Genomic DNA, 224,080 nt, shown 5'->3' on the forward strand with positions numbered 1-224,080 from the left:
GCAGCGCGTCCTCGGCCTCGGCCCGGTCATTCAAGATACGCAAGCACAGCCCGAAAAGTTTCGCCGAGGTGTCGCGATACAGAAGTTTGAACGCCGCACGGTCGCCCTGGGCGGTGCGCGCCAGCCAATCCTCGATGTTGTCGCGCGTTGCCATGCGTCCTCGTCGGTTCGAACAAGCCTAACCGCGCCCGGGGGGCCATGACCAGCCCCGCGGCACTTGCACCCCCCGGCAATATCGGGCACCAACGGCCACGGGCCGGACATGCCCGAAACCCACGAAATGAGCGATGGACGGCACGATGGATATTGACGCGAAACCCACCGAAGAAATCTCGGTCCGCGATGTCTTCGGCATCGACACCGACATGGTGGTCAAGGGGTTCGAGCATAAAACCGAGCGCGTGCCGGACTTCGACCCGACCTACAAGTTCGATCCCGACACCACGCTGGCGATCCTTGCGGGCTTCATGCACAACCGCCGGGTGATGATCCAGGGCTATCACGGCACCGGCAAGTCGACCCATATCGAACAGGTCGCGGCCCGGCTGAACTGGCCCACGGTGCGCGTCAACCTCGACAGCCACATCAGCCGGATCGACCTGATCGGCAAGGACGCGATCAAGCTGCGCGACGGCAAGCAGGTGACCGAGTTCCACGAGGGCATCCTGCCCTGGGCCTTGCGCAACCCGACCGCCATCGTGTTCGACGAATACGACGCAGGCCGCCCGGACGTGATGTTCGTGATCCAGCGGGTGCTGGAGCATGACGGCAAGCTGACGCTGCTGGATCAGAACGAGATCATCACGCCGCACAAGTATTTCCGCCTGTTCGCCACCGCGAACACCGTCGGGCTGGGCGACACCACCGGGCTTTACCACGGGGTGCAGCAGATCAACCAGGCGCAGATGGACCGCTGGTCGCTGGTGGCGACGCTGAACTACCTCAGCCACGACGCCGAAACCGCCATCGTGCTGGCCAAGAACCCGCATTACAACACCGAGAAGGGCCGCAAGATCGTCGCCCAGATGGTGACGGTGGCCGACCTGACCCGCACCGCCTTCATGGCGGGCGACCTGTCCACTGTGATGAGCCCGCGCACGGTGATCAACTGGGCCCAGAACGCGCAGATCTTCCGCAGCGTAGGCTATGCCTTCCGGCTGACCTTCCTGAACAAATGCGACGAGCTGGAGCGCCAGACGGTGGCGGAATTCTACCAGCGCTGCTTTGACGAGGAACTGCCGGAAAGCGCGGCGAGCGCGGCGTTGGGCTGATCGCTCACCCCGGCGGCCTGACGTTCACGCACGGCACCTGAAAGCGGCGCATCCGCGCCATTCCCGGCACGCCCGGCCCCGGCCCGGCCGCGTGGGCCGGACCGAAGCGCCGCCTTATGCCGCGCGGTCGAGCGCGGTGCGTCCGGCCATCGTGGCATGCGCCCACCAGGCGATGTCGTCGAACATCGCCGTTGCCGAGGGTGCGAGCACGGCGTCCACCGCGTCCATGTCCTTGCCCTCGCCCATCGGGCTGACCGCCATGAACGATCCGGCGGCGAGGTGGACGGCGTTGCGCACCGGCACCATCTGCAATTCGATCGCGATGGCGCGCAGGTGTTCGATCGCCCGCGCCGCGCCGACACCGCCGTAACCCATCGCCCCCATCGGCTTTTTGCCCCACTCGACATAGGCCTGGTCGAGCGCGTTCTTCAACGCGCCGGTGATCGAGTGGTTGTATTCGGGCGTGACGAAGACATAGCCGTCAAACTCGGCGATCTTGTCCTGCCAGGCCCGCGCCCTGGGGTCCTGGGTCTCGGCAAACAGGTTCGAGGCGACCTCGTCGAACATCGGCAGGTCAAAGTCGCGCAGGTCGACGATTTCGGCCTCGATGTCGTCATGCGCACGGGCCTTGTCCAGGAGCCAGGCGGCGGGCTTGTCGGCAAAGCGCGCGGCGCGGGTCGAGCCGATGATGATGGCGATTTTCGGTTTTGTGACTGCGGCGGTGGTCATGTGATGCTCCTGTGGCGGTCTTGAATGATGTGCGCGGCTCCGGGCCGCTTGATATCCATATTGATGCACTGACGCGCCGATTCAATCGCTTGATTTGTGCGCCAAAGCACAGAACTTGTGCGGCGGATCACCCTGTTGCCCGGTCTTGTGCGGGCGGGTCCGGGGGTGGCTTGCCGATCCCCCGGACCGGTGCTTTAACGAGACCATGATCAAACCCGTCGACAACCCCGCTGATCCGTTCAAGAAGGCGCTGGCCGAGGCCACCAAGGTGCTGGCCGACGACCGCGATCTGAACGTGAGCTACACCGTCGACCCGTCCGGCGTGGCGGGCGATTCGATGCGTCTGCCGCAGGTCACCCGGCGGATGAGCCGCGACGAGGTGCTCTTGGCGCGCGGCACGGCGGATGCGCTGGCGCTCAAGCACAAGTATCACGACGACGCCACCCACGCCCGCTATGCCCCGCCGGGCGACATGGCGCGCGCGCTCTATGACGCGATGGAAACCGCGCGGGCCGAGGCGGTGGGGGCGCGCGAGATGCCGGGCACGGCGTCGAACATCGACCACAAGATCGCCGAGGAGGCACTGCGCAAGGGCTATGGCGCGATGACCTCGAGCGCCGAGGCGCCGCTGCCCGAGGCGGCGGGTTACCTGGTGCGCCACCTGGCCACCGGGCGCGACATGCCGCCGGGGGCGGCCAACGTGATGAACCTGTGGCGCGGCTTCATCGAGGCCGAGGCCGGCGCGACCTTCGAGGGGCTGGACGCGGCCCTTGCCGACCAGCGCGCCTTTGCCCGCCTCGCCCGGCAGGTGATCGAGGATCTGGGCTACGGCGACCAGCTTGGCGACGACCCCGACGCCCAGGACGAGGACACCGAGGACGAGGCGGAATCCGACGAGGACCAGACCGAGCAGGAAGAGGAAGAGTCCCCCGACACCTCCGAGGAACCCGAGGCCGACCCGGACCGCTCGCAGGAAGAGATGGACGACGAGGCCCAGGCCGAGGTCTCGATGGACGAGATGGCCGACGAGGAAATGGGCGACGAGGCCGAGATGCCCGAGGCCGAGGCCCCGCCCGAGCCGCCATCGCCACCGCCCGCCTCGGAAGCTGACCCGGATTACAAGGTCTACCTGTCCGACCACGACGAGGAGATCGCCGCCGAAGACCTGGCCGAACCGGCGGAACTGGAGCGCCTGCGCGCCTATCTCGACCAGCAGCTCGAACCGCTCAAGGGCGCGGTCAACCGGCTGGCCCACAAGCTTCAGCGCCGCCTGCAGGCGCAACAAAGCCGAAGCTGGGAGTTCGACCTCGAGGAAGGCATCCTCGACGCCGGACGGCTGGCGCGGGTGGTGGCCAACCCGACCACGCCGCTCAGCTTCAAGGTCGAAAAGGACACCGAATTCCGCGACACCGTGGTGACGCTGCTTCTGGACAATTCCGGCTCGATGCGGGGCCGGCCAATCTCGATCGCGGCGATCTGCGCCGACGTGCTGGCGCGCACGCTGGAGCGCTGCGATGTCAAGGTCGAGGTGCTGGGTTTCACCACCCGCGCCTGGAAGGGCGGCATGGCGCGCGAGAAATGGCTGGCCGACGGGCGCCCGCAGTCGCCGGGGCGGCTGAATGACCTGCGCCACATCATCTACAAATCCGCCGACGCGCCGATGCGGCGCACCCGCGCCAACCTTGGCCTGATGATGAAAGAGGGGCTGCTCAAGGAAAACATCGACGGCGAGGCGCTGGAATGGGCGCACCGGCGGCTGGTGAACCGGCCCGAGCAGCGCAAGATCCTGATGGTGATCTCGGACGGCGCGCCGGTGGACGACTCGACCCTCAGCGTGAACCCGGCCAACTACCTCGAAAAGCACCTGCGCGACGTGATCGCCATGGTCGAGCGCCGCCGCCAGGTCGAGCTTCTGGCCATCGGCATCGGCCATGACGTGACCCGCTACTATGAACGCGCGGTGACGATCACCGATGTCGAGCAACTGGCGGGCGCGATGACCGAACAACTTGCCTGCCTGTTCGACCGCGACCCGCGGGCGCGCGCCCGGGTGATGGGAATGAAACGCGCGGGGTAGGCGGTGGCGGGCGTCACCGCGACGCCCGCGCGATATTGCCACCCTCACGCCTGCGCACCCGGCCCGGCTGAACCGGCGGCGCGACGCAGCGATCCGCTTGCACATCCGCCGGTTTCGCTGTTCGATGCCGCAAAACCGGAGTTTGCGATGTTTCAGAGGTTCGAAACCGTGGCGGACCCCAGCCAGGGCCCCGCCCGGCTGGTGGCGTTGCGCGAGGTGATGGCGGGCGAAGGTCTCGACGGCTTTCTGGTGCCGCGCGGCGATGCCCACCGGGGCGAATACGTGGCCGAGTGCGACGCAAGGCTGGGCTGGCTGACCGGGTTTTCCGGCTCCGCCGGGTCCTGCGCGGTTCTTGCCGAAGTGGCGGGGGTGTTCGTCGACGGGCGCTACCGCACCCAGGTGCGCCGGCAGGTCGATCTGGCGCATTTCACCCCGGTCGACTGGCCCGAGATCCAGCCCGGCGACTGGCTGGCGGATCACCTGCCCGGCGGCGGCAAGGTCGGCTTCGACCCCTGGCTGCACAGCCGCGGCGATGTCGAGACGATGGCCAAGGCGACGGCAAGGGCGGGCATCGAACTGGTCGCGACCGACAACCTGGTCGACCGCATCTGGCCCGACCGCCCGGCACCGCCCTCGGGCCACATCCACCCGCACCCGGTCGAGTTCGCCGGGCGCAGCCACGCCGACAAACGCGCCGAGCTGGCCGGCGTGCTGCGCGAGGCCGGGCAGAAGGCGGCAGTGCTGACGCTGTCGGATTCCATCGCCTGGCTCCTGAACATCCGCGGCGACGACCTGCCGCACATCCCGGTGGTGCAGGGCTTTGCCATCCTGCATGACGATGGCCGGGTCGACCTGTTCACCCATCCGGCTCGCCCGGTCGGGATCGGCGCGCACTTCGGCCCCGAAGTCTCGCTCTACCCCCAGGGCGCGTTCGAGGACGCGCTCGCCGGGCTGACCGGCCCGGTCAGGCTCGACAAGGCGACGGCTCCCGAGGCGGTAGCACGCATCCTCGAGGCCGCCGGCACCGCGATCCAGTGGGGCGACGACCCCACCATCCTGCCCAAGGCGCGCAAGAACCCGGTCGAGATCGCCGGCGCCCGCGCCGCGCATCTGCGCGACGCGGCGGCGATGGTCGAGTTCCTGACCTGGTATGACGCCACCGCGCACCGCGGCGGCAGCGACGGGCTGACCGAGATCGACCTGGTGGTCGAACTGGAAAGCCAGCGCCGGGCCACCAATGCGCTCAAGGACATCTCGTTCGAGACCATCGCCGGGTCGGGGCCGAACGGCGCGGTGATGCACTACCGCGTCACCCGCGAGACCGACCGAAGGCTCGCGCAGGGCGACCTGGTGGTGCTGGACAGCGGCGGGCAATACCTCGACGGCACCACCGACATCACCCGAACCCTGCCGGTGGGCACGGTCGGGGACGAGGAAAAAGCGGCCTTCACCCGCGTGCTGCAAGGCATGATCGCGATGTCGCGCGCGCGCTTTCCCAAGGGCGTGGCCGGCGCGCATCTCGACGCGCTGGCGCGCTACCCGCTGTGGCTGGCGCACCAGGATTTCAACCACGGCACCGGCCACGGCGTCGGCTCCTACCTGTCGGTGCACGAAGGGCCGCAACGCCTGTCGCGCCTGTCCGACACGCCGCTGGAACCGGGCATGATCCTGTCGAACGAACCCGGCTACTACCGCGAGGGCGCCTTCGGCATCCGCATCGAGAACCTGATGGTGGTCACTCCGGCGCCGCGCCCCGAGGGCGGCGACGACCGCGACATGCTGATGTTCGAGACTCTCACCTGGGTGCCGATCGACCGGCGGCTGATCGTGGCGGGCCTGATGTCGCCGGACGAACGCGACTGGCTCGACCGGTATCACGCGATGGTGCGCGAAAAGATCGGGCCGCGGGTCTCGTCCGCGGCGCGCGCCTGGCTCGATGCGGCCTGCGCGCCGATCTGACAATGAGGAAAGGGAACGACATGGCCAAGACGATCGAAGTTCGGGACAAGCCCGGCAAATGGGTGGTGCGCGCCGGTGGCGCGGTGCTGGGCGAAACCGACCGGGCGCTGGAACTGATCGAGGGCGACCTGCCGCCGGTCATCTACTTCCCGAAGGGCGACCTCGCCATGGCGATGCTCGAGCCGACCGAGACCCGCACCACCTGCCCGCACAAGGGCGAGGCGTCTTATTACGCGATCCACACAAAATCCACGGTGATCGACGACGCGGGCTGGAGCTACGAGACCCCGCATGACGCGGTCGCGGCCATCGCCGGGCACATCGCCTTCTATCCCGACAAGGCCACGGTCGAGGAACTCTGACCCTCTGCCGCTTCATCTTGGCGGCAAATACTCATGGCCGAGGCCCCGTCCGAAGGACGGGGCCGAGACCAACATGCGCGCCGCAGGCGCTCGTTTTTCGCGGGCCTCAGACGATCCAGCGCGGCGCCGGGAAGGCGACGATATTGTCCTCGGCCAGCGCCTCGCGCGCCATGCGGCTGCCGGCGCGGGCGGCCGCGATGCGGCTGGTCAGGCTCTCGCCGCGGCCCCGGTCGGTGGCGGCGACGATCACGTCGCGCATGTCGGGAAACGAATGGGCCTGCTCGACCATCCGCGCCGCGTCATAGGCGCTCTGCCCCAGCCCCATGTAATGGCCCAGCGATCCGCCCGAATGCACCAGCCGCGCGCGAAACAGCGAGGTGGCGATCAGGCATTCATCCGCCAGCCGGCGCAGCGCCGGGGTCGGGGCGTCCGCGTCCATCGCCTGGAGCACCCGGATCGTCAGCCGGTCGAGCCCCGGACAATCGCGCATGAAGCGCGCCAGCGTGATCGCGAGATAGTGGCGCAGGCTGTCGCTCAGCGGGATGCCGCTTTCCTGCACCCCGTCCTCCACCAGCCCGTCCGCCGCTGCAACAAAGGTATCCGACATCGAAAGACCTCCTTGCCTGTGCAAGATCAGGCTAGCGCGGTCCAATAGATACGCAAAACACTTTCTTTCCGGGGGCTTGTCACGCTTGCGCGACGCCACGGCGCTCAGGAATGCTCCTCGGCGGCGGTTTCGGCCAACACCCGGTTGAATGCCTTGAGCGCATCGACATGGTGCAGCGTCCCCCACAATTCCGGCGGCTGGCCCTCGCCGCCGATCGTCACCACCGGGATGAAATCGACGCGGTGCTGGTCGAACATCGGCATCGCCGCCTCCAGCGTGGCGTTGCCGTCGATGTAGACGCCGCTCTCGACCAGCTCCCAACAGCTTTCCTCGGGCGGCGCGCCGGGGGCGTCGGCCTTCTGCATCGCGCTGGCCACCCGCACCGTCGACATGAGCCACGCCTGCGGCCCGGCGGCCAGGCGGATGCCGCGCCGTTCGAGCTGGGTCAGGAAATAGCTCATGTCGACCCAGCGCGAGGCCAGCGCCGAGGACAGCGACACGCTGACCATCACCGCCAGCCCGGTCTGCCAGTCGCCGGTCAGCTCGAACATGATCAGCGTGGTCGAGATCGGCGCCCCCAGCACCGCCGCCGCCACCGCCCCCATGCCCGCCAGCGCATAGAGCGTCTGCGAGCCGGACACGTCGGGAAACACCGCCGTGGCGATCAGCCCGAAGGCCAACCCGGTCAGCGCCCCCACCATCAGCGCGGGCGAGAACATGCCGCCGCCCATGCGCCCGCCCATGGTGATCGACACCGCGACGATCTTGAGCGCGCAGAGCACGATGGCCTCACGCAGCAGCAACTCGCCGGTCAGCGCCAGCGAGGTGGTCTCGTAGCCGACGCCGATGATATGCGGAAAGAACACCGCCAGCGCCCCCAGCATCAGCCCGGCCAGCGCCGGGCGCAGAACCTGCGGCAGGCGGGTGACGCGCTGCAACTTGTCGCCGAGATCCTCGGCCAGGAACACCGACTTGATCAGCACCACCGCGACCACGCCCGACACCAGCCCGAGGATCAGGAAGGCGGGCAATTCGACGTAGAACGCCACGTCGCCCGACTGGCGCAGGGTGAACTCGGAGACACCGCCGAACTTCAGCCGGTTGATCACCGTGCCCGCGACGCTGGCGATGGCGATGGGGGCAAAGGAATGCACCGCGAAATGCCGCAGCACCACCTCGAGCGCGAACAGCGCCCCGGCAATCGGCGCGTTGAACGAGGCCGAGACCGCCGCCGCCACCGCGCAGCCCAACAGGTCGCGCCCGGTCACGCCCGAGGCATTGATCCGCCCCGATACCCATGTGGCGATGACCGCGGCCATGTGCACCACCGGCCCCTCGCGGCCCGACGATCCGCCCGTCGACAGCGTGATCAGCGAGGCCAGCGCCGAGCCGACGCCGGCGCGCCGCTCGACCCGGCCATCGTAAAGCGCCGCCCCCTCGATCACGTCGGCCACCGCGCGCACCCGCCCGTCGGGCGTGAACCAGCTCAGGATCAGCCCGACCGCCAGCCCGCCCAGAACCGGCACGATCATCACCCAGTACCACGGCAGCGCGCTGGCACTGGTGTGCATCAGGGTGACATCGTCTGCCTGGTAGAAGAACGCCTCCAGCCAGCCGATCGCCAGCCGGAACCCCAGCGCCGCGAAGCCCGCCGCGATGCCCACCACCAGGGCGATGAACCAGAACTGCACCTGCCCCGGTCCCTGCTCGCGCAAGACGTGCCAAGCCTCGGCCAACTCGCGGCGCAGGCGAACTGCGCGCCGAAACAGGTAAAATTTTAGCCGTCTCGCCATCAGGTCCGACTTTCACGGTCTTTGCATCGGCTGGCAAGCGCGCCTACCTTGGACCCGGGGGCACATCGGGGGATGGCATGACCATCGAAACTGCGCTTGCCGGGCTTTCGGCACTTCTAGGCGATCGGCTCAGCCGGTCCAAGTCCGATCTGGCGGCCCATGGCCGCTCCGAGGCGCATTTCGCCCCGGCCCCGCCCGATGCCGTGGCCTATCCCGAAACCACCCAAGAGGTCGCCTCCATCGCCGCCATCTGCAACGAAAACGCCTGCCCGCTGATCGCCTACGGCGCCGGAACCGCGCTCGAGGGCCATACCAGCGCGATACAGGGCGGCGTCAGCCTCGATTTCAGACACATGGACCGGGTGATCAGGGTCTCGCCCGGCGACATGCTGGCGGTGGTCGGGCCGGGGCTGACGCGCGAGGCGCTGAACCGCGAATTGCGCGCCACGGGGCTGTTCTTTCCGGTCGACCCCGGCGCCAACGCATCATTGGGCGGCATGGCGGCGACCCGCGCCTCGGGCACCACGGCGGTGCGCTATGGCACGATGCGCGACAACGTGCTGGCGCTCGAGGTGGTGCTGGCGGACGGGCGCATCGTGCGAACCGGCACCGATGCGCGTAAATCCGCCGCCGGCTACGACCTGACCGCGCTGATGCTGGGCTCCGAGGGCACGCTGGGCATCATCACCGAACTGACCCTGAAACTGCAGGGCCAGCCCGAGGCGATCACCGCCGGCACCTGCGCCTTCGACAGCATCGCAGCGGCGGTCGGCGCGGTCACGGCGGTGATCCAGGCGGGCGTGCCGATGGCGCGGATCGAGTTCCTCGACGAGGCCTCCATCGCCGCGGTCAACGCCCATGCCGGCACCGACCTGCCCGAGACTCCGCACCTTTTCGTCGAGTTCCACGGCTCCGACGGCGCGGTCGCCGAGGACGCCGCCACCTTCGCCGAGATCGCCGCCGATTTCGGCGCGCAGGGCATCCAGACCGCCACCCGCACCGAGGACCGCAACGCGCTCTGGGCGGCGCGTCACCACGCCTACTGGGCCTGCCTGGGGCTGAAACCCGGCGCCACGGCGCTGATCACCGACATCTGCGTGCCGATCTCGCGCCTTGCCCAGGCGGTCGAGGACACCCGCGCCGACATCGAGGCCGCCTCGATCCCCGGCCCGATCCTCGGCCATGTCGGCGACGGCAATTTCCACGCCATCCTGCTGGTCGACCCCGACAGCCCCGCCGACCTCGCCGAGGCCCGGCGCCTGTCCGCGCGCATGGCGACGCGCGCGCTGGACCTCGGCGGCACCGTGACCGGTGAACACGGCATCGGCATCGGCAAGCTCGACTACATGGCGAAACAGCATGGCGAGGGCTGGGCGGTGATGGCGGCGATCAAGCAGGCGCTCGACCCCAACGGCATCCTGAATCCGGGCAAGATGGTTCGGGTGAACCGATGAACCGCTTTCGCAAGACCTGGGCGAGAACGCTGGCCTGGAGCCGCAGCCGCCTGCCGCCGGGATTGCGGCTGGTGGCGGGGATCGTGCTGATCGCCGGCGGCATCCTGGGCTTTCTGCCGGTGCTGGGTTTCTGGATGATCCCGCTGGGGGTGGCGGTGGCGGCGCTCGACGTCAAACCCTTGTGGCGACGCTGGACAAAGCCGCCCAAGTGACCCCCTGCCCCTTCATCTTGGTGGCAAATACTCAAACACGAAGAACCGAGCGCGCCGCAGGCGCTCATTCTGGCGGCGGCCGGGTCAGCCCTGCGGCGGCATCGCCCGGCGGGCCCGGTCGCGCTCGACCCCCAACTGGTGTTCGCGCCAGATGATCACGATGCCCGCCACCACGATCAGCGCCGCACCCCCCAGGGTGGTGCGGGTCGGCACCTCGGCGAAGATCACGTAGCCGATGGCAATGGCCAGCAGCATCGAAGCATAGTCGAACGGCGCCACCACCGAGGCCGGCGCGAAGCGATAAGCCGAGGTCGCGAGCCCCTGCCCGATGCCCCCCAGCGTCCCGGCCCCGACCAGCAGCGCCGCGTCCATGCCCGATGGCACCACCCAGCCGAACGGCAGCGTCAGAAGCGCCAGCAGCATCGAGGACAGGGTGAAGTAGAACACCACCGTGGCCGCGCGTTCGCGCATCACCAGCTTGCGGATGAAGATCTGCGCCAGCGCCGCGAAGATCGCCGACATCAACACCAGCGCCGCCCCCAGCGCCTGAACCGCCTCGACCTGGCCCGCCGTCAGGGTGGTCAGGCGCGGCGACAGCACGATCAGCACCCCGACCATGCCCAGCGCCACCGCCGACAGGCGAAACAGCCGCACCTCCTCGCCCAAGAACATCGCGGCGAAGACCACCACCAGGATCGGCGCGGCATAGCCCAGCGCGGTGACCTCGGGCAGCGGCAGCATGGTCAGCCCGGCAAACCCCAGCCCCATCGACAGCGTGCCGATCATGCCGCGCCAGACATGGCCCATCAGGTTGTCGGTCTTGAGCCCGACGCGCAATTCGCGCCGCCAGGCGAGCCAGACGATGATCACCGGAAAGGCGAACAACGAGCGAAAGAACACCACCTCGCCCGGCGGCACGCGGCCATCGGTGGCCTTGATCAGGGCCTGCATCGCCACGAAGGTGGCGACGGCTGCGAGTTTCAGAAGGACGGCGAGTTTGACGTTCATGACCTTCGGTTGATCACGAAGCGCGCCGACCGGCAAGCCTGAGCCGCCCGCGCGGGTTCACCCGATGCTCAGAACCTCTCGTTGGCGACCCTGGCGAAGCGTGCCACGTCGAGCAGCATGCCCTGCACCGCCTTTTCATTGCCGGCGGCGTTCAGGACACGTATCCGCCCGCGCTCCGACGCGCTTTCCGGGATCGCGTCGCAATCGTCGTCGATCATCGACCATTCCCCTTCCGGCCCGTCCGACCCCCAGTAGCAGTCGTAAAGCCGGTTGCCGGCCCCGGTCCTGGCCAGGAAAAACACCTCGAAACCGCCGTCGTCGCGCCCGCCACCGACCCAGATCTTGAGGATCACGTCGCTCGAGCCGCGCCGCTCCGGGTCCGGGACCGGTCGCAGGGCCGAGGCCGTTGCGGCGTCTGCCATGTCCTGAAGAAGCGCGCGATTGCGCCCGATCACCTCGGGATCGGGCAGGAGCGCAAGCTGCGCCCGGGGCGTATATGTCGCAAAGTCATCGACCGCGTCGAACAGCGCCGGCAAGGCGGCCAGCACCGGCGCGATCTCGTCGCGCTCTGCCCGGGTGGGCGGGCGGGTTTCCGCCTCGCCGCCGACCAGCTGAATCCGCTCGAGCGTGCCGTCGCAGCCCCGGTCGAGCCCCTTGTTCACGTCCCCGTCGCGGCGATCGCGGAAGGCGATCAGGAAGGTGCAGACCGAACGGTCGGGCTTGACCGAGAATTGCAGGATCACGGCGCGGTAGAACTCGACCCGCATCACCCGGTAGTCGCCATCCGTCCTGGCCCAGGGGCTGGCAAGCACCTGGGTGGCGAGATCGGATATCGGCCCGATGGAGCCGCCTGCCTCGGGCGCGGCTTTCTCTTCCGCCCTTGCGGCCTCGGCGGCGCGTTCCTGTTTCGCCAACGCCAAGGCCAGCTTGTCGAGCCGCGCGACGGTTTCGGCATCGGTCACGACCCGGTAGCGCACCATGTCCAGCGCATCGGCCTTGCCGGTGGCCAGCGTCAGGGCACGGCGAAGCGCGGCCGGGTCGTCGAAGCTGCAACAGCCCAGCACTTTCTCATGGGCGATACCGGCGGCCTCCAGATCCTTGCCGAGATCGCCGATCCGGCTTGGCACCGCCAGTTCGACGGTGTCGTCAGCAAGTCGCAGGATCGTGTAGTAATACGCCGGCGCGGTGTCTCCGGTTCGCAGTTCAACGCCAAGCCACCCGCCGTCGAGGGGATAGAGGCGAAAGCCCTGCAAATCCTCGGGACGGGCACCGGCGCCCTGCGACTCGATCCTGTATTCTCCGTCGGCGAGGCCCACTTTCAACAAGGCCGGCAGACCGCCGGCAAGCTCGCTGCTGCCAGTTTCGATCTGACCCCGCGCATCGAGGCCGGCCAGCGCAAAGCGCGCCGGCAGTTGCGTCGTCGCCTCGCGGCTGTCCAGCAACGGCGCGTCACCCGCTGCGAAACAGCCCGCAAGCAGGAATGCCGCCAACAGCGTCAGCGCCGCCCGGACAAGATCGCCTTGCCGCGGCGCGGGCCGCCAACGGTCGGAATTGCACTGACCCCCCATCGCTGAAACGCGCCCCCTTCGCGAATTCGACGGTTCCGATACGCCCTCGTGACCGCTATCATGCCATGATTGCCGGCATTTTTCCACACGCACCGCAATTGGCGCCTGAACGGGTCGAGTGAACGGACATGACGAACAAGGAACGTGTGCTGGTCACCGGGGCCGCGGGCATCGTCGGGCGCGCGACGGTCGCTGCCCTCGTGGCGGCCCCCGACCGCCCCGAAATCCTCGCCACCGACCGCGACGCTCGGGCGCTGGCCCGGCTTGGCACCGCTGTCGAGAAGGTGGCGGGCGACATCGCAGATGCGGCGACGCTGGCGGGCAGGCTGGGCGGGGTGACGGCGGCGATCCACTTGGCGGCGGTGCTGCCGCCCCTGGCCGACGACCAGCCCGATCTGGCCGACCGGGTCAATATCGGCGGCACCGGGGCGCTCATCGCCACCCTGGCGCGCGAGGCGCCGGGGGCATTCTTCATCCATGCCTCGTCGATCTCGGTCTACGGCGACCGCTGCGCCGACCCCGATATCCGGGTGGGCGATCCGCTGGCCCCCTCCGAGGGCGACCACTACGCCACCACCAAGATCGCCGGGGAAGAGGTGGTGCGCCGGGGGCCGCTCGACTGGACGATCCTGCGGCTGTCGGCGGTGATGGGCGGGCACCGGATGACGCCCCTGATGTTCCACATGCCGCTGGACACCAAGCTGGAAATCCTGACGCCCGAGGATACGGGCCGGGCGCTGGCGGCGGCGCGTCACGCGCGCGCGGCGCTGGCGGGCAAGACCTTCAACCTGGGCGGCGGGGCGGCCTGCCGCACCACCTTTCGCGCCTATCTCGAGGCGGTGTTCGCGCGGATCGGGCTGGGCCGGTTCGACCTGCCCGAGGCGGCCTTCGCCACGCGCAACTTTCATTGCGGCCATTACATGGATGGCGATGCGCTGGAGGACATCCTGCATTTCCGCAAGGACACGCTGGCCAGCCACCTCGACGAGATTGCCGCAGACTGGCCGTGGTGGCGGCGCGCGGCGCTGACCCTTGCGCGGCGTCCGGCCAAGGCGTTCCTGGTGTCGCGCTCCGAGCCGCTGGCGGCCCTTCGCGCGGGCGACGCGGCGCTGATCCGGCGCTACTACGGGGTCAATCCGCCAGACGTGCCTTGACGAGTGCGGTGAAATCCTCGCCCCGCGCCTCGAAATCGGGGTATTGGTCGAAGCTCGCGGCAGCGGGGGCGAGCAGCACGGTATCGCCCGGCTCGGCCTCGTCGGCGGCGCGCGCGACCGCGATCGCCATGGTGTCGCAGATCTCGTGCGGCGTATCGCCCAGCGCCAGCGCGAATTCGCGCGCCGAATGGCCGATCAGGTAGGCCTTGGCGACATGGCCCAGATGCGGCGCCAGCGCCGCGATGCCGCCCTCCTTGCCCAGCCCGCCGGCGATCCAGCGCACCCGGGCAAAGGCGGTCAGGGCGGCGGCGGCGCTGTCGGTGTTGGTGGCCTTGGAATCGTTGACGAAGCGCACGCCATTCGCCTCGCCCACCAGTTGCGAGCGGTGCGGCAGGCCCTTGAAGCTGGCCAGCGCCGCCTCGATCTGGCGTGGCCCAAGGCCCAGCGCGCGGGTGGCGGCGAAGGCGGCGCAGGCGTTCTGGTGGTTGTGGCTGCCGGGCAGGCCGGACATGTCGCGCAGGTCGATCGAGGCCACCTGCCGGCCCTTGCGGTATTCCGACAGATAGCCCTTGCGCGCGAACACCTGCCAGCCGGGGCCGGTCAGCTTGTGGTCGACCGACACCCGGATCACCCGGTCATCCCCCGGCCCCTCGGCCATCTGGCCCGCGAGGAACACGCCCTCGGGTTCGTCCACGCCGATGATGGCGCGATCCGGCCCGCCCTCGGCAAAGAGCCGCCGCTTGGCCGCGAAATAGCCGCCCACGCCGCCGTGCCGGTCGAGGTGGTCGGGGCTGAGGTTGGTGAACACCGCGATGTCGGGGGTGAGGGCGCGGGCAAGCTCGGTCTGATAGCTCGACAGTTCCAGCACCACCACGCCCCCGTCGCTGCCCGGGTCGAGGTCGAGCACGCCGCGCCCGATATTGCCGCCAAGCTGCGCCGGGCGCCCGGCCTCGGTCAGGATGTGGTGGATCAGCGCCGAGGTGGTGGATTTGCCGTTCGATCCGGTGATGGCGACGACCTTGGGCGGCGTCTCCATGTTGTCCCATTCGGGCGTCGCGAAGGAGCGGAAAAACAGCCCGATATCGTTGTCGACCGGCACGCCGGCGGCCATCGCGCGGGCGATGTGGCGGTTGGGCGCGGGGTAGAGATGCGGGATGCCGGGCGAGGCGATCAGGGTGGCGAGGTTGTCGAAGGCATCGCGGCGCGACAGGTCGTGCAGGCCGAGACCCTCACCTTCGGCGCGGGTGCGCGCCTCGGGGCTGTCGTCCCAGCAGAGCGCGTTGGCGCCCCCGGCCTCAAGCGCGCGGGCGGTGGCGAGGCCGGAGCGGCCAAGGCCGAGCACGGCGACGTTCTGGCCTTCGTATCCACGGACGGGGATCATGGCGGGGCTCCGGTTGATGCTCGGAATTTGGTAGCCGGTTGCGGCCCGTTTTGCCAGAGGCGGCGGGGGGACACCGCTTCGAAGCGCCTTGCCTCAGCGCACCTTGAGCGTCGCCAACCCGATCAGCGCCAGCACCAGCGCGATGATCCAGAAGCGGATCACGATCTGCGGTTCGGACCAGCCGCGTTTCTCGAAGTGGTGGTGGATCGGGGCCATCAGGAACACCCGTTTGCCGGTGCGCTTGAAATAGAGCACCTGGATGATGACCGACAGCGCCTCGACCACGAACAGGCCGCCGACGATGGCCAGCACCACCTCGTGCTTCATTGCCACCGCGATCGCCCCCAGCGCGCCGCCCAGCGCCAGCGAGCCGGTGTCGCCCATGAACACGGCGGCGGGCGGTGCGTTATACCAAAGAAACCCCAGCCCGCCCCCGATCAGACCGGCGGCGAAGATCAGAAGCTCGCCGGTGCCGGGGACATAGTGAACCTCGAGATACTCGGTGAAGTCGACCCGCCCGACCGCGTAGGCGATGATGCCCAGCGTGCCCGCCGCGATCATCACCGGCATGATCGCAAGGCCATCCAGACCGTCGGTCAGGTTGACCGCGTTGGCCGCGCCGACGATGACGAACCCCGCGAACGGCAGGAAGAACCAGCCCAGGTTGATCAGCGTGTCCTTGAACACCGGCAGCGCCAACTGGTTGGTAAGCTCCGCCGGGTGAAACTGCGCCACGAACCAGGCCGCGCCCAGCGCGATCACGCCTTCCAGCAGCAGGCGGGTCTTGCCCGACAGGCCGGAATAATTGTCATTCTTGCGGATCTTGGAGAAGTCGTCGGCAAACCCGATCAGCCCGAAACTGAGCGTCACCCCCAGCACCATCAGCACGAAACCATTGTCGAGCCGCGCCCACAAGAGCGTCGCCACCGCGATCGCGCCGATGATCAGAACGCCGCCCATCGTGGGCGTGCCCGCTTTCGTCTCGACATGGCCCTCGGGGCCGTCGACGCGGATCGGTTGGCCGGATTTCTGGCGCCGTTTCAACAGGTTGATCAGGGGACGTCCGAACAGGAAACCAAAGATCAGGGCCGTGAAAAAGGCGCCGCCGGCGCGGAAGGTGATGTATCGGAACAGGTTGAATACATCGCCCCCGTCGGAAAATTCGGTCAACCAGTATAGCATCCAGCGCGTCCCATTTTTCAGTCGTCCTGCGGATGGCCCAGTTTGCGCACCGCGTCAACCACGCGGCTGACGTATGAGCCTTTCGAGCCCTTCACCAGAACCACGTCGCCGGCATCGACCAGGTGGCGGATGCGGGGGATCAGGCCCTCGGCGGTTTCGGACCACTGGCCCTGGGTTTCGGCGGGCAGCCTGGTCCAGAGCGCGCGCATGCGTGGCCCGACGCAATGCACCCGGTCGAGCGCGGCCAGCGCGGGCAGGTCGGCCAGGGCGGCGTGAAGCGCGGCCTCGTCCGGGCCAAGCTCCAGCATGTCGCCCAGCACCGCGATGCGCCGCCCCCGCGCGACGCGCCCGGCGTCGTTGACCGGATGCGCGGCGGCCAGCACCTCGAGCGCGGCGGCCATCGAGGTCGGGTTGGCGTTGAAGGCATCGTCGATCAGGATCAGCGACAGGTCTTCGACCGGGTCGAGCCAGATCGCCTCGCGGGTGCCGCGCCCGGCGGGCGGTTGCCAGTCGCCCAGCGCGCGCGCGGCCAGCGTCACGTCGGCGCCCAGCGCACGCACCGCGCCCAGCACGCCCAGCGCGTTCATCGCGAAATGCCGCCCGGCGGTGGCGAGGCGGACAAGCTGGACGACCTCGCCCAGCCGCATCCGCGCGCAGGTGGTGTCGTCCGACAGGTCCACCCGATCCAGGATCAGGTCGTTGCCGGGCGCGGCACCGAAGGTCGCGACACGCAAGCCCCGCGCGCTGGCCGCCCCGGTCAGGATCGGGGTGGTGTCGAGGTCGCCGGGCAGGATGGCAGTGCCGCCCAGCTCCAGCCCCTCGCAGATCGCGGCCTTTTCACGGGCGATGCCCTCGATCCCGTCGAAGGCCGCAAGATGCGCCGCCGCGATGGTGGTGATCAGCGCCACATGCGGGCGCACCAGGCGGGCCAGCGGTGCGATCTCGCCGGGGTGGTTCATGCCGATCTCGAGGACGGCGAAATCGGTGTCAACAGGCATCCGCGCCAGCGTCAGGGGCACGCCCCAGTGGTTGTTGTAGCTGGCCTCGGCGGCATGGACGCGGCCCTGTCCCCGCAGGGCGGTGCGCAGCATTTCCTTGGCCGAGGTCTTGCCGACCGAGCCGGTGATAGCCACCACCTGCGCGCGGCTTCGCGCCCGTCCGGCGGCGCCAAGGCGGCTGAGCGCGGCCAGCACGTCGTCGACCAGCAGAAGCGGTGCGTCGTCGGCAACACCCTCGGGAATGCGGCTGACCATCGCGGCGGCGGCGCCCGATGCCAGCGCCTGCGCCACGAAATCATGCCCGTCGCGCTGGTCGGACAGCGCCACGAACAGATCGCCGGGGCGGATCGTGCGGCTGTCGATCGACACGCCCTGCGCGGCCCAGTCGCCGCGCGCCTGCCCGCCGGTGGCGCGGGCGGCGTCGGCGGCGGTCCAAAGGCTCATGCCAGCCGGCCTTCGAGCGCGGCCACCGCGACCGAGGCCTGTTCGGCATCGTCGAACGGCAGCACGTCGTCGCCGACGATCTGGCCGGTCTCGTGCCCCTTGCCCGCGATCAGGAGCGCGTCCCCCGCCCCCAGCATGTCGACGCCGCGCAGGATCGCCTCGGCGCGGTCGCCGACCTCGGTGGCTTCGGGGCAGCCGGACATCACCATGGCGCGAATCGCGGCGGGGTCTTCGGAGCGCGGGTTGTCGTCGGTGACGATGACGATGTCTGCATGCTGTGCCGCCGCCTCGCCCATGCGGGCGCGCTTGGAGCGGTCGCGGTCGCCGCCAGCCCCGAACACCACCACGATCCGGCCCATCACATGCGGGCGAAGTGCGGCCAGCGCGGTGGCCAGCGCATCGGGGGTGTGGGCATAGTCGACGAACACCGCCGCGCCGTTCTCGCGGGTGGCGGCCCATTGCATCCGGCCCCGCACGGTATGAAGCTCGTCGAAGGTGGCGAACACGTCCTCGGGGGCCGAGCCGGCGGCGATCGCCAGCCCGGCGGCCATCAGCACGTTTTCGGCCTGAAAGCCGCCGATCAGGTTCAGCCGCGCCTGTTTGGGCTGGAACTGCCAGTGAAAGCGCAGTTCCTGCCCGGTGGCGCCGAAGCGGCGGTTGACGATGCGCAGCGTCGCGCGCTCGTCCTCGCCGACGGTGATGACCTCCTGCCCGCGCCCCTCGCACAGCCGCGCCAGCGCCCAGCCCTTGGCGTCGTCTATGTTGATCACCGCGATGCCATCCTCGGGCAGCACGCGGGTGAACAGCCCCGCCTTGGCGGCGAAGTAGTCGTCGAAGTTCTCGTGATAATCGAGGTGGTCCTGCGAGAAGTTGGTGAAGCCTGCGGCGGCCAGGCGCACCCCGTCCAGGCGCCGCTGGTCCAGCCCGTGCGAGGAGGCTTCCATCGCGGCGTGGGTCACGCCGTGGTCGGCCATCTCGGCCAGCATCTCGTGCAGGGTGATCGGCTCGGGCGTGGTGTGGGCCGAGGGCGCGGCGAAGGCGCCTTCGACGCCGGTGGTGCCGATGTTGACCGCAGGCAGGCCCAGCAGCGACCAGATCTGCCGGGTAAAGCTGGCCACCGAGGTCTTGCCATTGGTGCCGGTGACGGCCACCATCACTTCGGGCTGCTTGCCGTAGAACAGCGCCGCCGCCCATGCCAGCGCCGCGCGCGGGTCTTCGGTGACGACCAGCACCGGGTCATGTTCGACGATCAGGTCATGCGCCAGGCGCAGCCCCTCGGGGTCGGTCAGGATCGCGCCCGCGCCCATGCGCAGGGCATACTGGATGAACTCGGCGCCGTGGATGCGGCTGCCGGGAAGGGCGGCGAACAGGTGGCCGGGGCGCACCTTGCGGCTGTCGACCGACAGGCCGGTGATGGCCGCCTCGCGCTTGCCCCGGGCGGACAGCCCAAGGGCGGCAAGGGTGGTGGTGTCAGCGCGCGCGGTCATAATCATCCCCGATCAGTTCGAGGTGAGTGTTACACCCGTTGGGGTCAGGGGTTCAATCTGCGGCTTGAGGCCCAGCAGCGGCGCCACCCGGCGGATCACCTCGGCGGCGACCGGCACCGCGGTCCAGCCGGCGGTGCGGCGCGGTTCGCGCCCCGAGGTCATCACCGGCTCGTCCAGCGTCAGCACCAGCACATAGCGCGGGTCGTCGGCGGGAAAGACGCTGGCGAAGGTGGCGATCACCTTGTCCTCGTAGTAGCCGCCGCCGCGTTCCTTGGGCTTGTCGGCGGTGCCGGTCTTGCCGCCGACCTCGTAGCCGGGCACCTCGCCGAAACTCGCGGTGCCACGCGTCACCACCTGGCGCAGCATGTCGCGGGCAATTGCCGAGGTTTCGGGTGAAATGACGCGCGGGCCGCGCTGGATCGGGCCGTCGCGCACCAGCGTCGGCATCACCCGGGTGCCGCCGTTCACGATGGTGGCATAGGCGGCGGCCAGGTGCAGCGGGCTGGCCGACAGCCCGTGGCCATAGCTGATCGTCATGGTCGACAGTTCCGACCAGTTGGCGGGCACCAGCGGTTTCGCCCCCGGCGCCTCGACCAGTTCAAGCCCGGTGGGCGTGGTCAGGCCCAGCGCCTCGAGAAACGCCCGCTGACGCACCGCGCCAAGCTGCATGGCGATGCGCGCCGTGCCAATGTTCGAGCTTTCCACGATCACGTCGGTCACCGACAGGCGCGCGCCGTAGTCGTGGAAATCGTTGATGCTGTATTTGCCCCAACGCAGCGGGCCGCGGGTGTCGATCATCGTCTCGGGCGACACCAGCCCGAGGTCGAGGGCCTGGGCCACGGCGAAGATCTTGAAGGTCGAGCCAAGCTCGTAAAGCCCCTGCACCGCGCGGTTGAACAAGGGGCTGTCGGACGGGTTGCCCTCGACCAGAGGCGAGGGCCGGTCGTTGGGGTCGAAATCGGGCAGGCTGACCAGGCTGACCACCTCGCCGGTGCGTGCGTCCATCAGGACCGCCGCGGCGCCCTTGGCGTTCATCATCGTCATGCCGCCGGCCAGCACCCGCTCCACCGCCGCCTGCACGGTCAGGTCGATGGTCAACTGCAACGGCTCACCGGCGCGGGCCGGGTCGCGCAGGCGGTCGTCGAAGGCCTTTTCGATGCCCGCCACCCCGATCACCTCGGCGGCGTTCACACCCTCCTGCCCGAAGCGCGCGCCGCCCAGCACATGCGCGGCCAGCGTGCCGTTCGGGTAAAGGCGCATTTCGCGCGGGCCGAACAGAAGCCCCGGCTCGCCGATGTCGAACACCGCCTGTTTCTGCTCGGGGCTGATGCGTTTCTTGATCCACAGGAATTTGCGCGTGCCGGTGAACCAGCCCAGCAGGCGCTCTTCGTCGAGGTCGGGAAAGATCCGCGCCAGTTCCGCCGCCGCGCGGGCCGGGTCGACCATCTGCGGCGGCTGGGCGTAAAGCGAATGGGTCACCAGGTTGGTGGCCAGGATGCGGCCGTTGCGGTCGGTGATGTCGGCACGCGCCGCCGCGATGGCGGCCCCGGCGGCATGGGCGCGCGGCTCGGACGGGTCGGACGAGGCGATGGTGCCCATCTTGACCCCGACCGCCCCGAACGCCAGCGCGAACAGCCCGGCCAGCACCACCAGCCGGCTTTCGGCGCGCAGCCGCGCCCGGTCGCGCATGTCCTCGTGGCGGCGATGCTTGTTCTCGCGCTCGATCAGGTCGGGATTCTCGCCCTTGGCGCGGGCCTCGAGGATGCGCGCCAGCGGGCGCAGGGGAACGCGGGGGCTCATTGCGGCAACACTCCGGTCACGTCGATGGCATCCGAGATCGGCAGCACGGTCTCCTCGCCCGGATAGGCGATCTGGTCGATCCGCCCGAACTGCTCGGGCGCCAGCGGCAACAGGCCCAGCCGGTCGAAATTCAGCTCGGCCAGGTCGCGCAGCCGGTCTGGGCGGTTGAGATAGGCCCATTCGGCGCGCAGAACCGCCAGTTCCTCGCGCATCCGGCCGATCTGGTGGTTCAACGCCTCGACCTCGCCCAGCGCCGCCTGGGTCTTGTAGTTCTGGCCATAGGCCCAGTAGCCCAGACCGAACACCGCCAGCGTGGCACTTACCAGAAACAACGACCGCATCATCCTGTCAGCCTCTCAACACCGGGGCGGGCAGCCCCAGTTTCTCGCGCGCCACCGGGTTGGCGGGCGCATCGGTTCGGGTTGCCACGCGCAGGCGCGAGCTGCGCGCGCGGGGGTTTTCGGCCAGTTCGTCCTCGTCCGGCCCGATGGCGCGGCGCGGCGTGAGGGTGAAACGCGGCACCTCGGCGGCGCGTTCGGGGGCATAGCGGCTGCCGCCACCGCCCTCGGAGGCGGCCAGGTGCAGGTAGCGTTTGACCACCCGGTCCTCGAGCGAATGAAACGTCACCACCGCCAGCCTGCCGCCCGGTCTGAGCGCGCGTTCGGCGGCCTCCAGCCCGGCGGCAAGCTGGCCGAACTCGTCGTTCACCGCGATGCGGATGGCCTGGAAGCTGCGGGTCGCCGGATGGCTCTGGCCGGGCTTGGGGCGGGGCAGTTGCCGGGCCACGACCTCGGCCAGTTGCAACGTGGTTTCAAAGGGTTGCGTGGTGCGGGTGCGGGCAATCGCGCGCGCGATGCGGCGCGCGGCACGCTCTTCGCCGTAGTGATAGAGGATGTCGGCCAGATCTTCCTCGTCCATCGTGTTGACGAGGTCCGCCGCGGTCGGCCCCGCGCGGCTCATCCGCATGTCGAGCGGGCCGTCGCGCATGAAGGAAAAGCCGCGCTGCGCCTCGTCAAGCTGCATCGAGGACACGCCGAGATCGAGCACCACACCATCGACCGGCCCGCCGGCGATCTCGTCGAGGTCGGAAAACGTGCCCTCGACCAGCCGCAGCCGGTCGCCATAGGCGCCCGCCCAGGCCCTGGCCATCTCGAACACGGTCGGGTCGCGGTCGATGCCGATCACCTGATCCGCCCCGGCCTCGAGCAGCCCGCGGGCGTAGCCGCCGGCGCCGAAAGTGCCATCGACCCAGGTGCCGGTGACCGGCGCCACCGCTGCCAGAAGCGGGCGCAGCAGAACCGGGATGTGGGGATCGGAACGGGGGGAGGTCACGCGTGCGTCGGCAGACATCACGCGCCCTCGTCGTCACCGGGCAATAGCGCCAGCGGGTCGAAATCCTCGGGCATCTCGTCGAGCCAGGCCTCGACATTCTTGCGCTCGACCTCCTCGTAGGTCTCGGGGTTCCAGATCTGGAAGGTGTCGCCGGTGGCGATGAAATAGGCCTCGCCCTCCAGCCCGATCTTCTGGCGCAGCTTGGCGGGCAGCACCAGCCGCCCGGTCTCGTCCACCGAGGTGGGCAGCGACTCGCCGTGAAACAGGTGCTGGGCGCGGCGCCGCTCGACCGAGCCGCGCGGCAGTTTCGCGATCTTGCGGTCGACCTCGTCGATCGCCTCCATCGTGTAGCATTCAAGGTATTTGCGGCGGTGGTCGCCATAGACGATCACCATGTTGGGGGTCAGCCCCTCGGTCCAGTCGGGATCGCCGGCCTCGAGCACACGGCGAAACAGGGCCGGGATCGACACCCTGCCCTTCGCATCCACCTTGTGGAGCCCCTCGCCTCTGAATACCCTGGCCACTTTGCGCGGCTCCTGTCTGTCCCTCGTTTGTCGCCCGCCTTAACGAAAACGACGGATTGAGCTGCTGCCACTGCCCAATCCGCCGCCCTCGTCCCATCTCTGGGTTCGTCCGATCGCAGTCGCCACCTGGGGGGATGTCTGCTCGCGAGTGCGCCGGATCTCTCTTTTGCCGATGAAAGCGGGGTGCCTGTATGAAACCTGACTTGGGAGATGTTTCGGGGTCTTGCTGCCCCTTGGTTCCCGTCCTCATCGTGGAAACAGGGATGACATGGGATTTGATGGTAATCAATACCTTTTTGATCCCAGAACCCACTAGATGAGCGTTTCCAGCACGGCGAAACACAAGAATTTGTGCCAGAATTGCCCTGCCCGCGCGTAAACCTAGCGGAACGCCGCGCACCACACACAATATATAGCGCGCGCCATCTCGGTCGAAATTTCCCACAAAAATCTGAAAAAAGTTCCGAATTTGCCCGTTCCGGTCGCGGAATCGCCGCGATTCCCGGCAATTCAGCCCGGATTCACCGGTTTGATTCGGCGATTCATCGGGCTTCGCCCATGATTTCCCATGAGCGGTGCGCAAAACACCGCCCGGCCCATGGCGTCCCATCCCGTCCCTGAATCGGCTCAGGCGCCGCGATAGGCCGCCTCGAGCGTGGCGATGTCGATTTTCGTCATCTTCAGCATCGCCTCGGTCGCGCGCCGCGCGCCATCCGGGTCCGGCCCGCCGACCGTGGCCACCAGTTGCCGCGGCACCACCTGCCAACTGACCCCGAAGCGGTCGACGCACCAGCCGCACCGGCTCTCGGCCCCGCCACCCGCGATCAGCGCGGCCCACAGCCGGTCGGTCTCGGCCTGATCCTCGGTCATCACCTGGATCGAGGCAGCGGGGGTGTGGGTGTAGTGCGGCCCGCCGTTCAGCGCCTGATACGGCGTGCCGGCCAGCGTGAAGTCGATCACCACGGGCGGATGCTCGGGGTTCGGTGCACCGTCGATCCGCGAGCCGGGGATCAGGCCGGTATAGAAGTGCACGGCCTCGAGATGAGTGCCGTCAAACCACAGACAGGTGCGCACCTTGGCCATGACATCCTCCAGCCGGACGCCGCATTGAGCCGTGCCGAGCGCGCCCGGTCAAGTGCTGTCGCGCGGGGTCTGGCCTCAGCCGGCGGCGCAGTAGCTCTGGCTCTGCATCCAGGCGCGCATGTCCTCGCGCTTGGTCGAGGAATGGAACGGGCCCCAGTCGGCGGCGACACCGCGCATCCCGGCGCTGACCACGCCGTCGCGCGGCACCGTCACGCTCATGATGCGGACCGCGCAGGACAGGTTGGCGTTGCCGTCCTGAAGCGCTGCGCCGGAGCCGGCGGCGCAGCCATAGTGACGCGCGGTCGCCGGCGAGATCTGCACCAGCCCGAACCAGCGCCCGCCGCCACCGACGGCGCGCGGGTTCCAGGTGCTTTCATGCTTGGCCAGCGTCGACAGAAGCCCGGTCCAGAACGCCTTGCGGCCCTCGACATCGGCGCCGCGATAGGCCGGGCACCAGGTGTCGATATCCGCCGGCACTACCGAAACCAGCGCGCTGCCGTGGCTGTCGAGCGCGGCCAGCGTCGTTTCGGTCCAGGCGTCCGCCCCCGGCAGGGAATCCCAGCGCATCGCCGCATCCTCGGCGGGTGCGTTCTTGGTGGAATAACGGGTGTCGGTGTCGAAGCTGGCGCAACCCGCGAGGGCGGCGAGCGAAAGCGCGATCAGGCCGGTCTTGAACTGCATGAGTGATCTCGGGTTGTTTTTGTCAGCGCCGATGGACTGCAATCGCGCCACATGGGCAACCCCGGGGGGCCGCGAAGGCGCGAAATGCGCCATTTCTCGCCCATTCGCGCCTCTTGCCCCCTGCCCGGCCCTGCCCTAGAACGCCACAGACGCACCCAAGGGAGCCCACGCCATGCTCGACCATCTCGCCTTCGAGACCCCGAAACCCACCCGAATCGCGGGCGCGAAAGAGGATTGGGAGCTTGTCATCGGCATGGAGGTGCACGCCCAGGTCGCCTCCAACGCCAAGCTGTTTTCCGGCGCCTCGACCGCCTTCGGGGCCGAGCCGAATTCCAACGTCGCCTTCGTCGATGCCGCGATGCCGGGGATGCTGCCGGTGATCAACGAGTTCTGCGTCGAGCAGGCGGTGCGCACCGGGCTGGGGCTGAAGGCCCGGATCAACCTCTTTTCCGCTTTCGACCGCAAGAACTATTTCTATCCCGACCTGCCGCAGGGCTACCAGATTTCGCAGCTTTACCACCCGATCGTCGGCGAGGGCGAGGTGATCGTCGACATGGGGCCGGGCGTGGCGCGCCGGGTTCGCATCGAGCGCATCCACCTTGAGCAGGACGCCGGCAAATCGGTGCATGACATGGACCCCAACATGTCCTTCGTCGACCTCAACCGCACCGGCGTCGCGCTGATGGAAATCGTCAGCCGCCCCGACATTCGCGGCCCCGAAGAGGCCGCCGCCTATGTCGTCAAGATGCGCCAGATCCTGCGCTATCTGGGCACCTGCGACGGCAACATGCAGAACGGCAACCTGCGTGCCGATGTCAACGTCTCGGTCTGCCGTCCGGGCGACTACGAGCGTTACCAGGAAACCCAGGATTTCGCCCATCTCGGCACCCGCTGCGAGATCAAGAACATGAACTCGATGCGCTTCATCCAGGCGGCGATCGACTATGAGGCGCGCCGCCAGATCGCCATCCTCGAGGATGGCGGCGAGGTGGTGCAGGAAACCCGGCTGTATGATCCCGACAAGAACGAGACCCGCTCGATGCGCTCGAAGGAAGAAGCGCACGACTACCGCTATTTCCCCTGCCCCGACCTGTTGCCGCTGGAGATCGAACAGGACTGGGTCGATGCCATCGAGGCGAGCCTGCCGGAACTGCCGGACGCCAAGAAGGCGCGGTTCGTGACGGTGTTCGGCCTGTCGGAATATGACGCGGGCGTGCTGACGGCGGATGTCGAGGCGGCGCATTACTTCGAGAAGGTGGCCGAGGTCGGCGACGGCAAGCTGGCCGCCAACTGGGTCATCAACGAGCTGTTCGGGCGGCTGAAGAAGGACGACCGCGACATCACCACCTGCCCGATCTCGCCCGAGCACATGGGCGAGATCATCGCGCTGATCAAATCTGGCGACATCTCGGGCAAGATCGCCAAGGACGTGTTCGAGATCGCCTATACCTCGGGGCGCGCGCCCGCCGAGATCGTCGAGACCGAGGGCATGAAACAGGTCACCGACACCGGCGCCATCGAGGCCGCCGTGGACGCGGTGATCGCCGACAACCCCGCCCAGGTCGAAAAGGCGCGCGCGAACCCCAAGCTGACGGGCTGGTTCGTCGGCCAGGTGATGAGGGCCACCGGCGGCAAGGCCAACCCCAAGGCGGTCAACGAGATCGTGGCGGCGAAACTGGGGCTGTAGAAAACCCCGTCAATCCGGATGGAGTGACACGCATGTCAGAACCCTTTGTCTCCAGCGTCATGGAGGTCCGGCCCGACTGGATCGACTACAACGGCCATATGAACATGGCCTATTACAACGTCTTATTCGACAAGGCGGCGGATGAATTCTACGACCTGATCGGATTCGGCGCGGACTATGCCAGGACCCGCGGGTTCACCACCTACACCGCCGAGTTCCACGTCTGCTACGTGCGCGAATTGCATCTGGGCGACAAGGTGCGGGTGCAGTCCTGGCTGCTCGACCATGACGAGAAGCGCTTTCACACCTACCAGGAAATCCACCACGTCGACGGCTGGCTGTCGGCCACCGGCGAGGCGATGGGGCTGCATGTCGACATGTCCGGCCCCAAGGTCGCGCCGATGCCCGAGGACATCGCGTTGCGCCTGGCCGACTTCGCCGCGAAACACGGCCATCCCGACCGGCCCGAACGCGCCGGGCGCTCGATCGGGATCGCGCGCAAATAGGCCCGAGATATTGCGTCGGCGGAAAGCCGCGCCGCAATCCCTTGCAGATGAGGGTTTTTCCGCCACAGGCGTGGTGCATTCAACGGCGCACTTGGACTTTTCGCACGCGAATCTGCTAGTCTCGGGGGCGCTCACAAGGAAACAGACCGATGCAGTTCGAATACAAGGTGGTTCCGGCACCGACCCGGGGCAAGAAGATCAGGGGCCTCAAGTCGCCCGCCGACCGCTTCGCCAACACGCTTTCGGAGTTGATGAACGAGATGGCGGCGGAAGGCTGGGAATACCAGCGCGCCGACACCCTGCCCTCCGAGGAGCGCGCCGGGCTGACCGGAAAATCGACGGTGTTCCAGAACGTGCTGGTGTTCCGCCGCGCCGCCGCCGAAGCCGCGCGGAGCACAGACGCCGCCGAGGTCGCCCCCGAGGATGGCGCGAAAGCGCCGCTGGCCTCGCCGCGTGTCGAGTTCGAACGGGTCGAGCGCACGCCGGCGCCCCGCCTGCCCGGCGCCAGCCACGAGGCCCCCAAGCACAAGGTTCCCGGCCCCGCCGCGAGCCGCGACAACCGCGACGTTGCCGCCGAGTAGCGGCTAGCCCGACACCTCGATCGCCAGGGCGTGAATTTTCGCCACAAGCTCCTTGCCCAGCGCGTCATGCACGGCGCGGTGGCGGGCGATGCGCGACATGCCGGCGAAGGCGTCGTCGGCGATCCTGACGCGAAAATGGCTCTCGCCGGTGCCGTCATGGCCGGCGTGGCCGAGATGCTTGTCGCTCTCGTTGATCACCTCAAGCTCGCGCGGCGCGAAGGCGGCGGTCAGCGCGGAACGGATTTCCTCGGAACGATTGGTCATTTTTTCATCCTGCCTCTTCAAACATTCGCCAAATGGTCTAAACTCTCGGGTTCGAGTCGGAAAGAGTGGTGTCATGGACAAATTCGATCCCTTCGGATTCGACATTTCGGTGTCATCCGCCAAAAAGAAGCAGACCCGCGGCAAGCGCGGCATGTCGGGCGCGTTCGAAACCTCGAAACGCGTCTGCGAACACCCGGGCTGTGAGGAGCGCGGCCAATACCGTGCACCCCGTTCGCCCGACCACCTTGAGGAATATCTGTGGTTCTGCAAGGATCACGTGCGCGAATACAATCTGAAATGGAATTTCTTCAACGGCGCGACCGAGGAAGAGATCAACGAACAGGCCGACAAGGATCGGGTCTGGGAGCGCCAGACCAAGCCGTTCAAGAACTCCGCCGAACAGCGCGCCTGGGCGCGGCTGGGCGTTGACGACCCGCACCAGGTGCTGGGCGAGAACGCCACCCGCAACCCCGGCAAGTCGATCACCGGCACCCGCAAGCTGCCGCCGACCGAACGCCGCGCCATCGAGATTCTCGAAGCCCGCGACCACTGGACCAAGGCCGAGGTGCGCAAGGCCTACAAGGCGCTGATCAAGGTGCTGCACCCGGACATGAACGGCGGCGACCGCAGCCAGGAGGAACAGCTGCAGGAGGTTGTCTGGGCCTGGGACCAGATCAAGGACAGCCGCAGTTTCAAGTGATCGGGCCACGATGGACATCCTGATCACCGGCGCCACCGGCACGGTGGGGGGCGAAGTGCTGGCGCAGCTTTCAGGCTCCGGCCATCGCCTGTTCGCGGGCCTGCGCGACCCGGCGCAGGGCGGCCCGGACGGGGCCGAGCCGGTCGCGGTCGACCTTGCCAGCGGCACCGGGCCGGGCCGGGCGTTCGACGCGATCTTCCTGATGCGCCCGCCGCAATTGACCGACCCCGAACCGTTCCGGCGCTTCCTCGACCCGCACGACCGGGCCACGCGGATCGTGCTGTTGTCGGTGCAGGGGGCCGAAAGCCGGGGCTATCTGCCGCATGCCAAGATCGAGGCGGTGATCCGCGACATGGGGTTTGCCCATGTGTTCGTGCGCCCGTCGTATTTCATGGAAAACCTGACCACCACGCTGGCGCCCGAACTGGCCCGCACCGGGCGCATCTATCTGCCGGCGGGCGGGCTGGCGCTGGACTGGATATCGGTGCGCGACATCGCCGCGGTGATCGCGGCGGCGCTCACCGGTCAGGTCGGGCACGAGGCGGTGACGGTCTCAAGCGGGCGGCTGATGGATTTCGAGGCGGCACTGGCGGCGGTGAACCGCGCCGCCGGCACCGGCTTTCGCTATGTCCGCGCCAGTCTGCCCGGCTATGTCATCCACGCCAGGCGGCAGGGCATGGGCTGGCCGATGATCATGGTGATGCTGCTGTTGCACTTCCTGCCGCGCTTTTCGCGCCAGCAGGCCACGCCGGGCGATGTCGAGGCCGTGCTGGGTCGCGCGCCCGAGACGCTCGAGGACTGGGCCGCGCGCAACCGCGACCGGCTGCGCGCGCTGGCGGGCTGAGGCGCGGCGCTACCGGGCCGCGCTCAACTCGCCCTTCTCGATCTGCTCACGCTCGATCGACTCGAACAGCGCCTTGAAGTTGCCCTCGCCGAAGCCGTCGTCGCCCTTGCGCTGGATGAACTCGAAAAAGATCGGCCCGACCACGGTTTTCGAGAAGATCTGGAGCAACACCCGGGTTTCGCCGCCGCCCACGACGCCCTCGCCGTCGATCAGGATGCCGTGCTTCATCAGCTTGTCCTTTGGCTCCTCGTGGCCCTTCACCCGGTCATAGCTCATGTCGTAATAGGTCTCGTTCGGCCCCGGCATGAAGGCCAGCCCGCGCGCGGCGATGGCATCGACCGAACCATAGATGTCCTCGGTCCCGACCGCGATGTGCTGGATGCCCTCGCCCTTGTATTTCTTGAGATAGGCGACGATCTGCCCCTCTTCGCCCCGGTCCTCGTTGATCGGGATGCGGATCTTGCCGCAGGGGCTGGTCAGGGCGCGGGAATACAGGCCAGTATACTTGCCCTGGATGTCGAAGAACCGGATCTCGCGGAAGTTGAACAGGTCGCCGTAGAAATGGAACCACTTGTCCATGTTGCCGGTGAATACGTTGTGCGTCAGGTGGTCGAGGTAGTAGAACCCGACCCCCTCGGGATGGGCCGAGGCGATCCAGTCGAACTCGGCGTTATAGGCCGAGGTGTCGTGGTAATCCTCGATGAAGTAGATCAGCGAACCGCCGATGCCGTGGATCGCGGGCACGTCCAGCGCCTTGCCCGGCCCCTCGAACGGCTCGGCCCCCTTGGAGACGGCATGGTCAAAGGCGTGGCGCGCATCGACCACGCGCCAGCCCATCGAGGGCGCGCTTGGCCCGTGTTCCTCGGCGAACCGCGCGGCGTGGCTGCCCGGCTCCATGTTGATCAGATACGAGATATCGCCCTGCTGCCACAGCTCGATGGCGCGGGTCTTGTGGTTGGCGGTGTGGCTGAAACCCATCCGGCCAAACAGGTCGCGCAGCGCCTGCGGGTCGGGGTGAGCGAACTCGACGAATTCGAAACCGTCGGTGCCGGCGGGATTGTCGGCGGTGATCTCAGCCTTGGGGGAGTCGTGCGGAAACGGACCCATGAAAGCCTCCTGTTCTGCGTCTGTTGACAGAATGTCGCAGGAGATGCGAGAATTGCGCGCGTTTATCGCCGAAACCACTCGGCTTGGAACGGTAAATCCGCACGAAACAGGCCGCTCATGCACGAAACACGCATTCCCCTCGACGAGACCGACTCGCGCCTTCTGGACGCGGTGCAAAAGGACGCGCATCTGACGGCGCAGGAACTGGGGGCGCGGCTGAACCTGTCGGCCTCGCAGGCCGGGCGGCGGCGTCAGCGGCTGGAAGAGCGCGGGGCGATCCGGGGCTATGTCGCGCGGCTCGACCCGCTGCGGCTGGGGCTGGACGTGCAGGCCTTCGTGCAGGTGCAGATGGCCAGCCAGACCCCCGAGGCCGTGGCCGCCTTCAAGCACCTGGTCGAGGCCCAGCCGGCGGTGATCTCGGTCTGGACCCTGACCGGCGAGGCCGACTACCTGCTGCGGGTCTATTGCGAAGACCTGCCGGCGCTGAACCGGCTGGTTCACGAGGTGCTGTTGCCGCATCCGTCGGTGGCGCGGGTGCACAGCCAGATCGTGATGGACCAGCTCAAACCCGACGCCCCGCTGCCGACCTGACCGAAACACGGCGGTTATCGCGCAATTCCATTGCCATTCGCCGGGGCGGTTGCGATACGAAAGCATGGACAGTTTTCTGCTCGAAGCCACGATCTACCTCGCCGCCGCAGTGATCGCCGTGCCGATCGCGGCGCGCTTCGGGATGGGGTCGGTGCTGGGCTATCTGCTGGCCGGGCTGGTGATCGGCCCGATCACCGGCATCGCCGGCACCGATCCCGAAAACCTGCGCCATTTCGGCGAATTCGGCGTGGTGATGATGCTGTTCCTGATCGGGCTGGAGCTGGACCCGAGGGCGCTGTGGGACATGCGCCACCGGCTGATGGGTCTGGGCGGGCTGCAAATCGGGGTGACCGGCATCGCGGTCTTCGCCGCAGCACTGGCGATGGGCCTGCGCTGGGAAACCGCGGTGGCGCTGGGAATGATGCTGTCGCTGTCCTCGACCGCCATCGTGCTGCAGACCCTGACCGAAAAGGGGCTGATCCAGACCGCCGGCGGACGTTCGAGTTTCTCGGTGCTGCTGGCGCAGGATATCGCGGTGATCCCGATGCTGGCGCTGATCCCGCTTCTGGCCGGGGGTGCGGCGCGGCGCGCGGCCGAGGATCATTCGTCGCTGTCGCTGGTCGCGGGGCTGCCCGGCTGGGCGGCGGCGCTGGTCACGCTGGGCGCGGTGGCGGCGGTGATCCTGGGCGGGCGCTTTCTGGTCAGGCCGATGTTTCACTACATCGACACCGCCCGGCTGCGCGAGGTCTACACCGCCTTCGCGCTTCTGATCGTGGTCGGCATCGCGGTTCTGATGAGCGCGGTCGGCCTGTCGCCGGCATTGGGCGCCTTCCTGGCCGGCGTGGTGCTGGCCAACTCCGAGTTTCGCCACGAGCTTGAAAGCGACATCCAGCCGTTCAAGGGGCTGCTGCTGGGTCTTTTCTTCATCACCGTCGGCGCGGGCATGGACCTGCCCGGCTTCTTTGCCGATCCGCTGCGGCTGATCGGGCTGACGCTGGCGCTGATGCTGGCCAAGGGCCTGGTGCTCTATGCGCTGGCGCATATCTTCCGGCTGCGCGGGCGCGACCAGTGGCTGTTCACGCTGGGGCTGGCACAGGCGGGCGAGTTCGGCTTTGTCCTGGCCGCGTTCAGCCAGCAATTGCGGGTATTCTCCGGCCAGATAGCGCAGGACGTGCTGACCGTCATCGCCCTGTCGATGCTGTTCACGCCGCTGTTCTTCATCGCCTACGACCAGATCTCCAAGCGCCGCGCCGACGCCGGCGGCCCGATCGAGCCGGACCCGATCGACGAACAGCACAACGTCATCATCGTGGGCATCGGGCGCTTCGGGCAGATCGTCAACCGGCTGGTGCGCTCGGCGGGGTTTTCGACCACGGTGCTGGACAGCAACCTCAAGACCATCCAGTTGATGCGCCGCTTCGGGGTGAAAAGCTTTCTCGGCGACCCGACCCGCGCCGACCTGCTGCGCGCCGCCGGCCTGGCTAAGGCCAAGGTGCTGGTGGTTGCGGTGAACCGGCCCGAGGACGCGGTCAAGATCGTGCGCCACGCCCGCGCGGTCAGGCCCGACCTGCACATCATCGCCCGCGCCCGCGACCGCAACGACGTCTATGCGCTGCGCGCCGCCGGGGCCGACGACGTGGTGCGCGAGATGTTCGACAGTTCGCTGCGCGCCGGGCGCTATGTGCTGGAAAACATCGGCCTTTCCGAGTTCGAGGCCAACGAGGTCGAGACCGCCTTCTACAAGCACGACCGCGAGACCATCCGCGAATTGTCGGAATTGTGGAAGCCCGGCGTGCACACGGTCGACAACGAGGCCTATATCAAGCGCGCGATCGAGCTTCAGAACGACCTCGAAACCGCGCTGATGGCGCAGCTCGAGGAAAACGACACGGCGAGGCGGAAATCGGGCCGCTAACCGTCCGACACGCCGGCCTCGGCAAAGGTCGCCATGCCCGACAGGCAGGCCGCCGCCGCCTGCACCACCGCCACCGCCAGCGCCGCACCCGAGCCTTCGCCCAGCCGCATCCCGAGCGACAAAAGCGGCGTCTTGTCCAGCGCGGCCAACAGCCGGGGATGGCCCGGCTCGGCCGAGACATGCCCGGCCACCGCGTGATCGAGCGCACCGGGTGCCGCGCGCTCCAGCACCGCGGCGGCCGAGGTGCAGATGAACCCGTCCAGCACCACCGGGATCGACAACTGGCGCGCGCGGGCAATCGCACCCGCCACCGCCGCCAGCTCGCGCCCGCCAAGGCAGCGCAGCGCCTCGAGCGGGTCGTGCGCCGCACCCGGATTGGCGGCCAGCCCCTCGCCCACCACGCGCGCCTTCAGGGCCAGCCCGGCATCGTCCACCCCGGTGCCGCGCCCGACCCAGTCGGTCGGGGCCGCGCCGAACAGCGCATGCGCCAGCGCCGCCGCCGAGGTGGTGTTGCCGATGCCCATCTCGCCCGCGACCAGAAGATCGCTGGCCGGATCGACCGCGTTCCAGCCGATGGCCAGCGCCGCGACCACCTCGGCCTCGGTCATTGCCGGGCCGGTGGTGAAATCCGCCGTGGGCCGCTCAAGCTCGATGGAATGCACATCCATGCGCGCGCCGAAGGTCCGCGCCAACTGGTTGACCGCCGCGCCGCCGGCCCGGAAATTGGCCACCATCTGCGCCGTCACTTCCGCCGGAAAGGCCGAAACGCCGCGCGCCGCCACGCCGTGATTGGCTGCAAAGACAATAACTTGCGGCGATGTGACCTGGGCGCGCGCATCGCCGCGCCAGCCTGCATACCAGATGCCGAGATCCTCGAGCCGCCCCAGCGCCCCGGGCGGCTTGGTCAGTTGCCCGTTGCGCGCCTCGGCCGCCGCGCGCGCGGCCCCGTCCGGCCCGTTCAGGCTCTTCAACAGGGTCCGAAACCCGGCAAGGCTGGTAAAGGGCGCGTCGGACATCTTCGGTCTCCTGTTGCCATGCATTGGCGACCTCTTTAGCCATGTCCCCGCGGACTGGACAGATCGGAAAGGGCGATTGCGTGGCAAAAAACGACACCCCCCTGGCCGAGGCGCGCGACATCACCGAGGCGCTTGGGCTGTTGACCCGGTTTCCGGTGCAAAGCGACGCGCGGCGCGGGCCGCACGCGGCCTGGGCCTGGCCGCTGGCGGGGCTGGCGGTGGGGTTCGTCGCGGCGCTGGTGGGCGAGGTGGCGCTGTGGCTCGGCCTTTCCGTTTGGCTGGCGGCGGGGCTGGCGCTGGCAGCACAGATCGCCGCCACCGGCGCGCTGCACGAGGACGGGCTGGCCGACTGCGCCGACGGCTTCTGGGGCGGGGCCGACCGCGCCCGGCGGCTGGAGATCATGAAAGACAGCCGCACCGGCAGCTACGGCGTGCTGGCGCTGGGGCTGGGGCTGATCCTGCGCTGGTCGGCGCAGTCGGTGCTGTTCGCCCACGGCTGGGTGCTGGCGCCGCTTCTGGCCGCCGCACTCCTGTCGCGCGCGCCGATGGCGGTGCTGCTGGCGGCCCTGCCCAACGCGCGCGGCAGCGGGCTGGCCAGTTCGCTCGGCACCCCGTCGCAGGCCACCGCGTCGCTCGGGGTCGGGGTGGCATTCGGGCTGTCGCTGCTGGCGGTGGGCTGGGGCGTTCTGGCCCCTGCCCTCTGGGTGGCGCTGGCGGCAATCGGCGTGGCCGCGCTGGCGAAACACCGCATCGGCGGGCAGACCGGCGACGTGCTGGGCGCGACGCAGCAGGTGGCCGAGATCGCGGCGCTGATGGCGCTGAGCACGCTGGTCTGAAACGCAAAACCGCCGCCCCGGGGGACGGCGGTTCAGCAATTTTTCGAACGATCAGGCGGCGCGGGAGATCAGGACGTCGCCGACCTTTTTCTGCGCGGCAATCTCGTCGCCGCCCGACACCGCCGCAATCTCGCGGGTCAGACGCTCCAGCGCGGCCTCATAGAGCTGGCGCTCGGAATAGCTCTGCTCGCGCTGGTCGTCGGTGCGGTGCAGGTCGCGCACCACCTCGGCAATCGAGATCAGATCGCCGGAGTTGATCTTCTGCTCATACTCCTGCGCCCGGCGCGACCACATCGCGCGCTTGACGCGGGCCTTGCCCTTGAGCGTGTCCATCGCCTTGGACACCACGTCGGGGCTGGACAGCGAGCGCATCCCGATCTCGGTCGCCTTGTTGGTCGGCACGCGCAGGGTCATCTTGTCCTTTTCGAACGAGATCACGAACAATTCGAGCTTCAGTCCGGCGACCTCCTGTTCCTCGATCGAGATGATCTTGCCGACTCCGTGCGCCGGGTAGACGACGAATTCGTTGGGACGGAAATCGAGCTTCTTGGCCTTGCTCATGTCAGGTTTCTTCCTTTCAAAGCGCGCGTCGGTGACAAGCGTTGCCACGGTTGACGGGCATCAACCGCTTCGTCACATCGGGGTCGCAGGTAATCAGCGCGTTTTCGTGCCCCACGATGGCGCGCATCAGGTCTCCGGGTTCATATCAGGAAAACAGTATACATCAAAAATGCCCGAAAACCAAGCGCCGCACCTGCAAACAGGGTGTTTATCGCCAAATTTCAGAGCGTTACGCGCCGATTTGGCCGCGTTTTCCGCGCCGCGGCACGGTTCAGAGCGAATCAGTCGTCGCCGCCGGGCTTTTCGGAGAAGTATTTCTCAAGCTTGCCCTCTTCGCCGTCGCGCTCTTCGGCACCGGGCAGCGGGTCTTTCTTGGCGATGATCACCGGCCACATCTCGGAATACTTGCGGTTGAACTCGACCCACCTGGCGGCTTCCGGCTCGGTGTCCGGGCGGATCGCGTCGGCGGGGCATTCCGGCTCGCAGACGCCGCAGTCGATGCATTCGTCGGGGTGAATGACCAGCATGTTCTCGCCCTCGTAGAAACAATCGACCGGGCATACCTCGACGCAGTCGGTGTATTTGCAGGCGATGCACTTGTCGTTGACGATGTAGGTCATGAGACACCCCGAATGGCGATTCCGCAGGTTAGCTAACCCCCTTGGCCGGATCATTCAAGCCGGGTCGGGTCATAAAGGCGGGCGTTGCGACGTTCTTTCCTATTGGGCCGTCCCTTGCCGTCAAAGCCGGGCGCGCGCGGCGCCGGGTCGGCGGGCGGGCTGAGGTCGTCATAGAGCGTCTGCGCCTCGGGCGCCGGGCCGCGCCGCGTCGACAGGGCCACCACCCGGACCACCCGGACCCGGCGGCCCTGCGCAAAGGTCAGAACGTCCCCCGGCCCGATGGCATGCGCGGGCTTGGCGACGCGCGCGGAATTGACCCGCAGATGCCCGCCCGCGATCAGTTTCGTGGCCAGGCCCCGGGTCTTGAAGAACCGCGCGTGCCACAGCCACTTGTCGGCGCGCATGACGGGCCTGGGTGCGGATGGGCCGGGCGTCTCAGCCACTCAGGTCTTGTCCTTCAACCCCATCAGCGCCTGGGCGAAGGGGTTGTCCGGGTCGATCCGGTCTTTCTTGGGGGGCCGTGACGAGAAGCTGGCGGGCTTGTCGTCCTTGCGGGGTGTGCCCCGGGGCTTGCCCTTGCCGCGCGGTTTGGCCGCCTTGGCCGCATCGCCCTGGGCGCGGGGTTTGCCCCGGCCGCGCGGCTTGCCGCCGCCCAGCCCGCCCCAGGTGAAGGTATAGAACACCTCGGTTTCGTCCTCGGGGGTGGCCCTGGCCTGAACCTCGCTGGCGCCCGCGTCGCCGGGATGGGCGCTGGCGGCGGTGTCGGACCCGGGCTGCGCCTCGACCGAGGCGGCGCCACTGGCGCCCTCGGGATGTTCGACAAGCGTTGCCGGCTCCTCGGGAGTTTCGGCGGTCGGCATGGCGTCGACCTCGCTGGCGCCCGCCGCCCCTGGCTCTGCCTCGCCGGTCACGTCGTGGCCGGGTTGCGCCTCGGCCTCGCTGGTGCCGGTAGGGGTCGGGTCTTCGGCCACGGCGCGGATCTTGGCGCGCTCGCCCCGCTCGGCCTTGTAGCCAAGCCCCTGCATCAGGTCGGCGAACTGCTCCAGCGTCATGCCGGTGATCGACAGCATGTCGGGGTTGGCCTCGAACCCGGTCCGGCTGTTCTGGCTGCGCAACTGGTCGGCCAGGCGTTCCAGCATGTCGATGCGGATCGCCCGCGCCCCTGCGACGCGGTAGCCTGCCAGCGTGTGAATCCGGGCGTCCGCCCCCTCGATCGTCGGGATGGTGACGAGCCCCGGCGGTGGGGCCTCGGGAAACTCGTCCAGCCCCGCCGCGAGGCTCCAGAGCACCAGCCGGAGCCGCGTCGGCGCGGGCTTCAGCAGCAACGGCATGAAGATGGTGAACTGGCCAAAGCGCACGCCATGCTTGCGCAACAGCCCGCGCGCCTCCTGGTCGAGTTCCTTGACCTCGTGGGCCACCTCGGCGCGGGGCAGCACGCCCAGCGCCTCGACCAGCCGGAAGGCAAAACCGCGCGCCAGCCCCGGCAGAGTCTCGTCCTTGGACAGGGCGATCAGCGGCTCGAATTGCGCCGCGACCTTGCGGTCGATGAAATGCTGCAGGCGCCGGGCGACCTTGTCGGCCACGTCGCCGCCGGCCTCGTCGTCGACGAAGGGCTGCACCCGGGGTTTGAGGATGTCGTCGCCCTTGACCAGCTTGCCGACGGCGTGTTCGCCCCACATCAGCCCGCCCTGCTCGGTGAAATCCAGCTCGGTATCGGGGGCGTTGTAGAAGCGGTCGGCGCGCAGGTGGAACTGCGGCGCCAGCGCCGCCACCGCCGCCGCGCGCAGCGTCTTGGCCTCCTCGGGGCTTGCGGATTTGTCCTGGCTGAACCTAAACCCCTCAAGCCGCCCGACGAATTCGCCCTCGACGGTCACTTCACCCTTGTCGTTCACCTCGGCCACAAGGCTCTCCTTCTGTTTCAACCGGCGCAGCAGCACGGATGTGCGCCGGTCGACAAATCGTTGCGTCAGCGCGGCATGAAGCGCATCCGACAGGCGATCTTCTACCGCACGCGTCTCGCCGCGCCAATGGTCTTGATCGGCCAGCCAGCCTTTGCGTTGCGCCACGTAGGTCCAGGTGCGGATGAAGGCCAAGCGTTTGGACAGCGCGTCGATGTCGCCAGCGGTCCGGTCGATGCGCGCGACCTGGGTGGCGAACCAGTCCTCGTCGAGCCGCCCATGTTCATGCAGATCGGAAAAGATGCGCGACAGAAGACCGGTGTGCTCGCCGTGGCTGATGGAGCGAAAATCGGGGATGCGGCAGACATCCCACAAGAGCCTGACCCCCGGCCCGTCGCTGGCGCGCGCGCGGATCATGCCGTCGCCCGACAATTCCTTCAGCGCCATCAGGTCGTCGGCCTCGCGCGCCCGGGTCAGCCAGGGGTCGTCGGTGCCGGCTTCGAGCGTTGCGATCAGCGCCTCGACGGACCCGAAGCGCAGGTCGGAATTGCGCCAGTTGAGCTTGCGGATCGGGGTGAAGCGGTGCTCGGTGATCGCCTCGATCACCTCCGCATCCAGCCCCGGCGCCTCGCCGGTGACGCCGAAGGTGCCGTCGGTCATGTAGCGCCCGGCGCGGCCGGCGATCTGGGCCAGTTCGTTGGGCGCCAGCCGGCGCATCCGGCGGCCATCGAACTTGGACAGGGCCGAAAAAGCGACATGGGTGACATCGAGGTTCAGCCCCATGCCGATGGCGTCGGTGGCGACCAGGTGATCGACATCGCCCTCCTGATACATCGCCACCTGGGCGTTGCGGGTGCGCGGGCTGAGCGCGCCCATCACCACCGCCGCACCGCCCTTCTGACGCCGCATCAGTTCCGCCGTGGCATAGAGATTTTCAACCGAAAACCCCACGATCGCGCTGCGGGCGGGCAGTCGGCTTATCTTTTTCGAACCTGCATAGGTCAATTCGCTGAAGCGTTCCCGGCGCAGGAACTGCACCCCCGGCACCAGGGCGGCAATCGCGCCGCGCATCGTCTCGGAGCCCATGAACAGCGTCTCGTGGGTGCCGCGCGCATTGAGCAGCCGGTCGGTGAAGACATGGCCGCGCTCGGGATCGGCGCAAAGCTGGATCTCGTCCACCGCCAGGAAATCCGGCCCCAGCCCCTCGGGCATCGCCTCGACCGTGGCGACCCAGTATTGCACCCGGTCGGGCACGATGCGCTCTTCGCCGGTGACCAGCGCCACCACGCTCGGCCCGCGCACCGCGACGATCTTGTCATAGACCTCGCGCGCCAGAAGCCGCAGCGGCAACCCGATCACGCCGGTGCGATAGCCCAGCATCCGCTCGATCGCGTAATGCGTCTTGCCCGTGTTGGTCGGCCCGAGAACCGCGCTGATCCCCGCCATCCCGGCCTCCTTGTCTGCTGCCTCTGCGGCGCCGGCCGCTCAGATGCTCTTGCCCCGAAGTTCGGCTTCGAGCCGGTCGAGCGCCTCTCTTAGATCGGGGCGGCGGGGATGTATAGCAAGCGCGGCGCCGTAGACGCGCGCGGCGCGCTCAAGCGCGCCGGTCTCTTCCAGGATCACCGCAAGGCCGGACAGGGCCCCGAAATGGCGCGGCTCCAGCGCCAACGCGCGGGCGATGTCGGCAAGCGCCGGGCCATAGAGGCCAAGCTGGAAATAGGCGGTGGCGCGCGCGTTCCAGCCCTCGGCGAAATCCGGCGCATTCTCGACCAGCGCGGTCAGATGTTCGACCGCGGCCTGCGGCGCATCCGCCGCCATCGCGCTGCGCCCGCGTTCCAGCAGCAGGTCCATCGCCGCCGACCCCGACTCGGACCATTCGGCCCAGATCCGGTCCTCGATCGCTTCCCAACTGCTTTCGTCCGCCGTCTTGAGCGCCGCGAACAACTCGTCCAGCCGCGCCTCTTCGGCCAGCGCCGGCGGCGCGGTGGCGAACATCACGAGAAAGACCATGAGCCTCAGCATGGCGCCAGTCTAACAGACCCGCCGGGGGCTTGCCCATCACCTTCGCGTAACACCGCGCCGGCGCATGACGTGCCGGCAGCCGGGCCGCGAATCGGTTTCACCGGCTTCGCCTTTTCCGCTAGACTCGCCGGGAATGATCCAAACGCCCCAGATGGAGGAACCCCGGTGAGTGATGTGATCGAAAAAGCGGTGGCCGCGTTGAAGGAAAAAATCGGCAACGACGGCTTCGACGCCGTGGCGAAATTCGTCATCGAGGGCGAAGGCGCGGTGATGGTCGACCAGGATGGCGTGCGCCAGGGCGACGGTGACGCCGACGTGACCCTGACCGCCAGCGCCGACACCTTCCAGTCCATCGTGTCGGGCGAGCTGAACCCGACCTCGGCCTTCATGACCGGCAAGCTGTCGATCGACGGCGACATGGGTGCTGCGATGCGGCTGGGCAGCGCGCTGGGCTAGAGCGTGTCGCGCTTGGCTGAAACACGTGCATCCAGTCGACGAGGCACGCTTTAGGATGGAGCCTGCGCCGCTTCACGACGACATCGCGCGCGGCCCGCGCGGCGGTCGTGCCTGGTGGCTGAACACGCCCGACGGGGTGCGCATCCGCGCCGCGATCTGGCAGCCCGAGGGCACGCCCACCGGCACCGTGATGCTGTTTCCCGGGCGCAGCGAGTATATCGAGAAATACGGCCCCGCCGCGGCAGACCTGACCGCGCGCGGCTTTGCCGTGGTCACGGTCGACTGGCGCGGCCAGGGGCTTGCCGACCGCGCCACGCCCGATCCCCTCTTGGGGCATGTCGGGCATTTCGACGAATACCAGCGCGACATCGATGCGGTGAACGCGCTGATCCGGGCCGAGGCCCTGCCCGGCCCGTTCTTTCTGATCGGCCATTCGATGGGCGGCTGCATCGGGCTGCGCGCCCTGCACAACGGCCTGCCGATCCGGGCCGCCGCCTTCTCGGCCCCGATGTGGGGGCTGCAACTGCCGACCCACAAGCGCCCGCTGGCCTGGGTGTCGTCGTTCGGCGGCACGCTTATTGGCCTGGGCGAGCGGCTGGTGCCGACCGGCGAGCGCGAATGCTACGCCGCGATCGCGCCCTATGACGACAACATGCTGACCACCGACCCCGAGATGTTCGCCTTCCTGCAAGGCCAGCTTCGCGCCCGACCGGCGCTGGCCCTGGGCGGCCCGACCCTGTCGTGGCTGCGCGCGGCCCTTCTGGAGACCACACGGCTGACCCGGATGGCGCCGCCCCCGACCCCTGCCGTCACGTTTCTCGGCAGCCGCGAACGCATCGTCGCGCCCGACCGGGTGCACCGGATCATGGGCGGCTGGACCGGCGGCGCGCTGGAATTGGTCGAGGGTGCCGAGCATGAAATCGTGATGGAGCGCCCCGAGACGCGCACGCGCTTTTTCGACCGGGCGGCGGCGCTGTTCGGCGCCCATTCCTGACGGCTGCCCCGGATTTCTTGGTTGGACAGACCCGGCCGGGATTGCCTATCCTCGACCCTGTCCCGCCGCCGGCGGTCAGTTGGAAAGGAACGCCTCATGAAAACCCGTGCTGCCGTCGCCTTCGAGGCGAAAAAACCCCTCGAAATCGTCGAACTTGACCTCGAAGGCCCGAAGGAAGGCGAGGTGCTGGTCGAGATCATGGCCACCGGCATCTGCCACACCGACGCTTATACGCTGGACGGGCTGGACAGCGAGGGGCTGTTTCCCTCGGTCCTCGGCCACGAAGGCGCGGGCATCGTGCGCGAGGTGGGCGCGGGCGTGAAAAGCGTGAAGCCCGGCGATCACGTGATCCCGCTCTACACCCCCGAATGCCGCGAATGCAAAAGCTGCACCTCGGGCAAGACCAACCTCTGCACCTCGATCCGCGCGACGCAAGGCAAGGGTGTGATGCCCGACGGAACCTCGCGGTTTTCCTACAAGGGCGAGACCATCCATCACTACATGGGCTGCTCGACGTTTTCGAATTTCACCGTCCTGCCGGAGATCGCGGTCGCGAAAATCCGCGAGGACGCGCCCTTCGACAAGGCCTGCTACATCGGCTGCGGCGTCACCACCGGGGTCGGCGCGGTGACCAAGACCGCCGGCGTCGAGGTCGGCTCGAACGTCATCGTGTTCGGGCTGGGCGGCATCGGCCTCAACGTCATCCAGGGCGCGCGCATGGTGGGGGCCGACAAGATCATCGGCGTCGACATCAACGACGACAAGAAAAGCTGGGGCGAACGCTTTGGCATGACCCATTTCGTCAACCCAACCAAGGTCAAGGGCGATCTGGTCGCGCATCTGGTCGAACTGACGGACGGCGGCGCGGACTACACCTTCGACTGCACCGGCAACACCGATGTGATGCGCACCGCGCTCGAGGCCTGCCACCGCGGCTGGGGCGTCTCGACGGTGATCGGCGTGGCCGAGGCGGGCAAGGAGATCTCCACCCGCCCGTTCCAGCTTGTCACCGGAAGGGTCTGGAAAGGCTCGGCTTTCGGCGGTGCCAAGGGGCGCACGGACGTGCCGAAGATCGTCGACTGGTACATGAACGGCAAGATCGAGATCGACCCGATGATCACGCACGTGCTGTCGCTCGAGGACATCAACAAGGGCTTCGACCTGATGCATGCGGGCGAGTCGATCCGTTCCGTCGTGGTGTTCTGATGACCCTGGAAACCGTCGCGACCAACCGCAGCCACGGCGGCACCCAGGGGGTCTATCGCCACGCCTCGACCGCCACCTGCACGCCGATGGAGTTCTCGGTCTTCGTGCCCGATCATGCCCCCGGCACACACCTGCCAGTGGTCTGGTATCTGTCCGGGCTGACCTGCACCCAGGCGAACGTGACGGAAAAGGGCGAATTCCGCGCTGCCTGCGCCGAACACGGGCTGATCTTCGTCGCCCCCGACACCAGCCCGCGCGGCGACGGCGTGCCCGACGACCCCGAGGGCGCCTATGATTTCGGCCTCGGCGCGGGGTTCTACCTCGACGCGACCCGCGCGCCCTTCGACCGGCACTACCGGATGAAGACCTACCTCGAGGACGAGTTACCCGGCGTCATCGCAAAGCACTTCCCCGCCGACATGGCGCGCCAGTCGATCATGGGCCATTCGATGGGCGGCCACGGCGCGCTGACCTTCGGCCTGCGCAATCCCGGGCGTTTCCGCGCGGTCTCGGCGTTCTCGCCCATCGTGGCGCCGTCACAGGTGCCCTGGGGCGAGAAAGCCTTTTCGGGCTACCTTGGCGACGACCGAACCGCCTGGGGCGAACACGACGCCTGCGCGATGATCGAGGCCGGTGCGCGGGTGGACGAAATTTTGGTCGATCAGGGCACGGCGGACGGGTTCCTGGCCGAGCAACTCAAGCCCGAACTGCTGGCCGATGCCTGCGCCAAGGCAGGCATCGACCTGACGCTGAGGATGCAGGAAGGTTACGACCACAGCTATTTCTTCATCTCGAGCTTCATGGCCGACCACCTCGCCTGGCACGCAAAGCGGCTCAAGGCCTGAGCCATCGTCTTGGCAAGACACTCCGGGGTGAGCGGTCAGTTTGCCTGCAAACTGACCGTGAGGGTCCGGCCCCTCGCCCCCGCCTCAATGCTCCGGGCGGATGAAAGTGCCGTTGCGCAAGTCCGCCATCGCCTGGCGCAGCTCGTCCGGCGTGTTCATCACGATCGGCCCGTGCCAGGCCACCGGCTCGCGGATCGGCGCACCGGACACCAGAAGGAACCGCACCCCGTCCTCGCCCGCCTGCACCGTGATCTCGTCGCCGGTGCCGAACCGGATCACCGTGCGGTTGCCCGACAGGTCGCGGATATTGACCTCCTGGCCCATCACCTCTTTCTCCAGCCGCACGCCCTCGGGCGCCGAGGCATCGGCAAAAGCACCTGCCCCTTCGAACACATAGGCGAAGGTCGACTTGTAAGTGTCGACGGAAAAGGTCTTTTTCACCCCCGGCGGCACCGAGATATCGAGGTATTGCGGGTCCGCCGCGATACCGTCAACGGGGCCGGACTTGCCCCAGAAATCGCCCACGATCACCCGCACCACGGTGCCGTCGTCATCGACCACCACGGGAATGTCGGACCCCTTGATGTCCTGGTAACGGGGCGCGGTCATCTTCAGGCTCGACGGCAGGTTGGCCCAGAGCTGAAAGCCGTGCATCTGCCCGGCGGCGTTTCCGGTGGGCATTTCCTGGTGCATGATGCCGGAGCCGGCGGTCATCCACTGCACGTCACCGGCCCCCAGCCGGCCCGTGTTGCCCAGTGAATCCCCATGCTCGACCTCGCCGGCCAGCACATAGGTGATGGTCTCGATGCCGCGATGCGGATGCCAGGGAAAGCCGGCAAGATAGTCGGAGGGCTGTTCGCCCCGGAAATCGTCGAACAGCAGGAACGGGTCATGCGCCTTGGGGTCGTGAAACCCGAAGGCGCGGTGCAGGTTCACGCCGGCGCCCTCTACTGTGGGCGTTGCGCGGGACTGCGACAGGATCGGTCGGATGGACATGTGCGTTCTCCTTTCGAATGAAAGGTAGGACGCGCAGCTATGTGCGGCAAGTCGCGCATCTGTCACCCCGCACGCAGCGCTTGTGCAGGGATGCACAAGATCTTACGTGCCGCAGTTCTCGCCCGCGAAGCACAGTTGCGGGGCAAAGCGCGGGCGGGTCATCACCACGTCGCGCAGCGTCATGCGGCCGATGCCGGTCAGATTTTGCGAGAACGGCGGCTGATAGACCATCGAGGTCTCGACCACGATCACCCGTTCGCCCGACGGGATCACCGGCACGGTCGCTTCCAGGTGGTCCATCACGTCCTGGTTGGTGTAGGTCGGCATGTTGTCGGTCGCCTTCGACCAGTCGCGTTCGAGCTTGCGGCCGGGTTCGCCGCAATCCTCGGTGCAATGCACCACTGTCACCCTGATCCAGGCGTCGGTTCCCGAGCGGGTGAGGTATTCATAAACCTCCTCGGCGCCGTTGAGATAGTCCATGTCCAGCACCCGCGTCTCGCGCGACATCAGGTCGGACACCGCGTAATTCGCCTTGAGCGACAAGGACTTGGCCCGGTAGGCATCGAACCAGGAATAGGTCGCCAGAAACGCCCAGAGCAGGATCGGCAGGATGATCACGGCCTCGACCGTGACGCTGGCGTCTTCGTCGCGCCCGAACCGGGCCGCCCTCGCGCGGGTTTGTGTCCACATTCGTCCCATCCTCATGGCTCGTTCACGAAGGTGGACGAGGCGGTCAGGGTGAACCCGCCGCTGTCGTCCTTGGGCAGGTTCATCACGTAAGGCGTGGTGCCGAAGAACGGATCGACCACCACGCAGACCCGCACCATCATCAGGTCGTTGAGCCGCCCGAATTCGAAATCCAGCGCCGGCTGGATTTCCGCGTCGCGGTCGGTACAGGTGATCCCGGCGCTGGGCAGGTTCCAGGCATTGGGCGACACGTTGGTCAGCTCGACCATGATGTTGTCTTCGCATTGCGGCAGGATCATCGCATCGTTGCAGATCCGGCGTTTCAACTCGTCCGATGTCGCCGGTTCGAGCGAGCCGAGCCGGAGCGCGCGCACGTTGAGATCGACGGCGCGCTCCAGAAGCGTGTTGCGCGCCAGGAACAGCGACATCTCGAAAGACGACAGGAACAGCATCATGAACGCCGGGAACAGGATGACGAACTCGATCGTCGCCGTCCCGTCTTCACGCCGGAACCCTCGTACGAGGCCGCCCAACACCCGTCTTGCCAAGGCAAACATGTCAGTTCACCAGCCTGAGTTTCGAGATTTCGCGCGCGATCGCGGCGAAGGCATCCGACAGGTCCAGCCCGTCCACGTCGAAGTAGTGCGCCGGGCTGTTGGCACAGTTGCGCATCACCGTGGCGCTGGCCGAGGTGACCTCGAAGCCGACCGAGAAGATGGTGATGTCCTGGTCCTTGGCCGCGGTGCAGATGTCGTCAAGCCGCGCGTTCTTGGTCGAGTTGCCGAATTCGCTGCCGTGCGAGGGGAGGAACCAGAAATTGTCGTACCAGGCCCAGCTCTTGGTCGCCCAGAGCTCGGTGAAATCGAGCTGGTAGGCGCCGCCCCCAGGTTCCGGCTGCTGGGTGCACTGCGTGTCCCAGTAGCCCCACCACCACCCGGTGCTGACCCAGACCTGCTCGCAGACATCGACAGAGCCGGTGCCGAAGGCATGATCGTCCCACGAGTCCGAGTGCGGCCAGTAGTATTGCCCGTTCGACTCGCGGTAGATCGAATAGCGATAGTCGCCGCTGACCTTGTCGTTGGTGCGCCACACCGGCGACGGGCCGACGCGGTGGTCGTCATAAAGGTAGTGCTGGTCGGTGTTGATGCCGTCGGTCATCAGCACGATCACCTTTTCCACCCCGCGCTCGGTCCAGTCCAGCGGGCGCCCGTCATAGGCGGCGTCCACGGTTCCCGCCGTCACGAGGTCGGTTATGACCGGCTGCGTCGCGGGGTCGAGGAAGGCCGCGCCCCACTTCATGCCGAGGTCGATCGAGGTGTTGCCGCTGGCACCCAGCGCGTTGATGCGGCTGCGCAGCGTGGCCGCGTTGCTGCCCAGCACCGTCAACTCGCGCCAGGAATTGGTCGCGCAGGTCCACTGCCCGATGCCGTTGCGGCCCGACCACGGATCGAAATGCCCGGTGCGCTGCAATTCCTGCAGCGGCGTGATCGAGGTGGTGTCGAAATCGTCCGCGTCGAAGTTCACGCAGGACGAAAAGTTGTGCTCCGAGGTCGCGTTGAACAGCGACAGCAGCGACTCGCCCACCAGCACCTGTTCCGAATAGGGAATGATGTTGACCGAAACCTTGCCCGGCTCGACCGTGCAATCGGTGGTCTTCTGCGGATCGGACGGATCGCACAGCACGATATTGATGAATTCCTTGGCCGCCTTGCGAAGCTCGTAGATCTTGGAATAGCCCGATTCCGAGGTCCACGACATCGAGCCGGACACGTCCAGCACCAGCGAGATCTCGGTCTGCGACGCGCTTTCCTCGGCGGCCCCGCCGGCCGGCGTGGACAGTGTCTTGACGCCCAGGAACTGCAGCAATGTCGCGTTGATGTCCATCGAGGCGGTGGCGGTCACCCGGCGCGAGGTCAGGGTGTCGACCACGTCGATATCGTCGGCCGTGATATAGCCCGACAGCCCCGCCTTGGCGAAATAGTCGAGCACAACCGCTTCCGGATCGAGCGGCTGATCGAGGCTGGCCGCCGCCAGCACCGCCCGGTCGAGCGTCGCCTGGAGCCGCGTGCGCTGCGCCTCGTAGCGCATGAAGTCGATCCCGAGACCACCGGCCCCGAGCATCAGGATCAGAATGAACAGCGCGAAGACGACCATCGAGCCATCCTCCGAGCGTGCAAACCGGCGCATTGATCCCCTTTGGCGTGTCACGGACGGTTCCGTGCGCCTGTCAGTCACCCTTCGGCCGTGCCATCCCATGGCGTGCCCTCTCTTGTGTGTTTCGCGGTTTTCCGCGATTACACCCCCTTTACTCCGAGTTTCATTAACCCAAGTTTCGTGGCGGAAATGGGGCAGAAATAAGGTATTTCGCACCGACTGGTGCAGCCCCGGCAACAGCGCCGCGACCGGCCCGCGACCGGTGCGCGGCGGCGAACAATGACCGGCGATTTTCCGCCGAGCGGTCAGCGTCCGCACACGAGACGCCCGGGGGATTGTGACCGCCGCCCGCGCGGCCTATGTCTTTCGGATGTTCGTTTCAGGAGTTTGCATGACCGCCTCGACCCATCCCGTCCGCCGCCCCGTCACCCCTCGCGCCACCGCCTCCGAGACCGGCGCCGACACCGGTTTCGGCCCCCTGCCCGACTGGGATCTGACCGACCTCTATTCCGCCCCCGACGCCCCCGAAATCGCCCGCGACCTCGACCGCGTGGAAAAGGCCTGCGCCGATTTCGCCGCCACCTACGAGGGCAGGCTGGCCAGCCTCGACACCCCGGCGATGCTGGCCTGCGTGCATGCCTACGAAGAGATCGAGCGCATCGCCGGCCGCCTGATGGCCTTTGCCGGGCTGCGCTACTACCAGAACACCACCGATTCCGAGCGTGCGCAATTCGTGCAGAACCTGCAGGAAAAGGTCACCGATTTCACCGCGCCCCTGGTGTTCTTCACGCTCGAGATGAACCGCATTCCCGACGCCGATTTCGCCAGGGTGGTCGACGCCGACCCTGCCCTTGCCCGCTACAAGCCGGTGTTCGACCGGATGCGCGCGATGAAGCCCTACCAGTTGTCGGACGAGTTGGAGAAATTCCTGCACGACCAGTCCGCCATCGGCGCCGCCGCCTGGAACAAGCTGTTCGATGAGACCATCGCCGGGCTGACCTTCAGCCCCGAGGGCGAAGAACTGAGCCTCGAGGCCACCCTGAACCTCCTGACCGAACAGGACCGCGGCCGGCGCGAAGCCGCGGCGCGTGAACTGGCGCGGGTGTTCGGCGCCAACATCCGGCTGTTCTCGCGCGTGCACAACACGCTGGCCAAGGACAAGGAGATCGAGGACCGCTGGCGCAAGATGCCCACGCCGCAGACTGCGCGCCACCTCGCCAACCATGTCGAGCCCGAGGTGGTCGAGGCCCTGCGCGACGCGGTGGTCGCGGCCTATCCGCGCCTGTCGCACCGCTACTACGATCTGAAACGCAAGTGGCTGGGCCTCGACACGCTCGCTGTCTGGGACCGCAACGCGCCCCTGCCGATGGAGGAAACCCGGGTGATCGACTGGGCCGAGGCGCGCCAGACCGTGCTCGACGCCTACGCGGGGTTCGACCCGGAGATGGCCAGGCTGGCCGAACCGTTTTTCGACAAGGGCTGGATCGACGCGGGCGTGAAACCGGGCAAGGCGCCGGGCGCGTTCGCGCATCCGACGGTGACCGACGTGCACCCTTACGTGATGCTGAACTATCTCGGCAAACCGCGCGACGTGATGACGCTGGCGCATGAACTGGGCCACGGCGTGCACCAGGTGCTGGCGGCGGGTCAGGGCGAACTGCTGTCACAAACGCCGCTGACACTGGCCGAAACCGCCTCGGTCTTCGGCGAGATGCTGACCTTCCGCAAACTGCTCGACGCCGCCGAAACCCCGGATCAGCGCAAGGTTCTGCTGGCCGGCAAGGTCGAGGACATGATCAACACCGTGGTGCGCCAGATCGCGTTCTATGATTTCGAATGCAAGCTGCACGACGCGCGGCGCGGCGGGGAACTCACGCCCGACGACATCAACGCGCTGTGGATGAGCGTGCAGGCCGAGAGCCTCGGCCCGGCGTTCGACTTCATGGACGGCTATGAAACCTTCTGGGCCTACGTGCCGCATTTCGTGCACTCGCCCTTCTACGTCTATGCCTATGCCTTCGGCGATGGCCTCGTGAACGCGCTCTATGCCGTTTACGAGGACGGCGACGCCGATTTCCAGGCCAAGTATTTCGACATGCTCAAGGCGGGCGGCTCGAAACACCACAAGGAATTGCTGGCACCCTTCGGCCTCGACGCCACCGACCCGGCGTTCTGGGACAAGGGGCTTGGCATGATCTCGGGCTTCATCGACGAGTTGGAGGCGATGGAGCGGGCCTGACCCCTTCATCTTGGCACATACACTCCGGGGGTGGCGTTCAATTCGCCTCGCGAATTGAATGCAGGGGGCAGCGCCCCCTCTGCTGCGCCGCAGACCGGGCTGGCCCCCGGGCAGCGGCAAGACCCTTCCGAAAGGTCTTGCCAAGGCTGTTCCGAAAACCCCTGGCGCCTATTTCAGCTGGCTGTCCTTCGAGCCGCGCCGGTTGATGCCCGGGCGGGCGCGAAAGGCGCGGTCGCGTTCGCTCGCGCAGTCGACGCAGAGTTTGACCCCCGGCAGCGCCTTGCGCCGCGCCTCGGGGATCTCCTCGCCGCATTCGGCGCATTCCGTCAGGCTTTCGCCCTCGGGCCCGCGCCGGGCGCGCATCCGCTCAAGCTCCTCGGAAATCGAGGCTTCGATCTGTTCGTTCACCGCCCCGTCACGGGCCCAGCCGCCTGCCATGAGCGCCTCCTCGGTTCAGTCCTTCGGCCCCCACCTGGTGAACGGGAAGGGCCGCTCGTCGGTGCTGCCGGCCTGATAAAGCGCGATCCGCGCCAGCCAGTCGGCAAGATCCTTGCCGAAGGCGGCGATCGGTTCGTTCCTTTCCTTGCCGAACAACAGCCACAGGAATTGCAGCACCGCCGCCACGACAAGCACGAACTCGCCGATGCCGAACAGAAGCGCCAGCACCACCATCCACAGCCCGCGCATCCAGACGTTGTTGTCGTCCGCGTCCGTCACCTGTTCGCTCGCGCCCGCGCCCGGCTCCTCAAGCACCCGGGGCTGAACCTCTTCGACAGGCGGTTCGGGTCTGTCAGTGGGTTTCTTGGCCATTTTCGTCCCTTTCACGTCTCACAGCAAAATGGTGTCTTCCAGCAGCTTCACCACCTCGTCGGGCCGTTTCTTCAGCAGATCCTTGGGAACATCCGCCACCAGCGCATCCCTCAGCACCTTGGGCAGATGGTCGCGCAACATGCCCAGCGTCTTGGGTGCAGCGACCAGCACGACGCGGTCGAAGCCACCGTCGACAAAGCGCTGCTCGGCCTTGGCGACCACCGTCTTGGCGAACTCGATCTCGTCATGCTCCTGCTCGCTGCGCGGCGGGTCGAACGCGTGCCGGGCCATGCCCGGTGCGGCGTTGCTGCGGCCGCGACGATCGCGGCGTTCGGCCTCGGTCTCGGCCACCAGCGCCGGCGCCAGTTTCTCGTTCTCGACCAGCCCCTTGCCGGGCGCTTCGTTTTCCAAAATCCGTGCCTGACCGTCATTGGCAAGCACGACAAGCGTTTTCTTGGGCTTCATGTCGTCCCCCTGATCTATAGTTCCGATATGGGCGTCAGACCCCTTGTTTTCAAGGCGCCAACCGGTGTCGTTCAGCCGATCTCGACGGCCACGTCAAAGACCGTGTCGATCATCGCCTGGGTGCCGCGCGAGAACTCCAGCGGGCACGGATAAGGTGCGCCCTCACGCGCGCTTCGGGCGAAGTTGCGCACCTGTTCGACATATTGGTTGACCCGCGGCCAGCGTTCGATCCGAATGGTTCCGTCGGGGCTGCGGATCTCGACCTGCGCTTCGCCGAAGGTGCCGGGATTGAACGGCGCGCGCAGGGTGATGGTTCCGCGCTCGCCCTGGAACACCACCTCCTGGCGCAAGGACAGCCGCATCGAGGTCATCGCCGAATAAGTGAAACGCCCGAGCGGGCCCTCCATCTCGCCCAACACCTGCGCCCAGGTGTCGACCCCATTCTCGCGCTTGAGGCGCGCCGACAGGTCGACCGGCTCGGCCCCGGTGGCGAAACGCACCGAGGAATAGGTATAGACGCCGACATCGCGGATGCCGCCGCCGCCAGCGTCGGGGCGGTTGCGGAAATTGCCGGGGTCGGCGCGGTTGTCATAGGAAAACGCGGCGTCGACATGATCGACCTTGCCGATCTCGCCGGACTGGATCAACTCGCGCACCCTGAGCCATTGCGGGTGATGCACGATCATGTAGGCCTCGGCGATCAGCAGCCCGGTCTCGTCGCGCAGCGCGATCAGCTCGTCGATCTCGCCGGCGTTCAGGGCGATGGGCTTTTCGGTCAGCACATGCTTGCCGGCTCGAGCGGCCTTTTTCGTCCAATCGACATGCATGTGGTTCGGCAGCGGAATGTAGACCGCGTCGATCGCATCCCATTCCAGCATCGCGTCATAATCGAGAAACACGTCCAGCCCCGGACACACCGCCTCGAACGGCGCCGCCTTTTCCGCCGTCGAGGTCGCCAGCGCCACCAGCCGGTTGTCGGGCGCGGCGTTGATCGCCGGCCCCATGTGTTCTGCCGCGAATTTCGCCGCCCCCAGAATGCCCCAGCGGAAAGCCTCTGCCATGTCGTCCTCCGATGTTTCGGCCAAAGCCTACGCGCGGGCGCAGGGCGCTGCAATGACCGAGGTCACGCTGGCAGGAGGGCGCGCGGGGCAGGAGTCGAATGCCCCGGCGCGAAGGCCGGGGCGTTCGGATGTGGCAGCCGGTCGGGGCCGGGCATTCGCCGTAGAAATGGCCCGCTCAGGCGGTTTCCAGCAGGCCCTTTTCGGCGGCGAGATCCTGCATCTTCTTTTGCAGCTTCTCGAACGCGCGCACCTCGATCTGGCGGATGCGTTCGCGGCTGACGCCGTATTGCCCCGACAGATCCTCGAGCGTCACCGTCGCATCGGACAGGCGGCGCTGGGTCAGGATATCCTTTTCGCGGTCGTTGAGCACCGACATCGCCTCGACCAGCATCTCGCGGCGCACTTCAAGCTCGTCGCGCTCCTCGTAGTCGGTGGCCTGGTCGGCGTCCTCGTCCTCGAGCCAGTCCTGCCACTGCATCGCGCCTTCGCCATCGGCCGAAATGGTGGCGTTGAGGCTGGCGTCGCCGCCCGACATGCGCCGGTTCATCGAGATCACTTCATCTTCGGTGACGTTGAGGTCGCTGGCGATGCGCGCGACGTTCTCGGGCCGCATGTCGCCCTCTTCCAGCGCGCCGATCCGGGCCTTGGCCTTGCGCAGGTTGAAAAACAGCTTCTTCTGCGCCGAGGTGGTGCCCAGCTTGACCATCGACCAGGACCGCAGCACGTATTCCTGGATCGAGGCCCTGATCCACCACATCGCGTAGGTCGCGAGGCGAAAGCCCTTCTCGGGGTCGAATTTCTTGACCGCCTGCATCAGGCCCACGTTGGCCTCTGAAATCACCTCGGCCTGGGGCAGGCCATAACCGCGATAGCCCATCGCGATCTTGGCGGCGAGCCGCAGGTGAGAGGTCACAAGCTGATGCGCCGCCTCGGTGTCCTGGTGGTCGACCCAGCGTTTCGCCAGCATGTATTCCTGTTCCGGCTCAAGCATCGGAAACTTGCGGATTTCCTGCAGATACCGGTTCAGCCCGCCTTCGGGCGTCGGGGCGGGCAAGTTCGCCAGATTAGCCATGATCACTCCCGTTCTGAACCCCGTATGTTTCGGGGATTAACATTGATATAGGACCGGCCCCCTCACGGTCAAGCCCGTGGGCCGGCTCCTAACGCATAGGGTTGAACGTTGTATGAACCCGATTCCGTCGAAACGACAGGGGGTTCACGCGGATGTGCGGAAGATTTCAATCAGATCGGCCATGTCGGACGGCAACGGCGCCTCGAAACGCATGACCTCGCCCGAGACCGGGTGGACAAACCCCAGCGTCGCGGCGTGCAACGCCTGGCGGGGGAAGGTGCGCGCAGCCTCGGCGGCGGCCTCGCCCAGCGCACGCGCCGAGGCGCGGCGGCGTCCGCCATAGACCGGATCGCCGATCAGCCCGTGGCCGGCATGCGCCATGTGAACCCGGATCTGGTGCGTGCGCCCGGTCTCGAGCCAGCAATCGACCAGCGCCGCCGCGCCCGGCGTGCCGAACCGCTCGACCACCCGCGCCCGCGTCACCGCGTGCCGCCCACCTGAAAACAGCACCGCCTGTTTCTGCCGGTCGGTCTTGTGACGGGCCAGTTGCGTGGTGATCTTGAGCACGTTGCACGGCTCGAAACTGACGCCGCGCACGCCCTTGAGCCGCGGATCGCCCGCATCGGGCACGCCATGGACCAGAGCGCGGTAGTGCCGCTCGACCGTGTGTTTCTCGAACTGCTCGGCCAGCCCGTGATGCGCCTTGTCCGATTTCGCCGCCACCAGAAGACCGGAGGTGTCCTTGTCGATCCGGTGCACGACGCCGGGCCGCTTTTCGCCGCCCACCCCCGACAGGGTGTCGCCGCAATGCGCCAGCAGCGCGTTGACCAGGGTGCCGCCGGGCGTGCCGGGCGCGGGGTGCACCACCATGCCGACCGGTTTGTTGACCACGATCAGGTCGTCGTCCTCGAAAACGATGTCGAGCGGGATGTCCTCGCCGCCGATGTGGCTGTCCTTCGCCTCGGGCACGGTGATTTCGAGCACATCGCCCGCCGCCACCCTGGCGCGGGGATCGGTGACGGCCTCGCCGCCGCGCGTCACCGCCCCCTCGGCGATCAGCCGCGCCAGCCGCGAGCGCGACAGCGCCGCCGCCTCTGGCACATCGCGCGCCAGCGCCTTATCAAGGCGCGGCGGCGGGTTCTCGGCAATGGTGACCCGCAGGATGGCGGAAGGCTGCGACATGGATGAGGCTCCGAAGGACGAGGACGCGCCGGGCGTGGTGCGCTACCTGAAATGGCTGGTCACGACCCTGTCGGTGACCATGATCGCCGGTGTCATAGTGCTGATCGCGGTGGTTGTCATGCGTTTCAACGCCGAGGGCACGATCCCCCTGCCCGACCAGATCGCCCTGCCCGAAGGCGCGCGCGCCAGTGCCATCACCCGCGGGCCGGACTGGCTGGGCGTGGTCACCGATGACGGGCGCATCCTGATCTACGAGCTTGACGGGCAAACCCTGCGCCAGGAGATCGAGGTGACGCCCGGCGGATAGGACGGGCGCCTCCGGCGGGAGTGTTTTTCGCCAGGATGAAGGGACTATTCGAGGCGGGTCCAGGTCTGGGACTTGCACAACAGCCCGCCCGCAACGCAGCCCGCCAGCGACAGGGTGTTGCCGTTCAACTCCATCTTGCCGGTATAGGTCTTGTCGTTCGAGGGCCGCCAGACGTTGCCGCGATAGCTGCCGTCGCCCTGGTTTTCCATGTTGATGACCATCACCTTGCCCAGGTTGGGCGACTGGTATTCGCCGTTGGCATCGAAGGTCTGCCGGATCCAGCCACAGGTCTTTCCGCCCGAGCAGCCGGCCATTTCGACATAGGCATAGGAGCCGTCGTCGACCTCGGTTTTCCACATGCCCCAGGCCGGATCGGCCAGGGCTGGCAGGGCCGTGCCGAGCAGGACGGTTGCGGCGAGTGCGAGTTGTTTCATGGGTTCCTCCCGTTCGTTTGCCCCATCCTGACCGCGGCGCGCGCGCGGTTCAAGGGGGGCGTCGGCCCGGCGCTTGCCCGGGGCGCGCGCATGTGCCAGAAGCCCGGCGGACAGAACCCGGAGCGCGCCATGATCCTCTACCCCGCCATCGACCTCAAGGACGGCCAGTGCGTGCGCCTGTTGCGCGGCGAGATGGAGGCGGCCACGGTCTTCAACGACGACCCGGCGGCACAGGCGGCGGCGTTTCAGGCGGCGGGCTGCGACTGGCTGCACCTGGTCGATCTGAACGGAGCATTCGCCGGGGAGCCGGTCAACGCGGCGGCGGTCGAGGCCATTCTGGCGGCGGTGTCGGTGCCGGCGCAACTGGGCGGCGGCATCCGCGACATGGCCACGATCGAGGCCTGGCTGGACAAGGGTCTGGCACGGGTCATTCTTGGCACCGTGGCGGTGGAAGACCCCGACCTTGTGCGAGACGCGGCCCGGGCCTTTCCCGGCCAGGTGGCGGTGGGGATCGACGCGCGCGACGGCAAGGTGGCCACCCGTGGCTGGGCCGAAAAAACCGATGTCGAGGCGACCGACCTCGCCCTGCGCTTCGAGGATGCGGGCGTTGCCGCCATCATCTACACCGACATCCAGCGCGACGGCGCCATGCAGGGGCCGAATGTCGAGGCCACGGCGGCGCTGGCGCGGGCGGTGTCGATCCCGGTGATCGCCTCGGGCGGGGTGTCGTCGCTGGACGACCTGATCGCGCTGCGCGATTGCGGCGTGGCGCTGGACGGGGCGATCTCCGGGCGCGCGCTCTATGACGGGGCGCTGGATCTGGGTCAGGCGCTGGCCGCCCTGCGCGGCTGAGCGCGGGCGGCCCGCCACAATAGCCACAGCCACCAGCCCAGCGACACCGGCACGGTGACAAGGGCTACGACCGCCTGACCTTCCAGCGCGCCGACGTTTTCCCAGATCGCCACGGCGATGAACGCGGTGATCACCGGCGCGAGGGGAAACAGCAGGTGCCGGCGGACCGCGCCGGGTGCGCCGAAGCTGACCGGCCCTGCCCCGCCCAGCCGCCACATCGCCCAGAGCGTCAGCCCGGCCATGATCGGGAACACCAGCCGGATCGGCGCCGGGTTGGCGATGGTCTTGCCGACCCAGAGCGCCAGCGCCAGACCCGGCACGACCAGCGCCACCCAGAGCGGCGGGCGCGGCACCTGCCCGATCCGGTCCACGACGATCAGCCCCAGCGGCACCACCAGCCCGATCCCTGCCAGGTAGAACAGCACCACGTCGCCGGGCGGCAGGCTATCGCGCTCGCTCGGCCAGAAGGTGGCGAATGTCGCGCCGAACAGCCCCAGCCCGATCAGCGCCAGCAGGTGCCGCCACAAAGGCCAGTGCGGCGCGACCCGCGCCATCCCGAAGACGCAGACGCCGGTGATAAGCGCGTGCCAGGCCAGCGGCGTCCAGACCAGATGGAACGGAAAGGACAGATAGAGCTCGTCGACAACCACGCCCTCGATCAGAAACCCCATGAGCGCGCCGCCCAGAAACACCCCCCTTATGCCTCTGATGCCGGTCAGGCCGACGGCGGACAGGACCACCGCGCAGGCCAGCGCATAGGCCAGCCAGGTCAGAAACCAGCCAGCAACGGTCAGGTCGGGCATCGGCGCCGACCAGAAGAAGCTCTCGCTTGCCCAGACCGCGATCAGGCCCAAGGCGAGGGCTGCGAGGATATAGCGCAGGGTTTCGATGCCGTGCCTCCCTGCGGCGATGCTAGCATGGGGCCGCGGGCGCGCAGAGGGCTTTTCCTTTGCGCCCGCGCGTCCTAAAGGTGGCTCATGCTGAAAACCCGTATCATACCCTGTCTCGATGTCGCCGATGGCCGCGTGGTCAAGGGCGTCAATTTCGTCGACCTGGTCGACGCCGGCGATCCGGTCGAGGCCGCCAAGGCCTATGACGCGGCGGGCGCGGACGAGTTGTGCTTTCTCGACATTCACGCCACTCACGAGAACCGCGGCACCATGTATGACCTCGTCACCCGCGCCGCCGAGCAATGCTTCATGCCGCTGACCGTGGGCGGCGGGGTGCGCAGCCACGACGATGTGCGCAAGCTGCTGTTGGCCGGTGCCGACAAGGTGTCGTTCAACTCCGCCGCGGTCGCCAACCCCGACGTGGTGGCCGAGGCCGCGGACCGGTTCGGTTCGCAGTGCATTGTGGTGGCGATCGACGCCAAGACGGTGGCGCCGGGGCGGTGGGAGATCTTCACCCACGGCGGGCGGCGCGCCACCGGCATCGACGCGGTCGAGTTCGCGCGCACCGTCGCCGCCAAGGGCGCGGGCGAGATCCTGTTGACCTCGATGGACCGCGACGGCACCCGCGCGGGCTTCAACATCCCGCTCACCCGCGCCATCGCCGATGCGGTCGATGTGCCGGTGATCGCGTCGGGCGGCGTCGGCACGCTGGATCACCTGGTCGAGGGTGTCGTCGAGGGCCATGCCAGCGCCGTGCTGGCCGCCTCGATCTTTCACTTCGGCGATTTCACCATCCGCGAGGCCAAGCAACACATGGCCGCCGCGGGCATTCCCGTGAGGCTGTGACATGAACGCGTTGGACCGCCTGGCCGAAACCATCGAAACCCGCCGCGGCGTGTCGCCCAGGGACAGTTGGACGGCGGCGCTGTTGTCACGGGGGCCGGAGAAATGCGCCGAGAAATTCGGCGAAGAAGCCATCGAGGCGATCATCGAAGCGGTCAAGGGCGACCGTGAAGCCCTGACCCGCGAGGCGGCGGATGTGCTCTATCACCTCCTGGTGATGCTGAGCGCGCGCGAGATCGGCTTTGCCGAGGTGCTGGCCGAGCTCGAGCGGCGCGAGGGCACGTCGGGGATCGCCGAGAAGGCGTCACGGGACTGACCGGATCGGGGTCGGCTGCAATCGGGCAAGAGGAGCGTTCTGATGGAGTTCGATAACCTGCTCGACATCGCCTTCCGGCAGGCGCTGGAAAACGGCGATCTCGACGATCTGCCGGGCGCGGGCAAGCCCCTGGACCCGGCGGATTTCAACACCGACCCCTTTGCGCATGTCTATCGTGAAGGTGAGGTGATGACGCCTTTCGGTGCGCTCCAGCACCAGATCGACAGCGCACGCAACCGACTGGCCGCCGAAACCGACCCTGAAAAGCGTCGGGCGATCCAGACCGAGATTTCCGCGCTCGAGACCCGCAAGGCGATCGAGATGGAGACTTTCCGCCGTTACAGCTAGGCCCGGACGCCCTGCCTCAGCCGCGCCGTTCCAGTTCGATATGGGGGCAGCGGTCCTGGACAAAGTTCAGGCCTTTTTCGGCGGCCAGCGCACGGGCTTCATCGCTTGTCACACCGAGTTGCAGCCAGATGGTGCGCAGGTCCGGCAGCGCCTCAAGCGCCGCCTCGACCACCGGCACCACCGCCTCGGAGCGGCGGAACACGTCCAGCATGTCGACCTTGGCGTCAGCAGGAATGTCGGCCAGCGAGGCCACCACCGGCTCGCCGAAGAAATCCTGCCCGGCAAGGCCCGGATTGACCGGGATCACCCGGTAACCGCGTTTCTTGAGATAGCGCGCGACCCGGTGGCTGGGCCGCTCCGGTTTGCCCGAATAGCCCACCAGCGCGATCACGCGGGTTTCGTCAAGAATCTGGTCTATTTCGGTGGGGGTCGGTGTCTGTTCCATAGCCCACAGATAGGCCGCACCGGGGCGGGCGAAAAGGGGGTGGCGGCGATGGTGTCAAAAAAAGCGCCCGGGAACCCCGGGCGCAGTTTGTGGAACGAGGGACAGTGAAGTGAGATAACGGGAGTTCCACGGCCCGTCCTCGCCATACCAAATAGGATCGCTTCGGCGTTTGGGAAGAGACAATAACCAAACTGTGAAGATATTGATAACGTGCGATGCGGAAATCCTTGGCCGGGTTCACCGAATCTCAACCGTTTGATGGCAAGATCAGCCAATGCCGTGCTATCGCCCCTGTCGCGCGGCAAAAAGCGCCACCGCCGCGGCGTTGGACACGTTGAGCGAGCCGAAGGCGCGCGCGAACGGGATGCGCGCGATCCGGTCGCAGGTGGCGCGGGTCTTGTCGCGCAGCCCCGGCCCCTCGGCCCCCAGCACCAGTCCGACCGGCCGGTCGACCAGGCCCGCGAGGGTCTCGGGCAGTTCGCCCTCCGCCTCGCCGTCGAGGCCCACGAGGGTGTAGCCCATCGCCTGAAGCCGCCCCATCGCATCGGCCAGGTTGGTCACGCGCAGATAGGGCTGACGCTCGAGCGCGCCCGATGCGGTCTTGGCCAGCGCGCCGGTTTCGGGCGCCGAATGGCGGCTGGGGGCGATCACCGCCGCCGCCCCGAACACCTCGGCCGAACGCAGGATCGCGCCGACATTGTGCGGGTCGGTCACCCGGTCGAGCAGCACCACCAGCGGCGCGGCCTCGCCCGCGACCACGCAGCGCTCGTCAAGGCTGCCCCAATCGAGCGCCTTCACCTCCAACGCCGCACCCTGATGCACCGATCCAGGGTCGAGCGGTGCTGGAAACTTGCGCGGATCGGCGATCTCCGGCTCCAGCCCCCCCGCCGCGATCGCCTCGCCCAGCCGGTCGGCGGCGTTGCGCGTGACCACAAGGCGCAGCTTTTCACGGGCCGGGTTCATCAGCGCGTCGCGCACCGCGTGCAGGCCGAACAGCCACACGGTCTCGGCCGCCGCCGCCCGGCGCGCACGCTCCTTCTCGATCACCCATTTCGGTTTCTGAACCACCGCCACCCCCAATTCGACTGCGCGCCGGACAATGCGGGCGCCCCCCGACGAGTGCAAGGGATTTTCGGCTTGACGGACCGATGGGGCGCTTGTATCCCCGCCTCGATCCGGCGCCAGCGGCTCCGGTTCGGGCGACGGGCTGCAAGGTGCGGCAGCGGACTGTAACTCCGCCGGGGAGACCCACGCCTGGTTCGATTCCAGGGTCGCCCACCATCTTCCTATCACCATCCCCTTCCAGACCATCACCGCCGAAACGACATCGCACGGCGGCGCCGGTCCGTGATGCCACGGCATCTGCGCATGCACGGCCGCGAAAAAACCGCGCCGGACTTTGTTCTGGATCATGGCCGGGTGTCGCCGGCGGTGCCAGAACCCCGGCGACCCGGCCTGATCGGCAACGCGCCGCAACCGGGCTCGGTAATTGGCGGAGTGTGACGATGATCGAATACCGGATTCACGGGCGCGGCGGACAAGGCAGCGTCGCGGCGGCCTATCTGCTGGCCGGGGCGGCGTTCGAGGCCGGGTTTACCTGCCAGGCCTTCCCCGCCTTCGGGGCCGAGCGGCGCGGCGCGCCGGTTACCGCCTTCGTGCGCATCGACGACCGCCCGATCACGCTGCGCAGCCAGGTGCGTGCGCCCGACTACCTGGTGGTGCAGGACGACACGCTGTTGCTCGATCCGGCGCTGACGTCCGGGCTGAAACCGGGCGGCGCGATGCTGGTCAATTCGCGCAAACCGACAGACGAGATCGCCGCGAATTTCGACACCCGGGTGGTGGCGGTGCCGGCGACCGAGATGGCGCAGGAGGCGATCGGCAAGCCGATTCCCAACACCGCCCTTCTGGCCGCCCTGCTGGCGTTGACCGGCGATCTGCCGCAAGAGGCGCTGGCCGCCGCCCTCAAGTCCCGCTTCCACGGCGACACGCTGGCGCGCAACCTCACCCTGATCGCCCGCGCCGCGGCCTCGGTCGAGGCCGGGGCCTGGCAGAAGGAGGCGAGCGATGCGTGAGGCGCTGGAAGGCTCGCTGGCGATTGCGCGCGCAGTGGCGATGGCGAAACCCGACGTGGTCGCCGCCTATCCGATCACGCCGCAGACCCACATCGTCGAGAACCTGTCGAAACTGGTGGCCGAGGGCGATCTGCACACCGAGTTCGTCAGCGTCGAGAGCGAGTTCTCGGCGGCCTCGGTGGTGCTGGGGGCGGCGGCGACCGGCGCGCGCGCCTATACCGCGACCGCCAGCCAGGGCGTTCTGCTGATGTCCGAGGTGCTGTTCAACATCGCCGGGCTGCGCATTCCGCTGGTAATGACGGTGGCAAACCGGGCGGTGGGGGCGCCGCTGTCGATCTGGAACGACCAGTCGGATGCGATGGCGGTCCGCGATGCCGGCTGGATACATCTGCACTGCGCCTCCAATCAGGAGGCGGTCGACACCACGATCCAGGCCTTCCGCATCGCCGAGGCAACGGAATTGCCGGTGATGGTCTGCATGGACGGTTTCGTGCTGACCCACACGATGGAGGTGATCGACATGCCGGGCCAGGCGCAGGTCGACGCCTTCCTGCCGCCGTTCGCCTTCTCGCGCGCGCTCGACAGTGCCGATCCCAGGACCGTCGGCACGCTGGTCGATCCTGGCTGGTTCGCCGAGATGCGCCACAGCCACCACGCCGCGATGGGCCGCGCGCTTGGCGTGATCGAAAAGGTCGACGCCGATTTCGCCAAGCTGACCGGACGCGCCAGCGGCGGGCTTCTGACCGTCACCGGCGATCCCGACGCCAGGGTCGGCATCCTCGCGATGGGCTCGGTCGTCGGCACGCTCGAGGCCGGGCTGGCCGATTTCGGGACCGAGGCGGGGACCGCCCGGCTGATCAAGCTGCGCGCCTTTCGCCCGTTCCCCGCCCGCGCGCTGCGCGAGGCCGTGGCCGGGCTGGACACGCTGATCGTCATCGACCGCGCGATCTCGCCCGGACTTGGCGGCATCGTCGGCAGCGAGGTGTCGGCGGTGCTGCAAAGCATGACCGCCGCGCCCCGGGTGCTGAACTACGCGCTCGGTCTTGGCGGGCGCGACATTCCCGAAAGCGTCTATCCGGCGCTGATCGCCGCCGCGGCCAACCCGCTGGCGCCGCGTTTCGCGGTATTCGACGCCGATCTCGACAAACTCATGCCGGAGGACAGGTGATGGTACAGGACAGCACGCGTCTGAACGGCTTGCGCGCGAAACACGGCCGCCCCCCGGCGGGGCCGCACGAACCGCAGGCCGCGCCCAGCACCCTGCGCCAGGGCCAGCCGCGGTTTCGCGGGCTGGAGGCCGGGCATCGCGCCTGCCAGGGCTGCGGCGAGGCGCTGGCGGCGCGCATCGTGATGGAGAACGCCGGCCCCGACGTGATGGTCGCCAATGCCACCGGCTGCCTCGAGGTCTTCACCACCCCCTGGCCGCAATCGGCCTGGCGGGTGCCGTGGATGCATTCGCTGTTCGAAAATGCCGCCGCGATTGCCTCGGGCATGGAGGCGGCGTTGAAAGCCAGGGGCAGAAACACCAAGGTTCTGGCCTTCGGCGGCGACGGCGGCACCTATGACATCGGGTTCCAGGCGCTGTCGGGCATGCTCGAGCGCCATCACGATGTGCTCTATGTCTGCTATGACAACGAAGCCTACATGAACACCGGCATCCAGCGCTCGTCCTCGACGCCGCACGCAGCCAGCACCACCACCAGCCCTGCGGGCAAGGAACGCATGGGCAAGCGGCACCTGAAGAAAGACCTGCTGTCGATCATCGCGGCGCATCACATTCCCTATGCCGCCTCGGCCTCGGTCGCCTATCCGGCCGACCTTGCGCGCAAGGTGCGCTATGCGATGGGGATCGAGGGGCCGACCTTCCTGGTGGTGCATTCGCCCTGCCCGCTGGGCTGGCGCCACGCCTCGGCGCTGACCGTCGAGGTGGCGCGGCGCGCAGTGGAATGCGGGCTGTTTCCGCTGGTCGAGCTCGAGCGCGGCGCGCTGACCAACATCATGCCGATCCGCACGCCGCGCCCGGTGGTCGATTACCTCGAACTGCAGGGACGTTTCGCACATCTGTTCGACGAGACCGACACCCGTGCCATCGAGGAACGCGACCACCTTCAGGCCCTGGCCGACCACAATATCCTGACCTACGGGCTGGCGGGCACCGGCGACGACCCGGTGGACACCACTGGCATCGCCCATGTCCGGCGCGGCGGCCCGCTGGCGGAGAGGACGTGACATGACCATGACCCGACTGACCCGCGGCGCCTGGGCCGCTCCCGGCACCTCGCTGGAATTCAAGACCGGCAACTGGCGCTCGACCGAACGCCCTGTGCATGCCCACGCCAAGGCGCCCTGCCACGCCGCCTGCCCGGCGGGCGAGGATCAGCAGGCGTGGTTCGCGAAATTGCAGGAGGGCCAGCCGCAACAGGCCTGGCGCGCGCTGGTTCACGCCAACCCCCTGCCCGCAATCACCGGCCGGGTCTGCCCTCACCCTTGCGAAACCGCCTGCAACCGGGCGGCGCTGGACGGGGCGCTGGCGATCCATAATGTCGAACGCTGGCTGGGCGATGAGGCGGTGGCGCGCGGCTGGGCCTACCCGGTCGACACGCCCGCGCCAGATGCGCCCCGGGTCGCCATCGTCGGCGCGGGACCGGGCGGGCTGTCGGCGGCCTATCATTGCGTTCGCCTCGGCCTCAACGCCGCTCTGTTCGAGGCCGCGCCCGAAGCCGGCGGCCTGTTGCGCTCGGCCATTCCGCCCACCCGCCTGCCGCGCGACACCCTCGACGCCGAACTGGGCCGTCTGCTTGCCCTGCCCGGCATCACGCTGAACCTGCGCGCGCGACTGGGCCGCGACGTCACCCTCGACGGTCTGCGCGACGCTTTTGGCGCGGTGATCCTGTCGCCGGGCTGCGAATTGCCCAAACCCTGGAGCGTGCGCGGCGCGGTGCCCGCCGACCTGCACGACGGCCTGCACCTGCTGCGCGACTTCATGGACCACGGCGCCCTGCCCGACGCGGCGCGCGGCGACGTGATCGTGCATGGCGGCGGCAACACCGCGATGGACATCTGCCGGATCATGAAACGAGCCGGGGCGAACCGCGTGACCCTGATCACCGCCTCGGCCCTGCCCGGCCCGAACACCGCCCGTGACGACCTGATCAATGTGGTGCCGCGCGAACTGGAAGAAGCCCTGGAAGAGGGCATCGAGGTGATCGAACACGCCACCGTCAGCCGCCTGATCATGAAGGGCAGTCGCGTCACCGGCGTCGAAATCGTGTCGCTGAGAAAGGAGCCAGGGCCGGACGGGCGCAAGCGGCGGGTCGAGTTCGAGGGCACCGAGCGGGTGCTGCCGGTCGACATGGTGGTGCCCTGCGTCGGCGAACAGGTCTCCCCGGACGGCTTCGAAGGCGTGCTCGACGGCGCCTATTTCTGGCCCGACGACGCCTGGGGGCGGCTGCGCGAGGACGGCGTTTTCGCCATCGGCGATGCCCGCGGCAACCGCGGCACCGTGGCCGCGGCGATCGGCGACGGGCGCCTGGCGGCACAGGCGGTGGCGGCGCGGCTTCTGGGCGGTGACGCCCCGGTCGCCGACCTGCGGCCCGAGCGCGGGGTGGCCGGGCTCAATACCGCCTACTACCCCGCGATGCGCCGCACCGCCGTCGCCAAGCTGCCGGTCGCCAAACGCGGTTTCGAGACCGAGATCGAGGGCGGGCTGAGCCGCGCCGAGGCGATGGCCGAGGCCGAACGCTGCCTGAGCTGCGGCAATTGCCTGGCCTGCGACAACTGCTGGACCATGTGCCCCGACAGCGCCGTGATCAAGACCGTCGAGGCGGCCACCGATGGCTCGCACTACGTCTTCGACCTCGACTATTGCAAGGGCTGCGGCCTCTGCGCGCAGGAATGCCCGACGGGTTATATCCAGATGGTGGCTGAAACCGGATAGGGCAGCGCCGTGCGGCAGGTCAGGGCGCCCAGCGCAGGAAATTCGCGATGATCGCAAGCCCCGCCGCCTGGCTTTTCTCGGGGTGGAACTGCGTGCCGAAGATCGAGCCCTTGCCGACGATCGCCGTGATCTCGCCGCCATAGTCGCAATGGGCCAGGCGATGCGCCGGATCGGCCACCTGGAAATGGTAGGAATGCACGAAATAGGCATGTTCGCCGGTCTCGATGCCCGCCAGAACCGGGTGAGCATGGTCGATCACAAGGTCGTTCCAGCCCATGTGCGGCACCTTGAGCGACGGATCATCGGGGGCAATCGGCACCACCTCACCGCCGATCCAGCCAAAGCCGGGCGTGTCGGAATACTCTCGCCCCAGGTCGGCCAGCATCTGCATCCCGATGCAGATGCCGAAGAACGGCCTGCCCCTGACGTTCACCGCCTCGTCCATCGCCTCGTAGATGCCGCGATGATCGAACAGCGCCGCCCGGCAGGAGGGAAACGCCCCGTCTCCGGGCAGCACGATCCGGTCGGCGCGCGCCACCACCTCGGGGTCCGAGGTCACAACCACCTCGCCCGCGCCCACCTCGCGCGCCATGCGCTGAAACGCCTTCTCGGCCGAATGCAGGTTGCCGCTTTCGTAGTCGATCAGCGCCGTCAGCACGTTACAGCGCGCCCTTGGTCGAGGGGATCGCGTCGGCCTTGCGCGGATCGGTCTCGACCGCGCTGCGCAGGGCGCGCGCCACCGCCTTGAAGGCGGCCTCGGCGATGTGGTGCGCGTTGAAGCCGTGCAGCCGGTCGACATGCAGCGTGATGCCGCCATTGACCGAAAAGGCGGTGAAGAACTCGCGCACCAGCTCGGTGTCGAAGGTGCCGATCTTGGCCACCGGCATCTCGACATTCCACACCAGGTAGGGCCGCCCCGACAGGTCGAGGGCGGCGCGCACCAACGCGTCATCCATCGGCAGGTGGCATTCGCCATAGCGCCGGATGCCGCGCTTGTCGCCCAGCGCCTGGGCCAGTGCCTGACCCAGCGCGATGCCGGTGTCCTCGACGGTGTGGTGGTCGTCGATGTGCAGATCGCCCTTGGCGCGCACCCGCATGTCGATCAGCGAATGGCGCGCCAACTGGTCCAGCATGTGGTCGAAGAACCCCACGCCGGTCTGGTTGTCATAGGCACCGCTGCCGTCGAGGTCGATCTCGACGCTGATCTCGGTCTCTGTCGTCTTGCGGCTGACGCTGGCCTTGCGCATGGGCTTCTCTCCCGTGGTTGGGGCCGCTTATAGGCGGCGCGGCGCGGCCTGAAAAGGCGGCAAATTCGGCTTGTTGGCCCCGCGCGCCCATGCCACTCTCACCGCGAGCGAGCGAAAGGACGACCATGAGCACCCCGGTTATCGTGCAACTGCGCTGCCGCCCCGGCACCACCTACGAGGTCGCCGAGGCGATCATCCGGCGCGAGATTCACTCCGAGCTGTATTCCACATCGGGCGATTACGACCTGATCATGAAGCTCTATATCCCCAAGGACGAGGACGTGGGCAAATACATCAACGCCCACCTGCTCGACATCCCCAATATCGACCGCTCGCTGACCACCCTGACCTTCAAGGCCTTCTAGGCACCGCTGCTTCATCTTGGCACAAATACTCACTGGCGCGGATCGGGTAACGTGACCGGCGGTCGTGCGGATCACGGCCCATAAATTCGCCCCATTCCGCTCCTAGACGGGTACAACATGACCATGTCGAGCCTCGATCCCAAACCCGTCGCTCCCGTCCCCGGGCACCGCACGCGCGATGCGCTGGTGCTGGCCGGGCTTTTCGGGCTGGTGCTGGTCGGGCTGATCGGGCTGGCCGCGGCCACCGGCTGGGAAGAGACCATGGCCCAGATCGCCCGGCTGACATGGGCGCAGGTCGGCATCCTCTTGGCGCTGTCGCTGGTCAACTACCTGATGCGCGGGCTGCGCTGGCACATGTTCTCGCGCCGCCTGGGCCTCAATACCACCGTGATGCAAAGCCTGCGCCATTTCCTCGGCGGTTTCGCGATGAGCGTGACGCCGGGGCGGGTGGGCGAACTGGTCCGCATGCGCTGGATCAGGCGCGAGACCGGCTGGCCGTTCGAGCGCACGGCGCCCCTGATGCTGGTCGACCGGGCCTCGGACCTGGCCGCGATGGGGGTGCTTCTGGGCGCGGCACTGGCGTTGTCGGCCAGCGGCATCGCCTTTGGCGTGCCGGTCACCTTGCTGGCGCTGGCCGGCGCCGTGGTGGCGACGCGCCCGGCGCTGCTGGCGGGCGTGGCGACCTGGGGGCACCGCGCCACCGGGCGTTTTCACCGCCTTTTCGCCCGCATCCGCCGGGCGGCACGCGCGCTTTCGGCCTTCTCGTCGCCCACGCTGATGGGGGTGGCGGCGCTGTTCGGGCTGGTCGGCTGGTTTGCCGAGGGCTACGCCTTTCACCTGCTCTTGGTCTGGATGGGGTCCGACATCGGGCTGGCCAAGGCGGTGGCGATCTTCATCTTTTCGGGGCTGGCCGGCGGGCTGACCGGCGCGCCGGGCGGGGTCGGCGGGGCCGAGGCGGCGATGATCGCGCTCCTGTCGCTCGAAGGCGTGGGGCTCGAGGCCTCCGTGCCCGCCACCGCGATCATCCGTATCACGACACTCTGGTTCGCCATCGGGATCGGCTTTGCCGTCTTCCCGCTGGCCGAACGTCAATCGCTGAGGCAGAAACATGCAATGGAAAACCGCTGATTACGCCGGCTGGGGCCGGGTTCACAAGGCGCATGGCGAACTGGCCCGGCCCGAACGCGCCGCCGACCTCGCCCGCATCATGGAGGACACGCCCGCGCCCGCGCTGGGGATGCGCCGGTCCTACAACGACTCGCTCCTGAACGACGGCGGGCGGGCCATCGACATGACCCGGATGGACAAGATCCTGAGCTTCGACGCCGCCACCGGCGTGGTCGAGGTCGAGGCGGGCGTGCAACTGGGCGAGCTTTTGCGCCTTTTCGCGCCGAAAGGCTGGCTGCCCGCCGTGGTGCCCGGCACCGGCTTTCCCACCGTGGGCGGCGCCATCGCCCACGACATCCACGGCAAGAACCACCACGCCCTTGGCAGTTTCGGTCAGCACGTCACCTCGGTCACGCTCCTGCAACCCGGCGGCAAGCGCGTCACCGCCTCGCCCGGCCGCAACAAGGCGCTGTTTCGCGCCACCATGGGCGGCATCGGCCAGACCGGCGTGATCCTGTCGGCCAAGCTCCAGATGATTTCGACGCCCGGCACCGGCATGCGGGTCAAGGAAACCCGGGTCGGCGATTTCGACGAGTTTCTCGACCTGCTCGACAATTCGCGGTTTGACTACAACGTCGGCTGGATCGACGGCACCGCCAAGGGGTCGAACCTCGGGCGCGGCATCCTCGAAGAGGCTGAACTGACCACCGGCGTCGAGGCGCGCAAGGGGCCGTCCTTGCCGGTGCCCATCGACCTGCCGGGCTTTGCCCTGTCGGCCCCCACGGTGCGCCTGTTCAACGCCGCCTATTGGCGCAAGGTGCCGGCGCGCGGGCGCACCCACGTTATGCCGATCGCCAGCCATGTCTTTCCGCTCGACAAGCTTCACGACTGGAACCGGCTCTACGGCAAACGCGGCTTTCACCAGTTTCAATGCGTGGTGCCGGTGGACGCGGCCCCGGTGCTGAAAGACATCGTCGGGCGCATCGCCCATTCCGGCCTGTGCTCGCCGCTGGCGGTGATCAAGCGCATGGGGCCGGGCCGCGCCGGGATGCTGTCGTTCCCGATGGAGGGCTACACGCTGGCCATCGACTTTCCCGCCCGCGACAAGGCGGTGCGGCTGATCCACGAGCTCGAGGCGATGACCATCGAAGCGGGCGGGCGGCTCTATCTCGGCAAGGACGCGCTGGCCACCGGCGACACCATCAAGGCGATGTATCCCGAGTGGCAGGACTGGGCGGCAGAGGCCGCCAGGGCCGACCCCGACGGGGTTCTGATCACCGACATGGTGCGGCGGCTGGAGCTGAGGGGGTAGACATGACACAGACCTGGATCATCCTTGGCGCGACCTCGTCGATGGCGCGCGCCTATGCCCGCGAAATGGCCGAGGCGGGCGCGACGCTGGTGCTGGCGGCGCGCGACATCGACGAGGCGCGGCGCATGGTGCCCGACCTCACCGCGCGCGGCGCCGCCGAGGCAAGCGCGATGCGCTTCGACGCCCGCGACCCGTCCACATTCGGCCCGATCGTCGACCGGGTCGAGGCCGAGCCGGGCGAGATCAACGTGGCGGTGTTCGTCGGCTCGATGCCGTCGCAGGCCGAGATCGACGCCGACCCCGGCCTGATCGAGCGCGTGACACTCGACAATTTCACCGGCCCGGCGCAGTTTCTCGCCCGGGTGATGCCGGTGATGGAAGCGCGCGCCTCGGGCACGGTCGTCGGGGTCAGTTCCGTCGCCGGTGATCGCGGGCGGATCGGCAACTACGTCTACGGCGCGGCCAAGGCGGGCTTTTCGACCTACCTGTCGGGCCTGCGCAACCGGCTGACGCGGGCCGGCGGGCACGTGGTGACGGTCAAACCCGGCTTTACCGACACTTCGATGACCTGGGGGGTCGAGGGCATGTTCCTTGTCGCCTCGCCCGAAAAGGTGGCCCGCGACATCGCCAGGGCGGTGAAGAAACGCCGCAACGTGATCTACACGCCGGGGTTCTGGTGGGTGATCATGACGATCATCAAGCTGGTTCCGGAGCGGATATTCAAGAAGCTCTCGATCTGACGCTACCCGGCGGTGCGCCTGCGGCGCGCATCGTCTCCTTGCGTTCAGGCCACGCAGGCCCTGGGGGCGTCGCTCCCAGACCCCCAAGGTATTTCGTCCAGAAAGAAGCGCAAGTTACAGACCCAACCAGCCGCCCCAGAGCCGGGCGGCCTGGAACATCAGGCCCAGCGCGATCATCAAAAGCCCCAGCCCGCGCTTGTCGGTCAGGGCAAAGACGATCGGGTCGTAATCCTGGCGGCCCAGCCAGCCCATGCGGATCATCCGCACGAGCCACAGCCCGATCGGGACCAGCGCCAGCCACAGCCAGAGCCGCGTCGGGTAGAGCGCGCGGGCCTGGTCGGTGAAGCTGTAGAGAAAGAACGACAGCAGCGCGCCGACCATGCCCAGGACCGCCACGTTCAACAGATCGCCCCGGTCGGACCGGCCATAGCCGCGCCCCGGCAGGCGGTCGTCGGAGGTCGCTAGGGTCAGTTCGGTGATGCGCTTGACCGCGCCCAGCGCGATGAACACCGGAAACACGAAGGCGATCAGGTGGCCCGAGATGCCGACGCCCGAGGCCAGCGCGCCCGCGACCACGCGGATGGTATAGAGCGAGGCGAGCGTCGCGATGTCGATCCAGCGCAGGCGCTTGAGCCGCAGCGAATAGGCCAGCGACAGCGCCATGTAGAGCGTGACGATGCCCAGCATCGGCCAGCCCAGGAAGGCCGCAATGATCAGCGCCGCCAGCCCCGAGGCGACCCCCGCCGCCATGCCCACCCCGATCGGCACCTTGCCCGAGGCGAAGGGGCGGTTGCGCTTGGTCGGGTGCAGGCGGTCGGCCTCGAGGTCGAGCAGGTCGTTGACCACGTAGATCGACGAGGCCGCGAGCGAGAAGGCGATCAATCCGATAAGCGCCGCGAACCAGGGGCCGGGCACGAACACATGCCCGGCCAGGAGCGGCAGGAACAGCAGCACGTTCTTGACCCATTGGTGCGGGCGCAGCGCGCGGGCAAGATCGGCGGGCCGCCAGCCGCCGGGCAGGCGCATGACCTCCTTGCCCTTTGCCTCAATCTGCCGGGCCGAGGCCGGGTCGCCAACCACGATGGCCGTGTCGGCATGCGCCCAGACCTTGCGGTCGACCGGCGCGTTGCCGGCATAGTCGAAGCCGCCTTCGCCATAGGCCGCGACAAGCGCGCGGGCCTTGCGCGCGCCCTTGAGGTTTTCGCTCTCGTCCGAGGCAAACACCCGCTCCGACAGCCCGTAGTCGGCGGCGAGGCGCGTCACCAGGGTCCTGTCGGACGCCGAGGCCAGCACCACCTCGCGCCCCTGGGCCAGCGCGGTCGCGGCCAATGCGGCGACCTCGGAGTTGACCGGCAGAAGCTCGGTGCGCAGCCCGGCGATGCGGGCCAGCTCGGCCTTGAGCCGTTCGGGCCGCGTGACATGGCGCACCGAGGCGGCGAGCGTGGCGATGGGGTCGCGGCCCAGCCCCGCCCAGAAGCATTCCAGCAGCATGTCGGTGGCAAGAAACGTGCCGTCGACATCCAGCACCAGGGGCTTGTCCGTCATCCCCCTACCCCGCGAAAACGCAGCCGTCAGTGATCAGCTCCGGCGGCGTCAGGCACAGCCCGCGCGCCACCCGCCAGGCGGCCAGCACCTTGGGCACATAGGCGCGGGTTTCGGCAAAGGGCGGCACGCCGCCGTGCTGGGCCACCGCGTTCTCGCCCGCGTTGTAGCCGGCCAGCGCCAGGATCGGGTCGCGGTCGAAATGCTCGAGCAGCCAGGCCAGGTAGGCGACGCCACCGGCGATGTTCTGGCCCGGATCGGTCGCATCCTCGACCCCGAAGCGGGTCGCGGTGTCGGGGATCAACTGCATCAGCCCCTGCGCGCCCGCGCCCGACAGCGCCGCGGTCCGGCCGCTGGATTCCACCGCGATCAGGGCCAGCACCAGGGCCGGCGAGACATCGGTGCCAATGGTGGCGGTGAGGATGTCGACACCATGGGCGGCGGCGATGTCGCGCAGGTGTTGCAGGCGCGGCGCGGCGGCATCGCCGGCCTCAAGCGCGGCCAGCGCACGCGCGACATTGGCCGGCCCCGCCCCTTCGCGCGAGGCCGCGACCTCGTCCCAGAACCATTCAAAGCCCGACAGCGCAGCCGTGGCGCCCCCGGCTGCCACCTCAGCCGGCGCATCGACCGGCGCGGGCCGTGCCACCGCAAGGCGGCGGGCCTGTTCCTCGGGGTCGATCTGCACGTCGATCCGGCCCTGCCCCGGTGCCGGCACGCCCACCCGCTTGAAGGTGAAGTCGGGAAACGGCGGCGGATCGCCGGCCATGCCGACGCGCACTGACATGGACACGGCCAATGCCGCGCCCAGAATCGTGAACACAATACGCTTCATCTGCCAGAAGACCTGCTCTGCCTCTGCATTATTATTGATCGAAGCATCGCAAATTCCCGGCGAAAGAGCCAGTTATTCCTGCGAATCCCGACCGATTCCCGCGCCGCCAATACAGCTTGCGGCAAAATCGTTAACATCGCGTGAATTTTATTTCACATATATTTCAAGGACTTGGTCAGTTTTCGATCCGACCCTTCGGGACAGCCAGAAATTGTACGATCTATGTCCAACTCTTGCCCCAATCGGAAGGGAAATTCCAACCATGCCAAGCAGGGCATCGGATCGGTTCACAGGCGGTTCGGACGGTCTGCAAGGCGGACGTGAGACTGAACCTACTAGCTGATGAACTTTCGGAGGGACAAGAGATGAAACTGTTCAAGCTGATGAAAACCTTTCGCAACGACGAAGACGGTGCGGTTACCGTCGACTGGGTCGTGCTGACCGCCGCCATCGTGGGCCTCGGCATCGCCATTCTGACGACCGTGCAGACCGGCACCCAGACGCTGGCCGACAACATTTCGTCCGAGCTTGCCGACATCACTGTCAGCAACGGCCAGTAATCCTGCGCCACAACACACCAAGGAGACCTGAACCATGATGAACCTGATCAATAACTTCCGCCGCGACGAAGACGGTGCGGTTACCGTCGACTGGGTCGTGCTGACCGCCGCCATCGTCGGCCTCGGCATTGCCATCCTGACGACCGTGCAGACCGGCACGCAGACGCTGGCCGACAACATCTCGTCCGAGCTTGCCGACATCACCGTCAGCAACGGCCAGTAATCCTGGCACAAGACTTCGGAACAGGGCCGTGCCTTCGGGCGCGGCCCTTTCCCCTTTGGCGGATGCGGACGGGCCGCTGTTTCCGATATGGAAAAAGCCACGCCATCCGCACGGACAATCCACATTTTTGCCCAAATCCGCGGGCACATTGGCGGTGCTGAATTGCGTCAGGCCGGGGGACCGGCGAGTGAGGGAAGGGATAGGACATGCGCTCAGTTTTTGCATTGGTTCTTCTGATCGGCGTCGGGCTGGCGGGTTTTGCCGTCTACATGGCCCGCGGCTATATCGGTGACTATCAGGCGGCGCTCGAACAGGAGCGCGCGGCCCGGGCCGAGGTCATTCCGACCGTCGAGGTCTATGTGGCGGATGAGCCGCTGACCTACGGCGCGGTGGTCTCCGAGGACAACATCCGAATGGTGAAATGGCCCGAGAACGCCATTCCCGAAGGCGCCTTCACATCGCTCGACGCGCTGTTTCCGGCCGGCGAGAAGCGCTTCCGCACCGTGTTGCGCACGATGGAAAAGGACGAGGCGCTGCTGGCGGTCAAGCTGACCGAACCGGGCGCCGACGCCGGCGTCAGCGCGCGGCTGGCCACCGGGATGCGCGCCTTCGCGATCAAGGTCGACGTGACCTCGGGCGTGTCGGGCTTTTTGGCGCCGGGCGATCATATCGACATCTACTGGTCGGGCCGCGCCGACACCGGCCGCGAGGGGCGCGGGCAGGAAATCACCAAATTGATCGAATCGAACGTCAAGATCATCGCGATCGACCAGATGGCCGATATCGACCGCACTTCTCCGACAATCGCGCGCACCATCACGGTCGAGGCGACGCCGCAGCAGGTGGCCGCCCTGGCCCAGGCGCAAGCGACCGGGCGGATGTCCCTGTCGCTGGTCGGGCATGGCGACACCACCATCGCCTCGGGCGTCGAGGTCGACCAGAACATCCTGCTGGGCATCACCGAAGAGGCGGTCACGATCGAGCGCGCGCCCGAGATCTGCACGATCCGCACCCGCAAGGGCGCCGAGATCGTCGAAACCCCGATCCCCTGCCCGACAAACTGACGGGCGGACCGACACCCGATGCAGGCCCCGGCGCCGCCAGCCCCCCTAAATCTGGGGCCGCGCGGCGCCGGTGTTGCCTCAGAGACGCATGAAACCAGGCCCGCAAGTCCTTGATTCTTGCAACGAAGCCAATTCTGGCGCATCCTGCGCCGCAATCGGGACCACAGATCCGCGCCAAAGCGGGCATGGCAACCCCAGAGCAGACCGGGCAAACGACCCGAAAACCGTGATCGGAGGCAGGATCACATGAGATCAGGATCAATCCTTAAGGCGGCCGCCATCGGGCTGTCGCTCGCCCTTGGGGTCGCCCCCGGCGCGGGCCTGTCCGAAACCCTGAGGGTGATGGACGGCGCGATGTCGGGCGCGCTCAACGTGCCGATGAACCGCGCCGTGGTGGTCGAGGCCGACGAGCCGTTTGCCGAAATCTCCATCGCCAACCCGGGCATCGCCGACATTTCCACCCTGTCGGACCGCACCATCTATGTGCTGGGCAAGGCACCCGGGCGCACCACGCTGACGCTTCTGGGCGCCGATGGCCGACTGATCACCAACGTCGAGGTGCAGGTCACCCCCGACGTGGCCGAGTTCAAGGAACGCCTGCGCCAGATCCTGCCCAACGAACCGGTCGAGGTGCGCACAGCCAATGACGGCATCGTGCTGTCGGGCGTGGTCAGTTCGGCGGCGGCGCTCGACCGCGCGCTCGACCTGGCCCAGCGCTACGCGCCCGAGCGGGTGTCTAACCTGATGAGCGTCGGCGGCACCCAGCAGGTCATGCTGAAGGTGCGTTTCGCCGAGATGCAGCGCACCGTCACCAAGAGCCTGTCGACCTCGCTGGGCATCGGCGGCGCGCTGCTCGGCGGCGACCTCGGCACCGCGATCGGCACCGGGGTTCTGAGCGACAATGACAATTTCGGCGCCGCCTTCGACGGCGACCTGACCACCAACCCGCGGTCCTCCAACGCGCGCACCGGGCAGATGACCTTCGGCTTCGACGCCGGCGCGCTCGAGTTTGCGGTGATGATCGAAGCCCTTGAAAACAAGGGCATGGTGCGCACGCTGGCCGAACCCAACCTGACCGCCCTGTCGGGACAGGAGGCCAGTTTCCTGGCCGGTGGCGAATACCCGATCCCGGTCACGGACGGGGCCGGCGGCGTGGTGATCGACTACAAGCCCTTCGGCGTCGAGCTGACCTTTACCCCGACCGTGGTCGAGGGCGACCTGATCAACCTGCAGCTCGAAGCGGCGGTTTCGGCACTCGACTCGGCCGCGACCTTCGGCGACGGCTCGATCACGGTGAACTCGTTCAAGCGGCGCGAGACCAAGACCACGGTCGAAATGCGCGACGGCCAGAGTTTCGCCATCGCCGGGCTTCTGCAGGACGATTTCCGCGATCTCAACGGCCAGGTGCCGTGGCTGGGCGACATCCCGATTCTGGGCGCGCTGTTCCGCTCGGCCGATTACGAACGGTCGCAGTCCGAACTGGTGATCATCATCACCCCCCATCTCGTCACGCCCACCCGCGGCGAGGCGCTGGTGCTGCCGACCGACCGGATCAGGCCGCCCAGCGACGGCGATCTGTTCCTGCATGGCCGCACCGAAGCGCCGAACCTGCCCACCACCGGCGCCGCCGGCGAGGTTGCGATGCAGGATTTCGGCGGCTCCTACGGCTACGTGATGGAGGATTGATCATGGCGATGACCCCGACGAAATCGCTTCTGACCGCCGGTTCGGTGATCGCGCTGGTCGCGGCCTGCGACCAGACCGACCTTTCGCGCGAGGCCGGCGTTTACCCCGACCAGGTGGAATTCGGCGCCGCCACCGCCAACAACATGGCCTTTCACACCGGCGAAAAGCAGTATGTGATCGACCTGGCGCAGCGCTTCTCGCGCGAAGTGCCCGACATGGTGAACTTCGCCTTCAACTCGACCGCGCTCGATTCCGAGGCCCGCACCATCCTTCTGAAACAGGCCAATTTCATCCGCCAGTTCCCCGAGGTCCGCTTCCGCGTCTATGGCCACACCGACCTGGTCGGCTCGTCCGCCTACAACCAGCGCCTCGGTCTGCGCCGCGCCCAGGCGGTGGTGAATTTCCTGGTCTCGCAAGGCATCAGCCGGTCGCGGCTCGAGGCCATGGTCTCCTACGGCGAGACCCGCCCGGTGATCGACACCCCGAACCGCGAGCGCCGCAACCGGCGCACCGTCACCGAGGTGTCGGGCTTCGTCGCGGATGCGCCCCTGATCCTGAACGGCAAATACGCCGAGGTGATCTTCCGCGAATATGTCGACAGCGCCAGCCGGCCGCATGATGCCGACGGCACCGCCGGGCTGACCGGTTTGACCGACTGAGGCGAAACCACCCCTCCCCACCGGCCTGACCTGCGACGACGCCAGAGTTTCCCGCAAACTCTGGCGTCGTCTTCTTTCCGGCCCACCGCGCGCGCCGGCGCCGTTCCCCGCGTGGAAACAACCCCTCCCCGCCCCCGCGATCGTCTCGAAATGGCCGATGAAAGGGCTGTTTTCGCCGCATTGTTGCCGACATTGCCTGCGACATTGGCGACTGCGAGCAGATCGACTGCGAGTCGAAGCGCGGCAGGAAAGGGGATTCACGAGAATACTCGGGGTCGGGCCACCCGGTTCTGCCGAAATGTGAAGGAAGAGGCGACATGAGTGGGACAACGGCACTCCAGCAGGAACCGGCGCCGATCATTGCGGTGACGATCTCGCGCGATGTTCAGGAATTCGACCTGCTGATCGAGGACATGGAAACCGAGCTTGGTGAAAGCTGGGGCGATCTGTCGATCGGCGATGCGATCGCGTTCTTCGCCCAGCCCGACGCCGCGTCGCTGGAATTCGTCGCCATCGCGATGGACGACGAGGACGAGGCCAACCTGGCCGAGATCGCGGAAGTGATCCGCGCCGCGCGGGCCCGCCGGATCAAGGCCATCGTGGTGGCCGAAGAGGTCAGCCCGATCGCGCTGCACCAGCTCTTGAAGATGGGGGCCGAGGAATTCGTCCCCTACCCCCTGCCCGAGGGCGCGCTGCATGACGCGATCGAGCGTCTGCGCACGCCGCCCCCGGCCCCCGAACCTGTTGCCGCCGCGCCCGTGGCGCCGGTGACCGCGTCGGGCGGCGACCATGATGGCGTGATCCTCGGGGTCCAGGGCCTGTCGGGCGGCGTCGGCGCCACCACGCTGGCGGTGAACCTGGCCTGGGAACTGGCCAATATCGACAAGAAGTCGCCGCGCAAGGTCTGCCTGATCGACTTCGACCTGCAGATGGGATCGGTCGCGACCTTCCTCGACCTGCCCCGGCGCGAGGTGATCTACGAGATCCTGTCCGACACCGAGGCGATGGACAAGGACACCTTCATGGCCGCGCTGGTCGGCTACGAGGACAAGCTCCAGGTCTTTACCGCGCCCTATGACATGCTGCCGCTCGACCTGATCGGCCCCGACGATATCACCCGGGTGCTCGACATGGCCAAGTCGCATTTCGACTACGTGGTGGTCGACATGCCATCGACCGTGGTGCAATGGACCGAGACCGTGCTGAACGCCGCGCATGTGTTCTTCGCGCCGCTCGAACTCGACATGCGCTCGGCGCAGAACGCGCTGCGCTTCATCCGCGCGCTCAAGGCCGAGGATCTGCCGGTCGAAAAACTGCGCTTCGTGCTCAACCGGGCGCCGAAATTCACCGACCTGTCGGGCAAGTCCCGGGTCAAGCGCCTGGCCGAGAGCCTCGACATCAAGATCGACGTGCAGCTTGCCGACGGCGGCAAGCAGGTGGTCCAGGCCTGCGACCACGGCACCCCGCTGGCCAGCTCGGCGGCGAAATCGCCGCTGCGCAAGGACATCCAGAAACTCGCCAAATCGGTCAACGACGTGAACGACGCGGCCGAGGCCGCAGCCTAGGAGACAGCCCTTGTTTTCACGCTACAAGAAACCCGATGGAACCAAGCCGGCGGTGGGCGTGCCCACCCCCAAGCTGCACGCGGTCGACGGTGACCGCGCGCCCTCGCCGGCGGCCGCGCCGGCGGCCGCGCCGATGCCGAAACCGCAACGCGACCGGCGCGCGGCGCAGCCCGCCCCGGTCGACAAGGAACGCAAGCGCAAGGAACGGCTGGGCAACATCAAGGTCGAACTGCACAAGCAGCTTCTCGACAACCTGAACCTGTCGGCGCTCGAGACCGCATCGGAAAAGGACCTGCGCGCCGAGATCAACGCGATCACCGCCGAGGCGCTGCAGGACATGAACGTGGTCCTGAACCGCGAGGAACGCCAGATCCTGACCCAGGACCTGTTCGACGAGGTCATGGGCCTGGGCCCGCTCGAGCCGCTTCTGAAGGACGAAAGCGTCAACGACATCCTTGTGAACGGCCCGCATCAGATCTTCGTCGAACGCAACGGCAAGCTGAGCCTGACCGACATCACCTTCAAGGACGAACGCCACCTGCTTCGGATCATCGACAAGATCGTGTCGGCGGTGGGCCGGCGGGTCGACGAATCCAACCCGCATGTGGACGCGCGGCTTTCCGACGGGTCGCGCTTCAACGCGATGGTGCCGCCGATCGCGGTCGACGGCTCGCTGGTCTCGATCCGGAAATTCAAGAAAGACAAGCTGGGCATCGACGAGCTGGTGAATTTCGGCGCCTTTTCCGAGGAAATGGCCGCCTACCTGCAAGCCGCCGTCGCCACCCGCCTCAACGTCATCGTCTCGGGCGGCACCGGCTCGGGCAAGACCACGACGCTCAATGCGCTGTCGTCCTTCATCGACAACTCCGAACGCATCCTGACGATCGAGGACACCGCGGAACTGCAACTGCAGCAGGTCCATGTCGGAAGGATGGAAAGCCGCCCGCCCAATGTCGAGGGCAAGGGCGCGGTCAGCCAGCGCGACTGTCTCAGGAACGCGCTCAGGATGCGCCCGGACCGCATCATCGTGGGCGAAACCCGCGGCGAAGAGGTCATCGACATGTTGCAGGCGATGAACACCGGCCACGACGGCTCGATGACCACGATCCACGCCAACTCGGCGCGCGATGCTGTCAGCCGGCTGGAGAACATGATCGCCATGGCCGGCATCGAGATGCCGATCAAGGCGGTGCGCAGCCAGATCGCCTCGGCCGTCAACCTCGTGGTGCAGGCCAGCCGTCTTCAGGACGGCTCGCGCCGGATGGTGTCGATCACCGAAATCACCGGCATGGAGGGCGACGTGATCTCGATGCAGGAAGTGTTCCGCTATCAGCGCACCGGATTGCAACCCGACGGCAAGATCAACGGCCACTTCACCGCCACCGGCGTGCGCTCGCACTACTCGGACCGCTTCCGCCAGTGGGGTTACGACCTGCCGCCTTCGCTGTTTGAACCCGTTGTCACGGAGTAACCGATGCAACTCAGCCCGGAACCGATCATCTATGGCCTGATCTTCGTCGCCGTCCTGGTGCTGGTCGAAGGCGTCTACCTGACCGTCTTCGGCAAGTCGATCAGCCTCAACAACCGCGTCAACCGGCGCCTCGACCTGCTGGAAAAGGGGGTCGGGCGCGAACAGGTGCTGGAGCAGCTTCGCAAGGAGATGCACCAGCACATGAACGCCCGCGGCATCCCGGTCTATTCGCTGCTGGCCGAAAAGGCGCAAAAGGCCGCGATCGCCTTCTCGCCGCAGCAGCTCATCATGCTGATGGCCGCGGTGTCGGTGGTGGCCTATGTCGGCCTGACCGTGGGCACCGGCACCGGACCCACCGTGCGCATCGCGGTGGCGATCGCGATGGGGGTCGGCGGGGTCTATGTCTGGGTCAACAACAAGGCCAAGAAACGCCTCGCGATGATCGAGGAACAGCTTCCCGACGCGGTCGAGCTGATGGTGCGCTCACTTCGTGTCGGCCACCCGTTCAGCTCGGCGATCCAGATCGTCGCCAAGGAGGTGGCCGATCCGCTGGGGTCGGAGATGGGCGTGATCGCGGATGAATGCTCCTACGGGCGCGACGTGGGCGAAAGCCTCAAGCACCTGGCCGAACGCATGGACATGCAGGATTTGCGCTTTCTCGCCGTGGCGGTGTCGATCCAGCAGCAATCGGGCGGCAACCTGGCCGAGATCCTCGACGGTCTGGCCAAGGTGATCCGGGCGCGCTTCAAGCTGTTTCGCCGCGTCAAGGCAATCACCGCCGAGGCGAAATGGTCCGGCACCTTCCTGTCCGGTTTCCCGGTCGCGGCGTTGGTGATGATCAACCTGATCCAGCCCAACTACTACGACGACGTGAAGGAAACCTCGCTCTTCATCCCCGCCGCCCTGGTGGCGGCGGCGTTCCTGGTGGCCAACGTCTTCGTGATGAAGTCGCTGGTCAACATCAAGGTCTGAGGACGGATCATGGACTCGATCAACCAATTCCTCATCGACATGTTCGGCCCCCTAGGCCCGCTCTACGCGGTCGGCGGGCTGGGCCTGGTGCTGGTCGTCGCGACTCTGCCGATGTTCCTGAAAAAGCAGGTCGATCCGCTCGACAAGCTCAGCCGGGAAAAGCACGAAGAGGCCGCGAAGTCCGACAAGCAGGGGCTGCGTTCCAAGAAGAACGCACCCGACAAGATGCAGAAGCTCGAGAAATACAAGAGCTTCCTCGAACCCAACGACGAAGAGGAATACTCGGCCATCCAGCTCAAGCTGTTGCAGGCGGGCTATCCCGGCAAGAACGCGGTGCGCAGCTTTCACTTCGCGCAATTCGCGCTCGGGCTGGGGATGCTGGTGCTCGGGGTCGGCTATGCGGTGCTGAACTCGGCCACCGGCGAGACCACGACACAGTCTCTGATCCTGTCGGTGCTAATTCCGGGCGCGGTGGGCTACATGGCCCCGAAATACTGGGTCACGCGCCGCGCCGAGACCCGCAAGGAAGAAATCACCAACGGCTTTCCCGACGCGCTCGACATGATGCTGGTCTGCGTCGAGGCCGGCCAGTCGCTGGACCAGTCGATCATGCGCGTCGGCAAGGAGTTGCGGGCGGGCTTTCCCTCGCTGGCCGATGAATTCGAGATCGTCGCCTGGGAACTCAAGGCCGGCAAGGACCGCATCCAGGTGTTGCGCGACATGGGCGAACGCGCCGGGGTGCCGGATGTGGCCAGTTTCGTCACCGTTCTGATCCAGTCCGCCACTTTCGGCACCTCGATCGCCGAGGCGCTGCGCGTCTATGCCGGCGAAATGCGCGACAAACGCGTGATGCGGGCCGAAGAGAAGGCAAATACCTTGCCCACCAAGATGACCCTTGCCACAATGATGCTGACCGTGCCGCCGCTTCTGATCATCCTGATCGGTCCGTCGGTCTACGCGGTCGGGGAGACACTGAGCAGCATCTCGTTCTAGGGGACGGACATCGCACGACCGAATGCATTCGCGTTGATGGCGCTGGCGGCGACGCTGGCGCTGTCGGCATGCGATGCCGGGCGCACCGCCGGCCCCTATGCGCCCGCCACGCTGCCCTATGGCGAGGGCAGCGTCGACGGGCTGATCGTCGGGCACCGGCTCATGGCGGCGGGGGAATATGAGCTGGCGCTGAAATCCTATCTGCGTTCGGCCGCCGACCAGGGCATCACCGTCGACGTGCTGTCGGCACTCGGCTCGGCCAACCTCAAGCTGGGCCGCCTGGGCCAGGCCGAGACCCTGCTGCGCCAGGCCACGCGCAAGGACCCCGAGTTCGTGCCGGCCTGGAACAACCTGGGCGTCGTGCTGATGGAAACCGGCCAGGTCGCCGAGGCGGCGCGGGTGTTTCGCATCGCCTACGGGCTCGACAGTGGCAAAACGGACTCCATCAAGGAAAACCTTACCTTGGCGCTCGCAAAAGTCGAAAATATCGCATATGGTGAAGACGATACCGCGACGTTCGCACTGATGCGCCGGGGGCAAGGCGACTACCTGCTCCTGACCAATCAATAAAAAGCGGCGCGCGGCCCGAGCAGGATAAGGACGCAGGCAAGATGCGCCACAGGATACTTGTTTCTCTCTGCCTCGGCAGCGCGATGGTGCTGTCGGCATGTGAACAGATGACCGACGAAGAGGTCGAACGCGCCGTCGCCGGCGTCAACGTGATCGACGAATCGAACCTCAACGACATCATGTTGACGGTCGGCGACCCGAACGAGGCGGTCTCATACTTCACGCGCTCGGTGGCGCAATACCCCGACCGCATCGATCTCAAGCGCGGACTGGCGAAATCGCTGGTGCGCGCGCGCAAGCCGGCCGAGGCGGTCACCGTCTGGTCGCAGATCGTCGCGTCGCCCGAAGTGACCAGCGAAGACCGCGTGGACCTGGCCGATGCCCTGATCCGCGCCGGCGACTGGACCAAGGCCAAGGACGCATTGAACCAGATCCCGCCGACCCACGAGACCTTCGACCGCTACCGGCTCGAGGCGATGGTGGCGGACGCGAGCGAGGAATGGTCGCGCGCCGATACCTTCTATGAAACCGCCGTGGGCCTGACCACCCAGCCCGCCGGCACCCTGAACAACTGGGGCTATTCCAAGCTGACGCGCGGCGACTATGCCGGTGCCGAAAAGCTGTTCCTCGAGGCACTGACCTACGATCCCAAGATGTTCACCGCCAAGAACAACCTGGTGATGGCGCGCGGCGCGCAGCGCAAATACGACCTGCCGGTGATGAACATGACCCAGATCGAACGCGCGCGCCTCTTGCACACGCTGGCGCTGGCGGCGGTCAAGCAGGGCGATCTGACCATGGGCAAGACCCTGTTGCAGGAGGCCGTCGACACCCACCCGCAGCATTTCGACGAAGCGGTGCGCTCGTTGCGGGCCCTGGAAGCGAACGTGGCGAACGGCTGATGGCCTTCGCCCAATCCGCCGCGGTCTCGCTGTGGTTCCTGCCCTTCGCCACGCCCATCGCGCTCTGGGTCGCCTGGAGCGACATGGCGCGGATGAAGATCCCCAACAAGGCGGTGATGGCGCTGGTGGCGGTCTATGCGCTGGTCGGGCTGATCGCGCTGCCGCTCGAGGATTACCTGTGGCGCTTCGCCCACTTGGCGGTGGTCCTGGTGATCGGCTTCGTCGCCAATGCCGCCCGGCTTCTGGGCGCGGGCGACGCCAAGTTCGCCGCCGCGATGGCGCCATTCATCGCGCTGCCGGACGCGGTGACCTTCATCTACCTCTTCGCCGCCACGCTGATCGCGGGCTTTGCCGTGCACCGGCTTGCCCGCGCCATCCCGATGATCCGCGGCCTCGCCCCCGGCTGGGAAAGCTGGACGCGCAAGGATTTCCCGATGGGCCTGTGCCTGGGCAGCGCACTGGTGATCTACCTCGCCGCGTCGGTTCTGACAGGCTGACGCGGTCTCGCCCCTAGCCCTTGGCGAACAGGATATAGGTCTCGGTCCGGCGCACCTCGTTCAGCGTCGCCCCCGCATCCTCGACCGCCTCGAGCACCTGCGCGCGCACGGGCGGCGACATCGCGCAAAGCGGCACCAGCAGAAAGTCGGCATTCTCGAACCCCGGCAACCCGCCGTAATACCACGGCGCCCCATGCTTGAGCGGTTCGAACGCACCGTAAAGCCAGAAGCTCGACAGGATGTCGGCGACAAAAGCACTTTTGCCCTCGGTGAGACCCGAGGCTTTCAGATCGTCGCTGATCGCCCGGAACCATGTCACCATGCCCAGATCGATGGCGCAAATCGGCAGTTCCTCGCCTTGAAACGTGACCATCAGATCCTCGCGCGCCGTCGGATCGACATAGGCGGCAAACGGCGAGCCCGGCCCGTCGAGCGGCACTTTCCCGTCCACCCGCTCAACCCGCCGCGTCGGGGTGAAAAGATCCTCGTGCACCCCCGAACCGGGCAGAATCGCCGAATAGTCCTCGGCCGCCACGGCAAGGTGGCGAAACGGGCTGTAGGCCAGGTTGAGCGCCGATGGCGCGGCGAAGGCAAACAGCGCCACCGCCGCCAGCCCGATCCCCTTGCCGACGTTCCAGCCCATCGCGTTGCGGATCTCGCGCCCCGGCTCCAGCATGATCAGCATCAGCCCGACCAGCCCGATCCACTGGGGATCGTTGCCGAAATTCTGGTAGGTGACATAGGCGAACCCGGGCAACAGCAGCAGCAGCACCAGCCCCTCACGCATCCGCCCGGCCTGGCGCAGCAGGATGACCGCGGCCAGCGCCACCAGGTTGCCGCCGAGATAGGCCGGCGCGCTCAGGATCGCGGGCAAGGCCAGCCCGGGCTGGGCGCGCACGTCCGAGCCCGCGACCGTCGCCAGGTCGCGCAGATAGGCCAGCCAGAACATCGGCGTGCCGGCCATCAGCGTCACCACCGCCGCCACCGCCATTCCCGCCAGCACGGCCACCCCGATCACCCGCCAGGCCCGCGCCGCGATCAGCGCGATCAGCACCGCCGGCAGGAACGCGACCGCATAGGTCACCTTGAGCAGCACCAGCCCCGCCAGCGCCAGCCCGATCACCAGCCCGTCCGCCACCGGGCGTTCCGGCCCCCGCGCGGGCAAGACCGCAAGCGCGATCGCCAGATAGGCCAGCGCCCAGGCCCAGCGGTTGTAGTGCATTGAAAAAGATACGGAAGACTCTGTCTCGCCATGCACCAGCGCCAGGATCAGGACCAGCGAAAAGCCCCCGAACAGCGCCCCCCAACCGGGTGTGAAGCGGCTGTGCGACACCCACCAGATCGCCGGCAGCAGCACCGCCGCGACCAGCACCTGCGACATGAGCAGCGCCTGCCCGATGCCCCAGCCCAGCTTGACGATGAGCGCGATCGGCGCCACCGCCAGCACCCCGATCGGGGTCTGGAAATCGAGGTGCGGCCAATCCCCCGCCGCCATGCGCAGCACCATCTGCATCAGGTGCAGCGTGTCGCCCTCGTGCTTGGCGATGTAGAACCCGCCCTTGGCCAGCGTCACGGCCGACAGCGCCACCGCCACCGCAACCAGAAACGCGCCCAGCGCCACCCCGTTCGATCTGCCCATTCTGCCCTCGGTCGGTTCTTGTTAATTGTCCCGCAAGATGTCTGGTGCAGGGTTACATGGCAAACTATTCCGGGTTTTTGTTGTCGAAATGGCAACCTGCAGGTAGAATCCCGGAAAAAATCAGGCAGAAACGATCAGGCAGCGAGCAGTGCCATGAACATGCAGACCTCTCCCGGCGTCCAGGCGCCACCACCGCTTCGGACGTTGGCCGACACTGGCTTGTCGCCGGTGATGATGCGCGACATCCTTCTGAAGACCATGTTCCGCATGAACGTGGAGATGATCACGCAGCTTGAACGGGTGCTGTGCCTGCCCACCCGGGTGGTGCAGGACCTCGTCGACGAGGCGCGCGGCCAGGGGCTGGTCGAGGCGATGGGCACGCTGCACGCGAACTCGGGCGGCGAGATGGGCTACCGGCTGTCGGACACCGGCAAGGCGCGCGCGCTCGATGCGCTCAGCCAGTCGGAATACTACGGCGCCATGCCGGTCCCGATGGAGCGTTACGGCGAACAGGTCAAGCGCCAGTCGGTGCGCGACATGAAGATCACCCGCGAACAGTTGACCGGCGCAATGGGCCACCTGATCCTGCCGCCGGAACTTCTCGACCACCTCGGCCCGGCGGTCGGCTCGGGCCGCTCGATCCTGATGTATGGCCCGCCCGGCAACGGCAAATCCTCGATCTCCAACGGCATCCGCGACGCCTTGGGCGACAAGATCTACGTGCCCCGCGCGGTCGAATATTCCGGGCAGGTCATCACCGTCTATGACCCGATCGTGCATTCCAAGGCCGAGGACGTGGTCGAAGACCCCGGCGCGCTGCGGCGCACCGGCAACCGGTTCGACCGCCGCTATGTGCTTTGCGACCGGCCCACCGTGATCACCGGGGGCGAGCTGACGCTCGACATGCTCGACCTGGTCTACAACCCGGTCAGCCGCACCTATACCGCGCCGCTTCAATTCAAATCCACCGGCGGCGTGTTCATCGTCGACGACCTCGGGCGCCAGGCCGAACCGCCGCAGGCGCTGATCAACCGCTGGATCGTGCCGCTGGAGGAATCCAAGGACATCCTGGCGCTGCAATCGGGCGAGAAATTCGAGGTGCCGTTCGACACGCTGGTGATCTTCTCGACCAACTTCCACCCCAACAAGATCTTCGACAAGGCGGCGCTGCGCCGGATCTTCTTCAAGATCAAGATCGACGGCCCGGATCAGGAGGGGTTCCTCAAGATCTTCGCCATGGTCGCGCGCAAGAAGGGCATGCCGCTGGACGAGGCCGCGCTGGTGCATCTGCTCAAGCAGAAATACCCGACCATCGACAACATCTATGCCAACTACCAGCCGGTGTTCCTGATCGACCAGATGATGGCGATCTGCGACTTCGAGGGTATCCCCTACCAGATGAGCCCCGAGTTGATCGACCGGGCCTGGGCCAACATGTTCGTGCGCGAGGAAGAGATCGTGCACTAGCGGTCCTGGGGCGGCCCGCGCGCCGCCCCTGCCCGGAAACGCAGCGGCCCGCTTTCCATCCCGCCGCCCGCGCCCTATCTTCGGGCGATGACCGCCCTGCCCGCCCTGTTTTCCGACTGGTTCGCCCGCAAGGGCTGGCAGCCGCATGGGCATCAACACGCCATGCTGGCGCGCGCGAACGACCCCGCCACGCTGTTGATCGCGCCCACCGGTGGCGGCAAGACGCTTGCAGGATTCCTGCCTTCTCTGGTCGATCTGGCCGCGAATCCGCGCGGTGGCTTGCACACCTTATACATTTCCCCCCTCAAGGCGCTGGCCGCCGACATGCGCCGCAACCTGACCGGGCCGATTGCCGAGATGGGGCTGGACATCCGCGTCGACGACCGCTCCGGCGACACCAGCCAGACCCGCAAGAAGGCCCAGCGCGCCGACCCGCCGCATATCCTGCTGACCACGCCCGAAAGCCTCGCGCTGCTTCTGAGCTACCCCGATGCGCCGCGCGTCTTTGCCGGGCTGAGGCGCGTCGTGGTCGACGAGTTGCACGCCCTGGCCGAAAGCAAGCGCGGCGACCAGTTCATGCTGCTTCTCACCCGGCTCGAGGCGCTGGCCCCCGGCCTTGCCCGCGTCGGGCTGTCGGCCACGGTCGAAGACCCGCCGGCGCTGGCGCGCTACCTCCACCCCGAGGGCTGCGAGATCGTCACCGCCGCCCCCGGCCCGGCCCCCGACATCGCCATGCTGACCACCGCGGCCCCGCCGCCCTGGTCCGGCGGCGGCGCGCGCCATGCCATCCCCGAGGTGCTGGCCCAGGTCGCCCGCCACAAGACCACGCTGATCTTTCACAACACCCGCGCCCAGGCCGAGATCTTCTTTCACCACCTGTGGTTGGCCAACACCGACAACCTGCCCGTCGCCATCCACCACGGCTCGTTATCGCGCGAGGCGCGGGGCCGGGTCGAGGCCGCCATGCTGGCCGGCGAGCTGCGCGCCATCGTCTGCACCGGCACGCTCGATCTGGGGCTGGACTGGGGCGATGTCGACCTGGTGATCCAGGTCGGTGCGCCCAAGAACGTCAAGCGCCTGGTCCAACGCATCGGCCGCGCCAACCACCGCTACAACGCGCCGTCCAAGGCGCTGCTGGTGCCCGCCAACCGCTGGGAGGTGATCGAGTGCCAGGCGGCGATCGAGGCGGTCCATGCCCATGACCTCGACGGCGCGCCGCGCGGGCCGGGGCCGCGCGACGTGCTCTGCCAGCACATCCTGATCTGTGCCTGCTCGGCCCCGTTCGACGCGGACGCCCTCTTTGGCGAGGTCCGCCGCGCCGGCCCCTATGCCGGCCTCACCCGCGCCGCCTTCGATGCCTGCCTCGATTTCGTGGCCACCGGCGGCTATGCCCTGCGCGCCTATGACCGCTGGCAACGGCTGCAACGGCGCGCCGACGGTCTGTGGCACCTGCGCGACCCGCGCTCGGCGCAGATGGTGCGCATGAACATCGGCACCATCCAGGACAGCGACACGCTCAAGGTCCGACTGCGTGGCCAGCGGTCGAACCTCGGCGAGGTCGAGGAAAGCTTTGCCGCCTCGTTGACCCCCGGCGACACCTTCCTGATCGGCGGCAGGATCGTGCGGTTCGAGAGCCTCAGGGAAATGCATGTCGAGGTAAGCCGCGACAAGGGCCGCAAGCCCAAGGTGGCGGTGTTCATGGGCACCAAGTTCTCGACCTCGACCCAGCTTTCGCACCGCGTGCTCGACCTCATCAACCGGCGCGACCTCACCGCCCTGCCCGCCCACAGCCGCGACTGGATCGCGCTGCAGGCGCAGGTGTCGCGCCTGCCCGAGGCGGGCCGCGTGCTGGTCGAGAGCTTTCCCTACGAGGGCCGGGCACAGACCTGCATCTACGGCTTTGCCGGCAAGGGCGCGCAGCAGACGCTGGGGCTGATCGCGACCCGGCGGATGGAGGACGCGGGGCTGGGGCCGCTGGGCTTCGTCGCCACCGACTATGCCACGCTGATCTGGTCGGTCGACCCGGTGCCCGACCCGGCCCGCCTGCTCGACCCCGAGGGGCTGCGCGACGGGCTGGAGGGCTGGCTGGCCGAAAACGCGCTGATGAAACGCGCCTTCAAGGCGGCGGCCACCATCGCCGGCCTGACCCCGCGCAACTTTCCCGGCAAGCGCGCCAATGCGCGCCAGGCCACGTTTTCTTCGGATATCCTCTACGACACCTTGCGCAAATACGACCCCGGCCACCTGCTGCTCGACGTGACCCGCGAAGAGGCGATGGCCGGGCTGATCGGCTTTGGCCGGATCGAGGAGATGCTGGCGCGCACCCGGGCGCGGGTCGATCACGTGACTACCGACCGCGTGACGCCCTTCGCCGCGCCCCTGTTTCTCGAGGTCGGGCGCGTCCCGGTCGAGGGCGCCGGCGCCGAGGCGCTGATCGCCGCCGAAGCCGCGCGCCTGATGGCCGAGGCCGGGCTGGCCTGAGCCTACTCGGCCGCCAGCGCCCGCGCCGCCGCCGCCGTGCCCGGCCCGACAATGGCATCCAGCGCCCCGGTGTAGAGCCCGCGGGCGGCCAGGATCTTCTGGAACTCCAGCGCGGTGGCATTGTCCCAGCCGAACGGCGCCCCGGCGCGCATTTCCTCGAACGTGATATCGCCGGTTTCCATCGCCTTGACGTAAAGCCCCGCCGCGATTCCCGGGCTGTAATCGACGCCGCGCCCGGTTTCATAGAAGGTGCCCATCCGCGCGATCGCCGGGGCAAAGCCGGTGCGCGACACGATCCGGGTCAGGCGCACCTGTTCCTCGGGATCGTCCGACAGGCCGAAACTCGGGTCGGCGTAAAGCGCCGACAGCGCCAGCGCCGCGTCGAGATTTCCCGCCTCGGTGGCCCGGGCATAGAGCGTCAGCGCCCGTGTCCGGTCGGGAATGCCAAGCGCCGCATCCGCCCGCCCGGGCACGCCGTCGCCCCGATGATAGACCTGCGCCAGCCGGAACTGCGCGAAGTGATAGCCTTGTTCCGCCGCCCGGTTCAGCAGCTCGACCATGCGGCCCGCGTCCTGCGGCACGCCCTGCCCGACCTGGTGCAACAGCGCCAGCGTGGTCATCCCCGCCGCGTCATTCAGGTCCGCCGCCGCCTGGTAGTGGCCGACCGCCGCCTTGATGTCCTGCCCGCCCGGCGCCACGCCGAACAGGAAGGCATCGCCCAGCCGGGTCTCGGCGGCGCCCAGCCCGGCGTCGGCGGCGCGCATCAGAAGGTCGAACATCGCCTGCGCATCGCCCCCGGCGCGCGCGATGGTGGCGGCATGAAAAAGCACCTCGGGGTCGGCGTTGTCGGCCTCGGCGGCGACCGCGCAGAACGGCGTGGCGCGCGCCAGCGTCTCCTTTTGCGAGGCCGCATCCACCGCCGCCGCCGGCACGCCTGCGTCCGCCGGCCCGGCAATCGCCAGACACTTGGCCGCCGCCTCGGCCAGCGGGTCGGGGGCGGCCTCGGGGCTGGCCGCCGGGGCCGCAGCCCCGGTTCCGCCATCCGCCATCGCGCCGACCTCGGCGTCACCTTCGGGCTCAGCCTCCGGCGCGGTCCCTGCATCAGCGCCGGGCGCCTCGTCACCGGCCTCTGCCGGGGCCGGCTGGCCGTCGCCGGCGACGAAGGGCACGGCGGCGCCCGCATCGGCGTCCTGCACCGGTTCGCCGTCCGGGGGCGTGCCTTCGGGCGGCGCCTTGAGCGGGATCGCCGCCGCGGCATCGGCGCTTTGCACCGGCGCACCGCCATCCGCGAGCGCCGCCCCCAGCGCCGTGCCCACCGTCGAGCCTGCATCCTGCGCCAGCGCGGCGACGGGCAGCACCAGCCCGAGCGCAACCATTTTCCCAAACACCTTCACGACACCGATCCCCCTTCAGAACACTCCCCAATTGCTAGCCCGGTCGTGGCCATGTGTCCACAGCGCGCCGCGCCGCAACCCCTTGTGCCGAGAGGCGATTGTCTTGCCGCGCCAGACCGGGCAAGGTGCCCAAAACCGCCGCGAACCGCCGGAGCCCGCATTGGACACCACCCCGCGCCAGAGCGCACCGCCCCTGATCCTCGACCTCGACCGCGACCTGATGCGCGGCAACCTGCGCGCCGAAATGTTCTGGGACGCGGTCGGCGACGACTGGCGCGCGCTGCTGGGCCGGCGCGACGGTGTGCTGCCCGACCCGGCCCGCCTGCCCGTCGACGAGGCCGCGCGCAGCGCCGCCGAGGCCGCCCGCGCCGAGGGCCGCGCCGTTCTGCTGGCCGACAGCGGCGCGCCGGAACTGGCCGCCGCGATGGCCGCGCACCTGGGCTGGTTCGACGGGATCGAGCCGGGCCGCGCCCGCACCCCGCCCTCCAGCCCGCCCGCGAAAACGCCGCTCATGCCCACGCTCCTGCGCCAGATGCGGCTGCACCAGTGGGTCAAGAACGTGCTGGTGTTCCTGCCGCTGCTCGCCGCCCATGCCTTCGACCCGGCGTCGCTGGGCTGGGCGGCGTTGGCCTTCGTCGCCTTCGGCCTGATCGCCTCGGGGGTCTACGTGCTGAACGACCTGACCGACCTTGCCGCCGACCGCCGCCACCGCACCAAGCGCAACCGCCCCTTCGCCTCGGGCGCGCTGCCCCTGCGCTTCGGGTTTCCGATGCTGGCCGGGCTGGTCGGCGCGGGGTTCGCGCTGGCCGCCGTCGTCTCGCCGGCGCTGGTCGCGGCGCTGGCGGCCTATTTCCTGCTGACCACCGCCTATTCGATGCACCTCAAGGGCCAGTTGGCGGTCGATATCATCGTGCTGGCGATGCTCTACACCATGCGCATCGTGGCCGGCGCAGCGGCGACCGGTATCGTGCCCTCGGTCTGGCTGCTCAGCTTTTCGGTGTTCGTGTTCCTGTCGCTGGCCGCGGTCAAGCGGCTGGCCGAACTGGTCGACCTCGACAGCCGCCCCGGCGCCAAGGCCGCCGCCGGGCGCGCCTACACCGTCGAGGACCGGCCGATCGTCGCGATGATCGCGACCTCGGCGGGGTTCCTCGCGGTGCTGGTGCTGGCGCTTTACCTCGACACGCCCGAGGTGCGCGCGCAATACGACCAGCCGATGGTGCTCTGGGGCATCTGCCTGGTGCTTTTGTTCTGGATCAGCCGAATCGTCCTGCTCGCCCACCGCGGCCTTGTCGACCAGGACCCGGTGGTGTTCGCCCTGACCGACCGGGTGAGTCGCGTCTCGGCCATCGTCATGGCCGGGCTTTTCGCCGCCGCGATGATCGCCTGACCCCGAAAACGGGGCCTTTTTCGCCCTTCTGCGACGCCCCGCCGCAGCCAAAGGGGCGATTTCGCGCCTTTTGGCCCGGTTTGCGGCGAATATCCGCCAATGGCGCAGAAATCTGCCCATCCTCGAAAAGTGGCATTATTGTGTTCTTAAATTCGAGGGGATACGAGCGCGGACATGATCCGACAAGCTCAGAACACAGTGAAGACCGAGACCAACCGTCCTTGGCCCATGCGCCGGGTCGCGCTTGGCGCGTCCGGGGGGCTCGCGGTTCTGGCGCTGTCCGCCAGCGCCAGCTATCTCGCGGTCGATGCACTCTATCCCCGCTATCTCGCCGCCTTCCACGCCCCGGCCGATCCCGCGCCGCAGCCGGCCCCCAAGGCGACCGCCGAGGAAAAGCCCGCCTTCGTCCTCTACACCAAGCAGACCGTCGGGGTGGACCGGGCCGACTGGACCCCGGCTCTGGCCGCCGACATGACCGCGCCGCGCTGGCCGGGTCTGCCCGAGGAACTGGACGGCGTCCCCGAATTGCGCAGCGCGACGCTGGACGCGGCGGACTGGGGCGACACCGCCCCCGCGACCGCGCCCGCCACGCCGCCGCGCGGCCTGGGCGGCGAGATCGTGATGTCGTCGATGTCCTCGCCGACGATCCCGACCGACGAGATGTCCGCCGGCATGCCCGCGGGGGCGCTGGCCGCCATGGCCGACCTGCCCGGCCGCCTGATCGCCGCCGCCACCCCCGCGGCACTGGCCGCCCTGACCTCCGGCGCGGCCTCCAGCCTCGCCCCGGCGACGCTTGCCTATGGCCGCGCCGATACCCCGGCGCCGGACCAGCCGCAGCCCGAGATCGAACTGGCCGCGCTGACCACCGATATCGACCTCACCCCCGACCTGCGGCCCGAGCCGCGCCCGGAACTGCCGCCCGCCGCCGCTGTTGCGCCTATGGTGACCCCGGCCCCGGACGCGCCGACCGACCTGGCGGTGATGACCTCGCCGCGCCCCGAAGCCCGGCCCGCCGACCTGCGCATCGCCGTGGCGGCACCGGCCCCGGCGGCTACGCCCGCCCCGGTCGCCGCCGCGCCCGAGGCGCAGGTGATCCCCGCCGCCAGCCGCGCGACCCCGCGCGTCTCGGGCAACGGCTGTGGCCGCAACCACGCCCGCGCGATGCCGCGCCGGCCCGCGGGCGCCCCCGCCGCCTCGGCCTTTTTCGCCGCCCTTGGCGACGGATCGGGCGGTGGCCGCGACAACCGCATCATCAACGAGCTGGCCCGCGGCAACATGCCCGCATTCCTGCACGAGCTTGAGCCGGTGGTGTTTCGCGGCCCCGATGCGCGCGGCGCCCAGACCGAGATCGTCATCTGCGTGACGCCCGACTACCTCGCGCTCGGCTCCGACAATGATTTCGTGCGCGTGCCGCTGGGCCTGCCCGCCGCCGCAGCCATCGCCGGGCAGTTCGGCATGACCCTGCCGACCCCGCGCATGGTCGACGCGATCTATGCCCAGGCGCGCGTGCGCCTCAGCCCCGCGCCGATGACGCCGGGCCCGCAGATGTCCTCGACCAGCTATTTCCTGCGCCACAACGCCACCATCGAAGGCCAGCGCCAGGGCCGGGGCGGGCTGATCTCGGGCCACAAGAAAGACGTGGTGATGGCCAGCCGCATGGCATCGAACCCCGGGCGGGTGGCGATCTATGGCTGGCACCGCGCCTCGGGCAACCCGATCCAGCCGGTCTCGACCGTGCACGGGGCCAGCTATGCCGATTACAGCCACGGCATCCGGCTGGTCAGCCGCACCGCCTATCTGAACGGCAAGGCGGTCGATATCGACGAGCTTCTGGGGTCGGGCCGCTATGCCTATCTGCTCAACAGCGATGGCCCGCTGCCGGGCCCGGTGATCCGCATCGCCTCGCGCTGACCTGACCGCAACGACCACGAAAAGACCGCCCGGCACTGCCGCGGCGGTCTATTCTTGTGGCTGCCCCCCGCGCAAACGAAACGCGCCGGAGTCTCCCCCGGCGCGTGCGTCCACGTCGTCCCTGGCAGGCGCTACTTCACGTCACGAAAACACCTGAACCCGAGGTGATAGTTGCGGTGGCTGCCCACCGACATCACCGGGCTGCCGTGCCAGTAGGGTGCGCGCCAGCGGGCCCATTCCTCGTGCGCGCGCACGCTGTCCCAGATGAACCAGCTTCCCTTCATCTCGGTCACGCCCAGCTTGGTCGAACCGCGGCTGGCCATCTGGTCGGGCGCCAGCGGCAGGTTCATGTGCTCGGCGGCGTTGCCCTCGAGGTCATAGACCCCCAGCGCGCTGCGGCAATTCGGGAAGCTCCCCACCGGATAGGTGTTCGAGCCGCACCCGGTCCAGCTTCCGCCGTTGCAGCCGGGCGATTTCTGGCTGCCCTGGGCGCAGATGCCACGCTGCCACTGCGGCCCGTAGGTCCAGTTCTTGACCTGCCCCCACTTGGCGTTATGCCAGGCCCGCATCGCGCCGTGCGAACCCAGGTCGAAGCGGTAGTCTGGCTCCAGCAGCGCCCCCGCCGCCGCGCCTTCCCATTCATGCGCATCGCCCATCCGCTTGCCCTCGGCGGCGCAGACCAGCGCGGCCTCGCGCGCGCTGATCCAGGTCACCGGATAGGCCAGCGGCACGTTGGGATATTCGAACATGTCGACGCAGACCTTGGCATCCTCGGGCTGCTCGGTCGCCGGATCGTAAAGCGGCGCCATGTATTTGCGCCCGCAAATCCGCTCGAACTGCGCGTTGCGGTAGTATTGGTAGGCATCCTGCGGCAGCCGCGCCTGCGCCTCGGCGGGCGTCATCGGATGGCGGGTGATCGCGGGATTGCCCTGGCCGGCCATGCCCGAAGCGTTGAAGATCTCGCGGATGCGGGCGATCTGGCCCGAGGTCACGCCGCGTTTCTCCTGCATCAGGCGAAACATCGCCTCGTTGTTCTCGGCCAGCGTCCCCGCGCCTGCGGGCGCTGCAAACGCCAATCCCAGTGCCAGCCCGAGGGCCGCTATCGCTCCACGCATCGGCTTAGTCCTTTCGCAACAGATAGAAGAAATCCCGGTTGTCCGAGAACCCGACGAAACGCGGAATGCGCCCGCCGTTGTCGCTCGGGTCGCTGTCGGCCATGTAGCGGCTGAGGTGCATCGGCTCGAGCCCGTCGCCCGAGGCGTTCTTGCGATAGACCGCCATATAGGTCAGCTCCGGCGAGTTCATGTCCAGAAGCATCGCATAGTCGCAATCATAGGCCTGGAAGGTGCGCGCCATCGCCGAGGGCGTGACGGAGGAGAAATAGGCGTAGATCAGGAACTTGCGATCGCCCGCGGTCTTGAGGCAGGTGCCCGAACGCAGCGTGCGCAACTGCGCGTCCGCCGAACCGGACCAGTTGCCGCCGCCCCAGGACGTGACCCGGTCGCCCGGCACCGAACGCCCCGCCTCGTCGCGCGTGACCACCGGCACGCCGTTCTGGCGGGCATAGCGGATGCGCGGGATCAGGACGTTGTCGGCCTCGCTCCAGGTCTTCATGTGGACCGAGCCATCGTCGAGCACATAAAGCGTGGCCAGGTTCTCGATCAGCCGGCTGAAGGTCACGCCGTTCGAGATGAAACCGTAGTGGTGCCCCCGGTTGAAGCCCGCGTAGTCCGAGAACCGATAGGCGCCGTGGTCACGCTTGAAGCCGCCGGCAAAGGCGCCGACCACGCGGCTGGTCAAGGACGGCGGCAACATGCCGTTGCGCACCAGCGGGTCGGCGGTGGAAAACCCGTCCGGGCCGGGCAGGTTCCAGTCGCCCGCCTTGCGTTGCGGCCGCGACGACCAGCCCACACCGGGGTGATCGGTGCCCAGTTCATAGCCCAGCTCGAACCGGCCCAGATCGAAGGCCACGAGGTAGACATCGGCGTTCTGCTCGACCCCATCGAGCCAGTTGGCGCCGTTGCGCTCGGCCTGGATCTCCTGCGCCACCATGCCGGGCTGCATCACGCTGGCAAAAACCCCGTCCTGGCCCTCGACCGCATACCAGCTTCCGGCCTCCATGCCGCCCTCGGCGCCGGTCACCGGCAGGCCCATCGCGGTGCGCATCACCGGCTGGCGCGACAGATCGGCGGTGCCAAGGGCCGCCACCACCGCGCCGGTGTCACCGTCATCGACCGTGGTGGCGTTTTCGAGGAAGGCATCCTCGAAGAAGGTGCCCTTGATCAGGTTCACCAGCTTGTCGCCGAACACCACGTTGTTGCGCAGGAAATCCGACACCGCCTCGCGGTTGGTGCGGCTGCCTGAGACGCGGTTGCGCAGATAGATCCTCTGCTCGCAGATCGGCGCGTAGGGCAGCGCACTCTGCGACGCGCGTGCCAGCGCCGAGGGTTCGCCCGCCCAGGGCCGGCAGGTCTCGGCGCCGCCATTGCCCTCGATCATCAGCGCGGGGTCTGCCCCGCCCTCGAGCGACAGGAACCAGGTCTCGGCATCGGCATTCTCGAAGTGAAAGCTCTGCACCCGGCCCTGGCCCTCGGGCGGGACGATTTCCAGCAGGTACCAGCGGTTGACCATCGGGGCCAGCGAGGTCAGGCGCAGCGCGCCGCCATCCGCCGTCGCCACCTCCTCGACCGCGCGCATTGGGGCGAACTCGATCACCGAAGGCACGGTGTCGCCGGAATAGACCTCCCATTGCGCCGCCAGCGTGGCGGCATCGGGGGCCGGAATGCCCTCGGCGCCCGCCAGCGTGGGGGCCAGCGTCGCGGCCAGCGCCGTCGCGCAGCCCGCCGCCATCCCGGCCATGTGTCGGGTCAGACCAGATACCATTCTCAACTCCACTCGTTTCGGGCGTTCGTGACGGGGCCGAAGCGCAAGGCGGCGCACGCGCAGCCTGCGCATTGCCTGTCGGGCCATCCTGCCATCGTTCAAACGCCGATCTCCCTGCCCTCACCCCTGCCGGGTGAATCGCTCTTGTCCGGGCCATTCTACGTGCCGACGCGCCGTCGCCAAGCCCGCGCGGCAAGTCAATCGCAACCGTTGCACGGGTGACGCAGGCCACGGCCCGGCGTCAGTAGTAATAGCCCGAATACTTGTAGCCGTGATCCGCCGCCGTCTGGAAGGTCAGAACCGACAGGATCGCGGTGGTCGGCGCGGCGTGGTCGACCAGTTGTTCATGCGCCGCGCGCACATCGGTCTGAGAGGTCTCGCCGGCGCGCACGCACATCACCACCGCATCGGCCATCGCCGCGACATAGCGTGCATCGACCACCGGGATCAGCGGCGGCGTGTCGATCACGATCACCTCGAAGCTGTGCCGCGCATCCTCGATCAGCCGGCGAAACGCCTCGGACTGGATCGGCTGGTCGGTCGGCGCATCCGGGCGTTGGCGGCCAAAGATCACGCCCACCCGCGAGCGCGGGTCGACATCGTAGCAATCGGCCGCATGCGGGTCTTCGCCCGACTGCATCAGGTATTCGAACAGGCCCGAGGCCGGCGTCACGCCCAACAGCTTGTTCTGCGTCGGCTTGCGCATGTCCGCGTCGATCAACAGCGTGCGCTTGCCCGCCGCCGCATAGGTGCGCGCCAGCGCCAGCGCGGTCACCGATTTGCCTTCGGCCGGGATCGCCGAGGTGACCATCACCATCCGCGACCCTTCCGCATCCGCCGGCGAGAACCGGTCGATATTGGCGCGCAGCCGGCGCAGGCTTTCGGAATACTGCGACATCGGCGCGTCGATGATGATGTCGGCCACGCCCAGTTGCTCGACGCTCTGGGTCGCCTTCGGCAGGACCGAGGCGACCTTGGCGGGGATCACGTTGGCCAATTGGTTGGCCGAGTGGATGCCGCCGACATAGTATTCGCTGACAAAGGCCAGCCCGACGCCAAGCCCCAGCGACGCCACCAGCGCCAGCGCCAGGATCATCCTGGTATTGGGGAACGACGCCCCCGACGGCGCGATCGCCTGCGACACCACGCGGCTGTCGGCCACCTGCACCAGCGCCTGCGCCTCGAGGTCGCGCATCCGGGTCAGCAGCGTGTCGTACTGGCGCTGCGCGATGGTCGCTTCCTGCTGCAACCCGTAGATCTCCGACAGGGTTTCCGCCGACAGATCGCCCGCCAGAAGCTCGCGCCGGATGTCGTCGCGCAACTGGTCGCCGGTCGAGGACAGCCCCATCACCTCGTCGCGCAGGGATGCCACCGCCGCCTCGCCCTCGCGGGCCAGCTGCGCCTCGATCTCCTTCAGACCGGCGCGCAGATCGACCGCCGCATCGCTGCCCTCGGCGGTCTGCCCCAGCCGCGCCGCAAGATTGGCGCGCTGGCCCTCCAGCGCGGCCAACGCCTCGTTGCCCAGCCGGTCGGCCAGCGCCGACCAGTCGCGCTCTGCCAGCGCCGAGGCCGCGTCGTCGGCGGTGACCTTGGCCGCCAGCCGGCTGGCATTGGCCCGCTCGAGCCGCGCGCGCAGCGCCGCCACCGCGTCCGAGCCGCTTTCGCGTTCCAGCCGCGCCAGGTTGTCGTCGATATAGGTCGCAAGCGCCGCATCCGACCCCGCCAGCGCGCGCTGCGCCGCGGCCAGTTGCGCCTCGAGCACGTCGCGCGCGTCGAGGAAACTCTGCGACTTGGCCTCGACCTGAAGCCGGATGTAGGTCGCCGCCACCACATTGGCCAGCGACGCCGCGCGCTCCGGGTCTTCGGCCGTCACCGACAGCGCGATCAGGTTGGTCATGCCCCGCCGGCGCACGTCGACCGCGTCGCGCAGCCGGCTCAACGTCTGGTTGAGCAGCAGCGCCCCCTGCGCCTCGGACCCGCGCGCGCCGATCCCCACCGCCTGCTTGAACTTGTCCAGCAGCGACAGCGTCGGCCCGAACTCCGCATCCCGGGTCAGGTCGGCGGCCTCGATTACCGCCAGAAGCACCGAGTCCGAGCGCAGGATCTCGACCTCGCTCTCGATCAGCGAACTCGCCATGCTGGCGTTCACCGACCCGTCAAGCTCCGGCGACAAAAGGTTTTTCTGCGCCGGATCGACCAGGATCAGCGTGGTGGACGTATACAGCGCCGTCGCCTGGGCAAGGTAGAGAAACGCGACCCCGAGCACGATCGCCACGGTCAGGACGATCAGCCGATAACGCCGCCGCAGGATCGAAACCATCTCGCGAAGATCAATTTCTGCGCCGTCCGTTTCGTCCATCGACCGATCCTGAACCACAAGTTGTCTCTTGCCTACTTAGCCGGGATCGCCGGCCAGGCCAACCGACGATGTTCCGCCCCGCCGTTTTCGTCGCACGCGGCCCCGGCGTGGTCGCGCAAAGCAAAAGGCCGCGCCGGGGCGCGGCCTTTCCTGTCATGTCCGGCGGGCCTAGTTCAGCGCCGCGTCGGTGATTTCCAGCGTGTAGGCGCCGACCGGTTCGGCGGTGATCACCGGGTCCGAACCACCGGCCAGCAGCGTCGCCACCGTGCGCTCGTAGTCGGCCGGGTCCAGCGCCCCGTCCGATCCGGCGGTCAGCTTGGCGACCTCTTTCATCATGCGGATCTGGTGCTGTTCGGTCTGGGCGCCGGTCTCGTCATATTCGAGCACGATCATCGCGGCGTCTTCCGGGTTTTCCTCGGCCCATTTCCAACCCTTCATCGAGGCCCGCACGAAGCGCACCATCTTGTCCTTGAACTCCGGGTCTTCGAGGTTCTCCTCGAGCACGTAAAGCCCGTCCTCCAGCGTCGCCACGCCCTGATCCTCATACTTGAAGGTCACCAGGTCGTCGGCCGAGATGCCGGCGTCGATCACCTGCCAGTATTCGTTGTAGGTCATGGTCGAGATGCAGGCCGCCTGTTTCTGCAACAGCGGATCGACGTTGAAGGCCTGCTTCAGCACCTCGACGCCATCCTCGCCGCCCTCGGTCGGGATGCCCAGATGCGCCATCCAGCTCAGGAACGGGTATTCGTTGCCGAAGAACCACACGCCCAGCGTGTTGCCCGGAAAGTCGTCGGGGCTGGTGATGCCGGTCTCCTTGAGGCAGGTCAGCATCATGCCCGAGCTCTTGAACGGCTGCGCGATGTTGACCACCGGCGCGCCCTGTTCGCGGGCCGCCAGCGCCGAGGGCATCCAGTCGACCATCACATCGGCCCCGCCGCCCATCAGCACCTGCACCGGGCCAATGTCCGGGCCGCCCGGCAGGATCGTGACATCCAGCCCCTCGTCCTCGTAATAGCCGTTCTCCAGCGCCACGTAATAGCCGCCGAACTGCGCCTGCGTGACCCATTTCAGTTGCAGTCGCACCTCGTCGGCGGCCATCGCCGCCGTGGTGCCCAGCGCCAGGATCCCCATCGCCAGTGTCAGTTTTTTCATTCGTCTTCTCCCTGTTGAATGACGGTTGTTTCTCAACCCCGTTGTGAGGGGTGCCAGAAGGTCACCCCCTTCTCGATCAGCGCAACCGCGCCGTAGAACGCGCTGCCCGCCAGCGCCGCCACCGCGATCTCGGCCCAGACCATGTCGAGGCCCATCCGCCCCACCTCGGTCGAGATGCGAAAGCCCATGCCCTTGACCGGGCTGCCGAAGAACTCGGCCACGATAGCACCGATCAGGGCCAGCGTGGTCGAGATTTTCAGCCCGTTGAAGACGAACGGCATCGCCGCCGGCAGCCGCAGTTTGAACAGCGTTTGCAGGTAGCTGGCCGAATAGGTCTTCATCAGGTCGCGCTGCATCGCGGAGGAGGCCGCCAGCCCCTCGACCGTGTTGACCAGCATCGGAAAGAACACCATCGCCACCACCACGGCCGATTTCGACTGCCAGTCGAAGCCAAACCACATCACCAGGATCGGCGCGGTGCCGACAATGGGCAGGGCGGCGACGAAATTGCCCACCGGCAAAAGGCCCCGTTGCAGGAATTTCGACCGGTCGATGGCCACCGCCGTCAGGAAGGCCGCGCCGCAGCCGATGGCATAGCCCGACAGCGCCCCCTTGACGATGGTCTGGACGAAATCGACCCACAGGATCGGCAGGCTGGTGGCGAACTTGGCCGCGATGGCACTGGGCGGCGGCAGGATCACGCTCGACACCTCCAGCCCGCGCACCAGCGCCTCCCAGACCACCAGGATGGTGACGCCGAAGATCGTCGGCACCAGCAGCTTGCCCAAACGGGTCTCGGACAGCGGATGCCGGGCCAGCCAGGAATTGAGCGCTATGGCCGCGACCCAGAAGACGAAGGCAAAGACGACCCAGCCCATCACACCGCCCCCATCCGCCGCAGCGTCAGCCGCTGCACCAGCCCGATGATCCCGACCAGCCCGGCGGCCAGGATCGCCGCGGCGAACAGCGCCGACCAGATCTGGATGGTCTGGCCGTAATAACTGCCGGTCAGCATCCGCGCGCCCAGCCCGCGGATCGCCCCGGTCGGAAGCTCGCCGACGATGGTGCCGACCAGGCTGGCCGCCACGCCGACCTTGAGCGAGGCGAAAAGATACGGCAGCGACGCGGGAAACCGCAGCTTCCACAACGCCTGCGGCTTCGAGGCATTATAGGTGCGCAGCAGGTCGAGCTGCATCGCATCCGGGCTGCGCAGCCCCTTCACCATGCCGACCACCACCGGGAAGAAACTCAGATAGGCCGAGATGATCGCCTTTGGCACCAGCCCGGTGATGCCGATGGAGTTCAGAACCACGATGATCATCGGCGCGATGGCGATGATCGGGATGGTCTGGCTGGCAATCGCCCAGGGCATCACCCCCATGTCCATCGACCGGCTGTGCACGATCCCGATGGCCAGAAGGATGCCCGCGCCGGTGCCGAAAACAAACCCCAGCATGGTGGCCGACAGGGTGATCCAGCCGTGAAACACCAGGCTGCGCTTCGATGTCGGCTTCATCATCGCCGTGGTCTTCCACAGCTCGGCCACGATCTGGTGCGGCGCCGGCAGCTTGGGCCGCTCCTGGCTCCAGGTATCCGCGATCAGTTCGGACGTGCTCAGCGTAGTCCCCGCCCGCGCCGCCTGATCGCGCGCCCATTGCGCGTTCATCCCGATGGCCGCGCCGTACCAGATCACCACGATGGCCGCGACCATGGTGAGAATGGGAATGACCGACCTCATGCGCCGGCCTCCGGCATCGCGGCCATCCTAGTCATAGGCATGCCCCGCCCTCAGCCCCTCGCGCACCCGATGCGCGACTGCCAGGAACTCCGGCGTGTCGCGGATGCCCAGCGGGCGGTCCCTCGGCAGCGGGCTGTCGATCACGTCGCTGATCCGCCCGGGGCGCGGGCTCATCACCACGATCTTGGTCGACAGATACACCGCCTCGGGGATCGAGTGGGTGACGAAACCGATGGTCTTTTCCGTGCGCGCCCACAATTCGAGCAACTGCTCGTTGAGGTGGTCGCGCACGATCTCGTCCAGCGCCCCGAAAGGTTCGTCCATCAGCATGATGTCGGCATCGAACGCCAGCGCGCGGGCGATCGAGGCCCGCTGCTGCATGCCGCCGGACAACTGCCAGGGATACTTCTTGCCGAACCCGTCCAGATCGACCAGTTCCAGCACCTTCTCGACACGCGCATCGCGCTCGGACCGCGGATAGCCCATGATCTCCAGCGGCAGCTTGATGTTGCCGGCAATCGTGCGCCACGGATAGAGGCCGGCTGCCTGAAAGACATAACCATAGGCGCGCTCGCGCCGTGCCTCGTCAGGTGTCATGCCGTTCACCGTGACGCTGCCGCCGGTGGCCTGCTCAAGCCCGGCGATCACGCGCAGGAACGTGGTCTTGCCGCAGCCCGAGGGGCCGATGAAACTGACGAATTCGCCCTTCTCGATGGCAAGATCGACGCCCTTCAGGGCCTGGATCGGCCCGTCGCTGGTCTGGAATGTCAAATCGAGACCCCTGGCCTCGATCACCGGTTTTGTCGTCACGCAGCCCGTCCCCACAATTTTGCCTCGGCGAATTCCACCGAATTTCCCGCCGGATCGCGCAGATAGATCGAACGCGCGCCGTTCGGCCAATGAAAATCCGCCTCGATTTCGATGTCCGCCGCCTTTAGCCGCGCGGCCCAACCGTCCAGCGCCTCGCCCGGCACGCGAAAGCAGATATGCCCCGGCCCCACCGCCCCGTGCGGCGGCACCGGCAGCTTGCCCGACCCCGGCGGCACCTTGGTCTCATCGGCCACGAAGGCCAGCACGATGGTCTCGCCGCAGCGAAAGAACACATGCCGCGGATCGTGCCGGGTCACCACCTCGAGCCCGACAAGCCCGTGATAGAACCGCTCTGCCGCGTCGAGGTCGTCGACGTAGACCGCGGCCTCCAGCACGCCCTCGGGCGGGGCCAGGGGGGCGCTTTTGGTCATACCCCGGTCGCCGGAATGCCCGTGCGCTTGACCGGCTGCGGCGCGGTCAGCGCCTTCCACTGCGACAGCGCCTTGTTGACCGTGCCATTCGGCTCGCGCGCCACGAACTCGCCATGCCCCTCGCGCTGGCGCATCTCGCCGTCATGCACCGCGACATGCCCGCGCGTCAGCGTGAAGCGCGGCAGGCCCTTGACCTTCTGGCCCTCGAAGACGTTGTAATCAATGGCAGATTGCTGCGTCTTGGCGGTGATGGTCTTTTCCTTCTCCGGGTCCCAGACCACGATATCGGCATCCGCCCCGACCAGGATCGCGCCCTTCTTGGGATAGCAGTTGAGGATCTTGGCGATGTTGGTCGAGGTCACGGCAACGAACTCGTTCAACGTCAGCCGCCCGGTCGCCACCCCATGCGTCCACAGCATCGGCATCCGGTCCTCGAGCCCGCCGGTGCCGTTCGGGATCTTGGTGAAATCGCCCACGCCATAGCGTTTCTGCTCGGTGGTAAAGGCACAGTGGTCGGTCGCCACCACCGACAGGCTGCCCGATTGCAGCCCGGCCCACAGGCTGTCCTGATGCTTCTTGTTGCGGAACGGCGGGCTCATCACCCGGCGCGCGGCATGGTCCCAGTCGGTGTTGAAATACTCGCTCTCGTCCAGCGTCAGATGCTGGATGAGCGGCTCGCCCCAGACCCGCTTGCCCTGCATCCTGGCCCGCCGGATCGCCTCGTGGCTTTCCTCGCAGGAGACATGCACGACGTAAAGCGGCGCACCGGCCATGTCGGCGATCATGATGGCGCGGTTGGTCGCCTCGCCCTCGACCTGGCTGGGCCGCGAATAGGCATGCGCCTCCGGCCCGGTGTTGCCCTCGGCCAACAGCCGCGCCGACAATTCCGCCACCACGTCGCCGTTCTCGGCATGAACCATCGGCGTCGCGCCAAGCTCGGCCAGCCGGCTGAAACTGGCGAAAAGCTCGTCGTCGTTCACCATCAAGGCACCCTTGTAGGCGAGGAAATGCTTGAAGGTGTTGATGCCGCGCTCCTTGACGACCGTTTCCATGTCGTTGAACACCTGCTCGCCCCACCAGGTCACCGCCATGTGAAACGAATAATCGCAGCTTGCCCGGGTCGACTTGTTGTCCCAGCGCTTCAAGGCATCAAGCAGGCTCTCTCCCTGATTGGGCAGCGCGAAATCCACCACCATCGTGGTCCCGCCCGACAAGGCCGCGCGTGTCCCGCTCTCGAAATCGTCCGAGGAATAGGTGCCCATGAACGGCATTTCCAGATGCGTATGCGGGTCGATCCCGCCGGGCATCACGTAACAGCCGGTCGCATCCAGCTCCTCGTCGCCGCGCAGGCCGACGCCGATCTCGACGATCTTGCCGCCCTCGACCAGCACATCCGCCTTGTAGGTCAGATCGGCGGTGACGACTGTTCCGTGCTTGATGACTGTGGTGCTCATCTCATCTCTCCCTGTAACGTCTTCTGGCGCGTTTTACCTTCATCTTGGCGAAAATACTCCGGGGGTCCGGGGGTAGAACCCCCGGCGCGTCGGCGCGCCCCGCGCGCCGACCCATCCTCACTCCACGATCTCCGCCGTCTCGACCACCGCGTGCATCAGCACATCCGCCCCCGCGACGGCCCAGTCCTTGGAAATCTCCTCGGCCTCGTTGTGCGACAGCCCGTCGACACAGGGGCACATCACCATCGCGGTCGGCGCCACCCGGTTGATCCAGCAGGCATCGTGCCCAGCGCCCGAGATCAGGTTCATGTGGCTGTAGCCCAGCCGCTCCGCCGCCGCGCGCACCGCCGAAACGCAACCCGCGTCGAACTCGACCGGATCGAAGCCGCCGACCTTCTCGAATTCCACGCCCAGCCCCATCGCGGTGCATATCTCCTGCGCCTCGCTGCGCAGCCGCGCCTCCATGTCCTCGATCACTGAAAGCTCGGGCGAGCGGAAATCGACCGTGAAGACCGCCGTGCCGGGGATCACGTTGCGCGAGTTCGGAAACACCTCGATATGCCCCGCCGCCCCCACCGCGTGCGGCGCGTGGCTGAGCGCGATGCGGTCGACCGCGTCCAGTATCCGCGCCATGCCGAGGCCCGCGTTCTTGCGCATCGGCATCGGGGTGGAGCCGGTGTGGCTTTCCTTGCCCGTCACCGTCACCTGGGTCCAGCTCAGCCCCTGGCCATGTGTCACGACGCCGATATCCTTGCCCTCGGCCTCCAGGATCGGCCCCTGTTCGATATGCAATTCGAACATCGCATGCATCTTGCGCGCGCCGACCTCCTCGTCGCCGACCCAGCCGATCCGCTTCAACTCATCGCCGAACTTTTTGCCCTCATGGTCCTCGCGCGCATAGGCCCAGTCCTGATCGTGCACCCCTGCGAACACGCCCGAGGCCAGCATCGCCGGGGCAAAGCGCGTGCCTTCCTCGTTGGTCCAGTTGGTCACCACGATCGGGTGCTTGGTCCTGATGCCAAGGTCATTGAGCGAGCGCACGATCTCCAACCCGCCCAGCACCCCCAGCACGCCGTCATACTTGCCGCCCGTCGGCTGGGTGTCGAGGTGGCTGCCGACATAGACCGGCAGCGCGTCCGGGTCGGTGCCGGGGCGGGTGGCGAACATGTTGCCCATCGTGTCCACGCCCATCGAACACCCGGCCTCTTCGCACCATTTCTGGAACAATGCCCGCCCCTCGCCATCGGCATCGGTCAGGGTCTGGCGGTTGTTGCCGCCGGCCACGCCGGGGCCGATCTTCGCCATCTCCATCAGGCTGTCCCACAACCTATCGCCATTGATTCGCAGGTTCTCGCCGGGAGCGGCCATGTCAGTCTCCTGTTGTCTGGGGAATGCGGCAGGGATACGGGGCGCGACCGCGCGCGCAAACGGCGCAACACCCCGCCGGTCGCACTGCGCCGGTCCTGTCGCTCAGCATGGCCAGCAACGCCACGTCTCTCCCCGTGTCCTGCGGCGGCGATCCGGCCCCGTTCGGGGCCGCCCGCGCCGATCCATTTGTTCTAAGCCGGCGTTTTTATCAGCCGGTCAATTCAAGACTAACGCGCGGCCTTCACCAGTCAAGCGCCCAGCACCCTACTGCCCGCGCGAAATGCACGCCAGCGGGTCGCCCGCCGGGTTGTTGGGATGCTGAAGCCAGGTGCGCTTGTCGTCCTTGGCCGGGATCGTCATGCCGGTGCGCAGATCGACCTCGCCGGGTTCGAGCACGCGCATGGTGATGCAGTCCTCCACTGGGCAGACGTTGACGCAGAGGTTGCAGGCGACGCATTCGTCGTCCTTCACCGTGAACACCCGCCCCGGCCCCATCTCGATGGCCTGGTGCGAGGTGTCCTCGCAAGCCGCATAGCACCGTCCGCACTTGATGCACAGGTCCAGGTCGATCTCGGCCTTGGTGACGTAGTCGAGGTTCAGGTGCTGCCAGTCAGTGACCTTGGGCGTGGCCTTGCCGATGAAGTCGGCGGTCGAAACGTAACCCTTTTCGTCCATCCACTGGCTCAGCCCCGAAATCATCTCCTGCACGATGTGGAAACCATAGGTCATGGCCGCGGTGCAGACCTGCACGTTGCCCGCCCCCAGCGCCATGAACTCGGCCGCGTCGCGCCAGGTGGTGATGCCGCCGATGCCCGAGATCGGCAGCCCCGCCGTCTTCGGGCTGCGCGCGATCTGGGCCACCATGTTCATCGCAATGGGTTTCACCGCCGGGCCGCAATAGCCGCCATGCGTACCCATGCCGTCGATCATCGGTTCCGGGCACATCTCGTCGAGGTTCACGCTGGTGATCGAGGTGATCGTGTTGATCAGGGAAACCGCGTCCGCCCCGCCGCGCTTGGCGGCCTCGGCGGGCATGCGGATATCGGCGATGTTGGGCGTCAGCTTGACGATGCAGGGCATGTCCGAGTGTTTCTTGACCCAGCCCGCGATCTGCTCGACATAGTCCGGCACCTGCCCGACCGCCGAGCCCATGCCGCGCTCCGCCATGCCGTGCGGGCAGCCGAAGTTCAGCTCGACCCCGTCCGCGCCGGTGGTCGACACCGCGTCGAGGATCCTGGCCCAGGCGTCTTCTTCCACCGGCACCATCAGGCTCACGACGATGGCGCGGTCCGGGTAGTCCTGCTTGACGCGCTTGATTTCCTCGAGGTTGATCTCGAGCGAGCGATCCGTGATCAGTTCGATGTTGTTCAGGCCCAGAAGCCGCCGGTCAGCCCCCCAGATCGCGCCGTAACGCGGGCCCGAGACGTTGACGATCGGCGGCCCCGCCTCGCCCAGCGTTTTCCACACCACACCGCCCCATCCGGCCTCGAAGGCGCGGCGGACGTTGTATTCCTTGTCGGTCGGCGGTGCCGAGGCCAGCCAGAACGGGTTGGGGGATTTGATCCCGATGAAGTCCGTGGTCAGGTCTGCCATGTCTCAGCTCCCCATCAGGCTTGCGTGGATGTCTTCGGCGGCATCGCGCCCGTGCGCCACGGCGGTCACGGTCAGATCCTCGCCGCCGGTGGCGCAGTCACCCCCGGCCCAGACCCCCGCGACCGACGTGCGCCCGGTCTCGGTGATGGCGATCTTGCCGCCCTCGGTCTTCAGCGACGCCGCGTCGCCCAGCTTCTGGCCGATGGCCTTCAGCACCTGGTCGGCGGCAAGGGTGAAGCCGTCGCCGGTGGGCTTGGCGTCGTCGTCGGTATAGTCGAACTCGACCGCCTCGACCTGCGCGGCCCCGACGATACGCTTGGGCGCGGCGTGGTCGATGATGCGCACGCCCTTGGCGGCGGCAAGGTTCTGTTCATACTCCGATGCCGGCATCGCCTCGCGGCCCCGGCGGTAGACCAGCGTCACCTCCTCGGCACCCAGCAGTTTCGCCTGCACGGCAGCGTCGATGGCGGTCATGCCGCCGCCGATCACCACCACGCGTCGGCCCACCGGCAGCTTGGACAGATCGTCCGACTGGCGCAGGTCGGCGATGAAATCAACCGCGTCGCGGACCCCCTCCAGCCCGGCCCCGTCGATACCCAGGTCATTGACCCCGGCCAGCCCGATCCCGAGGAACACCGCGTCGTGATCCTTCACCAACCCGTCAAGGCTGAGCGTGTTGCCCAGCGCCGCCCCGGTGGTCAGCTCGATGCCGCCGATGCCCATCAGCCACTCGACCTCGCGCGCCGCGAAATCCTCGACTGTCTTGTAAGACGCGATGCCGTATTCGTTGAGACCCCCCGGCTTGGGCCGCGCATCATAAAGCTTCACGTCATGGCCATGCATCGCCAGCCGATGCGCGCAGGCCAGCCCCGCCGGCCCCGCGCCCACAACCGCCACCGTCTTGCCGGTCGGCGCGGCGCGCTCGTAGGGCTGCGGACCCTTCTCCATCAGCGTATCGGTAGCAAAGCGTTGAAGCCGCCCGATCTGCACCGGGTCGCCCTCGGCGTCCATGCGCACGCAAGCCTCTTCGCACAGGGTCTCGGTCGGGCAGACCCGCGCGCACATGCCGCCCAGGATGTTCATGTCCAGAATGGTCCTGGCCGCGGCTTCCGGCGTGCCGGTGGCGATCTGGCGGATGAACAGCGGAATGTCGATGGTGGTCGGGCACGCCTCCATGCAGGGCGCGTCATAGCAGAAATAGCAGCGATCAGCTGCCACCGCGGCCTCGTGGGCGTCAAGCGGCGGGTGCAGGTCGGCAAAATTGTCGGCCAGGACCGGGGGCGGCAAACGCCCCGCGACCACGCCGGGCGTCGTCGGCGAATGGGTCACATCGTTCTCCCTGTCGGTGTCGTTTGTTGTTTTGTTTTGCCAGAGCGTGGCACGGAACAATTCTTTTATCAAACGGAATGTTTTATCGGATGGTAAATTTTTTCCACGACCCTCCGCCGCCACCCGTCAGACGGCAAAAGACCCGCACCCCTCGCGGAATGCGGGCCGTCAGTCCACCTTTCGGCGGCTAGTTGGTTATGATCTCCGGCCCCATCGCGCTGGTCGGCAGCCAGGTCGACAGCCACGGGATATAGGTGACCATGATCAGGAAGATGAAGAGCACGCCCAGGAACGGCAGCGCCGCCTTGACCACCTTCATCATCGGCATCCCGGCCACGCCCGAGGTGACGAACAGGTTCAGCCCCACAGGTGGCGTGATCATCCCGATCTCCATGTTCACCACCATGATGATCCCGAGGTGGATCGGGTCCACCCCAAGCTCGATGGCAATCGGAAACACCAAGGGTGCGACGATCACGATCAGCCCCGACGGCTCCATGAACTGCCCGCCGATCAGCAGGATCACGTTGACCACGATCAGGAACATGATCTTGCCAAAGCCCGCCGACAGCATGGCATTGGCGATGCTCTGCGGGATCTGCTCGTCGGTCAGCACGTGTTTCAGGATCAGCGCGTTGGCGATGATGAACATCAGCGTGATGGTCAGCTTGCCCGCATCGAACAGCGTGGCGCGGGTGTCGGGGTGAAACAGCGCCGTGACCAGCGCCTGCGGCTTTTTCCACAGCGCGATCTTGCCCGCCCCGTCCCGGTCCGCCAGCGGCCCCATGTCGCGATAGACGAAGCTGGCCACGATGAAGGCATAGACGCTGGCCACGGCGGCGGCCTCGGTCGGGGTAAAGATCGCGCCGGTCACGCCGGGGATGCCGTAGATCCCGACCATGATGATGACGATCAGCAAAAGCCCCCAGATCGCATCGCGAAACGACGCCCCGACCTCGCGCCAGCCGGCCCAGTCGCCCTTGGGCATGCCCTTGATCGTGGCGATCACATAGATCGCCACCATCAGCATGAACCCGGCCAGAAGCCCCGGGATGACACCGGCCAGGAACATCCGGCCCACCGAGACCTCGACCGACGAGGCATAGACCACCATCACGATGGAGGGCGGGATGAGGATGCCCAGCGTGCCCGCGTTGGCGATCACGCCGGCGGCGAATTCCTTGGTATAGCCGACCTGCCGCATCGCCGCGATGACGATGGAGCCGATGGCGACCACGGTGGCGGGCGACGACCCCGACAGGGCCGCGAACATCATGCAGGCGAACACGCCCGCAATCGCCAGCCCGCCGCGAAAATGCCCGACCACGGCGATGGCAAAGCGGATGATCCGCTGCGCCACGCCGCCGGTCGACATGAAGGAAGACGCAAGGATGAAGAACGGGATGGCGAGCAGCGTGTAGTGCCCCGCCATCGCTTGGTAGAAACTCTGCGCCACCGAGGCCAGCGAGGTTTCCGAGAACACCAGCAGAAAGACGATGGAACTCAGGCCCAGCGACACCGCGATCGGCACGCCGACCAAGAGCAGCCCGACGATCATCAGGAAAAGCAGAACCACATCCATGTCAGGCGTCCTTTTGAGAATGGGCCAGCGCGTCGATCTCTTCCTCGACCTCGTGGCTGACGATCAGCGTGCCGGATTCGCCGCGCAGGATGCGGATGGTCGCCTGCACATAACGGATCAGCAGCAGCGCCGCGCCGATGGGCAGGATCGCATAGGGAATGACGCGCGGCAGCTTCTCGTATTCCTCGCCCTGGTTGATCAGACCCTCTAGGAACCTGAGAAACCCGGGCATCGGCACCTGGTCGGTGACATAGAAGGCGCGGTCGCGGGTGGTCTCGTCGAACCCGACCGGGAACCAGCGGCCCTCGGTCTGGTAGAGCCCGGCGAACGGCGCCCAGTAATCCCACGCCCCCTTGAGCAGCAACAGCGAATAGGCCAGGCAGATCGCGGCGGAAAACAGCGCCACGCCATGCGCCAGGCGTTTGGGCATGATCCCGGTCAGCGCATCGACGCCCAGATGCGCGGTGACGCGAACCGCAAAGCTGATGCCGAACAGCACCAGCCAGGCGAACAGGATCAGCGTGACCTCGAGCCCCCAGATCAGCGACGAGTTGAAGACATAGCGCAACACCACGTTCACGAAGGTCACGGCGGTCATCAGCCCCAGGATCAGGGCGATGGCGTTTTCCTCGAAGCCTCTGAAACTCCGGCGCTGGCTCATGCCGGCCCCTCCCCCTTGCCGGGCCTCTTGTCAGGCCCTTTGTTTCGGCGTCGGGCGGCCCGTGTGCCGGACCGCCCGAGCCTTGCCCGATTACATCGAGGCGTTGATTTCCTGCGCCGCGGCGATGTTGTCGGCGCCCACGTCGGCCTCGAACTGGCTCCACACCGGCTTCATCGCGTCGACCCAGGCCTGACGCTGCTCGTCGGTCAGCTCGCGGATCACGCCACCGGCATCGAGGATCGCCTGACGCGCGGCATTGTCCACTTCGGCCACGGCGGCGTTACGCTCGTCCGTCACCTCGGCCAGGATGGTCAGCACCTGGTCCCTGACCGCCGGATCGAGGCTGTCGAGCCAGTCGACCGAGGCCACGACCATGTAGTCGAGCAAGCCGTGGTTGGTCTCGGTGATGCCGTCCTGCACCTCAAAGAACTTCTGGCCGTAGATGTTCGACCACGAATTCTCCTGCCCGTCGACAACGCCGGTCTGCAGCGCGCCGTAGACCTCGGAGAACGCCATCGGCTGCGGCGAGGCATTCAGCGCCTCCATCTGCGCCACCAGCACGTCCGAGGGTTGCACCCTGAACTTCAGCCCGGCGGCGTCCTCGGGCATGAGCAGCGGCTTGTTGGCCGAGAACTGCTTGAGCCCGTTGTGCCAGAACTCCAGCCCCTGCAGGCCGCGGCGCACCATCGCGTCCTTCATCGCCTCGCCGGTGGGCGAGTTCTGGAAGGCCTCGACCGCGTCCATGTTCTTGAACATGAACGGCAGATCGAAGATGCGGAACACCTTGGTGAAGGTCTCGAACTTCGACAGCGACGGGGCGGCGAACTGAACGTCGCCCTGCAACATCGCCTCGAGCACCTGGTCGTCGTTGTAGAGCGTCGAGTTGGGATAGACCTCGACGCAGGCGGTGCCGTCCATCTCGGCGTTGACACGCTCCATGAACAGGTTGGCGGCGATGCCCTTGGGGTGCTTGTCGGTGTTGGTGACGTGGCTGAACTTCATCACGATCTCGCCGTCGTCGCACTTGGTCGGGTCGGCCATGGCGGCGCCGGCAAAGGCGGTGGCGGCAAGGGTGAGGGCCGAAACGGCCGTGGTCAGGTTCTTCATAGTGTCTCCTCCCGAGGGATGACGAATTTGATAGAGTCAGCGCCCGTTCGGGCACCTGCCCGCATTAGGGATGAGCACGCGACACCACTCAAGCAAATGTTACCCGGCGCTTTCGGGGCCGGTTTTTCGGTTTTCTTTCCGCTGCTTGCGCCAGGCGCAGGGCAGCCATGTGCCGCCGGCATGGCGAAATCCCGCACAGGTGGGCCCGCCGCCTGTGTGAAAATCCGCACAGTCAGCGCCGGTAGTCCTCGGGCCGAATCCCGTGCCGCGCCAGCTTGTCGTAGAAGGTCTTGCGCGGCAGTTTCAGCGCCCGCGCGGTCTCGCTCGCCGCGCCCCGGTGCCGGGTCAGCGCCTCGATCAGCAATGAGCGTTCGACCTGCGCCATGCGCTCTACCAGCCCCATCTCGGCGCTCTCGCCCGCCTCGCTCAGCCCCAGCGCGAACCGCATCGCCGCGTTCATCAGCGAGCGCGAGTTGCCCGGCCAGTCCTGCGCCATCAGCCGCGCGGTGACCTCGGGGCCGATATCGGGCACCGGCAGGGCCGCCTGTTCGCAGGCCTGGGCAACGAAATGGCGAAACAGGGCCGGGATGTCCTCGGCGCGTTCGCGCAACGGCGGGATGCGCACCCGCATCACGTCGAGCCGGTAGTAGAGATCGGCATTCATCCGCCCCTCGGCCACCGCCGCCTCGAGATCGCGGGTGCTGCCCGCGATCACCCGCGCGCGCCCGCTTTCGTCCAGCAACTCGACCAGCGTGAACTGCGCCGCCGGGTCCAGCCCGCAGATCTCGTCCAGAAACAGCGTGCCGGTGCCCGCCTCGCCCAGCGCGCGCACCACGTCGCCCGGCGTCAGCGCGGGCGCGGGCAGTTTCACGAAAGGCCGGGTCGCGGCGCCCGACATCAGGTGAATGACCTCGGCCAGTTTCGAGGTGCCGGTGCCCGCCTCGCCCAGGATCAGCACCTCGGCCTGGGTGCGCGCCGCCGCCCGCGCCTGGGCGCGCAGATCCTCGGCCTGCCGCGACTGCCCGACCAGCAGCCGTTGCGCCGCGTCGCCCTGTTCGGCCTGCCGCCGCAGGCGCCGGTTCTCCAGCACCCGCGCCCGGCGGCTCAGCGCCTTTTCCACCACCGCCAGCAGGTCCTGCGGCCCGCAGGGCTTTTCCAAGAACTCGAACGCCCCCGCCGCCATGCCGCGCACCGCCATCGGGATATCGCCCTCGCCGGTCAGGAAGATCACCGGCAGGTCGGCATCGACCGTCTGCACATGCGCCAGCAGGTCGAACCCGTCCTTGCCCGGCATCCGTATGTCGCTGACCACCACCCCGTCAAAACCCGGCGCGATGTGGTCCTTGGCCTCGATATAGCTGCCTGCCAGCACCGGCTTCAGCCCGGCCAGTTCCAGCGTCTGCCCCAGCGCCTCGCGCACCGCGCGGTCGTCGTCGACCAGAAGAACCGAAGCGCTCATGCCGCGACCTCCTGCCCGGCGGGCACCAACTCGACGGTAAAGACCGCACCGCCGCCCGGATGGTTGGCCCCCCGGATCGCGCCGCCGAAGCTCTGCACCAGCCCGTATGAAATCGACAGGCCCAGCCCCATGCCCTCGGCCGCCCCCACCGCCTTGGTGGAATAGAACGGGTCGAACATGCGCTCCGGCTCGGCGATGCCCGGCCCGGTGTCGCGCACCGACAGGCTGACATGCGATCCCGTATGGTCGAGCGTGATGGAAATCTCGCGCCGGTCGCTGTCCACCATCGCGTCGGCGGCGTTGGACACCAGGTTCATCACCACCTGCTGCAACCGCACCTCGCCGCCGCGCACCATCACCGGCCCGGTCGGCGGCACCCAGTCCAGCGTCACGCCGCCCGACTTGAGCTTGGGCCGGGCCAGGTCCAGCGCCGCCTCGATCACCTGCACCATGTCGACATCCGAAATCGGCTCGTTCTCCTGCCGGGCGAAGGCGCGCAGGTTGCGGATGATCCGCCCCATCCGCCGCGCCAGTTCCGAGATCCGCGTGAGGTTCTCGCGCGCCTGCGCCTCGTTGCCGCGCTCCATGAACATCTCGCCGTTCTCGGCGTAGGATCGGATCGCCATCAGGGGCTGATTGAGCTCGTGACTGATCCCCGCCGACATCTCGCCCAGCGCGGTCAGCTTGCCGGCCTGCACCAGTTCGGCCTGGGCGCGTTTCAGCGCCAGTTCCGCCTCCTTGCGCTCGGTCACCTCGCGGCGCAGATCGGCGTTGACGCGCGACAGATCGCGGGTGCGCGCCGCGACCCGGCGTTCAAGCTCCGCCGTCATCGCCTCCTCGATCATCAGCCGCCCGGCCAGCGCGCGCTGGCGTTGCGCGGCAAGAAACAGCAGCACCCCGAACACCATCCCCAGCGCGCCCGCCAGCGCCGCCTGCGTCACCGCGATCCGGCTGGCCGAGGCGGTATCGAGCATCAGCCCGGCGCGCAGCCCCAGCACCGGCATGTCGCGTTCGAGATAGAGCGCCCGGTCCGGCAGGTAAGGCTCCTGCGGCATGTGCCAGATCTCGTGCTCGCCGACCCGGCTGACCCGGTGATCGGGAAAGCTGCCGCCCTCGCCCAGCCGCGCCAGCACCAGGTCGGAGCGGTTCGAGATCAGCACCCGCCCGCCGGCGTCGTAGAAGAACACCGCCGGCGCATTGCCCGGCCAGTTTTCCTCCAACCGGCGCACGTCGGCCTCGACCAGCACCGCGCCGATCGGCTTGCCCTCCGGCCCGAACACCGGCGCGGCAAAGGCGAAGATGCGCTGCGACGTGCCGTCCGCGTCGGTCTCGACCCGGTGGCGCGTGCCCAGCGCCCCGTTCAGGGCGCGCGACAGCGGCAATTCGCCGGGGGCATAGACCCCGCCCTCCGGCGTCGAGGCGACCACCAGGCGTCCACGTGCGTCGACCAGTTCGACGGTCAGCGCCCCGGTCATGTCGGCAAAGCCCAGCACCACCGCCCGGGCGGCCGCCACATCGCCCGCCCCGGACAGGATCGCGGCCAGGTCGGGATGGCGTGCCAGCACCACGGCCAGTTCGCGGTAGCGCAGCATCTGCCCCGACACCCGGTCGGCGGCCAGCGCCAGGTCGGCCCGGCCCTTGCCCGCGATCTGCTCCAGCGCGTTGCGGTTGGCAAACCACCACACGCCGCCGGCAAACCCCGCGACAAGCAGGACAAAGGCGGCAATGCCCAGAATCTGGCGCGCATGGTTCATTGCACGGATTCTAGCGCCTCGCCCGCCCGCGCGCCAGCACGCTCGACCAGCACGCTCACAGCGGCCCCGGCCTGCGCTCCTCGCTCAGAAGCACGTTGGCCTCGATATCGCCCACGCCGGGCAGCGTCATGATCCGGCGGCGCAGCAGGCGCTCGAAATCCGCCAGATCCCGCGCCACGATGCGCAGGCGGTAGTCGTAAAGCCCCAGCACATGCTGCACCACCTGCACCTCGGGAATCGCCGTCACCGCGCGTTCGAAATCCTCAAGGCTGACCCGCCCCTTGGTCGCCAGCTTCACCCCCAGAAACACCGTCACGCCAAACCCCAGCGCCTCGCGGTCCAGCTCCAGCCGCCGCCCGGCCAGGATGCCCTCGTCGCGCAGCCGCTTCAACCGCCGCCACGCCGCCGGCTGGCTGAGGCCGAACTGCCGCCCCAACGCCCCCGCCGACAAGGTCGCATCCTCGCCCAGCGCGCGCAGAAAGGCGCGGTCGGTGTCGTCGAGCCGGGCGCTCACAGCGGCAGCGCCCAGTTGCGATAGATCGTGGCGACCTGCATCAAAGGCTCGATATCCGCGATATGCGGCAGGGTCAGGATGCGGGCGCGGTAGATGTGCTGATAATGCCCCATGTCGCGCGCGATGATGTGCAGGCGCGCATCGACCCGGCCCAGGAAGGTCTGGATCTCCGTCACCTCCGGCACCTCGCGGGCGGCGGCCAGGAACTCGTCGAAGGCACGCGGGTCGGTCTTGTCGAGCGTGATGCGCAGGCTGACCTCGACGTTGTAGCCCAGCTTGCCCCAGTCGATCACCGCCCGGCTGCCCTTGATGATCCCGGCCCGCGTCATCCGCTCGATCCGGCGCGAACAGGTGGCGGGCGTGACGCCTGCCAGTTCCGCCAGGTCGCCCGCACTCAGGTCGGGGTCGGCCTGAAAGCGGCGCAGGATGCGGCGGTCGGTATCGTCGATCTGCATGAATTCCTCACTATTGCGCCTGATCACGAATGATTTCCACGCCGAATATGCCATTCACGTCGATTTTGCAAACCTCATACCGCTCAAATCCCTAGGATAGCCGCCAGACACAACATCCAAGGAGCACGCCGATGCGCGTCTATTACGATCGCGATTGCGACATCAACCTGATCAAGGACAAGAACGTGGCCATCCTCGGCTATGGCAGCCAGGGCCACGCCCATGCGCTGAACCTGCGCGATTCCGGCGTCAAGAACGTCGTCGTGGCACTGCGCGAGGGCAGCCCGTCGGCCAAGAAGGCCGAAGGCGAAGGCCTCAAGGTCATGGGCATCGCCGAAGCCGCCGCCTGGTGCGACCTGATCATGTTCACCATGCCCGACGAGCTTCAGGCCGCGACCTACAAGGAATTCGTCCACGACAACCTGCGCGAAGGCGCCGCGATTGCCTTTGCCCACGGCCTCAACGTGCATTTCGGCCTGATCGAGCCCAAGCCCGGCGTCGACGTGATCATGATGGCCCCCAAGGGCCCCGGCCACACGGTGCGCGGCGAATACGTCAAGGGCGGCGGCGTGCCCTGCCTTGTCGCGGTGAACAACGACGCCTCCGGCAAGGCGCTGGAGATCGGCCTGAGCTACTGCTCGGCCATCGGCGGCGGACGTTCCGGCATCATCGAAACCAATTTCCGCGAGGAATGCGAAACCGACCTGTTCGGCGAGCAGACCGTGCTGTGCGGCGGGCTGGTCGAGCTGATCCGCATGGGCTTCGAGACCCTGGTCGAGGCCGGCTATGCGCCCGAAATGGCCTATTTCGAGTGCCTGCACGAAGTGAAGCTGATCGTCGACCTGATCTATGAAGGCGGCATCGCCAACATGAACTACTCGATCTCGAACACCGCCGAATACGGCGAATATGTCTCGGGCCCGCGCATCCTGCCCTATGACGAGACCAAGGCCCGGATGAAAGAGGTTCTGACCGACATCCAGACCGGCAAGTTCGTGCGTGACTTCATGACCGAGAACACCGTCGGTCAGCCGTTCTTCAAGGCCACCCGTCGCCTCAACGACGAACACCAGATCGAACAGGTCGGCGAGAAGCTGCGCGGCATGATGCCGTGGATTTCCGCCGGCAAGATGGTCGACAAGTCGAAGAACTGATCGCCGCCAAAGCCCTTCGAAGGGCCTTTCCAAGCGGTTTCGATACCGCTTGGCGCGATCCGCAACCCAAGGCCCTCCGATCGCGGGGGGCCTTTCCCCATTGCCGACCTGCCGTCCCCGTGCCACCAACGCCTTTCCCATCCCCGGAGCACCGCCGATGACCAGCCCCCAGATCACCGCCAGAAGCTGGGCGATGCTCGCCACCCTCGCGCTGGTCTGGGGCGCGACCTTCATGGTGATCGAGATCGCGCTGCGCGGCATCACGCCGTTCTGGCTGGCCGCCGGGCGGATCGGTTTTGCCTGCCTGCTTCTGGTCGCGGTCTGGGGCGCGCGCGGCTGGCGGCTGTTTCACGCACCCATCGACACGCCGGTGCGCCTGTCGCTGGTGATGATCGGCGCGTTTTCCTCGGCGGTGCCCTTCATGCTGCTCAGCTGGGGCCAGAAAACCGTGACCTCGGGGTTTGCCGGCATCTCGATGGCGACGGTGGCGATCATGGTGCTGCCGCTGGCGCATGTCCTGGTCCCGGGCGAGCGGATGACGCCGCGCAAGGGGCTGGGGTTCGTGATCGGCTTTGCCGGGGTCGCGGTGTTGATCGGCCCCGAGGCGCTGGCCACGACCGGGATCGAGGGCGAGGTGGCGGGCCGCGTCGCCTGCCTCACCGCCGCCGCCTGCTACGCGATATCCTCGGTCAACATGCAGCGCCTGCCGCCGGTCGACCCGATCGGGCTGGCCGCGCTTCTCTTGGTGATCGGAACCATGATCGTGGTGCCCGTCGCGCTGGTCGTCGAGGGCGTGCCGCGGATGCCCGATGGCCAGACCCTCACGGCGCTGGCGGTGCTGGGCATCCTGCCCACCGCGACGGCGGCGCTGCTCAGGGTGCAGCTCGTGCGCAGCGCCGGGGCCACCTTCATGTCGCTGGTCAACTACGCGGTGCCGGTGGTCTCGGTGATCGTCGGGGCGATCGTGCTGGGCGAGGCGCTGCCGCCCAGCGTCTTTGCCGCGCTGGCGCTGGTCCTGACCGGCATGGGGCTGAGCCAGTGGGGCGCGCTGTCGCGGCTGGTGCGCCGGGTCAGCCCGCCGCGCGGCTGACCTCTGCGACGATGCCGCCGACCACCTCGGCCATCAGCGCCTCGTCCTCGCATTCCGCCATCACCCGCACCAGCGGCTCGGTCCCCGACTTGCGGATCAGCAGCCGCCCCTGCCCCTCCAGCCGCGCCGCGCCCTCGGCGATCGCGGCCTTGACGCCGGCATCCTCCAGCGGCGCCTTGCCGGACGCGAAACGCACGTTCTCCAGCACCTGCGGCACCGTCTGAAACAGCTGCGTCAGCGTCGAGGCCGGCTGCCCGGTGGCGATCATCTCGGCCAGGAAATGCAGCCCCGCCAGGAGCCCGTCGCCGGTGGTGGCGTAATCCGTCATCACGATATGGCCCGACTGCTCGCCGCCCAGGTTGAAGCCGCCCGCGCGCATCGCCTCGACCACCCGCCGGTCGCCGACCCCGGTGCGCGCCAGCGCGATGCCCAGCCCGTCAAGGTAACGCTCCATCCCGAGGTTCGACATCACCGTCGCCACCAGCGTGTTGCCGGCAAGCCGCCCGTCCTCGGCCCAGCGCCGGGCAAACAGCGCCATGATCTGGTCGCCGTCCGCGACCCGGCCGCGCTCGTCTATGATCATCAGCCGGTCGGCGTCGCCATCGAGGCAGATGCCCACGTCCGCCCCGCTCTCGACCACCTTGCGCGCGGCCTCTGCCGTGTCGGTCGAGCCGCAGCCGGCGTTGATGTTCAGCCCGTCCGGGCTGACCCCCACCGGCACCACCTCGGCGCCCAGTTCCCACAACGCCTCGGGCGCGGCGCGGTAGGCGGCGCCGTTGGCGCAGTCGATCACCACCTTCAGCCCGTGCAGCCGCTTGGCCGAGGGGAAGGTGGTCTTGATGAACTCGACATAGCGCTGGCGGCCCTCGTCGACCCGCTTGGCCCGGCCGATATTGGCCGGCTCGGCCAGCCGGATCTCGCCCGCCACCAGCGCCTCGATGGCGGCCTCGTCACCGTCCGACAACTTGAAGCCATCGGGGCCGAACAGCTTGATGCCGTTGTCGTGAAAGGGGTTGTGGCTGGCCGAGATCATGATCCCCAGGTCGGCCCGCATCGAATGGGTCAGATGCCCCACGGCGGGCGTCGGCACCGGGCCGAGCAGCAGCACGTTCATCCCCGTCGAGGTCAGCCCGGCGGTCAGCGCGTTCTCGATCATGTAGCCCGACAGCCGCGTGTCCTTGCCGATCACCACCCGGTGGTTGTTGCGCCGGTCGCCGCGGAAATGCCGCCCCGCCGCCGCGCCCAGCCTGAGCGCCATCTCGGCGGTCATCGGCCACCGATTGGCCATCCCGCGCACCCCGTCGGTCCCGAAAAGCTTGTCCGCCATGTCCTAATCCGTTCCGTTCAGTGCCGCCCAGAGCTTCAGCGCCTGTGCCGTGTCCCGCGTATCATGCACCCTGTGGATCTGCACCCCCTGCGCCGCACCGTGGAGCGTCACCGACAGGGAACCGCCGATCCGGTCCCTGGCCTCGGGCGCATCCCCGATCGCGCCGATGAAGCGTTTGCGCGAGGCCCCCAGCAGCACCGGCAGGCCCAGGTCGTGAAACGCCGCGAGGTTTCTGAGCAGCGTCAGGTTATGCGCCTGGGTCTTGCCGAAACCGATTCCGGGGTCGGTGACGATCCGGTCGCGCGCGATGCCCGCCCCCTCGGCAAAGGCGATGCGCTCGCCCAGGAAATCCAGCACCTCGCCCAAAACGTCGTCATACCGCGGCGCGTCCTGCATGGTCGCGGGCGTGCCCTTGGCGTGCATCAGGCAGACCGGCACGCCGCGTTCGGCCACCAGCCCGGCCAGCGCGCTGTCATAGCCCAGCGCGGCCACGTCGTTGACCATGTCGGCGCCCGCCTCCAGCGCCGCATCGGCCACGCTGGCCTTGCGCGTGTCGATCGAGATCGGCGTGGTCACGCCCGCCTCGCGGATCGCGCGGATCGCGGGCGCGGTGCGGCGGATTTCCTCGGCCTCGCTTACTGGCTCGGCCCCTGGCCGGGTCGATTCGCCGCCGATGTCGAGGATGTCGGCATGCCCCGCCATCGCCTGCGCCCGCGCCACCGCCGCCGCGACACTGGCCAGATCGCCGCCATCGGAAAAGCTGTCGGGCGTCAGGTTGAGGATGCCCATGACGCGGGGGCGCTCCAGCGTCAGACCGCACAGATCGGCCCGCGCCCCGGTCAGCCGCGCTTGTTCCCCGGCGCTCAATTCCGACGCCGCGATCCGTGCGCCGCCCGGATGGGTCACGACCTCGTCGAACCAGACCGCAGCGCTGCCTGCCAGCGGCAAACCCGCCCGCGGCCCGCTGCGCGCCAGCGCGATCAGCCGCCGCGTCATGGCGCCTCGTCCAGCGACATGACGCGCACCGGCACATCCGCCGCGGGCGCCTCGGCCCCGATCACGATCAGTTCGGCCGCCTGCATCAACCCGGCAAACCACGCCGTCAGCGCCACCGCGTCGCGCGGCCCCGCCGCCGGCCCGTCGACCGCGTCGAGCACGATCTTCGACGGCGCCCAGACCGAGATCTGTCCCTGTTTCATCGCCCAGTCCAGTTCCGTGCGCGTCGCCACCACCACGCAGCGGTCGTCCCTCGCGGCCAGCGTCCAGGCGTTCATCTCCAACGCCAGAAGGTCGATCCGGCGCTGGGTCATCGCGTGTCCGGTCTGCGGCATCGCCGCCTCGGGCGGGCCGACGCACAGGATCGCCGGACCCGGCCCCGCCGCCAGCCGGTCGATCAACCCGCCCAGCCCGGCGTCGGCAATCGCCGCATTGCCCAGGTGCACCACCCTTGGGTGCGGCACCTCGTCGTCGGCGGCGGCCAGCGGCGCGCCCTGCCCGCGCCGGCGCACGATCTCGACCCCCAGCGCGCCGGGGCCACGGTCGAGCTTTTCGACGCGCACGAACACCCGCTCGGCCTGCGGCGCGATCAGGATGCGGTCGGCGATGCGCTCGGCCAGCGTCTCAAGCAGGTTCAGCCGCTCGGCCCCCAGCTCATGCGCGATCGCCTCGGTGATGGTGTCATAGGACAGGATCTTGTCGACATCGTCGGCCACCGGACCCTTGGGCGGCGTGACCTCGACCACGACCGAGAAACTGACCCGCTGGGTCTTGCCGCGCTCGGCCTGAAACGCGCCGATCTCGACCTCGACGACATGATCACGCAGCGAGATCCGGTCGGGCGGCTGGGCGGGTTGACCCGCGGCCTCGGCGCGCGCCTTGGGGTGCTCGAAGGCAAGCCTGGTGTCGGACGTCATGGCGCGGTCTCCTTTGCGCCGGCAAAATGCCCGAGACGCAGGCCGCTGACCACCGGAAAGTGGCCGCGCCGCCCTAGCGGTAGAACAGGTGTTCGCCGATCTCGGCGGTCTGCGCAAGGCTGGCGGCCCAGCGCGGCGACACCCAGTTGGCGTGGTAGAACACCGCCCCGTCGGTCAGGCTGCGCGGCGCCCCGTCCAGCATCGCGCGCGCCACCTTGCCGACCAGAGCATGCGCAGCGGGGTTGCCGATGTCTTCGGGATGACCATCGCAGGCAAAGCTGAACTGGCACTGGTGCCGCGCCCCGGTGCCCTGCCGGACCACACCGCAGACGCTGTTGGGATAGCGCCGGCTTTCGACCCGGTTGAGGATCACCTCGGCCACCGCGAACATGCCCGCCACGGTCTCGCCCCGCGCCTCGAAGTAAAGCGCCTCGGTCAAGCATTCCCACTCGTCGCCGCCCGAGGCCGCGGGCTGGCTGGCCAGCCAGGCGCGGCTGTGGATCGGCAACTCGCCGCTGGCCGGGCGGTCGCCGGTGACGGAAGCCAGCCGCCGGATCGCGAAGGGCGACACCGCCGACAGCCCGGCGCGTTCGTTGCCCAGAACCTTCGACAACAGCCCCTCGGGCGATCCCGCCGCCTCGGCCTGCGCGATGCCGACAAAGCCGAACAGGCCGAAAACGGCCGTCAAAACGAGCCGGAGCATGATGCGTCCCCCACCAGGTTTGCGGGCAGAAAGTTGCCGATCAGAGACCGGTTGCCCTTGCAATCTGGGAATGTCTCTTACTCCAAAACCGTCCCCGGGTCCATGCCGCCATCATGCGGTGGCTCAACTATGCGCCGCAAGATGTTGTGGGGAAAGGGCAAATCCCTGTGGACAGATTCGCGAACCGGCTGTGCGATCAATACATTAGGGGCGGCCGTTCGACGCCGCGCTCGGAAATCGCCAGATGCGCCGCCGCCAGCCGCGCCACCGGCACCCGGTAGGGCGAGCACGACACATAGTCGAATCCGGCCGCCCGGCAGAACGCGATTGATTCGGGGTTGCCGCCGTGTTCGCCGCAGATCGACAGGGTGACGGACGGATTCGCCGTGCGCGCCCGACCGGCCCCGATCGTCAGAAGCTCGCCCACCCCCCCGAAATCGAGCGTGTGGAACGGGTCTTCCTCGTAAACGCCCTGCTTGACGTAGATACCCATGAAGCGCCCCGCGTCGTCGCGCGACAGGCCATAGGTCATCTGCGTCAGGTCGTTGGTGCCATAGCTGAGAAAGGCGCAATGCGGCGCGATCTCGCCGGCGCGCAGCGCCGCGCGCGGGGTTTCGACCATCACGCCCAGGCGATAGGCGAACTCGACCCCCTGTTCGATCCTGACCGCCGCGGCCACCGCGTCGATCCGGGCCTTGACGATCTCGACCTCGCGGTTGGCCGAGACCATCGGGATCATGATCTCGGGCACCACCGCATCGCCGGTTTCCGACACCGCCACCAGCGCCTCGAAGATCGCGCGGGCCTGCATGTCGTAGATCTCGGGCACCGTCAGCCCCAGCCGCACCCCGCGCATGCCCAGCATCGGGTTGAATTCGCGCATCGCCTCGGCCCGGCGGGTCACGTCCGACAGCGGCAGGTCCAGCCCTTCGGCCAGTTCGCGCAGACCCTCGCGGCCATGCGGCAGGAACTCGTGCAGCGGCAGGTCGAAAAGGCGGATGGTCACCGGCTTGCCGCGCATGATCGAGAACAGCTCGATGAAATCGGCGCGCTGCATCGGCTGGATGCGCTCGAGCGCCGCGCGCCGGTCCTCGGTGCGGTTGGCGAAGATCATTTCGCGCATCGCCAAGAGCCGGTCGTCGTTGAAGAACATGTGCTCGGTGCGCGCCAGCCCGATGCCCTCGGCGGCGAACATCAGTGCCTTGCGCGCATCCTCGGGCGTGTCGGCATTGGCCCGCACCCCGATATCGCGCGCCGCGTCGGCCCAGGACAGAAGCCGCTGAAAACTCTCGCCAAGGTCGGGCTCCAGCATCGGGGCGGCGCCGGCCAGCGCCTCGCCGGCGGTGCCGTCCAGCGTGATCATGTCGCCGTCGTGAAACACCCGCCCGTCGGCGCAGGTCAGCGTGCGCGCCTTGAGGTCGATGCGCATATCCGAGGCCCCGACCACGCAGGGCAGGCCCAGCCCGCGCGCGATCACCGCCGCGTGGCTGGTGATGCCGCCGCGCTCGGTCAGGACCGCGCGCGCCGCATGCATGCCGCGAATGTCCTCGGGCGTGGTTTCGCTGCGCACCAGGATGCAGGCCTCGTCCTGGGCCGCCAGCGCCTGGGCCGCACGCGAGGAAAACACGATCCGCCCGGTGGCCGCCCCGGGGCTGGCCGGGATGCCGTGGGCGATCACGTCGCGCGCGCCCTCGGGGTCGACCTGGCTGTGCAGAAGCTCGGGCAGCGAGCGCGGCGGCACCCGCAGCACCGCCTCATCGCGGGCGATGATGCCATCCTCGGCCAGCGCCACCGCGATATGCAGGTTGGCGCGCGAATTGCGCGCCACGCGCATCGCGTCGAGGATGAAGAGCTTCTCGTTCTCGATGGTGAACTCGATCTGCATCTCTTCGCGCAGCCGGGTCCGGCACAGGTCGCCGAACCGCAGCAGGTCCTGCCAGTTGTTCGGCAGCACGTCCTCGATCGAGCGCCCGCGCGGGTCGCGCTTGAGAAACAGCACGTCGCGGTCGGCGGGCGCCGTCAGCGCGTCGCGGCCCTGGCTCTTGCACAGGTAGCGGCCCCGGATCTCGCGCTCGCCGGTCGAGCCGTTGACGAACTGGATCACCCCCGACCCCGACAGCCCGCGCCCGACCCCCAGCGCCATCTTCTGCACCACCAGCCCCAGCCCGGCCTCTGCCGGCGCGCCCTTGGCCTCGCGCAACAGCCGCGCCGTGGTGCCCTCCCAGGCCCGCGCCATCGAGCGCAGAACCTCGGCAAGCTGCACCGTGATATCCTGCGGAAACCGCTCGTCGGTCTCGGCCTCGTAGGTCTCGAGCGCGGCGCGCACCGCCTCGGAGGTCGGCACCTGCACGGTCTCGAACTCGTCCGGGTCAAGGCGCGCGACATGGATCGCATAGGCCTGGATGAAGCGCAGGTAGAGCGCGTTGGCGGCGTGTTCGCCGTGGCTTTCGGTGAGGTTGGCATAGAGCCGGTCGTTCATGCCGATATTGAGCAACGCCCCCGGCCCGCCCCAGTCCGGGTCTTCCGAGGAGGGCCGCACCGACACCAGCGGATCGGGGCCGAAGCGGGTCAGCATCGCGTCGAGGTCGGGCATGTCGCCTGCCGCCAGCGCCCGCACCGAAGTGAAATCGAGTGCCATGGTCAGCGGCACCGGCATGTCGAGCCGGATCAACCGTTGCAGGCACTTGGCCCGCCCGCCGTGCCGGTCGGCCGAGATCGGCGCCGTCGGCGTGACCTCGGTAAACCCGGTGATCTCGGACTTGGTTCGCGCTTTCTGCACCGCAGCATTCCCCTTCTGGCCGCAAGATAGCGCCGGGGGCCGCGCTGGCAAGGATTTTTCTGCCCGGCCGGCCCGCGCCGTCAGCCCGCGCCGCCAGACGGTGCGCCTGCGGCGCGCTCGATGTCTCGGCGCTTGCGCGCCTCGGGTGCCTCCGGCGGGAGTGTATCGGCCAAGATGAAGCCGGTCAGCCCTCGATTTTCGTCAGGTCCGCGACCGAGAGGCAGGTGTCGCGGATGCGCGCCAGCAGGTTGAGCCGGTTGCGCCGGACGATGGCGTTGTCGGTGTTGATCTGCACCGTCTCGAAAAAGGCGTCGATCGGCGCGCGCAGGCTGGCCATCGCGGTCATCGCGGTGGCGAAATCCTCGGATTTCATCGCCGGGGCGATTTTTGCCTCGGCGGCGTCCAGCGCGGCGAACAGGGCCTTTTCGCTGTCGTCCTCGGCGTATTTGATGTCGGCGCCGTAGGAATATTCGACCCCGTCGGCCTCTTCGGCCTGGGTCAGGATGTTGTTGGCGCGCTTGAAGCCCTGGATCAGGTTGGCGCCGTCGTCGGTGGCAAGCACGCCCGCCAGCGCCTCGGCGCGGTTGACCAGAAGCGTCAGGTCGTCGTTGGCCGGCATGTTGAGGCAGGCGTCGATCACGTCATGGCGGATGCCCTCGGCGCGAAGATGCACCTTGAGCCGCTCGTGAAAGAAGGCGAGCAGGTCGTCGGACAGGTCCGGCACCGCCTTGCCGATCCGCGCGAGGTAGGTGCCTTCGCCGGTCGCGGGCGGGGTGCCGTTTTTCTTTAGAAGCCCCAGCACCGCCGTGAAGGAGGCGCGGAAGATGCCCTTGTCCGCGATCTCGTCGAGGGTCTGTTCCAGCGCCGCGATATCCGCGTCGTCGACCTCGCCCGAGCGGGCGCGCATGATCTCGTGTTTCAGGATCTGGCTATCGATGAAGCGGTCGAGCCTGAGCCGCAGGCGGCCCGCGAGGATGATGCGGATCACCCCGAGCGCCGCGCGTCTGAGCGCGAAGGGGTCTTTCGAGCCGGTCGGTTTCTCGTCGATCACCCAGAAGCCGGTGAGCAGGTCGAGCTTGTCGGCCAGCGCCACGGCGATCGAGACCGGCGAGGTCGGCACCGCGTCGGAGGGGCCGAGGGGGGCATAATGCGCCTCGCAGGCCTCGGCCACGGCCTCGGACAGGCCCGCCGCCCGGGCGTAGTAGCGCCCCATCGTGCCCTGCAGTTCGGGAAACTCGTAGACCATTTCCGAGGCCAGGTCCGCCTTGGCCACCGTTGCCGCCAGCTTTGCCTCGGCCGCGTCGGCCCCGACCAGCGGCGCGATGTCGCGCGCCAGCCGCGCGATGCGGTCGATGCGGTCGGCCTGGCTGCCCAGCTCGCGGTGGAAGGTCACGTTGTCCAGGTCCCCGGTCATCGCCTCGAGCCCGCCCGCCTTGATCCGGCGCAGGTCGTTGTCCCAGAAGAACCGCGCATCCGACAGCCGCGCGGCCAGCACCTTGCGGTTGCCCGCGAGGATGGTGGCGCCGTTGTCGGCTGTTTCGCGGTTGGCCACGGTGATGAATTTCTCGATCCGTTTCGTGGCCGGGTTTCGCACCGAAAAGAACTTCTGGTGCTCGCGCATCGAGGTTTGCAGCACCTCCGGCGGCAGGGTCACGAAGTCGTCCGCGATATCGCCCATCAGCACCACCGGCCATTCCACCAGCCCCGCGACCTCGGCCAACAACGCGCGGTCCTCGACCACCTCGTAGCCCAGCGCGAAGGCCTTTTGCGTGGCGTCGTGCCAGATCGCCTCGGCGCGCTCGGCGGGGTCGAGCATGACGTGGGCGGCGCGCAGCTTTGCCGCGTAATCCTCGAACGACGTGACGCGGATGGGGTCCGGCGCCATGAAGCGGTGGCCGCGGGTGCTGTCGCCCGCGGTCAGCCCGTCAAGCGTCAGCGGCACCACTTCGGCCCCCTGCTCGTCCGACAGGATCGCCAGGATCGAATGCAAGGGCCGCACCCAGCGCAGATCGCCCGCGCCCCAGCGCATCGACTTGGGCCAGGGGAAATTGCGGATCACCCCGTCCAGCACCTCGGCCACGATATCGGCGGCGGGGCGGCCCTTGTGTTCGATCACCGCGAACCAGACCTCGCCCTTGCCGGTGTCGCGCGCCTCGATCTGGTCACGGGTCAACCCGGTGGAGCGCAGGAACCCCTCGATGGCCTTCTCGGGCGCGCCCACTTTCGGCCCCTTGCGTTCCTCGCGGCTGTCGGGCGAGAGCCCGGGAAGCCCCTCGACGGCCAGCGCCAGGCGGCGCGGCGTGGCGAAGGCGGCAGCACCGGAATAGGTCAGCCCCGCCTCGACCAGCCCGTCGGTCATCAGCTTTTTCAGATCCTCGGCGGCGCGCGCCTGCAACCGGGCCGGGATTTCCTCCGAGAAGAGTTCGATCAAGAGGTCGGGCATGGGCTACTCGCTCAATGTTTCGTTCAACTGGTGCCAGGCAAAGGCCCGGCCATCGGGAAAGACCGCGATCACCCGGTCGACGCCGTTGTGAATCTCGCGCGCCGACACGAAGGCCAGCGCCTCGCCGCGCTCCAGCGCCTCGCCGATCCGGGCGGCGTCGAAACAGCCGAACCAGTCGGGCGCGGTCAGCGGCGTGGGGTTGGGGTAGATCTCGTAGGTCTCGGTCAGCGCGGGCGGCGACATTTGGGTGGTGAAACAGGCGCGGAACTTGAGCGGCGAGGAATCGGCGTCGATGCCCTCGAAGCCCGAGATCAGCACCGGCTCGGGCTGGCCGGTGGCGATCGAGACCATGGTCATGTCGGCGCTGTCGGCGCTGACCTCGTCGTAATAGGCATAGGTCTGCGTCCAGTACATGACGATGCCGGCGATGAGCGAGACGATCACGATGAAGGCTCCTGCCAGTTTGCCGCTCACGCCGCCGCCCCGTTTCCGCCCGCCTCGGTCATCACGAATGCGTCAGCACACATTTTCGCGAGTGCGCGCACCCGGCCGATATAGGCCTGGCGTTCGGTCACCGAGATCACGCCGCGCGCGTCCAGAAGGTTGAAGAGATGGCTGGCCTTGATGCACTGGTCATAGGCGGGGTGCGCCATGACGATGGTCTTGCCGGTCTTGGGGTCCGTGGCCGGGTGGTCGAGGATCGCCTTGCACTCGGCCTCGGCGTCGTCGAAGTGCCGAAGCAGCATGTCGGTCGAGGCGGCGTCGAAATTGTGCCGGGAGTATTCGCGTTCGGTCTGGCGGAACACGTCGCCATAGCTCAGCGCGATCGGCGCGTCGGGGTCGTTGAAGGGCATGTCCATGACGTGGTCGATGCCCAGCACATACATCGCCAGCCGCTCCAGCCCATAGGTCAGTTCGCCCGAGACCGGGCGGCAGTCATGCCCGCCGACCTGCTGGAAATAGGTGAACTGGCTGACCTCCATGCCGTCGCACCAGACCTCCCAGCCAAGGCCCCAGGCGCCCAGCGTGGGGCTTTCCCAGTCGTCCTCGACAAAGCGGATGTCGTGCAGCGCCATGTCGATGCCGATGGCCTCGAGCGAGCCGAGGTAAAGCTCCTGCAGGTCGGGCGGCGAGGGTTTGATCAGCACCTGGAACTGGTAGTAGTGCTGCAGCCGGTTCGGGTTCTCGCCATAGCGTCCGTCGGTCGGGCGCCGCGACGGCTGCACATAGGCGGCGGCCCACGGCTGGCTGCCCAGCGCGCGCAGGGTGGTGGCCGGGTGGAAGGTGCCGGCGCCGACCTCCATGTCGTAGGGTTGCAGGACCGCGCAGCCCCGCTCTGCCCAATAGGCTTGCAGCCTGAGGACGATTTCCTGAAAGCTCCTGGGTCGGGTCGGTCGGGTCTCGGCCATCGCGCGTGCCTCGGCTGGGGAAGTGCGCGCCTTGAATAGGCCGCTGACCGGCAAGGGTCAATCGGACATGCCGGTTCTTGACCTGACCCCGCCCGTGGTGTGTTACTGGCCGGAACGGTTTGCAACAGGGACCCCGAGGGGTGTGAGGTAGTATGAAAAAGTTCTTTTCGGTATTGGTGTTCTTTGCGTGGCTCCTGCCCGCCGGCGTCGCCACGGCGCAAGAGGCGTATTGGGTTCAGGTCGAGGCCAACGCGACGCTGCGCGAGGCCGAAGCCTCGGCCCGTCGCTATGCCGAGACCATCGACAAGGTGAACGCGTTCCGGATCGGCCAGTCGGGCTGGTATGCCACCGCGATCGGCCCCTTCACCGAGGCCGCCGCCACCGCGAAGCTTCTGGAGTTGCGCGCGGCGGGGGCGGTGCCGGCGGATTCCTACGTGTCCGACAGCCGGCCCTATTCGCAGCAGTTCTGGCCGGTGGGCGACGACGCGCTGGCCGAGGCGCCGGCGGCCCTGCCCGCCACCCCGCCCGCGCCGCGCCCCGATGCGCCCCAGGCCGCCGAGGCCGGGGAGGTGGCGGTGGCCGACCCCGAGACCGCGCCCGAGCCCGACCCCGCACCGGCGCCCGACCCGGCGCCCGAGACTGCGCCGGAGACTGCGCCGGAGCCCGAACCCGCGCCTGAACCGGAACCGGAGCCCGAGCCGGTGCGCGAGGAAACCCGGCAGGAGGCGCTGCAGTCCGAATACCAGTTGTCCGGCGACGAGAAGAAGGCGCTGCAGATCGCGTTGCAGTGGCAGGGCTATTACAAGTCGCTGATCGACGGCGATTTCGGCCCCGGCACCCGCGCCGCGATGTCGGCCTGGCAGGAGGCCAACGGCTATGAGGTCACCGGCATCCTGACCACCCGCCAGCGCGCCGAGGTGCTGGCCGCCTATCAGGCGGTGTTCGACAGCATCGGGCTGCGCCCCGTCACCGACCAGCGCGCCGGCATCGCGATCGAGATCCCGACCGCGATGGTCAGCTTCGACCGCTACGAGGCGCCGTTCGCGCATTACACCGGCGACGAGGGGGTGCGCGTGGTGCTGATCAGCCAGCGCGGCGACAAGGCGACGCTTTACGGTCTTTACGACATCCTGCAATCGCTGGAAGTGGTGCCGCCCGAGGGCGAGCGCCGCCGCCGCGATGCCGATTTCACCATCGAAGGCGCGAACGACCGGCTGATTTCCTATACCCATGCCGAGCTGGTCGACGGCGCGATCAAGGGGTTCATGCTGATCTGGCCGCAGCATCCGATGAAGCTCAACCCCGCCACCGGCGAGATGGAGCCAGAGGTCGACCGGCGCCGCGACCTGGTGCTGGAGGCGATGCGCACGAGCTTTGCCTCGACCGGCGAGGCCGCGCTGCCCGACAACGCCGGGCTGGACGAGGCGACGCAGTCGATCGACCTGGTCTCCGGGCTCGAGATCCGCAAGGCCGAACGCGCGCGCTCGGGCTTCTTCGTCTCGAACCGCGGCGCGGTCCTGACCACCACCGAGGCGGTGGCAGGGTGCGAGCGCATCACGCTCAACGAAAGCTATGACGCAAGCGTGGTGGCCACGGACGACACGCTCGGCATCGCGCTGTTGCAGCCGGCGCAGGCGCTGGCCCCGATCGCGGTGGCCGAGCTGCTGACCTACGACCCCCGGCTTAAGTCCGAACTGGCGGTCGCCGGCTATTCCTACGGCGGACGGCTGAGCTCGCCCACCCTGACCTATGGCGAACTGGCCGAGGTGCAGGGCCTGTCCGGCGAGGACAGCATCGCGCGGCTGACCATGCTGGCCCAGGACGGCGACACCGGCGGCCCGGTGCTGGACCAGGGCGGCGCGGTCGTGGGCATGCTGATGGCCCCGCCCGCGGGCAACCGGCAACTGCCGGCCGAGGTCGCGCTCAGCGCCAAGTCGACGGCGCTGGCGGAGTTTCTCGCCGCCAACGGCATCGCCGCCGCGACCACCGAGGTGCAGGGCGCGATGACGCCGTTCGATCTGCGCGCGCTGGCGGCCAACATGACGGTGCTGGTCAGCTGCTGGAAGTAACCGGCGCAGCCACCGCCAAAGACCCCTGAACCACCGCCCGCCGAACCCGTTTCGGCGGGCGGTTTCGCATCTGGCCCGGCGCATCTGCAGCCTAATAGATATAGCGGATCTGGTCGCTCCAATAGCGTTCGACCCGTTTCAGCGCCGCGTTGATATCCTCGAGCGCCTCGTGCGGCAGGATCGAACGCGCGCGCAACCCCTCGGCATGGCGGTCGAACAGGCCCGCCACCACGTCGCGGATGCCGTGCCCCTTGTCCGTCAGCCGCACCCGGACCGAGCGCCGGTCGATCTCGGAGCGCTGGTGGTGCATGTAGCCCAGATCGACCAGTTTCTTGAGGTTGTAGGAGACATTGGAGCCCTGGTAGTAGCCCCGGCTTTTCAATTCGCCCGCCGTCACCTCGTTGTCGCCGATGTTGAACAGCAACAGCGCCTGCACCGCGTTGATCTCGAACACCCCGACCCGCTCGAACTCGTCCTTGATGACGTCGAGCAGCAGCCGGTGCAGCCGTTCCACCAATGCCAGGGCATCAAGATAGCGCCCCACGTAATCTTGCCGGGCGCCCTGCCCGATAGGAGAATGCATGGACATTCATCGCTCCGCCAATCCTCGTTTCAGACCAGCCTCGGCGCAAATGTCGAACATTCGGTTAAATGCGCGGCGTTTCTTCCGCGCGTCTGCAATCGTGGTTAACCGGCGCCGGCATGGGCCGCGATGTCGTCGATCAGCGCCTTGTAGCGCGCCGGCGCCGGCACCTGCCCGGTGACCCATTGGTAAAGATCCTGGTCGTTCTCGGCCAGCAGCGCCTCGTAGAGGTCGAGCCGCGCGCCCTCCATCGCCGTCAGCCGTGCCGCGCCGTAGGGGCCGAGGATCAGGTCCATCTCCTTGGTGCCGCGCCGGGCCGAACGCATCGCCAGCCGTTTCAGGCGATTCGCGTGATCCTCGCTCATGCCCCGGTGCCTTCGAGGTATTTGCGAAGCTGTTTTTCCAGCCTCGCCAGCCGGTCCGACGCCCGGTCGATATCGCCGCGAAGGTCGCGCATTTCCAGCAGGATGGCGCGCGCGTCCTGGGTCATCACCGGCTCGACCCCCGGCGGGTCGACACCCTCGCCCTCGCCGTTCAGAAGCCACATCAGCGACACGTTCAATAGCCCGGCCATCATCTGCAGCCGGTTGGCGCGCGGCTCGGAAATGTCGTTTTCCCAGGCCACCACGGTCTTGAGCTTGACCCCAAGCCGCCGCGCCAGATCCTTCTGGCTCAGCCCCGCGCCATCGCGCGCCGCCGCCAGCCGGTCGCCGAAGGTGGCGCGTTCTTCCGAAAACCAGCCGTCCGTCGCATCGTCGTTCATCTTGGCCCCCGTTGCCGCTTGATCGCCTCACGGGGCGACCCTAGAAGAAGGGGCCGCAACATACAAACCCGGGACCGACCATGAGCCTTCTTTCCGCGACCCTGGCGCGCGTCAAGCCCTCGCCCACCATCGCCGTCTCGACGCTGGCCGCCGAACTCAAGGCCGCCGGGCGCGACGTGATCGGGCTGGGCGCGGGCGAGCCGGATTTCGACACCCCCGACCACATCAAGCAGGCCGCCAAGGCGGCAATCGACGCGGGCAAGACGAAATACACCGCACCCGACGGCATGCCGGAGCTGAAACAGGCGATCTGCGACAAGTTTGCCCGCGAGAACGGGCTGAGCTACTCGCCCGCCCAGATCAGCGTGGGGACCGGCGGCAAGCAGATCCTCTACAACGCCCTGATGGCCACGCTGAACCCCGGCGACGAGGTGATCATTCCCGCGCCCTACTGGGTCAGCTATCCCGACATGGTGCTTCTGGCGGGCGGCACGCCGGTCGCGGTGGAATGCGGCCTCGAGACCGGGTTTCGCCTTTCACCGGCACAGCTTGAGGCCGCGATCACGCCGAAGACCAAGTGGCTGATCTTCAATTCGCCCTCGAACCCGACCGGCGCGGGCTACACGCGCGACCAGCTCAAGGCGCTGACCGATGTGCTGATGCGCCATCCGCATGTCTGGGTAATGTCCGACGACATGTATGAACACCTGGTGTTCGACGACTTCAGGTTCGTCACCCCGGCGCAGGTCGAGCCCGGCCTTTACGACCGCACCCTGACCTGCAACGGCGTGTCCAAGGCCTATGCGATGACCGGCTGGCGGATCGGCTATGCCGGCGGGCCGCAAGAGCTGATCGGGGCGATGCGCAAGATCCAGTCGCAATCGACCTCGAACCCCTGCACGATCTCGCAATGGGCGGCCGTCGCGGCGTTGAACGGCCCGCAGGACTTCCTGGCCGAGAACGCGCGGCTGTTCCAGCGCCGCCGCGACCTGGTGGTCGAGATGCTGAACGACGCCCCCGGCATCACCTGCCCGGTGCCGGACGGGGCCTTCTACGTCTATCCGTCGATCGCCGGGCTGATCGGCAAGACCACGCCATCGGGCGTCACCATCACGGATGACGAGACCTTCGCCAAGGCGCTGCTGGAGGACACCGGCGTCGCGGTGGTGTTCGGCGCGGCCTTTGGCCTGTCGCCCAACTTCCGCGTCAGCTACGCGACATCCGAGGAGGCCCTGACCGAAGCGGGCCGGCGCATACGGACCTTCTGTGCCACGCTTTCGTGAACTGGCGCCGCGCGCTGTTGACCCGTCCGGCGCGGGCGGGTCACATGGGCGTATAAAGAAAAAGAATTGAGCAGCGTATGACCACCGAATTGCCCGAATACTATTTCCGTGTCCGCGAAAACGGCGCCTTCGTGTTCCGCGTCGATACCGAGAACCGGCAGCGCCGCATCGAGATGGACCAGATCGCGACCGTCAACATCAAGAACGGCGAGATCAAGCCGCATGGCGACCGCGAATTGTCGCCCGAAGACCTTGCGGTGATCGAGGACTGGATGGAGGAGCGCGCCGAGGTGCTGGCCGAGCGCGACCTCGACGACATCCTGCGCACCGTCGACCACCTCAACCTGACCACCCACTGGGCGCAAAGCCGCGCCTCGGCGGAGGATCTCGAACGCATCACCGACGCGCTGCTGCTGGCGATGCACGACCTGCGCACGGTGCTGGTGCGCAAGAAGGCCGAACGCCTGACGAATGACGGCTGATCCGGCCGCGACACGCACCACCCGAAGTCTCGAACAGCGGCTGGGCGCAAGGGTCCGCGCCCGCCTGCCCGGACCTGTCGGCACCTTCACGCTGTTCGTGCTGAAACAGGGGTGGGCGGCGCTGTTCGGCGGGCTGATGCTGGCGGGTATCCTTCTGACCCGCGCGATCTGGTCGCCCGACTGGGCGCTGGCGCGCTATGACGCGCTGGTGCTCTACGCGGTCGGGCTGCAGGTGGCGTTCCTGACGCTCCGGCTGGAAACCTGGGCCGAGGCGCGGGTGATCGTGCTGTTTCACCTGACCGGCACCGCGATGGAGCTGTTCAAGGTGCAGGCGGGCAGTTGGGCCTACCCCGAGGCGGGGCTGCTCAAGCTCATGGGCGTGCCGCTGTTTTCCGGGTTCATGTATGCCGCGGTCGGCAGCTACATGGCGCGGGTGATCCGCATCTTCGACATGCGCTTCACACCCTACCCGCCGCTCTGGACCACCTTCGCGCTGGCCGCGGCGATCTATGTCAATTTCTTCGCGCATCATTTCCTGCCCGACATCCGGCTGGCCCTGTTCGCCGCCACCGTGCCGATGTTCGGGCGCACCCGGGTCTGGTATCGGATCGACCGGCTGCACTGGATGCCGCTGCCGCTGGCGGCGTTGTTCTCGGCGCTGGCGCTGTGGCTGGCCGAGAATGTCGGCACCAACACCGGCACCTGGGTCTATGCCGGGGCGGGCGCGGTCGAACTGGTGAGTTTCGCCAAGATCGGCAGTTGGTATCTGCTGCTCTACGTCAGCTTCGTCACCGTGACGCTGGTGTCGCGCGACGCGCTTGGCGGCCCGCGCCCTACAGAAACCCCCGCCACATCAGCGCCGCCGCCACCAGCACGGCGACGATCACCAGGTTGAGCGCGTTCTGCGTCAGCCACGACAGCGCCATCTGCCGGGTCCGGTCGCCCGGGTCGATGGTCTTGAGGTGCCGCTCGACAAAGGCCTGCCCCTTGTCGATCCGCGCCCAGTCGATCTGCGAGGCGAGCTTGGGGTTCTGCTGCATCCGCCGGGCCAGCGCGATATACTCGGCCTCGTCGCGCACCCGGCGCGGCAACAGCCGACCGGCCCTGGCCAGCTTGGCCTCGTAGTCCGGGCCGCGAATGCCCAGGCGGCCCTCGAGCAAATCCGCCAGCCGGGCGGCGCGCTGATCCAGATCCATTGTCCCCCCGGATGATGCCCGGAATTTTGCGCCAGACTAACCGCCCCCCCTTTCCGCCGCAACGCCCGGGGCTTATCTAGCCGGCATGCTCGCGACCCAGACATTCGGCGACGATGACCGCCGCCCGCCCATCCTGATCGTCCACGGCCTGTTCGGCTCGGGCCGCAACTGGGGCGTGATCGCCAAACGGCTGGCCGATGCCCGCCGCGTCGTCACCGTCGACATGCGCAACCACGGCGACAGTTTCCACGCCGACAGCCAGAGCTATGCCGACATGGCCGGCGACCTCGATCATGTGATCGCGGAGATCGGCGGGCGTGCCGACGTGATCGGGCATTCGATGGGCGGCAAGGCGGCGATGGTGCTGGCGCTGGAGCGGCCCGAACGGCTGCGCCGGTTGGTCGTCGCGGACATCGCCCCGGTCGCCTATGACCACAGCCAGTCGGGCCTGATCGCCGCGATGCAGCGCCTCGACCTTGGCCCGGTCGAGACCCGCGGCGATGCCGACCGGGCGCTCGCGGAGGATATCGAGACCGCTTCGGTGCGTGCCTTCCTGTTGCAATCGCTCGACGTGAAGGCGCGGCGCTGGCGGCTGAACCTCGAGGTGCTCGACCGCGAGATGACGCGAATCACCGGTTTCCCCGATGTTTCCGGCCAGTTCGACGGCCCGGCGCTGTTTCTGGCCGGGGCGCAGTCCGATTACGTCACGCCCGAGGCGCGGCCGAAGATCAAGGCATTGTTTCCAAACGCGAAACAGGCGAAGATCCCGGGTGCCGGTCATTGGCTGCACGCCGAGAAACCGCGCGAGTTCGAGGCCGCGGTGCGGGCGTTTCTGAACGGATAGGTGCGCGCTTCAGTGCGTCCAGGTGCCGCGGCGGTTCGGCGCGAAGTTCTCGCCATAGCCGCCGGGCCGGATGTTGAGCGCGCGCTTGTGCGGCTCGGTCACCACCGCGTCGATGCCGTTTTCCCTGGCGAAGGCCAGCGCGGCCTCCTTGGTGGCGAAGCGCAGCTTGACCTGCGCGCGGGTATCGTCCGAACTGGTCCAGCCCATCAGCGGGTCGATCTTGCGCGGCTCGCCGGCGACCTTTTCCAGAACCCATTGTTTCGTCCGGGCCTGGCCGGAGGTCATCGCGTTGCGGGCGGGCTTGTAGATACGGGCGCGCATCAGGCTCTCCTTGTGATCGCGGCTGTTATCGGAAAAGACCGGCGGCGGCGCAAGGGAAAAACCGGGGCTGCGACAGCCGGTCCGGGGGTGCTGGCGCACCGGTCGGAATGGGGGTTCGGGCGGCGATACGGCCCGGCCCATGCGGTTGCGCGCGTCACGGTCTGACGCCGGATGCGGCGCAGCGGCCCGATCGGAACGGGTGCAAGCACAGTCGACTGCCGGTCACCGGCGAGGGAGCGAGGGGTGGGGTGGGTGTTTCGCCAGGACCGGCAGCCTGTCTGCTGCTTGCCCCGTCAGACTAACGCGGGCGGGTCACCGGGTGCAACCGAAAATAACACTTAAGGTTGCGTGATTTAGTGAAACATCGCCGTTTAATTGCAAGGAATCGTTAACCGGTCGGCCCCGATCAGGCCGCCCGCTCGGTGCTGTCGGTCGCGGTCGCGGGCGCGGGGGCCAGAAGCGCGCCCAGCAGCCGCGCCTCGTGGCTTTTCAGCACCTCGCGCGCGGTGTCGCCATAGCGCCCGGGCAGGCTGCGCAACTCGGGAAACAGCGCCAGCACCTCGTCGCGCGTGGCCGCGTCGAACCCGTCCAGCCCGACACCGCCGGGATAGAAGCTCTCGGTCGCGCAATTCTGGCTGTAGACCGCCTGGTGGCGGTCGAACAGCAGGTGGAAATACTCGACCCGCGACACCTGGCCCCAGAGAATCGTGCGGTCGTTGATCAGGTGGCGGGCCGGCACCAGCACCTCGTCGCGCGCGAACAGAAGCTGGGTCGAGGCCCCGCCCAGAAGCAGCCGGTGCATCGGCGACACCGCAAGGTCGCGCGACGGGATGCCCGGCCCGAATGCCCCAGCGCGCAGCACCACCGGGCGCAGATCCGCATCCTGCGGCCCCAGATCCAGCCGGCGCGACCCGACCCAGCGGATCGGCTGCGGCCCGTCATCGCGGGTCAGCACCAGGTCGCCGGGCCGCAGGTCTTCGACCCGGCGCGGCCCGCGCGGCGTTTCGATCAGCGTGCCCCGGGTGAAACAGGGCGGCTCGTCGGTGCCCTGGATGGTGATGGTGACGGTCGAGGCGCCGCCGGTCGAATTGACGTTGAACACCTCGGTCAGCGTGTCGCCGGAATCGAGCGCCTGGATCGAGGGCTGGGCATTCAGCGCCCGATAGGACCAGACCCCGTCGCGGTTGATCGTCAGCGAGCCATAGGTGCCGGTGAAGGTGCCCGGCGTCCATGCGCCCGCGTCGGAGCCGAGCCAGAAGTTGATATCGCCCGTCGCGGTCAGATAGCCGCTGCCGGAGACCGCGACATCCTCGGTGACGGTGCCGGTGGAGGGGACCGGGACGCCCATCAGGCGGCCTCACCTACGAAGTGCACCGCTTCGACCAGCCCGCGCTGGCCCCGGGTCGCATCGCCCAGCACCACCTTGCGCAGGTTGCCGTCGCGGTCGAGCCGGGCAAACCGGAACGCCCCTTCGGGCGGATGGCGGGCGATGTGGCGGGCCACCTGGCGGCCATGGCCGAACGGCGCGATCAGGTCGAGAAACCACAGGTTCGGGCCGGCGGTCCATTCCGCCTCGCCCGGCAGCACCCGGTCGTGCAGCATCCGGTCGGCGGCCTCGTCGGTCAGCCGCGCCCAGATCAGGGCCGCCGCGGTGGCGCCGTTCTCATCCTCGAAAAACCGCACGCAGCCGTGATTGACGGCCGGAAAGAACAGCCCCGCCAGCACCGACCCGCGATAGCCCCGGTGCAGCGGGCAGAACCCGGCCAGAAAACACAGCTTGCCCAGCGCGAGCAGATGCTCGTCTGTCGGCCCTTTCGGGCGGGGTGCGGCCTGCGCCCCCTTTGCCTTCGCCTTTCTGCCCGACATCGTTGGCGATGCCCCTTTGTTTTAACGGCAAGGTCGCGCATCCCTGCCCCCAAGTCAACATGGCCCCAAGAGGCCCGCCACCGCCTGTGGCCGCGCGGCCATGTCCGGCCGCCCCTTGCATGAGAACAAAAAGGGGTCAATTTGGGGTTAACAGGAAAATGCCCCCCCAAAAAAAATTACCCCCCTGTAAGTCACTGATCTTATTGAGGTTAGCGTACCAATATAACTCCATCTTGGGTCGTATAGTATCAATGGGTTAACATAAGAGTATACGACACAAACTAAAATTCACCTCAAGGACTATCAGATCACGCGGTTCGAACCTGCCAAGCCCAAGGCATCGCCCTGAGCCCTACGCTCTTGGCCCCCAGAGCCCCCATCGCCAGAGGAGTGCCTGCGGCCCTCTTGTCAATTTCACAATCTTGCCATCACTCACTGGCAGAACTTTCTCCACGATCCCCATTGTGTCACGTTTGTTCTTCGCGGCTTTCTCGGTCTCGATTGTATCGTTCACACAAAACATCTGTGGACGGATCCAATCGTCCCGTAGAAGCCTGCGCGTCTTTGCCCTGCCTATCGGGACCTTGGTGTCAACATACGAGTACCGAATCGAACCGGGGACTGCACGTCCCAATGCAGCCGCATATTGTTGATATAGTGCGCCCGCAATGGAGAAATCATAGGGTGATCTGAATTTATTCGGTAAGGTCGCTTCCCATGCCTCGGGGAAGTCCTTTTCTAATTGAAACATGAGCGACCTGCTGGTGGCGTAAGCGGCATGCTGAAACTTCGAAAAGCAAACACGCCCAGCTTCTCCTGCAAGAGTCTGCGGTTGTTCAATCCGGCAAGGTTGACGGCAAGTTCTTCTTCTCCCGATGTTTCATGCGGTAGGCTCACGGCATTCGAATGAAACTGAAGGGATCGACCGTATTCATCAAAAAAATTGGCAGCGGACATCGCGCTTCCGAAAAGAACATCATCGTTCAAGTAAAGGTAATTCTCGCGCAGGCCTGGAATTCGATGCAGGTTTGCTTCGATTGCATGTGAATTGAACGTGGGTAAATGGTCTTTGTCTTGAAAAATATCGCGATGATCGACAATTGTAACATTATCCAGCAGGTCTCCAAGCACATGCGGAATTTGTCGATCAGTCACAACGTAGATGTTGCCGAGATCAACAAAGTATCGCAGCGCCGATCGTACTGAAAAAAGGAGTTCTTCATGCGATTCGTATCGGGTGGCATGATTCGAGTCGGCTGTAGTTGACTGTCGCCCCACTTGCATTTCGGATTCTTGCTTTCGTGCCTTCCACTCTGGATCTTTGCCGTCGACCCAAGTATATACTAGATCGATTTTCCGGAGATTCGCGGCCTGTTCAACCAAGGCGTCCGCGTTACCCAGGATTGGCAGATCGACACCAAGAAAAGACACCCTCCTCAACGAGGAGAGATACGTTGTTGACGCCTCGCTCTCGACACCAGCATGCTTGCTCGACCAAACGTCTTTTTGCGAATTGTATGCACAGAATGCAATTTCAACGCCGGAGGCAGCACCATGCACCACGACCCCATTATGTGCGTGCTTTTGGTACGCGATTGCATGATTCGCCAATTTACTAAATGGCCACAGTGTTGTTCGTTCACCCTCTATCAGCGTAAATACCCGGATATCCAGGTCAAACAGTTGCCTCAGCAGCGCTATTCTTTGAGCTTTATCGCCACAAAACCAGACTGTGGGACGCGGTGACATCACATAATCCGCCAAATAGATTTTCGCGCCGATATCCTCTGCGGTTCTAGCTAGGGCCCGGATCACCGGGGCTTGCATGTCTCGAACGGTCTGCAATTCTTTTCCTTCATGCGGACAATTTCAAACTTAATCTAACAGACAACTCAGGAAGCGTTACGGAGAACAGTCTGATTGCTGTCAGGTGGACCGGTAGCGTCGACTTCTTATTCACGGCTAGCTGTAACTTTTCATCAATGGTCCGGGGAGGCGCGTTGCCGTATCAGGAACTTCCCGAATATGGCCACTGTTCGTCGAACTTGGCAAGTCATATGGGCTATGTTGATGGCGCGGACGCCAAGTCCCCGCGGGGGCGCAACGGTCAGCGCATTGTCGTATGAAGCCCCGACATTCCCGACTGACGGGCGAATTTGGCTTCTGCCTTTCCAAGGTATTGGATACATTAGCGGTTCATCGACAGATCTGGTGGATACAAGTTGATAATGTCGATTTCAATTCTCATAATCGGGGTGGTTGCTGCCCTCTCCCAAGGTGGTGTAACTTCACGCTTTGAACGTCTCGCAGGCATGAACAACTGCCACGGCACCTGTCCTTCGCAACGTCGCCATCCGGCTCCCGGTATCACTCGTTGTGCACTGGGAAACGCAAGCAATTGAAACCATCTTGTTGGTCTAGGCATTGGCAGCGGCGCAGGAACGATTCGATCCGGACCGCAAGCTGTCCAGCAAAGGACAACGAAGTGAACGATATTGATCCGTGGGGCAGTTGTTGCACTTCGTGTTACAAGGCTGCGATTACTATAATTGAAATAATGACTTATTTTTGATTTGGCAGGCAACAGGAGAATCTCATGCCCGACGCCCCCCTGACCCAGCCGATCCCCGCCAAGCCCAAGCTCGAAGGCGGCAAACGCTTCGTGATGCACACCACCTTTTCGCCCTCGGGCGACCAGCCCACCGCCATCGCCGAGTTGGCGGCCGGCGTGCGGGCCGGCGAACAGGACCAGGTGCTGCTGGGCGCCACAGGCACCGGCAAGACCTTCACCATGGCCAAGGTGATCGAGGAAACCCAGCGCCCGGCGATCATCCTGGCCCCGAACAAGACGCTGGCGGCGCAGCTTTATGGCGAGTTCAAGAGCTTCTTTCCCGAAAACGCGGTCGAGTATTTCGTGTCCTACTACGATTACTACCAGCCCGAGGCCTACGTGGCGCGCACCGATACCTTCATCGAGAAGGAAAGCCAGATCAACGAACAGATCGACCGGATGCGCCACTCGGCCACCCGCGCGCTCTTGGAGCGCGACGACGTGATCATCGTCGCCTCGGTGTCGTGCATCTACGGCATCGGCAGCCCCGAGACCTACGTGGCGATGACCCAGGATCTCGAGGTCGGCAAGGACTACAACCAGCGCACGGTGATGAAAGACCTCGTCGCCCAGCAATACAAGCGAAACGACAACGCCTTCGCGCGGGGTTCCTTCCGGGTGCGCGGCGACTCGCTCGAGATCTGGCCCAGCCACCTCGAGGATCGCGGCTGGCGGCTGTCGTTCTTCGGTGAAGAGCTTGAGGCGATCACCGAGTTCGACACGCTGACGGGCGCGAAAACCGACACGCTCGACAAGGTGCGGGTCTATGCCAATTCGCATTACGTGACGCCGACGCCGACGCTGAAACAGGCCATCGCCGGCATCAAGGCCGAGCTTGCGCTGCGTCTCAAGCAGTTCGAGGAGGATGGAAAGCTGCTGGAGGCCCAACGGCTTGAGCAGCGCACGCGGTTCGACCTCGAGATGCTGGAGGCGGCCGGGTTCTGCAGCGGGATCGAGAACTATTCGCGCTACCTGACCGGCCGCGCGCCGGGCGAGCCGCCGCCGACGCTGTTCGAATACATCCCCGACAACGCGCTGGTCTTTGCCGACGAGTCCCACGTCTCGGTGCCGCAGATCGGCGGCATGTATCGTGGCGACTACCGGCGCAAGTTCACGCTGGCCGAACACGGCTTCCGCCTGCCCTCGTGCATGGACAACCGGCCCCTGAAGTTCGAGGAATGGGACGCGATGCGGCCGCAGTCGATATTCGTCTCCGCCACCCCCGGCCCGTGGGAGCTGGACCGCACCGGCGGCGTTTTCACCGAACAGGTGATCCGCCCCACCGGCCTGATCGACCCCGAGGTGGAAATCCGCCCGGTGGAAATGCAGGTCGACGACCTGCTGGACGAGGTGCGCAAGGTCGCCGCCCGTGGCATGCGCACGCTGGTCACCACGCTGACCAAGCGCATGGCCGAGGACCTGACCGAATACATGCACGAACAGGGCATCCGCGTGCGCTACATGCATTCGGACATCGACACGATCGAGCGCATCGAGATCCTGCGTGACCTGCGGCTTGGGGCGTTCGACGTGCTGGTGGGCATCAACCTGCTGCGCGAGGGGCTGGATATTCCCGAATGCGGGCTGGTGGCGATCCTCGATGCCGACAAGGAGGGCTTCCTGCGCTCGGAAACCTCGCTGATCCAGACCATCGGACGGGCGGCACGCAACGCGGAAGGTCGGGTGATCATGTATGCCGACCGCATCACCGGCTCGATGGAGCGCGCGCTGGCCGAAACCGACCGCCGCCGCGCCCGCCAGATCGCCTATAACGAAGAACACGGCATCACGCCGGAGACCATTCGCAAGAACGTCGATGACGTGCTGTCGGGCCTCTACGAGGGCGACACCGACATGAGCCGGGTGACGGCGAAAGTCGATAAAGTGATGGTCGGGGCCAATCTGCAGGCCCATCTGGACGCGCTGAGGTCGGATATGCGCAAGGCCGCCGAAAACCTGGAGTTCGAGGAAGCGGCCCGCCTGCGCGACGAGGTGCACCGGCTGGAGGCCGTGGAACTGGCGATTGCCGACGACCCGCTGGCGCGGCAATCGGCGGTGGAGGCGGCGTCAGAGGGGAAGGTGCGGGGGCGGTCCACGGCGGGGAGGCCGGGGCAGAGGGCTGGACGGGGGAAGAGGTGACATATCCAGAGGGCAGCGCCCGGACCGAGGGGTGGGCGAGAAGCGCCCGCCCCGTGGGGGCGGTCCGGGCGCTGCCCGGCGGTGCCGGGCGGGGGGGGGGGTGCGCCCCAGGAACAGGGCGTTTGGTGAACTGCTTGGTTTCACTCAGTGAGAGAACGAACGAAGCACTCAAGTTGAATATCCTCTCGGCGCGTCAAGACGCGCTGGGGCAGATTTGCCGTCTTCATCATTTCGTCGTATTCCTTCTGGGACAGCGAGTTGAAGTAGGCATCGCCAACACATTGGCACTGCCGCTCAATTTCGTCCTCGGACAATTTCAAGCCTTGGGACTGAATTTGATTTCGAATGGCGATTTGGCAGGTTTCCGCATGGCCCGCTTTCAAACTCAAGATCAATTTAGGCGATATTATCTCTTGGGAGTTTTCGCGCTCGTAACGTGCGACGGTGAAGAATGAAATGGCGAAGAATGCTGCTGAGATCACGAATACCGTCATCCAGATATCGAGAAAACTGGAACTACGTTTGAAGAGTTTCATCAAGCTTGCGACAAGTAAGGCAATCACGAAAGGAACAGTAGTGCTACCCAAAGCGATGAAGAACGGTGCCCAAGTATCAGTTCCGCCATTGGTTATGGCGTTCTAACCTTCTTTATAGACATTCAGATAGCCAAATACCGCGGTGGCCAAAATCACCGGCAATACGAGCCTCAAAATGAGATCTCTCATGATCCACTCCCGCCCCCAACCACGCCAAGTCTGGTGCCCGCAACCTACGCCGGTCGATGGTTACGATCAATGCTATGGCACTATAGACCCTCCTTCGCGCCCGGACCGAGGGTGGGCGCACTTCGCGCCCGCGTCGTGCCGGAGGCACGCCTCTGGCGTGACGGGCGGGTCGGTCGCGAACCGGATCGCTACGCGATCCGGGTTGGCATCCCTACCCCGGCCCTGCTCGGTAACCCTCACCCCGAGGTCATCACCACGTCATACATCACCGGCTCGAACCCCCGGCTGAGGTCGTTGAACTTGCGGCTGTAGGCCCGCATCTCGTCCGAGCGCAGCATGGCCTGGAAATCCTCGCGGGTTTTCCACTGGGTATAGTTCGCCACCCGCGTCTGGGCGTCGTTGACGTGGATCGCGGCGCCGATGAAGCCGGGCTGTTTCGAGACGAAATCGTTGCAGGCCACCTGCAACTCGTCCAGCAGGTCCTGACAGGTGCCCGGTGTCACCTCGAAGGTGGTGATGACAGTCTGAAGTTTGGCGTCCTTGGTGATCGTGGGCATGGCGGCCTCCGTTGCTGACGTTCCTAGCCTAGCACCCGCCGCGCCCGCGTCAAAACCCCTGCGCGGGCCCGGCAGATCGCCGCGTCAGCGCACCACGTGGACCGAGCACGGCGCGTGGCGCACCACGCGGGCGGCGGTCGAGCCGAGGAACCAGTCCTGGAACCCCGGGCGGTGCGAGGCGATGACGATGCAGTCGGTCTTGTTGGCCTCGGCATAGTCGACGATGGAATGGCCGGCGTGGCCCTCGATCACCACGATCTTGATCGCGGGATGGTCCGACAGGGTCTTGGCCAGCGATGCCTCGATCTCGCGGATGTTGTCGGCGATCTGGTTCTCCGGCAGGTATTGCGCGACGTAGGAGGGGATTTCCTCGATCACGTGCAGCGCCGTGATGGTCGCATCCGTGCCCGCGATCGCCTCGGCGATCTCGATCGAACGGTTGGTGTCGCGGCCCTGGTCGAAGGCCACCGGAACGAGGATATTCTGATACATGGCACGCGCTCCCGCTGTGAATTCGCTGTCAGTGTCCCCCCTTTGCGCCGGAAGATCAATGACCTGCATCAACACCGCTCAGCGGATCAGGAGCGCGCGAAAGTCGTTCACGTTGGTGCCGGTCGGGCCGGGCGAGAACAGGTCGTCGAGCGCGGCAAAGGCCGACCAGGCGTCGTTCGCCGCCAGCAGCGCCGCCGGATCATGGCCCATTTCGCGCAGCCGCGCCACGGTCGTGCCATCGGCAAAGGCGCCGGCGTTGTCCTCGCTGCCGTCGATCCCGTCGGTGTCGGCGGCCAGCGCGGCGATGCCCTCGACCCCCTCGATCCCCCGGGCCAGCGACAGCAGGAACTCGGTGTTGCGCCCGCCCCGGCCCTTGCCCTTCACGGTCACGCTGGTCTCGCCGCCCGACAGGATCACCACGGGGCGGGCGAAGGGGCGGTTCCTGGTGGCCACCTCGCGGGCGATGGCGGCATGCACGCGGGCGACCTCGCGGGCCTCGCCCTCGATCGCATCCGACAGGATCGCGGCGGGCAGGCCCTCGGCGCGGGCCAGGTCGGCGGCGGCCTCCAGCGCATGCGCCGCCGAGGCGATCACGGTGACGCTGTTGTGCGCAAAGGCCGGGTCTTGCGGCGTCGGGCCGGGGGTGGCGGCGATATGGGCGGTCATGTGCGCCGGCAGGTCGATGCCGTAGGCCTCGATTGCTGCCATCGCGGCCTCGGGGCCGGTGTCGTCGGGCACCGTGGGGCCGGAGGCGACCTGCGCCGGGTCGTCGCCCGGCACGTCCGAGACGATCAGCGTCACCACCCGCGCGGGCGACGCCGCCAGCGCCAGCCGCCCGCCCTTGATCCGCGAGAAATGCTTGCGCACCGCGTTCATCGCCGAGATCGGCGCGCCCGACGACAGCAGCGCCCGGTTCAGCGCCTGTTCATCCGCCAGCCCGAAGCCGGTGGGCGGCGCCGGCAGAAGCGCCGAGCCGCCGCCGGTGATCAGCGCCACCACCAGATCGTCGGCGGTCAGCCCCGCCACCGCGTCAAGCAGCGCCTCGCCCGCTGCCATTCCCGCCTCGTCCGGCACCGGATGCGCCGCCTCGATCACCTTCAGGTGCCGGGTCGCGCAGCCATAGCCCGCACGGGTGACGATCACGCCCTCGACCGGGTCGCCCCACAGGTCTTCGAACGCCGCGCCCAGTTGGGCCGCGCCCTTGCCCGCGCCGATCACCACGGTGCGGCCCCTGGGCCGGTCCGGCAGGTGACCTGCAAGCGCCCTGGCCGGGTCGACGGCGGCAATGGCCGCGTCGAACAGCCGGGTCAGCAAGGCGCGGTCGGCCTCGGTCATCGGGGCGGTCTATTCCTTCACGTAGGGCTTGCCGTCCGCCGCCGGGGCGCGCGCCTTGCCGATCAGCCCGGCCACCACGATGATAGTGGCGATATAGGGCGCCATGGCCAGGAATTCGGACGGGATCGGGGTGTTGAGAAGCGCGAGCTTCTGTTGCAGCGAATCGGCAAAGCCGAAGATCAGCGCCGCCGACAGCGCACCGACCGGGTGCCAGCGCCCGAAGATCATCGCCGCCAGCCCGATGAAGCCGCGCCCGCCGGTCATGTTCTCGTCGAACCGCCCGACCGAGCCCAGCGTGAACCACGCCCCGCCGAACCCCGCCACCATGCCGCCCAGCGTGACGTGGACATAGCGCGTCCAGTAGACATCGACGCCCAGCGTATCGGCGGCGCGCGGATGCTCGCCCACCGCGCGGGCGCGCAGCCCGCCCTTGGTGTGGAACAGGTAATAGGTCGCCACCGCCACCAGTATCAGCGCGCCGTAGACGAACAGGTTCTGGTTGAACAGCATCGGCCCGATCACCGGGATGTCGCCCAGAAGCGGGATCTTCCACGCCCGGAACACCGGGGCGTTGTTCAGGCTGCGCACCTCGGCGAAGACCTGCGAACTGACGTAACTGGTCAGGCCCAGCACGAAGAGGTTTATCACCACGCCCGCGATGATCTGGTCCATTCGGAAGGTCACGACAAGGGCGGCGAGGATCAGGCCAAAGCTGCCCCCTACCAGCACGGCGGCCACAAGGCCGCCCCAGCCGCCCAGCAGCGAGCCGATCAGCGCGCCGGTAAAGGCCCCGGCCAGCAACATCCCCTCGATCGCGATGTTGACCACCGCGACCCGTTCGCAAAGCACGCCCGCAAGCCCGCCCAGCGCGATGGGCACGGCGCGCACCATGGTGGCCTGCAACATGCCGGTCAGCGAAAAGCTCTTGTCGGCGGTGGCCCAGACCAGGAAGGCCATGACCAGGATGGCCAGCCCGACGCCCAGCGAGATCGAGGTCCAGCGCACCCCGCCGCGCAGGAACTGGCGCACGCCGAGGAACGCCAGAAGCGCGGCGGCGACCAGGTTGAACGGCTGTCCGGGCACCACGAGGTCGCCCAGCACGATGGCATCGCGCGGCCGCGACAGCTTGAAGGTCGCCACCTGCCCCGCGCCCACGTCGAGCACGAACAGCACCAAGAGCGCCAGCGCGATCAGCACGCCGCCCACGATGCGGGCCTGGCGCGCCTTGCCGGTGGCGATCTTTTCGGAGGTGGTATCGGTGGTCACGGCGCTCATACCTCGCTCCCCCCTTTGGATTTCCTGGCAAAGCCCCACGGGAAGATCGCGCGCACCAAGAGCGGGGCCGCGATGAACACGATGATCAGCGCCTGGATGATCGCGATCAGGTCGATGGACACGCCCGCGTCGACCTGCATCTGGCGCCCGCCCGCCTCGAGCCCGCCAAAGAGGATGCCGGCGAACAGGATGCCCAGGGGGTGCGAGCGGCCCAGAAGCGCCACCGCGATGGCGTCAAAGCCGATGTCGGCCGAGAACCCCGGCGAGGCGCGGCCCAGTACGCCCAGCACCTGGCTGGCCCCGGCCAGACCCGCAAGCGCGCCCGCCGTGCCCATCGCGGCGACGATCACCAGCCCGGATTTCATCCCGGCATAGCGCGCCGCATGCGGGTTCTCGCCCGAGGCGCGGAAGGCAAAGCCGATCTTGGAGCGAAACAGGATCCACCACACCAGCACCACCGCCGCCAGCATCACGAACAGCCCGGCATGCAGGCGCAGGTTGGGGTCGAGCCAGTCAAGCAGGCGCGGCAGTTGCGCGGCATCGGGAACCGATTTCGAGATCGGGTCGGCCCGGCCCTCTTTCTGGATGTAGGGCTGGCGCAAGAGGTAGTCGAGCAGCTTGAACGAGATCAGGTTGAGCATGATCGTGGTGATCACCTCATGCGCCCCGGTCGCGGCCTTGAGCGCACCTGCGATGGCGGCGTAAAGCCCGCCCACGATGGCCCCGGCCAGCAGCGACAGCGGCATCAGCACCGCGAACGGCAGGGAGTGGAAGGTGAAGCCGAAGATCACCGCCGCCGTGCCGCCCAGCAGCACCTGCCCCTCGGCGCCGATGTTGAACAGCCCGGCGCGAAAGCCGAGGCCAAGCCCCAGCCCCGCCAGCACCAGCGGGATCGCCGCCGTCAGGGTCTCGGACAGCGCGTTGACCGACCCCAGCGAGCCCTTGGCCAGCGCCACGAAGCTCTTGCCGATGGTGGCGATGTCCACCCCGGTCGCCAGCATCACCAGCATGCCGAAGATCAGCGCCACCACCACCGCGAACACCGGCACCACCACCAGGTCTTCGAATTCCGAACGCCCACGCGCGGTGCGCGCCAGCAGGCTGCGCATCTGTTCGTTGATGCTTGAAAGGTCGCTCATGCCGCTGCCCCCTCGGTCGCGCCGGCCATGGCAAGGCCGATGGCGTTGCGGTCGGCCTTGCCGCCGGTGTTGTCGAACTCGGCCACGATGCGGCCGTCGAACATCACCAGGATGCGGTCCGACAGGCCCATGATCTCGTCCAGCTCGGACGAGACGATCAGCACGCCGTCGCCCTCGTCCCGCGCCTCGATCAGGCGCGAGTGGATGTATTCGATCGAGCCGACATCCAGCCCCCGCGTCGGCTGGCTGGCGATCACCAGCTTGGTCTGGCGTTCAAGTTCGCGCGCGACCACCATCTTCTGCTGGTTGCCGCCCGACAGGTTGCCGGCGGGCAGGAACACCGAGGGCGTGCGCACGTCGAAATCGACGCAATACTTGGCGGCGGTCTTGTGCACCGTGGGCCAGTCGATCGCCATGCCCTTGGAATAGGGTTTCTCGTAGTAGGAGTTCAGCACCATGTTCTCGGCGATGGTGAAGCTCGACACCATGCCGGACTTGTGCCGGTCCTCGGGAATATGCGCCATGCCCTCGCTGTGGCGCTGGCGCACCGAGAAATGCGTGATGTCCTTGCCGTCGAAGACGATCTTGCCCGAGGCGGCCCGGGCCAGCCCGGTGATCGCCTCGACCAGCGCGCTCTGGCCGTTGCCCTGAACGCCCGCGATGCCGACCACCTCGCCGGATTTCACCACCATGTTCAGGTGATCCACCGCGATCTCGTCGTTGTCGCGCAGCACCACCAGGTCGGAGACCTCAAGCATCGGGCGGCCCGGTTCGGCCACTGTCTTGTCGACGGTGAAGCTGACCGGGCGGCCCACCATCATCTCGGCCAGGTCGGCCTCGGTCAGGGTCTTGGGGTCGCCCTCGCCGACGATGCGGCCCTGGCGCATGACGCTGACGCGGTCGGACACCTCGAGGATTTCGTGCAGCTTGTGGGTGATGAAGACGATCGCCTTGCCGGCCTCCTTGAGCGAGCGCACGATGCCGAAGAACTCCTCGACCTCCTGCGGCGTGAGCACCGCCGTGGGCTCGTCGAGGATCAGCACGTCGGCCTGGCGAAACAGCACCTTGAGGATCTCGACGCGCTGCTGGATGCCGACCGGCAGGTCTTCGATCAACGTGTCGGCGGGGACGTGCAGACCGTAAAGCTGGTTGATCTCGTCGACCTGGGCGCGGGCGCGCTTGAGGTCGAGATAGCCGAGCCGGCCCGTGGGTTCGACCCCCAGCACCACGTTCTCGGCCACGGTAAAGACCGGAACCAGCATGAAATGCTGGTGCACCATGCCGATGCCGGCCTCGATGCCGTCGCCCGGCCCCTGGAACACCACCGGCTTGCCGTCGATCAGGATCTCGCCTTCGTCTGGGGAATACAGCCCCGACAGGATGTTCATCATGGTGGATTTGCCGGCGCCGTTTTCACCAAGCAAACCAAGCACTTCACCGCCCCTGATGGTCAGGTTCACGCCATCGTTGGCGACCACGGAACCGAAACGCTTGGTGATGCCGCGCAGTTCGACGTCCATCAGCTCGCCCCTCCCCAATCGGACAGAAACCCGCCGCCGGGGGCAACCGGCGGCGGGCAGAAGTCGGCTTACATGCCGATCTTGATCGAACCGTCGATGATGCCGGCCTTGATCTCGTCAAGCTCGGCCTGCAGTTCGGCCGGCACCGCACCCTCGAAGGTGTGGTAGGGCGCCAGGCTGACACCGTCGTTCTCCAGCGTGCCGACGATGACGCCGCCCTCGAAGGTGTCGTTCATGGCGGCTTCGATGACCTCCTGCACGGTCGAATCCATGCGCTTGAGCACCGAGGTCAGGTAGACATGCGCCTTTTCCGGGTCGGTCAGCGCCTGGTCGGCGTCGACGCCGATGATCTTGAGCTCGTCCGTGCCAAGCTCGTCGGCCAGCGCCGCAGACCCCAGACCCACAGGGCCGGCCACCGGCATCACGATGTCGGCGCCCTCGTCATAGAGGTTCTGGGCAAAGGCCCGGCCATCGTCGAGGCTGTCGAAGTTGCCGGTGAACAGGCCTTCCTTGGTCTCGGGGTTCCAGCCCAGCACGGTCACGTCGGTGCCGTGCTTTTCGTTGTAGTAGTTGGCGCCGTGCACCATGCCGTCCATGAACACCGTCACCGGCGGGATGTTGATGCCGCCGAAGGTGCCCAGCACGCCGGTCTCGGTCATGCCGGCGGCGAGATAGCCGGCGAGGAACGCCGCCTGCTCGGTCGCGAACACCTGGCCGATGACGTTCGGGATCGCCGGGTCATAGGCAAAGTCGACGATCGAGAATTTCTGGTCGGGGTTGGCCTTGGCCGCCGCCGCGGTGGCGTCGCCCATCAGGAAGCCGACGGTCACGATCACGTCGCAGCCACCGCCCATCAGCGAGTTGAGGTTGGCCTCGTAATCGCTCTCGGCCTGGGATTCGAGGAAGCGCCCTTCGATGCCGTGGGCCTCGATCGCGTCCTGCACACCCTTCCATGCGGTCTGGTTGAAGCCGGCATCGTCGATGCCGCCGGTGTCGGTCACCTGGCAGGCGGTAAAGGCCGAAGCGGCCGTCACCGACCCGGCAAGCAGCGCCGCGGCAAGACCGGTGCCGGTGGCAAATTTCGAAAGAACCGTCATGTAAACCTCCATGTCACGCCGTGCCCCGACGTCGGGCGCGGCCGGTTAAGGAGCCGCGAACAAAGGGAAACGCACCTGAATGCGGCGATTCCCCCAGCGGCCATGCGAAACCTTAGCACGCACCTTGGCAAGGGTCGCGACAGATTTTTTTGTCCGAATGATCGAATTTTCGCAGGGTCCGCCGCCGCCGGTTGCCCTTGACGCGGCGGCACCCTGCCCCGATGCTGGCGGTCACCGAACAATCGGCCGCCCCCGGAAGGATGTCATGTGCTGGAGTGAGAGCGCCACGCTGGCCATGGTCGGACTGGGCGCGGCGGCAACCCTGGTCTCGGCCCGAAACGGCAGCCCGCGCGCGGTGCCGGTGACGCTGGGATATTTCACCGTCATGGAGGCGCTGCAGGCCGGCGGCTACATGGTGATCGACCAGTGCGACCTGGTGCCGAACCGGGTGGTCACGGCGCTGAGTTTCTTTCACATCACGCTGCAACCGATCATCATCAACCTGTTCCTGCTGGCGCTGGTCGGACCGCATGTCACGCGCCGGATGCGCCGCGGCGTGCTCGTCGCCGCCGGGGTCGCCTCGGTGATCGTGGCGCTCCGGCTGGTGCCGTTCGACTGGGCCGGGCCGTGCCGCGACGGGATGAGCCTGTGCGGGCCGGGCTGGTGCACCGTGACCGGCACCTGGCACCTGGGCTGGACGATGCCGCTCAATGACATGTGGACGGCGATCTGGGGCGAATGGATGCAGGGCCATCTGCCGTTCCCGGCCTATTTCGCGGCGGTGTTCGGGCTGCCTGTGCTCTACGGCGCCTGGCGGTTCGCGCTGTTTCACCTGGTGCTGGGGCCGGTGCTGGCGATGCTGCTGACCGACGACCCGAACGAGATGCCGGCGATCTGGTGCCTGTTCTCGGTCGGGCTGGTGCTGACGGCGCTGGTGCCGCCGGTGCGCCGGGCGATGTTCCCGCGCGCCGTCGCGGCCTAGCCCTTCTGCACCCCTTCGAGATACTGCGCCAGCAGGATCAGCGACAGCGGCGTCGGGGTCGGCGTGCCGTCGGGGTCGGTCCAGGTCTCGATCGGGCTGGCGATCAGCGCGCCGAACTCGGGCATCGGGCCGTGGGTGGCATCGCGGGAATAGCCGTCGATGGTCGACATCGCGTAACGCGCCGGGAAGGTGCCGCCGTGGCGTGCGGCCAGCGTGGTCAGATCGGGTGCGCCAAGCCCGGCATCCCCGGTGGCATCGGCGCCGTGGCAACTGGCGCAGTATTCGCCATACAGCCCGGCCCCGGTCATCGGCGCCTCTTCGACGCAGCCCGCCAGCCCGGCCAGCGCCGCACCGGCGATCAGGATTGCCCGTGGTTTCATGTCGCCCCTCCTTGTTGTTTTGCCGCAGACTAGCGCATTCCCCTGCCCGACGCCAAGCGCCAGCGCTTGCACCCGCCCGCGTCGCGGCGCAATGTCGCCGCATGGACATAGAAACCGCAACACGCTGGCTTGACGACCATTTCACCGACTGGGTGCGCGCGCTGGATATCCGGGTCGACGATGTCGCCTGCACCGGCGCCGTGCTGTCGATGCCGGTCACCAATGCGATCAAGCGCTCGGGCGGCATCGCCGCCGGGCCCGCCCTGACCGCGCTGACCGATACCGCGATGGTGGTCGCCTGCGCCGGTCACAACCGGGGCTTTCGCCCGGTCGCCACGGTCACGCTCGACACCCAGTTCCTGCGCCCGGCGTCGGGCGAGCGGATCAGCTGCACCGCCACCATCCTGCGCGCCGGACGCTCGCTGATCTTCCTGCGCGCGGCCCTGACCGAAGAGCCGTCGGGCAAGGACGTGGCCCATGCCACCGCCACCTTCGCGGTGCAGTAGAGGTCAGGGCTGAACGGTGATGAGGGTGGCGGATTTGCCCGCCGCCTCGACCATCGCATAGAAGGTCCGGGCATGATCGGGGTGCAGGCGCACGCAGCCGTGCGACACCGGGCGCCCCAGGCTCGCGATCTCGTAGGTGCCGTGTATCCCGATGTTTCCGTTGAAGAACACCGACCACGGCATCGGCGCGTCGTCGTAAAGCGACGAGCGGTGGTTGGGCGACAGCATGGTGGGGTGAAAGCGCCCCGTGGGCGTAGGATAGCCCGCGCGCCCGGTCGAGACTGGCCAGACATGGGTTTCCACCCGCCCGCCCGCGCGGCGCGTGACCGTCACCGCCTGGTCCGACAGGTCGATCACCGCCTCGACGCGGTCAGGCTGGGGCGCGGGCGCGGCGCTTTCCGGCACCTCGGTGCAGGCCGCCGCAAGAACGACCAGCACCAGCGCACCAAGCGCGGCGCGCATCCTAGTCCTGGACGATGATGTAGGTGTCCTGCTTGTCCGTGGCATAGACCATCTCATAGAGCACGCGTGCGTTTTCCGGCGACAGGCGCACGCATCCGGCCGAGGCCGGACGGCCCAGCGCGCCGGTGGAATAGGTTCCATGTATGGCGTAGTTGCCGGAATAGAAGATCGCGAACGGCATCGGCGCATCGTCATAGAGCGACGATTTGTGATCGCGGCTGAACCACTCCGGCTGGTAGGTGCCGCGCGGCGTGATCTTGCCCGCCCGCGCGGTCGAGACCGGCCAGGTATGCAGCCGCCGCCCGCCGCGCATCACCACCATGCGCTGTTCGGACACGTCGACCTTGATCACGATATGGTCGGTGCGCCCGGCGGAAGAAAACCGCTCGCTCGCATCGGCGCCGGTGGCAGCCAGCACGCCCGCGGCGAGAAAAAAAGACATGGAAATACGTTTGGCGAATCCACCCATGGTTCAGACATCCTTGTTACCCCGCCGCCCAGACTAGGGGCCGGGCAGCCGGGTGCAAGTCTGCCAGGGAAATCCTAACCTTCGGTGACCAGCCCGTTGTCCAGCCGCAACACCCGGTCCATCCGCGCGGCGAGGCCAAGGTTGTGGGTGGCGATGAGCGCCGACAGCCCGGTGTCGCGCACCAGGTCCATCAGGGCGGCAAACACCCGGTCCGAGGTCTCGGGATCGAGGTTGCCGGTCGGCTCGTCGGCCAGAAGCAGCGCCGGGCCATTGGCCAGCGCCCGGCAGAAGGCGACGCGCTGCTGTTCGCCCCCCGACATCTCGGCGGGGCGGTGATCGGCGCGCGGGCCGACACCGACCCGGTCGAGCAGCGCCATCGCGCGTTCGCGTGCCGCCCCCTGCCCCACGCCGTTGGCAAGCTGCGGCAGGATGACGTTCTCGACCGCCGAGAATTCGGGCAGGAGGTGGTGAAACTGGTAGATGAAGCCGACATGCTCGCGCCGCATCGCGGTGCGGGTCTGATCGCCCGCGTCGGTCATGTCCTGACCGCAGATCCTGACCCGCCCCGCATCGGGCGTGTCGAGCAGCCCGGCGATATGCAGGAGCGTCGACTTGCCCGCGCCGGAGGGTGCGACCAGCGCCACGACCTCGCCGGGCGCCAGCACCAGGCTTGCCCCGCGCAGCACGTTGACCTCGCCGGGCAGACCCCGGTTGAAGTGCTTTTCCACACCGTCGAGCGCCAGCACCGGTTCACTCATAGCGCAGCGCCTCGACCGGGTTCATCCGCGCGGCGCGTCGGGCCGGGAAGATCGTGACCAGAAAACTGAGGGTGAGCGACAGCGCCACCGCCGACAGCACGTCGCCCAGCTCCAGCTTGGCCGGCAGCCGGTAGATGCCGCGCACCGACGGGTCCCACACCCCGCCGCCGGAAATGGCGTCGACCAGCGCGAAGATCGGGTCGATGTAGATCGCAAAGAGACAGCCCACGACGACCCCCGCCGCCGTGCCGACCAGCCCGGTGAGCGAGCCGCAGAGGAAGAATATCCGCAGCACCGAGCCTTCGGTCAGCCCCATCGTGCGCAGGATGCCGATGTCGCGGCCCTTGTTCTTGACCAGCATGATCAGCCCGGAAATGATGTTCATCGAGGCGATCAGCACGAGGACGGACAGGATGATGAACATCACGTTGTCCTCCATGTCGAGCGCCCGCAGGAAAGCCCCGGAACTGTCGCGCCAGGTCCAGACCGCCGCATTCGGCCCGGCGGCGGACAGGATCGGGCCCAGCCGCGCCTCGACATGCTCGGGATCGTCCAGCATCACCTCGATCTCGTCGGCGCTGCCTTCCTTGTTGAAAAAGCTCTGCGCCTCGTCGAACGGCAGGTAGACGCGGGTGCGGTCGATGTCCCAGCGTCCGGCGGTGAAGATATAGACCACCTCGTAGGCGTTCACCCGCGGCGTGGTGCCGAAGGCGGTCTTGACCCCGTTGGGCGAGATGATCCGGATCTTGTCACCGACCCCGACGCCAAGATCGCGCGCCACGCCCGAGCCGATGGCGATGCCGCGTTCATAGGCCGAGATGTCGCCGGTGAACGCCTCCGGCTCGGCGATGCGCGGGATGGTGAGCAGGTCTTGGTAGCGCAGGCCGAACACCTCGACCCCGGCGTTGGTGTCGCCCCGGTTGGCCATCACCTGGCCCTTGATCAGGGGTGCAGCCCGGGTGACGCCCTCGACCGCGGCGATGCGCGCGGCCCAGTCGTCATAGTCGGCGATCGCGCGGCTGGGATTGCCGGCCGCGTCGATGACCACCCGCGAATAGACGGTGACATGGGCATTGGCACCCAGGATGGTATCGACGAACTCGCCGCGAAAGCCGGTGCGCACGGCAAGCGTGATGATCAGCGCGGCCACGGCCAGCGTGATGCCAATGAGCGAAATCCAGGTCATCACGCTGACGCCGCCCTCGGCGCGGCGCGCGCGCAGGTAGCGCCAGGCGATGATCCATTCGAAACGGGCAAAGGGGGCGGTGCGGTTGGCCACGGGCTCTCCGGTCAGGATTCGGCGCGAAAGTGGGCCGGGGCGGGCCGAAGGTCAAGCCGGTGCGGCCGGCGGACCAACGCCGAACGCCCCGCGCGGGAGTTTCCCGGCAGGGTGTCTGCGTTCTCATCGCTCACATACTCACAAGGGGTAAAGTGGCGGGCCCGCCTTGGGGCAAGTGTTCCTTCGCCGGGCGCAGAGCCTCGCCTGCACCTTCATCAGGTGGTCTTAGGTGTCCCGGCTGCCTCTTGTCCGGTTTTGATATGCCGGGGTCGAGACACGGATACCACTTTCGTGCACGGGAAGCGTTATCGCAGGAAAAGGTTAACGGGCGCGAAACCCTGCGTGCGTTGCCTCGGCGTGCCTTCCCCAGACAGCGCAGGCATTGCCGCGTTCTTGCACGGTGGTCTAACCGCGGTCATCCGGGCGGTCGGTTTCCGCCGGCGGCGCTGCGAGGTCGGCGAGGATCGGGCAGTCGGGCCGGTGGTCGCCGGCGCAGGCATCGACCAGGCGCGCGAGTGTTGCGCGCATCTCGGTCAGTTCCGTGATCTTGCGGTCGATCTCGGCCAGGTGGCCCTCGGCGATCTGCTTGACCTCGGCGCTGGTGCGGTGGTCGTCCTCGTAGAGCTTGAGCAGGTTGCGGCAATCCTCGATGCTGAACCCGAGCGCGCGGGCGCGGCCCAGAAAGGCCAGCATGTGCACGTCGCGCTCTCTAAAGCTGCGATAGCCGTTGGCGCTGCGCAGGGGCTTTACCAGCCCGATATCCTCGTAATAGCGGATCGTCTTGGCCGGAAGGCCGGACCGGATCGCCACATCTCCGATGTTCATGGTCATATCCTCCTCATTCGGCCGGGGCGGCGGACAGCGTGGCGACCGGGCGCAGCTTTTCCGCCTCGTCCATCGCGGGGCGGACCCGGCGCAGGCGCAGCGCGTTGGTCAGCACGAAGACCGAGGACAGCGCCATCGCGCCCGCGGCCAGAACCGGCGACAGCAACAGGCCGAACACCGGATAGAGAACGCCCGCCGCCACCGGGATCAAGGCGACGTTGTAGCCGAAGGCCCAAAACAGGTTCTGCCGGATGTTGCGCATCGTGCGGGTCGAGACCTCGAAGGCGTTGACCACGCCGCGCAGATCGCCCGACATCAGCACCACGTCGGCGGATTCGATCGCCACGTCGGTGCCGGTGCCGATGGCGATGCCGACATCGGCATGGGCCAGCGCCGGGGCGTCGTTGATCCCGTCCCCGACGAAGGCGACGCGCTTTCCGCCCGCGCGCAGTTCATCGAGCGCCGCGACCTTGCCATCGGGCAAAACTCCGGCGATGACGTGGTCGATGCCGGTCTCATTGGCGATCGCGTCCGCAGTCTCGCGCTTGTCGCCGGTGATCATCGCGACCTTGAGCCCGAGATCGTGCAGCGCGCGGATCGCCGCCGCGCTGGCGGGTTTCACCGGGTCGGACACCGCGATCACCGCGGCCACGCGCCCGTCGACGGCGGCGAACAGCGCGGTGCGGCCCTGTTCGGCCAGACGCCGTTCCGCATCGGCCAGCGCGCCGATATCGAGCCCCTCGCGGGTCATCAGGCGATCCGCCCCGACCAGAACCTCGCGACCCGCCACCGTGGCGCGCACGCCGTGCCCGGTGATCGACTCGAAGCCTTCGACCTCATGGCGCGGCGCCTTCTCCGCGCGGGCGGCGCGCACGATGGCGTCGGCGATGGGGTGTTCGGACTGCGCCTCGACCGCCGCCACCAGCCCCAGCACCTCGGCCCGCTCGAAGCCTTCGGCCAGAACCATGTCGGTCAGTTCCGGGCGGCCCTCGGTGACGGTGCCGGTCTTGTCGACTGCCACGACATCGACGCCGGTCAGTTGCTGCAGCGCGTCGCCCTTGCGAAACAGCACGCCCATCTCGGCGGCCCGTCCGGTGCCGACCATGATCGAGGTCGGTGTGGCCAGCCCCATCGCGCAGGGGCAGGCGATGATCAGCACCGACACGCCCGCGACGAGCGCATAGGAGAGAACCGGGGACGGCCCGACCAGCAGCCAGACGATCACGGTCAGCACGGCCACCGCCATGACGGCGGGCACGAACCACAGCGTGATCCGGTCCACCATGCCCTGAATCGGCAGCTTGGCGCCCTGCGCCTCTTCGACCATGCGGATGATCTGGGCCAGGGTGGTATCGGCGCCGACGCGGGTGGCGCGGAACTGGAACGATCCGGTGCCGTTGACCGTGCCGCCGGTGACAGGATCGCCCGCATCCTTGGACACGGGCACCGGTTCGCCGGTGATCATGCTTTCGTCGACATGGCTGCCGCCGTCGGTCACCTCGCCGTCCACGGCGATCCGCTCGCCGGGGCGCACGACAAGGATGTCGCCGGTGCGAATCCGTTCGATGGGCACGTCCTGCGGCTCGCCGTCCACCAGAACCCGCGCGGTGCGGGCCTGCAGGCCAAGGAGTTTCTGGATCGCGGCGCCGGTGCGGCCCTTGGCGCGCGCCTCCATCCAGCGGCCCAGAAGGATCAGCACCACGATCACCGCGGCGGCCTCGAAATAGACGGCGCGCGAGGTTTCGGGCAGCAGCGCGGGCGCGAACAGCGCCACGACGGAATAGAGATAGGCGGCCGAGGTGCCGACCGCGACAAGGCTGTTCATGTCCGGCGCACCCTTGAAGAGCGCCGGAAAGCCCTTGGTATAGAAGGCGCGGCCCGGCCAGACCAGCACGATGGTGGTCAGCACGAACTGGATCATCCAACTGGTGTCGTGGCCGATGGTGCGACCGATCAGATCATGCGCCCCTGGCACCAGATGCGCCCCCATTTCCAGAACGAACACCGGCAGGGCGAAGGCCGCCGCCAGCGCGGTCTTGCGCGCCATCTCCCGCGCCTCGCCTTGCTTGCGGGCGCTGCGATCCTCGGTCAGCGTGTCCTCTGCCGGCTCGGCCGGATAGCCCGCGTCCGCCGCCGCCTTGAGCAGGTCGGCCAGCTCCACCGCGCCTTCGGCAAAGGTGACGGTGGCGGTTTCGGAGGCGAGGTTGACGTTCACATCCACGACGCCCGGCACCGCCTCGAGCGCCTTGTCGACGCGCCCGACACAGGAGGCGCAGGACATCGATTCCACGTTCAGCCGCACGCTTTGGGTCCGCGCCGGATAGCCGGCCTTGTCGAGCGTCGCGATCATTTCCGAGACCCGCCCCGGCCCGTCGATCTGCGCTTGCGCCGTTTCACTGGCGAGGTTCACGCCGACCTCGCTGACCCCCTCGAGCGCCGACAGGGCCCGCTCGACCCGCCCGACGCAGGAGGCGCAGGTCATGTTCTGCACGGACATTCGGATGGTTTGCGCGGCTGGCATGGGTGTCTCCCTCGGTTGCATGGGGTTCAGATAGGGGTTCCACTGACTGGAAGGTCAATGGTTCAAATTATTTTTCACGCGCTCTTGACCTTCCCGCGGTGGAAGACCTCACCTGAGCGCATGTGAAAAGGAGACAGGCATGACCAGATTCAGCGTACCGGACATGAGCTGCGGCCACTGCACCGCGGCAATCGAAAAGGCGATCGCCGCCGCCGACCCCGCCGCCAAGGTCTCGTGCGACCTTGACGCGCGCACCGTCGACGTGGACAGCAGCCTGAACGAACAGGCGTTGTCGGACGCGATCCGCGAAGCCGGATACGAGTCCACCACACTGGCGGCGACCTGACGCAAGGAATGGCGCCGGTGACCCCGGTGCCGGTGCCTCGTCAGCCGCCGTCGACCTGACGCTCGACGGCGCTGCGTTCGGCCTGAATCCGGCGTTCCCGCTCTGGCCAGGTGGATTTGATGTAGGCGAGGATGTTTCGGATCTGATCGTCGGTAAGCTGATCGCCGAAACCCGGCATGCCGCTGGCAAAGTCGACGCCCTGCGCGGCAAGCGCGGCCTGCCCGCCAAGCCGGGTGTAGTCGAAAAGCACGCGGTCGGAGTGGTGCCAGGTATGCCCGGTTTCATCATGCGGCGGGGCGGGCAGCACCCCGTCCGGCCCCGGCGACTGCCAGTCGGGCTGGCCCTCGAGGTTCGCACCGTGGCAGGCGGCGCAGTAGACCTGATAGAGCCGCGCGCCCTCTGCCAGGTCGGCGCGTCGCGACAGCATCCGGCTGCGCTCGCCGGTGATGTCGACAAGCCAGACCCCGGCCACGGCGCCGGACAGGAGCAGGGCAGACAGCACAAGGGTTTTCCGCATCTCAGGTCATTCCGTCAGGTCGTCGTGGCCGCATGGCCGGTCATGCCGCAACGATACAGCCATTTCCCCCGGTTGTCCGCGCCGCGCGGCGGAACAATCCGGCCAGCCACGGGTTTGTGACTGGACCCTCGCAAACGGGCGCGTTCCAATGCAGGCCCGATCGGTGCCTTGCGCGTGCGCCACCTTCGACAGCTACCAGGAGGCCATAGCCATGTTGACCAGACGCCATTTCGTCGTGACCGCTGCGGCGCTGTTCTCGCCGCCAATCTCGGGGCCGTTGTTCGCGGTTCCCCAATCGCGCGAGGCGCAGTGGGCGGCGTGGGATGCACAGGTCACGCCGCCGAACTACGACCCGGCAGTGTCGAACCCGTGGGGGCTTCATCCGCGGTTCCTGCCCCGGCTGGTCGAGGCCAAGGACGGGCTCACCCCCGGCGATATCCATGTCGATGCGGTGGCCCGCTATCTCTACCATATCAAGGATGACGGGACGGCAATGCGCTTTGGCGTCGCCATCGCCCGCGGCGACCTTTACGAGGCGGGCACCTACACCATTCGCCGCAAGGCCAAGTGGCCAACCTGGACCCCGACGCAAAACATGATCCGGCGCGACCCCGAGCTTTACGCGCCCTATGTCGATGGGCAGGAGGGCGGCCCGACCAACCCGTTGGGCGCCAGGGCGTTCTACCTCTATGTCGGCGACCGCGACACCTATCTTCGCATCCACGGCTCGCCCTATCCGCGGTCGATCGGCGGGCGGGCCAGTTCGGGCTGCGTGCGGATGGTCATGGCCCATATCATCGGCCTTTACGACCAGGTCGAAACCGGATCGACCGCGTTCCTCTATCCGCCCGAGGATGCCCTCGCGGCGCAGAGTTGAGCGGGCGGCCAGGGCGCGCCGCCCGGCGCGCGGGCGTGCCTCACCCCGTGGCGGCCGGCGGCACCCCGGCCTGGGTGCAGATCGGATTGCCCTGGGTGGTGCGAAGCGGCAGCAGGGTGCTTTCGACGGGACCATCGTGAAGATACCAGTAGCACCCGTCCTCGGGTGAAATGCGGACGGCCCGAAGGTTCTGATACGGGGCCGCGACCGCGAGGACACCCTCGGGAAGTTCTTCGAGAAACCCCGTATCCGCATCGGTCGGGGCGACATCGACAGCCGCGCACCCGGCAAGCAGCGCCATCGCCGCCACCAGCCCAAGTCGTTGAAAATTCATCTTTGCTCTCCTGCATGGACGCTCGATCGGGAAACAAGCCCGGGACAGTCGAAGCATGTCGAAAACCCCGCCCGAGTCGAAGCATTAATTTCGCCCGGGCCCGATGCCGGCACGTGACACGCGCCCCGGGCCGGTCATGTGCCCGCCCCGACCAAGGCATCGGGTCCGGTTTCGACGCGATGCCACAAGGAACGCCGGCGTGCGACCGGGTCGCGCTGGCCACATTGGTTCGATCTCCATCCGGTTCGTGAAGCGCCAACCCGCAACGACGACGTCTGTTCCCCTTTGTGGGGTCGATTTTTCGCCGATCAAGGCCGGGAGGCGCCGGGATCGGCTGCGTTCCGGTCCCGTCACGGGAAGGACGGGTGCGAGGCGGCACGCTCAGGCGGTGCGGCGGAACGGGCGCAGCATCAGCGACAGAAGTGCCGTGACCAGCGCCCAGCCGGCGGCATAGCCGAGGCCCGCGGCGATCAGCCCTTCGGAGGTCGCGGGCACGCCCGGCTGGTAGTCGTCCCAGGTGCGCCGGGCCAGGTCCGGGTCGCGGAAGCGGTAGAACCGGGCCAGGCGCTCGAGCGGCTGTGCGGTGGCAAGCGCCTGGTAGTCAGCGTTCAGCCGCTCATAGCGATAGATGCGGGCGCGCATGTCGTCGCGCAGACTGTCAGTGAAGTCGCTGCCGCCCATCTTTTCGAAGGCTTCCTCGCGGCTCAGCCCGGCGACCCGCGCGGTGGTGTCGAAGGCGATGGTGACGGCGCGCAATTCGTCCACCGCGCCGGACAGGCGCTGGACGTATTGCTGCGAGAACTCGGGAAATTGCGACAGCGCCACCGCGCCCGCGATGCCGCCTGCCAGTGCGAGGATGCGCATCTGCCTGCCTTTCCGACTGCCCGCCGGTCTTGTTGCCGGCCCGCGCAGAGTGTGCGGCCTCGGCCGCGTTCGGTCAAGCCGGGGCTAGAGATGGCCCGCGTAGATGCCGCGGAGGCGGTCGACCACCAGGTCGGGGGCCAGCTCCTCGCTCTCGCCGGTGCGGCGCGAGGTCAGCTCGACCACGCCGGCCTTGAGGCCGCGCGGCCCGACGGTGATGCGCCAGGGCAGGCCGATCAGGTCCATCGTCGCGAACTTGGCGCCGGCACGTTCCTCGCGGTCGTCATAAAGCGGCTCGAACCCGGCCCTGGTCAGGGCGGCATAAAGGTCTTCGCAGGCGCGGTCGGCCTCGCCGTCGCCCTGTTTGAGGTTCACGATGCCGACGTGGTAGGGCGTGACACCCTCGGGCCAGATGATACCCGCCTCGTCATGGTTGGCCTCGATGATGGCACCGACCAGGCGGCTCACGCCGATCCCGTGCGAGCCCATGTGAACCGGCACCTTTTCGCCGTCCTTGGTGTTCACCGTGGCCCCCATCGGCTCGGAATACTTGGTGCCGAAATAGAAGATCTGCCCGACCTCGATGCCGCGCGAGGTGCGGCGGCGATCCTCGGGCACCTTCTCGAACAGGCCCGCGTCATGGGTCTCGTCGGTGCGGGCGTAGGGCTTGGTCCATTCGTTGCAGATCAGCGCCACCTGGTCCCAGTCGTCATAGTCGATGTCGCGGTTGCCAAGGCTGAGGTCGGTGATCGCGCTGTCATAGAACACCTCGCTCTCGCCGGTCTCGGCCAGCACGAGGAATTCATGCGTGTCGTCGCCGCCGATCGGCCCCGAGTCGGCGCGCATCGGGATCGCCTTCAGCCCCATGCGCTCATAGGTGCGCAGGTAGCTCACCATGTGCCGGTTGTAGGCGTGCATCGCGTGTTCATGGTCCACGTCGAAGTTGTAGCCGTCCTTCATCAGGAACTCGCGCCCGCGCATCACGCCGAAGCGCGGGCGGATCTCGTCGCGGAATTTCCACTGGATGTGGTAGAGCGTCAGCGGCAGGTCCTTGTAGCTGCCGACATGGGCGCGGAAGATGTCGGTGATCATCTCCTCGTTGGTCGGGCCATAGAGCATGTCGCGGTCGTGGCGGTCGCGGATGCGCAGCATCTCGGGGCCATAGGCGTCGTAGCGCCCGGATTCCTTCCACAGGTCGGCCGGTTGCAGCGTCGGCATCAGCATCGGAATGTGCCCGGCGCGCACCTGTTCCTCGTGCACGATGTTTTCCAGTTTGCGCAGCACCTTGAAGCCCATCGGCAGCCAGGAATAGATCCCGGCGGCGGCCTGCTTGATCATGCCGGCGCGCAGCATCAGGCGGTGCGAGGCGATCTGCGCCTCGGCGGGCGTTTCTTTCAGAACCGGAAGGAAATAGCGGGACAGGCGCATGGTTTGTCCTTTGTGTCTCAGGGTCGCCTGCCCGTTTAGTCGCCCGGCGCGGCGCGGGCAAGCGCGAAGGCGGGGCCGCGCCGGGCGTGTCGGGCTTGACCGCCGGGATGCGGCGTCCAAAGGTGGGGCATTGCCCCGAACCAAGGCCCCGATGACCCGGCCCCGTTTCCACCCCGACCTGACCTCGGCCAGATGGTTGCCCCGCTCGGTGATCACGCCGCGCCTGTTGCCCTTGGGCCGCGCGGCGATGCGGCTGGTCGGCCTGCTGGCGCGGCGCAAGGCCGAGGTCGCACCGGTGCCGGGCGGGCGCGAGGTCTGGCTGGTGCGCCCCGACGCGCCGCGTCCCGGTTCGATGCCGGTTTTGTTCTGGGTCCACGGCGGCGGGTTGATCTTCGGCCACCCGGCGCAGGAGCTGGCGTTCTGCCGGATTGTGGCGGAGCGGTTCGGCGCACTGGTGGTGGCACCGGCCTACCGCTTTGCACCGGAGCACCCCTACCCCGCGGCGCTCGATGATCTGCGCGCGGCCTGGGGTTGGGTGCAGGATCGCGACGATGTGGACCCGGCGCGGATCGTGGTCGGCGGCGACAGCGCCGGGGGCGGGCTGGCGGCGGCGCTGGCCATTTCGCTCTGCGACGCGGGCGCGGCGCTGCCCTGCCGGTTGATCCTGCATGAACCGATGCTGGACCCGGCGACGCGCCACCGTCCGGACCCGGACCCGGCAACGCTGCGGTTGTGGGGCGCGCGGATCAACCGCTTTGCCTGGGAGAGCTACCTGGCCGGGCTGAGCGGCGAGATCCCGGCCACCGCCGCGCCCGCACGGCTGGCCGATGCGCGCGGCCTGCCGCCGACCTGGATCGGGGTCGGCACGATGGACCTGTTTCATGACGAATGCCTCGCCTTTGCCGACAAGCTGCGCGCGGGCGGGGTGCTGAGCGGGATCGATGTGGTTGCCGGGGCACATCACGGTTTTATGGCCGCCGCGCCAAAGGCCGCCGTCTCGCGCAAATACCGCGACCGGATGTTCGCCCAGATGGCGGCGGCCTGGGGCTGACGCCGGGGCCGCGCGCCGCCTGTTCCGACACGATCCGTTCTGACGCGCCCGTCACGCGCGGTCACGGCTGCGTTACCCCGGTGATCCCATGTGCCCCCGCCCCGCGTAGCCCCAGCACGAACCGCGACACGGACATCACTCAGGAGGACAACATGACCATCGCATCCAAACTCGGCCTTGCGGCCGCTTTCGCCCTGACCACCTCGGCCGCCCTGGCACAGAACACCATCGTCGACATCGCCGCCGGCGACGACCGCTTCGAGACCCTCGTCGCCGCCGTCACCGCCGCCGACCTGGTCGAGACCCTGTCGGGCGAAGGCCCGTTCACCGTCTTCGCGCCGACCGACGATGCCTTCGCCGCCCTGCCCGCGGGCACCGTCGAGGGTCTGCTCGAACCGGACGCCAAGGGCGATCTGACCAACGTGCTGCTCTACCACGTCGTCGCCGGCAAGGTGATGTCGGGCGATATCGCCATGGGCAACACCAAGGTGGGCACCGCGCTCGAAGGCGCCAATGTCTGCGTGATCAAGGGCGAGGGCGTCATGCTCGACGACGGCTCGGGCACGATGGCCAACGTGATCATCGCCGACATCGAAGCCTCGAACGGCGTCATCCACGTGATCGACACGGTGATCCTGCCGGGCAACGACCCGTCCTGCATGTAACCCCCCCTGCGCCGGGGGTTCGCCCCCGGCGCAGCCCACACCAGACCCCAAGGAGATTGAATTGACACGTTTTCTGAAAACCACCGCCGCCGCGCTGGCCGCGACCATTGCCCTTTCGGGTGCCGCCAAGGCCGACAATATCGTCGAGATCGCCGCCGCCGATGACCGCTTTTCCACCCTCGTCGCCGCCGTGACCGCGGCCGGCCTTGCCGAGACGCTCTCGGGCCCAGGCCCCTTCACCGTCTATGCGCCGGTCAACGACGCCTTCGCCGCCCTGCCCGAGGGCACGGTCGAGACGCTGCTCAAGCCCGAGAACAAGGGCCAGTTGACCGATGTGCTGCTGTATCACGTCGATGACCGCAAGCTGACGGCTGGGATGATCCCGTCGGGGTCCAACTACTTCAAGCCGATCCTTGCAAGCCAGCGGCTGTGCATCACCAAGGGGTCGGGCGGCGTGACCATCGCCGACGGCACCGGCGAGAGCGCCAACGTGGTGATCGCCGACATCATGGCCGACAACGGCGTGATCCACGTGATCGACAAGGTTCTGCTGCCGGGCACCCGGCCGGCCTGCCACTGAGTTTTCCCCAGCGCTCCCCGAGCACTCCCAAGGGCGGACGTTCCCACCGCCCGGCCGGGCGCGGTGGTCTTGAAAAAGGCCCCGCGCCCGGTTTCTTTTCGTGACCGCGCCGGGCGCGGCGGCGGCGGGGACGGACAGGGACAGGGCCGCACCAGCGGGCCGGGTCTGCGCGCCGCACCCGCGCGCCCTTGCGCCAGAGGGACAAACAGGCAAGAACAGGGCCGGGAAACAAAGGAATCCACATGGCCCTGCCGGTCGGAACGCAACTGAAATACTGGTCCGTCGCGGCGGTGTTCTTTCTGGTCGCGCTGTGGTTTCTGGGCGACATCATCCTGCCCTTCGTGATCGGCGGTGCGGTGGCCTATTTCCTCGACCCCGTGGCCGACCGGCTCGAGCGGCTGGGACTGAACCGGGTGATGGCGACGGTGGTGATCACGCTGATCGCGGTGGTGATCTTCACGCTGCTGGCGCTTCTGGTCATCCCGCTGCTGGTCGAACAGGCGGTGGCGCTGGTCAACGTCGCGCCGAAGGCGGCGCAGAACCTGCAAGCCTTTCTGACCGAGCGCTTCCCGTCATTGATCAACGAGGAAAGCATCCTGCGGCAATCGCTGGCCACGCTGGGCCAGAAGATCCAGGACCGGGGCGGCGAGTTCATCAATGCCGCCCTGTCGTCGGCAATGGGGATCGTCAACGTCGTCTTTCTGATCGTCGTGGTGCCGGTGGTCACGTTCTACCTGCTGCTCGACTGGGACCGGATGATCGCCGCGATCGACGGCCTTCTGCCGCGCGAGCACGCGCCGGTGGTGCGCGATCTGGCCAGTCAGATCGACCGGACGCTCGCCAGCTTCATCCGCGGACAGGGCACGGTCTGTCTGATCCTGGGCACCTATTACGCGGTCGCGCTGATGCTGATCGGGCTGCAGTTCGGGCTGGTCGTCGGCTTCATCGCCGGGCTGATCACCTTCATCCCCTATGTCGGCGCCATCGTCGGCGGCGCCCTGGCGATCGGGCTGGGGCTTTTCCAGTTCTGGGGCGAGTGGTGGCTTCTGGGCGGGGTCGCGGCGGTCTTCGTCGCCGGCCAGTTCGTCGAGGGCAACATCCTGACCCCCAAGCTGGTCGGCGACTCGGTCGGGCTGCATCCGGTCTGGCTGCTGCTGGCGCTGTCGGCCTTCGGTGCGCTGTTCGGCTTTGTCGGCATGCTGGTGGCGGTGCCGGTGGCCGCGGCCATCGGGGTGGTGGCGCGCTATTTCACCCGCCGCTACAAGCAGAGCATGCTGTATCGCGGCGGGTCCGACGACCCCGACGAGGACGCGAACTAGGCCATGGCGCGGCAGATGACCTTCGAGCTTCCCCTGCGCCCGGCACGGGGGCGCGGCGATTTCTTCGTCTCGGAAACGAACTATGCCGCGCTGGCGGCGATCGAGGGCTGGCAGGGCTGGCCCGGGCGCAAGATGGTGCTGACCGGGCCTGAGGGCGCGGGCAAGAGCCACCTGGTCGAGGTCTGGGCCGGGCTGGCCGGGGCCGAGGTGGTCGCGGCGGACGATATCGGCGGGGTCGATCCGGCGCGGCTGGCGGGCCGGAACGTGGCGCTCGAGGATGCCGACCGGCTCGCCGGCGATGCGGCGGCCGAGGCGGCGGCCTTTCATCTGCACAACCTGGTGCTGGCCGAGGGCGGCAGCCTGCTCGTCACCGCGCGCGACCTGCCGCAGCACTGGGGACTGGGCCTGCCCGACCTCACGAGCCGGATGCAGGGCGCGGCCACGGTGGCGCTGGCACCGCCCGACGAGGCGCTGCTGGCCGCCGTGCTGGTCAAGCTATTCGCCGACCGCCAGATCGCCGCGCCCGCCAACCTGATCCCCTATCTGACCCAGCGCATCGAACGCTCGTTCGCCGCCGCCCAGGCGGTGGTGGCCGACCTGGACCGCACCGCGCTGGCCGAACGCCGCCCGGTGACGCGCGACCTGGCGAAACGGCTGCTCGAGGCGGCGGACGACGAATAAGCCGCAGGCGGCGCGCTGGACATTGCCCCGTGCCCCGGCCCATAATCCGCGCCACTCCCCCCGTTCCTGACCCGGTTTGCGCCATGACCCTCGACAGCCCCGCCCCTGCCCGTCCCCCGGCCCCGGACGCGCCCGCGATCGACGCCGATTTCCTGAATTCGGACTTCCCCGAGCCGGTCGAACTGCCCGAAGAGGAAATCTCCGGGCCGGGGCGGTTCTTCAACCGGGAACTGAGCTGGCTGGGCTTCAACTGGCGGGTGCTGGAAGAGGCCGAGAACCCGCGCGTGCCGCTTCTGGAGCGGCTGCGGTTCCTGTCGATCTCGGCCACCAACCTCGATGAATTCTATACCGTGCGGGTGGCCGGGCTGCGCGAGCTGGAGCGCGAGGGCAACACCACGCCCGCCGCCGACGGGCTGACCCCGGGCGAGCAACTGGTCAAGATCAACCAGAACGCCCGCGCCCTGATGGCGCGTCAGCAGGAGGTCTACACCATCCTCGCCTCGGAGTTGCGCAACGAGGGTATCGTGATCTGCAACCGCGACACCCTGACCGAGGCCGACCACGCGCATCTCGAGGACGTGTTCCTGTCGCGGGTGTTTCCGGTGCTGTCGCCGCTGGCCATCGACCCGGCGCATCCGTTCCCCTTCATCCCCAACACCGGCTTTGCGCTGGCGCTGCAATTGCAGCGCAGCGCCGACAAGCGCAAGTTGCAGGCGCTTCTGCCGATCCCGCACCAGATCGACCGTTTCGTGCGCCTGCCCGCCGAGGAAGGCACGGCGCGGTTTTTGCCGCTGGAAGAGCTGTTGCTGCTGCACCTGCACAGCCTGTTTCCCGGCTATGTCGAAAAGGGAAGCTGCGCCTTTCGGGTGCTGCGCGACAGCGACATGGAGGTCGAGGACGAGGCCGAGGACCTGGTGCGCGAGTTCGAGACCGCGCTCAAGCGCCGGCGCCGGGGCGAGGTGGTGCGGCTCAAGATCTCGTCGGGCGCGCCGGCGGCCCTGATGGGTCTGATCCAGCGCGAGTTGCACGTCACCGGCGACGAGATCGTCGAGGTCGACGGGCTGATCGGCGTGGCCGACCTGTCGCAGCTTGTGCTGGACGAGCGCCCCGACCTTCTGTGGCCCACCTTCACCCCGCGCGTGCCCGAGCGGGTCGAGGACCACCGCGGCGACATCTTCGCGGCGATCCGGCAAAAGGACATGCTGCTGCACCATCCTTACGAGACCTTCAACATGGTGGTGCGGTTTCTGGAGCAGGCCGCCCTCGACCCCAACGTGGTGGCGATCAAGCAGACGCTCTATCGCACCTCGCGGGATTCACCCATCGTCTCGGCGCTGTGCGAGGCCGCCGAGGCGGGCAAGTCGGTGACCGCGCTGGTCGAACTCAAGGCCCGCTTCGACGAGGCCGCCAACATCCGCCAGTCGCGGCGGCTGGAACGTGCCGGCGCGCATGTGGTCTATGGCTTCATGAACTACAAGACGCATGCCAAGATCTCGACCGTGGTCAGGCGCGAGGGCGACGACCTGGTGACCTATACCCATTACGGCACCGGCAACTACCATCCGATCACCGCCAAGATCTACACCGACCTCAGCCTGTTCACCTGCGATGCCGCCCTGGGGCGCGATGCCACGCGGGTGTTCAACTACCTGTCGGGCTATGCCCAGCCGGAGCGGCTGGAAAAGCTGGCGATCTCGCCCCTCAACCTGAAATCCACCCTGATCGAACGCATAAGGCAGGAAGGCGACCACGCCGAGGCCGGCAAGCCCGCCGAGATCTGGGCCAAGATGAACTCGCTGATCGAATCGGACGTGATCGACGCGCTTTATGATGCCTCGCGGCGCGGCGTGAAGATCACGCTGGTGGTGCGCGGCATCTGCGGCATCCGGCCCGGCATCAAGGGGCTGTCGGACAACATCCGGGTGAAATCGGTGGTCGGGCGGTTCCTCGAGCATTCGCGCATCGTCTGCTTCGGCAACGGCCACGGGCTGCCCGCCAAGGGGGCCAAGGTCTATATCTCGTCAGCCGACTGGATGGGGCGCAACCTCAACCGCCGGGTGGAAACGCTGGTCGAGGTGACGAACCAGACCGTCAAGGCGCAGATCGTCAGCCAGATCATGGCCGCCAACCTGCATGACGTGGCGCAAAGCTGGGTGATGCAGCCCGACGGCACCTTCCTGCGCCCCGACCTGAGCCGGATCGAAAACCCGTTCAACTGCCACCGCTTCTTCATGGAAAACCCGTCGCTGTCGGGCCGGGGCTCGGCCGGGGCTTCGGACGTGCCGGAACTGGCCCACAGCCACGACTGACGGCGCGCGCCATGCCGGAGTATTTTTCGCCAAGGTGAAGCCGCGGGGTTGAAACGGCGCGCGCGCGGGCCATGTTCGGAGCGAGGCCCCGCGATCGGCGTGTGGCAGGGCGATGCGGGTGTCATGTGACCGTTTTTCTACTTGTTCTGGGTCTCATCCTTCTGGTGATCGGCGGCGACATGCTGGTGCGCGGCGCGGTCGGACTGGCGGGCCGCCTTGGCGTTTCTCCGCTTCTGATCGGGTTGACGGTGGTGGGCTTCGGCACCTCGACGCCGGAGCTTGTCACCAGCCTGCAAGCCGCCTTTGCCGGGGCGCCCGGGCTGGCGCTGGGCAACGTGGTCGGCTCGAACATCGCCAATATCCTCCTGATCCTCGCCGTTGCCGCGCTGATCCGCCCCTTCGCGGTCGGGCGCGCGGCGCTGGGGCGCGACGGGCTGGCGATGGTGCTGGCGACGCTGGGTGCCACGGCGCTTATCGCCACGGACGGGCTGGGCCGGGCGGCGGGGTTCGGGCTGGTGGCGGGGCTGGGCCTCTATCTGCTGGTCGCCTACCGGATCGACCGCAACGGCAACGACAGTTCCGAAGCCGATCCGGCCGTCACCGATGCGCTGGGCGTGTCGCTGGCGCTGGCGCTGGGCGGCATCCTTCTGACCATCCTCGGCGCCCGGCTGCTGGTCGACTCGGCGACCGAGATCGCCGGGGCGCTGGGGGTCTCGGACGCGGTGATCGGGCTGACGCTGGTGGCGGTCGGCACCTCGCTGCCCGAGCTTGTCACCTCGGTCATGGCGGCGCTGCGCGGGCGCGGCGACATCGCGCTGGGCAATGTGCTGGGGTCGAACATCTACAACCTTCTGGGCGTTCTCGGGGTGACCGCGCTGGTCCACCCGATCCCGGTGGCCGCCCAGATCGCGCGGGTCGACACCTGGGTAATGCTGGCGGTGACGCTGCTGCTGGTGGTGCTGATGCGCACCGGCTGGCGCGTCAGCCGGCGCGAGGGCGGTGTGCTCCTGATCGGCTATGCCGGCTATCTCGGCTGGCTCGCGGTCTGAGCCGATGCGCCCCGGCGATTGACCGCGCGCGGGGAAACGTGAATAAACCCGTGCAAACCGCCGAGGGCCCATGACCGCAATCGAAGAACACGACTGGGGACCGTTCGGACGGCCATTGTTCGAAGACCCCTCGGTGCGCGCCCTGAAGCGCGTGGGCGTGCTCGATGTCGGGTCGAACTCGGTCCGGCTGGTGGTGTTCGACGGGGCGGCTCGCAGCCCGGCCTATTTCTACAACGAGAAAATCCTCTGCGGCCTTGGCGCGGGACTGTCCGAGACCGGGCGGCTGAACCCCAAGGGCCGCGCCCGCGCGCTGGCCGCGATCAAGCGCTTTCGCCTGCTGGCCGAGGGCATGGACCTGCCGCCGCTGTCCGCCGTCGCCACCGCCGCGGTGCGCGATGCCGAGGACGGGCCGGAGTTTCGCGCCGAGGTCGAGCGCGCCACCGGCATCCGCCTCTACGTGATCGACGGCGAGGAAGAGGCGCGGCTGTCGGCGCAGGGCGTTCTGCTGGGCTGGCCCGGGGCCAACGGCCTGATGTGCGACATGGGTGGGTCGTCGATGGAACTGGCCGAGGTGTCGGACGGCAAGGTCGGAACCCGGATCAGCTCGGGCCTTGGTCCGCTGAAACTGGCCGACATCAAGGGCGGCAAGGCGGGGCTGAAGGCGTATATACGGGAGACGATGGAAGAACTGGCGGGCCAGATCGCCACCCGGCCCAAGCGCCTTTATCTGGTCGGCGGGTCGTGGCGGGCGATTGCCCGGCTCGACATGCACCGGCGCGGCTATCCGCTGCATGTGCTGCACGAATACCGGATGACGCCCAAGGGGCTGGCCGCGACGCTGGCGTGGATCGACAGCGTGGACCTTGACGAGGTGCGCCAGCACACCGGCACCTCGGCCACGCGCATGGCGCTGGTGCCGATCGCCGCGCAGGTGCTCAAACGCCTGGTGCGGACCTTTCAGCCGCGCGAGATCGCGGTGTCGTCCTATGGTATCCGCGAGGGGCTGCTGTATGAGCAGATGCCCGAGCAGCTTCGCCGCCGCGACCCGCTGATCGAGGCCTGCCGGTTCGCCGAGAAGAAGGACGCCCGCATGCCCGGGTTCGGCAAGGGGCTGTTCGAGTTCATCCAGCCGCTCTACAAATCCGCCCGGCCCGAGCGGCTGCGGCTGGTGCGCGCGGCCTGCCTCTTGCACGACGTGAGCTGGCGCGCGCATCCCGATTACCGCCACGAAGTGACCTTCGAAAGCGCCACCCGCGCCAACCTGGGCGGGCTGACGCACCAGGAACGGGTGTTCCTGGGAATGGCGCTGTTTCACCGCTACAAGAACAACCGCGACGGATCGCGCTTCGAGGATATCTTTTCGATCCTGCCCGAAGCCGAACATGCAAAGGCCGAGGTGCTGGGCAAGGCGATGCGGTTCGGGGCGATGTTCGCGGTCGACGCGCCGCACAAGCAGGCGGCGCTGACCTGGCGGCCGAAACGGCGCGAGTTGCACCTGAAGGTCAAGCCGCGCGCGGCGGATCTGTTCGGCGAGGTGGCACGGGTGCGGCTGGACAGCCTGGCGCAGGCGCTCGACGCCACGACCGTGGTGAAGATCGCCGGGCAGTCCTAGAGGTCGGTCGCCTCGGGCGCGTCCGGTTGCAGCGGTTCCTTGCGGCGGATGATGATGTCGCCGTTGGGCAGACGCTCGGGCGCCTCGTAGAGGGTCACGTCATCCAGCCAGTCGACCAGCTTGCTCCAGCCCTCTTCGCCCTCGGCCATCAGCCCTTTCAGAAACAGCTTCATCCCCTCGGACAGAAGCTCGGCGCCGGTCGACAGGTCGGGGTTTCGCGGCGCGCTGTTCTGATCCTGCGCGATGGCCGGTGCGGCGGCGAGGAAGAACGCGGCGGTGAGTGTGGCTATCGGTTTCATGCGAATAATATGGGGGCGGGGCGCGGGAATTGGAAGATCAGCCGCCGAGATCGAGATCGACCGACACCGGGAAATGGTCGGACCCGGTGAGCAGCGCCTCGCGCAGCTCCGGGGTGTGGTAGCAGACCGGGTCGTCGAACGGGTGCCAGATGCGCCAGCGCGGGTTCATGGCGCACAGGTCGGACGACAGCATCACGTAGTCGAGCAGCGCTTGCAGATAGCGCCCCTCCTCGTGCAGGTAGAACCGCGCGGTGACCGGCATCGCGCCGACCCGGCGGCTTAGCGCAAGCCGGGCATGGGGGTCATGCAGGCGCTTTTTGCCGTCCTCGCCCAGCACGATCTCCAGCCCCGAGCGGCCAAAGAGTTTCTCGTATTCGTCCAAGCCGGGGCCGTCATTGAAGTCGCCCAGCACGATCAGAGGTTCGTTTCGTGCAAGAACCTGGTCGACGCGCTGCCGCAGCCAGACGCATTGCGCCAACTGCTTGCGGCGGTTCTGGATCGACAGGCGCAGGATCTCGTCGGGCGTGGTCGCGCCGATCGGGGCCTTGGATTTCACATGCACCCCGATCAGGCGCAGAACGCGCCCCGTCTCGCGCAGCATCAGCCGCGCCTCGAGCGGCGGCTTGGAGAAGGTGATCGCCTCGGGTTCGGCATCGACATCGAGGTCGAAGCGGAAAGTGCTGTCGAAGCGCGGCGCGTCGTGCGAGCCCTTCTTGCCGGTCTCCTCGCCCCAGGGGTCGTGCTCGGCGGTGAACACGTCGGGATTGTAGAGCAGCGCAATCTCCTGCTGGGTGTCGTTGCGAAAGCCCAAAAGCGCCTTGCGCGCGCGCAGCCCGTAAGTGCGGGCGAAGGTTTCGAGCGCGCGCACGGTCGAGCGGCGGCGGTTGTCGTCGGGGGCCTCGATCACCATCACCGCGTCGGCATCCATTGCGGTAAAGACGATGCCCAGCGCGGTCAGCTGGTCGGCGCGGGTCACATTCTGGCGGGCCGACCACTCGCCGTCCTCCAGAAGCCCGCCGTCGTCGTCGAACAGCGCGTTGAACCATTCGATGTTGTAGGTGGCGATGCGCATCGCGGCGGCTCCGGAAGGCTGGGTCGGGGTCAGCCTAGGGGCCGGGGGTCGGGGCGGCAAGCCCCGCCCTAGTGCCCGCCCAGAATGCCGGTGCGCACCGAGTAATCCGCCGCGATGGCATAGTCGGGGTCGTCGTCGCTGTCGACCATCAGGTGGCCGGCACGGGTCAGGAGCCGGTGGCAGTCGCGCGACAGGTGGCGCAGTTGCAGGCGCTTGCCGGCGGCCTCGTATTTTGCCGCCACTGCCTCGATGGCTTGCAGGGCGGACTGGTCGGCCACCCGGCTGTCGGCGAAATCGACCACCACGGTGTCGGGGTCGGTCTCGACCTCGAACAGCTCGGTAAAGCCGTCGGTCGAGCCGAAGAACAGCGGCCCCTGCACGCGGTAGACCTTGGACCCGTCCTCGGGCGTGTAGACATCGGCATGGATGCGGCGCGCGTTGGTCCAGGCATAGGCCAGCGCCGAGACGATCACGCCGACCACCACCGCCACCGCGAGGTCTTCGGCCACCGTCACGGCGGTGACCAGCACAATCACGAAGGCGTCGGTTTTCGGCACCCGGAACAGGATCTTGATCGAGTTCCAGGCGAAGGTGCCGATCACCACCATGAACATCACGCCGACCAGGGCGGCCAGCGGGATCTGCTCGATCAGCGGGGCCGCCACCACGATGAAGGCCAGAAGGAACAGCGCCGCCGCCACCCCCGAGATGCGCGTGCGCCCGCCCGAGTTCACGTTGATCATCGACTGCCCGATCATCGCGCAACCGCCCATGCCGCCGAAGAACCCGGTCGCGATATTGGCCGCGCCCTGGGCCAGGCTTTCGCGCGAGGCACCGCCGCGCTGGCCGGTCATTTCACCGACCAGGTTGAGGGTCAGAAGGCTTTCGATCAGCCCGATGGCGGCAAGGATCAGCGCATAGGGAAAGATGATCCGGAGCGTCTCCCAGTCGAGCGGGACGGCGGGGATGTGAAAGCTGGGCAGGCCGCCCTTGATCGAGGCCAGGTCACCGACCCGCGGCACCTCGATGCCGAACCCGATCACCACCGCCGCCACCACCGCGATACCGGCCAAGGGCGCGGGCACCACGCGGGTGATCCGGGGCATCACCCAGATCACCGCCATGGTCAGCGCCACCAGCCCCAGCATGGTCACAAGCGGCTGGCCCGTCAGCCACTCGCCCCCGGATGCGCCATGCCCCGAGGCGGCGACGGTGCCCGGCACCTTGAACTGGGTCAGTTGGGCCAGGAAAATCACGATCGCGAGGCCATTGACGAAGCCCAGCATCACCGGATGCGGCACCAGCCGCATGAACTTGCCCCAGCGCAGGATGCCGAAGGCGACCTGCAGGATGCCCATCAGCACCACGGTCGCGAACAGGTATTCGACGCCGTGATCGGCCACCAGCGCCACCATCACCACCGCCAGCGCCCCGGTCGCGCCCGAGATCATGCCCGGGCGTCCGCCGAACAGCGCCGTGATCAGCCCGACCATGAAGGCCGCATAGAGCCCGACCAGCGGGTGCACGCCCGCGACGAAGGCAAAGGCCACCGCCTCGGGCACCAGCGCCAGCGACACGGTCAGACCCGACAGGATCTCGGTGCGCAACCGGGCCGGGGTCATCACCACGTTGGGAAAGAGTTTCAGGCTGGGGCGGCCGACACGGTCGGCAAAGACCGCCAGAAGCGCTTTGGACAAGGATCACCTCGTTGGGGGAAGCTGTTGGAAGGGTCGTCCTTAACGCTGCAGCGCAGAAATATCCAGTGCGAATGACGCGGGGTCGGCATGCGGGGCACGCAAGGCGCCGCGCCTGCGTCGCTTTTTCGTTGAAATCCCGGCCCGGTTTTGCAACCTCGGGCGGGCCATTGGACGGGAGCGGCGCATGGACAGGATGATCGGGGTGATCGGCGGCTCGGGGCTTTACGAGATCGCGGGGCTGTCGGGGGCCACCTGGGTCACGGTCGACACGCCCTGGGGCGCGCCCTCGGACCAGATCCTGACCGGCACGCTGGACGGGGTGAAGATGGCCTTCCTGCCGCGCCACGGACGCGGCCACGTGCATTCGCCCTCGACGGTGCCGTATCGGGCCAATATCGACGCGATGAAGCGGCTGGGCGTCACCGACCTGGTGTCGGTCTCGGCCTGCGGGTCGTTTCGCGAAGACCGCGCGCCGGGCGATTTCGTCATCGTCGACCAGTTCATCGACCGCACCACCCTGCGCGAGAAATCCTTCTTCGGCACCGGCTGCGTGGCGCATGTGAGCCTTGCGCATCCGACCTGCCCGGCCCTGTCGGACGCCTGCCACACGGCAGCGGGGGCTGCGGGGATCACGGTGCACAAGGGCGGCACTTACCTGGCGATGGAAGGGCCGCAATTCTCGACGATGGCCGAGTCCAAACTCTATCGCGAGGTCTGGGGCTGCGACGTGATCGGCATGACCAACATGCCCGAGGCCAACCTCGCCCGCGAGGCCGAGCTTTGCTATGCCAGCGTTGCGATGATCACCGATTATGACAGCTGGCACCCGCAGCACGGCGAGGTCGACATCGCCGAGATCATCGCCACCCTCGGCGCCAACGCCGACAAGGCGCGCGCGCTGGTGGCGCGGCTGCCCGGGCTGCTGGGCGCGGCGCACGACCCCTGCGCCCACGGCTGCAACACGGCGCTCGACGTCGCACTCCTGACGGCACCCGAGGCGCGCGACCCGGCGCTCATGGCGCGGCTCGATGCGGTCGCGGGGCGGGTTTTGAAAGGCTGAGACCCGATCCGCGCTTGCCAGCCGGACCGGATGCGTGCTGAACTCATCCCCGTCAAACCGACGCGGCACGGGGTGCCGCCCAGCAGGGAGATACTTCCATGACAGCAGCACTCAGACTGGCCGCGCTCGGTCTGGTCGCATTGACGCCGCCGGCGCTGGCCGACAACGGTTTCGACGTGGTCACGCTGGGCGCGCGCGGCGGGCTCGAGGGCGGCAATCTCAGCGCCTTCCTGATCCAGCCCCACGGCGACCCGCGCGCCGTCACCTGCGACGCCGGCGCCATCGTCAACGGCATCCGCGTCGCCGACGAAAAAGGCGCGTTCGACGCGGTCGAGCTGCCGGCGGAGTCGGACTATACCAGGGTCGGGCACGTCTTTACCGACGTGATCCGCGGCTATTTCATCTCGCATTCCCATCTCGACCACATCGCCGGTCTGATCGTCGGCTCGCCCGACGACAGCGCCAAGCCGATCTATGGCCTGCCCTCCGTCCTCGGCAACATCGAGAGCACCTATTTCAACTGGGTCGCCTGGCCCAATTTCGGCAAGAGCGGCACCGAGCCGCATCTCGGAAAATACGACTACATCGCCCTGGCACCGGGCGAGCCGGTCGAGGTCGCGAATACCGCGATCACCGCCACCGCCTTTCCGCTGTCGCATGGCGGCGTCGAATCCACCGCCTTTCTGTTCGAGAGCGGCGGCGATTCCATCCTGTGTTTCGGCGACACCGGCCCCGACAGCGTCGAGGGCGGCGAGCACCTGGCGACGATCTGGCAGGCGGTCGCCGAGCAGGCGAAATCCGGCGCGCTCAAGGCGATCGTGATCGAAAGCTCCTATACCTCGGACCGACCCGACAACCTTCTGTTCGGCCACCTCACGCCGAAACACATCCTCGCCGAACTGGGCAAGCTGGCGGACCTGGCCGGGGGGCCGCAGGCGCTGGCAGGGCTGCCGGTGGTGATCAGCCACATCAAGTACCAGATCAAGCAGGGCGAGTTGCCGCAGGTCACGATCCTGAACGAACTGGAGGCCGGTAACGATCTGGGCGTGCGTTTCATCATCCCCGAACAGGGCATGAGCTGGCACTTCGATGCCCGTGACTGAGGCCGCCCGCAAGATGACGCGGAAATCCGTCAAGGACTACATCCGCACCATCGTGGACTTCCCGCATGAAGGGATCATGTTCCGCGACGTGACCACGCTGTTCGCCGATCCGCGCGGCTTTCGCATGACCATCGACCAGATGCTGCACCCGTTCGCGGGCGAGGAGATCGACAAGGTGGTGGGGCTGGAGGCGCGCGGCTTCATCATCGGTGGTGCCATCGCGCACCAGCTGACGTTGGGGTTCGTGCCGATCCGCAAGAAGGGCAAGCTGCCGGGCGCGACGCTGAGCCAGGCCTACCAGCTCGAATACGGCGAGGCGGTGATGGAGATCCACGACGACGCGATCCAGCCGGGCGAACGGGTGCTGGTGGTCGACGACCTTCTGGCCACCGGCGGCACGGCGGCGGCGGGCATCCGGCTGATCGAGCGGCTGGGCGGCGAGATCGTGGGCTGTTCCTTCATCATCGACCTGCCCGAGCTTGGCGGGCGCAAGGTGCTCGAGGACATGGGCATGGACGTGCATGTCCTGTGCGAATTCGACGGCGCGTAAATGCTTTGGCAAGGTTTTGCGGCTAGACAGGACGTGGCCTGAGAGCACAGGCCGCTGCTTGCACGCACGTGACGTTTCCTCGTGTCGGCGCCCCGCCTTCACCCCCGGCGGGGCGCTTTTTCATCCCGAGGCCATGCCCCGGGCCGCACGCCACGATGGGTGCACCCCCGCGTCGTGAGTATTTTTGCCAAGATGAAGTCAGGGCGCGTCAACAGGGCGCGTTAACCTTGACGGGCTTCATCCTGGTCCAAATACTCATGTCGGGGTGGTCTGTCCCTGTTCCCGACGCCCGGTCCGGCGCGCCAGAACCGCGCCGGGGTTCATGATGCCATCCGGGTCGAGCGCCGCCTTGATCGCGCGCATCGCTGCCAGCCGGGCGGGGTCGGCGTAGGTTTCGAGGGCATGCACCTTCAGCCGTCCGACGCCGTGCTCCGCCGAGAACGAGCCGTCGAACTGTGCCACCAGGTCATGGACCGCCTGCGCCACCTCGGTCCGCGCGCCGGGGAAGTCGGCGCGGGTGCGGCCTTGGGGCGGGAACACGTTGAAATGCAGGTTGCCGTCGCCAAGGTGGCCGAAACAGTTGATCCGGAACGGCCCTTTCGCGGCAATCGCGGCGGTGGCGGCCTGCAGGAACCCGGGGATCGCCGAGAGCGGCAGCGAGATGTCATGCGACGAGATCGACCCGACCCGGCGGTTGGCCTCGGGGATCTCCTCGCGCATCGCCCAGAGGGCGGCGCGCTGGGCTTCGGATTGCGCGATCACCCCGTCGGACGACAACCCCGCCGCCTGCGCCGCCTCGAACAGGCCGGTCAGCGCCGCGTCGACGTCGCCGCCGCGTGCCAGCCCCAGGTCGATCAGCACCGCCCAGTCGGGAAGCGCGGCGAAGGGCGCGCGGGCGATGCAGCCGGTTTCGGCCAGAAAGCGCATCGCCTGGCCCGAGATCAGCTCGAAGGCGCTGATGACGGGGCCGAGCCGGTCGCCCGCCAGTGCCAGAAGATCGAGCGCGGCCCCGGGCGAGGGCACCACCATCAGCGCCGTTCCGGTCACGGCGGGGCGCGGGAACAGCCGCAGGCTGGCCGCCGTGATCACCCCTAGCGTGCCCTCGGCCCCGATCATCAGCGCGCGCAGGTCATAGCCGGTGTTGTCCTTGCGAAGCCGCCGCAGCCCGTGCCAGAGCGAGCCGTCCGGCAGCACCGCCTCGAGCCCCAGGCAGAGCTCGCGGGCATTGCCGTAGCGCAGCACGTTGACGCCGCCGGCGTTGGTCGCAAGGTTGCCGCCGATCCGGCACGACCCCTCGGAGGCCAGCGTCAGCGGGAACAGCCTGTCGGCGGCTTCGGCAGCCGCCTGCACATCGGCCAGGATCGCCCCGGCCTCGGCGATCAGCACGTTCTCGGCCGGGTAGACCGCGCGGATGCGGGTCATGCGCTCCAGCGACAGGATCACCGGGGCGGGGCCATCGGGCATCACCTGCCCGCCGACCAGCCCGGTGCCGCCGCCATAGGGCACCACGCCGACGCGCGCCGCCGCCGCCGCGCGCACCACCTCGGCGACCTCTTCGGCGGTTCCGGGTGCGACGACCAGCCCGCCCTGCCCCCTGAACAGCCCGCGTGGTTCCTCGAGGTAGGCCGGGCCGAGCGGGCGGAACGCCGCATCGGGCAGGCGCGCGCGCAGGGTTCGGGCGAAATCCGCATCGGCGGGGTTGAGCGGTGGCAGGGTCATGGGGCGAGTTTGCACCCTTCCGGGCCGGGCGCAAGCACCGCGCGCTCACGCCGCGTTGATTGCCGCCATCTTGAAATATGAGGGGACATGTTCTATATTTGTTCTATAGCCTGACCGCCTGCCGAGGAGAGATCTGATGCCTCATGCTGCCCCCCTGCCCCCGACCCGAAAACAGCTCGACTATGCCCGCGCCATCGCGCGGCGGCTCGATGCCGCGATCCCGCATTCGCGTCTTGCCGACCGCCGCGCGCTGTCGGACTGGATCGACGCGCACAAGGCGCCGCGCAGCGCCGCAGGCCCCGGCGCGACCTCGCGCCAGGTCGCCTTTGCCGAGAAGCTGGCCCGGATCAAGCGCCGCGCGATTCCCGACGAGTGCTTTCGCGACGCGGGCCTGATGTCGCGCTGGATCGACGCCAACCGATAGGGCTTGCGCCCGCGCGCGCTGCGGTGCCAAGGTCGGCGGACCGAAACCCGACCCGAGAGGCCCCCATGACCGCCCTGCGCCCCGATATCGACCCCGATGGACTGCTGGAATTCTCGGTGGTGTTCACCGACCGCTCGCTCAACCACATGTCGGCGGCGTTCCAGGGCGTGATGCGCGACATCTCGGCGATCCTGAAAGAGGTCTACGCCGCCGATGCGGTGGCGGTGATTCCCGGCGGCGGCACCTATGCGATGGAGGCGGTGGCGCGCCAGTTCGCCACCGGAAAACGCGCGATGGTGATCCGCAACGGCTTTTTCTCGTATCGCTGGAGCCAGATTTTCGAGATGGGCGCGATCCCGGCGGGTGAGACCGTGATGCTGGCCAAGCGCACCGGCAACGGCCCCACCGCGCCCTTCGCGCCCGCGCCGGTCGAGGAGGTGGTGGCGCGCATCCATGCCGAGAAACCCGACGTGGTGTTTGCCCCGCATGTGGAAACCGCCAGCGGCATGATCCTACCCGACGACTACATCCGCGCCGTGACCGAGGCGGTTCATGCCGAGGGCGGCCTTTTCGTGCTCGACTGCATCGCCTCGGGGGCGGTCTGGGTCGACATGCGGGAAACCGGCGTCGACGTGTTGATCTCGGCGCCGCAAAAGGGCTGGTCGGCGCAGCCTTCGGCGGGGCTGGTGATGATGAACGAGCGTGCCCGCGACACCGCCAAGGCGGCACAGTCGACCTCGTTCGCCATCGACCTCGGCAAGTGGCTGGCGATCATGGAGGCCTATGAGGGCGGCGGGCACGCCTATCACGCCACCATGCCGACCGACGCGCTGCGCGCCTTTCGCGACGTGATGCTGGAGACGAAGGACTACGGCTTCGACAAGCTGGCCGAGGCCCAGTGGGACCAGGGCCGCCGGGTGCGCGCGGCGCTCAGGGCGCGCGGTGTGCGCTCGGTCGCCGCCGAGGGGTTCGAGGCGCCGGGCGTGGTGGTCAGCTATACCGACGACCCAGAAATCCAGTCGGGCCGCGCCTTTGGCGCCTTGGGCATGCAGATCGCTGCCGGCGTGCCGCTGATGGTGGGCGAAGGCGACGACTACCGCAGCTTCAGGCTGGGCCTGTTCGGCCTCGACAAGCTCTATGACGTGGATGCCAGCGTGGCCCGGCTGGAGGCCGCGCTCGACAAGGTGCTGGGGCCGGCGGGCAAGACGGCGGGCTAGCCGCCGACGCTGATCAGCACCAGCGCGAGGTAGACCAGCACGGTCAGAACCGCCATCACCCCGATGATGCCGGCGAGGCCCCAGACCAGGAACGCCACGACCAGCGCCACGACGATCAGAAGGGCGATGGCGAAAAACTGGATTTCGCCGCGCGTGTCATTGTCTTGCATGCTCATGGTCGGTCTCCTGTGCGCAATGGATGGCAGCTTATCCTCTACATGATCGCGGCGGCAAAGGCGATCTTCCGTCGCACCTTGGCCGCGGCCTTAGCCCGGGCCAAGCCCCGCGCGCATCACGCCGCGGCGCAGCGGTGCGATATCGTGCACGGCCTTGAGGCCCGCCAGCCGCAGCGCCTGCATCCCCGCCCCGCCCGAGCGCGCCACCCGGTTGAACAGGTCGATCGCGCGCGCGCGCGCGGCGATGTCGGCCCGGCGGGCCTGGGCATATGCGGTGAGGACGGCGGACGCGCCGGGGTCGGCGGGCATGGTCGCGGCCGCCTCGACCAGCGCCGCGATGTCGTTGAGCGAGGTGTTCAGCCCCTGCGCCCCGATCGGCGGCAGGGCATGGGCCGCCTCGGCCACCAGCGCCACGCGCGCCTCGGTCAGGCGGTCGGCCAGTTGGGTGACTATGGGCCAGGTCGAGCGCCGCCCCTCGAGCCGCAACCGCCCCAGGTGCCCGGTCGAGCGGGCGAACATCTCGTCCTCGAACTCCGGCACAGGCATCGCCATCAGGTCGACCGCGCGGGGGCCGAAGTTCATCCAGATCACCGCCGAGGCGGGCCGCCCCTCGTGGTCGGGCAGCGGCACGGTGGTGAAGGCGCCGCCCTCATTGTAGATTTCGGTCGAGACATTGTCGTGCGGCCGGTCGTGGGTGACGGTGAAGGCCAGCGCCTTCTGGCCATAGCGGGTGGTGCGCGCCCCGATCCCGGCGGCTTCGCGCAGCGGCGAGGCGCGGCCATCGGCGGCCACCGCCAGTTTCGCGCGCACCTGGCTGCCGTCAGTGAGGCCCAGGATCACGCCATCGCGGCGCTGCACCAGCGAGGCAAAGCCGGTGCCATAGAGCGCCGTGATCCCCGGGGCATCGGCGAGGTAGCCCGCCAACTCGCGCCGCACCAGCCAGTTCATCAGGTTCCAGCCGAAGGGCGCGTCGCCCATTTCGGCGGCGGCAAAGCTGCGCCGGTCGCGGATCACCGGCGGCCAGCCGGTGGTGTCGATCACCTCGAGCCGGTCGAGCGGCGTGGCGTGCGGCGCCAGCACCCGCCAGAGGCCACACGCCTCGAACAGGTCGCGCGCCGGGCGCAGGAACGCGGTCGAGCGCAGGTCGGACCCGTCCTGACCGGCCTCAGTCACCGGCGGCACCGGGTCGGCCATGATCACCGAGAAACCCCGCGCGGCAAAGACCGCCGCGGCCACCTGCCCGGCGATGCCTCCGCCGGAGATGAAGATATCGGCCTCGCGCCTTCGCATCATTCCGCCTCCGACCGCTCGCCCCGGCGCGCAAAGGTGCCCGCGATCACCTCGGCCAGGAAGGCGGACAGGTCGTCGGTGTGGTGGTGGATATGCGCCGCCGGGGCCGCTTCGGGGGCGACGTGGACCGTCTGCAACCCCATCTCGTGCGGCGCGGCCAGGTTGCGCGGGTCATCCTCGAACATCGCCGCCGCCAGCGGGTCGAGCCCGTCGGCGGAAAACACCGTCTCGAACGCCACGCGCTGCGGCTTGGGGTGAAAGCCCGCATGTTCGACGCCGTAAACCGCATCGAACACGCCCGAGAGACCGCGCGCCTCGATCACCCGCTCGGCATAGGGGGCCGAGCCGTTGGTATAGACGATCCGCCGCCCGGGCAGATCGCCGATCCGCGCCGCAAGCAGCGGGTCGGGGATCAGGGCGGCGAAGGAAATGTCGTGCACCTCGGTCAGATAGGGCGCCGGGTCGACATCGTGTTCGGCCATCAGGCCGGCCAGCGTGGTGCCGTAGGCGCGCCAGTAATGCAGCCGCAGCCGGTCGGCCTCGGCCCGGTCGACGCCGAGTGTGTCCATCACCCAGGCGGTCATGCGCGCCTCGATCTGGTCGAACAACCGCGCCGAGGGCGGATAGAGCGTGTTGTCGAGGTCGAAGACCCAGGTGGTGACGTGGGAAAAACGCTGTGCAAACATGCGTTCTATCTAGGCCCTCTGCCCCCCGGTTGCGAGCCTGAAAAGCCCCGCGCGCTTGAATATGACCGCCAGAGGTGCATAGTCGGGCGGACCCACAAGGAGGACAGCGTGGCCGAGGCCAGGACCGGAACCAAGGACGCCTATGAACTGATCCTGGACGCGATCGACGCCGGCCTCTACCGGCCCGGCGACCGGATGGTGGAAAGCGAACTGGCCGAGCGTTTCGGCGTTTCGCGCACCCCGATCCGCGAGGCGCTGCAACGGCTCGAGACGCAAAGCCTTCTGACCCGCGACGGGCGCTCGCTGATCGTGGCCTCGCTGGACCACAACCAGTTGGCGGAGCTTTACGCGGTGCGCGCCGAACTGGAGGGGCTGGCGGCGCGTCTGGCCGCCCAGCACGCGGCGCCCGAAGAAGTGCGCGTGCTGCGCGAGATGGTCGAGCAGGACCGGGCGCTGGTCGACGATCCGGCGGCGCTGTCGCGGGCCAACCGGCGGTTTCACAAGCAGATTCACCTGGCCTCGCACAACCGCTACCTGATCCAGCAGCTTGACCTGGTGCACCGGACCATGGCGCTGCTGGCAACCACCTCGCTGGCGGTCGAGGGGCGGTCAAAGACCGCGGTGGCCGAACATGACGCCATCGTCAAGGCGATCGAGGCGCGCGACGGCGAGGCCGCCGATGCGGCGCTGCGCACCCATATCTCGCGCGCCTTCGAGACCCGGCTCAGGCTTGACTCGGTTGCGGAATAGGCAGCGGCGGTCCGTCCGGCTCGACGTGGTAGTCGCCGTGATGGGTCTTGTCCCAGTAAAACGGCCGGGTGACGATCTCGGCGATGGCCTTGACGGCGGCCAGCGTTGCCAGCGGATAATAGACATGCAGGGTCGGCACCCATTTGCGCAGGAACCGGTGCTCGGGCGCGCCCAGCGCGCTGATGCCGATGGCGATGTTCAGAAGCTCGGTTGAAAAGAACGCCACCGCCAAGGTCAGGGCCATGGCGCGCGGCATCATGTCGACCAGCGGATGCGGCAGCCCGACCGCCGGCAGCCAGAAGCTCCACAACAGCGGCGCCAGCACGAACTGGCTGAGGGTGCCGAGAAACAGCACCTGCACGCCGATGGTCTTGCGCCATCCCAGGTCCGCCAGAAGCTGGCGCGGCCGGCGCATGTGCACGCCGTAGGTCATGGCATAGCCCTTGATCCAGCGCGACCGCTGCTTGATCCAGGGCCAGACGCGGCAGTTGGCCTCTTCGCGGGTCACGGTGTCGATCAGCTCGGTGCGAAACCCGTGCCGGGCCAGGCGGATACCGAGATCGGCATCCTCGGTGACGTTGTGGGCATCCCAGCCGCCCAGGCTTTCCAGCGCCGCACGACGGAAAAACAGCGTGGTGCCGCCCAGCGGCACCGCGAAGCCCAGCCGTTGCCAGCCCGGCAGCACCACCCGGAACCAGGCGGCATATTCGATGGTGAAGGCGCGGCTGAGCCAGTTTTTCGGCGCGTTGTAATAATCCAGGATGCCTTGCAGACAGGCCACCTCGGGGCCGCGCGCCGCGAACCGGTGCACCACCTTGCGCAACTGGTCCGGGGCCGGTTCATCCTCGGCGTCATAGACCCCGATGATCGAGCCACGGCAGAAATCCAGCGCGAAATTCATCGCCCGGGGCTTGGTGCGCACGGTGCCCTCGGGCACGATGATCTGGCGCATCCAGGCGGGCAGGTCCGAGGCCGCGAGGGTTTCGCGGGTCAGGAGATCGTCGGCCTCGACCACCAGGCAGATGTCGAGCGCGGCGCGCGGATAGTCGAGCGCGGCCAGCCTGCGGATCAGGCGTCCGGCGATGTCGCGTTCACGATAGAGCGGCACCAGCACCGAGATGGTGGGCAGGCGCGCAGGCTCGGGGTCGGCGGGGGCCTCGGCGGCGGCGCGTTTGCCGTGCCACATCAGGAGCGCCGAGACCAGTTTCACCCCGGTCGTGGCCAGCATGGTCAGCACCACCCAGCCGGTCAGCACCGCGAAACCGAAGGTCGGCGCGGTGACGAACAGCGCGACCAGCGCCAGCGCCACCCCCAGCCAGAGCCGCCCGGTCGGGCCGGCCTGCCAGCTTCGGCAACTGTCGCAGGCCTCGACCCGCTGTTCGGCGCGGCGCGACAGGTGCCGGTTGCGCGCCGCGATCAGCGCGGTCTGGATGTCACGCTCGGGCGCGACGGCCAGGTGAACCCGGCCGAACCCCGCAGGCAGCCGGTCGCGGATCGCCGCGAACTCGTCGGGGCGCGAGCAGATCAGGACGGTGCCGCCGCCCAGGCGTTTCCACGGCACGACCGCATGGCGCACGCAGAACTCGGCCCCCAGCGCGTCGACCAGCCGCGCGTCCGGCGGCTCGGCCCGCAGATCGGCCACCCGGGTGTCGTATTGCGCCGCCAGCGCATCGTAAAGCGCGGCCTCGGACACCATGCCGTTGGCGGTGAGGATATCGCCGAACCGCGCCTCCTGCCCGGCCTGAAGCGCAAGCGCGCGGGCCAGGTCATCGGCGCAAAGATCGCCCCGCTCCAGCAGGATCTGGCCCAGCGGGCGGCGCGCGCCCTGCCCCGGCGGCGCCTGGGCCGGTCGTGGCAGATCGCCCGCGAACGCCGCGCGGCCCATGTCGGGCGCGTCGAACAAATGCGGGGCCAAGGGGCCAAAACTGCTTGAATCCATTGAAAACCTGCCGGGCCGGACCCGCGCAGTCTGCGCGACAGGTGTTAACGGATGGTTAACGGAGGCCCGGCAAGACGCCCCGGGTCAGGCCGACTTGCGGGCCTCCATGGCGTCCGTGAATCGCTCGAACAGGTATTGGCTGTCCATCGGGCCGGGGCTGGCCTCGGGGTGGTATTGCACCGAGAACACCGGGCGGCCATCCATCGAGATGCCGCAGTTCGAGCCGTCGAAGAGGCTGACGTGGGTTTCGCGCACGCCCTCGGGCAGCGACTGGGCGTCGACCGCGAAGCCGTGGTTCATCGAGGTGATCTCGACCTTGCCGGTGTCGATGTCCTTGACCGGGTGGTTGGCGCCGTGGTGGCCGTGGTTCATCTTGACGGTTTCGGCCCCCAAGGCGCGGGCCAGCATCTGGTGGCCAAGGCAGATGCCGAACACCGGCAGGTCGGTGCCGTCGAGGATCGCCCGGATCATCGGCACGGCATATTCGCCGGTCGCCGCCGGGTCGCCGGGGCCGTTCGACAGGAACACCCCGTCGGGGGCCAGCGCCAGCACCTCTTCGGCGGTCGCGGTCGCCGGCAGCACGGTCACGTCGCAGCCCACCGAGGCAAGGCTGCGCAGGATGTTGCGCTTGGCGCCGTAGTCGATCGCCACCACCTTGAAACGCGGCGCGGTCTGGCGGGGGTAGCCATCGGGCCAGGCCCAGCGCATCTCGTCCCAGTGATAGGATTGCGCGCAGGTGACCTTTGCGGCCAGATCCAGCCCGACCAGCCCGGGAAAGGCCCGCGCCCTGGCCACCAGGTCCTCGATGTCGAAATTGCCCTCGGGATCATGCGCCAGCGCCACATGCGGCGCGCCCTGCTGGCGAATCGCGCGGGTCAGCCGGCGGGTGTCGACGCCGCCCATGCCGATGCGCCCGCGCCGCGCCATCCAGTCGGCCAGCGGCTCGATCGCGCGCCAGTTCGACGGCTCGGTCGGGTCCCATTTCACCACCACGCCCTCGGCCACCGGATCGGCGGTCTCGTCATCCTCGGGGTTCACGCCGACATTGCCGATATGCGGGAAGGTGAAGGTCACCACCTGCCCGGCATAGGAGGGGTCGGTCATGATCTCCTGATAGCCGGTCATGGCGGTGTTGAAGCACAGCTCGGCGGTGGTCACGCCGGTCGCGCCGAAGCCGGTGCCGTAGTAGACGGAGCCATCGGCAAGCGCGAGGCAGGCGGTGGGTTTGGGTCGGGTCATGGCGTTTCCCCCTGGGGCAGTCGGGCTTGTCCTAAGACGGCGGTCAGGCGGGGTCAAGCGGGCCGGCTTGTGCCGCCCGGCGCAAAGCGGTAGATACGGGGCTTTCAAACCGATCGGGGGAATGGTCCGATGGATATTCGAAGCCGCCTGAACGAGGCGCTGAAGACCGCGATGCGGGAAAAGGACGCCGCACGGCTGTCGACGCTGCGCCTGATCAATGCCGCCATCAAGGACCGCGACATCGCCGCCCGCTCGGAAGGCGAGGAGGTCACGGTGAGCGACGGCGAAATCCTCGCGATCCTGGGCAAGATGGTCAAGCAGCGCCACGAAAGCGCGCGCGCCTACGAGGAAGGCGGGCGGCTGGAACTGGCCGAGAAGGAACGCGCCGAAGTCGGCGTGATCGAGGATTTCCTGCCGCGGCAACTGTCGGACGACGAGACCGCGCGCGCGGTGGAAAAGGCGATCGACGAGGTCGGCGCCGAGACGATCCGCGACATCGGCAAGGTGATGGGCGTGCTCAAGTCGCGTTACGCCGGGCAGATGGACTTCGGCAAGGTCGGCCCGATGGTCAAGGCCCGGCTGGGTTGAGGCGGGGCAAGAGCGTTCGGGAACGCTCCTGCAAAGACCTTTTGCAAAGGTCTTCGCCTCCGGCGGGAGTATTTTTGCCAAGATGAAGGCGACGAGCGCGGTCCGGTTCAGGGCGCGCGGCGGGATTTGGCCAGCGTCAGGGCGCGGGCGATCTCGTCGTGCAGCCTGGGGCGTTCGTCCTCGTGCAGGAAGGCGCCGATCTCGACCTCGCGCCCGGCGCCCCTGAGCGTGAGGTAGTGCGGCACCGGGCCGCCGGTCTCGCGGCTGGTGAGCGTGACCCAGTGCAGGTTCGCCTCCCACCCGGCCCGGCGGCGGTAGGGACCGGTGCGGGTCAGGCGGATGTGGTCGGGCCAGATTTCCAGCTCTTCGAGGATTTCGCCGTCGCGGTAGCTGCGGTCCATGAACCACCACAATGCCCCCAGCGCGCCGAGCGCGGGCACCAGCAGCCACCACCAGGCCAGCGTGCCGATGAAGGCCGAGACCGGGATCAGGATCGCCGCGAAGGCCAGCGCCATGACCGTGACGAAGCCGCGTTTCGGCAGCGAGCGGTAGGGCCAGAGGTGAAGCACGCCGATCGGAGCCGCGCCGTCGGACCGGCCGGGGGCGTCGGCGGCGGGCGCCTGGGTCAGCGGCGTTTCCCATTCATACGGCATGGTGGATGCGGCCCGTGGAAAGCAAAGGGGCCCGGCGTGACCCGGGCCCCTTGGTGTTGGTGGCCAGACCCTAGTGGGCCCGGGAGTGGTCCCAGTCCTCGGGCTTGGGGAGCGTCTCGAAGGTGTGCTCCGGCGGCGGCGAGGGCAGCGTCCACTCGAGCGTGTCGGCGTATTCGTTCCAGTAGTTGTTCTCGGTGATCCGGCGCCCGGCGAAGATCGTGTAGAACACGATGCCGATGAACAGGATGAACGAGGCATAGGACAGGAAGGCGCCGTAGCTCGACAATTCGTTCCACTTGGCGAAGGCTTCGGGGTAGTCGATGTAGCGGCGCGGCATGCCCTGACGCCCGAGGAAGTGCTGCGGGAAGAAGGTCAGGTTGGTGCCGATGAAGAACAGCCAGAAGTGCAGCTTGCCGGCCCATTCCGGGTATTGCCGCCCCGACATCTTGCCGATCCAGTAGTAGACCCCGGCGAAGATGGTGAAGGCCGCGCCCAGCGACATCGTGTAGTGGAAGTGCGCCACGATGTAATAGGTGTCGTGATAGAGCCGGTCGACACCCGCCTGGCTGATCACCACGCCGGTCACGCCGCCCATGGTGAACAGGATCAGGAAACCGAAGGCGAACAGCATCGGCGTCTTGAACTCGATCGAGCCGCCCCACATCGTCGCGATCCACGAGAAGATCTTGATCCCCGTCGGCACCGCGATGACCATCGTTGCCAGCATGAAATAGCTCTGCTGGGTCAGCGACATGCCCACCGTATACATGTGGTGCGCCCAGACGATGAAGCCGATCGCGCCGATCGCGATCAGCGCCCAGACCATCGGCAGGTAGCCGAAGATCGGCTTGCGCGCGAAGGTGGCGAAGACGTGGCTGGCGATGCCGAAGCCCGGCAGCACGACGATGTAGACCTCGGGATGGCCGAAGAACCACAGGATGTGCTGGTAGAGGATCGGGTCACCGCCGCCCGACGGATCGAAGAAGGTGGTGCCGAAGTTGCGGTCCATGAGCAGCATGGTGATGCCGCCCGCCAGCACCGGCAGCGCCAGGAGGATCATCCAGGCGGTGACGAAGATCGACCAGGCAAACAGCGGCACCTTGAACAGCGTCATGCCCGGCGCGCGCATGTTGAGGAAGGTGGTGATCATGTTGATCGCGCCCAGGATCGACGAGGCGCCAGAGACGTGCACCGCGAAGATCGCGAGGTCCATCGAATAGCCGCCCTCGGTGGTGGACAGCGGCGGGTAGAGCACCCAGCCGACGCCCGATCCGAGCTGGTCGTTGCCGCCCGGCGACAACAGCGAGGCCACGCCCAGCATGGTGCCGGTCACGTAGAGCCAGAAGCTGAGGTTGTTCATCCGCGGGAACGCCATGTCCGGCGCGCCGATCTGCAGCGGCATGAAGTAGTTGCCGAAGCCGCCGAACAGCGCCGGGATGACCACGAAGAACATCATCAAGACGCCGTGGTAGGTGATCAGCACGTTCCACAGATGCCCGTTCGGCGTGCACTCGGCCGCCGAATCGGCAAACATGCGGAAGCCTTCGAGGCACATGTGCTGCACCCCCGGCTCCATCAGTTCGATCCGCATGAAGACGGTGAAGGTGACCGAGATCAACCCGACGAATGCCGAGAAGAACAAATAGAGGATGCCGATGTCCTTGTGGTTGGTGGACATGAACCAGCGCGTGAAGAAGCCGCGCGTATCCTCGTGATCGTCCCCGTGAATGGTTGCGTCCGCCATGCGACGTCTCCCTTGTGCGTTTCCCGCCTGCGATCTGCCGATTTGTCCGCAGGATTTGGAATGTTTTTAAGTCGGGAAACCGGAAGGGGCAAGTTGTCCCTGCGACAATAAGCCCCTAAAGCACCAAAAAAATGGCCCCGCCCGAGTTCTGCTCGGGCGGGGCCGGGAAAAGTCGCGGTCAGCGCGCAGAGCGGGGCGTCAGCTGTCGCCCTCTTCGCCGCCGTCGCCGAAGGTGGCGAGGTAGGCGGCCACGTCTTCGCTGTCCTTCAGCTTGAAGGTCATCTTCGACTTGGCCTTGTCATCGTCGAGATAGTCCGCGAGGAACGCCTTGGGGTCGTGCGAATACTCGGTCAGCAGCTCCTCGGTCCAGACCAGCCCGGCCTCGCCCGCGGCCACCAGCGAATCGCCGTACTTGCCTTCGAACTCGGGCTCGGTGCCGGCCTGGCGGCCGATGACGCCCCAAAGGTTCGGGCCGGTCTTGCCGCCCTTGACGATATCCTCACCGTCCGGGTCGGTGATCGCGTGGCAGGACTTGCATTTCTTGAAGTCTTTTTCGCCGTCGGCGGCATCGCCGTCGGCAAAGGCGGCGGTGGACAGGGCCAGCAGCGCCGCGGCGGTGGTGAGAAGGGTTTTCATCGCTTTCCTTTCGGTCTCAATTTCGGTTCAGCGGTCCGGTATGCAACGCGCCCAACATAGATTTGTTCCCGCCGCACACCATAGCATGTCGTAGGACCGAAACCTGCGGCAAATCGCCGTCGATCTCAAGGGGACTCTCGGTCGCATTGACGCACCGCGCGGGGAATCGCGGCCCTTTCAAGGCAATGTGATACCGCCCGGGACGGTTTCGGGTGAGGGAAAGGCGTCCTCGAAGGTGGCGCGCAGGGCAAGGTCGAGGTCGGCCATCGTCACCGGCAGGCCCAGATCGACCAGCGAGGTGACGCCGTGATCGGTGATGCCGCAGGGCACGATGCCGGTGAAATGGTCAAGCGCCGGATCGACGTTGACCGAGATGCCGTGAAAGCTGACCCACTTGCGCAGCCGCACGCCGATGGCGGCGATCTTGTCCTCGGCGGGCGCGCCGCTGGCGGTCAGGGGCTTGTCCTCGCGCACCACCCAGACGCCGACGCGCCCGTCACGCAACTCGCCCCTGACGTTGAACTCGGCCAGGGCGGCAATGATCCAGGCCTCGAGGCGCTTGACGAAGACGCGCACGTCGCGGCCACGCCTGTTCAGGTCGAGCATGACATAGGCCACGCGCTGCCCCGGCCCGTGATAGGTATACTGCCCGCCGCGCCGGGTCTCGTGCACCGGAAAACGGCCGGGATCGACCAGGTCGGCGGGATTGGCCGAGGTGCCGGCGGTGTAGAGGGGGGGATGCTCGACGAGCCAGATCATCTCGTCCGCCACGCCCTCGGCGATGGCGCCGGCGCGTGCCTCCATGAAGGCGACCGCCTCGTCATAGCCGGTCAGACCGTCGGATATGCGCCATTCCACCATGCCAAACCCCGCATCGCGCCGCCAGATGATGCCCGCGACATACGCCCGGTGCGCGGCAATGTCACGTGCCCGGCACCCGCCGCGCCCTGCCCCGGCAGGCCCGCGCCGAGGCGGCAACTTTTCGCTTCACATCGTGCGCAACCTTCGCTATTGACCGCGCCACCAAGCCCAGACAGTGCGGTCGTGGCGGAATTGGTAGACGCGCAGCGTTGAGGTCGCTGTGGGGTAACTCCCGTGGAAGTTCGAGTCTTCTCGACCGCACCATTCACTCCGATGTTTCAGACTCTTCCCGCGCCTCAGCGTTTCTGCAGTTTCACCGGCTCGGTGCGCGCCAGGCGCATCATGTGGGCGATGTAGGGCCGGGCCACGTCCTCGTCGCGGGTGGCGGCATACATGCGCTTGGACAGCCCCGCCTCGGTGATGCGCTTGACCACGTAATCGGGTTTGGCGCGCACGTCGCGCAGCACCCAGTCGGGCAGCACGGTGACACCGCGCCCGGCGGCGACCAGCATCAGGATCACCTCGGTCAGTTCCACCGCGCGGGTCGATTGCGGCTCGATCCGGGCGGGGGTCAGAAGGGCGGTGAAGATGTCGAGCTTGGCGCGCTCGACCGGGTAGTGGATGAGCATTTCCTCCTCGAAATCCTCGGCCTCGATGAACGGGCGGTCGGCCAGGCGGTGGCCGCGCGCGCAGACGAACATCGGCTCGTAGTCGAACAGCGGCGTGAAGGTGACGCCGGGCAGTGCGACCGGGTCCGAAGACACAACGAAATCAACCTCTTCGCGCCTGAGCGCCTCGAGCGCGTCGAACGCCAGCCGCATCCGGATATCGACATCGACATCGGGCCAGGCGGCGCGGAACTGCTCCAGCACCGGAAACAGCCAGTCGAAACAGGCGTGGCATTCTATGGCAATGTGCATCCGGCCCGAGCGCCCCGAATGCATGGCGCGAAACTCCTCTTCGACGGCGGCGACCTCGGGCAGCACACGCTCGGCCAGCCGCAGGAGTTTCAGCCCGGCGGGCGAAAGCTTCATCGGCTTGGAGCGGCGCTGGAACAGCTCCATCCCGACCTGTTCCTCCAGCGCCTTGACCTGATGCGACAGGGCCGACTGGGTGATGTGCAGGATATCGGCGGCGCGCGCCAGACCGCCGGCATCATGGATCGCGCGGATGGTGCGAAGGTGGCGGAATTCCAGATACATATGAGACTGTCTCATAAACTTGGTGAGATTTATGAATTTGTCTCACAAGGATGCCGGCGATACAAGACGGGAAACCACACCGGGAAACCCACCATGTCCACCCCGCGCGTCTCGTTCGAATTCTTCCCGCCGCAGAACATCGAGGCGGCGTTTCGCCTGTCCGACACGGTGCGCGACCTGGCGCCGCTGGACCCCAGCTTCGTGTCCGTCACCTACGGTGCCGGCGGCACCACGCGCGAGTTGACGCATGACGCGGTGGCGACGATCCACAAGCGCTATGGCCTCAACGTGGCCGCCCACCTGACCTGCGTCGATGCCAGCCGCGAGGAAACCCTTGCGATTGCCGAGACCTACGCCGGGATCGGGGTCAACGAAATCGTGGCGCTGCGCGGCGACCCGCCCAAGGGCGCCAAGGGCTTCGTGCCGCATCCCGAGGGCTTTGCCGATTCGGTCGAATTGATCGAGGCGCTGGCGGCCACCGGCAAGTTCAACATCCGCGTCGGTGCCTACCCCGACCCGCATCCCGAGGCCGCCGACACCGATGCCGATGTCGCCTGGCTGAAGCGCAAGATCGACGCGGGCGCCACCTCGGCGATCACGCAGTTCTTCTTTGAGCCGGAGACCTTCTTTCGCTTCCGCGACAAGTGCGAGAAGGCCGGGATCGACGCGCCGATCATTCCCGGCATCCTGCCGATCGAGAACTGGGCGGGCGTGCGCAAGTTCGCCACCCGCTGCGGCGCGCATGTGCCGGGCTGGCTGGACGATGCTTTCGACAAGGCGGCGCGCGACGGGCGCGAAGACCTGCTGTCGGTGGCGCTGGCGACCGAGCTTTGCGCCGACCTGATCGAGGGCGGCGTCAAGGACCTGCATTTCTACACGCTCAACAAGCCGCAATTGACCCGCGACGTGGCCCATGCACTTGGCGTGACGCCGAAGGTGACGCTGCAAGAGGTGGCCTGAGCCGCGGCGAACGCCACGTCAGGCTTGCACGCGGCGCGGCGGTGGTGATCCTGCCCGCCAGGAGGTGCGCCATGGCCACTGCGACACGCCCCGACGACTTGCCGAGCACCGAGGACGTTCTGGCGCTTTCGGGTCTGGAATTCATGCAACGGATGAAGGCGGGCGACCTGCCGGGGCCGCCGATCGGCGGGCTGATGAACTATCGCCTGGCCGAGGTCGAACCGGGCCGGGTGGTGTTTCGCGCCACGCCGGAGTTTTCCCATACCAATCCGCTGGGCACGGTGCATGGCGGCTGGTACGGCACGCTCCTGGACAGTGCGATGGCCTGCGCGGTGATGACGCTGGTGCCCAGGGGGTCGGTCTATACCACGTTGGAATACAAGGTGAATATCATCCGCCCGGTGCCGCTGGGCGCCGAGGTCGAGGCAATCGGGGTGTCGCAGCACACCGGGCGCTCGACCGGCGTGGCGATCGGCGAGATCAAGGGGGTCGGGGACGGCAAGCTCTATGCCACCGGCTCGACCACCTGCATCGTGATGAAGATGGCCTAGGCCGCGGCTGGGGGTTTTGCACCCCCAAACCCCCGCAAGGTATTTTCGGAGCAAAGAAGACGGGGCACGTCAGTCGCGGCGGGCGTCCCGCAACATGCGCCACACCCGTTCCGGGGTGAAGGGCATCTGCGCGGTCTCGACCCCGGCCTGGCGCAGCGCGTCCTGCATGGCGTTGGCGACCGCGCCCATGGCGCCGACGGTCCCCGCCTCGCCGCAGCCTTTCATACCCAGCGCGTTGGCGGTCGAGGGCACCGGTTCGGTGGTGAAGCCGATGGCCGGCACGTCGTCCGCGCGGGGCAGCGCGTAGTCCATGAAGCTGGCGGTCAGAAGCTGGCCCTCGTCGTCATGCACCACCCGTTCCAGCATCGCCTGCCCCAAGCCCTGCGCAACGCCGCCATGCACCTGGCCCGCGACCAGCACCGGGTCGAGCATGGTGCCGAAGTCGTCGGTCACGCTGTAGCGCACCACCCGCGCGAGCCCGGTCTCGGGATCGACCTCGACCTCGGCGACATGGGCGCCGTTGGGGTAGGAGCGGGCCGGCAGGCGGGCGGTTTCGCTGACGCGAAGCAGGTCGGCGCGCCCTTTCGACAGGGCCAGTGCGGCAGTATCCATCATCGTCGGGGTGAGGTTCGAGCCCTTGATGCGGAACACCCCGTCGTCAAGGCGCACATCGGCCGGATCGACGCCTTCGGCCACGGCCAGGAACGCGGCAAAGCCTTCGGCCACGCGGGCCACCGCGGCGCGGGTGGCGTTGGTCTGCACCGTGACCGAGCGCGACCCGCCAGTGCCGCCGCCGCGCGCGATGCGGTCGCTGTCGCCCTGCACCACCTCGATCCGTTCGACCGGGATGCCGGTCTGCGCCGCCAGAAAGCGGGCATAGACGGTTTCGTGCCCCTGCCCGTTCGACTGGGTGCCGACATAGAGGCGCACGCGGCCGTCATCGGTGAACTCGATGGTCGCATCCTCCTCGGGCGAGCCGAGGATCGATTCGATATAGGTCGCCAGCCCCAGCCCGCGCAGCTTGCCGCGCGCCGCACTCTCGGCGCGGCGGGCGGCGAACCCGGCACGGTCGGCGAAGGTCTCGGCCCGGTCGAGCACGCGGTGGAAATCGCCCACGTCATAGATCTCGCCCGACACGGTGGTGTAGGGGAACGCCGTCGCCGGGATGAAGTTCCTGCGCCGAAGCTCCCACGGATCGACGCCCAGTTGATGCGCGGCGCGGTCGATCAGCCGTTCCAGCGCAAATATCGCCTCGGGCCGCCCGGCCCCGCGATAGGCTTCGGTCTGGGTGGTGTTGGTATAGATGCCGCGGGATTCGACCCGGGCGCAGTCGATATCGTAAACCCCTGTCAGAACACGCGAAAACAGGTGCGTCTGGATCATCTGCCCGAACGGGCCGTTGTAGGCGCCGAGGTTGAACACGGTCTCGACCTTGTAGGCGGTGATGCGGTGGTCGGCGTCGAGCGCCAGGGTCGAGACATGGCGCAGGTCGCGCCCGGCGCTGTCGGTCAGCATCGCCTCGGTGCGGTCCGACATCCAGCGCACGGGGCGGTTCAGAACCCGCGCGGCATGCGCCAGCACGATGTATTCGGGAAACATCTGCCCCTTCAGCCCGAAGCCGCCGCCGACATCGGGCGTGGTCACGCGCACCGCGTCCGGATCGAGCCCGAAGGCCGCGGCGATGTCGCGTTTCGGCCCCCAGACCCCCTGCCCCGAAAGCGCCAGATGCAGCCGCCCGTCCTCGACCGCCGCCCAGGCGCCGCGCGGCTCCATCGAGGCGATCATCACGCGGTTGTCCTCGATCTCCATGGTCACGACATGGGCGGCATCGGCAATCGCGCGGTCGACCGCCTCGGCGTCGCCCAGCGCATAGTCGATGCCGACATTGTCCGGGGCCTCGTCATGCAGTTGCGGCCCGCCGGGGGCGAGCGTGACGTGGGCGGGAAGCTCTTCGTAGTCCAGTTCGATCAGCTCGGCGGCGTCGCGCGCGGCATCGAGGCTGTCGGCCACCACCGCCGCGACCGGTTCACCGACAAAGCGCAGCCGGTCGCGCGCCAGCACCGGGCGTTCCGGCGCCGCCCCCTTGCCGCCATCGCGCGCCGGGGCCAGTGTCGCCTTGATCGCCACGTCGATGCCGGCGGCCTCGAGGTCGGCCAGCGTCAGCACGAGGTGGACGCCGGGGGCCGCGTGCGCCTCGGAAACATCAAGCCCGGTGATCCGGGCATGGGCCACAGGCGAGCGCAGGATGTGGCACACCAGCGCGTCGCGGGGCGCGTCGTCGTCGATATAGCGCCCCTGCCCGGTCAGAAGCCGGGTGTCCTCGAAGCGGTTGCCGCTCTGGCTCTGTCCGAATTTCTCCAAGGTCTCACCCCGCGCTGTTTCGAGGGGCGAGACTACGCGACAGCGCAGCGGTGTCCAGTCACCGGGCGGTCATGGCGCGGGCTGTCGGATGGTCACGAGGTCGTAGGCGCCGTAGCCGTTGAAGCCTGTGGCGGTGGCAGTGGAATAGGCGCCGATCCCGTCGAAGATCAGGTAATCGCCTTCCTCGACATCGCCCGGCAGGTCCACCGGCTGCGGCAGCCGGTCGAGCGAATCGCAGGTCGGGCCATAGAGCACCCGGCCCATCGGGGCGCCGTCGCGCAGGCTGCCGTCGGGCGCCACCACGCGCACCCGGCCCGGCAGGCCCATCAGCGGCACCTCGGCCAGAAGACCGTAGATGCCGTCGTTCAGGAACAGCGAGCCGCATTCGCGCTTCGCCTTGACCCGGGTGGCGAGGCTGAAGGCCCCGGCCACCATGGCGCGGCCCGGTTCGCACACCAGGCGCGGTGCATCCGGGCCGAAGGCTGCGTCGCGGGCGCTGTGGATGGCGTCGAACACCGCCTCGAGCGGCGGCACATGCGGCCCGGTGGCTGCCGGAAAGCCGCCACCGACATTGAGCCGGGCCAGGCGCACGCCGGTGGCCTCGGCGATATCGGCGCAGGTTTCGATATAGCGCGCCCAGGCGGCCGGATCGGCGCACTGGGTGCCGGGGTGAAAGGTCATCGCGGGGGTGAAACCGGCCTTGGCCACGGCGCGCAGCAGCCGCGCCGCGCCTTCCGGCGCCTCGCCGAATTTCGATCCGAAATCATAGGCCGCACCGGAAACCGGCAGCGCCAGGCGCACGGCAACCTCGGTGCCCTGCGGCACCTGTTCGATCAGCTTGGCCAGTTCCGACAGCCCGTCGACCGACCAGGACGCGACGCCCGCCGCGACCCCGGCGGCGATCTCGGCGGGGCTGCGCACCGGGTTGTTGTAATGCAGCGCCGCGCCCGGCGCGACATCGCGCACCAGCGCGATCTCGGCGGGCGAGGCCACGTCGAAGCCGGTGACGCCGGCGGCCACGAGGGTATCAAGCACCGCGCGCTCGGGGTTTGCCTTGACCGCGTAGGTCGTCATCCCGTCGAAACCCTGGGCAAAGCGGCGGGCGGTGTCGGCCAGCTTTTCGGGCGCGAAATAGAGCACCGGCGCCTCGGGGCGCACGTGTTGCAGATGGTCGATCTCGTTTGGCCAGATCTGCGGCCAAATCCGGGGCTGGGTCTGGGAATAGTCGCGCATGGGCTCACCTGTTCGCATCGTTTCCCCCAAGGTGGGCCGAAGAACCGCCGGATGGTAGCGTCAGAGCGGCGAATCTGTCAGGGTTTGCGGGCAGATCGACAAGGATACCGACGAATGGACAACATCGACCGCGACCTGATGCGCCTTCTGGCCGAAAACGCCCGCGCCCCGGTGGCGACGCTGGCGCGCAAGCTGGGGCTGGCACGCTCGACCGTGCAGGCGCGCATCGACCGGCTGGAGGCGCGCGGCGTGATCGCGGGCTATGCGCTGCGCCTGGGCGACGCCGCCGAGGCCGAGTTGATCCGCGCCACGGTGCTTCTGAGCCTCGAGCCGCGCGCCACGGCCGCGGTTCTGGCCCGCCTCAAGGCGTTGCCGGCGGTCGAGCGGGCGCATACCGCCTCGGGCCGGTTCGACATGGTGTTGAGCGTCGCCGCAGGCTCGACCGCGGCGCTGGACGACACGCTGGACCGGATCGGGGAAATCGACGGGGTGCGCGGCTCGGAAAGCCTGATCCACCTGTCGACCCGGATCGACCGCAGAAGCCGTTAAAGGCGCGTCAGTCGCAGCCGGCGTTCGCGCCGCATCACGAACAGGATCGCGACGACCGAGGCGCCGGTGGTGGCCAGCATCAAGAGCAGCAGCGGCGTCGGGCCGCTGTCGGGGCCAAGCACGGTGCCGGCAAAGGACGACAGCACCGCGCCACCGCCCAGCATCATCGCCCCGCCCAGCCCGGCGGCGCTGCCCGCAAGGCCGGGCCGGACCGAGACCATGCCGGCGTTGGCATTGGGCATGACCATGCCGTTGCCCATGCCGAGCGGGATCATCAGGCCGAAGAACACCCAGGGCCCGCCCAGCCCCGCCATGTGCAGCACGGCATTGAGAAGCAGCCCGGCGACCCCGACGCCACCCCCGGCCAGGATCATCCGGTTGATCCCGAACCGCACCGACATCCGCGCCGCGACCCAGTTTCCGGCGAGATAGCCCCAGCCGGCGGCGCCGAACAGAATGCCCAGTTCGGCCGAACTCAACCTGAAAATCTCCTGCCCGACATAGGGCGCGCCGCCGAGATACGAGAAAAACCCGCCCGACGAGAACATTGCCGCCGCCGCATAGCCCCAGAACCGGGGCGAGGTCAGAAGCTCGGGGTATTCGCGGACCTGGTCGATCATCTTGCCTTCGCGCCGCATCCCGGTTTCGCCCAGGTCGCGCCAGACCACCCACCAGACCAGCACCCCGACCAGCACCAGCAGCCAGAAATTCGCCTTCCAGCCCAGCGCCGCGTCGAGCACGCCGCCGATTGCCGGGGCGAACATCGGCACCACCGCCATGCCCATCGTGACATAGGCCATCATCGAGGCGGCCTTGTCGGTCGAGACCATGTCGCGCACCACCGCCCGCGACAGCACCATCCCCGCCCCGATCACCGCCTGCAGCATCCGAAACGCCAGGAACACGCCGACATTCGGCGCGAACAGGCAGCCGATGGTGGCAAGGACAAAGCCCACGCAACTCCACAACAGCACCGGGCGACGCCCGTAGCGGTCGGAAATCGGCCCGATCACCACCTGCAACAGCGCGTTCATCGCAAGGTAGAGCGTGACCGCAAGCTGCATCAGGTGATAGTCGGTCTCGAAATACTCGGTCATCCCCGGCAGCGAGGGCAGGAACACGTTCAGCGACAGCGTGCTGACCCCCGCGAGCATGATCAGCGTCACGAGATGAGGAGGGGTGGTCCTGTCGAGGAACCGGATGACGGGCACGTCGGACATGGACTTGGCGTATGGCGCACCTTGGGCTTTGTCGATATGGATTGCGCCTTTTTCGGGCCGGGAACGAAAAGACGCTGCGTCCTTCGCAATTTTGCAATTCGCAACCAAAGCCTTGCGATTACTTTGCAAATTCGCCGGAAAGTGCTTTTGAGATCGGCCCCGGACCGTTAGGTTGCGTTGAACACATGGAGGGCCGCCAGATGAAAGACATCCTGCAAAAACTGGAACAACGCCGCGATGTCGCCCGGCTGGGCGGGGGCGAGAAACGCATCGCCAGCCAGCACGCCAAGGGCAAGCTGACGGCGCGCGAACGCATCGAACTTCTGCTCGACGAGGGCTCGTTCGAGGAGTTCGACATGTTCAAGGCGCATCGCTGCACCGATTTCGGGATGGAGAAGCAGCAGATCGCGGGCGACGGCGTGGTCACCGGCTGGGGCACGATCAATGGCCGCATGGTCTATGTCTTTTCCCAGGATTTCACCGTGTTCGGCGGCTCGCTGTCGGAAACGCACGCCGAAAAGATCTGCAAGATCATGGACATGGCGGTGCAGAACGGCGCCCCGGTGATCGGGCTGAACGATTCCGGCGGCGCGCGCATCCAGGAAGGCGTGGCCTCGCTGGCGGGCTATGCCGACGTGTTCCAGCGCAACATCATGGCCTCGGGCGTGGTGCCGCAAATCTCGGTGATCATGGGGCCCTGCGCGGGCGGCGCGGTCTATTCGCCGGCGATGACCGATTTCATCTTCATGGTGCGCGATTCGTCCTACATGTTCGTGACCGGCCCCGACGTGGTGAAGACCGTGACCAACGAGGTGGTGACCGCCGAGGAGCTTGGCGGCGCCTCGACCCATACCCGCAAGAGCTCGGTCGCGGACGGCGCCTTCGACAACGATGTCGAGGCAATGGTCGAGGTGCGCCGGCTGGTCGACATGCTGCCGCTGAACAACCGGGCGAAATCGCCGGTGCGGCCGTTCTTCGACGACCCCGGGCGGCCCGATCACTCGCTCGACACGCTGATCCCCGACAACCCGAACACGCCCTACGACATGAAGGAGTTGATCCTCAAGGTCGCGGACGAGGCCGATTTCTACGAGATACAGGCGGATTTCGCAAAGAACATCATCACCGGCTTCATCCGCCTCGAAGGCCGCACGATCGGCGTGGTGGCCAACCAGCCGATGGTGTTGGCGGGCTGTCTCGACATCGACTCGAGCCGCAAGGCGGCGCGGTTCGTGCGCTTCTGCGATGCCTTCGAGATTCCGATCCTGACCTTCGTGGACGTGCCGGGTTTTCTTCCCGGCACCGGGCAGGAACACGGCGGCGTCATCAAGCACGGCGCGAAACTGCTGTTCGCCTATGGCGAGGCGACGGTGCCCAAGGTCACGGTGATCACCCGCAAGGCCTATGGCGGGGCCTATGACGTGATGGCCTCGAAACACCTGCGCGGCGATTTCAACTATGCCTGGCCCACCGCCGAGATCGCGGTGATGGGGGCCAAGGGGGCGGTGGAAATCCTCTATCGCTCGGAACTGAATGATCCCGACAAGATCGCCAAGCGCACCCAGGACTACGAGGACCGCTTCGCCAACCCCTTCGTGGCCGCCGAAAAGGGCTTCATCGACGATGTGATCATGCCGCATTCCACCCGCAAGCGGGTCTGCCGGTCGTTCGCCTCGCTGCGCAACAAGAAGCTCGAGAACCCGTGGAAAAAGCACGACAACATCCCGCTCTAGGCGGATCGGAGACCCGGTGATGCACGACCCCAGGCCCACAGCACGCGCCCTGTCCCGCGCCGGAGCATTGGCGGCGTTTGCCGCCACGCCCGCGCTGGCCGCGCCTGTCGGGGCCGAGGGTGCCATCGCGCTGCCGTCCGGGCGCGAGGTCACGTTTCACGACGTGATCTGGGGCGAACCGGGGCCGACCGGGCTGACCGTGCGCTTTCGCTTCATCGAGCCGGACCTGGCCACGGTCATCAAGTCCACCCCCTACGACGAACTCGAGGCCGACATGCGCGCGCTGTGCGAGGATTTCGCGCTGGGCCGGATCGCCAACATCGGGCCGCAACCGGCGCAGATCGTGGTGTCGATCTCGGACCGCCCGGTGGCATTCGGCGAGGCCGATCCCGAGGCCGCGCAGGTCTTCGAAGCCTACCGCCCCGAGGGCCACACCTGCATCTGGGAGCCGTTCTGATGCCCCTGCCCGACATGACCAAGCATCGCGGCTTTCCCGGCCGCCTGCCCGGCACCGATTTCCAGTTCACGCTGCGCCGCGCCAACAAGAAGGGCGCGACCCCGATCGTGCGGCGCGAACGCCACGCCGACCGCAGGCCCGCCGACCGCCGCGCCGACACCGCCTTTCTGGCCGCCCTCTGGGCGCATTTCGGCGACGAGCCGTTCGAACGCGGCAACCTCGACGCGGGCCGCCTGTCGTGGCTGATCGGGCGCGAGGTGGTGCCCGCCGAAGACCCGTTCGATCCGGCAAGTTATCAAGCGATGCTGAGAATCAACGTGAAACTGGCACGGGCGAATTTCCCCGACGCTTTCGACGACGGCGCGGCGCCGGAGGATGACTGGGACGGGGATTGGGACGAGGAATGAGCATGTTTTCGCCAGCCCGCCCCGAATCCCGGCAATCCGCCGCGCATTTTGCCGCCCCCGCACGCGGCCCCTGTCGCGGCGCGAAAACCGCTGGCATCGTCCGGGACATGGCAGAGGCTTTATCCCGGTTTTCTGCCTGGTTTAGTCAAACCGTTACCCTTCCCCTTCTACCCGGTCTGGTTCCCTACGAGCCAGACCGGGCTTTTTCGTTTGGGGCTAGAAGATCGCCAATCTTCCCACCGGGCAATCAGAGAGAAATCGCATGAAATGGATCGACGAAATCCTTGATGCCTTCCGGGCATTGGGTGGCGCAGCGCGTTACGAAGATTTGTATGAGTACATCGAACGCACCACTTCTCGAGAACTCTCGAGAGAGTGGAAGGCGACGGTGCGACGCACCGTCGAAGATCACTCCAGTGATTCAATGAATTTCCGCTCAACGGACCATTTTGTTCACCTGGACCACGGTTTTTGGGGTTTGAGGGGGCGAGAAGGGGTAAGCGCCCTCGCCGAAGCGCGGAAAAAAGCCAAGCCTCGAGACATTATCTCCGAACTATTCGAGTGGCAAAAAAAACAGAAGAACGAGGGACAGGCCATGTTCAAGAAGATCCTGATCGCCAACCGTGGTGAAATCGCCTGCCGGGTGATCAAGACCGCGAAGAAGATGGGCATCAAGACCGTCGCGATCTATTCCGACGCCGACCGCAACGCGCTGCATGTCCGGATGGCCGACGAGGCGGTGCATATCGGCCCGTCGCCGGCCAACCAGTCCTATATCGTGATCGACAAGGTGATGGCGGCGATCAAGGGATCGGGCGCCGAGGCGGTGCATCCGGGCTATGGCTTTCTGTCCGAGAACCCGAAATTCGCCCAGGCGCTCGAGGCCGCGGGTGTCGCCTTCGTCGGCCCGCCGGTCGGCGCGATCGAGGCGATGGGCGACAAGATCACCTCGAAGAAACTGGCCCAGGAGGCGGGCGTGTCGACGGTGCCCGGCTACATGGGGCTGATCGAGGATGCCGACGAGGCGGTGCGCATCGCCGGCGAGGTCGGCTATCCGGTGATGATCAAGGCCTCGGCGGGCGGCGGCGGCAAGGGCATGCGGATCGCCTGGAACGACGACGAATGCCGCGAGGGCTTTCAGTCGTCCAAGAACGAGGCGGCGTCCAGTTTCGGTGACGACCGCATCTTCATCGAGAAATTCGTGACCCAGCCGCGCCACATCGAAATACAGGTTTTGTCCGATTCCCACGGCAATGGCATCTATCTGGGCGAGCGGGAATGTTCGATTCAGAGAAGAAACCAGAAGGTGATCGAAGAGGCGCCCAGCCCGTTCCTCGATGAGAAGACCCGGCGCGCGATGGGCGAACAGGCGGTCGCGCTGGCCCAGGCGGTGGACTATACCAGCGCGGGCACGGTGGAATTCATCGTCGATGGCGACAAGAATTTCTACTTTCTCGAAATGAACACCCGGCTTCAGGTCGAACACCCGGTGACGGAGCTGATCACCGGCGTCGACCTGGTCGAACAGATGATCCGGGTGGCCAATGGCGAGAAACTGTCGATCAAGCAAAGCGACGTGAAGCTGAACGGCTGGGCGATCGAATCGCGGCTTTATGCCGAAGACCCCTACCGCAACTTCCTGCCCTCGATCGGGCGGCTGACCCGCTACCGCCCGCCCGAAGAGATCGCGCTGGCCGACCACGTGGTGCGCAACGACACCGGCGTGTTCGAGGGCGGCGAGATCTCGATGTATTACGACCCGATGATCGCCAAGCTGTGCACCTGGGGGCCGGATCGGGGCACCGCGCTTGAACACATGCGCAATGCGCTCGATTCGTTCGAGCTTGAGGGGATCGGGCACAACCTGCCGTTCCTGTCCGCCGTGATGGATCATCCGCGCTTTGTCTCGGGCGACATCACCACCGCCTTTATCGCCGAGGAATACCCCGACGGCTTCGAGGGCGTGACGCTGGACCAGGGCAATCAGCAACGCGTCGCCGCCGCCGTCGCCGCGATGTTCCGGGTGGCCGAGATCCGGCGCTCGCGCGTCTCGGGCCGGATGGACAACCACGAACGCGTGGTCGGCTCGGACTGGGTGGTGACGCTGCAGGGCGAGAGCTTCGAAGTCAGGATCGCCGCCGATCCGAAAGGCTCGACCGTGCATTTCATCGACGGCACCGAAATGCGGGTGACCAGCGACTGGACCCCGGGCGACCCCCTGGCGGTGCTCGATGTGGCGGGCGAGCCGCTGGTGCTGAAGGTCGGCAAGATCGCCGCGGGCTACCGCATCCGCACGCGCGGCGCCGACCTCAAGGCCTATGTGCGCACCCCGCGGCAGGCGGAACTGGCCACGCTGATGCTGGAAAAGACGCCGCCCGACACGTCGAAGATGCTGCTCTGCCCGATGCCGGGCCTGGTGGTGAAGATCGACGTCGAGGAGGGCGACGAGGTGCAGGAAGGCCAGGCGCTGTGCACCATCGAGGCGATGAAGATGGAAAACATCCTGCGCGCCGAGCGGAAGGGCGTGGTCGCGCGCATCACCTGCGAACCCGGCGACAGCCTGGCGGTCGACGAAGTCATCATGGAGTTCGACTAGGGCATGGCCTATTTCGCCCGCATATCGCGCAGTTCCTGCTGGCGTTGCGGCATCTTGTCGATTGAACGGGTGATTTCCCGCGTGCTCCAGGGCAAGGGCTTGCGCAGGTATCGCTGGCCGTCCTTGCCGATCAGCACGAGGTCGAAGCCGCGCGGGCGCAGCGCCTCGCGGATCGGGGATTTGGCGGCCGGGTCGGTGTCTGTGATCACAACCACGTCGCGTTCGCGCAGATCCTCCGGGCGCTCGCCAAGATACTCCATCTGTTGCACGAATCGCGGGTCGTTCGGGCTGTCGGCAAAGATCACCAGCACCCGTGCGATATACAGGAACTCGTCCAGAAGCTGCTCGCCGGCCTCCGTGATCACAAGCTCGGTCTCGGGCGAGACCTCCGGCAGGACCTCCGGCAAGATCTCTGGCGCGGCCTCTGGTGTATCGGCGGCGACAACGGGCGCCGCGACCGTGAACATGGCGGCGGCAACCAGGGCGATGGGTCTGATCATGCGTTCTCCTTCGTCTTCAATATAGGCGGCGGAGCGACCGGGGCAACGGGCCAGAGCGGCCCAGAGAAAGGAGACCACGATGAGCGACAAGACGGACTGGCAGACGCTCGCGGAAAAGGAACTGCGCGGGCGGCCTCTGGATGACCTGACCTGGCACACGCCCGAGGGCATCGCGGTCAAGCCGCTCTATACCGAGGACGACGCCGAGGGGCTGGCGCACATGGGCTCGGTCCCCGGCAAGGCGCCCTTCACCCGCGGCCCCCGTGCCACGATGTATGCCGGCCGGCCCTGGACCATCCGGCAATACGCGGGCTTTTCCACCGCCGAGGAATCCAACGCCTTCTACCGCAAGGCGCTGGCCGCCGGGCAGCAGGGCGTGTCCGTCGCCTTCGACCTCGCCACCCACCGCGGCTATGACAGCGACCATGAGCGCGTCCTGGGCGACGTGGGCAAGGCGGGCGTGGCGATCGATTCGGTCGAGGACATGAAGATCCTGTTCGACGGCATCCCGCTGGACCAGGTGTCGGTGTCGATGACGATGAACGGCGCGGTGATCCCGATCCTGGCGAATTTCATCGTCGCGGGCGAGGAACAGGGGCATGAGCGCGCCAAGCTGTCGGGCACCATCCAGAACGACATCCTCAAGGAATTCATGGTCCGCAACACCTATATCTATCCGCCCGAACCTTCGATGCGGATCGTCTCGGACATCATCGAGTTCACCTCGACCGACATGCCCCGGTTCAACTCGATCTCGATTTCCGGCTACCACATGCAGGAGGCGGGCGCGAACCTGGTGCAGGAACTGGCCTTCACGCTGGCCGACGGGCGCGAATACGTGCGCGCCGCCATCGCGCGCGGGCTGGACGTGGACGCCTTTGCCGGGCGGTTGTCGTTCTTCTTCGCCATCGGCATGAATTTCTTCATGGAGGCCGCCAAGCTGCGCGCCGCGCGTTTCCTGTGGCACCGGATCATGTCGGAGTTCGAGCCGAAAAAACCCCAGAGCCTGATGCTGCGCACCCATTGCCAGACCAGCGGAGTGTCGCTGGCCGAACAGGACCCCTACAACAACATCGTGCGCACCGCGTTCGAGGCGATGTCGGCCGCCCTTGGCGGCACCCAGTCGCTGCACACCAACTCGTTTGACGAGGCGATTGCACTGCCCACCGAGTTCTCGGCCCGGATCGCGCGCAACACCCAGTTGATCCTGCAACACGAGACCGGCGTGACCAAGGTGGTCGACCCGCTGGCCGGTTCCTACTACGTCGAGAAACTGACCGCCGACATGATCGAGGAAGCCTGGAAGCTGATCGAGGAGGTCGACGCGCTCGGCGGCATGACCAAGGCGGTCGCCAGCGGCATGCCCAAGCTGCGCATCGAGGAATCGGCCGCGCGCCGCCAGGCGGCGGTGGACCGGGGCGACGAGGTGATCGTCGGCGTCAACAGGTTCCGCCCCGAAAGCGCGGATGTGTTCGAGATCCGCGATGTCGACAACGTGTCGGTGCGCGACAGCCAGATCGCGCGGCTCAAATCGATCCGCGCCAGCCGCGATCAGGCCGCCTGCGACGCGGCGCTGGCCGCTCTCGAGGCGGCGGCGAAATCGGGCAAAGGCAACCTTCTCGCTGTCGCGGTCGAAGCCGCGCGGGCGCGTGCAACGGTCGGAGAGATTTCGATGGCAATGGAAAAATCGTTCGGCCGTCACCGGGCCGAGGTCAAGACCCTGGCCGGCGTCTACGGCGCGGCCTACGAGGGCGACGAAGGCTTCGCCGCGATCCAGGCGGATGTCGAGAAATTCGCCGAGGAAGAAGGCCGCCGCCCGCGGATGCTGGTGGTCAAGATGGGCCAGGACGGGCATGACCGCGGCGCCAAGGTGATCGCCACCGCCTTTGCCGATATCGGCTTTGACGTGGACGTGGGCCCCTTGTTCCAGACCCCGGAAGAGGCCGCGCAGGATGCCGTCGACAACGACGTGCACGTGATCGGCATCTCGTCGCAGGCTGCCGGTCACAAGACCCTGGCGCCCAAGCTGATCGAGGCGCTGAAGGCGCAGGGGGCCGAGGATATTCTGGTGATCTGCGGCGGGGTGATCCCGCAGCAGGATTACGATTTCCTCAAGAAGGCGGGGGTCAAGGCGATCTTCGGGCCGGGCACCAACATTCCCGAGGCCGCGAAGGACATTCTCAGGCTGATCCGCGCGACCCATCGTTAGGGGCGGCCCCGGCGCGCGCCGGGGCGGATCGCCCGCGCGCGCGGGCGCGCAATTCCCCGAACCTCCCGCCCCGCCCCGGCGGCCAATCAGACCTTCCGCCGCCGGTTAATTCTCGTCCTGATGCACAAGTTCCTGTAGAACCACGCCATGTCGATTTGGACCCGCATCACCGACGCCCTGTCCGCGCTCAGTTCCGGCGAAAGCCTGGGCGAGGTGTTCTCGCGTCTGCGCACCCCGCCGGAACGCTCGGCGGCCTTTGCCATCGCGGTGATCGCGCTGGGGGCCAAGATGGCCAAGGCCGATGGCCACGTCACCCGCGACGAGGTTTCAGCCTTCCGCGAGGTCTTTACCATTCCCGAGGCCGACGAGCGCCACGCGGCGGGCGTCTACAACCGGGCGCGTCAGGACATCGCCGGGTTCGAGCTTTACGCCGAAAAGATCGTGGCGCTGTTCGGCACCGGCCACCCGGCGCTGTGCGACCTGATGGAGGGGCTGTTCTACATCGCGGTCGCGGACGGCGAATACCACCCCGCCGAGGATGATTTCCTGTCGCGCGTCGCGGCCATTTTCGGCATCGACGAGCGCCGCTTTCGCACGCTTCGCGCACGCTTCGTGGTCGATGCCGAACCCGATCCCTACGCGGTGCTCGGCGTCGCCCCGGATGCCCCGATCGACGAGATCCGCGCCGCCTGGCGGGCCGAGGTGCGGGCCAGCCACCCCGACCAGCTGGCCGCGCGCGGCGTGCCGGAAGAGGCCGTCAGCCTGGCCGAGAAACACCTGATCGCGGTCAACCGGGCCTGGAAGGAAATCCAGGCGGAGCGCGCCGCCTGAGCGCAAACCGGGCTGGACGCAGGTCTTTGCAAAATGTAACGATGCCCTTTGCAAAGAGGGCAATCGGATGGCGACACAGAAACTCTACGCCGGGGTCAAGCTCAGGGAAACCCGGGTGCGGCTGGGGCTGACGCAAAAGGCGTTTGCCGAGAAGCTGGGCGTCAGCCTGCCCTATCTCAACCAGATGGAAAACAACAACCGCCCGGTCTCGACCGGGGTGGTGCTGGCGCTGGCGCAGGAGTTCGGTTTCGACGTGGCCGAGTTGTCGACCGGCGACGCCGAGCGGCTGGTCACCGACATGCGCGAGGCGCTGGCCGACCCGGTCTTCGCCGACGGCGCCCCGCCGGTCGCCGATCTCAGGCTGGTGGCATCGAACGCACCGGCGCTGGCGCGGGCCTTTCTGGAGCTGCACCGGGCCTATCGCCAGGGCCACGAACGGCTGGCGTCGCTGGACGAGGCACTGGGGCGCGAAGGCTCGTCGGTGCAGGCCAGTCCCTGGGAAGAGGTGCGCGACTTCTTTCACTATTGCGACAATTACATCGACGCAATCGACCATGCGGCCGAAAGATTTGCACAAAACGGACAACCCGAGGAAACCGCCCTCGCCCGGCTGGACGCCATGGGCATCCGGGTCGAGGCGCGCGAATCGGATCGCCTGCGCGGGCTGGACCGCGAGGCGGGGCGCCTGACACTGTCGGCCTATGCCCCGGCCTCGACCCGGCGTTTTCAGCTTTTGCACCAGGTCGCGCTGCTCACCCAGAACGACCTGCTCGAGGCCACGCTCGACCTGGCCCGGTTCCAGTCGGACGCGGCGCGCGGCATCGCCAAGATCGGGTTGGCCAACTACTTCGCCGGTGCCGCGCTTTTGCCCTATGCCCGATTTCTCGACGCCGCCCGCGACACCCGCCACGACCTTGAACGCCTGTCGGACATGTTCGGCGCCTCGATCGAGCAGGTGGCGCACCGGCTGTCGACCATGCAGCGCCCCGGCGCCAAGGGGGTTCCGTTCTTTTTCGTGCGCGTCGACCAGGCCGGCACGATCACCAAGCGCCACTCGGCCACACGCCTGCAATTCGCCCGCTATGGCGGCGCCTGCCCCTTGTGGAACGTCCACCGCGCCTTCGAGACCCCCGGCCAGTTCCTGCGCCAGATGGCGCAGACGCCGGACGGGGTGCGCTATTTCTGCCTGGCGCGCGACGTGACCAAATCGGGCGGCAGTTTCACCGCCCCGGTGCGCCGCTATGCCATCGGGCTGGGCTGCGAGATCAAGCACGCGCGCCAACTGGTCTATGCCGACGGGCTGGACACCACCAACGCCGCCGCGTTCGAGCCGATCGGCATTTCCTGCCGGATCTGCGAACGCGCCAACTGCCACCAGCGCTCGGTCCCGCCGCTGGAACGCAAGCTGGCCATCGACCCCGACGCGCGCGGCGTGCTGCCCTACGAGATCGAGCGCTGAGCCCCTTCCGGGCCGCCTGAAAACCGCCTAACCTGCCGGAAAACAGGGAGACGCCCATGGAACTGACCGGAACCACGCTGATCGCCGCCGACCGCGAAACGGTCTGGACCCATCTCAATTCCCCCGAAACGCTCGCCGCCTGCATTCCCGGCTGCCAGGAATTGACCGGCTCGCCCGATGGCGGCTTTGAAGCCGTGGTGAAACAGAAGGTCGGCCCGGTCAGCGCGACCTTCAAGGGCCAGGTCACCCTCACCGATGTCGTGGCGCCGGAAAGCTACACGATCAACGGCGAGGGCAAGGGCGGCGTCGCGGGTTTTGCCAAAGGCGCGGCCAAGGTTCGCCTGACCGAGACCGAGGACGGCACCGAGCTGACCTACGAGGTAGAGGCGCGGGTCGGCGGCAAGCTGGCCCAGCTTGGCAACCGCATCATCCACGGCTTTGCCCGCAAGACGGTCGACGCCTTTTTCGAGCGTTTCCGGGCCGAGGTCGAAGGCCCCACCGCGGACGGCGATCAGGCCGCCGACAGTATCCGGTAAATCTCGTCCTTGAGGGCCGCGCGCTTCTTGCGCAGGTCTTCCTCGTGGAACTGGTCGGTCGGCTCGAGGTTGGTCTCGGCGCGGTAAACCGCCGTGTTCACGTCGTGGTAGTCGTCGTAGAGCTTGGCGAAATGGTCGTCGCTCTGCTTCAACTCGACCATCTTGCCGGCGAATTCGGGGAATTCCTCGGGCAATTCATGCGGTGTGTGCGACATCGGATCGTCTCCTTCATTGCGGGTCGCAGCGAGCCTAGGAAACCCCGGCACGCGCGACCTTGACCCGGATCAAACCAAACCGCGAATTCCGCTAGCGTTGCGCCCCGGCCCAATCCGGGTGCACCCACGGCGCGCGGTTGTCGCGGGGCAGTGGATCGCGGCCCAGGATGTGATCGGCGGCCTTTTCGCCCACCATGATCGACGGCGCGTTGGTGTTGCCGTTGGTGATGCGCGGAAAGATCGACGAATCGGCCACCCGCAACCCTTCGACCCCGATCACCCGGCATTCGGGGTCGACCACCGCGCCCGGATCGTCTGCCCGCCCCATCCGTGCCGTGCCGCAGGGGTGGTAGGCGCTTTCGGCATGTTCGCGCACGAAATCGTCAAGCGCCGCGTCCGATTGCGCCGCCGCCCCCGGCTGGATCTCGTGCTTGACGTGTTCGGCCAGCGCCGGTTGGGCGAAAACCTCGCGCGTCAGGCGCAGCGCCTTGCGCCAGTCGCGCCAATCCTCGTCATGGCTCATGTAGTTGAAGGCGATCTTCGGCGCCTCTTCGGGATCGGCGGAGGCCAGCGTCACCGCCCCGCGCGAGGCCGACCGCATCGGCCCGACATGGGCCTGAAAGCCGTGGCCCTCGGCCGCCGTCTTGCCGTCATAGCGCACCGCGATGGGCAGGAAGTGGAACTGGATGTCGGGGTATTCGACACCCGCATCCGAGCGGATGAAGGCAGCGCTTTCAAACTGGTTCGACGCCCCCAGCCCGGTCTTGGTGACAAGCCATTGCGCCCCGATCAGCGCCTTGCCCGCAAGGTTCCAGTAGCGATAGAGCGTGATCGGTTTCGCCGCCGCGAACTGCACGTAGACCTCGAGGTGGTCCTGCAGGTTCTGCCCGACGCCGGGGCGGTCGACGATCACCTCGACGCCGTGCTCGGCCAGATGCGCCGCCGGGCCGATCCCCGACAGCATCAGGAGTTTCGGCGTGTTGATCGAACTGGCGGCAAGGATCACCTCGCGGCCCGCCCGGATCACCTCGGTGCGCCCGCCGCGCCCGATCTCGACGCCGACCGCGCGCCCGTCCTCGATCACCACGCGGCGCGCCAGCCCGTGCACCAGCCGGCAGTTGGGCCGGCGCAACGCCGGGCGCAGATAGGCATTGGCCGTCGACCAGCGCCGCCCCTGCCACACCGTCATGTCGAAGGCGCCAAACCCTTCCTGCTGTTCGCCGTTGTAATCGGCGATCTCGGGATAGCCCGCCTGCCGCCCGGCCTCGACAAAGGCGTGATGCAGCGGGTGTTCCTGCGGCGCGCGGCGCACATGCAGCGGGCCATCCGTGCCGCGCCAGGATGACGCCTGCGGCCCGTGCCAATGCTCCATGCGTTTGAAATAGGGCAGCACATCTGCATAGGCCCAACCCTGCGCGCCCTGGTCCGCCCAATGGTCGAAATCGCGCCCGTGGCCGCGCACGTAGACCATGCCGTTGATCGAGGACGACCCGCCGATCACCTTGCCGCGCGGCACCACCATGCGGCGGCCATTCAGGTGCGGCTCGGGTTCGGACATGAAGCCCCAGTCATAGCGGCGCATGTTCATCGGGTAACTCAGCGCCGCCGGCATCTGGATGAAAGGGCCGATATCGGTGCCACCGAACTCGATCACGATGACCGAGGCGCCCGCCTCCGACAGCCGGTAGCCCAGCGCGGCCCCGGCGCTGCCCGATCCGACGATGACGTAGTCAGCCTGCATCATTGAACCCCATCGCACGGCGGCACGTCGGGCAGCGCCCGACCGCCCCCACGGGCGGGCGCTTCTCGCCCACCCGCGGCCGGGCACTCCCCGGCTCATTCAGCGTGAAAAGCCCATCAGAACGGCGCATCGAGCGGCCCCATCTTCACGTAGACCGACTTGAGCTGCGAATAATGCTCGATCGCCGCCTTAGAGTTCTCGCGCCCGACGCCCGACAGTTTCATCCCGCCGAACGGCGCTTCCACCGGGGCATCATTATAGGTGTTGATGTAGCAGGTGCCGGCCTCGAACCCCGCCGCCACCCGGTGCGCGCGCTGGATGTCGCGGGTAAAGACCCCGGCGGCCAGCCCGTATTCAGTGGCGTTGGCGCGCGCCATCGCCTCGGCCTCGTCGTCGAAATCGAGCACGCACATGACGGGTCCGAAAATCTCCTCGCGCGCGATGGTCATGTCGTCGGTCACATCGGCAAAGACGGTTGGTTCCAGATAGAAGCCGTCGCGCGCCACGCGCTTGCCGCCCGCGACCAGCCGCGCGCCTTCGGCAACGCCCTTGGCGATGTAGTTCAGCACGATGTTCAACTGGCCTTCGGACACCATCGGCCCGAAATTCGTTGCCATATCAAGCGGATCGCCGATCACCGCGTTTTTCAGACGCTCCGCCAGCCGGTCGAGGAACGCCGCCTTGATGCCCTTCTGCACGAAGACCCGCGTGCCGTTGGAACAGACCTGCCCGGTGGAATAGAAATTGCCCAGGATCGCGCCGGACACCGCCGACTCGATGTCGGCATCGTCAAACACCAGCAGCGGCGACTTGCCGCCCAGTTCCATCGTCACGTTCTTCACGCCCGCGGCGGCGGCGGCATAGACCTTCTGCCCGGTCGGCACCGATCCGGTCAGCGACACCTTGGCGACGCGCGGGTCGGACACCAGCGCCGCCCCGACCTCGCCCATGCCCTGCACCACGTTGAAAACCCCCGGCGGCGCGCCCGCCTCGGTCAGGATTTCCGCGACTTTCAGGGCCGACAGAGGTGTGGTTTCGGACGGCTTGAATATCATCGTATTGCCGCAGGCCAGCGCCGGTGCCGCCTTCCAGCAGGCGATCTGGGTCGGGTAGTTCCATGCCCCGATGCCCACACAGACCCCCAGCGCCTCGCGCCGCGAATAGACGAAATCGCCACCCGCAAGCTGGATATGCTCGCCGGTCAGCGCGCCCGCCAGCCCGCCGAAATACTCCAGCGCATCGGCCCCCGAGGTGGCATCGGCGACCAGCGTTTCCTGGATCGGCTTGCCGGTGTCGAGCGTTTCAAGCTCGGACAATTCGCGGTTGCGCGCCCGGATCATGTCGGCGGCGCGGCGCAGGATGCGGCCGCGTTCGGTGCCGCTCATCGCCGCCCATGCCGGTTGCGCCCGCTGGGCCGCGTCGAGCGCGTGGCGCACCACCGCCGGGGTGGCGGCGTGGACCTCGGCGATCTTCTGGCCGGTGGCCGGATAGATCACCTCGATCGGCGTTCCATCGTCATCCTCGACGTAAAGCCCGGCGATGAAATGGCTGCCGGTGGGTCTGGCGTGATAGTTGCGCATGTCTGTCTCCTACCCCCTGCGGGGGAAAGGCTGGTGGTGTCCCAGCCGGTTCAATTCCATGTGGTCGTGCCGGGCGCGGCGCGAATCGGTGCGGGTGCCGGGGGGTCGCGCGATGGTCATGCGCCCTCTCCCAACAACCCGTCGAGGCAGGCCGCCACCCGCGCCGTCGCGCCCTGCCCGTCCGGGGCCGCGCCCAGCGCGTGGCGGATGTAAAGCCCGTCGATCATCGCCGCGAGCGTCTCGGCGATTTCAGGCGCGCGGTCGCCCGCCAGCGGCCTCAGCGCGTGGACGAGGTTCGAGCGCAGCCGCGCCTGGTATACCGCCAGAAGCCGCCGCGCGCCCGGCGCACTTTGCGCCTGGACGTAGAAATTCAGCCATGCCGCGATCACCGCCGGTTCGAACTGCCCCGGCGCGAAACTGGCCGCGACGATGCCGTCGATCCGGGCGCGCGGCGTCTTGGCCCCGGCCAGCGCCCGGCGCACGGCGGCGCCGTAGACCGACAGGATATGGCGCATCGCCGCCACCAGCAGATCCTGCTTGCCGCCGAAATAGTGATGCGCCAGCGCCGAGGACACGCCGGCGCGCTTGGCGATCTTGCTGACGGTCACGTCCAGCGAGCCCGCTTCGCCGATCTCTGCAATCGTGGCTTTCACCAGAGCCGCACGGCGGATAGGCTGCATCCCAAGCTTGGGCATTACGACTCCTTTACGAATGCTCTCGAAAATGTTTCACTTTGATTGACTCGTCAATCAACAAAAACAGGGAGACCACAATGAAGCTGAAAACCACCCTTTCCGCGCTCGCCATCCTCGCCGCCACCCCGGCGCTGGCCGATTGCGGCGAAATCACCTTCTCGGATGTCGGCTGGACCGACATCACCGCCACCACCGCCGCCGCCACCGTGGTGCTGGACGCGCTGGGCTATGACACCGACATCAAGGTGCTGTCGGTGCCCGTGACCTATACCTCGATGGCCGCCGGTGACATCGACGTGTTCCTCGGCAACTGGATGCCGACGATGGAAGGCGACATCGCCCCCTACCGCGAGGCCGGCACCGTGGACACCGTGCGCGCCAACCTCGAAGGCGCGAAATACACGCTGGCGACCAACAAGGCGGGCATGGACCTTGGCATCGCCGATTTCGCGGATATCGCCGCGCACAAGGACGCGCTCGAGGGCAAGATCTACGGCATCGAGCCGGGCAACGACGGCAACCGCCTGATCATGGACATGATCGAGGGCGACGCCTTCGGGCTGGCCGGCTTCGACGTGGTCGAAAGCTCGGAACAGGGGATGCTGGCCCAGGTCGGGCGCGCCACCTCGCGGGGTGAGCCGATCGTGTTCCTCGGCTGGGAACCGCACCCGATGAACGCCAATTACGAGATGGGCTATCTGACCGGCGGCGACGATTTCTTCGGCCCCGACCTCGGCGGCGCCACGGTCTATACCAACACCCGCGCCGGATATGTCGAGGAATGCCCCAACGTCGGCACCTTCCTGAACAACCTCAGCTTCACGCTGGCGATGGAAAACGAGATCATGGGCGCGATCCTCGACGACGCGAAAGACCCCGCCGATGCGGCCAGCGAATGGCTGGCGGCCAACCCGGACGTATGGAAAGCCTGGCTCGACGGCGTGACCACGCTTGACGGCGGCGACGCGGTCGCGGCGGTGGATGCGGCGCTGGGCATGTAAGCGACACGGGCGGCCCGGCCCCACCCGGCGGGCCGCCCGATTGCCGATGAAATTCATCGCCCCCCTGGCCCTGGCCCTGGCTCTTGTGGCGCAGCCTGCACTGTCCGCCTGCCCGACGCGGGCGGATGTCGATGACGGGATCGTTCTGGTTCAGAACACCCCGTTCTTCGTCCGCGCCGATATCGAACGCACGCCGGAAGGCATGCGGCTCGAGCAACTGATCCGCACGGACCTTGGCACCACCCGGAGCGCCAGCCTGCTGGCCCACGCCTTCGCGCCGCTCGAAACCGTCACGCCCGAGGGCATCACCCGCTATCTCTATGACGGCGACCCGCAGGTGTTCGACCACATCGACCAGTTGGGCCTCTACAGCCTGACCGCGACCGCCCGGCGCCCGGACGGGGAAAGCACGCAGGTGACGCTGGACCTCCGGTTCGAGGGCCACGGCCATATCGACCTGGCCGAATGCGGCTATGACACGCTCTACGTGCGCCTCAGGCGCATCCCCGCGACCGGACCGACCGAGACGTCTTTTCTGCATTTCGCCCCCGCGCTTGGGCTGATCCTCGCGGCAGACGGCGATGCATCGTTCAGATACCAATGGATCGGCACCGCCGCCGACGTGGCACGATAAGGACCGACATGAACTGGCTGACCGACACCAAGATTCCCGTGGGCAAGACTGCCCGGCATGTCTTTGACTGGCTGCAGGATATCGGCGGGCCGTTCTTCGACTGGCTGGCCTGGGTCATGGAGGGGCTGATCGACGCGATCCTCTGGGTCTTGCAGACGCCGCATCCGCTGGTCGTGGTCGCGGCCTTCGCCGCGCTGACCTTCGTGCTGCAACGCAACTGGAAGACATCGCTGCTGGTGGTGGTCGGGTTTCTCTTCATCCTCAACCAGGGGTATTGGGAGGAGACCACCGAAAGCCTGACGCTGGTCCTGTCGTCCTGCGTCGTCTGCATGTCGGTCGGCGTTCCCATCGGCATCGTCGCGGCGCACCGGCCACGGCTCTATTCATGGATGCGCCCGGTGCTCGACCTGATGCAGACGCTGCCCACCTTCGTCTACCTGATCCCGGCCATCGTGTTCTTCGGCATCGGCATGGTGCCGGGGCTTCTGGCAACCGTGATCTTCGTGCTGCCCGCCCCGATCCGACTGACGCACCTGGGTATCTCGCGCACGCCGACCGCCCTGATTGAGGCGGCGCAAGCGTTCGGCGCGACGCCGCGCCAACTGCTCTACAAGGTCGAACTGCCCTATGCCACGCCGCAGATCATGGCCGGGCTGAACCAGACCATCATGCTGTCGCTGTCGATGGTGGTGATCGCGGCGCTGGTCGGGGCCGACGGGCTGGGCGTGCCGGTGGTGCGCGCGCTCAATCAGGTCAACACCGCGCTGGGGTTCGAAAGCGGGTTCGTCATCGTGGTGGTCGCCATCCTGCTTGACCGGATGCTGAGGGTGGAACGCTGATGCGCACCGCGGTTTCCTTCGACAAGGTCTCGATCGTATTCGGCGACGACCCCGAAAGCGCCCTGCCGATGATGGACGCGATGAAAGACCGCGCCGAGGTGCAGGAGGCCACCGGGCAGGTTCTGGGCGTCCACGATTGCACGCTTGGCGTGAAAGAGGGCGAGATCCTCGTGCTGATGGGCCTGTCGGGCTCCGGCAAGTCGACGCTGCTGCGCGCGGTCAATGGCCTCAACCCGGTGACACGCGGCTCGGTTCGGGTCTCGGACGGCGACCGGCTGATCGACGTGACCGGCGCCGATGCCGCGACCCTGCGCGAGATCCGCCTGAGCCGCGTCGCCATGGTGTTCCAGCAATTCGGCCTCTTGCCGTGGCGCACGGTGCGCGACAACGTCGGCCTCGGGCTGGAACTGGGCGGGATGAGCCGGGCCGCACGCCGCGCCAAGGTCGAGGAACAGCTTGCGCTAGTCGGCCTGACCGACTGGGCCGACCGGATGGTGTCGGAGCTGTCGGGCGGGATGCAGCAGCGCGTCGGGCTTGCCCGCGCCTTCACCACCGACGCCCCGATCCTTCTGATGGACGAGCCGTTCTCGGCGCTCGACCCCCTGATCCGCACCCGGCTTCAGGACGAGCTGATGGAGCTGCAGAAGACCCTGCGCCGCACCATCATCTTCGTCAGCCACGACCTTGACGAGGCCTTCAAGATCGGCGACCGGATCGCCATCATGGAGGGCGGGCGGATCGTGCAATGCGGCACCCCGCGCGAGATTTTCACCCACCCCGCCAACGACTACGTGGCCGACTTCGTGGCCCATATGAACCCGCTCGGCGTGCTCACCGCGCGCGACGTGATGGCAGCCCCGCACGGCGAGACCAGCGGCGAGGTTTCCCCGTTCACCACGGTTCACGACGTGATGCAGCGCCTGACATCGCACGACGGCGCCATCGCGGTGATCGAGGACGGGAAAAAGATCGGCCGGATCACCCGGGGCGACGTGCTGGCGCGGCTGCTCGACCCGCGCGGCTGAGTGGGGTCACAGCCGCGGCTCGCCCACCACCGGCGTCACCCGGCGCTTGAGCATCGCCTCGCGCCAGGTCACGAAGGTGACCGCGGCAAGGATGATCACGCCGCCCAGCACCACCCAGCCGTCGACCGGCTCGGAAAAGAACAGGGCCCCCAGCAGGACCGACCAGACCAGTTGCAGAAAGGTCACCGGCTGCGTCACCGTCATCGGCGCGACGGCGAACGCCTTGGACATCGAGACATGCCCGGCGGTGGCGAAACAGGCGACGCCGAACAGCCACGCAAGCTCGTCCAGCCGCGGCGTCACCCAGACCGCCGCCGCGAACGGCGCCAGACCGATGGTCACCGTGACCGACAGCATCGCCACCACCATCGAGGGCTTGACCCGCCCCGCCAGCCGCCCGGCAATGAGGTAGGAGCCGGCAAAGAACACCGCCGCCCCCAGCATCGCGATATGGCCCGGCAGGATTTCGCGAAACCCCGGCCGCAGGATGATCAGCGCCCCGACCAGCGCCGCGCCGATCGCGAAGAGCCGGCGCTTGTGCAGCGTCTCGCCCAGGAAAAACGCAGCCCCCACGGTGACATAAAGCGGGTTCATGTAGTTCATCGCGGTCACTTCGGCCAGCGTGATGCTGGTCATCGCGAAAAACCACAGGATCACGCCGAAGGTGTGGACCACGCCGCGCAGGGCGAACAGTTGCCAGGCGTTGCGGCCGATCTGCTCGGCCCCCAGCCGGATCAGGACCGGCGACAACAACACCAGCCCGAAGGCAAAGCGCAGGAACGCGGCCTCGGACGCGGGAATGCGCCCGCCGACGTGTTTCACGATGGCGGTGACGGCGACGAAGTTCAGCCCCGTCACCAGCATCCAGCCCACGCCCACAAGCGGGCGCGGTTCGGCAAGAGATCGCGCTTGGCTCGACATGCCCACCGGCTTGCCCCAAGCCCGCGCCAAAGACAAGAGGCCCGCGCGGGTCTCAGTCCAGTTGCGCCATCACCTCGTCGGTGGTCTCGAAATTGGTCGTCACCCGCTGCACGTCGTCGTCATCCTCGAGCGCCTCGACCAGCTTCATCAGCTTCTGCATGTCCTCGAGGCCCAGTTCGGTGGTGGTCGCGGGTTTCCAGATCAGCTTGGTGGTGGTGGATTCGCCCAGCGCCGCCTCGAGCGCGGTCGACACCTCGTTGAGGTCGCTGTCGGCGCAGTAGATGACGTGGCCGTCCTCGGAGCTTTCCACATCCTCGGCACCGGCCTCGATGGCGGCCTCGAAAACCGCCTCGTCGTCGCCGGCCTCGGCCGGATAGACGATCTCGCCCTTGCGTTCGAACATGAAGGCGACCGATCCGGTTTCGCCCAGGTTGCCGCCGTTCTTGGAAAAGGTCGAGCGCACCACCGAGGCGGTGCGGTTGCGGTTGTCGGTCATCGCCTCGACGATCACCGCCACGCCGTTGGGGCCATAGCCCTCATAGCGGATTTCCTCGTAGTTCTCGCCCTCGCCGCCCTGCGATTTCTTGATCGCGCGGTCGATCACGTCCTTGGGCACGGACTGCGACTTGGCCTCTTTCACGGCAAGGCGCAGGCGCGGGTTCTTGTCCGGGTCCGGGTCGCCCATCTTGGCGGCCACGGTGATCTCCTTGGCCAGCTTCGAAAACAGTTTCGAACGCGCGGCGTCCTGGCGCCCCTTGCGATGCTGGATATTTGCCCATTTTGAATGGCCGGCCATGGAAGTCCTTACCTCGTGTTGCGATGTCGCGTCTCTATATGTCAGCCACCCGGCGCGGGGCAAGACCCCCCGCTTTGCGCCGTTATCACAAGGTCTCGCGCCGCCGCCCTCGCAGGTTCCGCGCTCCGCTGTCGCAACCGGGCCAGGGGCGCCTTCCCCGAGCCACACCGCTTTCACGATTGCATTCCGCCCCGATCCGCGCATTCTGCGCCGCATGTCGCCGGACCTGCTCATCGCCCTCACGGGCTTCGCCTTCGTCACCTCGGCTACCCCGGGGCCCAACAACCTGATGCTGATGGCGTCGGGCGCGAATTTCGGCTTTCGCCGCACCATCCCGCACATGCTGGGGGTGGCGATCGGCTTTACCGTGATGGTGGTGCTGGTCGGGGTCGGGCTGATGGCCGTGTTCGACCGTTTCCCGGTCGCCCATGACGTGCTCAGGGTGGTGTCGGTGGTCTATCTGCTCTGGCTGGCCTGGAAGATCGCCAATGCCGCAGCCCCGGGCGCCGGCGGCAGCACGGGCACACCGATGACCTTTCTGCAGGCGGCGGCCTTTCAATGGGTCAATCCCAAGGCCTGGGCGATGGCCCTGTCGGCGATTGCCGCCTATGCGCCGGACCGCAGCCTTGCCGCCGCGGCGCTGGTGGCGGTGGTGTTCGGGCTGGTCAACCTGCCCTCGGTCAGCGTCTGGGCGTTGCTCGGCCAGCAGATCCGCCACGTGCTGACCAGTGCCGCCCGGCTCAGAACCTTCAACTGGACGATGGCGGCACTTCTGGTCGCGACGCTTTATCCGGTGGTCTTTGCCTGAGGCAGATTTGCCTGTTTCCATGTCCCACCGATCCCCTCTAATGTGCCGCAATGACACAAGATCAGATCATCCTGTTCGCGCTGTTCGGCGCTGTCTTCGGTCTCCTGCTCTGGGGCCGGTTCCGCTATGACCTGGTGGCATTCACCGCGCTGATGCTGGGGGTGGTGCTGGGCGTCGTCGACACCAAGCACGTCTTCGAAGGCTTCGGGCATCCGGCGACGCTGATCGTGGCGCTTGTGCTGGTGGTGTCGGCCGGGCTGGTGCGCTCGGGCGCGGTGTTTCTGATCACCCGCACCCTGATCAACCCCGACCGCAGCCTGGGCGGTCACATCACCATCATGGGCGCGATCGGCGGGGTGCTGTCGGCCTTCATGAACAACGTGGCGGCGCTGGCGCTGTTGATGCCGGTCGACATCCAGACCGCGCGCAAGGCGGGCCGGGTCGCCGGGCTGACGCTGATGCCGCTCAGTTTCGCCACCATCCTCGGCGGCATGGCCACGCTGATCGGCACGCCGCCCAACATCATCATCTCGACGATCCGCGCCGATAGCCTGGGCGAACCGTTCCAGATGTTCGATTTCGCCCCGGTGGGCGGGCTGACCGCGCTGGTCGGGCTGATCTTCGTGGCGCTTTTCGGCTGGCGCCTGATCCCCAGCCAGGAGGACAAGTCCGACGCCGCCGACCCGATGGGCGAGTATTCCGGCTATACCGCCGAACTGGTGGTGCCGGCAGAGTCGAAACTGATCGGCAAGCGCGTCGAGGAGTTGCAGGAGAGCGCGGACAAGAACGATGTCGCCATCGTCGGGCTGATCCGCGACGGCAAGCGCCGGCGCGGCAGCGCGGTCAGCGCCGAACTCGAGGCCGGCGACACGCTGGTGATCGAGGCCACGCCCGAGGCGCTGGACGAGTTTCGCGCCGCCCTGTCGCTGGCCTTCGCAGACGAGAAGCGCGAGGAACGGCTGCGCGCCGAGGGCGGCGGCCTGTCCAAGATCGAGGTCGTGGTGACCGACGCGTCGCGCATCAACGGCAAGACCGCCCAGGCGATCGGGCTGAACTGGCGCCGTCACGCGGTGCTGTTGGGCATTTCGCGCAGCGGCAAGGCGTTCCGCAGCGAGGTGCGCAAGACCAAGACGCGCCCCGGCGACATCCTGCTGCTGCTCGTTCCCGAAGGCCATGAGGACGAGGTGGCCGAGTGGCTGGGCGTGCTGCCGCTGGCCTCACGCGGGCTGGCGGTGACGCAGAACACCAAGACCTGGATGGCCATCGGCCTGTTCGCCGCCGCTGTCGCCGCGGCCAGCCTCGGGCTGATCTACCTGCCGGTGGCGTTGGGGATCGTGGTGATCGGCTTTGTGCTGACCAAGATCCTGCCGCTGTCCGAGCTTTACGACCACGTCGAATGGCCGGTGGTGGTGCTTTTGGGGTCGATGATCCCGCTGGGCGCGGCGCTGGAGACATCGGGCGGGACCGAGCTGATCGCGACCGGCCTCGTCAATGCCACCCAGGGGCTGCCGGCCTGGGCGGTGCTGACGCTTCTGATGGTGGTGACGATGTCGCTGTCGGACGTGCTCAACAACACCGCCACGGCGATCGTCGCCGCCCCCATCGGCATCCAGATGGCCCACCAGTTGGGCAAGAACCCCGACCCGTTCCTGATGGCGGTGGCGGTGGCGGCCTCGTGCGCCTTTCTCACCCCCATCGGGCACAAGAACAACACCCTGATCCTCGGCCCCGGCGGCTACAAGTTCGGCGACTACTGGCGCACGGGCCTGCCGCTCGAGATCATCGTGGTGGCGGTGTCGGTGCCCCTGATCCTGGTGTTCTGGCCGTTGTGAGGCGCGGCTACAGCGGCCAGATCAGCGGGATGACCGCCGAGGCGATCAGCCCCATCGTCAGGTTGAGCGGGATGCCGACCTTGAGGAAATCCGCGAACCGGTAGCCCCCCGGCCCGAACACCAGCGTGTTGGTCTGATACCCGATCGGCGTGGCGAAACTGGCCGAGGCGGCGATCATCACCGCCACCACCAGCGGGCGCGGGTCGATGCCGATGGCGCCCGCCAGCCCGATGGCGATGGGGGTGACGACCACGGCGACCGCGTTGTTGGTGACCAGTTCGGTCAGCACCGAGGTCAGAAGGTAGATCGCCCAGACGATCAGGAACGGCGGCAGGTCCGCCAGCCTCGGGGCCAGCGCGCCCGCGATCAGCGCCACCGCGCCCGCGCTTTCCAGCGCCGCGCCGATGGCCAGCATCGAGAAGATCAGCGCCAGAAGCCGCCCGTCGATGAAGGAAAA

At 67.5% G+C, this 224,080-nt stretch carries 217 protein-coding genes and 2 tRNA genes (2 of these 219 only partly in view); 95 read left to right on the top strand and 124 right to left on the bottom strand.

Features of this window, described 5'->3' with window-relative positions; genetic code table 11:
- Positions 1-154: the 5' portion of a sigma-70 family RNA polymerase sigma factor gene (locus FVF75_RS01555; protein WP_148375987.1), read on the bottom strand. Its footprint begins 389 nt before the window's first position; 154 of the gene's 543 nt are visible here — the first part of the coding sequence; its start codon is at positions 152-154; the stop codon falls past the left edge of the window.
- A gap of 133 nt (positions 155-287) precedes the next feature.
- Between FVF75_RS01555 and cobS the strand changes: the two genes are divergently transcribed.
- Positions 288-1,271 (top strand): cobaltochelatase subunit CobS, encoded by a 984-nt coding sequence (gene cobS, locus FVF75_RS01560; protein ID WP_148375988.1) that lies wholly within the window; start codon positions 288-290, stop codon positions 1,269-1,271.
- 114 nt (positions 1,272-1,385) lie between these two features.
- On the opposite strand, the gene FVF75_RS01565 is transcribed toward cobS, so the two are convergent.
- Positions 1,386-2,000 carry an NADPH-dependent FMN reductase gene (locus tag FVF75_RS01565; RefSeq protein ID WP_148375989.1) on the bottom strand — a complete coding sequence of 205 codons (615 nt, stop codon included), beginning with the start codon at positions 1,998-2,000 and terminating at the stop codon, positions 1,386-1,388.
- Between the two features lie 205 nt (positions 2,001-2,205).
- On the opposite strand from FVF75_RS01565, the gene cobT (FVF75_RS01570) reads away from it, so the two are divergent.
- The 3 genes from cobT (FVF75_RS01570) to FVF75_RS01580 all read left to right on the top strand — a co-directional run bounded on the left by cobT (FVF75_RS01570) (position 2,206) and on the right by FVF75_RS01580 (position 6,398).
- Positions 2,206-4,077, top strand: coding sequence for a cobaltochelatase subunit CobT (cobT, locus tag FVF75_RS01570; protein ID WP_148375990.1), 1,872 nt, complete (start codon positions 2,206-2,208; stop codon positions 4,075-4,077).
- A gap of 147 nt (positions 4,078-4,224) precedes the next feature.
- The gene (locus tag FVF75_RS01575; protein WP_148375991.1) at positions 4,225-6,036 is read left to right on the top strand and encodes an aminopeptidase P family protein; all 1,812 of its coding nucleotides are present in this window, start codon (positions 4,225-4,227) and stop codon (positions 6,034-6,036) included.
- Positions 6,037-6,056: 20 nt separating this feature from the next.
- Positions 6,057-6,398, top strand: a complete 342-nt coding sequence (locus tag FVF75_RS01580; protein ID WP_148375992.1) for a DUF427 domain-containing protein — start codon at positions 6,057-6,059, stop codon at positions 6,396-6,398.
- A 106-nt stretch (positions 6,399-6,504) separates the two neighbouring features.
- Here the strand turns inward: FVF75_RS01580 and FVF75_RS01585 are convergent, their stop codons facing one another.
- A complete protein-coding gene (locus FVF75_RS01585; RefSeq protein WP_148375993.1) occupies positions 6,505-7,005 on the bottom strand; it encodes a hypothetical protein in 501 nt (166 codons plus the stop codon).
- 104 nt (positions 7,006-7,109) lie between these two features.
- Complete coding sequence (locus FVF75_RS01590) at positions 7,110-8,798, bottom strand: chloride channel protein (RefSeq protein WP_148375994.1); 1,689 nt, start codon at positions 8,796-8,798, stop codon at positions 7,110-7,112.
- 77 nt (positions 8,799-8,875) lie between these two features.
- Between FVF75_RS01590 and FVF75_RS01595 the strand changes: the two genes are divergently transcribed.
- Positions 8,876-10,252, top strand: coding sequence for an FAD-binding oxidoreductase (locus FVF75_RS01595; RefSeq protein WP_148375995.1), 1,377 nt, complete (start codon positions 8,876-8,878; stop codon positions 10,250-10,252).
- Positions 10,249-10,464 carry a hypothetical protein gene (locus tag FVF75_RS01600; RefSeq protein WP_148375996.1) on the top strand — a complete coding sequence of 72 codons (216 nt, stop codon included), beginning with the start codon at positions 10,249-10,251 and terminating at the stop codon, positions 10,462-10,464. The genes FVF75_RS01595 and FVF75_RS01600 overlap by 4 nt, the downstream gene beginning before the upstream one ends.
- A gap of 84 nt (positions 10,465-10,548) precedes the next feature.
- Here FVF75_RS01600 and FVF75_RS01605 read toward each other — a convergent pair whose 3' ends face one another.
- The gene (locus FVF75_RS01605) at positions 10,549-11,472 is read right to left on the bottom strand and encodes a DMT family transporter (protein WP_148375997.1); all 924 of its coding nucleotides are present in this window, start codon (positions 11,470-11,472) and stop codon (positions 10,549-10,551) included.
- A 68-nt stretch (positions 11,473-11,540) separates the two neighbouring features.
- The gene (locus FVF75_RS01610) at positions 11,541-13,040 is read right to left on the bottom strand and encodes a hypothetical protein (RefSeq protein ID WP_148375998.1); all 1,500 of its coding nucleotides are present in this window, start codon (positions 13,038-13,040) and stop codon (positions 11,541-11,543) included.
- A 128-nt stretch (positions 13,041-13,168) separates the two neighbouring features.
- Here FVF75_RS01610 and FVF75_RS01615 point away from each other — a divergent pair, with 128 nt between their 5' ends.
- On the top strand, positions 13,169-14,194 hold the full coding sequence (locus FVF75_RS01615) for an NAD-dependent epimerase/dehydratase family protein (protein WP_148375999.1): 1,026 nt from the start codon (positions 13,169-13,171) through the stop codon (positions 14,192-14,194).
- Here the strand turns inward: FVF75_RS01615 and murD are convergent.
- The 10 genes from murD to FVF75_RS01665 all read right to left on the bottom strand — a co-directional run bounded on the left by murD (position 14,172) and on the right by FVF75_RS01665 (position 25,106).
- Positions 14,172-15,575, bottom strand: coding sequence for a UDP-N-acetylmuramoyl-L-alanine--D-glutamate ligase (gene murD, locus FVF75_RS01620; RefSeq protein WP_148376000.1), 1,404 nt, complete (start codon positions 15,573-15,575; stop codon positions 14,172-14,174). The genes FVF75_RS01615 and murD overlap by 23 nt on opposite strands.
- Before the next feature lie 93 nt (positions 15,576-15,668).
- The gene (gene mraY / locus FVF75_RS01625) at positions 15,669-16,757 is read right to left on the bottom strand and encodes a phospho-N-acetylmuramoyl-pentapeptide-transferase (RefSeq protein ID WP_148376001.1); all 1,089 of its coding nucleotides are present in this window, start codon (positions 16,755-16,757) and stop codon (positions 15,669-15,671) included.
- Between the two features lie 17 nt (positions 16,758-16,774).
- Complete coding sequence (locus tag FVF75_RS01630) at positions 16,775-18,199, bottom strand: UDP-N-acetylmuramoyl-tripeptide--D-alanyl-D-alanine ligase (RefSeq protein ID WP_148376002.1); 1,425 nt, start codon at positions 18,197-18,199, stop codon at positions 16,775-16,777.
- Positions 18,196-19,686, bottom strand: a complete 1,491-nt coding sequence (locus FVF75_RS01635; RefSeq protein ID WP_148376003.1) for a UDP-N-acetylmuramoyl-L-alanyl-D-glutamate--2,6-diaminopimelate ligase — start codon at positions 19,684-19,686, stop codon at positions 18,196-18,198. The genes FVF75_RS01630 and FVF75_RS01635 overlap by 4 nt, the downstream gene beginning before the upstream one ends.
- 12 nt (positions 19,687-19,698) lie before the next feature.
- The gene (locus FVF75_RS01640; RefSeq protein ID WP_148376004.1) at positions 19,699-21,486 is read right to left on the bottom strand and encodes a peptidoglycan D,D-transpeptidase FtsI family protein; all 1,788 of its coding nucleotides are present in this window, start codon (positions 21,484-21,486) and stop codon (positions 19,699-19,701) included.
- A complete protein-coding gene (gene ftsL, locus FVF75_RS01645; RefSeq protein WP_148376451.1) occupies positions 21,483-21,827 on the bottom strand; it encodes a cell division protein FtsL in 345 nt (114 codons plus the stop codon). Before ftsL ends, FVF75_RS01640 begins: the two co-directional genes overlap by 4 nt.
- Positions 21,828-21,834: 7 nt before the next feature.
- Complete coding sequence (gene rsmH / locus FVF75_RS01650) at positions 21,835-22,836, bottom strand: 16S rRNA (cytosine(1402)-N(4))-methyltransferase RsmH (RefSeq protein WP_148376005.1); 1,002 nt, start codon at positions 22,834-22,836, stop codon at positions 21,835-21,837.
- Positions 22,836-23,342, bottom strand: coding sequence for a division/cell wall cluster transcriptional repressor MraZ (gene mraZ, locus FVF75_RS01655; RefSeq protein ID WP_148376006.1), 507 nt, complete (start codon positions 23,340-23,342; stop codon positions 22,836-22,838). The genes rsmH and mraZ overlap by 1 nt, the downstream gene beginning before the upstream one ends.
- Before the next feature lie 627 nt (positions 23,343-23,969).
- Entirely contained in the window at positions 23,970-24,425 is a 456-nt protein-coding gene (locus FVF75_RS01660; RefSeq protein WP_148376007.1) for a VOC family protein, read from the bottom strand.
- A gap of 75 nt (positions 24,426-24,500) precedes the next feature.
- Positions 24,501-25,106 (bottom strand): transglycosylase SLT domain-containing protein, encoded by a 606-nt coding sequence (locus FVF75_RS01665; RefSeq protein WP_148376008.1) that lies wholly within the window; start codon positions 25,104-25,106, stop codon positions 24,501-24,503.
- A 172-nt stretch (positions 25,107-25,278) separates the two neighbouring features.
- Between FVF75_RS01665 and gatB the strand changes: the two genes are divergently transcribed.
- The 3 genes from gatB (at position 25,279) to FVF75_RS01680 (ending at position 27,880) form a co-directional block, all read left to right on the top strand.
- Entirely contained in the window at positions 25,279-26,793 is a 1,515-nt protein-coding gene (gatB, locus tag FVF75_RS01670; RefSeq protein ID WP_148376009.1) for an Asp-tRNA(Asn)/Glu-tRNA(Gln) amidotransferase subunit GatB, read from the top strand.
- 32 nt (positions 26,794-26,825) lie between these two features.
- Entirely contained in the window at positions 26,826-27,299 is a 474-nt protein-coding gene (locus FVF75_RS01675) for a thioesterase family protein (protein ID WP_148376010.1), read from the top strand.
- A 149-nt stretch (positions 27,300-27,448) separates the two neighbouring features.
- The gene (locus tag FVF75_RS01680) at positions 27,449-27,880 is read left to right on the top strand and encodes a DUF4177 domain-containing protein (protein ID WP_148376011.1); all 432 of its coding nucleotides are present in this window, start codon (positions 27,449-27,451) and stop codon (positions 27,878-27,880) included.
- Between the two features lie 3 nt (positions 27,881-27,883).
- Here FVF75_RS01680 and FVF75_RS01685 read toward each other — a convergent pair whose 3' ends face one another.
- The gene (locus FVF75_RS01685; protein ID WP_148376012.1) at positions 27,884-28,144 is read right to left on the bottom strand and encodes a BolA family protein; all 261 of its coding nucleotides are present in this window, start codon (positions 28,142-28,144) and stop codon (positions 27,884-27,886) included.
- 73 nt (positions 28,145-28,217) lie between these two features.
- On the opposite strand from FVF75_RS01685, the gene FVF75_RS01690 reads away from it, so the two are divergent.
- Positions 28,218-28,844 (top strand): J domain-containing protein, encoded by a 627-nt coding sequence (locus FVF75_RS01690; protein ID WP_148376013.1) that lies wholly within the window; start codon positions 28,218-28,220, stop codon positions 28,842-28,844.
- A 10-nt stretch (positions 28,845-28,854) separates the two neighbouring features.
- Complete coding sequence (locus FVF75_RS01695) at positions 28,855-29,688, top strand: Rossmann-fold NAD(P)-binding domain-containing protein (protein ID WP_148376014.1); 834 nt, start codon at positions 28,855-28,857, stop codon at positions 29,686-29,688.
- 9 nt (positions 29,689-29,697) lie between these two features.
- Here FVF75_RS01695 and hppD read toward each other — a convergent pair whose 3' ends face one another.
- The gene (gene hppD, locus FVF75_RS01700) at positions 29,698-30,795 is read right to left on the bottom strand and encodes a 4-hydroxyphenylpyruvate dioxygenase (protein ID WP_148376015.1); all 1,098 of its coding nucleotides are present in this window, start codon (positions 30,793-30,795) and stop codon (positions 29,698-29,700) included.
- A gap of 117 nt (positions 30,796-30,912) precedes the next feature.
- Between hppD and FVF75_RS01705 the strand changes: the two genes are divergently transcribed.
- Both FVF75_RS01705 and FVF75_RS01710 read left to right on the top strand, forming a co-directional pair.
- The gene (locus FVF75_RS01705) at positions 30,913-31,386 is read left to right on the top strand and encodes an Lrp/AsnC family transcriptional regulator (RefSeq protein WP_148376016.1); all 474 of its coding nucleotides are present in this window, start codon (positions 30,913-30,915) and stop codon (positions 31,384-31,386) included.
- A 64-nt stretch (positions 31,387-31,450) separates the two neighbouring features.
- Positions 31,451-33,301 (top strand): monovalent cation:proton antiporter-2 (CPA2) family protein, encoded by a 1,851-nt coding sequence (locus FVF75_RS01710; RefSeq protein ID WP_148376017.1) that lies wholly within the window; start codon positions 31,451-31,453, stop codon positions 33,299-33,301.
- Here FVF75_RS01710 and cobT (FVF75_RS01715) read toward each other — a convergent pair.
- Positions 33,298-34,317, bottom strand: a complete 1,020-nt coding sequence (cobT, locus tag FVF75_RS01715; protein ID WP_148376018.1) for a nicotinate-nucleotide--dimethylbenzimidazole phosphoribosyltransferase — start codon at positions 34,315-34,317, stop codon at positions 33,298-33,300. The genes FVF75_RS01710 and cobT (FVF75_RS01715) overlap by 4 nt on opposite strands.
- Positions 34,318-34,397: 80 nt before the next feature.
- Here cobT (FVF75_RS01715) and FVF75_RS01720 point away from each other — a divergent pair, with 80 nt between their 5' ends.
- Positions 34,398-35,153: an adenosylcobinamide-GDP ribazoletransferase gene (locus FVF75_RS01720; protein WP_246137969.1), complete on the top strand. Its 756-nt coding sequence runs from the start codon at positions 34,398-34,400 to the stop codon at positions 35,151-35,153.
- A 51-nt stretch (positions 35,154-35,204) separates the two neighbouring features.
- Here FVF75_RS01720 and FVF75_RS01725 read toward each other — a convergent pair whose 3' ends face one another.
- From FVF75_RS01725 to FVF75_RS01745, 5 genes are all read right to left on the bottom strand, one after another.
- Positions 35,205-35,714: a CarD family transcriptional regulator gene (locus FVF75_RS01725; protein WP_148376020.1), complete on the bottom strand. Its 510-nt coding sequence runs from the start codon at positions 35,712-35,714 to the stop codon at positions 35,205-35,207.
- 281 nt (positions 35,715-35,995) lie between these two features.
- Entirely contained in the window at positions 35,996-36,334 is a 339-nt protein-coding gene (gene fdxA, locus FVF75_RS01730; RefSeq protein ID WP_148376021.1) for a ferredoxin FdxA, read from the bottom strand.
- A 50-nt stretch (positions 36,335-36,384) separates the two neighbouring features.
- Positions 36,385-36,738, bottom strand: a complete 354-nt coding sequence (locus FVF75_RS01735) for an RNA-binding S4 domain-containing protein (RefSeq protein ID WP_148376022.1) — start codon at positions 36,736-36,738, stop codon at positions 36,385-36,387.
- 39 nt (positions 36,739-36,777) lie between these two features.
- Positions 36,778-39,678 carry a helicase-related protein gene (locus FVF75_RS01740; RefSeq protein WP_148376023.1) on the bottom strand — a complete coding sequence of 967 codons (2,901 nt, stop codon included), beginning with the start codon at positions 39,676-39,678 and terminating at the stop codon, positions 36,778-36,780.
- A 39-nt stretch (positions 39,679-39,717) separates the two neighbouring features.
- On the bottom strand, positions 39,718-40,254 hold the full coding sequence (locus FVF75_RS01745; RefSeq protein WP_246137970.1) for a tetratricopeptide repeat protein: 537 nt from the start codon (positions 40,252-40,254) through the stop codon (positions 39,718-39,720).
- 165 nt (positions 40,255-40,419) lie between these two features.
- Here FVF75_RS01745 and FVF75_RS01750 point away from each other — a divergent pair, with 165 nt between their 5' ends.
- The 4 genes from FVF75_RS01750 (at position 40,420) to fghA (ending at position 43,755) form a co-directional block, all read left to right on the top strand.
- On the top strand, positions 40,420-40,710 hold the full coding sequence (locus tag FVF75_RS01750; protein WP_148376024.1) for an SCP2 sterol-binding domain-containing protein: 291 nt from the start codon (positions 40,420-40,422) through the stop codon (positions 40,708-40,710).
- 55 nt (positions 40,711-40,765) lie between these two features.
- Positions 40,766-41,704 carry an alpha/beta hydrolase gene (locus FVF75_RS01755; RefSeq protein WP_148376025.1) on the top strand — a complete coding sequence of 313 codons (939 nt, stop codon included), beginning with the start codon at positions 40,766-40,768 and terminating at the stop codon, positions 41,702-41,704.
- A 96-nt stretch (positions 41,705-41,800) separates the two neighbouring features.
- Positions 41,801-42,910, top strand: a complete 1,110-nt coding sequence (locus tag FVF75_RS01760) for an S-(hydroxymethyl)glutathione dehydrogenase/class III alcohol dehydrogenase (RefSeq protein ID WP_148376026.1) — start codon at positions 41,801-41,803, stop codon at positions 42,908-42,910.
- Entirely contained in the window at positions 42,910-43,755 is an 846-nt protein-coding gene (fghA, locus tag FVF75_RS01765) for an S-formylglutathione hydrolase (protein WP_148376027.1), read from the top strand. Before FVF75_RS01760 ends, fghA begins: the two co-directional genes overlap by 1 nt.
- An 84-nt stretch (positions 43,756-43,839) precedes the next feature.
- Here the strand turns inward: fghA and FVF75_RS01770 are convergent, their stop codons facing one another.
- The 4 genes from FVF75_RS01770 to FVF75_RS01785 form a co-directional block, all read right to left on the bottom strand.
- Positions 43,840-44,751 (bottom strand): pirin family protein, encoded by a 912-nt coding sequence (locus tag FVF75_RS01770; RefSeq protein WP_148376028.1) that lies wholly within the window; start codon positions 44,749-44,751, stop codon positions 43,840-43,842.
- 102 nt (positions 44,752-44,853) lie between these two features.
- Positions 44,854-45,441 (bottom strand): TadE/TadG family type IV pilus assembly protein, encoded by a 588-nt coding sequence (locus tag FVF75_RS01775; protein ID WP_148376029.1) that lies wholly within the window; start codon positions 45,439-45,441, stop codon positions 44,854-44,856.
- Between the two features lie 11 nt (positions 45,442-45,452).
- The gene (locus FVF75_RS01780) at positions 45,453-45,995 is read right to left on the bottom strand and encodes a TadE/TadG family type IV pilus assembly protein (protein WP_148376030.1); all 543 of its coding nucleotides are present in this window, start codon (positions 45,993-45,995) and stop codon (positions 45,453-45,455) included.
- Between the two features lies 1 nt (position 45,996).
- Complete coding sequence (locus FVF75_RS01785) at positions 45,997-47,625, bottom strand: pilus assembly protein (protein WP_166126528.1); 1,629 nt, start codon at positions 47,623-47,625, stop codon at positions 45,997-45,999.
- A gap of 358 nt (positions 47,626-47,983) precedes the next feature.
- On the opposite strand from FVF75_RS01785, the gene FVF75_RS01790 reads away from it, so the two are divergent.
- Entirely contained in the window at positions 47,984-49,831 is a 1,848-nt protein-coding gene (locus tag FVF75_RS01790; protein ID WP_148376032.1) for a M3 family oligoendopeptidase, read from the top strand.
- Positions 49,832-49,999: 168 nt separating this feature from the next.
- On the opposite strand, the gene FVF75_RS01795 is transcribed toward FVF75_RS01790, so the two are convergent.
- The 6 genes from FVF75_RS01795 to FVF75_RS01820 all read right to left on the bottom strand — a co-directional run bounded on the left by FVF75_RS01795 (position 50,000) and on the right by FVF75_RS01820 (position 54,421).
- Positions 50,000-50,269 carry a DksA/TraR family C4-type zinc finger protein gene (locus tag FVF75_RS01795; protein WP_148376033.1) on the bottom strand — a complete coding sequence of 90 codons (270 nt, stop codon included), beginning with the start codon at positions 50,267-50,269 and terminating at the stop codon, positions 50,000-50,002.
- A gap of 15 nt (positions 50,270-50,284) precedes the next feature.
- Positions 50,285-50,641, bottom strand: coding sequence for a DUF4389 domain-containing protein (locus tag FVF75_RS01800; RefSeq protein ID WP_148376034.1), 357 nt, complete (start codon positions 50,639-50,641; stop codon positions 50,285-50,287).
- Positions 50,642-50,659: 18 nt separating this feature from the next.
- The gene (locus FVF75_RS01805; protein WP_148376035.1) at positions 50,660-51,106 is read right to left on the bottom strand and encodes a baeRF12 domain-containing protein; all 447 of its coding nucleotides are present in this window, start codon (positions 51,104-51,106) and stop codon (positions 50,660-50,662) included.
- A 71-nt stretch (positions 51,107-51,177) separates the two neighbouring features.
- Entirely contained in the window at positions 51,178-52,167 is a 990-nt protein-coding gene (locus tag FVF75_RS01810; RefSeq protein WP_148376036.1) for a Gfo/Idh/MocA family protein, read from the bottom strand.
- 175 nt (positions 52,168-52,342) lie between these two features.
- A complete protein-coding gene (rpoH, locus tag FVF75_RS01815) occupies positions 52,343-53,239 on the bottom strand; it encodes an RNA polymerase sigma factor RpoH (RefSeq protein WP_148376037.1) in 897 nt (298 codons plus the stop codon).
- 144 nt (positions 53,240-53,383) lie between these two features.
- Positions 53,384-54,421: an RluA family pseudouridine synthase gene (locus tag FVF75_RS01820; RefSeq protein ID WP_148376038.1), complete on the bottom strand. Its 1,038-nt coding sequence runs from the start codon at positions 54,419-54,421 to the stop codon at positions 53,384-53,386.
- Between FVF75_RS01820 and FVF75_RS01825 the strand changes: the two genes are divergently transcribed.
- A complete protein-coding gene (locus FVF75_RS01825; protein ID WP_148376039.1) occupies positions 54,420-54,728 on the top strand; it encodes a DUF6476 family protein in 309 nt (102 codons plus the stop codon). The two genes, FVF75_RS01820 and FVF75_RS01825, sit on opposite strands and share 2 nt — an antisense overlap.
- A 44-nt stretch (positions 54,729-54,772) precedes the next feature.
- On the opposite strand, the gene FVF75_RS01830 is transcribed toward FVF75_RS01825, so the two are convergent.
- Positions 54,773-55,162, bottom strand: a complete 390-nt coding sequence (locus tag FVF75_RS01830) for a DUF2147 domain-containing protein (protein ID WP_148376040.1) — start codon at positions 55,160-55,162, stop codon at positions 54,773-54,775.
- 129 nt (positions 55,163-55,291) lie between these two features.
- Here FVF75_RS01830 and hisA point away from each other — a divergent pair, with 129 nt between their 5' ends.
- Positions 55,292-56,014: a 1-(5-phosphoribosyl)-5-[(5-phosphoribosylamino)methylideneamino]imidazole-4-carboxamide isomerase gene (gene hisA / locus FVF75_RS01835; protein ID WP_148376041.1), complete on the top strand. Its 723-nt coding sequence runs from the start codon at positions 55,292-55,294 to the stop codon at positions 56,012-56,014.
- Here hisA and FVF75_RS01840 read toward each other — a convergent pair.
- Positions 55,987-56,868: a hypothetical protein gene (locus FVF75_RS01840; protein ID WP_148376042.1), complete on the bottom strand. Its 882-nt coding sequence runs from the start codon at positions 56,866-56,868 to the stop codon at positions 55,987-55,989. The genes hisA and FVF75_RS01840 overlap by 28 nt on opposite strands.
- A gap of 123 nt (positions 56,869-56,991) precedes the next feature.
- On the opposite strand from FVF75_RS01840, the gene hisF reads away from it, so the two are divergent.
- The 3 genes from hisF to FVF75_RS01855 are packed head-to-tail and all read left to right on the top strand — an operon-like array spanning position 56,992 to position 58,411.
- Positions 56,992-57,750, top strand: a complete 759-nt coding sequence (gene hisF, locus FVF75_RS01845) for an imidazole glycerol phosphate synthase subunit HisF (protein ID WP_148376043.1) — start codon at positions 56,992-56,994, stop codon at positions 57,748-57,750.
- 1 nt (position 57,751) lies between these two features.
- Positions 57,752-58,063 (top strand): phosphoribosyl-ATP diphosphatase, encoded by a 312-nt coding sequence (locus FVF75_RS01850; RefSeq protein ID WP_148376044.1) that lies wholly within the window; start codon positions 57,752-57,754, stop codon positions 58,061-58,063.
- Positions 58,064-58,105: 42 nt separating this feature from the next.
- Positions 58,106-58,411 (top strand): DnaJ family domain-containing protein, encoded by a 306-nt coding sequence (locus FVF75_RS01855; RefSeq protein WP_148376045.1) that lies wholly within the window; start codon positions 58,106-58,108, stop codon positions 58,409-58,411.
- A 16-nt stretch (positions 58,412-58,427) separates the two neighbouring features.
- Here FVF75_RS01855 and FVF75_RS01860 read toward each other — a convergent pair whose 3' ends face one another.
- Together FVF75_RS01860 and rlmB are read right to left on the bottom strand one after the other, a co-directional pair.
- Entirely contained in the window at positions 58,428-58,856 is a 429-nt protein-coding gene (locus tag FVF75_RS01860) for a CoA-binding protein (protein ID WP_148376046.1), read from the bottom strand.
- Positions 58,857-59,138: 282 nt separating this feature from the next.
- On the bottom strand, positions 59,139-59,924 hold the full coding sequence (gene rlmB, locus FVF75_RS01865) for a 23S rRNA (guanosine(2251)-2'-O)-methyltransferase RlmB (RefSeq protein WP_148376047.1): 786 nt from the start codon (positions 59,922-59,924) through the stop codon (positions 59,139-59,141).
- Positions 59,925-60,053: 129 nt separating this feature from the next.
- On the opposite strand from rlmB, the gene FVF75_RS01870 reads away from it, so the two are divergent.
- The 5 genes from FVF75_RS01870 (at position 60,054) to FVF75_RS01890 (ending at position 64,868) form a co-directional block, all read left to right on the top strand.
- Positions 60,054-60,137: transfer RNA gene (locus FVF75_RS01870), tRNA-Tyr, on the top strand.
- 224 nt (positions 60,138-60,361) lie between these two features.
- A complete protein-coding gene (locus FVF75_RS01875) occupies positions 60,362-60,931 on the top strand; it encodes a 2-oxoacid:acceptor oxidoreductase family protein (RefSeq protein WP_148376048.1) in 570 nt (189 codons plus the stop codon).
- Positions 60,924-62,099, top strand: a complete 1,176-nt coding sequence (gene porA / locus FVF75_RS01880) for a pyruvate ferredoxin oxidoreductase (protein WP_148376049.1) — start codon at positions 60,924-60,926, stop codon at positions 62,097-62,099. The genes FVF75_RS01875 and porA overlap by 8 nt, the downstream gene beginning before the upstream one ends.
- Positions 62,099-63,160 carry a thiamine pyrophosphate-dependent enzyme gene (locus FVF75_RS01885; protein ID WP_148376050.1) on the top strand — a complete coding sequence of 354 codons (1,062 nt, stop codon included), beginning with the start codon at positions 62,099-62,101 and terminating at the stop codon, positions 63,158-63,160. Before porA ends, FVF75_RS01885 begins: the two co-directional genes overlap by 1 nt.
- A gap of 1 nt (position 63,161) precedes the next feature.
- On the top strand, positions 63,162-64,868 hold the full coding sequence (locus FVF75_RS01890; protein WP_222861179.1) for an FAD-dependent oxidoreductase: 1,707 nt from the start codon (positions 63,162-63,164) through the stop codon (positions 64,866-64,868).
- A 19-nt stretch (positions 64,869-64,887) separates the two neighbouring features.
- On the opposite strand, the gene hisH is transcribed toward FVF75_RS01890, so the two are convergent.
- Positions 64,888-65,526, bottom strand: coding sequence for an imidazole glycerol phosphate synthase subunit HisH (hisH, locus tag FVF75_RS01895; RefSeq protein WP_148376051.1), 639 nt, complete (start codon positions 65,524-65,526; stop codon positions 64,888-64,890).
- 1 nt (position 65,527) lies between these two features.
- Complete coding sequence (gene hisB, locus FVF75_RS01900) at positions 65,528-66,115, bottom strand: imidazoleglycerol-phosphate dehydratase HisB (RefSeq protein WP_148376052.1); 588 nt, start codon at positions 66,113-66,115, stop codon at positions 65,528-65,530.
- Between the two features lie 125 nt (positions 66,116-66,240).
- Here hisB and FVF75_RS01905 point away from each other — a divergent pair, with 125 nt between their 5' ends.
- The 4 genes from FVF75_RS01905 (at position 66,241) to FVF75_RS01920 (ending at position 69,639) form a co-directional block, all read left to right on the top strand.
- The gene (locus FVF75_RS01905) at positions 66,241-66,480 is read left to right on the top strand and encodes an Lrp/AsnC family transcriptional regulator (protein WP_148376053.1); all 240 of its coding nucleotides are present in this window, start codon (positions 66,241-66,243) and stop codon (positions 66,478-66,480) included.
- 117 nt (positions 66,481-66,597) lie between these two features.
- Positions 66,598-67,608, top strand: a complete 1,011-nt coding sequence (locus FVF75_RS01910; protein WP_342779773.1) for a lysylphosphatidylglycerol synthase transmembrane domain-containing protein — start codon at positions 66,598-66,600, stop codon at positions 67,606-67,608.
- On the top strand, positions 67,589-68,899 hold the full coding sequence (locus FVF75_RS01915; RefSeq protein ID WP_148376054.1) for an FAD-binding protein: 1,311 nt from the start codon (positions 67,589-67,591) through the stop codon (positions 68,897-68,899). Before FVF75_RS01910 ends, FVF75_RS01915 begins: the two co-directional genes overlap by 20 nt.
- A gap of 2 nt (positions 68,900-68,901) precedes the next feature.
- Complete coding sequence (locus FVF75_RS01920) at positions 68,902-69,639, top strand: SDR family oxidoreductase (protein WP_148376055.1); 738 nt, start codon at positions 68,902-68,904, stop codon at positions 69,637-69,639.
- Positions 69,640-69,753: 114 nt separating this feature from the next.
- Here the strand turns inward: FVF75_RS01920 and FVF75_RS01925 are convergent, their stop codons facing one another.
- Complete coding sequence (locus FVF75_RS01925; RefSeq protein ID WP_148376056.1) at positions 69,754-71,184, bottom strand: UbiA family prenyltransferase; 1,431 nt, start codon at positions 71,182-71,184, stop codon at positions 69,754-69,756.
- Positions 71,185-71,188: 4 nt separating this feature from the next.
- A complete protein-coding gene (locus FVF75_RS01930; protein WP_148376057.1) occupies positions 71,189-72,013 on the bottom strand; it encodes a lytic transglycosylase domain-containing protein in 825 nt (274 codons plus the stop codon).
- 365 nt (positions 72,014-72,378) lie between these two features.
- Here FVF75_RS01930 and FVF75_RS01935 point away from each other — a divergent pair, with 365 nt between their 5' ends.
- The 12 genes from FVF75_RS01935 to FVF75_RS01990 all read left to right on the top strand — a co-directional run bounded on the left by FVF75_RS01935 (position 72,379) and on the right by FVF75_RS01990 (position 83,175).
- On the top strand, positions 72,379-72,573 hold the full coding sequence (locus tag FVF75_RS01935; protein WP_148376058.1) for a Flp family type IVb pilin: 195 nt from the start codon (positions 72,379-72,381) through the stop codon (positions 72,571-72,573).
- Positions 72,574-72,607: 34 nt separating this feature from the next.
- Positions 72,608-72,796, top strand: a complete 189-nt coding sequence (locus FVF75_RS01940) for a Flp family type IVb pilin (RefSeq protein WP_148376059.1) — start codon at positions 72,608-72,610, stop codon at positions 72,794-72,796.
- A 206-nt stretch (positions 72,797-73,002) separates the two neighbouring features.
- Entirely contained in the window at positions 73,003-73,860 is an 858-nt protein-coding gene (cpaB, locus tag FVF75_RS01945) for a Flp pilus assembly protein CpaB (RefSeq protein WP_148376060.1), read from the top strand.
- Between the two features lie 246 nt (positions 73,861-74,106).
- Positions 74,107-75,546 carry a type II and III secretion system protein family protein gene (locus FVF75_RS01950; protein WP_148376061.1) on the top strand — a complete coding sequence of 480 codons (1,440 nt, stop codon included), beginning with the start codon at positions 74,107-74,109 and terminating at the stop codon, positions 75,544-75,546.
- A gap of 2 nt (positions 75,547-75,548) precedes the next feature.
- Positions 75,549-76,205, top strand: a complete 657-nt coding sequence (locus FVF75_RS01955; RefSeq protein WP_148376062.1) for an OmpA family protein — start codon at positions 75,549-75,551, stop codon at positions 76,203-76,205.
- A 317-nt stretch (positions 76,206-76,522) separates the two neighbouring features.
- Positions 76,523-77,770: a CpaE/TadZ family protein gene (locus tag FVF75_RS01960; RefSeq protein WP_148376063.1), complete on the top strand. Its 1,248-nt coding sequence runs from the start codon at positions 76,523-76,525 to the stop codon at positions 77,768-77,770.
- Positions 77,771-77,780: 10 nt separating this feature from the next.
- A complete protein-coding gene (locus FVF75_RS01965; RefSeq protein WP_148376064.1) occupies positions 77,781-79,241 on the top strand; it encodes a TadA family conjugal transfer-associated ATPase in 1,461 nt (486 codons plus the stop codon).
- Positions 79,242-79,244: 3 nt separating this feature from the next.
- On the top strand, positions 79,245-80,213 hold the full coding sequence (locus FVF75_RS01970; RefSeq protein WP_148376065.1) for a type II secretion system F family protein: 969 nt from the start codon (positions 79,245-79,247) through the stop codon (positions 80,211-80,213).
- Between the two features lie 9 nt (positions 80,214-80,222).
- Positions 80,223-81,206, top strand: coding sequence for a type II secretion system F family protein (locus FVF75_RS01975; RefSeq protein WP_148376066.1), 984 nt, complete (start codon positions 80,223-80,225; stop codon positions 81,204-81,206).
- A 36-nt stretch (positions 81,207-81,242) separates the two neighbouring features.
- Complete coding sequence (locus FVF75_RS01980; RefSeq protein ID WP_148376067.1) at positions 81,243-81,776, top strand: tetratricopeptide repeat protein; 534 nt, start codon at positions 81,243-81,245, stop codon at positions 81,774-81,776.
- Positions 81,777-81,817: 41 nt separating this feature from the next.
- Positions 81,818-82,678: a tetratricopeptide repeat protein gene (locus FVF75_RS01985; RefSeq protein WP_148376068.1), complete on the top strand. Its 861-nt coding sequence runs from the start codon at positions 81,818-81,820 to the stop codon at positions 82,676-82,678.
- Positions 82,678-83,175 (top strand): prepilin peptidase, encoded by a 498-nt coding sequence (locus FVF75_RS01990; protein ID WP_148376069.1) that lies wholly within the window; start codon positions 82,678-82,680, stop codon positions 83,173-83,175. The genes FVF75_RS01985 and FVF75_RS01990 overlap by 1 nt, the downstream gene beginning before the upstream one ends.
- 13 nt (positions 83,176-83,188) lie before the next feature.
- Here the strand turns inward: FVF75_RS01990 and FVF75_RS01995 are convergent, their stop codons facing one another.
- Positions 83,189-84,814 (bottom strand): DUF2029 domain-containing protein, encoded by a 1,626-nt coding sequence (locus FVF75_RS01995; protein ID WP_148376070.1) that lies wholly within the window; start codon positions 84,812-84,814, stop codon positions 83,189-83,191.
- Between the two features lie 231 nt (positions 84,815-85,045).
- On the opposite strand from FVF75_RS01995, the gene FVF75_RS02000 reads away from it, so the two are divergent.
- Both FVF75_RS02000 and FVF75_RS02005 read left to right on the top strand, forming a co-directional pair.
- Positions 85,046-86,281, top strand: coding sequence for a P-loop NTPase family protein (locus FVF75_RS02000; protein ID WP_425463218.1), 1,236 nt, complete (start codon positions 85,046-85,048; stop codon positions 86,279-86,281).
- An 87-nt stretch (positions 86,282-86,368) separates the two neighbouring features.
- Entirely contained in the window at positions 86,369-88,762 is a 2,394-nt protein-coding gene (locus tag FVF75_RS02005) for a ligase-associated DNA damage response DEXH box helicase (RefSeq protein ID WP_148376072.1), read from the top strand.
- A gap of 2 nt (positions 88,763-88,764) precedes the next feature.
- Here the strand turns inward: FVF75_RS02005 and FVF75_RS02010 are convergent, their stop codons facing one another.
- A complete protein-coding gene (locus FVF75_RS02010; protein ID WP_148376073.1) occupies positions 88,765-90,138 on the bottom strand; it encodes a tetratricopeptide repeat protein in 1,374 nt (457 codons plus the stop codon).
- A 178-nt stretch (positions 90,139-90,316) separates the two neighbouring features.
- Between FVF75_RS02010 and FVF75_RS02015 the strand changes: the two genes are divergently transcribed.
- Both FVF75_RS02015 and FVF75_RS02020 read left to right on the top strand, forming a co-directional pair.
- Positions 90,317-91,543: a UbiA family prenyltransferase gene (locus tag FVF75_RS02015; protein WP_148376074.1), complete on the top strand. Its 1,227-nt coding sequence runs from the start codon at positions 90,317-90,319 to the stop codon at positions 91,541-91,543.
- Between the two features lie 174 nt (positions 91,544-91,717).
- The gene (locus tag FVF75_RS02020) at positions 91,718-93,454 is read left to right on the top strand and encodes a hypothetical protein (RefSeq protein ID WP_148376075.1); all 1,737 of its coding nucleotides are present in this window, start codon (positions 91,718-91,720) and stop codon (positions 93,452-93,454) included.
- Between the two features lie 131 nt (positions 93,455-93,585).
- On the opposite strand, the gene FVF75_RS02025 is transcribed toward FVF75_RS02020, so the two are convergent.
- From FVF75_RS02025 to FVF75_RS02115, 19 genes are all read right to left on the bottom strand, one after another.
- Positions 93,586-94,569 (bottom strand): SUMF1/EgtB/PvdO family nonheme iron enzyme, encoded by a 984-nt coding sequence (locus FVF75_RS02025; RefSeq protein WP_148376076.1) that lies wholly within the window; start codon positions 94,567-94,569, stop codon positions 93,586-93,588.
- Positions 94,570-94,573: 4 nt separating this feature from the next.
- A complete protein-coding gene (locus tag FVF75_RS02030) occupies positions 94,574-96,337 on the bottom strand; it encodes a hypothetical protein (protein ID WP_246137972.1) in 1,764 nt (587 codons plus the stop codon).
- Positions 96,338-96,578: 241 nt separating this feature from the next.
- On the bottom strand, positions 96,579-98,696 hold the full coding sequence (locus FVF75_RS02035; RefSeq protein ID WP_148376077.1) for a GumC family protein: 2,118 nt from the start codon (positions 98,694-98,696) through the stop codon (positions 96,579-96,581).
- A 168-nt stretch (positions 98,697-98,864) separates the two neighbouring features.
- Positions 98,865-99,848 (bottom strand): ABC transporter substrate-binding protein, encoded by a 984-nt coding sequence (locus FVF75_RS02040; protein ID WP_148376078.1) that lies wholly within the window; start codon positions 99,846-99,848, stop codon positions 98,865-98,867.
- A gap of 32 nt (positions 99,849-99,880) precedes the next feature.
- Positions 99,881-100,726, bottom strand: coding sequence for an ABC transporter permease (locus tag FVF75_RS02045; RefSeq protein WP_148376079.1), 846 nt, complete (start codon positions 100,724-100,726; stop codon positions 99,881-99,883).
- Positions 100,726-101,586 (bottom strand): ABC transporter permease, encoded by an 861-nt coding sequence (locus FVF75_RS02050; RefSeq protein WP_148376080.1) that lies wholly within the window; start codon positions 101,584-101,586, stop codon positions 100,726-100,728. Before FVF75_RS02050 ends, FVF75_RS02045 begins: the two co-directional genes overlap by 1 nt.
- A 27-nt stretch (positions 101,587-101,613) precedes the next feature.
- On the bottom strand, positions 101,614-102,396 hold the full coding sequence (locus FVF75_RS02055; protein ID WP_425463219.1) for an ABC transporter ATP-binding protein: 783 nt from the start codon (positions 102,394-102,396) through the stop codon (positions 101,614-101,616).
- Positions 102,393-102,827 (bottom strand): VOC family protein, encoded by a 435-nt coding sequence (locus FVF75_RS02060; RefSeq protein WP_148376081.1) that lies wholly within the window; start codon positions 102,825-102,827, stop codon positions 102,393-102,395. The genes FVF75_RS02055 and FVF75_RS02060 overlap by 4 nt, the downstream gene beginning before the upstream one ends.
- Positions 102,824-104,281: a dihydropyrimidinase gene (hydA, locus tag FVF75_RS02065; RefSeq protein ID WP_148376082.1), complete on the bottom strand. Its 1,458-nt coding sequence runs from the start codon at positions 104,279-104,281 to the stop codon at positions 102,824-102,826. The genes FVF75_RS02060 and hydA overlap by 4 nt, the downstream gene beginning before the upstream one ends.
- A gap of 117 nt (positions 104,282-104,398) precedes the next feature.
- Positions 104,399-105,649: a Zn-dependent hydrolase gene (locus FVF75_RS02070; RefSeq protein ID WP_148376083.1), complete on the bottom strand. Its 1,251-nt coding sequence runs from the start codon at positions 105,647-105,649 to the stop codon at positions 104,399-104,401.
- Between the two features lie 264 nt (positions 105,650-105,913).
- On the bottom strand, positions 105,914-107,242 hold the full coding sequence (preA, locus tag FVF75_RS02075) for an NAD-dependent dihydropyrimidine dehydrogenase subunit PreA (protein ID WP_148376084.1): 1,329 nt from the start codon (positions 107,240-107,242) through the stop codon (positions 105,914-105,916).
- A gap of 3 nt (positions 107,243-107,245) precedes the next feature.
- A complete protein-coding gene (locus FVF75_RS02080) occupies positions 107,246-108,571 on the bottom strand; it encodes an NAD(P)-dependent oxidoreductase (RefSeq protein WP_148376085.1) in 1,326 nt (441 codons plus the stop codon).
- 187 nt (positions 108,572-108,758) lie between these two features.
- Positions 108,759-110,153, bottom strand: a complete 1,395-nt coding sequence (locus FVF75_RS02085; RefSeq protein WP_148376086.1) for a TRAP transporter large permease — start codon at positions 110,151-110,153, stop codon at positions 108,759-108,761.
- Between the two features lies 1 nt (position 110,154).
- A complete protein-coding gene (locus FVF75_RS02090; protein ID WP_148376087.1) occupies positions 110,155-110,814 on the bottom strand; it encodes a TRAP transporter small permease in 660 nt (219 codons plus the stop codon).
- A gap of 90 nt (positions 110,815-110,904) precedes the next feature.
- A complete protein-coding gene (locus FVF75_RS02095; protein ID WP_148376088.1) occupies positions 110,905-111,921 on the bottom strand; it encodes a DctP family TRAP transporter solute-binding subunit in 1,017 nt (338 codons plus the stop codon).
- A gap of 232 nt (positions 111,922-112,153) precedes the next feature.
- Positions 112,154-113,380, bottom strand: a complete 1,227-nt coding sequence (locus FVF75_RS02100; protein WP_148376089.1) for a sigma-54-dependent transcriptional regulator — start codon at positions 113,378-113,380, stop codon at positions 112,154-112,156.
- Positions 113,377-115,134, bottom strand: a complete 1,758-nt coding sequence (locus FVF75_RS02105) for a sensor histidine kinase (protein ID WP_148376090.1) — start codon at positions 115,132-115,134, stop codon at positions 113,377-113,379. Before FVF75_RS02105 ends, FVF75_RS02100 begins: the two co-directional genes overlap by 4 nt.
- A gap of 55 nt (positions 115,135-115,189) precedes the next feature.
- Positions 115,190-115,648 (bottom strand): Lrp/AsnC family transcriptional regulator, encoded by a 459-nt coding sequence (locus FVF75_RS02110; RefSeq protein ID WP_148376091.1) that lies wholly within the window; start codon positions 115,646-115,648, stop codon positions 115,190-115,192.
- Positions 115,645-116,103 carry an Lrp/AsnC family transcriptional regulator gene (locus FVF75_RS02115; RefSeq protein WP_148376457.1) on the bottom strand — a complete coding sequence of 153 codons (459 nt, stop codon included), beginning with the start codon at positions 116,101-116,103 and terminating at the stop codon, positions 115,645-115,647. The genes FVF75_RS02110 and FVF75_RS02115 overlap by 4 nt, the downstream gene beginning before the upstream one ends.
- A 131-nt stretch (positions 116,104-116,234) precedes the next feature.
- Between FVF75_RS02115 and ilvC the strand changes: the two genes are divergently transcribed.
- Positions 116,235-117,257 (top strand): ketol-acid reductoisomerase, encoded by a 1,023-nt coding sequence (gene ilvC, locus FVF75_RS02120; RefSeq protein ID WP_148376092.1) that lies wholly within the window; start codon positions 116,235-116,237, stop codon positions 117,255-117,257.
- Between the two features lie 157 nt (positions 117,258-117,414).
- Positions 117,415-118,347 carry a DMT family transporter gene (locus FVF75_RS02125; protein ID WP_148376093.1) on the top strand — a complete coding sequence of 311 codons (933 nt, stop codon included), beginning with the start codon at positions 117,415-117,417 and terminating at the stop codon, positions 118,345-118,347.
- On the opposite strand, the gene glmM is transcribed toward FVF75_RS02125, so the two are convergent.
- The 8 genes from glmM to FVF75_RS02165 form a co-directional block, all read right to left on the bottom strand.
- Positions 118,328-119,674: a phosphoglucosamine mutase gene (gene glmM, locus FVF75_RS02130; protein WP_148376094.1), complete on the bottom strand. Its 1,347-nt coding sequence runs from the start codon at positions 119,672-119,674 to the stop codon at positions 118,328-118,330. The two genes, FVF75_RS02125 and glmM, sit on opposite strands and share 20 nt — an antisense overlap.
- A 3-nt stretch (positions 119,675-119,677) precedes the next feature.
- Positions 119,678-120,670 (bottom strand): dihydropteroate synthase, encoded by a 993-nt coding sequence (gene folP / locus FVF75_RS02135; protein ID WP_148376095.1) that lies wholly within the window; start codon positions 120,668-120,670, stop codon positions 119,678-119,680.
- A complete protein-coding gene (locus FVF75_RS02140; protein WP_148376096.1) occupies positions 120,667-121,587 on the bottom strand; it encodes a dihydroneopterin aldolase in 921 nt (306 codons plus the stop codon). The genes folP and FVF75_RS02140 overlap by 4 nt, the downstream gene beginning before the upstream one ends.
- 73 nt (positions 121,588-121,660) lie before the next feature.
- Positions 121,661-122,290 carry a cell wall hydrolase gene (locus FVF75_RS02145; RefSeq protein ID WP_148376097.1) on the bottom strand — a complete coding sequence of 210 codons (630 nt, stop codon included), beginning with the start codon at positions 122,288-122,290 and terminating at the stop codon, positions 121,661-121,663.
- Between the two features lie 196 nt (positions 122,291-122,486).
- Positions 122,487-125,069 carry a putative PEP-binding protein gene (locus FVF75_RS02150; RefSeq protein ID WP_246137973.1) on the bottom strand — a complete coding sequence of 861 codons (2,583 nt, stop codon included), beginning with the start codon at positions 125,067-125,069 and terminating at the stop codon, positions 122,487-122,489.
- A 184-nt stretch (positions 125,070-125,253) separates the two neighbouring features.
- On the bottom strand, positions 125,254-127,512 hold the full coding sequence (gene glyS, locus FVF75_RS02155) for a glycine--tRNA ligase subunit beta (protein ID WP_148376098.1): 2,259 nt from the start codon (positions 127,510-127,512) through the stop codon (positions 125,254-125,256).
- A gap of 3 nt (positions 127,513-127,515) precedes the next feature.
- A complete protein-coding gene (locus tag FVF75_RS02160) occupies positions 127,516-127,986 on the bottom strand; it encodes a DUF6446 family protein (protein ID WP_148376099.1) in 471 nt (156 codons plus the stop codon).
- Positions 127,983-128,921 (bottom strand): glycine--tRNA ligase subunit alpha, encoded by a 939-nt coding sequence (locus tag FVF75_RS02165; RefSeq protein WP_148376100.1) that lies wholly within the window; start codon positions 128,919-128,921, stop codon positions 127,983-127,985. The genes FVF75_RS02160 and FVF75_RS02165 overlap by 4 nt, the downstream gene beginning before the upstream one ends.
- Before the next feature lie 152 nt (positions 128,922-129,073).
- Between FVF75_RS02165 and FVF75_RS02170 the strand changes: the two genes are divergently transcribed.
- Positions 129,074-130,990 (top strand): trypsin-like peptidase domain-containing protein, encoded by a 1,917-nt coding sequence (locus FVF75_RS02170; protein WP_148376101.1) that lies wholly within the window; start codon positions 129,074-129,076, stop codon positions 130,988-130,990.
- Between the two features lie 91 nt (positions 130,991-131,081).
- On the opposite strand, the gene FVF75_RS02175 is transcribed toward FVF75_RS02170, so the two are convergent.
- The 3 genes from FVF75_RS02175 to FVF75_RS02185 form a co-directional block, all read right to left on the bottom strand.
- Positions 131,082-131,579 (bottom strand): MarR family winged helix-turn-helix transcriptional regulator, encoded by a 498-nt coding sequence (locus FVF75_RS02175; protein WP_174770074.1) that lies wholly within the window; start codon positions 131,577-131,579, stop codon positions 131,082-131,084.
- 98 nt (positions 131,580-131,677) lie between these two features.
- Entirely contained in the window at positions 131,678-131,938 is a 261-nt protein-coding gene (locus FVF75_RS02180; protein WP_148376102.1) for an FAD assembly factor SdhE, read from the bottom strand.
- Positions 131,935-132,336 (bottom strand): helix-turn-helix domain-containing protein, encoded by a 402-nt coding sequence (locus FVF75_RS02185; protein ID WP_148376103.1) that lies wholly within the window; start codon positions 132,334-132,336, stop codon positions 131,935-131,937. The genes FVF75_RS02180 and FVF75_RS02185 overlap by 4 nt, the downstream gene beginning before the upstream one ends.
- An 80-nt stretch (positions 132,337-132,416) precedes the next feature.
- On the opposite strand from FVF75_RS02185, the gene FVF75_RS02190 reads away from it, so the two are divergent.
- The 3 genes from FVF75_RS02190 (at position 132,417) to FVF75_RS02200 (ending at position 134,996) form a co-directional block, all read left to right on the top strand.
- The gene (locus FVF75_RS02190) at positions 132,417-133,619 is read left to right on the top strand and encodes a pyridoxal phosphate-dependent aminotransferase (RefSeq protein ID WP_148376104.1); all 1,203 of its coding nucleotides are present in this window, start codon (positions 132,417-132,419) and stop codon (positions 133,617-133,619) included.
- Between the two features lie 77 nt (positions 133,620-133,696).
- Positions 133,697-134,101, top strand: coding sequence for a hypothetical protein (locus FVF75_RS02195; protein ID WP_148376105.1), 405 nt, complete (start codon positions 133,697-133,699; stop codon positions 134,099-134,101).
- Complete coding sequence (locus tag FVF75_RS02200) at positions 134,091-134,996, top strand: DUF817 domain-containing protein (RefSeq protein ID WP_148376106.1); 906 nt, start codon at positions 134,091-134,093, stop codon at positions 134,994-134,996. The genes FVF75_RS02195 and FVF75_RS02200 overlap by 11 nt, the downstream gene beginning before the upstream one ends.
- Here the strand turns inward: FVF75_RS02200 and FVF75_RS02205 are convergent.
- Positions 134,935-135,297 (bottom strand): hypothetical protein, encoded by a 363-nt coding sequence (locus FVF75_RS02205; protein ID WP_148376107.1) that lies wholly within the window; start codon positions 135,295-135,297, stop codon positions 134,935-134,937. The genes FVF75_RS02200 and FVF75_RS02205 overlap by 62 nt on opposite strands.
- 85 nt (positions 135,298-135,382) lie before the next feature.
- Here FVF75_RS02205 and FVF75_RS02210 point away from each other — a divergent pair, with 85 nt between their 5' ends.
- Positions 135,383-136,141, top strand: coding sequence for an alpha/beta fold hydrolase (locus FVF75_RS02210; protein WP_148376108.1), 759 nt, complete (start codon positions 135,383-135,385; stop codon positions 136,139-136,141).
- A 9-nt stretch (positions 136,142-136,150) separates the two neighbouring features.
- Here FVF75_RS02210 and FVF75_RS02215 read toward each other — a convergent pair whose 3' ends face one another.
- From FVF75_RS02215 to FVF75_RS02235, 5 genes are all read right to left on the bottom strand, one after another.
- A complete protein-coding gene (locus FVF75_RS02215) occupies positions 136,151-136,462 on the bottom strand; it encodes an ETC complex I subunit (RefSeq protein WP_148376109.1) in 312 nt (103 codons plus the stop codon).
- A 406-nt stretch (positions 136,463-136,868) separates the two neighbouring features.
- Positions 136,869-137,810 carry a Hint domain-containing protein gene (locus tag FVF75_RS02220; RefSeq protein WP_148376110.1) on the bottom strand — a complete coding sequence of 314 codons (942 nt, stop codon included), beginning with the start codon at positions 137,808-137,810 and terminating at the stop codon, positions 136,869-136,871.
- Positions 137,810-138,328 carry a toxin-activating lysine-acyltransferase gene (locus FVF75_RS02225; protein ID WP_148376111.1) on the bottom strand — a complete coding sequence of 173 codons (519 nt, stop codon included), beginning with the start codon at positions 138,326-138,328 and terminating at the stop codon, positions 137,810-137,812. Before FVF75_RS02225 ends, FVF75_RS02220 begins: the two co-directional genes overlap by 1 nt.
- A gap of 352 nt (positions 138,329-138,680) precedes the next feature.
- Positions 138,681-139,079, bottom strand: coding sequence for a stealth conserved region 3 domain-containing protein (locus tag FVF75_RS17920; protein WP_148376112.1), 399 nt, complete (start codon positions 139,077-139,079; stop codon positions 138,681-138,683).
- Positions 139,067-140,155, bottom strand: a complete 1,089-nt coding sequence (locus FVF75_RS02235) for a stealth family protein (RefSeq protein ID WP_148376113.1) — start codon at positions 140,153-140,155, stop codon at positions 139,067-139,069. Before FVF75_RS02235 ends, FVF75_RS17920 begins: the two co-directional genes overlap by 13 nt.
- 769 nt (positions 140,156-140,924) lie before the next feature.
- Between FVF75_RS02235 and uvrB the strand changes: the two genes are divergently transcribed.
- Positions 140,925-143,078 (top strand): excinuclease ABC subunit UvrB, encoded by a 2,154-nt coding sequence (uvrB, locus tag FVF75_RS02240; protein WP_148376114.1) that lies wholly within the window; start codon positions 140,925-140,927, stop codon positions 143,076-143,078.
- Positions 143,079-143,218: 140 nt separating this feature from the next.
- Here uvrB and FVF75_RS02245 read toward each other — a convergent pair whose 3' ends face one another.
- From FVF75_RS02245 to FVF75_RS02280, 8 genes are all read right to left on the bottom strand, one after another.
- Entirely contained in the window at positions 143,219-143,614 is a 396-nt protein-coding gene (locus FVF75_RS02245; protein WP_148376115.1) for a hypothetical protein, read from the bottom strand.
- A 425-nt stretch (positions 143,615-144,039) separates the two neighbouring features.
- Complete coding sequence (locus tag FVF75_RS02250; protein WP_148376116.1) at positions 144,040-144,360, bottom strand: antibiotic biosynthesis monooxygenase family protein; 321 nt, start codon at positions 144,358-144,360, stop codon at positions 144,040-144,042.
- Between the two features lie 84 nt (positions 144,361-144,444).
- Entirely contained in the window at positions 144,445-144,852 is a 408-nt protein-coding gene (locus FVF75_RS02255) for a universal stress protein (protein WP_148376117.1), read from the bottom strand.
- Between the two features lie 78 nt (positions 144,853-144,930).
- On the bottom strand, positions 144,931-146,187 hold the full coding sequence (locus FVF75_RS02260) for a glycerate kinase type-2 family protein (protein WP_148376118.1): 1,257 nt from the start codon (positions 146,185-146,187) through the stop codon (positions 144,931-144,933).
- 9 nt (positions 146,188-146,196) lie between these two features.
- Positions 146,197-147,462 carry an ABC transporter permease gene (locus FVF75_RS02265; protein ID WP_148376119.1) on the bottom strand — a complete coding sequence of 422 codons (1,266 nt, stop codon included), beginning with the start codon at positions 147,460-147,462 and terminating at the stop codon, positions 146,197-146,199.
- On the bottom strand, positions 147,459-148,601 hold the full coding sequence (locus tag FVF75_RS02270) for an ABC transporter permease (RefSeq protein WP_148376120.1): 1,143 nt from the start codon (positions 148,599-148,601) through the stop codon (positions 147,459-147,461). Before FVF75_RS02270 ends, FVF75_RS02265 begins: the two co-directional genes overlap by 4 nt.
- Positions 148,598-150,121 (bottom strand): ABC transporter ATP-binding protein, encoded by a 1,524-nt coding sequence (locus FVF75_RS02275; protein WP_148376121.1) that lies wholly within the window; start codon positions 150,119-150,121, stop codon positions 148,598-148,600. Before FVF75_RS02275 ends, FVF75_RS02270 begins: the two co-directional genes overlap by 4 nt.
- A gap of 68 nt (positions 150,122-150,189) precedes the next feature.
- Positions 150,190-151,218, bottom strand: coding sequence for a BMP family lipoprotein (locus FVF75_RS02280; RefSeq protein ID WP_148376122.1), 1,029 nt, complete (start codon positions 151,216-151,218; stop codon positions 150,190-150,192).
- Between the two features lie 265 nt (positions 151,219-151,483).
- Between FVF75_RS02280 and FVF75_RS02285 the strand changes: the two genes are divergently transcribed.
- Entirely contained in the window at positions 151,484-152,200 is a 717-nt protein-coding gene (locus tag FVF75_RS02285; protein ID WP_148376123.1) for a DUF5765 domain-containing protein, read from the top strand.
- On the opposite strand, the gene FVF75_RS02290 is transcribed toward FVF75_RS02285, so the two are convergent.
- Complete coding sequence (locus FVF75_RS02290; protein ID WP_148376124.1) at positions 152,197-152,580, bottom strand: c-type cytochrome; 384 nt, start codon at positions 152,578-152,580, stop codon at positions 152,197-152,199. The two genes, FVF75_RS02285 and FVF75_RS02290, sit on opposite strands and share 4 nt — an antisense overlap.
- A gap of 101 nt (positions 152,581-152,681) precedes the next feature.
- Here FVF75_RS02290 and FVF75_RS02295 point away from each other — a divergent pair, with 101 nt between their 5' ends.
- A complete protein-coding gene (locus tag FVF75_RS02295) occupies positions 152,682-153,086 on the top strand; it encodes a PaaI family thioesterase (RefSeq protein ID WP_148376125.1) in 405 nt (134 codons plus the stop codon).
- A gap of 3 nt (positions 153,087-153,089) precedes the next feature.
- On the opposite strand, the gene FVF75_RS02300 is transcribed toward FVF75_RS02295, so the two are convergent.
- The 6 genes from FVF75_RS02300 to FVF75_RS02325 all read right to left on the bottom strand — a co-directional run bounded on the left by FVF75_RS02300 (position 153,090) and on the right by FVF75_RS02325 (position 159,400).
- Positions 153,090-153,548 (bottom strand): L,D-transpeptidase, encoded by a 459-nt coding sequence (locus FVF75_RS02300; RefSeq protein WP_148376126.1) that lies wholly within the window; start codon positions 153,546-153,548, stop codon positions 153,090-153,092.
- A gap of 1 nt (position 153,549) precedes the next feature.
- On the bottom strand, positions 153,550-153,990 hold the full coding sequence (locus FVF75_RS02305; protein ID WP_148376127.1) for a L,D-transpeptidase: 441 nt from the start codon (positions 153,988-153,990) through the stop codon (positions 153,550-153,552).
- Between the two features lie 101 nt (positions 153,991-154,091).
- Positions 154,092-154,775, bottom strand: a complete 684-nt coding sequence (locus FVF75_RS02310) for an ABC transporter ATP-binding protein (RefSeq protein ID WP_148376128.1) — start codon at positions 154,773-154,775, stop codon at positions 154,092-154,094.
- Positions 154,768-156,054 (bottom strand): lipoprotein-releasing ABC transporter permease subunit, encoded by a 1,287-nt coding sequence (locus FVF75_RS02315; RefSeq protein ID WP_148376129.1) that lies wholly within the window; start codon positions 156,052-156,054, stop codon positions 154,768-154,770. Before FVF75_RS02315 ends, FVF75_RS02310 begins: the two co-directional genes overlap by 8 nt.
- 405 nt (positions 156,055-156,459) lie before the next feature.
- Positions 156,460-156,879: a Cu(I)-responsive transcriptional regulator gene (cueR, locus tag FVF75_RS02320; RefSeq protein WP_148376130.1), complete on the bottom strand. Its 420-nt coding sequence runs from the start codon at positions 156,877-156,879 to the stop codon at positions 156,460-156,462.
- A 13-nt stretch (positions 156,880-156,892) separates the two neighbouring features.
- Positions 156,893-159,400 carry a heavy metal translocating P-type ATPase gene (locus FVF75_RS02325; protein ID WP_148376131.1) on the bottom strand — a complete coding sequence of 836 codons (2,508 nt, stop codon included), beginning with the start codon at positions 159,398-159,400 and terminating at the stop codon, positions 156,893-156,895.
- A 139-nt stretch (positions 159,401-159,539) separates the two neighbouring features.
- Here FVF75_RS02325 and FVF75_RS02330 point away from each other — a divergent pair, with 139 nt between their 5' ends.
- Positions 159,540-159,746: a heavy-metal-associated domain-containing protein gene (locus tag FVF75_RS02330; protein ID WP_148376132.1), complete on the top strand. Its 207-nt coding sequence runs from the start codon at positions 159,540-159,542 to the stop codon at positions 159,744-159,746.
- Between the two features lie 40 nt (positions 159,747-159,786).
- On the opposite strand, the gene FVF75_RS02335 is transcribed toward FVF75_RS02330, so the two are convergent.
- Positions 159,787-160,173 (bottom strand): c-type cytochrome, encoded by a 387-nt coding sequence (locus FVF75_RS02335; RefSeq protein ID WP_246137990.1) that lies wholly within the window; start codon positions 160,171-160,173, stop codon positions 159,787-159,789.
- Positions 160,174-160,474: 301 nt separating this feature from the next.
- On the opposite strand from FVF75_RS02335, the gene FVF75_RS02340 reads away from it, so the two are divergent.
- The gene (locus FVF75_RS02340) at positions 160,475-161,140 is read left to right on the top strand and encodes a L,D-transpeptidase (RefSeq protein ID WP_148376134.1); all 666 of its coding nucleotides are present in this window, start codon (positions 160,475-160,477) and stop codon (positions 161,138-161,140) included.
- Positions 161,141-161,180: 40 nt separating this feature from the next.
- On the opposite strand, the gene FVF75_RS02345 is transcribed toward FVF75_RS02340, so the two are convergent.
- The 3 genes from FVF75_RS02345 to proS all read right to left on the bottom strand — a co-directional run bounded on the left by FVF75_RS02345 (position 161,181) and on the right by proS (position 163,763).
- Positions 161,181-161,474, bottom strand: coding sequence for a hypothetical protein (locus FVF75_RS02345; protein ID WP_148376135.1), 294 nt, complete (start codon positions 161,472-161,474; stop codon positions 161,181-161,183).
- A gap of 381 nt (positions 161,475-161,855) precedes the next feature.
- Complete coding sequence (locus FVF75_RS02350) at positions 161,856-162,338, bottom strand: DUF2937 family protein (RefSeq protein WP_148376136.1); 483 nt, start codon at positions 162,336-162,338, stop codon at positions 161,856-161,858.
- A gap of 84 nt (positions 162,339-162,422) precedes the next feature.
- Positions 162,423-163,763: a proline--tRNA ligase gene (gene proS / locus FVF75_RS02355; RefSeq protein ID WP_148376137.1), complete on the bottom strand. Its 1,341-nt coding sequence runs from the start codon at positions 163,761-163,763 to the stop codon at positions 162,423-162,425.
- A gap of 151 nt (positions 163,764-163,914) precedes the next feature.
- On the opposite strand from proS, the gene FVF75_RS02360 reads away from it, so the two are divergent.
- From FVF75_RS02360 to FVF75_RS02395, 8 genes are all read left to right on the top strand, one after another.
- A complete protein-coding gene (locus FVF75_RS02360; RefSeq protein WP_148376138.1) occupies positions 163,915-164,814 on the top strand; it encodes an alpha/beta hydrolase fold domain-containing protein in 900 nt (299 codons plus the stop codon).
- A 152-nt stretch (positions 164,815-164,966) separates the two neighbouring features.
- Entirely contained in the window at positions 164,967-165,479 is a 513-nt protein-coding gene (locus FVF75_RS02365) for a fasciclin domain-containing protein (protein ID WP_148376139.1), read from the top strand.
- A gap of 61 nt (positions 165,480-165,540) precedes the next feature.
- Positions 165,541-166,059 (top strand): fasciclin domain-containing protein, encoded by a 519-nt coding sequence (locus tag FVF75_RS02370; RefSeq protein WP_148376140.1) that lies wholly within the window; start codon positions 165,541-165,543, stop codon positions 166,057-166,059.
- 242 nt (positions 166,060-166,301) lie between these two features.
- Positions 166,302-167,378 (top strand): AI-2E family transporter, encoded by a 1,077-nt coding sequence (locus tag FVF75_RS02375; protein ID WP_148376141.1) that lies wholly within the window; start codon positions 166,302-166,304, stop codon positions 167,376-167,378.
- Positions 167,379-167,381: 3 nt separating this feature from the next.
- Positions 167,382-168,059, top strand: a complete 678-nt coding sequence (locus tag FVF75_RS02380) for a P-loop NTPase family protein (RefSeq protein WP_148376142.1) — start codon at positions 167,382-167,384, stop codon at positions 168,057-168,059.
- 83 nt (positions 168,060-168,142) lie between these two features.
- Positions 168,143-170,368 carry an RNA degradosome polyphosphate kinase gene (locus tag FVF75_RS02385; protein WP_148376143.1) on the top strand — a complete coding sequence of 742 codons (2,226 nt, stop codon included), beginning with the start codon at positions 168,143-168,145 and terminating at the stop codon, positions 170,366-170,368.
- 125 nt (positions 170,369-170,493) lie between these two features.
- The gene (locus tag FVF75_RS02390) at positions 170,494-171,417 is read left to right on the top strand and encodes a calcium/sodium antiporter (RefSeq protein ID WP_148376144.1); all 924 of its coding nucleotides are present in this window, start codon (positions 170,494-170,496) and stop codon (positions 171,415-171,417) included.
- A 70-nt stretch (positions 171,418-171,487) separates the two neighbouring features.
- Complete coding sequence (locus FVF75_RS02395) at positions 171,488-173,029, top strand: Ppx/GppA family phosphatase (protein ID WP_148376145.1); 1,542 nt, start codon at positions 171,488-171,490, stop codon at positions 173,027-173,029.
- Here FVF75_RS02395 and FVF75_RS02400 read toward each other — a convergent pair.
- The 3 genes from FVF75_RS02400 to FVF75_RS02410 form a co-directional block, all read right to left on the bottom strand.
- Positions 173,026-173,328, bottom strand: a complete 303-nt coding sequence (locus FVF75_RS02400; RefSeq protein WP_148376146.1) for an AAA+ family ATPase — start codon at positions 173,326-173,328, stop codon at positions 173,026-173,028. The genes FVF75_RS02395 and FVF75_RS02400 overlap by 4 nt on opposite strands.
- A gap of 37 nt (positions 173,329-173,365) precedes the next feature.
- Entirely contained in the window at positions 173,366-174,400 is a 1,035-nt protein-coding gene (locus tag FVF75_RS02405; protein ID WP_148376147.1) for an endonuclease/exonuclease/phosphatase family protein, read from the bottom strand.
- A gap of 68 nt (positions 174,401-174,468) precedes the next feature.
- The gene (locus tag FVF75_RS02410) at positions 174,469-176,097 is read right to left on the bottom strand and encodes a SulP family inorganic anion transporter (RefSeq protein WP_148376148.1); all 1,629 of its coding nucleotides are present in this window, start codon (positions 176,095-176,097) and stop codon (positions 174,469-174,471) included.
- Positions 176,098-176,281: 184 nt separating this feature from the next.
- Here FVF75_RS02410 and FVF75_RS02415 point away from each other — a divergent pair, with 184 nt between their 5' ends.
- The 3 genes from FVF75_RS02415 (at position 176,282) to FVF75_RS02425 (ending at position 178,810) form a co-directional block, all read left to right on the top strand.
- Entirely contained in the window at positions 176,282-177,157 is an 876-nt protein-coding gene (locus FVF75_RS02415; RefSeq protein ID WP_148376149.1) for an S-methyl-5'-thioadenosine phosphorylase, read from the top strand.
- A gap of 98 nt (positions 177,158-177,255) precedes the next feature.
- Positions 177,256-178,260 (top strand): MBL fold metallo-hydrolase, encoded by a 1,005-nt coding sequence (locus FVF75_RS02420; RefSeq protein ID WP_148376150.1) that lies wholly within the window; start codon positions 177,256-177,258, stop codon positions 178,258-178,260.
- 13 nt (positions 178,261-178,273) lie between these two features.
- Entirely contained in the window at positions 178,274-178,810 is a 537-nt protein-coding gene (locus FVF75_RS02425) for an adenine phosphoribosyltransferase (RefSeq protein ID WP_148376460.1), read from the top strand.
- Between the two features lie 255 nt (positions 178,811-179,065).
- Here FVF75_RS02425 and FVF75_RS02430 read toward each other — a convergent pair whose 3' ends face one another.
- Positions 179,066-180,529, bottom strand: a complete 1,464-nt coding sequence (locus FVF75_RS02430; RefSeq protein ID WP_148376151.1) for an FAD-binding oxidoreductase — start codon at positions 180,527-180,529, stop codon at positions 179,066-179,068.
- 136 nt (positions 180,530-180,665) lie between these two features.
- Here FVF75_RS02430 and FVF75_RS02435 point away from each other — a divergent pair, with 136 nt between their 5' ends.
- On the top strand, positions 180,666-180,953 hold the full coding sequence (locus FVF75_RS02435) for a hypothetical protein (protein ID WP_148376152.1): 288 nt from the start codon (positions 180,666-180,668) through the stop codon (positions 180,951-180,953).
- A 65-nt stretch (positions 180,954-181,018) separates the two neighbouring features.
- The gene (locus FVF75_RS02440; RefSeq protein ID WP_148376153.1) at positions 181,019-182,170 is read left to right on the top strand and encodes an aminotransferase class V-fold PLP-dependent enzyme; all 1,152 of its coding nucleotides are present in this window, start codon (positions 181,019-181,021) and stop codon (positions 182,168-182,170) included.
- Here FVF75_RS02440 and FVF75_RS02445 read toward each other — a convergent pair.
- The 3 genes from FVF75_RS02445 to FVF75_RS02455 all read right to left on the bottom strand — a co-directional run bounded on the left by FVF75_RS02445 (position 182,167) and on the right by FVF75_RS02455 (position 184,322).
- Positions 182,167-182,346, bottom strand: coding sequence for a hypothetical protein (locus tag FVF75_RS02445; protein ID WP_148376154.1), 180 nt, complete (start codon positions 182,344-182,346; stop codon positions 182,167-182,169). The genes FVF75_RS02440 and FVF75_RS02445 overlap by 4 nt on opposite strands.
- A gap of 90 nt (positions 182,347-182,436) precedes the next feature.
- Positions 182,437-183,636 (bottom strand): FAD-dependent monooxygenase, encoded by a 1,200-nt coding sequence (locus FVF75_RS02450; RefSeq protein WP_148376155.1) that lies wholly within the window; start codon positions 183,634-183,636, stop codon positions 182,437-182,439.
- Positions 183,636-184,322, bottom strand: a complete 687-nt coding sequence (locus FVF75_RS02455) for a pyrimidine 5'-nucleotidase (protein ID WP_148376156.1) — start codon at positions 184,320-184,322, stop codon at positions 183,636-183,638. The genes FVF75_RS02450 and FVF75_RS02455 overlap by 1 nt, the downstream gene beginning before the upstream one ends.
- Before the next feature lie 108 nt (positions 184,323-184,430).
- On the opposite strand from FVF75_RS02455, the gene FVF75_RS02460 reads away from it, so the two are divergent.
- Positions 184,431-185,072 (top strand): GntR family transcriptional regulator, encoded by a 642-nt coding sequence (locus tag FVF75_RS02460; RefSeq protein ID WP_148376157.1) that lies wholly within the window; start codon positions 184,431-184,433, stop codon positions 185,070-185,072.
- Here the strand turns inward: FVF75_RS02460 and FVF75_RS02465 are convergent.
- Together FVF75_RS02465 and carA are read right to left on the bottom strand one after the other, a co-directional pair.
- On the bottom strand, positions 185,047-186,987 hold the full coding sequence (locus tag FVF75_RS02465) for a glycosyltransferase (protein WP_246137974.1): 1,941 nt from the start codon (positions 186,985-186,987) through the stop codon (positions 185,047-185,049). The two genes, FVF75_RS02460 and FVF75_RS02465, sit on opposite strands and share 26 nt — an antisense overlap.
- 108 nt (positions 186,988-187,095) lie before the next feature.
- Positions 187,096-188,250 (bottom strand): glutamine-hydrolyzing carbamoyl-phosphate synthase small subunit, encoded by a 1,155-nt coding sequence (carA, locus tag FVF75_RS02470; RefSeq protein WP_148376158.1) that lies wholly within the window; start codon positions 188,248-188,250, stop codon positions 187,096-187,098.
- A 129-nt stretch (positions 188,251-188,379) separates the two neighbouring features.
- Between carA and FVF75_RS02475 the strand changes: the two genes are divergently transcribed.
- Positions 188,380-188,838, top strand: coding sequence for a GatB/YqeY domain-containing protein (locus FVF75_RS02475; protein ID WP_148376159.1), 459 nt, complete (start codon positions 188,380-188,382; stop codon positions 188,836-188,838).
- Between the two features lie 107 nt (positions 188,839-188,945).
- On the opposite strand, the gene FVF75_RS02480 is transcribed toward FVF75_RS02475, so the two are convergent.
- The 4 genes from FVF75_RS02480 to lipB form a co-directional block, all read right to left on the bottom strand.
- Positions 188,946-189,491 carry a DUF2244 domain-containing protein gene (locus tag FVF75_RS02480; protein ID WP_148376160.1) on the bottom strand — a complete coding sequence of 182 codons (546 nt, stop codon included), beginning with the start codon at positions 189,489-189,491 and terminating at the stop codon, positions 188,946-188,948.
- Positions 189,492-189,561: 70 nt separating this feature from the next.
- On the bottom strand, positions 189,562-191,235 hold the full coding sequence (locus FVF75_RS02485; RefSeq protein ID WP_148376161.1) for a cytochrome c oxidase subunit I: 1,674 nt from the start codon (positions 191,233-191,235) through the stop codon (positions 189,562-189,564).
- Positions 191,236-191,433: 198 nt separating this feature from the next.
- Positions 191,434-191,871: a c-type cytochrome gene (locus FVF75_RS02490; protein ID WP_148376162.1), complete on the bottom strand. Its 438-nt coding sequence runs from the start codon at positions 191,869-191,871 to the stop codon at positions 191,434-191,436.
- 177 nt (positions 191,872-192,048) lie between these two features.
- Positions 192,049-192,732, bottom strand: coding sequence for a lipoyl(octanoyl) transferase LipB (lipB, locus tag FVF75_RS02495; RefSeq protein ID WP_148376163.1), 684 nt, complete (start codon positions 192,730-192,732; stop codon positions 192,049-192,051).
- A 177-nt stretch (positions 192,733-192,909) separates the two neighbouring features.
- On the opposite strand from lipB, the gene FVF75_RS02500 reads away from it, so the two are divergent.
- Positions 192,910-192,996 (top strand) — tRNA-Leu (locus FVF75_RS02500).
- A 32-nt stretch (positions 192,997-193,028) separates the two neighbouring features.
- Here FVF75_RS02500 and FVF75_RS02505 read toward each other — a convergent pair.
- Positions 193,029-193,934: a LysR family transcriptional regulator gene (locus FVF75_RS02505; protein ID WP_148376164.1), complete on the bottom strand. Its 906-nt coding sequence runs from the start codon at positions 193,932-193,934 to the stop codon at positions 193,029-193,031.
- A gap of 93 nt (positions 193,935-194,027) precedes the next feature.
- Between FVF75_RS02505 and metF the strand changes: the two genes are divergently transcribed.
- Both metF and FVF75_RS02515 read left to right on the top strand, forming a co-directional pair.
- The gene (metF, locus tag FVF75_RS02510; RefSeq protein WP_148376165.1) at positions 194,028-194,894 is read left to right on the top strand and encodes a methylenetetrahydrofolate reductase [NAD(P)H]; all 867 of its coding nucleotides are present in this window, start codon (positions 194,028-194,030) and stop codon (positions 194,892-194,894) included.
- 71 nt (positions 194,895-194,965) lie between these two features.
- Positions 194,966-195,445: a PaaI family thioesterase gene (locus FVF75_RS02515; RefSeq protein WP_148376166.1), complete on the top strand. Its 480-nt coding sequence runs from the start codon at positions 194,966-194,968 to the stop codon at positions 195,443-195,445.
- 69 nt (positions 195,446-195,514) lie between these two features.
- Here the strand turns inward: FVF75_RS02515 and FVF75_RS02520 are convergent, their stop codons facing one another.
- Complete coding sequence (locus tag FVF75_RS02520) at positions 195,515-197,806, bottom strand: xanthine dehydrogenase family protein molybdopterin-binding subunit (protein ID WP_148376167.1); 2,292 nt, start codon at positions 197,804-197,806, stop codon at positions 195,515-195,517.
- Between the two features lie 69 nt (positions 197,807-197,875).
- Positions 197,876-199,039: a type III PLP-dependent enzyme gene (locus FVF75_RS02525; RefSeq protein ID WP_148376168.1), complete on the bottom strand. Its 1,164-nt coding sequence runs from the start codon at positions 199,037-199,039 to the stop codon at positions 197,876-197,878.
- Between the two features lie 114 nt (positions 199,040-199,153).
- Here FVF75_RS02525 and FVF75_RS02530 point away from each other — a divergent pair, with 114 nt between their 5' ends.
- Complete coding sequence (locus FVF75_RS02530; RefSeq protein WP_148376169.1) at positions 199,154-199,588, top strand: Lrp/AsnC family transcriptional regulator; 435 nt, start codon at positions 199,154-199,156, stop codon at positions 199,586-199,588.
- On the opposite strand, the gene FVF75_RS02535 is transcribed toward FVF75_RS02530, so the two are convergent.
- Complete coding sequence (locus tag FVF75_RS02535) at positions 199,585-200,808, bottom strand: multidrug effflux MFS transporter (RefSeq protein ID WP_148376170.1); 1,224 nt, start codon at positions 200,806-200,808, stop codon at positions 199,585-199,587. The genes FVF75_RS02530 and FVF75_RS02535 overlap by 4 nt on opposite strands.
- 200 nt (positions 200,809-201,008) lie before the next feature.
- On the opposite strand from FVF75_RS02535, the gene FVF75_RS02540 reads away from it, so the two are divergent.
- The 4 genes from FVF75_RS02540 (at position 201,009) to FVF75_RS02555 (ending at position 206,001) form a co-directional block, all read left to right on the top strand.
- Complete coding sequence (locus FVF75_RS02540) at positions 201,009-202,541, top strand: acyl-CoA carboxylase subunit beta (protein WP_148376462.1); 1,533 nt, start codon at positions 201,009-201,011, stop codon at positions 202,539-202,541.
- Between the two features lie 19 nt (positions 202,542-202,560).
- Positions 202,561-202,998: a DUF6497 family protein gene (locus FVF75_RS02545; protein ID WP_222861180.1), complete on the top strand. Its 438-nt coding sequence runs from the start codon at positions 202,561-202,563 to the stop codon at positions 202,996-202,998.
- Positions 202,998-203,405: a hypothetical protein gene (locus tag FVF75_RS02550; protein ID WP_166126306.1), complete on the top strand. Its 408-nt coding sequence runs from the start codon at positions 202,998-203,000 to the stop codon at positions 203,403-203,405. Before FVF75_RS02545 ends, FVF75_RS02550 begins: the two co-directional genes overlap by 1 nt.
- 595 nt (positions 203,406-204,000) lie before the next feature.
- Positions 204,001-206,001: an acetyl-CoA carboxylase biotin carboxylase subunit gene (locus FVF75_RS02555; protein WP_148376171.1), complete on the top strand. Its 2,001-nt coding sequence runs from the start codon at positions 204,001-204,003 to the stop codon at positions 205,999-206,001.
- Positions 206,002-206,009: 8 nt separating this feature from the next.
- Here FVF75_RS02555 and FVF75_RS02560 read toward each other — a convergent pair whose 3' ends face one another.
- On the bottom strand, positions 206,010-206,501 hold the full coding sequence (locus tag FVF75_RS02560; RefSeq protein WP_148376172.1) for a DUF4174 domain-containing protein: 492 nt from the start codon (positions 206,499-206,501) through the stop codon (positions 206,010-206,012).
- A 79-nt stretch (positions 206,502-206,580) separates the two neighbouring features.
- Here FVF75_RS02560 and scpA point away from each other — a divergent pair, with 79 nt between their 5' ends.
- The 4 genes from scpA to FVF75_RS02580 all read left to right on the top strand — a co-directional run bounded on the left by scpA (position 206,581) and on the right by FVF75_RS02580 (position 211,536).
- Positions 206,581-208,710 (top strand): methylmalonyl-CoA mutase, encoded by a 2,130-nt coding sequence (scpA, locus tag FVF75_RS02565; protein ID WP_148376173.1) that lies wholly within the window; start codon positions 206,581-206,583, stop codon positions 208,708-208,710.
- Positions 208,711-208,857: 147 nt separating this feature from the next.
- Entirely contained in the window at positions 208,858-209,541 is a 684-nt protein-coding gene (locus tag FVF75_RS02570; protein WP_148376174.1) for a molecular chaperone DjiA, read from the top strand.
- Between the two features lie 67 nt (positions 209,542-209,608).
- On the top strand, positions 209,609-211,000 hold the full coding sequence (locus FVF75_RS02575; RefSeq protein WP_148376175.1) for a helix-turn-helix domain-containing protein: 1,392 nt from the start codon (positions 209,609-209,611) through the stop codon (positions 210,998-211,000).
- Positions 211,001-211,056: 56 nt separating this feature from the next.
- Positions 211,057-211,536, top strand: a complete 480-nt coding sequence (locus FVF75_RS02580) for an SRPBCC family protein (RefSeq protein ID WP_148376176.1) — start codon at positions 211,057-211,059, stop codon at positions 211,534-211,536.
- Here FVF75_RS02580 and FVF75_RS02585 read toward each other — a convergent pair.
- From FVF75_RS02585 to betI, 4 genes are all read right to left on the bottom strand, one after another.
- Positions 211,512-211,751 (bottom strand): HP1242/YdcH family protein, encoded by a 240-nt coding sequence (locus FVF75_RS02585; protein WP_148376177.1) that lies wholly within the window; start codon positions 211,749-211,751, stop codon positions 211,512-211,514. The two genes, FVF75_RS02580 and FVF75_RS02585, sit on opposite strands and share 25 nt — an antisense overlap.
- A 91-nt stretch (positions 211,752-211,842) precedes the next feature.
- Positions 211,843-213,492 carry a choline dehydrogenase gene (gene betA / locus FVF75_RS02590; protein ID WP_148376178.1) on the bottom strand — a complete coding sequence of 550 codons (1,650 nt, stop codon included), beginning with the start codon at positions 213,490-213,492 and terminating at the stop codon, positions 211,843-211,845.
- Positions 213,493-213,608: 116 nt separating this feature from the next.
- The gene (gene betB, locus FVF75_RS02595) at positions 213,609-215,072 is read right to left on the bottom strand and encodes a betaine-aldehyde dehydrogenase (RefSeq protein WP_148376179.1); all 1,464 of its coding nucleotides are present in this window, start codon (positions 215,070-215,072) and stop codon (positions 213,609-213,611) included.
- Between the two features lie 116 nt (positions 215,073-215,188).
- A complete protein-coding gene (gene betI / locus FVF75_RS02600; protein WP_148376180.1) occupies positions 215,189-215,767 on the bottom strand; it encodes a choline-binding transcriptional repressor BetI in 579 nt (192 codons plus the stop codon).
- 77 nt (positions 215,768-215,844) lie between these two features.
- Between betI and choX the strand changes: the two genes are divergently transcribed.
- The 4 genes from choX to choV are packed head-to-tail and all read left to right on the top strand — an operon-like array spanning position 215,845 to position 219,266.
- The gene (gene choX / locus FVF75_RS02605) at positions 215,845-216,768 is read left to right on the top strand and encodes a choline ABC transporter substrate-binding protein (RefSeq protein ID WP_148376181.1); all 924 of its coding nucleotides are present in this window, start codon (positions 215,845-215,847) and stop codon (positions 216,766-216,768) included.
- Positions 216,769-216,814: 46 nt separating this feature from the next.
- Positions 216,815-217,402, top strand: a complete 588-nt coding sequence (locus tag FVF75_RS02610) for a hypothetical protein (RefSeq protein WP_148376182.1) — start codon at positions 216,815-216,817, stop codon at positions 217,400-217,402.
- Between the two features lie 8 nt (positions 217,403-217,410).
- Complete coding sequence (gene choW / locus FVF75_RS02615) at positions 217,411-218,241, top strand: choline ABC transporter permease subunit (RefSeq protein ID WP_148376183.1); 831 nt, start codon at positions 217,411-217,413, stop codon at positions 218,239-218,241.
- Complete coding sequence (gene choV / locus FVF75_RS02620; RefSeq protein WP_148376184.1) at positions 218,241-219,266, top strand: choline ABC transporter ATP-binding protein; 1,026 nt, start codon at positions 218,241-218,243, stop codon at positions 219,264-219,266. Before choW ends, choV begins: the two co-directional genes overlap by 1 nt.
- Before the next feature lie 6 nt (positions 219,267-219,272).
- Here the strand turns inward: choV and FVF75_RS02625 are convergent, their stop codons facing one another.
- Positions 219,273-220,187 (bottom strand): DMT family transporter, encoded by a 915-nt coding sequence (locus FVF75_RS02625; RefSeq protein ID WP_148376185.1) that lies wholly within the window; start codon positions 220,185-220,187, stop codon positions 219,273-219,275.
- A 52-nt stretch (positions 220,188-220,239) separates the two neighbouring features.
- Complete coding sequence (locus tag FVF75_RS02630; RefSeq protein WP_148376186.1) at positions 220,240-220,983, bottom strand: YebC/PmpR family DNA-binding transcriptional regulator; 744 nt, start codon at positions 220,981-220,983, stop codon at positions 220,240-220,242.
- Between the two features lie 214 nt (positions 220,984-221,197).
- Between FVF75_RS02630 and FVF75_RS02635 the strand changes: the two genes are divergently transcribed.
- The gene (locus FVF75_RS02635; RefSeq protein ID WP_148376187.1) at positions 221,198-221,791 is read left to right on the top strand and encodes a LysE family translocator; all 594 of its coding nucleotides are present in this window, start codon (positions 221,198-221,200) and stop codon (positions 221,789-221,791) included.
- A 50-nt stretch (positions 221,792-221,841) separates the two neighbouring features.
- Positions 221,842-223,623, top strand: a complete 1,782-nt coding sequence (locus FVF75_RS02640; RefSeq protein ID WP_148376188.1) for an SLC13 family permease — start codon at positions 221,842-221,844, stop codon at positions 223,621-223,623.
- Between the two features lie 7 nt (positions 223,624-223,630).
- On the opposite strand, the gene FVF75_RS02645 is transcribed toward FVF75_RS02640, so the two are convergent.
- Positions 223,631-224,080, bottom strand: the 3' end of a protein-coding gene (locus FVF75_RS02645; protein WP_148376189.1) for an SLC13 family permease. It continues 1,329 nt past the right edge of the window; the window shows 450 of its 1,779 coding nt (coding positions 1,330-1,779); the start codon falls outside the window, past its right edge; the stop codon is at positions 223,631-223,633.

The organism is Maritimibacter fusiformis (assembly GCF_008086115.1).
Taxonomy (GTDB): Bacteria; Pseudomonadota; Alphaproteobacteria; order Rhodobacterales; family Rhodobacteraceae; genus Muriiphilus; species Muriiphilus fusiformis.

Coding starts and splice junctions, on each gene's coding strand:
- cobS (WP_148375988.1), top strand. CDS start 288: ATGGACGGCACGATGGATATTGACGCGAAACCCACCGAAGAAATCTCG.
- FVF75_RS01565 (WP_148375989.1), bottom strand. CDS start 2,000: ATGACCACCGCCGCAGTCACAAAACCGAAAATCGCCATCATCATCGGC.
- cobT (WP_148375990.1), top strand. CDS start 2,206: ATGATCAAACCCGTCGACAACCCCGCTGATCCGTTCAAGAAGGCGCTG.
- FVF75_RS01575 (WP_148375991.1), top strand. CDS start 4,225: ATGTTTCAGAGGTTCGAAACCGTGGCGGACCCCAGCCAGGGCCCCGCC.
- FVF75_RS01580 (WP_148375992.1), top strand. CDS start 6,057: ATGGCCAAGACGATCGAAGTTCGGGACAAGCCCGGCAAATGGGTGGTG.
- FVF75_RS01585 (WP_148375993.1), bottom strand. CDS start 7,005: ATGTCGGATACCTTTGTTGCAGCGGCGGACGGGCTGGTGGAGGACGGG.
- FVF75_RS01590 (WP_148375994.1), bottom strand. CDS start 8,798: ATGGCGAGACGGCTAAAATTTTACCTGTTTCGGCGCGCAGTTCGCCTG.
- FVF75_RS01595 (WP_148375995.1), top strand. CDS start 8,876: ATGACCATCGAAACTGCGCTTGCCGGGCTTTCGGCACTTCTAGGCGAT.
- FVF75_RS01600 (WP_148375996.1), top strand. CDS start 10,249: ATGAACCGCTTTCGCAAGACCTGGGCGAGAACGCTGGCCTGGAGCCGC.
- FVF75_RS01605 (WP_148375997.1), bottom strand. CDS start 11,472: ATGAACGTCAAACTCGCCGTCCTTCTGAAACTCGCAGCCGTCGCCACC.
- FVF75_RS01610 (WP_148375998.1), bottom strand. CDS start 13,040: ATGGGGGGTCAGTGCAATTCCGACCGTTGGCGGCCCGCGCCGCGGCAA.
- FVF75_RS01615 (WP_148375999.1), top strand. CDS start 13,169: ATGACGAACAAGGAACGTGTGCTGGTCACCGGGGCCGCGGGCATCGTC.
- murD (WP_148376000.1), bottom strand. CDS start 15,575: ATGATCCCCGTCCGTGGATACGAAGGCCAGAACGTCGCCGTGCTCGGC.
- mraY (WP_148376001.1), bottom strand. CDS start 16,757: ATGCTATACTGGTTGACCGAATTTTCCGACGGGGGCGATGTATTCAAC.
- FVF75_RS01630 (WP_148376002.1), bottom strand. CDS start 18,199: ATGAGCCTTTGGACCGCCGCCGACGCCGCCCGCGCCACCGGCGGGCAG.
- FVF75_RS01635 (WP_148376003.1), bottom strand. CDS start 19,686: ATGACCGCGCGCGCTGACACCACCACCCTTGCCGCCCTTGGGCTGTCC.
- FVF75_RS01640 (WP_148376004.1), bottom strand. CDS start 21,486: ATGAGCCCCCGCGTTCCCCTGCGCCCGCTGGCGCGCATCCTCGAGGCC.
- ftsL (WP_148376451.1), bottom strand. CDS start 21,827: ATGCGGTCGTTGTTTCTGGTAAGTGCCACGCTGGCGGTGTTCGGTCTG.
- rsmH (WP_148376005.1), bottom strand. CDS start 22,836: ATGTCTGCCGACGCACGCGTGACCTCCCCCCGTTCCGATCCCCACATC.
- FVF75_RS01660 (WP_148376007.1), bottom strand. CDS start 24,425: ATGGCCAAGGTGCGCACCTGTCTGTGGTTTGACGGCACTCATCTCGAG.
- FVF75_RS01665 (WP_148376008.1), bottom strand. CDS start 25,106: ATGCAGTTCAAGACCGGCCTGATCGCGCTTTCGCTCGCCGCCCTCGCG.
- gatB (WP_148376009.1), top strand. CDS start 25,279: ATGCTCGACCATCTCGCCTTCGAGACCCCGAAACCCACCCGAATCGCG.
- FVF75_RS01675 (WP_148376010.1), top strand. CDS start 26,826: ATGTCAGAACCCTTTGTCTCCAGCGTCATGGAGGTCCGGCCCGACTGG.
- FVF75_RS01680 (WP_148376011.1), top strand. CDS start 27,449: ATGCAGTTCGAATACAAGGTGGTTCCGGCACCGACCCGGGGCAAGAAG.
- FVF75_RS01685 (WP_148376012.1), bottom strand. CDS start 28,144: ATGACCAATCGTTCCGAGGAAATCCGTTCCGCGCTGACCGCCGCCTTC.
- FVF75_RS01690 (WP_148376013.1), top strand. CDS start 28,218: ATGGACAAATTCGATCCCTTCGGATTCGACATTTCGGTGTCATCCGCC.
- FVF75_RS01695 (WP_148376014.1), top strand. CDS start 28,855: ATGGACATCCTGATCACCGGCGCCACCGGCACGGTGGGGGGCGAAGTG.
- hppD (WP_148376015.1), bottom strand. CDS start 30,795: ATGGGTCCGTTTCCGCACGACTCCCCCAAGGCTGAGATCACCGCCGAC.
- FVF75_RS01705 (WP_148376016.1), top strand. CDS start 30,913: ATGCACGAAACACGCATTCCCCTCGACGAGACCGACTCGCGCCTTCTG.
- FVF75_RS01710 (WP_148376017.1), top strand. CDS start 31,451: ATGGACAGTTTTCTGCTCGAAGCCACGATCTACCTCGCCGCCGCAGTG.
- cobT (WP_148376018.1), bottom strand. CDS start 34,317: ATGTCCGACGCGCCCTTTACCAGCCTTGCCGGGTTTCGGACCCTGTTG.
- FVF75_RS01725 (WP_148376020.1), bottom strand. CDS start 35,714: ATGAGCAAGGCCAAGAAGCTCGATTTCCGTCCCAACGAATTCGTCGTC.
- fdxA (WP_148376021.1), bottom strand. CDS start 36,334: ATGACCTACATCGTCAACGACAAGTGCATCGCCTGCAAATACACCGAC.
- FVF75_RS01735 (WP_148376022.1), bottom strand. CDS start 36,738: ATGCGCGCCGACAAGTGGCTGTGGCACGCGCGGTTCTTCAAGACCCGG.
- FVF75_RS01740 (WP_148376023.1), bottom strand. CDS start 39,678: ATGGCGGGGATCAGCGCGGTTCTCGGGCCGACCAACACGGGCAAGACG.
- FVF75_RS01745 (WP_246137970.1), bottom strand. CDS start 40,254: ATGCTGAGGCTCATGGTCTTTCTCGTGATGTTCGCCACCGCGCCGCCG.
- FVF75_RS01755 (WP_148376025.1), top strand. CDS start 40,766: ATGGAGCCTGCGCCGCTTCACGACGACATCGCGCGCGGCCCGCGCGGC.
- FVF75_RS01760 (WP_148376026.1), top strand. CDS start 41,801: ATGAAAACCCGTGCTGCCGTCGCCTTCGAGGCGAAAAAACCCCTCGAA.
- fghA (WP_148376027.1), top strand. CDS start 42,910: ATGACCCTGGAAACCGTCGCGACCAACCGCAGCCACGGCGGCACCCAG.
- FVF75_RS01770 (WP_148376028.1), bottom strand. CDS start 44,751: ATGTCCATCCGACCGATCCTGTCGCAGTCCCGCGCAACGCCCACAGTA.
- FVF75_RS01775 (WP_148376029.1), bottom strand. CDS start 45,441: ATGTGGACACAAACCCGCGCGAGGGCGGCCCGGTTCGGGCGCGACGAA.
- FVF75_RS01780 (WP_148376030.1), bottom strand. CDS start 45,995: ATGTTTGCCTTGGCAAGACGGGTGTTGGGCGGCCTCGTACGAGGGTTC.
- FVF75_RS01785 (WP_166126528.1), bottom strand. CDS start 47,625: ATGCGCCGGTTTGCACGCTCGGAGGATGGCTCGATGGTCGTCTTCGCG.
- FVF75_RS01790 (WP_148376032.1), top strand. CDS start 47,984: ATGACCGCCTCGACCCATCCCGTCCGCCGCCCCGTCACCCCTCGCGCC.
- FVF75_RS01795 (WP_148376033.1), bottom strand. CDS start 50,269: ATGGCAGGCGGCTGGGCCCGTGACGGGGCGGTGAACGAACAGATCGAA.
- FVF75_RS01800 (WP_148376034.1), bottom strand. CDS start 50,641: ATGGCCAAGAAACCCACTGACAGACCCGAACCGCCTGTCGAAGAGGTT.
- FVF75_RS01805 (WP_148376035.1), bottom strand. CDS start 51,106: ATGAAGCCCAAGAAAACGCTTGTCGTGCTTGCCAATGACGGTCAGGCA.
- FVF75_RS01810 (WP_148376036.1), bottom strand. CDS start 52,167: ATGGCAGAGGCTTTCCGCTGGGGCATTCTGGGGGCGGCGAAATTCGCG.
- rpoH (WP_148376037.1), bottom strand. CDS start 53,239: ATGGCTAATCTGGCGAACTTGCCCGCCCCGACGCCCGAAGGCGGGCTG.
- FVF75_RS01825 (WP_148376039.1), top strand. CDS start 54,420: ATGGATGAGGCTCCGAAGGACGAGGACGCGCCGGGCGTGGTGCGCTAC.
- FVF75_RS01820 (WP_148376038.1), bottom strand. CDS start 54,421: ATGTCGCAGCCTTCCGCCATCCTGCGGGTCACCATTGCCGAGAACCCG.
- FVF75_RS01830 (WP_148376040.1), bottom strand. CDS start 55,162: ATGAAACAACTCGCACTCGCCGCAACCGTCCTGCTCGGCACGGCCCTG.
- hisA (WP_148376041.1), top strand. CDS start 55,292: ATGATCCTCTACCCCGCCATCGACCTCAAGGACGGCCAGTGCGTGCGC.
- hisF (WP_148376043.1), top strand. CDS start 56,992: ATGCTGAAAACCCGTATCATACCCTGTCTCGATGTCGCCGATGGCCGC.
- FVF75_RS01850 (WP_148376044.1), top strand. CDS start 57,752: ATGAACGCGTTGGACCGCCTGGCCGAAACCATCGAAACCCGCCGCGGC.
- FVF75_RS01855 (WP_148376045.1), top strand. CDS start 58,106: ATGGAGTTCGATAACCTGCTCGACATCGCCTTCCGGCAGGCGCTGGAA.
- FVF75_RS01860 (WP_148376046.1), bottom strand. CDS start 58,856: ATGGAACAGACACCGACCCCCACCGAAATAGACCAGATTCTTGACGAA.
- FVF75_RS01875 (WP_148376048.1), top strand. CDS start 60,362: ATGATCGAATACCGGATTCACGGGCGCGGCGGACAAGGCAGCGTCGCG.
- porA (WP_148376049.1), top strand. CDS start 60,924: ATGCGTGAGGCGCTGGAAGGCTCGCTGGCGATTGCGCGCGCAGTGGCG.
- FVF75_RS01885 (WP_148376050.1), top strand. CDS start 62,099: ATGGTACAGGACAGCACGCGTCTGAACGGCTTGCGCGCGAAACACGGC.
- FVF75_RS01890 (WP_222861179.1), top strand. CDS start 63,162: ATGACCATGACCCGACTGACCCGCGGCGCCTGGGCCGCTCCCGGCACC.
- hisB (WP_148376052.1), bottom strand. CDS start 66,115: ATGCGCAAGGCCAGCGTCAGCCGCAAGACGACAGAGACCGAGATCAGC.
- FVF75_RS01905 (WP_148376053.1), top strand. CDS start 66,241: ATGAGCACCCCGGTTATCGTGCAACTGCGCTGCCGCCCCGGCACCACC.
- FVF75_RS01910 (WP_342779773.1), top strand. CDS start 66,598: ATGACCATGTCGAGCCTCGATCCCAAACCCGTCGCTCCCGTCCCCGGG.
- FVF75_RS01915 (WP_148376054.1), top strand. CDS start 67,589: ATGCAATGGAAAACCGCTGATTACGCCGGCTGGGGCCGGGTTCACAAG.
- FVF75_RS01920 (WP_148376055.1), top strand. CDS start 68,902: ATGACACAGACCTGGATCATCCTTGGCGCGACCTCGTCGATGGCGCGC.
- FVF75_RS01925 (WP_148376056.1), bottom strand. CDS start 71,184: ATGACGGACAAGCCCCTGGTGCTGGATGTCGACGGCACGTTTCTTGCC.
- FVF75_RS01930 (WP_148376057.1), bottom strand. CDS start 72,013: ATGAAGCGTATTGTGTTCACGATTCTGGGCGCGGCATTGGCCGTGTCC.
- FVF75_RS01935 (WP_148376058.1), top strand. CDS start 72,379: ATGAAACTGTTCAAGCTGATGAAAACCTTTCGCAACGACGAAGACGGT.
- FVF75_RS01940 (WP_148376059.1), top strand. CDS start 72,608: ATGATGAACCTGATCAATAACTTCCGCCGCGACGAAGACGGTGCGGTT.
- cpaB (WP_148376060.1), top strand. CDS start 73,003: ATGCGCTCAGTTTTTGCATTGGTTCTTCTGATCGGCGTCGGGCTGGCG.
- FVF75_RS01950 (WP_148376061.1), top strand. CDS start 74,107: ATGAGATCAGGATCAATCCTTAAGGCGGCCGCCATCGGGCTGTCGCTC.
- FVF75_RS01955 (WP_148376062.1), top strand. CDS start 75,549: ATGGCGATGACCCCGACGAAATCGCTTCTGACCGCCGGTTCGGTGATC.
- FVF75_RS01960 (WP_148376063.1), top strand. CDS start 76,523: ATGAGTGGGACAACGGCACTCCAGCAGGAACCGGCGCCGATCATTGCG.
- FVF75_RS01970 (WP_148376065.1), top strand. CDS start 79,245: ATGCAACTCAGCCCGGAACCGATCATCTATGGCCTGATCTTCGTCGCC.
- FVF75_RS01975 (WP_148376066.1), top strand. CDS start 80,223: ATGGACTCGATCAACCAATTCCTCATCGACATGTTCGGCCCCCTAGGC.
- FVF75_RS01980 (WP_148376067.1), top strand. CDS start 81,243: ATGGCGCTGGCGGCGACGCTGGCGCTGTCGGCATGCGATGCCGGGCGC.
- FVF75_RS01985 (WP_148376068.1), top strand. CDS start 81,818: ATGCGCCACAGGATACTTGTTTCTCTCTGCCTCGGCAGCGCGATGGTG.
- FVF75_RS01990 (WP_148376069.1), top strand. CDS start 82,678: ATGGCCTTCGCCCAATCCGCCGCGGTCTCGCTGTGGTTCCTGCCCTTC.
- FVF75_RS01995 (WP_148376070.1), bottom strand. CDS start 84,814: ATGGGCAGATCGAACGGGGTGGCGCTGGGCGCGTTTCTGGTTGCGGTG.
- FVF75_RS02000 (WP_425463218.1), top strand. CDS start 85,046: ATGATGCGCGACATCCTTCTGAAGACCATGTTCCGCATGAACGTGGAG.
- FVF75_RS02005 (WP_148376072.1), top strand. CDS start 86,369: ATGACCGCCCTGCCCGCCCTGTTTTCCGACTGGTTCGCCCGCAAGGGC.
- FVF75_RS02010 (WP_148376073.1), bottom strand. CDS start 90,138: ATGGTTGCGCTCGGGCTGGTGCTGCCCGTCGCCGCGCTGGCGCAGGAT.
- FVF75_RS02020 (WP_148376075.1), top strand. CDS start 91,718: ATGATCCGACAAGCTCAGAACACAGTGAAGACCGAGACCAACCGTCCT.
- FVF75_RS02025 (WP_148376076.1), bottom strand. CDS start 94,569: ATGCGTGGAGCGATAGCGGCCCTCGGGCTGGCACTGGGATTGGCGTTT.
- FVF75_RS02030 (WP_246137972.1), bottom strand. CDS start 96,337: ATGGTATCTGGTCTGACCCGACACATGGCCGGGATGGCGGCGGGCTGC.
- FVF75_RS02035 (WP_148376077.1), bottom strand. CDS start 98,696: ATGGACGAAACGGACGGCGCAGAAATTGATCTTCGCGAGATGGTTTCG.
- FVF75_RS02040 (WP_148376078.1), bottom strand. CDS start 99,848: ATGAAAAAACTGACACTGGCGATGGGGATCCTGGCGCTGGGCACCACG.
- FVF75_RS02045 (WP_148376079.1), bottom strand. CDS start 100,726: ATGGGCTGGGTCGTCTTTGCCTTCGTCTTCTGGGTCGCGGCCATAGCG.
- FVF75_RS02050 (WP_148376080.1), bottom strand. CDS start 101,586: ATGAGGTCGGTCATTCCCATTCTCACCATGGTCGCGGCCATCGTGGTG.
- FVF75_RS02060 (WP_148376081.1), bottom strand. CDS start 102,827: ATGACCAAAAGCGCCCCCCTGGCCCCGCCCGAGGGCGTGCTGGAGGCC.
- hydA (WP_148376082.1), bottom strand. CDS start 104,281: ATGAGCACCACAGTCATCAAGCACGGAACAGTCGTCACCGCCGATCTG.
- FVF75_RS02070 (WP_148376083.1), bottom strand. CDS start 105,649: ATGGCCGCTCCCGGCGAGAACCTGCGAATCAATGGCGATAGGTTGTGG.
- preA (WP_148376084.1), bottom strand. CDS start 107,242: ATGGCAGACCTGACCACGGACTTCATCGGGATCAAATCCCCCAACCCG.
- FVF75_RS02085 (WP_148376086.1), bottom strand. CDS start 110,153: ATGGATGTGGTTCTGCTTTTCCTGATGATCGTCGGGCTGCTCTTGGTC.
- FVF75_RS02090 (WP_148376087.1), bottom strand. CDS start 110,814: ATGAGCCAGCGCCGGAGTTTCAGAGGCTTCGAGGAAAACGCCATCGCC.
- FVF75_RS02095 (WP_148376088.1), bottom strand. CDS start 111,921: ATGAAGAACCTGACCACGGCCGTTTCGGCCCTCACCCTTGCCGCCACC.
- FVF75_RS02100 (WP_148376089.1), bottom strand. CDS start 113,380: ATGAGCGCTTCGGTTCTTCTGGTCGACGACGACCGCGCGGTGCGCGAG.
- FVF75_RS02105 (WP_148376090.1), bottom strand. CDS start 115,134: ATGAACCATGCGCGCCAGATTCTGGGCATTGCCGCCTTTGTCCTGCTT.
- FVF75_RS02115 (WP_148376457.1), bottom strand. CDS start 116,103: ATGCAGATCGACGATACCGACCGCCGCATCCTGCGCCGCTTTCAGGCC.
- ilvC (WP_148376092.1), top strand. CDS start 116,235: ATGCGCGTCTATTACGATCGCGATTGCGACATCAACCTGATCAAGGAC.
- FVF75_RS02125 (WP_148376093.1), top strand. CDS start 117,415: ATGACCAGCCCCCAGATCACCGCCAGAAGCTGGGCGATGCTCGCCACC.
- glmM (WP_148376094.1), bottom strand. CDS start 119,674: ATGGCGGACAAGCTTTTCGGGACCGACGGGGTGCGCGGGATGGCCAAT.
- folP (WP_148376095.1), bottom strand. CDS start 120,670: ATGACGCGGCGGCTGATCGCGCTGGCGCGCAGCGGGCCGCGGGCGGGT.
- FVF75_RS02140 (WP_148376096.1), bottom strand. CDS start 121,587: ATGACGTCCGACACCAGGCTTGCCTTCGAGCACCCCAAGGCGCGCGCC.
- FVF75_RS02145 (WP_148376097.1), bottom strand. CDS start 122,290: ATGCTCCGGCTCGTTTTGACGGCCGTTTTCGGCCTGTTCGGCTTTGTC.
- glyS (WP_148376098.1), bottom strand. CDS start 127,512: ATGCCCGACCTCTTGATCGAACTCTTCTCGGAGGAAATCCCGGCCCGG.
- FVF75_RS02165 (WP_148376100.1), bottom strand. CDS start 128,921: ATGGCCGAGACCCGACCGACCCGACCCAGGAGCTTTCAGGAAATCGTC.
- FVF75_RS02170 (WP_148376101.1), top strand. CDS start 129,074: ATGAAAAAGTTCTTTTCGGTATTGGTGTTCTTTGCGTGGCTCCTGCCC.
- FVF75_RS02175 (WP_174770074.1), bottom strand. CDS start 131,579: ATGTCCATGCATTCTCCTATCGGGCAGGGCGCCCGGCAAGATTACGTG.
- FVF75_RS02180 (WP_148376102.1), bottom strand. CDS start 131,938: ATGAGCGAGGATCACGCGAATCGCCTGAAACGGCTGGCGATGCGTTCG.
- FVF75_RS02185 (WP_148376103.1), bottom strand. CDS start 132,336: ATGAACGACGATGCGACGGACGGCTGGTTTTCGGAAGAACGCGCCACC.
- FVF75_RS02190 (WP_148376104.1), top strand. CDS start 132,417: ATGAGCCTTCTTTCCGCGACCCTGGCGCGCGTCAAGCCCTCGCCCACC.
- FVF75_RS02195 (WP_148376105.1), top strand. CDS start 133,697: ATGACCACCGAATTGCCCGAATACTATTTCCGTGTCCGCGAAAACGGC.
- FVF75_RS02200 (WP_148376106.1), top strand. CDS start 134,091: ATGACGGCTGATCCGGCCGCGACACGCACCACCCGAAGTCTCGAACAG.
- FVF75_RS02205 (WP_148376107.1), bottom strand. CDS start 135,297: ATGGATCTGGATCAGCGCGCCGCCCGGCTGGCGGATTTGCTCGAGGGC.
- FVF75_RS02210 (WP_148376108.1), top strand. CDS start 135,383: ATGCTCGCGACCCAGACATTCGGCGACGATGACCGCCGCCCGCCCATC.
- FVF75_RS02215 (WP_148376109.1), bottom strand. CDS start 136,462: ATGCGCGCCCGTATCTACAAGCCCGCCCGCAACGCGATGACCTCCGGC.
- FVF75_RS02220 (WP_148376110.1), bottom strand. CDS start 137,810: ATGGGCGTCCCGGTCCCCTCCACCGGCACCGTCACCGAGGATGTCGCG.
- FVF75_RS02225 (WP_148376111.1), bottom strand. CDS start 138,328: ATGTCGGGCAGAAAGGCGAAGGCAAAGGGGGCGCAGGCCGCACCCCGC.
- FVF75_RS17920 (WP_148376112.1), bottom strand. CDS start 139,079: ATGTTTCAATTAGAAAAGGACTTCCCCGAGGCATGGGAAGCGACCTTA.
- FVF75_RS02235 (WP_148376113.1), bottom strand. CDS start 140,155: ATGCAAGCCCCGGTGATCCGGGCCCTAGCTAGAACCGCAGAGGATATC.
- uvrB (WP_148376114.1), top strand. CDS start 140,925: ATGCCCGACGCCCCCCTGACCCAGCCGATCCCCGCCAAGCCCAAGCTC.
- FVF75_RS02245 (WP_148376115.1), bottom strand. CDS start 143,614: ATGAAACTCTTCAAACGTAGTTCCAGTTTTCTCGATATCTGGATGACG.
- FVF75_RS02250 (WP_148376116.1), bottom strand. CDS start 144,360: ATGCCCACGATCACCAAGGACGCCAAACTTCAGACTGTCATCACCACC.
- FVF75_RS02255 (WP_148376117.1), bottom strand. CDS start 144,852: ATGTATCAGAATATCCTCGTTCCGGTGGCCTTCGACCAGGGCCGCGAC.
- FVF75_RS02260 (WP_148376118.1), bottom strand. CDS start 146,187: ATGACCGAGGCCGACCGCGCCTTGCTGACCCGGCTGTTCGACGCGGCC.
- FVF75_RS02265 (WP_148376119.1), bottom strand. CDS start 147,462: ATGAGCGCCGTGACCACCGATACCACCTCCGAAAAGATCGCCACCGGC.
- FVF75_RS02270 (WP_148376120.1), bottom strand. CDS start 148,601: ATGAGCGACCTTTCAAGCATCAACGAACAGATGCGCAGCCTGCTGGCG.
- FVF75_RS02275 (WP_148376121.1), bottom strand. CDS start 150,121: ATGGACGTCGAACTGCGCGGCATCACCAAGCGTTTCGGTTCCGTGGTC.
- FVF75_RS02280 (WP_148376122.1), bottom strand. CDS start 151,218: ATGACGGTTCTTTCGAAATTTGCCACCGGCACCGGTCTTGCCGCGGCG.
- FVF75_RS02285 (WP_148376123.1), top strand. CDS start 151,484: ATGTGCTGGAGTGAGAGCGCCACGCTGGCCATGGTCGGACTGGGCGCG.
- FVF75_RS02290 (WP_148376124.1), bottom strand. CDS start 152,580: ATGAAACCACGGGCAATCCTGATCGCCGGTGCGGCGCTGGCCGGGCTG.
- FVF75_RS02295 (WP_148376125.1), top strand. CDS start 152,682: ATGGACATAGAAACCGCAACACGCTGGCTTGACGACCATTTCACCGAC.
- FVF75_RS02300 (WP_148376126.1), bottom strand. CDS start 153,548: ATGCGCGCCGCGCTTGGTGCGCTGGTGCTGGTCGTTCTTGCGGCGGCC.
- FVF75_RS02305 (WP_148376127.1), bottom strand. CDS start 153,990: ATGTCTTTTTTTCTCGCCGCGGGCGTGCTGGCTGCCACCGGCGCCGAT.
- FVF75_RS02310 (WP_148376128.1), bottom strand. CDS start 154,775: ATGAGTGAACCGGTGCTGGCGCTCGACGGTGTGGAAAAGCACTTCAAC.
- cueR (WP_148376130.1), bottom strand. CDS start 156,879: ATGAACATCGGAGATGTGGCGATCCGGTCCGGCCTTCCGGCCAAGACG.
- FVF75_RS02325 (WP_148376131.1), bottom strand. CDS start 159,400: ATGCCAGCCGCGCAAACCATCCGAATGTCCGTGCAGAACATGACCTGC.
- FVF75_RS02330 (WP_148376132.1), top strand. CDS start 159,540: ATGACCAGATTCAGCGTACCGGACATGAGCTGCGGCCACTGCACCGCG.
- FVF75_RS02335 (WP_246137990.1), bottom strand. CDS start 160,173: ATGCTGTCGCGACGCGCCGACCTGGCAGAGGGCGCGCGGCTCTATCAG.
- FVF75_RS02340 (WP_148376134.1), top strand. CDS start 160,475: ATGTTGACCAGACGCCATTTCGTCGTGACCGCTGCGGCGCTGTTCTCG.
- FVF75_RS02345 (WP_148376135.1), bottom strand. CDS start 161,474: ATGAATTTTCAACGACTTGGGCTGGTGGCGGCGATGGCGCTGCTTGCC.
- FVF75_RS02350 (WP_148376136.1), bottom strand. CDS start 162,338: ATGCGCATCCTCGCACTGGCAGGCGGCATCGCGGGCGCGGTGGCGCTG.
- proS (WP_148376137.1), bottom strand. CDS start 163,763: ATGCGCCTGTCCCGCTATTTCCTTCCGGTTCTGAAAGAAACGCCCGCC.
- FVF75_RS02360 (WP_148376138.1), top strand. CDS start 163,915: ATGACCCGGCCCCGTTTCCACCCCGACCTGACCTCGGCCAGATGGTTG.
- FVF75_RS02365 (WP_148376139.1), top strand. CDS start 164,967: ATGACCATCGCATCCAAACTCGGCCTTGCGGCCGCTTTCGCCCTGACC.
- FVF75_RS02375 (WP_148376141.1), top strand. CDS start 166,302: ATGGCCCTGCCGGTCGGAACGCAACTGAAATACTGGTCCGTCGCGGCG.
- FVF75_RS02380 (WP_148376142.1), top strand. CDS start 167,382: ATGGCGCGGCAGATGACCTTCGAGCTTCCCCTGCGCCCGGCACGGGGG.
- FVF75_RS02385 (WP_148376143.1), top strand. CDS start 168,143: ATGACCCTCGACAGCCCCGCCCCTGCCCGTCCCCCGGCCCCGGACGCG.
- FVF75_RS02395 (WP_148376145.1), top strand. CDS start 171,488: ATGACCGCAATCGAAGAACACGACTGGGGACCGTTCGGACGGCCATTG.
- FVF75_RS02400 (WP_148376146.1), bottom strand. CDS start 173,328: ATGAAACCGATAGCCACACTCACCGCCGCGTTCTTCCTCGCCGCCGCA.
- FVF75_RS02405 (WP_148376147.1), bottom strand. CDS start 174,400: ATGCGCATCGCCACCTACAACATCGAATGGTTCAACGCGCTGTTCGAC.
- FVF75_RS02415 (WP_148376149.1), top strand. CDS start 176,282: ATGGACAGGATGATCGGGGTGATCGGCGGCTCGGGGCTTTACGAGATC.
- FVF75_RS02420 (WP_148376150.1), top strand. CDS start 177,256: ATGACAGCAGCACTCAGACTGGCCGCGCTCGGTCTGGTCGCATTGACG.
- FVF75_RS02425 (WP_148376460.1), top strand. CDS start 178,274: ATGACGCGGAAATCCGTCAAGGACTACATCCGCACCATCGTGGACTTC.
- FVF75_RS02430 (WP_148376151.1), bottom strand. CDS start 180,529: ATGACCCTGCCACCGCTCAACCCCGCCGATGCGGATTTCGCCCGAACC.
- FVF75_RS02435 (WP_148376152.1), top strand. CDS start 180,666: ATGCCTCATGCTGCCCCCCTGCCCCCGACCCGAAAACAGCTCGACTAT.
- FVF75_RS02440 (WP_148376153.1), top strand. CDS start 181,019: ATGACCGCCCTGCGCCCCGATATCGACCCCGATGGACTGCTGGAATTC.
- FVF75_RS02445 (WP_148376154.1), bottom strand. CDS start 182,346: ATGAGCATGCAAGACAATGACACGCGCGGCGAAATCCAGTTTTTCGCC.
- FVF75_RS02450 (WP_148376155.1), bottom strand. CDS start 183,636: ATGCGAAGGCGCGAGGCCGATATCTTCATCTCCGGCGGAGGCATCGCC.
- FVF75_RS02455 (WP_148376156.1), bottom strand. CDS start 184,322: ATGTTTGCACAGCGTTTTTCCCACGTCACCACCTGGGTCTTCGACCTC.
- carA (WP_148376158.1), bottom strand. CDS start 188,250: ATGACCCGACCCAAACCCACCGCCTGCCTCGCGCTTGCCGATGGCTCC.
- FVF75_RS02475 (WP_148376159.1), top strand. CDS start 188,380: ATGGATATTCGAAGCCGCCTGAACGAGGCGCTGAAGACCGCGATGCGG.
- FVF75_RS02480 (WP_148376160.1), bottom strand. CDS start 189,491: ATGCCGTATGAATGGGAAACGCCGCTGACCCAGGCGCCCGCCGCCGAC.
- FVF75_RS02485 (WP_148376161.1), bottom strand. CDS start 191,235: ATGGCGGACGCAACCATTCACGGGGACGATCACGAGGATACGCGCGGC.
- FVF75_RS02490 (WP_148376162.1), bottom strand. CDS start 191,871: ATGAAAACCCTTCTCACCACCGCCGCGGCGCTGCTGGCCCTGTCCACC.
- lipB (WP_148376163.1), bottom strand. CDS start 192,732: ATGGTGGAATGGCGCATATCCGACGGTCTGACCGGCTATGACGAGGCG.
- FVF75_RS02505 (WP_148376164.1), bottom strand. CDS start 193,934: ATGTATCTGGAATTCCGCCACCTTCGCACCATCCGCGCGATCCATGAT.
- metF (WP_148376165.1), top strand. CDS start 194,028: ATGTCCACCCCGCGCGTCTCGTTCGAATTCTTCCCGCCGCAGAACATC.
- FVF75_RS02515 (WP_148376166.1), top strand. CDS start 194,966: ATGGCCACTGCGACACGCCCCGACGACTTGCCGAGCACCGAGGACGTT.
- FVF75_RS02525 (WP_148376168.1), bottom strand. CDS start 199,039: ATGCGCGACTATTCCCAGACCCAGCCCCGGATTTGGCCGCAGATCTGG.
- FVF75_RS02530 (WP_148376169.1), top strand. CDS start 199,154: ATGGACAACATCGACCGCGACCTGATGCGCCTTCTGGCCGAAAACGCC.
- FVF75_RS02535 (WP_148376170.1), bottom strand. CDS start 200,808: ATGTCCGACGTGCCCGTCATCCGGTTCCTCGACAGGACCACCCCTCCT.
- FVF75_RS02540 (WP_148376462.1), top strand. CDS start 201,009: ATGAAAGACATCCTGCAAAAACTGGAACAACGCCGCGATGTCGCCCGG.
- FVF75_RS02545 (WP_222861180.1), top strand. CDS start 202,561: ATGCACGACCCCAGGCCCACAGCACGCGCCCTGTCCCGCGCCGGAGCA.
- FVF75_RS02550 (WP_166126306.1), top strand. CDS start 202,998: ATGCCCCTGCCCGACATGACCAAGCATCGCGGCTTTCCCGGCCGCCTG.
- FVF75_RS02555 (WP_148376171.1), top strand. CDS start 204,001: ATGTTCAAGAAGATCCTGATCGCCAACCGTGGTGAAATCGCCTGCCGG.
- FVF75_RS02560 (WP_148376172.1), bottom strand. CDS start 206,501: ATGATCAGACCCATCGCCCTGGTTGCCGCCGCCATGTTCACGGTCGCG.
- scpA (WP_148376173.1), top strand. CDS start 206,581: ATGAGCGACAAGACGGACTGGCAGACGCTCGCGGAAAAGGAACTGCGC.
- FVF75_RS02570 (WP_148376174.1), top strand. CDS start 208,858: ATGTCGATTTGGACCCGCATCACCGACGCCCTGTCCGCGCTCAGTTCC.
- FVF75_RS02575 (WP_148376175.1), top strand. CDS start 209,609: ATGGCGACACAGAAACTCTACGCCGGGGTCAAGCTCAGGGAAACCCGG.
- FVF75_RS02580 (WP_148376176.1), top strand. CDS start 211,057: ATGGAACTGACCGGAACCACGCTGATCGCCGCCGACCGCGAAACGGTC.
- FVF75_RS02585 (WP_148376177.1), bottom strand. CDS start 211,751: ATGTCGCACACACCGCATGAATTGCCCGAGGAATTCCCCGAATTCGCC.
- betA (WP_148376178.1), bottom strand. CDS start 213,492: ATGCAGGCTGACTACGTCATCGTCGGATCGGGCAGCGCCGGGGCCGCG.
- betB (WP_148376179.1), bottom strand. CDS start 215,072: ATGCGCAACTATCACGCCAGACCCACCGGCAGCCATTTCATCGCCGGG.
- betI (WP_148376180.1), bottom strand. CDS start 215,767: ATGCCCAAGCTTGGGATGCAGCCTATCCGCCGTGCGGCTCTGGTGAAA.
- choX (WP_148376181.1), top strand. CDS start 215,845: ATGAAGCTGAAAACCACCCTTTCCGCGCTCGCCATCCTCGCCGCCACC.
- FVF75_RS02610 (WP_148376182.1), top strand. CDS start 216,815: ATGAAATTCATCGCCCCCCTGGCCCTGGCCCTGGCTCTTGTGGCGCAG.
- choW (WP_148376183.1), top strand. CDS start 217,411: ATGAACTGGCTGACCGACACCAAGATTCCCGTGGGCAAGACTGCCCGG.
- choV (WP_148376184.1), top strand. CDS start 218,241: ATGCGCACCGCGGTTTCCTTCGACAAGGTCTCGATCGTATTCGGCGAC.
- FVF75_RS02625 (WP_148376185.1), bottom strand. CDS start 220,187: ATGTCGAGCCAAGCGCGATCTCTTGCCGAACCGCGCCCGCTTGTGGGC.
- FVF75_RS02630 (WP_148376186.1), bottom strand. CDS start 220,983: ATGGCCGGCCATTCAAAATGGGCAAATATCCAGCATCGCAAGGGGCGC.
- FVF75_RS02635 (WP_148376187.1), top strand. CDS start 221,198: ATGTCGCCGGACCTGCTCATCGCCCTCACGGGCTTCGCCTTCGTCACC.
- FVF75_RS02640 (WP_148376188.1), top strand. CDS start 221,842: ATGACACAAGATCAGATCATCCTGTTCGCGCTGTTCGGCGCTGTCTTC.